The sequence below is a fragment of the Stenotrophomonas sp. Ker107b genome, assembly GCF_053847245.1.
In genome coordinates this window covers 1876243-2106928 of the sequence record NZ_JBSPHX010000001.1, presented here as the reverse complement: position 1 = coordinate 2106928, position 230686 = coordinate 1876243, and the positions used below count along the sequence as shown (strand labels likewise).

The window sequence follows — 230686 nt, the reverse complement described above, 5'->3', positions numbered from 1 at the left end:
CGAGCCTCGTCATAGACCGGCTCGGGCTGGTCGATCTCGAACTGCGGGCCGTTGATCTGGTTGGCGCCCTGCGCGGCCAGCACGTCGAGCACCTTGCCGAGCTTGGCGATGTCGCGCACCTTCAGGCTGACCGTGTTGCTGGCCTGATAGCCGGTGATCTTCGGCGCTTCGTTGTCGGCGTAGCGGTACTGCGGGCTCAGGTTGACGCCGCTGGTCTGCACGTCGCGCTCGGCGATGCCGGCAGCCTTGATCGCGGCGAGCACCTTGGTCATCTGCTCGGCGTTCTGGCGCATGGCGCTGTTGCCGTCCACGGCCTGGGTGACCACGCCGGCCGAGAGCGTGGCCACATCCGGCACGCGCTTGGCGTCGGCATTGGCCGAGATGTTGAGCAGGGTGCCGTCAGCCGGTGCGGCGATGGCGGGCAGGGATTGGGCGTGGGCGGTCATCGACGCTCCCAGGGCAAGGGACAGGGCGAGCAGCAACGGGGACAGGGACGGGCGGCGCATGTACATCTCCTTGTGAAGACGTTGAGGTTGGTGTCGGGGCGATGAACGCGTGGTGAGGTTTGATGGGGTTGATCACGATTCGAGCGTGTTGCTCGCGATTCAGACAGTAGGCACAGGTTATGCTTCCTCGATGCTTTATCTTGCCTCTCGATCCCCCCGACGGAACGAACTGCTTGCGCGCCTGGACCGACCGTTCCGGGCGCTCGATCTCGACGTGCCCGAACACCGTGCCGCCGACGAATCGGCGGCCGATTACGTGCAGCGGGTCGCCGCCGACAAAGCGCGCGCCGGGTTGGCCCTGGTCGCGGAGGACCCGGAGGCGGTCGTGCTGGGTTCGGACACCGAAGTGGTGCTCGACGGGCGCGTGTTCGGCAAGCCGGTGGATGCCGCCGACGCCTGCTCGATGCTGCGCACCCTGTCCGGGCGCACCCACCAGGTGATGACCGCCGTGGCGCTGGTCGCTGCGGGCCGGGAGCAGGGCGTGCTGGTGGTCTCGGAGGTGACGTTCGCGGCGATCGATGAAGATCGGATCGCGGCCTACGTGGCCAGCGGCGAGCCGATGGACAAAGCCGGTGCCTATGCGATCCAAGGGGGCGCTGAACGATATATCCGCCATCTGGCGGGAAGCTATTCGGGTGTGATGGGTTTGCCCCTGCAACAGACCGAGCAGTTGCTGCAGACGTTCGAACTGAAGGGAGTCGCCCATGTCTGAAGAAATCCTGGTCAATGTCACCCCGCGGGAAACCCGCGTCGCCGTCATCGAAAACGGCATGCTGCAGGAACTGCACATTGAACGTGGCTGGCGCCGCGGCGTGGTCGGCAACATCTACAAGGGCAAGGTGCAGCGGGTCATGCCGGGCATGCAGGCGGCCTTCGTCGAGGTCGGGCTGGAACGCGCGGCGTTCCTGCACGCCAACGATGTGATCCGCCCGGCGCCGGTGGCCAGCCCGGATACCGAAGGCACCACGTTGCCGCCGCCGTCGTCGGTGCCGATTGTCGAGCTGCTGCGCGACGGCCAGGACATCGTGGTGCAGGTGGTCAAGGACCCGATCGGGACCAAGGGCGCCCGCCTGACCACCCAGATCAGCATTCCCTCGCGTTACATGGTGCTGCTGCCGCAGTCCAAGGTGGTGGGCGTGTCGGCCCGGATCGAGGACGAGGCCGAGCGCGCCCGCCTGAAGACCCTGGTGACCGAACTGTCGGCCCAGCACGGGGGCTACGGCTACATCGTGCGCACCAATGCCGAAGGCCAGCCGGCCGAGGCGATCGCCGAAGACGTGGCCTACCTGTCGCGGGTCTGGAACGTGGTGGAGCGCCGTGGCCGCGATGCGGCCCCGCTCAGCGTGATCTATGAAGACCTGAGCCTGCCGCTGCGCTCGGTGCGCGATCTGATCCGCAAGGACGTGGACAAGGTCAAGGTCGATTCCAAGGAGACCTTCAACCAGTTGCAGGCGTTCGTGGCCAAGTACATGCCGGTGCTGGCCGAGAAGCTGGAGCTGTACAGCGGTGATCGCCCGATCTTCGACATGTTCGGGGTCGAGGACGAGATCGGCCGCGCGCTGGACAAGCAGGTCCCGCTGAAGTCGGGCGGCTATCTGGTGATCGACCAGACCGAGGCGATGACCACGATCGATGTGAACACCGGTTCGTTCCTGGGCCAGCGCAACCTCGAAGAGACCGTGTTCCGCACCAATCTGGAGGCCGCGCAGGCGGTGGCGCGCCAGCTGCGGCTGCGCAACCTGGGCGGCATCATCATCATCGACTTCATCGACATGGACGATGCCGAGCACCGCCGCCAGGTACTGCGCACGTTGGAGAAGGCGCTGGCCCGCGACCACGCCAAGACCACCGTCTACGATTTCTCGCCGCTGGGCCTGGTCGAGATGACCCGCAAGCGCACCGTGGAAAGCCTGGAGCGCCAGCTCTCCGAGCCGTGCCCGGAGTGCAGTGGCCGTGGCTCGATCAAGACCGCCGAAACCGTCACCTACGAGATCTTCCGCGAGATCACCCGCGCGGTGCGTCAGTTCGATGCGGCGCGCCTGCTGGTGATCGCCTCCTCCAAGGTGGTCGCGCGCATCACCGACGAGGAATCCACGGCGGTGGCCGAACTGGAGGAGTTCCTCGGCAAGAGCATCCGCTTCCAGGCCGATGAGCAGTACCTGCAGGAGCAGTTCGATGTCGTGCTGCTCTGATCGCGGCCGGTCCGGCAGTCCCACGTTCCGATGAGCACACCGCTGCGCCTGCGCCTGCGCCGGATCCGCCGCCATGCTGTGTATGCGGTGGCGATCCTGCTCGTGGGCGTGGCCCTGCTGGTCGGCACTGCCAGCCAGCTGCTGCCGCTGGCTGAGCGTCACCCGGACAGGGTGGCGGCCTGGTTGAGCGCGCGCGCGGGTCAGCCGGTGCGCTTCGATGCGTTGGAGACCGCCTGGACCCGGCGCGGCCCGCTGCTGCAGCTCAAAGGGCTGCGCATCGGTGAAGGGCAGGGCCTGCGCATCGGCGAGGCCGAAGTGCTGGTATCCATGTATGCCGGCCTGCTGCCGGGCCACTCGCTGACCGAGCTGCGGTTGCGGGGTCTGGCATTGGTGCTGCAGCGGGCAGACGATGGCCGCTGGTCCGTGCAGGGCCTGCCGCAGCCCAGTGCGGGTGACCCGCTGGAAACACTGCGCCGCTTGGGCGAACTGCAGGTGATCGGTGGGCGCTTGAGCGTCGATGCCCCCTCGCTGGGCGTGAAGGCCGATCTGCCGCGGATCGACCTGCGCCTGCGCGTCAATGGCCAGCGCCTGCGCGTCGGCGCGCGGGCCTGGGCCGACCCGGCCGCACAACCGCTGACGGCGGTGCTGGAGTTCGAGCGCAAGCGCGGTGATGGGCAGGCGTGGCTGTCGGCCGACCCGGCCGATTTCCGGGCGTGGTCCTCGCTGCTGCAGTTCGGCGGCATCGGGCTGCAGCAGGGCACCGGCGAGTTCAATGCCTGGGTGGATCTGCGCGATCACCGGGTGGTGATGGTGACCACCGATGCGGATCTCCAGAATGTCCAGGTGCGCGGCGTCAAACTTGCTGACGGCACCCACCCGCAGCTGGCGCTGGACACGCTGGAGCTGCGCGCGCGCTGGCGCTGGGTGCAGGGTGGCTGGCGCGCTGATGCGCCACGCCTGCGGATCGGCATGGAAGGCAGCACCCAGCAACTGGATGGGCTGCTGCTGGCCGGCGGGCAGCACTTCGCGCTGGCCGGCGACAACATCGATGCCACCGCGCTGCTGCGCGGCCTGGCGCTGACCGACCGGATCGATCCCGGCCTGCGCGAGTGGCTGCACGAGGCCGCACCGCAGGTGCGCATGACCCGCGTGCGCGTGGCCGGCGAGCAGGGCGGGCCGCTCTCGGTGGAAGGGGATCTGGAAGACATCCGCTTCGCTGCCGTCGGCCATTCGCCCGGGCTCAGCGGTGTGGGCGGGCGCTTCAACGGCGATGCCGATGGCTTCACCCTGGATCTGCAGCCGCAGCAGGTGATGCATTTCGATTGGCCGAGCGGCTTTGGCGAGCGCCACGACGTGCGCCTGGCTGGCCGGCTGGTGGGCTGGCGCGACGAGGCCGGTGGCTGGCGGATCGGCACCCCGGCGCTGCGCGTACAGGGCACCGATTACGCGGCCGATGTGCGCGGCGGCATCTGGTTCCAGAACAACGGCACGCGCCCGTGGCTGGAGTTGGCGGCCAAGATCGACGATGTGCCGATGACCGCCGCCAAGCGTTTCTGGATCCATTCCAAGATGAGCAAGGCCGCCACCGATTGGCTGGATGCCGCGCTGGTCTCCGGGCAGGTGCGCGACGGCGTGGGCCTGGTGACCGGTGATCTGGAAGACTGGCCGTTCGACAAGAACAATGGGCGCTTCGAAGCGACCGGGCACATTGACAGCGGCAGCATCCGCTTCCAGCACGACTGGCCGGCGATGGACAAGGTGGATGCGGACATCGCCTTCATCGGGCCGGGCTTTGAACTGCACGGTAAAGGCGATCTCGCGGGCGTCGCGGTGGACCACTTCGACGCCGGCATTCCGGATTTCGGCGTGACTGCGCTGTACGTCAAGGCGACCAGCCGCAGCGATGCGGGTGCCCTGCTGGCCATGCTTAAACAGAGCCCGCTGCAGGCCACCTATGGCGAGACCTTGAACAACCTCACCGCGAAAGGACCCGCAGCCGTCAGCTTCGATCTGCTGCAGCCGCTGCACCACGACGAAGCCGGCGGTCACCTGCAGGGCACGGTCGATCTCAATGGCGCGACGCTCACCGAGAAGCGCTTCGACCTGGTCTTCGAGAACATGCGCGGCAAGGCCCGTTATGGCCATGGCGGCTTCGATGCGGAGCACCTGGCGGTACGTCACCAGGGCCAGGACGGGCTGCTCAGCCTGCGCGCCGGCGAGTTCGTGCGCGATCCGCAGCAGGCCTTCGAATCCGAACTGACCGCCTCGCTGGAGGCGGGGGCCCTGCTGGACCGCGCCCCGGAATTGAACTGGATCAAGCCTTACATCCAGGGCACCTCGCGCTGGACCATCGGGGTGACCTTGCCCAAGGTCGCCGCCGGCAGCAAGGTCGAACCGCCGACGGTGCTCAAGCTGCATTCGGATCTGGTCGGCACCACGCTGGAACTGCCGGCGCCGCTGGACAAGCCCGCCGCTACGCCGTTGGCGACGGACGTCACCGCACAGCTGCCGATGGGCAGCGGCCGTGTGGATGTCGCCTTCGGCCAGCGCCTGGCCTTGGCAGCGCGAACGCATGACAACCAGACCGGCGTACAGGTCACCCTCGGCAGCGACCGCGTGGATCGCGATCCGCCGGCCAGCGGGCTGGTCGTGAACGGTCGCAGCGGCTCGCTGGATGCGCTGGAGTGGATCGCGCTGGCCCGCTCGCCGGACGGCGGCGACGGCAAGGACCCGATGCCGCTGCGGCAGGTGGACGTGCAGGTCGGCCAGCTGCTGCTCGCCGGCGGTGTCTTCCCGCAGACCCGGCTGCAGCTGCGCCCGACCGGCAACAGCGTGGACGTACGCATGGACGGCCCCTCGCTGGCGGGTAGCCTGAGCGTGCCCAACGCCGACGGCGGCACCATCGTCGGCAAGCTCAGTCGCGTCCACTGGCAATCGCTGCCGACGCCGGTGAAGGCGCCCAGCGATGGCGCCCCGATCCTGCTGCCACCGGACGTGGCCCTGCCGGCGCGGGTCCAGGCCAGTGCCAATGACACCAATCCGGCCAAGATCCCACCGCTGTCGCTGGATATCGACGACCTGCAGTTCGGCAAGGCCAAGCTGGGCCAGGCGGTATTGCGCACGCGGCCGATGGCCAACGGCCTGAGCGTGGATCAGCTGCAGTTCCGCGCGCCCAAGCAGGAAATCGACGTCAATGGCCGCTGGATGGGCATGGGCGAGGCCGCGCGCAGTCAGTTCAACGTGCAGGTCAAGAGCGAGGACCTCGGCGGGCTGATGCAGAATCTGGACTATGGCGGCCAGCTGCGTGGCGGCCAGGGCCAGCTGACCATGACAGCCGGCTGGCAGGGCGGCCCATCCGACTTCCAGCTCGGTGCGCTGCAGGGCCAGCTCGATGTGCAGGCCCGCAACGGCCAGTTGCTGGAACTCGAACCCGGTGCCGGGCGCGTGCTCGGTCTGCTCAGCGTGACCCAGCTGCCGCGCCGGTTGATGTTCGATTTCCGCGACTTCTTCTCCAAAGGCTTCGCCTTCAACCAGGTCGAGGGCAGCGTGGCGTTCGGCGACGGCATGGCCACCACCGACAAGGTGCTGATCGAAGGCCCGGCGGCGAACATCACCATCCGTGGCAAGACCGACCTGCGCCAGCAGCGTTTCGACCAGACCATCGACGTCAATCCGCGCGCGGGCAATCTGCTGACCGTGGTTGGCGCGGTGGCCGGCGGCCCGGTGGGGGCGGCGGTCGGCGCGGCCGCCAATGCGGTGCTGTCCAAGCCGCTGGGCGAGATCGGCGCCAAAACCTATCGCGTGACCGGCCCCTGGGCCGAACCCAAGGTCGATGTGATCGACCGCGACGCAGCGCCCAAGCCGGCCCCGGCCGCACCGGCGCGCTGATCCCTTTCCCGCGCCCGGGTTGCGATTGCGCCCGGCGCCCACAGATCAAAGAGCATGAACAACAACGCACTTTCGCTGGCCACCGACCGTCTGCTGCTGCCCGCCGGGCTGGATGCGAACGGTCTGGAACGCACGTTCGGCACCCTGTTGGGCCCGGGCATCGATTTCGGGGATCTCTATTTCCAGCACGCGCGCCGCGAGAGCTGGAGCGTGGAGGACGGCATCGTCAAGGACGGGGCGCATTCGATCGAGCAGGGCGTGGGCGTGCGCGCCATCGCCGGTGAGAAGACCGGTTTCGCCTACTCCGACGACATCCACAGCGACGCGCTGCTGGCCGCGGCCAACTCGGCCCGCGCCATCTCCCGCGAGGGTGGGGCGCAGTCGGCCCGCTCGCTGGTGCGTGGCAGTGGCCGCGCGCTGTACCCGGCACTGGACCCCATCGATGGCATGGGCAACGAGGCCAAGGTCGAGATGCTCAAGCGACTGGACCGCTACCTGCGCGCCGCCGACCCGCGCGTGCAGCAGGTGATGGTCAGCCTGTCCGGCGGCGTGGACACGGTATTGATCGCGCGCAGCGATGGCGTGCTTGCGGCCGACATCCGCCCGCTGGTGCGCTTGAACGTGCAGGTGATCGTCGAGCAGCAGGGCCGGCGCGAGTCGGGTTACTCCGGCGGCGGCGGTCGCTACAGCTATGAAGACCTGTTCGCCGAGGGACGCCCGGAAGGTTTCGCCCGCGAGGCCCTGCGCCAGGCGCTGGTGAACCTGGAGGCGATTCCGGCCCCGGCCGGGGTGATGACCGTGGTGCTGGGCCCGGGCTGGCCCGGCGTGCTGCTGCACGAAGCGGTCGGCCATGGCCTGGAAGGTGACTTCAACCGCAAGGGCACCAGCGTGTACGCCGGCCGGATCGGCGAGCGCGTGGCCGCACCGGGCGTGACCATCGTTGACGACGGCACCCTGGACGGACGTCGCGGCTCGCTGAACATCGATGACGAAGGCCACCCGACCCAGTGCACCACCCTGATCGAGGACGGCATCCTGGTCGGCTACATGCAGGATTCGCTCAATGCGCGTCTGATGGGCGTGGCCCCCACGGGTAACGGCCGCCGTGAATCATTTGCGCACATGACCATGCCGCGCATGACCAACACCTACATGCGCGCCGGCCAGCACGATCCGGAAGAGATGATCCGCTCGGTCAAGCGTGGCCTGTACGCGGTCAACTTCGGTGGCGGCCAGGTCGACATCACCAGCGGCAAGTACGTGTTCTCGGCCACCGAGGCCTATCTGATCGAAGACGGAAAAATCACCGCGCCGGTGAAGGGCGCCACCCTGATCGGCAACGGGCCGGAAACCATGCAGAAAGTGCGCATGATCGGCAACGATCTGGCTCTGGACGAGGGCGTGGGCATCTGCGGCAAGGATGGCCAGAGCGTGCCGGTCGGCGTGGGCCAGCCGTCCCTGCTGATCGATGGCATCACCGTGGGCGGCACCCAGGCCTGAGCCGGGATGCAATCGCCTGCGCTGCCTGATCACGCGGCCGCCAGCGGGGTGCTGGCGCCGCCGCGTGAGCGCCGGGACTCAGTCCTCGGCGTTCTCGTCGCTGTCGCTGTCCGTGTCGACCGCGTCGTCCAGCGCGTCTTCGGAGGCGGCATTCACGCCTTCCAGGCCGAGCGCGGCCGGCAGCAGCAGCGCACGCAGCAGCTGGAAGATCTCGCGGTAAGCACGCGGCGGCTTGTTCTTGGCTTTTTCGGCCTGGGCGTTGCGGATCAGCGTACGCAGCTGCTGGCGGTCGGCATGCGGGTACTCGTCCAGCAGCGCGCCCAGTGCCTTGTCGCCGTCCTTGAGCAGGCGCTCGCGCCAGTCTTCCACGCGGTGCATGGTCGCCACTTCACGGCGCGAGGTCTCGCTGTTGGCATCCAGCGCATCGCGGATCGCATCCAGCACGGCGTCGTCTTCGCGGCGCATGTGCTTGGCCAGGAACGCCAGCTGGCGCTTGTGGGCGATATGCGCGGTGATGCGCTTGGCCTCGGCGATGTGCGGCAGCAGATCTTCGGGCACCGGCAGGCGCGCCAGCTGGGCCGCGGTCAGCGAGACCAGCTTCTCGCCCAGGGCCAGCACGTCCAGCGCAGCCCGGCGGTTCTGGCTGCGGCTGATATCAAGGAATTCACCGGTTTCTTCGTCGCGTCCGCGCATCGTCTTATTTCCACATCCGTAAACTGTGCCGGCGTCGCGCCGGGCACTCACCTGTACAGGATAAAGCATTGAACGTGATCTCCCCTGAAGTCTCCCCGGCCGACGACAGCCTGCAGCGCCTGGAGCAGCTGGCCGACATCTCCCAGCGCCTTCTGGAGCGGGCCAAGGCCCTGGGCGCCACCCAGGCCGAAGTCAGCTGCAGCGATGAGCGCGGCCTGGATGTGAACGTGCGCCTGGGCGAGGTCGAAACGGTCGAGTCCACCCGTGACCGCGGCATCGCCGTGACCGTCTACTTCGGCCAGCGCAAGGGCAGCGCCAGCACCGCCGACCTGCGCGAGAGCAGCCTGGAGTCGACCGTGGCCCAGGCCTGCGCGATCGCCCGCCACACCGAGGACGACGAGGCCGCCGGGCTGGCCGAGGCGGCGCTGATGGCCCGTGAATTCCCGGATCTGGACGGCTGGCACCCCTGGGAACTCAGCGCCGATGCGGCGCTGGATCTGGCGCTGGCCTGCGAAGCGGCGGGTCGCGAGGCCGACACCCGCATCAGCAATTCCGACGGTGCCTCGGCGGCGACCGCGCAGAGCCTGTCGGTGTATGCCAACTCGCATGGTTTCATCGGCCGCGAGCGCAGCAGCCACCACTCGATCGGCTGTGCGCTGATCGCCGGGCAGGGCGATGGCATGCAGCGCGACGGCTGGTACAGCAGCGCGCTGGCCCGCGAAGATCTGGACGATGCCGCGTCGATCGGCCGCCGTGCCGCCGAGCGCACCGTCGCCCGGCTGGACCCGCGCTCGATGACCACGGCGCAGATGCCGGTGCTGTATTCGCCGGAGGTGGCCCGCTCGCTGATCGGCCATCTGCTCGGTGCCGTGTCCGGCGGCGCGCTGTACCGTCGCGCCAGCTTCCTGCTCGACAGCGTCGGCACGCGCCTGTTCCCGGACTGGTTCGGCATCGAAGAGCTGCCGCTGCTGCGCCGTGGGCTGCGCTCGGCCGCTTTCGATGGCGATGGCGTGGCCACGTGCAATTCGGCGCTGATCCGCGATGGCGTGCTGGAGCGTTACATCCTCGGCAGCTACTCGGCGCGCAAGCTCGGCCTGCCGACCACCGCCAACGCCGGTGGCGTGCACAACCTCAAGGTCACCGCCAACGCAGGTGATCTGGTCTCCATTGCCCGGCAGATGGGCAACGGACTGCTGGTCACCGAACTGATGGGGCAAGGCGTCAACAGTGTCACCGGCGACTACTCGCGCGGCGCCGGCGGCTTCCGCGTGGAGAACGGCGAGATCAGTTACCCGGTCGATGGCATCACTATCGCCGGCAACCTCAAGGACATGTTCGCCAGCATTGAAGCGGTGGGCACCGACATCGACACGCGTTCGCACGTGCATACCGGCTCGATCCTTGTAGGACGAATGACCGTTGCCGGTAACGATTGACGTATTCTATGGGGGCTGCCCTGGCAGGCGGGGAGCCTGCCGCGTGCACTACCCATTACCTCGAACAAGGAGTTTCACGTGAGCGATTTCGACAACGTCACCACCCCGCCGCCGCCGGTAAGCGCCCCGGCCCCGGCCGAACAGCGCACCATGGCCCTGGTGGCCCACCTGCTGGGTATCTTCACCTGGTTCCTCGGCCCGCTGATCATCTGGCTGATCAACAAGGACGACAGCAGCAAGAGCTTCGTCACCGATCAGGCCAAGGAAGCGCTGAACTTCCAGATCACGATCACCATCGCCATGCTGATCTGCATCGTGCTGACCATCGTCATCATCGGTGGCCTGCTGGCCCCGATCGTCGGCCTGCTCAACGTGATCTTCTGCATCATTGCAGCGGTCAAGGCCAACAACGGCGAAGCCTACCGCTACCCGTTCGCCCTGCGCCTGATCAAGTAATCGATCCGCAGCGCTGGAACGAAAAAACGCCCGGGATTCCCGGGCGTTTTTTTGTGTCCTGGCGTTGTAGGGCCACGCCATGCGTGGCGGCCTGCGCGATCGCTCAGTGATCCCGCTCAACCGCCAGCCTGGCCAGCGCACGCAGGGCATCGGCCGCCTCGCCATAGCCGGCCAGACCGTCGAACATCTGCTCGGTCAGGGTGCGCAGATGCGCCTTGGCGCCGTCCATGCCCAGCAGCGCCGGGAAGGTCGACTTGGCCTGCGCCTCGTCCTTGCCGGCGGTCTTGCCGAGCTGTTCGGAACTGGCTTCGACATCAAGGATGTCATCGCGCACCTGGAAGGCCAGGCCCAGCGCGGAGGCAACCGTATCCAGCGTCGCCAGATCAGCCGCGGGCGCCTGCCCACACAGCGCGCCCATGCGCACCGCAGCGCGGATCAGCGCGCCGGTCTTGAGCGCATGCATGCGTTCAAGATCCTGCAACGGCTGCTGATGGCCAGTAGCGTCGATATCCAATGCCTGGCCGCCGCACATGCCGGCAGCGCCGGAGGCGTGCGCCAGGGTCTGCAGGCAATCCACGCGCAGCTGCGCCGGCAGAGCCGCATCGGCCAGCAGGCTGAACGCACGCGTCTGCAGGGCATCACCGGCGAGGATCGCGGTGGCTTCATCGAACGCGATATGCGTGGTCGGGCGGCCGCGACGCAGGGCGTCATCGTCCATCGCCGGCAGATCGTCGTGCACCAGCGAGTACGCATGGATCAGCTCCACCGCCATCGCAGGCGCATCCAGCGCGCTCTCGTCAGCGGTGAAGATCCGGCCGCTGGCATACACCAGCAGCGGTCGCATCCGTTTGCCACCACCCAGCACCGCATAGCGCATCGCCTGATGCAGACCACGCGGGGCGTCGGAGGGTGAGGGCAGGCGGGCGTCGAGCTGGTGTTCGATCCGGTCGCGCCACCGCGCGAACGTGGCCTCAACCGTCATGGCTGGGGCGGGTCGAAGGGTTCGGCGGTCTCGGGCTGGGCCGGATCGCTGAGCAGGCGCACGCGCAGTTCGGCCTGTTCCAGCGCCTGCTGGCACTGGCGGTACAGACCGACGCCACGTTCGTAGGCGCTGAGCGATTGTTCCAGGCTCATTTCGCCGGTTTCCATCTTCTCCACCAGTTGCTCCAGTTCTTCCAGCGACTGCTCGAAGTGGGCGACCGGGGAGGTTTCATTGGGGGACTTTTTTGCCATGCGACAAGTGTGGGCCGCTGGCCCGGCGGGGTCAATTCACGCCGCGCCCGGGGTCCACTGCAACTGCGCATGATGGGCCAGCAGCCACGGCTGCAGTGCCGCACCGATCACCCGGTCACCCGCGGCCAGCAGCGTGTCTTCATCGAACAGCAGTGGCAGCTGACGGCGCTGCCACGGTGGCAGGCCCTGCTGCTGCAGCAGATCCTTGAGTGCGTGGGAATGCGTGCGCCCCGGCAGCTGGATGCGCTCGCCGCCGCGACGGGCGCGGATCTGCACGGGCGTATCGAAACCGTCGGTGGTGCCGAGCAGGCGCAGCTCGCCGCCATCGGGCAGCGCCAGCGGCGCACGGCCATCCCAGTGCACGCTCCAGTCGGCCGGCAGCGCCAGACTGGCCGAGAGCAGGTGAAGCTGCCCGCGCCAGCGGCGGATGCGGGCACCCTGCCAGGCAAACTGCGCGTCGGCATGGTGCGCGGCCGGGAGCAGTTCGCGTTCGACCGCCTCGACCCCGGCGGCCGGCAGTGGCGGCAGTCCGCTGCCGCGCACCCAATGGCGCAGCAACCGCGCGCGCCGCTCGACCGGTTGGCGCATCAGGCGCGCGCAGTCGATCACGCCGGGGCCGACGCTGCAGCGTTCCAGCGCGTCGCGGTCGGCACTGTCGAGCAGATGCTGGGACTGTGCGGACAATGCCGCGCTGCGCGCGAATGCAGCGTCGGCCTGTGGCCAACGCTGACGCAGTTGCGGCAGCACGTGCAGGCGCAGGAAATTACGGTCGGCGTCATCGCTCGCGTTGCTGGGGTCTTCGATCCACTCCAGACCTTCGGCCTGCGCATGTGCGCGCAGGGCGCTGCGCGGAACCTCCAGCAACGGCCGCCACACGGTGCCGGCGCCGAATGCGCTGGTGACCTGCATGGACGCCAGCCCATCCACGCCGGAGCCGCGCAACGCCCGCAGCAGGAAGGTCTCGGCCTGGTCGTCGCGGTGATGGGCCAGTGCCAGCCGCTCGCCAGGCAACAGCTGTGAAGCGAATGCGTCGCGCCGGGCATGCCGCGCGGCAGCTTCCAGCCCCTGGCCCTGGTGACGGGGTACCTGCACGCGGATCACCCGCAGCGCAATGTTCCAGCGTGCGCAGACCTGCGTGCAGTGCACGGTCCATGCATCGGCCTGCTCCTGCAGGCCATGGTGGATATGCACGGCGCGCAGGCCGGCGGTGCGCTGGGCCGCCGAGGTGGCCAGCCAATGCAGCAGGACGGTGGAATCGAGCCCGCCGCTGAAGCCCACCAGCACGGGGTGGACGACAGAGGGCGGTGGCGGCAGTAGGGACGTCATGGGCAGTGCGATCTCAGGCAGACCGGCAGTATCGGTGCTGCGTGGCGACGATGCCACGCGCGGGGATCACGGCGCGTCGGCATCCATCGCCGGACGCCCCTGCCGATCGATGCGATACCAGGTGCCACCGACCATCGCGGTGTGGCCATGATCATCCGGCGTGCCTGGCCGGCAGCCTTGGCAGACCCGGGCCACCCCGTCATCGAACGCCCAGCCGAAATCGAACGTGCCCGGGAACGCCTGGCGCAGCTGCGTATCGAAATAGCCGATGCGCGCGCCCACGCGGCCGCGCACCAAGCCTTCCACGACGTAATCCGGGCCGTTGTCGAAGGTGATCACCGGCAGTTGACGGCCATCGGCACGGACATAGTGGAATCCACCGCCAGCGTAGACCGCTGCCAGCCCGTCCTGATCGTAGGACAGCGACGCCAACGCGTTGGTCTCAAGCGCAAGACGGCCGTTGAGCCACTGGCACCCGGCCAAGGGCTGCAGGCCGTCCTCCTCGGTGAAGGCGGTGCACGCGGTGCCGGCGCCCCAGACCATGCCGGAGCCAAGCAGACCGGCCGCCAGCAGCAGGGGCCGCGCGAGGCGGCCCCTGTTGGTTGCGTGGCGAAGAAGCCCACGCATTACTTGCTGTCGCCGGCCTGGCGCTCGAACGCGGTCGGCTTGGGCAGCTCGACCGGCACGCCCTTGGCGTCGCAGGTGCCGGCATCGCACAGGCGCTGACGCAGGCGCGGTGTGGCCTGCACGATCATGTGGTAGATCGCGTTCTGCTCCATCGTGCCGCGCACGGCCTTGCTGCCCGGGCCACGTGCCCAGATGCCGACGTCTTCGCCGCCATGCGATTCGCTCTTGGCGGGTACCAGCGCTTCCTGCATGTAATCAGGATGCTCGGTATCCACCGCGGTCAGGTCCGGCCGGCCGGTGCTCGGATCGAAGCTGCTCGGGTTGTGCGGGTACTGCTTCGGGCCGACCGGCTGCTGGTTGGTGGCACCGGTGTAGCCCGGGCCGTTGGCGTAGGTCAGGGTGGTGTAGGGCAGGCCCAGGCCATCGCGGGCCAGGTCCAGCTTGCCGGCCCCGTCTTCGCCGCCCTTGTCCTTGACCTTGCCCAGGATCGGGTTGCCACGTGCCGGGTAACCGACGAAGTTCAGCGTGTGCGAATGGTCGGCGGTGACGATGATCAGGGTGTCCTGGTCGGAGGTCGCCTCGACGGCCGCGCGCACCGCGTCGGACATCGCCACCGTATCGGTCAGTGCGCGGTAGGCGTTGCCGCTGTGGTTGGCGTGATCGATGCGCGCGCCTTCCACCATCAGCACATAGCCTTCCTGGTGGCGCGACAGGTTGGCGATCGCCGCCTGGGTCAGCTCGGCCAGGCTCGGCTCACCGGCCGGATCGTCCTTGCGCTCGGCCTCGTAACGCATGTGGTCCGGTTCGAACAGGCCCAGGATGGCCGGTGCCTTCGACGCGGCCTGCAACTGTTTGGCATTCCACACGTAGGCACCCTGCGGGTGCGCCTGCTGCCACTCGGTCACCAGGCTGCGCCCGTCCAGGCGCTGGCCGACCTTGTCGTCGTATTCCGGATCGCGTTCTTCAACCGTGGTGAATTCACCACGACCACCGCCGAGGGCGACCAGCGGGCCGCGCCCGAAGCGCGAGGTCGACAACAGCTGCTGGGCGATATCGCGGCAGCCGGCGGCCTTCGCCTCTTCCGGCACGTCGGTATCGTTTTCCCAGTTGCGCTCCGGCGAGTGGGCGTAGGTCGCCGCCGGGGTGGCATGGGTCAGGCGTGCGGTAGAGACCACGCCGGTCGCCATGCCGGCGCTGTCAGCCAACTGCAGCCAGGTCAGCAGCCCCTTGTTCAGGCTGTCGGCGCAGTCGTTGCGGTTGCCCGCGCTGACGCCGATCGCGCCCATGTGCGTCTTCACGCCGGTGGTGATCGCCGTCATCGTGCCGGCCGAATCCGGCGTCTGCGAATCGGTGTTGTAGGTCTTGCTGAACGCCGTGGCTGGGAACTGCTCCCAGGACAGCAGGTTTTCCTCGCCCGGGCGGCCATTGCGCTGGCCTTCGAAGATGCGCGCCGCGGCCACCGTGGTCAGGCTCATGCCATCGCCCAGGAACAGGATGACGTTTTTGGCCTTGCCGTCCATGGCCCCGGTGCTGGCTGCACGCGCCGCGCCGCTGCGGTACCACCACTGCGGGGTCTCCCCGGCGGGGTGGGCAATGGCCGGCACATCGACCTGGACCGCGCCAACAGCGGCGCTGGAGGAGGGAGCGGTACTGGCGCAGGCGCCGAGCAGCAGGGTGGTGACGGCGGCCACCAGAGGCGTGAAACGGGACATGGACGGGCAAATCTCGCATGTGAAACGGGCGTTCATTATGCAGAACGCCGCAAGGCACGCCGATGACACGCTGATTTTCCGTGTACGCCTCGTTCCAGCGCCCCGCTTGGGCTAAGGTGCCTAGCTGTCAAATCATCTCTGGAACGCGCATGAAGCTGGTCTCTGCCTGGCTGCGGATCCCCTTCTGGCAACGGGTCCTGGGCGGCTTCGTGCTGGGTGCCTTGGCCGGCTGGCTGCTCGGGCCCGCGGCTGAAACCTGGTTCGGCCCGCTGGGCGATCTCTACGTCACCCTGATCAAGATGATCGCGGTGCCGCTGGTGTTCTTCGCCGTGATCAATGCCATCTCCTCGCTGCACGGGCAGAAGTCCGTGGCGGCCCTGGGCGGGCGCACCTTCCTGTGGTTCATCATCACCGCCGCCCTGGCGGTCTGCGTGGGCCTTGGCGTCGGCACCGTCATGCAGCCCGGCAGCGGCGCGCTCAGTCTCAGCATGGACCACGGCTACACCCCGCGCGAAGTGCCCAGCGTGATCAAGGTGCTGATGGATGTCGTGCCCTCCAACGTGTTCTACGCGTTAACCGGCATCGGTACCCGCATCAACAGCGCCGGTGAAACCGTCCTGGCCGCCGGGCGCGGCTCGATCCTGCCGGTGATCTTCTTCGCCGGCCTGCTCGGTTTTGCGATGGTCAAGCTCGGCGACAAGGTCAGCGAAGCGCGCAAGCTGACCGGGCAGATGAGCGAGATCATGATCCAGGTGACCCGCTTCGTGCTGGAGATCACCCCGCTGGGCACCTTCGGCCTGATCGCCGGCCTGGTCGGCAGCTACGGCTTTGAAAAGCTGCTGCCGCTCGGCAACTTCGTCCTCGCCCTGTACATCGCCTGCGCCGTCCACATCGTCGTGGTCTACGGCAGTCTGCTGCTCATGCACGGGCTGAACCCGTTGAAATTCTTCCGCGGCGCCGCCCCCGGCATGCAGGTCGCCTTCGTCAGCTCTTCCAGCTTCGCGGCCATGCCCGCGGCGATGCGCTCGATCACCCACAACCTCGGCGTCAACAAGGACTACGCCTCCTTCGCCGTCCCGCTCGGCGCCAGCATCAAGATGGACGGCTGCGGCGCGATCTATCCCGCCCTGTGCGCGGTCTTCATCGCCCAGTACACCGGCGTGCCGCTCACCCCCGAACAGTACATCGTGGTCCTGATCGCCTCGGTCCTCGGCAGCTTCGGCACCGCCGGCGTTCCCGGCACCGCGGTGGTCATGGCCACCGTCGTCCTCAGCGCCGCCAACCTGCCGCTGGAAACCATCGGTTACCTCTACGCCATCGACCGCATCCTGGACATGATGCGCACCATGACCAACGTCACCGGCCAGATGCTGGTCCCGGTCATCGTCGCCAAAGAAACCGGCCTGCTCGACCGCGCGGTCTACGACAACCCATCCACCAACCTGGGCGTGGATGAGGGCGAAGAACGAACGTCCTGATGCAGGCACGAATGCAGCACCCAAAGACCGGCGAGAGCCGGTCTTTTTTTCGGCTTGGGGTCGTCGCGAGCGTTACGCCCCGAAGCGACCGGCAGGCCCCTCGGCAAATGTCCCCCGGCCGCCGCCTGGCGGCGACGGCCTCCTCCTTGATTTTGCCCAGGCGCCTACCGGCCGCTTCGGGGCTCGTGCGCGGTGGTAGGCGTACTGCAAACCGGTTGCCGTGAGGCGCCAGTGACTGGACACGATGGGCCGCGCTGCGCTTGTGGGCGAAATCAAGGAGGAGGGGACGGACGCAGGCCGGCGCCGGGGGACATTCGCCGGCAAGCGTGGCGTGGCCCAGCGCTCGGCGCACCGGCCGCCTCCGCCAGTAAGTGAAGCGCTACGGTCGCCAGGAAACCACCCTGAACCCGCACCGTAAACCCCTGTATCACCCGGTGTAACACCCCTGATACACCCGCACCACGCTTGCCTGTCAGCACCACGTGATCACCGCATCACCCTATTCATTGCCTCGGACACCAACGTTGCTGTAACAGCAATGTTGCGCGCCATTAACCCGACTCCCACGAAAACCCCGGAAACACAGGCATCCGGAACTTGGCACGAATGCTGCTCCAACCCCTCGCATGTAATCGGAGGTCGCCATGGACAGCGTTGCCGCACACCGCACACGACACACCACACTCTGGCTGCTCGCCGTTGCACTCATCGTGCCGGCGGCCGCCAACGCCTCCGGCGCACGCCAGGGCGTCAAACCCCAGCCCGGCGAAATCGTCCTCCTGCGTGACGTCTCCGCACGGCCGGCTTACCGTCCGGCACCGCCCGGTCTGGCGCTGATCGCCGACCCCTCGCCGCGGCGCGAAATCGGCCAGGCCCTCGGTACCTCCACCGGCATGGACGAACTCAGCGACGATGACTACGCCTCGCTCGGTTCCAACACCGGCGCCGGCATCCCGCGCAGCGCCACCACCATCGAGCGTGTCACCGGCCACACGGTCAGCGGCACCCTCGGCAAGGTCACCGACAGCGGCATGCTCTCCAGCGGCCAGCTCAGCAACACCATCGGTGGCCCCATGGGCGCGGTCGGCAACGCCACCCGCGGCATCGGCGACCAGGTCCGCGGCGCACTTGCCCAGTTCCCGCTTGGCCAGCCCGCAGGCGGACCCGGCAAATGAACACCGTCCTGCGCACTGCACTGCTGACCGGCCTGCTGCTCGCCCCGGTGGCCGCACACGCACAGCAGGCCAACGACTACGCCGCGATGCTCTCCTACCTCAATCAGAGCCGCATCGACGGCCGCACCCTGGCCGGCGCCGACGGCGCCATGACCGTCAACATGGCCGCCGGTGATCTCAACCAGCAGGCCAACCTGATGGGCATCGCCAACGGCCGCAACGCCAGCATCACCGTGGATGCGCGCCAGCAGCAGTCCAACAACCTCAGCCTCAGCGACACCGCCATGGACGCCAGCGCCACGCTCGGCGGCCAGGCACTCAACGGCGCCCGAGGCGTGGCATCGATCAACCAGGCCAGCGGCAACGGCAACGCGACGCTCAACGTCGTCACTGCCACGCTGGCGCAACAGGGCATACGCGAAACGAACGACGAGGCTTTGGCCGCGTCGGGCGCACTCGCGTCAGCAGGGGGGCAGGGGGCCGTCAACAGCGGTCGGTCGGCCGGAACTCGCAGGGTGGCGGTCGAAGCCTCCGCACTGCAGGGATTCGACGGCGTCCTGCAACTCAATCAGATCGCGGGATCCGGCAACGCCACCGCAAACCAACTGAGCATTTCGGTGCAGTCCACCCCGTGAGTAGTCACATCCACCCGATTGTCTGTGATGAGAGAGAGGGCACCATGAACACCAACATGAAACGGACCGTACTGGCCATCGCCGTCGCCGCTGCATCCGCCTCCGCCGGCGCCAATGGCTGGGGCAATGACCGCGACAACCAGAACCAGAGCGCCAACATCAACCACCTGCACAACGTGGCTGAAACGCGCACCAACACCAACACCGATACGAACACCGAAACCAATACCACCACCAACACCGATACCGATTCGCGCACCTGGAACCGGACCTGGAACAACACCCGCAACAACAACAGCACCACCAACACCACCATCAACGACAACGTGACGAGCAACACCAACGTCACCAGCAACCGCGACGTGACCAGCAACCGCAACGTCACCGAGAACGTCAACAAGACCAGCAACATCCAGGCCGACGAACGCCAGGAAAAGAACAACCACGGCGTTGACGTGAACATCGAGAAAGACCTGCGCCTGAGCTCGGACATCAGCTTCTCGGGTGATCCGGAAATCACCGGCTCGATCGATATCGACTCGGCCGCCATCGCCATCATCGACAACCGCCAGTCGGTCACCAACAATCTGGCCGGCAACACCCTGGTGACCAACAGCGCCTCGATCGCCGATGACGTCGGTGCCGATGCCTCCGGCAACCTGGGCTTCAACGTCGCCGCCGGTGACAACAACGCGCAGGACAACGCCGCGTCGCTGTCCGCGGCCGATGCGTCCTTCAGCTTCGGCATGGCCGATGCGGAGGTCTTCGTCAACCAGTACGGCGGTGGCAACACCACCATCAATTCGGGCGTGACCAACGCCGCGGGCCTGGGTGGCAATGCCTTCAGCGGTGCGTCCGGCAACATTGGCGCCAACGTCGCCTCGGGCAACAACAACGAGCAGAAGAACGCGCTCGCCGCCTCGGTCGCCACCAGCGCCTATGCAACCTCGAGCATCAGCTCCAACCAGGTGTCCTCCGGCAACACCGTCAGCAACGCCGGCTACCTGCAGTCGATGACCGACACCGTGGACGTGAACCTGAGCGGTCGCGTTGCCGGTGCCACGTTGGCCGTCGGTGCGGGCCGTTACAGCGGTTCGGGTAGTGCCTACCAGAAAGACAACTACTACCTGGATACCTGGAGTGGCGCGCTGGATCACCCGAGCGGCAGCGAAACCGGTCATATCGACATGGATAGCGATATCCAGAATGCCACCGCCAACCCGAATCGTCCGGGCGTGGGCGGCATTGCGTTCGACACCGAAGAGCGCGGCACCAGCCAGTTCGTTGAACTGGGCATCGCCGACCTCTACGCGAGCCTGAGCGGCACCGTCTCCACCACCCGCTGGGTGAACGTGGATGCCACCAACACCGCGGCGCTGTCCGGCAGTGCGTTCTCCGGCGCCTCCGGCAACATCGGGGTGAACGTGGCCTCCGGTACCGGCAACCTGCAGGCCAACAGTCTGGCCCTGGCGGTTGCGCAGCCCTCCACCGGCGGTGGTGGTGGCGGCGGTCCGGAACAGTAAGTCTGTCCGTTTTCGCAAGCAGTACGCGTTGAGCGCAACAAACCCGGTCATCCGCCAATGACCGGGCTCCCCGGGAGCCCCTGTCCCTTCTCCCCCTTGGGGCAGGGGCTCCTTCCTGAGCCGGAGTACTACATGTCCAGTCGTATGCGCACGTGGATGCTGGTGTGGACACTGTCGATGCTGATGATGCCGATGGGCAGCGTACGCGCCGGCGATGTCGGCTTCAGTGGCGTACTGCCCAACGGGGCGGTGCTCACCCAGCGTGTGGAAAGCATGCAGGAACGGCGCTTCCGCAACGTGGTGCGGCAACACACCGATTACAGCTGTGGCGCAGCTGCCCTGGCCACGATCCTGCGCTATGCCTACCACCTTGAGGCGGATGAGAGCACGGTGATCGAAGGGATGATGGGGGTCTCGGATCCACAACTGGTCCACCAGCGCGGTTTCTCGCTGCTGGACATCAAGCGTTACGTCGAATCGATGGGCATGCGTGGACGCGGCTACCGCGTCAATGAAGAGCGCCTGCGCTCACTGCGCGTGCCCGGGCTGGTGCTGATGGATGTGCGGGGCTTCCGCCACTTCGTGGTCCTCAAACAGGTCCGTGGCGATGTGGTGGATGTGGCCGACCCGATCCTGGGAAACCGCAGCATTCCCGTCAGCGAATTTCTTCAGGCGTGGCCGTCGCGCGCCGTGTTTGTCGTGATCGGCAGTGACTTCGATCGCAACACGGCACTGCTGCAGCCCGGCGAACGGCCGAGTGCCCGTTCGCTGTATGCCAGGCAGGGGCCGATCACCGACGCGGAACTGGTCGATTTCGGATTCACCCATGCCGATCTGTTTTAAGGAGGCACCATGAACATCGCAACCTGGACGCCCGGCATTATGTTGCTCGCCCTGCTGGGCACCGCGCCGGCGCATGCCGACGAGAGCCGGCCCGGCAAGGGATTGAGCGAAATCCCCGATCCGGAATTGAATCTCATGCGGGGGCGTTACACCGTCGGTGGCAACACCGTGGCGTGGTTCGGCGTCACCATGGTCTCGCAATGGCAGACCGCCGGTGGGCAGTCCGCACAGAGCGCGCTGAAGCTGGGCATGGACTTCAGCCACGGCGGCAGCACACCGAAGATCAGCTTCGCACCGAGCGTGAGCGTGACCGCCGCCGATGCGCCGCTGCCGGTGACACCCGGGCGCAGCGTGGATTCCACCGGGCTGCAGAACGTGGCTGGCCTGAGTCAGAGCATCCAGGTGGCCGGCGACGGCAACCTGGCCAGCAACGCCACCCAGCTCACCGTACGCGATGGCGTGGCACCCACGCCCACCGGCGAAGGCGTGAACCTGGCCAGCGTGCAGCAGGGCGGCGTCAGCGCGCTGGCCCAGCTGGAAGGCAACACGGCCAAGGTGCAGTTGCAGATCGAGGGTGTCGGTGCGGTCCAGCAATGGATCCGCAATGGCAGCGTCGGCCAGAGCATCGCGCTGGGCAGTGATGGACAGTCGGTCACCAACCGGCTGCAGATCGACCTCGTGAGGCAATCGCTGGCCAACAACGTTCCGCTCAACCAGAACGTGGCGCAGGCGATGACGCTGGTACGCGGCGTAGGCATGGGGCCGGGCCAGTGATCCATCGGCCCGGCAGGGGGAGCGTCAACACAACAGTGGGCCAAGGCAATGCACACGATGATCCGCGCAACACCGCTGGCGCTGGCGGCGCTGGCACTCATGGCGGCTGCGTCCGCCCAGGCACAGGCGCAACAGCCTGCGCCCAATGACGAGGCCGATGTCAGGGCACTGATGGCGCAGCTGGAAAGCCTCAAGGCCAACTACGCGCAGGAAGTGCGACGCCTGCGCGAGCTGGACATGCAGGTGCAGGCGATGCAGGCAAGGCTGACCGGCAAGACCGCGCCGGTCGCCGGTGCCGCACCTCCACCGCAACAGGCCTTGCCGGCTGGCACGCCTGCAGCGCCGGCCAGCGCCGACGGTTACGCCAGCTCGGCGGCCGAAGCGCAGCAGGCCAAACAGGAATCGCGACGCAGCGTGGATGACGTCAAACAGCAGCAGGCCGCGCTGTTCAGCCGCCGCTTCACCATCGAAAACAGCCTGTCCTATGCGCGCTATGACCGCAAGCAGCTGAGCCTCAACGGCTTCCTCGCGCTGGACGCGATCTTCCTGGGCAACATCGCCATCGAGAATGTCGAGTCGGACACGCTGACCTACAACCTGGCTGCGCGCTGGGGCGTCAGCCCACGCCTGACCTTGAATCTTGATGTCCCGTATCTGGCGCGCAAGACGGTGTTCCAGAAGGGCGGTGCCGGCGGTTCTGCGGCCGCCATCGCGCAGGAAGAGACGACGGGTAATGGCATCGGCGATGTTGGCGTGAGCGCCAACTACCGGCTGTTCGCCGAGCGTGGGCGGCTGCCGGAAACCGTGCTGACCGTGGGCGCGACCGCGCCGACCGGGCGTGCGCCGTATGGGCTGGACTGGAAGGTGCTCGAGCGTGATGACGATGACTTCATCCGCTTCGCCGTGCCCGAGCAGCAGCCCACCGGCAACGGGGTGTGGCAGGCCAACGTCGGGCTTTCCGCAGTGAAGACCGCCGATCCGGCGATCCTGTTCGCCAACATCGGTTACATCCATTCCTTCCCGCGCAGCTTCGATGACATCGATGCCAACCCGGACACCACCAACCCGGGGGATGTGAAGCTGGGCGGCTCGTACTACTTCGGTGCCGGCGTGGCGTTCGCGTTCAACGAGCGCACCAGCCTGAGCATCTCCTTCAGCGACAAGCTGAGCGCGCGCGCGTCCACGCGCTACAAGAACGGGCAGTGGCTGAAGGTGATCGGCAGCGATGCCAACGCCGCTACGCTCAACCTGGGCATCACCTATGCGCTGAACCAGAAGACCACGTTGGTGAGCCTGCTGGGTATCGGCCTGACCCCCGATGCACCGGACTTCACCCTGGCCTTCAAGGTGCCGTACAGCTTGTGAGCCAACGGCAGGGTCGCGCAGTCCACGGGTTCCACGCGACGGTCCGTAGGTCAGCGCAGTCCGGGTAGCGCCAGTTGGTGCTTGCGGCAGAGCCGGTAGACGGTCACCCGGGAGACCTGCATCTGGCGGGCGCAGGCGGTGATGTTGAAATCCGCCTGCCGCAGCGCATGCAGCAACGTCTCGCGTTCGGCCACCTGCTTTGCGCCTTGCAGGCCGCGCTCGGCGGTGGCCATCAGCGGTTGCGTCAATTCCAGGTCCGCTGCGGTGATCAGCTCGGCATCGCTGACGATCGCTGCACGCTGCACCCGGTTGAGCAGCTCGCGCACATTGCCCGGCCAGCCGAACCGCTCCAGTGCCTGGACCGCATCGGCGGTGAATCCGCGCGCACGGGTGACATGGCGGTGCCGGAAGCTGGCGAGGAAATGGTGGGCCAGCAACGCGATGTCGCTGCCGCGCTCGCGCAGCGGCGGCAGTGGCAGCCGCAGTACATTGAGGCGATAGAAGAGGTCGCGACGGAAGTGACCTTGTTCGACCGCTTTCTCCAGATCCACGTGGGTGGCCGCGAGTACGCGCACATCCACTTCCAGCGGCCGGTTGCTGCCGACGCGCTCGACGGTCCCTTCCTGCAGCACGCGCAGCAGATTGGTCTGCGCATCCAGCGGCAGATCGCCGATCTCATCCAGGAAGACGGTGCCACCACTGGCCGATTCGAACAGGCCCAGCCGACGGGTCGCTGCACCGGTGAAGGCGCCGCGCTCGTGGCCGAACAGCTCGGACTGGACCAGCGCCGCCGGGATCGCGCCGCAGTTCACCGCCAGGAACGGACGCGCATGACGTGCGGACAGTGCATGCAGGGCCTGGGCGGCCAATTCCTTGCCGGTGCCGGTTTCGCCGGTGATCAGCACCGGCAGATCCACCGGCGCGTACTTGCGGATTGCCGCGCGGGTGACCTGCAGCACGGCACTGTCGCCGATCAGGGACTGCGGACCGTGGGTGGCGGGCAGGGGCTCGGCACCCGCCAACTGCTGCAGGCGTTGGACGACGCGCGGCAGATCGATCGGCGCGGTATAGGTATCCACGCAGGCGGCGAGCAGTGCGTCCAGCACCGGCGAGGGACGCAGTGGGGCGGCCGGCAGCAGGGCAAGCAGGCTCATGTGACGGTGGTCCACCAGTAACTGCTGCAGATGGGCCAGATTGGCCGGGACCACGGTGCGCAGGTCCAGCAGGCCCACGACCTGGTCGCTGCCGCGCATGCCGATGCCCGCGCATTGTTCCGGGGCCACGCCCCGCACCTGCCAGCCGGCCGCAGCCAAGGTGGCCCGTTCAAGCGGGAGAGGTTGCCCAAACCAGATCACACACCGGGCAGGAAAATCGGGGACAGCCGCCATGCGTCACCTTGTCGACGAGAAGCTCGGGCGGTGTCTGCTGCCTGATCGGTTGCCGCGCACGTGCCGCCCCACGTCCGGGTCCGTCCCCCGCCGCAGCGCACAGGCGCCCGGCGTGTCGCCGGCCGGGAAATAGACGGTGACAGAGAAGGGAACGCGGATTGGGTGGGTCAGCGGCCATCGCCGGGCGGCCCAAAGAAAAAGGCCGCTGCGGGGCAGCGGCCTTCGATCTGTGGGTTCAGCAGGGCGCGTCAGAGATCGACGCGGCGGGCCTGCATGAACTTGCCGCCCCAGTAGCCGCTGACCAGGCTGTCCACGCGGACGTCCTTGCCGGTGCTCGGGGCATGCAGGAAGCGACCTTCGCCGACATAGATGCCGACGTGGTCGACCCGGCCCTTGCGGCCGAAGAACACCAGGTCGCCCGCCGCCAGGGCGTTGCGGTCATTGATCAGTTCGGCCGCGCCGTCATGGGCCATTTCGCGCGACACGCGCGGCAGCTCGACGCCCAGCGCGGTCCGGAACACATAGCCCACCAGGCCACTGCAGTCGAAACCGCTGTCCGGCGAGGTGCCACCCCAGCGGTACGGGGTGCCGAGCAGGGTCATCGCACGGCGCAGCAGGGACTGGACCTTGCCGTTTTCGGCGGCGTCGCCGGCCACGGCAATGGCGCCGGTGCTGGCGTCGTAATTGGCGAGCAGGCGGCTCAGATCACCGGCGAACATCGCCGAGCGGTCCATGAGGGGGATGGTGTCGTTGGCCGCCAGGTGCGGAAGCAGGGCGGCGAGGGTGGCGCTGGCAGCGGCATCGGCCTTGCTGCGGACCGGCGCATCAGCCTTGGGCTTGGCCGGCGCGGGTGACTCGGCTGCGACAGTGACGGGCGTTGCAGCGACCTCGGGGGCCGTCGTCGGTGCGGACTGGGCCCATGCCGGAAGGCTGGCCAGGCAGAGCGCTGCGGCGATGAAGGCGGGTCGGGCGCGACGCCGAAGGGCGGCGGTCTGGCCTTTGCAACTCAGGTCGTCTGTCGTCACGCGGCGGTCACTGAATAAAAACGATGGGTGATGATGCCGTGTAAGCGCGGTGATTAGGTACAAATTCCGTTAATTTTTCGTTTACAACTACGTGATGTTCGTCACAAATTTTGCCCTTACCCCTGTTCAGTTTAGTTAAGGACGCGTTTCGCCCCGGTGTAGTGGTCTTTCCAGTACGGTCCGCCCAGCGAGTCCAGGCGGACCGTGCCGCCGGTGCTGGGGGCGTGCACGAAGCGGCCTTCGCCGACATAGATGCCGACATGGAAGACGTTGCCCTTGTTGCCGAAAAACACCAGATCGCCCGGCGCCAGGCGCTTGGGCTCGATCTTCGGTCCCTGCACGGCGGCCAGATCGCGCGAGGTGCGCGGCAGGCGCAGATCAAGCATCTCGCGGTAGACATAGGCGACCAGGCCGCTGCAGTCGAAGCCGGACTCCGGGGTGTTGCCGCCGTAACGGTAGGGCGTGCCGACCAGGCCGATCGCGCGCATCAGCACCGCGTTGGCCGCCTGCGGGTCGTTCGGGGTCACGCTGGGCCAGACCTGGGTGGAGGCGGGCGGTGGGGCCGGGCGGGTGGTCTTGCCGCCGCCACAGGCACTCAGCAGGGCGATGATCGCCAGCAGGGCCAGGCGGCCGGGCAGGCGGGTCAGGCGCGAAACTGGCGTCATGTGCATGTTGTCCGGATAATGCGCGACCTTAGAAGGCCGTCATGATGGCGGCGTATCCGGCAGGCCACAACCCGCCTCACCCGTCTGCCCTCGGCAGTCTCCAGACCAGAGTTGCGCATGAAGATCGAAAAAGACCGCGTCGTCCGTTTCCATTACACCGTCGCCGAGCAGGGCCAGGAGCCGATCGAGAGCTCCAAGGACCGTGATCCGCTGGCGATCCTGATCGGCCACGGCAACATCATTCCGGGCCTGGAAAACGCCATGATGGACAAGGAGGCCGGCGCCACCTTCGAAGTGGACGTCAAGGCGACCGACGCCTACGGCGAGCGCCGCGAAGGCCTGACCCAGCGCGTGCCCAAGAAGCACTTCGGTACCTCCAAGCTGATCCCGGGTCAGCAGGTCGTGCTGCAGACCAACTTCGGCCCGCGCGCCGTGACCGTCGAGAAGGTCGGCATGAGCGTGGTCGACGTCGACCTGAACCACCCGATGGCCGGCAAGGACCTGCACTTCAACGTCGAGATCGTCGACGTGCGCGAAGCCAGCAAGGAAGAGATCGAGCACGGCCACGTGCACGGCGACGGCGGCCACCAGCACTGAGTGCTGCGACCCCTCGTTGATCCAACGGCCCGCTTCGGCGGGCCGTTTTCGTTTGTGCGGCAGGCCCTCGTGCGCACGGCATAATGGCGGCCCTGGTCAGCGGATTGCCTGTGAACGCAGCTTCTTCTCCTTTGCAGCCGGTGGGTGCCCACGAGCGCATCGCCGTCATCGACATCCTGCGCGGCTTCGCATTGCTGGGCATCCTGCTGATGAACATGGAGGCGTTCAGCGGTCCGCTGGATCTGTCCTTCACCGGCATCGATCCGCATTGGCAGGGCGCGGACTACTGGGCCGATGCGGCCATTTACGTGCTGGTCCAGGGCAAGTTTTTCACCCTGTTCTCGCTGCTGTTCGGCGCGGGGTTCTCGGTCATGGCGCAGCGCGCCGAAGCGGCTGGCCGCGCATTCGCACCGTTCTATCTGCGCCGCAGCGCGGCCCTGCTGTTGATCGGCCTGTGCCACGCGCTGCTGGTGTGGTCCGGCGACATCCTGGTGATTTACGCGTTGATCTCGATGCTGTTGCTTGCCTGTCGCGAGGCACCGCGCAGCTGGCTGCCGGCGATGGGCGCGATCAGCTATCTGGGCGCAGCCGCCCTGGTGATGTTGCTGGGCGCGTTGATGAGCTGGATGGCCAGCATGGAGCATGCGCAGGAACCCCTGCGCGAGGCCATCGTCCAGGCTCAGCGGACGATCGAACTGCAGCGGCAGGCCTACGCGCACGGCAGCTGGTGCGAGGCGGTCGGCCAGCGCGTGCGTGACCTCGGCGCGATGCTGTCGGGCATCTTCGTGATCGGCCCGGAAGTGCTGGGCATGTTCCTGATCGGCAGTTGGTTTGCGCGCAGTGGCGCGCTGGCCGCGCCGGATCGTTTCGCGCGGCTGTATGCACGGTTGCGCTGGATCGCGTTGCCGGTGGGCCTGGTGCTGATGCTGGGCAGTGCGATCTGGCACCCCTATCAGGCGCCCGGCACGCTGGATCTGCGTGCCGGCATGGCGTATGCGATCAGCGCGTTGGCCGGGCTGCTGATGTGCCTGGGCTACCTGGCCTGGATCGTGCACTGGCGCGCGCGTCTGCAGGTGCTGGCACCGATGGGGCGGATGGCGCTGACCCATTACATCGGCCAGTCGCTGGTCTGCACGTGGGTGTTCTACGGATACGGACTTGGCGTGTTCGAGATGATGCCGCGGCTGTGGCAGATTCCGTTCGCGCTGGCGCTGTTCGCGCTGCAGGTCCTGATCAGCCATGTATGGCTGCGCTGCTTCCGCTTCGGGCCACTGGAATGGTTCTGGCGTGCGATGACCTATCTGCAGTGGCCGCCGCTGCGCCGGGCCTGAACCCGTGGGCGCCCCCGCGGCACCCTCACGTCTGGATCGCGGCCGGCCATGGCATGCTCGGAACGCGCATGCGCGTCGGCACCGGCCAGTGGACGGCAGAGCTGATCCACGGCCGCACGCCGACGATCGATCCTGCCCCTTACCGAGTTGAGCGATACCAATGACGACGCACTACGACTATGACCTGATCGTGCTGGGCGGTGGTTCCGGCGGGCTCGCCGCGGCCTTCCGCGCGGCGCAGCACGGCCAGCGCGTGGCGATGCTGGAGCCGGGCGAACTGGGCGGCACCTGCGTCAATGTCGGCTGCGTGCCGAAGAAGGCGATGTGGCTGGCGGCCGATCTTTCCGGCCGTATTGGTCTGGCCGCCGCAATGGGCTTCGATGTGCCGGTGCGCCCTTCGCTGGACTGGAAAGAACTGGTGGTGCATCGGCAGGCCTACATCGCCAACATCCATGCCAGTTATCTCAAACGACTCAATGAGAACAAGGTCGTGCGTGTACCGCGCCGTGGTCGGCTGGTGGATGCGCACACCGTGGAGTGCAGCGATGGCGTGCGCATCAGTGCGGCTCACATCCTGATCGCGACCGGTGCGTATCCGCAGCGGCCGGAGATTCCCGGTGCCGAACTGGGCCTGGTGTCCGATGATTTCTTCAACCTGTGCGGCGCGCCCGAGCGGGTCGCGATCGTGGGCGGTGGCTACATCGCGGTGGAGCTGGCCGGGCTGCTGCAGGCGCTCGGTAGCCGGGTGACGCTGCTGGTACGTGGCGAGCGGCTGCTGGAGCGCTTCGATGCAGAACTGACCGCACAGCTTGCCGAGAACCTGCGCCACCAAGGCGTGCAGATCCATTTCGGTTACCGCCTGCGCGAGCTGCAGCGTGACGGCGATGCCGTGGTCGCGCTCGGCCATGACGGCCCGGCCGACGGTCATTTCGATGCGGTGTTCTTTGCCACCGGGCGACGCGGCAACAGTGCCGATCTGGGGTTGGAGGCGCTCGGCGTGGTGATCGGTGACAAGGGCGAGGTCGAGGTCGACGCGTGGCAGACCACCGCGGTACCCAGCGTGCACGCGGTGGGCGACATCGCCGGCAAGGTTGGCCTGACCCCGGTGGCGATCGCCGCGGCGCGCAAGCTGATGGACCGCCTGTTCGGTGGCCAGCCGCAGGCCAAGATGGACTATGAGAACGTGGCCAGTGTGGTGTTCTCGCATCCGGCCTTGGGCGCGGTGGGGCTGAGCGAAGAAGAGGCCTGCGCGAAGTACGGCGACGTCCGTGTGTACCGCAGCAACTTCCGCCCGATGCTCCAGGCCTTGGCCGATGGCACCCAACGCAGCCTGTTCAAGCTGGTCTGCGTGGGCGAGGAGGAGCGTGTGGTCGGTGTTCACCTGCTGGGCGAGTCTGCCGATGAAATCCTGCAGGGGTTCGCACTGGCGGTGAAGATGGGCGTGACCAAGGCCCAGTTCGACGACACCGTGGCGATCCATCCGACCTCTGCAGAAGAAGTCGTACTGATGCGCTGAAAGCGCATCAGCGGCGTGCAGCTGCCGCAGCCGCAGCAGGGATCCGGTAGTGCCACGCCATGCGTGGCAACCGCGCACCGCGCGGCACACCCTTCCGCAGGCGAACGGCTCGGCGGCCTGCGATGTCCTTTCCGCAGTTGAAACAGGATCGGAGCGCCGTTCCTGCAGTGTCTGCCGGCGCAGAACACCCGCCGCCACGCATGCGACAATGGCCGCTCCCCACCTGACCAGCCGCCCCCGCGCGGCTGTCCGTCGTCCTGATGACTTCACCCGTGTCCTCACTGCCCACGTCCTCCAGCCGCATCGCCGCCGGCGGTATCGCACTGGCCGCGATCGGCGCGATCGCGGCTTCGGGCAAGGCGGTCATCGTCAAACTCGCCTATCGGCATGGGGTGGATGCCACCACGCTGCTCGCCCTGCGGATGCTGATGGCGTTCCCGCTGTTCGCGGTGCTGGCGGTATGGTCGGCGCGGCGTGCGCCCGCGTTGTCCTGGGGCGACCGCGGGCGCGTGGTGTGGCTGGGCTTCACCGGGTATTACCTGTCCAGCCTGCTGGATTTCCAGGGCCTGCAGTACATCAGCGTCACCCTGGAACGGCTGATCCTGTACTTGAACCCCACGCTGGTGCTGCTGATCAGCCTGGTCCTGCTGAAGAAGCGCCCTGGTCGCTGGCAGGTGGCGGCATTGGTGCTCAGCTATCTCGGCGTACTGCTGGCCTTCGGCCATGACCTCCAGCTGGAAGGCGGGCGCATCGTGCTGGGCAGTGCACTGGTGTTCGCCAGTGCGCTGAGCTACGCGCTGTATCTGTTCGGCAGTGGCCAGGTGGTGGCGCGGATCGGTGCGATCCGCCTGACCGCCTATGCCAGCTGCGTGGCCTGCGTGTTGTGCGTGCTGCACTTCGCGGTGCTGCACCCGATGTCGGCGCTGGGCCAGGCACCCACACCGGTGTATTGGCTGTCGCTGATCAACGCGACGGTCTGCACGGTGCTGCCGGTGATGGCGATCATGCTGGCGGTGAAGCGGATCGGCTCGTCGCTGGCCGCCCAGGTGGGTATGCTCGGTCCGGTCTCCACCATCGTGATGAGTCTATGGCTGCTCGACGAACCCATGGGGCCGTGGCAGATCCTCGGCACGGCCCTGGTCCTGCTCGGCGTGCTGCTGGTCAGCCGGGTGCGCGCGTGAACGCGGCCGCCGTGGGCGATGACCCGGCGGCGCAGGCGCGCGCACGGATTCTGGCAGTGATCCGTGCGATTCCGCGTGGGCAGGTGATGGGCTATGGCCAGGTCGCCGCCAAGGCGGGCCTGCCGGGCAGGGCGCGGCTGACCGCACGCGTGCTGGGCATGAATGACGACCCGGACCTGCCGTGGCACCGCGTGCTGCGCTCGGACGGGCGCATTGCAATGCCCGAAGGCTCCGCTGGCTGGAAGGAACAGAGCCAGCGGCTGCGCGCCGAGGGCGTAGCGATCGAACGGGGGCGGGTGAAGGGCATGCCGGTAGCCGGCGCCAACGATCTGGATGCCGCCCTGTGGGGACCTGACTGACGCTGCCTGCCGGTTGAACGCGGGCGCCGCCGCGCAGATGGCGGCCGGGCGCTGCGGCTATGATGGGTGCAGTTCCAAAGGATGCCCCCATGTTTCCGCGACTGCCTACCGTCACCAAAGCGTTGCTGATCGCCAACGCCGTGCTGTTCCTGCTGCAGCAGCCGTTCCTGCTCGGCAACGGCACCTTCGAGCCCTTCATGCTGCAGCCGTTGGGCGGCGGCTTCGATCCGTTCTCGCCGGGGGGCAACTTCCAGCCGTGGCAGCTGCTGACCTATGGCTTCCTGCATGGCAGCTTCGGCCACCTGTTCTTCAACATGCTCGCGCTCTTCATGTTCGGCGCGCCGTTGGAGCAGACCTGGGGCGAAAAACGTTTCCTCATCTATTACCTGGTGTGCGTCGCCGGTGCCGGGCTGTGCCAGCTGGTGGTCGGCATGATGCTGGCCGATCCGGCCACAGTGCTGGGTGCTTCGGGTGGCGTGTTCGGTCTGCTGCTGGCCTACGGCATGCTGTTCCCGAACCAGCGGGTGATGCTGCTGTTCCCGCCGATCCCGATGAAGGCCCGTACCTTCGTGATCGTGTTCGGCGCGATGGAACTGATGCTGGGCGCCACCGGCTGGCAGCCGGGCGTGGCCCATTTCGCGCATCTGGGCGGCATGCTGTTCGGCTGGCTGTTGATCCGCTACTGGCGCGGCCAACCGCCGTTCAACAACCGCCGCCCGCCGGGTCCGCCGAAGCGACCCAATCACCTGCGCAGCATCAAGTGAGGCGTTGAAGTTGCGATGCGCCTTGCGCCCGGACTGGCGTAAGGCGGCATCGTCGTGTGCGCCGTCCTGCACATTGATGCTGCTCATCATCGGGGGGGCCTGATCCGCAATCAAATGATGGAAAGTGTGAGGGGTGTCTCATAATGAGATAAACAAGTGAGACTTATTATCTCAACATGCCTCGGATTATGGTCGGGAATCGCCTGTTTACATTAAGTTTATTTAGTCAAAGGCTTTTTATTCAATGACTTGAGAGCTTATTCAGCTTGGATTGCATCTCGCGAAATAGTGAAATTAAGATCGGGTTCAGTTGCGGAAAACGTCATCCAGCCGCAACGCTGTTGACATCTCTGTATGCAACCCCGACTCAAGGACACTCCATGACACGCAGCATCCCGGCCAACCGGCTGAAGCGCACGGCACTGGCCGTTCTCCTGACCTCTTTCATCGGTGCCGCCGCCGCGCAGAGCACCACCGGCTCCGTTTACGGCACGGTGCCGTCCGCCTCGGGCACCACGGTTGTCGTGCAGAGTGACACCGGCCTGCGCCGCTCCGCCACGGTCGATGCCAACGGCCGTTACACCTTGGGTTCGCTGCCGGTGGGTCGCTACACAGTGACCCTGCAGCGCGACGGCCAGGTCGTGGAGAAGCGCGACAACGTCCAGCTGATCGTCGGTGCCGGTACCGAAGTGTCCTTCGGGGGGGGCGGTGGCAGCGCCGGCGGCGAGGCCACCAACCTCGGTACCGTCAATGTGACGGCATCCAACGTGCCCAAGATCGATGTGAGCAACACGGTGTCCCGTTCGGTGATCACCTCTGAGCAGCTGGATGTACTGCCGCTGGGCCGGAGCGCGGAGGCCATCGCGCTGCTGGCGCCGGGCGTGGTCGGCGGCAGCGGTGCCTTCGCCAACGGCTCGCGCTCGGTACTTTCCTTCGGCGGCTCCAGCGTCAGCGAGAACGCGTATTACCTCAATGGCTTCAACGCGACCAACCCGCTGAACAACCTGGGGGGCGTCAGTCTGCCCTACGGTTCGATCGATCAGCAGGAGACGTTCACCGGCGGCTATGGCGCAAGCTACGGCCGCTCCACCGGCGGTGTGATCAACCAGCTCGGCAAGCGCGGCACCAACGAATGGCATTTCGGCGTCCAGACCACCTGGCAGCCGGATTCGCTGGCGGAATCGCCCCGCGACATTCTGTATCCGGATCGCGCGCTGCAGGAAGGGTATGAGTTCCAGGATGCCTCGCTGCCCGGGACGCTGTACCGCTCGCGCCGTGGCGACAAGGCGACCCGTACCACCTACAGCGGCTATGTCAGTGGCCCGCTCATCGAAGACCGGCTCTTCATTCACCTGGCGGCCGAGCAGGATAAGTCCGACGGCGTGTCCACCGCATCCATCGAGTCGGCGCAGCAGTCGCGCAGCCATTACACCATCGATACGCCGAAGTTCTACGGCAAGATCGACTGGAACATCAATGACAGCAACACGCTGGAATACACGCGTCTCCAGAACACGGACCGTTACGACGCCTATTACCGGGACTACGATTACGAGACCCGCAGCGAGGGCGAGCGCACGGGTACGTTTGCCAATACGACGAAGCTGAAAGATACCTACGACATCTTCAAGTTCACCAGCTACCTCACCGACGACCTGACGCTCAGCGCATTGTGGGGGCGCAGCAAGCAGGACAACCTGGACTCCAATCCGCTGAGCTCGGGCAACCCGTTCATCAGCGGCGCCAACAGCCAGGATCCGTCGATCACCGGTGGTACGCCGATCCGCAACGATCAGCCGGCGATCAATGACAAGGCCGACAACGCGGGCAGCATTTCGCGTGGGCTGCGCGTGGATCTGCAGTACCGCATCGGCGATCACGAGATCACCGGTGGTATCGACAACATGACCTTCCAGGGGAACAACGAAGGTGAGGCGATGACCGGCCCCGGCTACGCCTGGATCTACTCGCGCATCGCCCCGGGTTCGTCACCGGCGCCTGGCTTCGATATCACCCCGCCCGGTGGCGAGGGTTACTTTGTGCAGAAGTACATCTACTCCACCACGACCAGCATGTCGCTGAAGCAGAAGGCGTACTACCTCGAAGACCGCTGGCAGGTGACGCCGAACTGGCTGCTGACCCTTGGCGTGCGCAATGACAAGTTCACCAACTACAACAGCGCGGCCGTGGCGTATGTCGAAAGCGGCGACCAGTGGGCACCCCGCCTGGGCGCGGCATGGGACGTGTTCGGTGATTCATCGCTGAAGGTGTTTGCCAACCTGGGCCGCTATTACCTGGCGCTGCCCAACAGCGTTGCCGTCCGCGGCGCCTCGGCGTCGACCTACACCCGCGAGTACTTCACGTACACGGGAATCGACGCGGATGGCAATCCCACCGGGCTGGGCGCACTGGGGCCGGGCCCGGTCTCGGCCAACAACGAGTATGGACAGACGCCGGACCCGCGCAGCGTGGCGCCGAGCGATCTGAAATCGCAGTACCAGGACGAGTTGATCCTCGGCTTCGAGAAGACCCTTGGCGCGTCGTGGAACAGTGGTGCGAAGGTCACCTACCGTCGCCTGCAGACCGCGATCGACGATACCTGCGATTCGAACCGCATCAATGACAAGCTGGATGCCATGGGGGTGGATTCCAGCAATCTGGAGGTGCCCGGCTGCGTGATCTTCAACCCGGGCAAGACCAACACCTTCCTGGTCAAGAAAACCGACGGCTCCGGCTACGTGCCGGTGAGCATGAGCGCGTCGGACTGGGGGCTGGGCAGCAACAAGGCCAAGCGGGATTACGTGGCCGTCGATCTGTTCGTCGAACACCCGATGAGCAACAACTGGTATGGCCGTCTCGACTACACCTGGTCGCGCAGTTTTGGCAACACCGAGGGGCCGGTCAAGTCGGATATCGGGCAGGACGACGTCGCCAAGACGCAGGACTGGGACTCCTCGTACCTGATGGAATACGCCGGCGGCTATCTGGCCAACGACCGTCGTCACCAGTTGAAGGGCTACGGTGCCTACCAGTTCACGCCGGAGTGGACGGCTTCGGCGACGCTGCGCGTGATGTCCGGTGCGCCGAAGAGCTGCCTGGGGTACTACGGCGCTGACCAGGGTGACCCGATCAACTACGGTTCGTCCTACCACTACTGCAATGGCAGTCCCTCGCGTCCGGGTGATGCCGGCCGCCAACCGTGGACGACGCGCGTGGATCTGGGCGTGATGTATCGCCCGGCATTTGCCGAGCAACGCCTTGGTTTCGCGCTGGATGTCTTCAACGTGCTGAATCAGCGCCGCCAGCTGCAATCCGACGTGACCTACCAGGAAGGCCCCGACACGGTCTCCAACCTCTATGGCATCGGGACCTACTTCACCGCGCCGCGTTCGGTTCGGCTGACGGCGTCCTACGACTTCTAACGTACCGCGTTACTCTCCAAGGCTTGTCTTCGACCCCGGCGCTTGCCGGGGTCTTTTTTGCCTGATCACGCGGTGCTTGGACACAGAAAAGGCGCCCCGGAGGGCGCCTTTCTGGTCAAACGCTTCAGCTCAGTACAGGTCCGGACTCAGCGCCAGACCTTGATCTGGTCGTTGTCCACGCGCTGCATCGGCTGGCCGGGCTTGCAGGTGAAGGTGGCACCGAAGGACGGCAGGTTGGACAGCGGGCCGTTGGTGCGCCAGCGGCCCGGGGCCAGGATGTCCGAGCTCAGGCGCTGGGCGGCGACATTCGGCGAGAGCTGCTGCGGCCACAGGCTCGCCCAGCCACGGAAGAAGCCCTGCTGGGCAGCCGGCTTGGCGGCCGGTTCGACCGCCTTGTAAGCCTCCCACGCCAGTTCCAGACCGGCCAGGTCGGCCAGGTTCTCTTCGCGGGTGAGTTCACCGTTGACCTTGGCACCCTTCACGCCCGGGTAGTCGTAGCCGCTGTACTGCGCGGCCACGCGGTTGCCGAACAGAGTCCAGGCGGTCTTGTCGGCCGGGGTCCACCAGCTGCGCAGTTCGCCCTTGGCATCGACCAGCGCGCCCTTGGCATCGATTGCACGGGTCAGCTCATGGGCGACCAGCGCACCGTAGCTGCCAAACAGCTCGGCGGTATCGCCCTTGGCGTTGAACACCGGGCTCTGCAGCACGGCGGCGGTGACGATCAGGCGGTTCTGTGCGATGTCATAGGCCAGTGCCGGCTGCTGCGGCAGCACGTCCCAACGACGGTCGGCGTTGCCCTTGCCGATGCGTTTCATTTCTTCGCGGTGGCGCCAGGTCGAGGCGATCAGCATGTTGCCGCCGAAGCTGCCACGGCCCATCGGCTGCACGGTGTAGTCCAGATCGCGCAACGGGGTGCCGATCTCGATCTTCAGCGCGGCCAGCTTGGCCTGCGCTTCGGTCTTGGCTTCATCGCTCATCCAGGTGCTGCGCTTGACCGCATCGATCTGCACTTCGCGGATCTTGTCCACCACCAGCGCCGCCTTGCGACGGTCGTCGGCGGACAGATGCTTGGCCGCGTACTCACGGCCGACCATCGGGCCGGCAGCGACGTTGATCGCATCCAGCACCTGCTCCCAGCGCGCCGGCGGCAGGGTCTGGCCACGGATCACACGGCCGCGGAATTCGAACTCGGCATCGCGGTAGGCCTTGGACAGGTAAGGGGCCATCGCATCACCCACGCGCCAGCGCAGGTAGACCTTCCACTGCTCCGGCTTGAGCCGGGTGACCATGCCGTCGAGCTGCTTGAACAGCGCCGGATCGGACAGCGAGACCAGGTCGTCATTGACGCCCTGTGCCTTCAGGAAGGCCTCCAGCTGCAGGTTGCGGTAGCGGCTGTTGAGCTCCTTCGTGGAGATCGGCGCGTAGTTGTTGAACGGGTTGTTGATCCCGGCCAGCGACTGCGCGTTGCGCGCCAGTTCGGTTTCCAGGGCGATCACCGACTGCGACTCCGCATCGAGCTTGTCGGCCGGAGTGCCGGTCAGTGCCAGCACCTGCTTGACGTAGTTGCGGTAGCGACCCATCAGCGCGACGGTGTCGGCATCGGTCCGGGTATAGAACGCCGGGTCCGGCAGGCCCATGCCGCCCTGCATGAAGTAGCCGATGTGGCGGTCCAGCGCCTTCAGGTCCACGTCCGGGGCGAAGTTGAAGGCCACCGGGATGCCGACCTGGTGCAGCGCGGCGATCGACGCCGGCACATCCTTGGCCTTCTTGATCGCATTGATGCGGGTCAGCAGGGGGGCGATCGGATTGGACCCGTCGGCTTCCACCGCGGCCTCGTCCAGGCCACTGGCCCAGAAGTCGCCCAGCAGCTTCTGCACGTTGCCCTGCGGCGCGGTCATCGCGCCATCCAGCAGCGCGCGCTGCTGCTGGCGGGTGCGGTCGGCCAGCTGGCCCAGCGCGGTGGTGGCGCCGGTCTGCGGCACCGGGTTGGCCTTCAACCAGGTGGCGTTGGTGGCTTCGTAGAAGTCGCTGCACTGGGCGCTGACCGCCGGCGCGCGGGCGGCGGCCTTCTTCTTCGGCGCGGCGTGCGCATCGGGAGCAGCGACCAGGGTGAGCAGGCTGATGCCCAGGGCGATGGCAAGCGGACGGAGGTTGGACATGTAAAGCGAATCCAGCGGAATTGGGATCGCGCGAGTGTACCAAGCAAAGCGAAACGAGCGTGATGGGCAGCATGCGCCCCAAAAGCAAAGGCCCGGGAGATCCCGGGCCTTTGCATGCATCACCTCACGCGTGGGCGCGATGGCTTACCAGATCACGACCTGCTGGTCGCCGGCGCGCACCATCGGCGAACCGGCTTTGCACTGGAACGCAGCGGCAAAGGTCGGCAGGTTCGACGGGGCACCCATCGCACGGAACTGCGCCGGGGCATGCGGGTCGGTCGCCAGACGGACCTTCATGTTCTCCGGGGTGTACTTGGTGCGCCACACGGTGGCCCAGTTGAAGAAGAAGCGCTGGTCGCGGGTGAAGCCGTCGACCTTCGGGTCTTCCTTGCCGGCCGAGGCCTTCTGCAGGGCGTCGTAGGCGGTGGCCAGGCCACCCAGGTCGGCGATGTTCTCGCCCAGGGTCAGCTTGCCGTTGACCGGCTGGCCGTCCACCTTGTAACCGTCGAACTGCTTGATCAGCTTGCCGGTCAGGCCGCTGAAGTTCTTGGTGTCCGCCTCGGTCCACCAGTTCTCGAAGTTGCCGGTCGGCCCGAAGCGGCTGCCCTGGTCGTCGTAACCGTGGGTCATTTCATGGCCGATCACCGCACCGATGCCGCCGTAGTTCAGCGCATCATCGGCCTTGGGGTCGAAGAACGGCGGCTGCAGGATGGCGGCCGGGAACACGATCTCGTTCTGCAGCGGGTTGTAGTAGGCATTGACCGTCTGCGGGGTCATGCCCCACTCGGTCTTGTCCACCGGCTGGCCGATCTTGGACAGCGCGAACTTGTAATTGAATTCATTCGCCGCGCGCACGTTGCCCAGGTAGCTGTCGCGACCGGTGGTCAGGCCGCTCCAGTCACGCCACTTGTCCGGGTAGCCGATCTTCGGGGTGAAGGTTTCCCACTTGGCGATCGCCTTGGCCTTGGTCTCGTCGCTCATCCAGGTCAGGCCCTGGATGCGCTCCTTGAGCGAGGCGGCCAGGTTCTTGACCAGTTCTTCCATCTTGGCCTTGGCTTCCGGCGAGAAAGCGACCTTGACGTACAGCTGGCCGAACGCATCGCCGGCATCGTTTTCGATGGTGCCCAGCACGCGCTTCCAGCGCGGCTTCTGCTCCTTCTGACCGTTCAGGGTCTTGCCGTAGAAGTTGTAGTTCTCGTTGACGAAGGCATCAGCCAGGTACGGCGAGGCGCCGTCCACGGTGTGGAAGCGCAGGTAGGCACGCCACACCGACGGATCGGTGTCGCCCAGTGCCTTGCTCACTTCCTGGTGGAAGCTCGGCATGGCCAGCGAGAACTTCTCCGGGGCGGCGATGCCCTGGGCCTTGAAGAATTCGGTCCAGCTGAAGTTCGGGGTCAGCTTGTCCGCATCGGCCACGGTGACCGGGTTGTAGAACAGCGAGACATCGCGCGAGAGCTCGACGCTGGACTTGGAGGCCTTGGCCAGGCGGGTTTCGAACTTGACCACATCGGCGGCCTGCTTTTCAGCATCGGCCGTGGCCACGCCGGCCAGTTCCAGCACCTTGGCCACGTGGGCCTGGTAGGCCTTGAGCTTGTCGGCGTTCTTGGCGTCGGTGTAATAGGTGGTGTCGGGCAGGCCGAGGCCGCCTTGGCTGGCGTAGGCCAGGTTCATGCTGGAATTCTTGAAGTCCGCTTCCGGACCGAAGCCGAACAGCACGTTCTCGCCCTTGGCCGCGCTGGTGCGCAGGTAGTTGGCGATCGCGTCCTTGTCCTGCAGGCCGTCGATGGCAGTCAGGTCGGCCTTGATCGGCTCGATGCCCTGGGCATTGATCTTGGCCTCGTCCATGCCGGTGGCCCAGAAGTCGCCGACGATCTTTTCGATGCCGACCGGGTTCTTGACCGCCGCGACCTGCTCGGCGAGCTGGTGCTGCACGGCGACCGAGCGCTCGTCCAGGATGGTGAAGGCGCCCCAGCTGGTGCGGTCGGCCGGGATTTCATTGGCGGCCAGCCACTTGCTGTTGACGTAGTCGCCGAACGCACCGCAGGCGTCCATGCTGGTGTCCAGATCGGACGGGTGGAAGGCGTTGTAGGCCGGCAGCTTGCTCTCGTCGAGCTTGTACTCGGTGGCGGCCGGCGCCGCCGGCGCGGCGGTGGAGGCTGCGCTGTCCGTGGCCGGGGTTTCGTTCTTGCCGCAGCCGACCAGCGCGGCCGAAACGGCCAGGGTCAGCAGTACCAGTTTGGGTGTACGAGCGATCACGTGATTGGCCTCCAGGCCGGAAAGTCATGCAGGAATGGCCCGGAAGGGCCTGTGGGCCAGACGATACGCCGCTGGCCCGGCCTGCAAGGGTGTCGAAGGTCATGGCCGATGGCAAGAGGCCTGATCCGGTCAACCCTGGCGACCGGGCTGAACGCCTTAAAGCCCGCCGCCGCCGCAGCCCTTGGCGAGATAATCGTCGATCACGGTGAGCTGGTCGGCCATGATCTTGCGGGTCCAGGCCGGGCCGTGGGCGTAATCGGCAATGGCGTGGTACTCCACTGGCTGGCCGGAGTTCTTGGCCTTGGCGACGAACCACTCGGACTGTTCGATCGGCACGGTCCGATCGCGATCCCCGTGGTAGACCATCAGCGGGATCTTCATTTCGCTGGCCTTGTCCAGCGGATTGAGGCCGTCCACTGTGGGGGCCTGGGCCTGGCGGAAGAACGGATTGGTGTAGAACCGCGACCAGATCTTCTTGATGTCCGACACACCGGCACCCGCGATGGCGCACTTGTACAGCCCGTTGGGACGCACCGAAGCGGCAAACGCGGAGTAGCCGCCATAAGAGAAGCCGAACATGGCGATGTGGCCGGGCTGGGCGATCTTCTGTTCGATCATCCACTTGGCGCCATCATCCTTGTCGTCCTGCATCTTCTGGCCCCATTCGGCATCGCCAGCCATCCACAGCTTGCGGCTCCAGTCGGCTGAGCCGCGGAACTGCGGGCGGAGAACGGCCATGCAGCGCGACGCCATCAATGGAACCCACATCGAGCCATCGAAGTCCATGCCGTCACGTGCCCACGGACCGCCATGTGGGTGCACCACCGTCTTCCATGGGCCGGCACCGCACAGCTCCACGCTGGGCGTCGTCAGGAAGGCCGGGATGTCCAGGCCATCGCGAGCCTTGTAATAGACGAGGCGGGTGCTGCCAAGCGCGGCCGGATCGATCTTCGGATACGACTTGGCGAGCAAGGTCAGCTGACCGTTATGGAACAGGTAGTAGACAGGCGGATCGGAGGGTCCGGAAACGGCCACCAGAAACGTCTTGAGGTTGGCACTGTAGTCCAGCAGGCGGATCGACTTGTCTGCGTCCAGTTGCGTCGTCGCGCGTTGTCCGGTCGCCGGGTCCACCAGCGTGACATCGCTGGAGCTGATCTTCAGTGCTTGGCGCAACCCTTGCTCCAGCGCCTGGAAGGTCGGGTCGGTCCACTGGATTTCATTGGCGCGCGGACCGTTGTAACCCACGCCGAGCAGGGCACCAAACGGCACACCCTCGACATTCTTGTAGCGGTTCAGGACCACACTGCCCGCATTGAAGAACTTATGTTCGAACAGCACTTCCTTCTGCTTGCGCGCGGTGATGTCGTACTCATAGATGACCGTCTTGTCGCGGCCCACATTGCTCTGGATGAAGGCGATGTTGGGGTCGTCGGCAAAACCCACCACCTGGGTGATGTCGCGGTCCTTCACGTGCGAGCGGAAGTGCTCCTCCCACGTGTTGCTGGCCGGATTGCGGAACTCGGTGGCGATGTAGGCACCGACGCCGTCCAGGTCCTGGCGAAGACGTGCGCGCAGTTCGCTGTTGAGGTCGGTGACATAACCGGCCACGCGCTCCTCGGTCTTCTGGATACGTTGGGAAGTGAAGTTGCGAAGGTTGACCTTGTAGACGTCACCGGAATTGCTGCCCGAACCGTTGACCACCAGGATGTGATCCGGGTCGTTGGGCAGCGTGTCCAGCACCGTGGAATTTGACAGCGCTTGTTCGAGTTCTTCATTGCGGCTGGTGGCGCGAGGGGGGCTGATCGGTTCTTTCCACTCCTTGCCCTCTGTGTCGGTGATGAAGAACTTGCTGATGAATGTTTTGTTGAGTCGATCCGTGCGCAGGTCGAACGGCTGCCACAGGGTCACGGCCAGCAGGCCGTTCTTGATGAAGCTCACACTCTGGAACTTCATGCGACCCGAGCCGATCACGGTGGGTGCAGCGTCCAGCGCATCGGTCTTCCACACCAGGATTACGCGCTCTTCGCCACGCGCCTGAAGGCCGGCGATCTGCTTGCCGTCCGGAGACAGGGACAGACTGGCGATATCAGGGAACGCCGCCAATTGTTCGATGCTGGGGACGGCGGGCTTCGCGTGCGCGGGCAGCGAGGAGGCCATCGCCATCGCCAGTGCGGCAAGGGTCAGGGACTTGAAGCTCATCAAACTACTCCTTCCTGGGGGATCGGAATGGCAAAAAAAAACCGCCGCCCGAAGCCGGGCGGCGGTCCAGTCCTACTATCAGAAGCTCTTGGTGAGGTTCACGAAGTAGGTGCGGCCGACATAGTCGTAGCCACTGTACAGCGGAGCGTTGCCGACCCGGTTGTAGGCACCGGAGGAGATCATCGGCGGCTCTTCGTTACGCAGGTTGCGCACGCCAGCGGTTACCGACCACGTGTCACCCTTGTATTCGGTCGACAGCGAGTGCAGGAAGTAGCTCGGCACGTCGAACTTGTAGACCGAGGTTGCCGCGTCCAGCTCGTAGTAGTCATAGCTCTGCATGGCGTTCACCCACTCCATGCCGTAGCGGAACTTCCACTTGTTCCAGGAGTAGACGACGTCCAGCGTACCCGACATGTCCGGCGTGTTCAGCATGCCGTTGTAGTCGATCAGCTCATCGTCCTGGAACAGCTTGTTGGACTGCTCGAGGAAGCGGGTGACCTGCGCGGTTGCACGCAGGCTGCCCGGGCCGAGGTCACGGGTGTAGCGCAGCGTGAAGTCCAGACCACGCACCTTGTCGGTGGCCAGATTGACGTAGCTGTCACGCACGGTGAGAGCGCCGTTCAGCGGGTTGCGCGCGTCCACCAGACGGCAGAAGCCGCCGCCGGCACGGAAGTCCGGGCTGTTGTAGCACAGGTCCAGGATGTTGGCGCCGCCAGCACGCGACACACCGTTGCTGACCTCGATGTTGAAGTAATCCACGGCCAGCGAGATGTCGCCGACTGCCGAGCTGAACTCCGGCTGCAGCACGATGCCTGCGGTGAAGTTCTTCGAGGTTTCAGCCTTCAGGCCGCTTTCCGCACCACCGGCCTGGATGACCGAGACCGACTGGGTGGACTGGAAGTCCGGCGCCAGGCCTTCCGAGGCACAGTTACGCGCTTTCGGGGTGCCCGGATCGTTGCCCCAGTTGTTGCAGGGGTCGATCTGGTTGCTCAGGAAGCCGCTGGTGGCACCCAGGAACTGTTCGAACAGCGCCGGGGCGCGGTACGAGGTGCCGTAGGACGCGCGGAACGACACCCACGACACGGGGGTCCACAGGCCGCCCAGCTTGTAGGTCTGATCCGAACCGTACGAATCGTAGTCGGTCCAGCGACCGGAGACGTTGAAGGTCAGCTCTTCGGCGGCGGTCACGCCCGACAGGATCGGGAACTCCAGTTCGCCGAACACTTCCTTCACCGTGTCCGTACCACGGGTCGGGGTCGAGGAGGTCAGGTTGTACAGATTGTTGTTGATCGAGTGGATCGACGGGGTGTCATCGATCTTGGCACGGCGCCATTCGGCACCGACCGCACCGCGGACATCACCGTGCGGCAGCGAGAACAGCGGGCCGCTGAAGGAGATGTTGGCGGTGGTTTCGGTGTACAGCGTATTGCCGGTGACCGGCACGAACACGTAGTCGGTCCAGGCGCGCGGCAGCTGGCCGCCGATTACGGCGCTGGTCAGCCTGGGAGCCGCGACGCAGCCATCAGACGTATCCACGCAGCGGAAACCACCGGCGCCGTCAGCGACAACGTTCAGGCTCTTGTTGAGGCGGTCGGTCAGGAACGATTCCATCGTGTAATCCGCGTCGGAACGCGCATGGCTCAACGAGAAATCGTAGTCCCAGGTCGAGCTCACGTGGCCACGCAGGCCGGCAGTGCCCTTGAAGAAGTCGACCTTCTGCGAGCTCTTGTCGTTGCCGTAGCCGATGAAGGCACGCACGCCGACGCCGCCGCCGAAGTTCGACGAGGCCAGGTTGGCCGGAATCAGCGGGCTGCCGCGCAGGTAGTCCAGGGACAGCTGGCGGTAACCGGTCTGCTCGGATTCACGACGGCTGCCCAGCAGTTCGAAGTACGCCTCGGCATCGCCCAGCACGCCCAGGTCCAAACCACCCTGCAGGTAACCGGTGTGGGTTTCGGCGCCGGAAATCAGCGAGCGGTTCAGCGTGCGCGGGTCGAAGGTGTCGCGGATATTGCTGTTGGTGGTCTGACCACCACCCACGCCTTCAAAACCGACCAGGCCGGTGGTGACGGCCGAGTTCGGACGCCAGCGGTTGAAGCTGGTGCCGCGTGCGCCTGCCGCAGCGACGCCGGTCAGGCTCTGGGTGCCGATGGTGTTGATGGTGACGCCGTTGGAGCCGGTGCCGGTGATCGGATAGCACTTCGGCTGGCCGGTCAGCGGATCGATGGTGTCCGAGCTGCCCCAAGCGCCACCGGTGGCCGGACGACGGTAGTCGGTGTTGCAACGGGTCCAGTCGCGGTCGTTGAGAGACAGACCATCGCGGTTGTAGTACTCGTACGAACCAGAGATGTGGCCGGTTGCGCCGGTCTTGCCTGCGACGATCGCATAGCTGCGCTGTTCGCCACCACCACCATCGGTCGCCGTCTGGCGCGCTTCGAAGGTGACACCATCAATTTTCTTCTTGGTGATGATGTTGATGACGCCGGCGACAGCGTCGGAACCATAGACCGAGGATGCGCCGTCCTTCAGGACTTCGACGCGGTCGACGATGGAATTGGGCAGCACGTTCAGATCGGTGGCACCGACCGAGCCGCGCGAGCCAGCCGGCGAGACGCGGCGGCCGTTCAGCAGGATCAGGGTGCGGGTCGGGCCGAGGCCGCGGAGACCGACGGTGTTGGCGCCCGGTCCGCCGTTGGTGACATAGCCGCCGTACGCGTTGTTGATCTGGGCCGAGCCAGCGGTGATCGCGGTGCTCTGCAGGACGCCTGCGGTGGACTGGAAGCCCGCCAGGGTGGTCTCTTCACGCGTGATGACCTGCACCGGCGAGACGGAATTGAACACGTCGCGGCCGATACGGGAGCCGGTAACGGTGACCGTATCCAGGTTCGTGGCCTTCTCGGCCTGCGGGGCCGCCTGGGTCGAGCCAGCGGTGTCCTGCGCGAAGGCAGGAGCGGAAACACCCAGCACCAGCGCGGTTGCCAATGCGAAGCTCAGCGGATGACGGCTGAGCGACTTACGATTCATCATGTAGATCCCCTTGGAACGAACGTTTCGTTAAAACACCGGCGACATGCTCTATCAGGCGTCTCCGTGTGCCCTTGGAACAGGTCTCGGCGATGAAATGCCGCCCTGCTCACCAGCTTCACGAGCTGATGACCCAACGTTAACATGGAATTAACGAAGCCTGTCAACTGTTCATCAAGAGGTCATAAAGACACGATAGGCAAAGGGGCCTGCGTGCGCCGAAAAAATTCCGCAACTGGTTGAATGAAAAAGAATTAGAAGTGGTTTCATTCGAAACTGTTGCCTGGCGCGCTGGATTCAACGTGGGGCTGGTTGATTTGTCGGGACGTCAGACAACGGTGGTGGGCGTTTCGAAGGCGGATGTCTGTATGGGGCGGCGCATGGCGGAGGCGCAAAAGCCGGCATGTATAGTGTCCGGTCAATATTCGGCATCTGGAGTTACCGCAGTGAGCAGCAGCCCGTCCCGTCGCCCCCACGCCAGCCAAGTGCAGAAGGGGTTGTCACCGCATCCGCGCGTCCGCAACGTGATCGCGGTGGGCTCGGGCAAAGGCGGCGTCGGCAAGTCCACCACGGCGGTCAACCTTGCGGTCGCGCTGGCCAAGCTCGGCGCACGCGTGGGTCTGTTGGACGCTGATATCTATGGCCCCAGCGTGCCGGCCATGCTCGGCCTGAGTGGCCGTCCGGAAAGCCCGGACAACAAGTCGATCGAGCCGATGCGTGCGTTCGGGGTGGAGACCATGTCGATCGGTTACCTGATCGAGGACGAGACGCCGATGATCTGGCGCGGTCCGATGGCGACCTCGGCGATGACGCAGTTCTTCAACGACACCCTGTGGGACGACCTGGACTACCTGCTGATCGATCTGCCGCCGGGTACCGGCGACATCCAGCTGACGCTGACCCAGAAAATTCCGCTGGCCGGTGCGGTGATCGTCACCACGCCGCAGGACATCGCCACGCTGGATGCGAAGAAGGCGCTGAAGATGTTCGAGAAGGTCGAGGTGCCGGTGCTGGGCATCGTGGAGAACATGGCGGTGCACACCTGCAGCAACTGCGGCCAGGTCGAGCATCTGTTCGGCGAAGGCGGCGGCGAGCGCATGGCCGCGCAGTACGGCGTGCCGCTGCTGGGGTCGCTGCCGCTGGAAATCGGCATCCGCGAGCAGGGCGATGCCGGTACGCCGATCACCGCCGCCGCGCCGGAATCCCTGGCGGCCCAGGCCTATCTGCGCGCCGCGGAGCGCTTGATCGAGGAAGTGGCCAAGCGCCCGCGCGCCAGCATTCCGATCCTGTCCTCGCTGATCTGAGCCGGGGCGGTCCCCGCCGCGGCCCCGCCTACGCGTGCCGGGGCAGGGGGGCTGCGGCATAATGGCGGGCCCGAACCGGCGCAGCCCAGGACCCCCTTACATGAGCATCAAGAGTGACCGCTGGATCCGTCAGATGGCCGAGCAGCAGGGCATGATCGAGCCGTTCGAAGCCGGCCAGGTCAAGCAGGCCAACGGCCAGCGCATCGTCAGCTATGGCACCTCCAGCTACGGCTATGACGTGCGTTGCTCGCGCGAGTTCAAGGTGTTCACCAACATCAACTCCACCATCGTGGACCCCAAACACTTCGATCCGGGCAGCTTCGTGGATATCGTCGGTGATGAGTGCATCATCCCGCCCAACAGCTTCGCGCTGGCGCGCACCGTGGAGTACTTCCGCATCCCGCGCGACACCCTGGTGGTGTGCCTGGGCAAGAGCACCTACGCGCGCTGCGGCATCATCGTCAACGTGACCCCGCTGGAGCCGGAGTGGGAAGGCCACGTCACCCTGGAATTCAGCAACACCACGCCGCTGCCGGCGCGTATCTACGCCAACGAAGGCGTGGCACAGATGCTGTTCTTCCAGGCCGACAAGGACGATATCTGCGAGACCTCGTACAAGGATCGCGGCGGCAAGTACCAGGGCCAGACCGGCGTCACCCTGCCGCGAACCTGAGCCCAACAGCACACAAGAGAAAATCGCGGATCACTCCGCGCTTTTTTCGTTTCCGTCTTCCCGGCAGGCGTTATTTGCCGCGGCCGAACAGCAACCCGATACCAACGGCCACCAGCACAACCGGCCACCAGGTGAGGATCAGCTTCCCCATGTTCATGTTGGTCCAGCCCAGGTTGCTGGCCAGCAGGAACAGGCCGACGAGGATCAGGACGATGGCAGCGACAAGGTTGGAACGCATCAGGGGCAGGGTCCGCTAGGGCTGGGGCGAATATCCTAGCCGTTCCTTCCAGTGCGCGACACGCTCGGCCAGCACCTGTGGATCAAAACGGTGTGCCTGCCCCTGGCCCCAGACCGGGCCCGGCCACGCCGGATCGCCGACGTGGCGCCCGATCACATGGAAATGCAGCTGGCGCACGATGTTGCCCAGCGAGCCGATGTTGATCTTCTCGACCCCATCGGTGCCTTTAAGCGCCTTGCACGCCCGGTTCAATTCGGTGCGCAGCTTGTCCTGCTGCTCGCCGTCCAGATCGATCCACTCGGTCACGCCACTCAGGCGCGGGACCAGGATCAACCAGGGGTACCTTTCATCGTTCATCAATCGCACTTGCGATAACGGCCCTTCTGCTACCAGTACGCTGTCGGTGGCCAGGCGTGAATCCAGTTCGAACTCGCTCATCCAAGATGCTCCGCAAAGAAGTCCAGGGTGCGTTCCAGCGCCAGGTGGGCGCTGTCTGGATCATACGCATGTCCGACGCTGCGGTTGAAGGCGTGATCGGCCGGGTAGACGAACGTGGCCATCTGCGGCAGCTTCTCGCGGTGGGCCTTGATCGCCTCCGGCGGGATGCTCTTGTCCTGCGCGCCGAAGTGGAACATGACCGGTGCCTTGGGCGTCTCGTCCAGGTACTTCACGTTGCGGGCGCCGTAGTAGCTCACCGAGGGCAGGCCCAGGCGCAGGGCGGAGAGCAGGGCGATGCTGCCGCCCCAGCAATACCCCACGGTGCCGACCTTGCCGGCCGGAGCCAGCCGCGAGGCGGCGGCCCGCACGATCTCCAGCGCCTTTTCCACGCCGAGCTCGCCGACCATGGCCAGGCCGGCGGCCACACCATCACTGTCGTAAGGCAGTTCCGGCGGTTCGGTGCTGTCCGGGGCCGATTCGGCCAGATCGAAGAATGACGGGGCCAGCACCGCATAGCCCTTGGCGGCGTAATCGTCGGCCACCGCGCGGATGTGCGGGTTGGCGCCGAAGATCTCCTGGATCACCACCAGGCCCCCGCGCGGCTTGCCTTCCGGCGTCGCCTGCCAGGCGCGGACCGGTCCGTAATGCGTATCGAGTGTGATCCACTCACCCATGGTGCGAGACTCCCGTTGGTTCAGGCATTCATTATCGGCCCCGCGCGGGTTAGCGCGATGTCAGCGGGCATGCCGGGTCTGGCGGGATCAACCCGATCCGGTTCAGGGGCGCGCGCTGAACGCCGGTATACTTGCCGCCGTTTCCGGCCCCAGGTCCCCACGCCATTCCGGCATGGGCCCAGGCCCCCAGAGTCCTTGCGATCCATGTCCCAGCTGAACCCCAAAGTCGGCTTCGTCAGCCTTGGCTGCCCGAAGGCCCTTGTCGATTCCGAGCGCATCCTCACCCAGCTGCGGTCCGAGGGCTACGACATCGTTCCCTCCTACGATTCGGCCGACGTGGTGGTGGTCAACACCTGTGGCTTCATCGATTCGGCCGTGACCGAGTCGCTGGATGCGATCGGCGAGGCGATGAACGCCAACGGCAAGGTGATCGTCACCGGCTGCCTGGGCAAACGCCCGGAGCAGATCCGCGAGGCCTACCCGAACGTGTTGGCGGTCTCCGGCCCGCAGGACTATATGAGCGTGATGGAGGCCGTCCACGCTGCGCTGCCGCCCAAGCACGATCCCTTCGTGGATCTGGTGCCCGACTACGGCATCAAGCTGACCCCGCGCCACTACGCCTATCTGAAGATTTCCGAAGGCTGCAATCACAAGTGCAGCTTCTGCATCATTCCCTCGATGCGTGGCAAGCTGGTCTCGCGCCCGGTCGATGAGGTGCTGCGCGAAGCCGAGCGGCTGGTGCGTGGTGGCGTCAAGGAACTGCTGGTGGTCTCCCAGGACACCTCGGCCTATGGCGTGGATGTGAAGTACGCCGAGCGCATGTGGCGCGACAAGGCCTACCAGACCCGCTTGAAGGCGCTGTGCGAAGGTCTGTCCGAGCTCGATGCCTGGACCCGCATGCACTACGTGTACCCGTACCCGCACGTGGACGAGATCGTGCCGCTGATGGCCGAAAACCGGATCCTGCCGTACCTGGATATCCCGTTCCAGCACGCCAGCCCGCGCATCCTCAAGCTGATGAAGCGCCCGGGCGCGGTCGACAAGACCCTGGAACGCGTGCAGCGCTGGCGCCAGCTCTGCCCGGACATCACCGTGCGCTCGACCTTCATCGTCGGCTTCCCGGGCGAGACCGATGCCGAGTTCGAGGAGCTGCTCAGCTTCCTGGACGAGGCGCAGCTGGATCGCGTGGGCGCGTTCGCCTACTCGCCGGTCACGGGCGCCACCGCCAACGATCTGCCCGGTGCGGTGCCCGAAGAAGTGAAGCAGGAACGCTTGGCCCGCTTCATGGAACGCCAGGCGGAGATATCCGCCGCGCGTCTGGAAGCCAAGATCGGCACCGTACAGCAGTGCCTGGTCGATGCCATCGAAGACGGTATCGCGGTGGCACGTTCGAAGGCCGATGCGCCGGAGATCGACGGCCTGGTGCATATCCAGAACGCCGATGAAGCCAAGCTGCGTGTCGGCCAGTTCGTCGATGTCGAGATCACCGAGAGCGACGATCACGACCTGTTCGGTGACGCGATCATCGCGGCGGAAGCGCGCAAGCCGTTCGATCTGCAGGTGCTGTGATCGCAGTGGTGACGGCTGCCGATGTCGGCGGTCGTCGCCGTTTCATCGCTCCGCCGCGCGAGGCGGTGGATGCGGCCTGCTTCGCACAGCCGATCTACGCCGGGCTGGGTGACCTGAACGACCTGATGGTGGCGCCGAACTGGCCCACCATTGCATCGCTCGATGCACGCCTCGCGCTGCCGGACACGCATCTGGCCGAGCAGAACGAGATGCTGCTGGCCGACGGCCTGCACTATGAAACCCGCATTGCCGAGTGCGGCCAGATCGCCACCCGTGCGGACAACTGGCACGACCTGTTCAACGCCCTGATCTGGGCGCGTTACCCCGCCATCAAGCGCGCGCTCAATCGGCAGCAGTGCCGGCACATCGCGGCGATGGCGCCCGGGCAACGCAACCGCGCGCAGGCTGCGTTGACCCAATTCGACGAGAGCGGCGTGATCGTGCGCGTGCGCGAACCGACGCTGCTGCGCGCGTGGGACCGGCACGATTGGAGTGCGTTGTTTGTGAACGGGGCAGGGCAGTGGCGACGTGGCGACATCGCCGTCGCGGCGGTGATCGGGCATGCGCTGCTGGAGCAGGCCTTGGTGCCCGAGCGCCTGCTGGTCGGCAAGTGCGTGGTGGTGCAGGGCGATGACGATGCCACCGCGATTGCGGCGGTGGCGCAGGCAATCGCGGACGGTGTGCTGCTCAATGATCCCCTGGAACTGCGGCCATTGCCGTTGGCGGGGATTCCCGGGTGGCACGCGCGGCAGGACGCGGGCTTCCATGCGCGGGCCGACTACTTCCGCCCGTTACGCGAGGGCCGTGCGTATCCCGCAACGCTGGGGTGATTCCATGCGTGGATGCACCCTGTCAGCCGGGGTACGCCACCGACAGGATCGCGAACCCGTGGCGGCCGCTGGGCAGCTCCACCTCGAACTCATCGTCCACCCGCTTCTTCAGCAGAGCGCGGGCCAACGGCGAATCGATGCTGATCCAGCCCGCACCGGCATCGGTCTCGTCCGGGCCGACGATGCGATATACGTGGATGTCGCCCGAGTCGACGTTCTCCAGCTCGATCGTCGCGCCGAAGAACACCGCGTTCGGATCGGTCGGCGCGGTATCGACAATGCGCAGTGCTTCCAGCCGTTTGGTCAGATAGCGCACGCGCCGGTCGATCTCGCCCAGCTGCTTCTTGCGGTAGGTGTACTCGGCATTCTCTGAGCGGTCGCCTTCCGCTGCCGCGGCCGCCAGTGCCTTCACCACTTCGGGGCGCTTGTGCCGCCACAGCTCATCCAGTTCGGTCTTCAACCGCTGGTGGCCCTGTGCGGTGATCAGGGCCGTGCTTTTTTCCGCGGGGGGACGCCAACGCGACATCAGGTCTGCTTGTGCTCGTCAAAAGGTGCCGCGCCACAGGGCGCGACACGAAGTATCAGCGCTTTCCGCCGAAAATACCGCCGAGCAGGCCGCGCACGATCTGGTTGCCCAGCTTGGTGCCGACGGTGCGCGTGGTCTGCTTGGCCATGGTTTCGATCATGCCCTGGCGGCGCTTGGTGCCGAAGATCGCATCCTTGATGCTCTGGCCAAAGCCACCTTCCTGCGCCTCATCCTGCTGGCGTGTCCGGGCTTTCGGTGCATCGGTCTGCTCGACGGTCTTCTGCGCGCGCTGCGCCAACAGTTCGGCTGCCGATTCGCGGTTGATCGCGGTGTCGTAACGGGTGCCCACCGGGCTGCCGGCGCGCACCTGCGCACGTTCGGCCGCGGTGATGGCGCCCATCCGGCAGCGCGGCGGCGCGATCTGAGTCTGCTGCACGGGCGAGGGAATGCCCTTGTCCTGCAGCGTGGATACCAGCGCTTCGCCGGTACCCAGCTTGGCCAGCGTCGCAGCCACGTCGAGTTTGGGATTGGGCACGAAGGTTTCGGCCGCGACCTTCACCGCTTTCTGGTCGCGCGGGGTGAACGCACGCAGCGCGTGCTGCACGCGGTTGCCGAGCTGGCCGAGAATGTTGGCCGGCACGTCATCCGGGAACTGCGAGCAGAAGTACACGCCCACGCCCTTGGAGCGGATCAGCCGGACCACCTGCTCGATGCGCTGCGCCAGCGCCGGCGGTGCGTCGTCGAACAGCAGGTGCGCCTCATCGAAGATGAAGACCAGCTTCGGCTTCTCCAGATCGCCCACTTCCGGCAGCGTTTCGAACAGCTCCGAGAGCAGCCACAGCAGGAAGGTCGAATACAGCCGCGGCTTGAGCACCAGCTGGTCGGCGGCGAGGATGCCGATCACGCCGCGGCCATCGTGGTTGACGCGCATGAGGTCGGCCAGCTCCAGCGCAGGCTCGCCGAAGAACGCTTCGCCGCCGTCCTGTGACAAGCGCAGCAGCGAACGCTGGATCGCCGCCACCGTCTGCGCGCTGACCAGGCCGTATTCGGTGGAGATGTCCTTGCGCTCCTCGGCGACCAGGCCGAGCAGGGCGCGCAGATCATCCAGATCAAGCAGCAGCAGGCCGCGGTCGTCGGCGAGCTTGAACACGATGTCCAGCACACCGGCCTGGGTGTCGTTGAGTTCCAGGATGCGGGCCAGCAGGGTCGGGCCCATTTCACTGACCGTGGTGCGTACCGGGTGGCCGAGCTTGCCGTACAGATCCCAGAACACGGTCGGGCTGGCAGCGGGCGCGTAGTCGGTCACGCCGAGGTCGGTCGCGCGCTGCAGCAGGGCGTCGGTGCCGGCACCGGGCACGGCCAGGCCGGACACGTCACCCTTCACATCGGCCAGGAACACCGGTACGCCGATCCGCGAGAAGCCTTCGGCCAGCGTCATCAGGGTGACGGTCTTGCCGGTGCCGGTCGCGCCGGCCACCAGACCGTGGCGGTTGCCCAGCCGCGGCAACAGGGTCACGGGGATGTCGTCGGTGATGCCTTTGCCGAGCAGAATCGGATCCATGGTCAACTCGCAGTGTGAATAGGCGGGATTCTAAACGTCGGCATGGGCTGGCCGGCAGACGGGTTGCCCCGATGCAAGCGGCGCGGCTACTCTGCCCCATCGTTCGCACACAGTGCCAAAAATGCCCGTTCCTGTCTTGCTTGTCCGTGGTTGGCCGCTGTTGGCCGTTGCCGCGATGCTGTCGATCGTCCCCGAGGCCCATGCCCAGCGCGTCTCCGCCCGCGACAAGGCCAAGGTGGAGGCGCTCGACCAGCGCATGACAGCCGCCGAGAAGCGCTACAACGCGGCGCTGGTGCTGGTGAACAATGCCGACCCCAAGGGCACCAACGAGGCCGATGCCGCGCTGGAGGACATGGAGGATGTGATCAGCGCCTGCGTGGCCCAGAAGGGCTGTGTGGTCAGCAATCTGCTGCCGACCTACAAGCGCCTGCTCAAGAGCAACGCCGACAGCCAACAGGACAACGAGGACGGCACGGCCATCGCCGACGGCACGCTGCTGGAGGCCGACCCGGACCATGTCGGCCCGCTGGCCGCCGATGTGCCCGAAGCCGCCCGTGCCGCCGCGCTGCTCAACGACAAGCGGCACGCCTTCGACACCATGGTCGAGTACAACCCGGCTGTGCAGGCCGGCATCCGCCGCTGGCTGACCGACATGCGTCCGGCGCTGCTCACCAGTTACGAGAATTACCAGAACCTGCGTGCGGTGATGTGGCCGGAGTGGGAAAAGCGCGGCCTGCCCGAGGCGCTGCTGTTCGGGATCATGGCCAAGGAATCCAACGGCCGCGTGCACGCCTCCTCGCGTGCCGGCGCCGCCGGGCTGATGCAGTTCATGCCGGCCACCGGGCGTCGCTTTGGTCTCGGCCCGGACGGCACCGGCTTCGATACGCGCTTTGATGCCCGCAGCGCGGCCGAGGCCAGCGCGACCTACCTCAACGAACGCATGCGTGAGCTCAACAACAGCGTCGAGCTGTCGCTGGCCGGTTACAACGGCGGTGAAGGCCGCGCCATCCGCGTGTTCCGCCAGTACCCGGGGCAGGGCTTCTGGACCGACAGCGTCTACAACCAGTTCCCGGGCGAGACCAAGGATTACGTGCCGATGGTGATCGCCGCGGCGTGGATCTATCTGCACCCGCAGCAGTACGGCGTGGAGTTCCCGAAGATCAGCGCGCAGCCGGCCACCATCCGCTTGGCCAAATCGACCACGATCTACGAGCTGACCATCTGCCTGGGCAGCGCCGGTACCCGTGACGGCTACATGCGCGCGCTGCGCAACCTCAACCCGCGCTATGAGGCAGACGGCTGGATTCCGGCCGGCACCACCATCAACGCGACCACCCGCATCGCCGGCCTGTACAACCGGTTCTGCGTCAGCGGCCCGCGCGCCGATCTGGCCCGCACCCTCATCACCGCCGACCTCAATGCGGCGATCGTTCGCCCCACGGCGGTCAGCTACACCGGCAACGTGGCGGTGGGCAGTGTGGTCCCGGTCGCCCAGGCGCAGGCCATGCCCGCAGTGACCCCGGTCGCGCCGGTAGCCGTGCCGGCCGCCAAGCCCAAGGCCAAGCCGGCCCGCAGTTACAAGGTCGGCAAAGGCGAGACGCTGGGCAGGATCGCGGCCAGGTTCCAGTGCGACGTGCCGACCCTGGCCCGGGCCAACGGCCTCAAGGCACCGGCCTATTCGCTCAGGCAGGGCCAGAGCATCAAGCTGCAGGGCTGCGACAAGTAAGCCATAACCGGGTAGGCTCGCCGGCATCACGCCTGCGGCCGCCCGGCCCAGCACATCCATCGCAGCGTCGGCCACGTGCCCGCGCTCACCGCAACACGCAGACAGGACAGCAAGATGGATATCACCGCGATCAACGAGATGTTCGCCAACATCCGTGAAAACACCGATTGGGACCTCAACGGCCCGATGCTGTGGGGCTACTTCTTCGTCAACACCACGCCGGAGCCGCTGCATGGCCTGGGCGAGAAGCTTGTTGAACTGGGGTATACCCTGGTGGAAGTGTTCGAACCGGACCTTGAAGAAGGCGAAGACCCGTACCACGTGCTGCACGTAGAGCGCGCCGAGGTGCATACCGAAGCCTCGCTGGATGCCCGCAACCATGAGCTGCAGGCCCTGGCCGAAGCGAACGGCGTGGAAGACTACGACGGCATGGACGTCGGCCCGGTCGAGATCTGATCGCAGCGGAATGTCTCACACAAAAAATGCCCCGGTGTCCCGGGGCGTTTTTTTGTGGGCGTGAGCCCCAGGTAGTGCCGGCCGCTGGCCGGCTCCCGGAATATCTGCGATGCCGGCCAGCGGCCGGCACTACCGTTACTTCAGGGTCGCCAGCGCCTGCCCCAGCTGAACCGCATGCTCGGCATCCAGATGCGGCGCGAACTCGGCCACGCCGGGCGGGAGCAGCACGATCACGGTCGAGCCGTAATTGAAGCGCGCCATCTCCGCGAAGCGCTCCAGGGTGACGCCCTTGCCGCGGTAGTCCTTGCGCGTGATCGTATCGCCGTAGGCCGGAATCTCCTCGCCGCCCCACACCGTCTCCACGCCGGAGACCAGCAGCGCGCCGACCATCACCGAGACCATCGGGCCGAAGTCGGTATCGAAGTGACACACCAGGCGTTCGTTGCGGGCGAACAGCCCCGGCACTGTATTCACCGCGGCCGGGCCGACGCTGAACAACCGTCCCGGCACATGCACGGTCTCGCGCAGGGTGCCGGTCCACGGCATGTGCACGCGGTGGTAATCCTTCGGCGACAGATACACCGTGGCGAACAGGCCCTGGTGGAACACCTCCGCATCCTTGGCATTGCCCAGCAGCTCGGCGGCGGTGAAGGACTGGCCCTTGGCCTGGAAGATGCGCCCGTCTTCGATCTTGCCCAGCTGGCTGATCCGGCCATCGGCCGGCATCACCAGCGTGCGCGGATCGGCATCGGCCACGCGCGCGCCCGGCTTCAACGCCCGGGTGAAGAACTGGTTGAAGGTCGGGTAGCTGCGCGGGTCCGGATTGGCCGCTTCAGCCAGATTCACGCCGAACTTGGCGGTCACGGTGTCGATCAGCCAGCGCGAGATCCGCGGGTTGCTGGAATACGCCAATCTGCGCGCCATCGACGACAGCAGGCGATGGGGCAGGGCGTAGCTCAGCGTGGTCATCAAACTCATGGGGCGGATTTCTCGGTCAGCAGTTGCAGGTCGCGGGCGATGGCCTGCGCTTGGAAAGGAGGGCGGATCAGACCGGCCAGACGGCCTTCCGGGTCCAGCACGGCCAGGCTGGCCGAGTGTTCGAGGGTGTAATCCTCGGAATTCTCATCGAAGTGCTTGCCTGGCACCTTCTGGAACACGAAGCCCAGCGAGGTGGCGAAACGCTCCAGCGAAGGCACATCGGCTGTCGCGGCCAGCGTGTCCTTATGGAACGCATGCACGTACTCGCCCAGCCGTGCCGGCGTGTCGCGCTCGGGATCGACCGAAATGAAGACCAGCCGCGGGCGCAGCGTCTCGGGCAGGGCTTCCCATTGTTTCTGGGCCTGCGCCAGATCGGCCAGCGTGGTCGGGCAGACATCCGGGCAGAAAGTGAAGCCCAGGAACACCAGGGTCCAATGGCCCTTCAGCTCGCCTGGGATCAGCCGGGTGCCGTCGGACTGGCTCAGATTGAAATCGGGCAGCGGGCGCGGCTGTGGATAGAAGGTGATCGACTCGGTGGCGGGGCGGTCACCGCCCGGCTTGGGCGCGAAGACCTTCTGCGCCACGACCAGCCCCAGCCCGGCGGCGAGGGCGATCAGCAGGATGATGCCGACATTGCGATTGAACATAAGGGCCCCGTCCCGGAAGTGGCCACCATGATAGAGGGATGCGGGCTGTGGAGCGAAGCTGCCGACTTTCGGCTCATGGCGTCGGCACGGGTGGGTTTCCGGGACCCGCCGTGAATCCATCCCTGGAGGCTCGTGAGCAGCATCCATGCTGCTCAACGGTCCCGGAAACCCACCCGTACCGCCACCTCGACAGTGGGCCGGTGCGTATGGGTAAGCACAGCCAGGTGCACAGCCGAGCATCGAAACCTCAGCGTCTGGGGCAGGGCACGGATTGCTGTTGGCGAAATGCCGAGCATGGCTCGGCACTACAAAAGCCGCCTTCGATGCGTAACTCGTGCGCACCCCGGCTTGGCCTTGGCTGTTCCCCAAAGAACCAACCCACTGTCAACGGCGTGGTGGGGGTGGGAGGGCGGGACCGTCAAGCGGCATGGATGCCGCTTGTCGAGCCCCCAGGGATGGGTTCACGGCGTGTCCCGCCCTCCCACCCCCGCCACGCCAGCCCACGGACTGGCAACCGCCGCATTGGCTTCTGTCTTGATCCTCGCCGTGGCCGTGGCCCTGGCCCTGGCTCCGGCTCGTTTCGACTGCAACGGATGCCCCGGCCCGCCCCAGCGCCTATAATCGGGGGCCACATTGCCTGTTGCCCCGCCATGACCGCCGAAACGGCCGCCGAACTCCACACGATCATCGACCTGATCCGCTACGGCACCAGCCGTTTCAACGCCGCAGGGCTGACCTTCGGGCACAGCTACGACAACGCCCTGGACGAAGCCACCCAGCTCGTCCTGCACAGCCTGCACCTCCCGCATGACCTCGGCCCCGCCTACGGCCAGGCGCGCCTGCTGCAGGACGAAAAGGTCCGCGTGCTGGAGCTGTTCCAGCGCCGCATCGACGAGCGCATCCCGGCCGCCTACCTCACCGGTGAGGCCTGGTTCGCCGGCCTGAGCTTCAAGAGCGACACGCGTGCCCTGGTGCCGCGCTCGCCGATCGCCGAACTGATCGAGTGCGGCTTCGAACCGTGGCTGGCCGGCCGCGATGTCCATCGCGCCCTCGACCTGTGCACCGGCTCGGGCTGCATCGCCATCGCCATGGGCCACTACTACCCCAATTGGGAAGTGGACGGCGTCGACCTCAGCGACGAAGCACTGTCGCTGGCCGAAGAAAACAAGGAACGCCTGCAGACGTCCAACGTCACCCTGCTCAAGTCCGACCTGTTCAACGGCCTGACCGGGCGTCATTACGATCTGATCGTCACCAATCCCCCGTACGTCACCAACGACGAGACCGATGCCCTGCCGCAGGAATACGCCTACGAGCCGGAAATGGGCCTGCGTGCCGGCGACGACGGCCTGGACCTGGTGCTGAAGATCCTGCGCGACGCCCCGCTGCACCTGAGCGAGGATGGCCTGCTGATCTGTGAAGTGGGCGAGTCCGAGCAGCACCTGTACAAGCTGCTGCCGGAAGTGGATTTCCGCTGGGTCGAGTTCAAGGTCGGCCAGATGGGCATCTTCGCCGTGGAGTGCCGCGAACTGATCGCGCACAGCGCCCGCATCACCGAACTGGCAGCGCAGCGGCCGTGAGTTCCAACAGCTTCGGCAAACTGCTGACCGTCACCACCTTCGGCGAATCGCACGGTCCGGCGATCGGCTGCGTGGTGGACGGCTGTCCGCCGGGGCTGGAGATCAGCGCCGACGAATTCGCCCATGACCTGCAGCGGCGGGCGACCGGCAAGAGCCGGCACACCTCGGCGCGGCGCGAAGCGGATGAAATCGAGATCCTGTCCGGGGTGTACGAAGGCCGTACCACCGGCACCCCGATCGGCCTGCTGATCCGCAACACGGATCAGCGCAGCAAGGATTACACCAACATCGCCCAGCAGTTCCGCCCGGGCCATGCCGACTACAGCTACTGGCAGAAGTACGGCATCCGCGATCCGCGCGGCGGTGGTCGTTCCTCCGCGCGCGAAACCACCATGCGCGTCGCTGCCGGTGTCATCGCCAAGAAGTGGCTGCTGCAGCGTCATGGCGTCACCGTGCGTGGCTATCTCTCGCAGCTGGGCGAGATCACCCCGACCGGGTTCGACTGGTCGGCGGTCGAAGACAATCCGTTCTTCTGGCCGGTCGCCGATCAGGTGCCTGCGCTGGAGAGCTACATGGATGCGCTGCGCAAGTCCGGTGATTCGGTCGGTGCGCGCGTCAACGTGGTGGCTGACGGCGTACCGCCGGGCTGGGGCGAGCCGATCTACGGCAAGCTCGATGGCGATCTGGCGGCCGCGCTGATGAGCATCAATGCGGTGAAGGGCGTGGAGATCGGCGACGGCTTTGCCAGTGCCGCGCAGAAGGGCACCGAACACCGTGACCTGCTCACCCCGCAGGGGTTTGCCAGCAACCATGCCGGCGGCATTCTCGGTGGCATCTCCACCGGCCAGCAGGTCACCGCCTCGATCGTGCTCAAGCCGACCTCGAGCCTGCGCCTGCCCGGTGCCACGGTGGATGCCAGCGGTGCCTCGGTCGAGGTGATCACCACCGGTCGTCACGATCCGTGCGTGGGCATCCGCGCCACGCCGATCGCCGAGGCGATGATGGCGCTGGTGCTGATGGACCAGGCGCTGCGCCACCGCGCCCAGTGCGGCGATGTCGGCGAGATCACGCCACGTATTCCGGGCACGATCGATGGCTGATCGGCGCCCCAAGGTGTGGGTCAGCCAGCCCCTGTTCGACGATGTCGTCGAACAGCTCGGGCAGCATTTCGACCTGACCATGACCGGCGACGTCACCCGCTATACGCCGCAGACACTGGCCGAACAGCTGGCCCACGTCGACGGCGCGCTGATCACCCTCAACGAACGCATCGGTGCGGCCGAGATCGCCAACGCGCCGCAGCTGCGGGCGATCGCCAACGTCGGTGTGGGTTACAACAACCTGGATATCGACGCGCTCAGCGCCGCCGGCATCCTGGCCAGCAATACGCCGGATGTGCTGACCGAAACCACGGCCGACCTCGGCTTCGCGCTGCTGATGGCTGCCGCGCGCCGCATCACCGAGTCCGAGCGCTGGCTGCGCGATGGCCAATGGGGGCAATGGTCGTTCCAGACCATGCTCGGTGCGGACATCCACGGCAGCACGCTGGGCATCCTCGGCATGGGCCGCATCGGCCAGGGCATCGCCCGTCGCGGTGCGCACGGCTTCGGCATGCGCGTGCTGTACCACAACCGTTCGCAGCTGCCCGAGGCCACCGAGGCCGAGGTCGGCGCGCAGTATGTGGACCTGGATACGCTGCTGGCGCAGGCCGATCATCTTGTGCTGGTACTGCCGTACAACGCCGCCTCGCACCACATCATCGATGCCGATGCACTGGCGAAGATGAAGCCGACCGCCACGCTGATCAACATCGCCCGCGGCGGCATCGTGGATGAGCTGGCGCTCGCCGATGCACTGGCCAACGGCCGTCTCGCCGCCGCCGGGCTGGACGTCTTCGAAGGTGAGCCGACGGTGCGCCCGGAACTGCTCGCCCTGCACAACATCGTGCTGACCCCGCATATCGGCAGCGCCAGCCAGGCCACCCGCCGGGCGATGGTGCAGCTGGCCGTGGACAACCTGACCGCCGCACTGGGGCAGGGCCCGGATGCCGGCCACCCGCCGAGCGCGATCAACGCCGACGCTGTCGCTGCCGTGAAAACCGGCGGCGCGACCGTGGGCGGCAAAAAAATCGGCGACGCAAAACGATAGGGAACCGCGCTGGCCAACAGGCGAGGTTCCCGAACCGGTAGGTACCGACCGATGGTCGGCACATATCTCCAAGGCACGGCAGGTACCGATCGTTGGTCGGTACACATCCCCAACGCACGTTACGTATCGGCCACGGGTCGGTACACCCAACAGAGGTTCTCATGAGCAATCCAGATCGTCGTTTCCACGTCGCCGTCGTCGGTGCCACCGGTGCTGTCGGCGAAACCATGCTGGCCATCCTGGCCGAGCGCAACTTCCCGATCGCCACGCTGAGCCTGCTCGCGTCCTCGCGTTCGGCCGGTGGCGAGATCGAGTACCAGGGCGAGAAGATCAAGGTCCAGGACCTGAGCACCTTCGACCCGAACGGTGTGGACATCGCGCTGTTCTCCGCCGGTGGCAGCGTCTCCAAGGAGTTTGGCCCGAAGTTCGCCGCCGCTGGTGCGGTGGTGATCGACAACTCCTCGGCCTTCCGTTACGACGATGACGTGCCGCTGGTCGTCTCCGAAGTGAACCCGGAAGCGTTGAAGAACCGCCCACGCGGGATCATCGCCAACCCGAACTGCTCGACCATGCAGATGCTGGTCGCACTCGCGCCGCTGCACCGCCAGTACGGCATCGAGCGCATCAACGTGGCGACCTACCAGTCGGTGTCCGGCGGCGGTCGCTCGGCGCTGGAAGAACTCGGCAAGCAGACCGGCCAGCTGCTCAGCTTCCAGGAAATCGATCCGCAGCGCTTCCCGGTGCAGATCGCGTTCAACCTGATCCCGCACATCGATGATTTCCTGGAGAACGGCTTCACCAAGGAAGAAATGAAGCTGGTCTGGGAAACGCGCAAGATCCTCGGCGATGACAGCATCCTGGTGAACCCGACCGCCGTGCGCGTGCCGGTGTTCTATGGTCACTCCGAGGCGGTCACCATCGAAACCCGCGACAAGGTCACCCCGGATGCCGCGCGTGAGCTGCTGGCACGTTCGCCGGGCGTGGAAGTGGTGGACAAGCACGAGGCCGGTGGTTATCCGACCCCGGTCACCCATGCCTCGGGCACCGATGCGGTGTACGTCGGCCGCATCCGCGAGGATCTGTCGCACCCGCGTGGCCTGAACCTGTGGATCGTCTCGGACAACATCCGCAAGGGCGCCGCCCTCAATGCCGTGCAGTTGGCCGAGCTGGTCGCCGCCGAAGGCTGATCGCGTGGTGGTCGGCGGCATGGGGATGGCGCCGACCACCCGCATCGAAACATCGCCGATCACGGGGGGAGCCGTTATATTGGCCGCCATGAAGAACCGGGTTCCGGGCGCAGTGCGTCCGCTCAAGTATGTGTCGACGCTGCTGCTGGCCCTGGCCAGCAGTTCCGCCATGGCCCTGGGCCTGGGCGATATCCGGGTGCTGTCCAAGCCGGGCCAGCCGTTGCTGGCCGAGATTCCGGTCATTTCCGCCGATCCGTCCGAGCTGGAGAACCTGCGCGTCGCGCTGGCTTCCCCGGCGACCTTCGCACGGGTCGGGCTGGAGCCGCCGTCCGGGCTGGTCAGCGAGCTGCAGTTTGAGTTGACCCGTAATGCGCAGGGCCGCGCCGTGGTGCGCGTCAGCAGCCAGGCGCCGGTGGCGACGCCGTCGTTGAATTTCCTGATCGAAGCCGATTGGGGGCAGGGCCGTCTGGTCCGTGAGTATTCCGCCCTGGTGGATGCGCCCAACAGCGCCGCCGCCGTGGCCGAGCCGGAGATCGTCGCCCCGGCAGGCGCGATGTCCAACGCCATCATCCGTGAGCCTGCGCCGGAGGCGGCAGCCGTCGCTGCGCCGCCGCGCCGTGCTGAACCCGCCGCCGCACCCCGGCCGGCCGCGCCGAGGGCTGCACAGGCCGCCCCGGCTGCGCCCGTCGCCGCCGATGGCAGCGTCACCGTCCAGCGCGGACAGACGCTGTCGCAGATCGCCGGTTCGCTGGCGCGCGAGCAGGGCATCAACCGCGACCAGGCGATGATCGCGCTGCTGCGGGCCAATCCCGAGGCCTTCATCCGTGGCAACGTGAACCTGCTCAAGCAGGGTGCGGTGCTGCGCACGCCGGGCGCCGATGGGCTTGCCCAGATCGATGCACAACAGGCTGCGGCGATCGTGCGCGAGCACACCGCGCAATGGCGGCAGTCGCGCGCTGCGATCCCGCAGCCCGCCGACAGCGGGGTGGCCGCCGCGCCGTCTCCGGCCCCGGCCGCACCGACCGCCGCTGGCCAGGGCGCACGCCTGGAAATCGCGCCGGCCGTCGCCGCCGCCGGCACCACCGCAGGCACAACCACCGGCACCGCTGCCGGCACCGAGGGCGACATGCTGGGTAACGAACAACTGCGACAGGCCAAGGAAGACGTCGCCACGCGCGATGCCGAGATCCAGGAACTGCGCGAGCGCGTGGCCGAGCTGGAAAAGCTCAAGGCCCAGCAGCAGTCGCTGATCACGATGAAGGACAACGACCTGGCCGCTGCGCAACAGCGGCTGGAGCAGGCACCCGGCACGCGTGACAGCGCCGGCGGTGGCTGGTACTGGCTCGGCCTGGTCGTATTGCTGCTGGTGGTGGGTGGTTGGGCGCTGGTGCGGCGGCGCAAGCCATCGCCGCTGCCGCCGCTGTCACGCGATGGGCTCGACGGTGCCTCGCTGGCGGCTGCCGTGCCAGCCACGGAGTATGTGGATGAACTGGCTGCGCAACGCGATGACGCACACCGCGCACCCGACGAAGAGGCCATTGCAGAGGCCGACGTCTATGCCGGGCTGCGCCGCGAGCCGGTCTTCTCGCTGGCGTCATCCACGCACGACGCCGATCCGCATGATGCCCTCGACGATCCTCGCTGGAGTGCGACCGCGACGGACGAAGCGCCGGTGCTGCCCGAGGTAGAGGCGACGGCGGCGTCTGCGTACAGCATCGAGGCCGACGCTCAGCATGTGAACGTGGACGATGCGCTGTTCCGCGAGCCGACGCCGCTGATCGAGCCGCCAGCGCATGCGCTGGAAGCTGCCGCGCAGCCGTCGTTCCGCGGCGTGTTCGAATTCCCTGATGAAACCGCGACTGCCGAACGTCCGGCAGTCGAAAGCGATGACACCCTCGCGGCCGACGCTGAGCCGGTGATGGCCGCCCATGACGACATCCCTGACGGTGCCGATCCGGTCGCCGACAACGCACCGGTCGCGCCGATCGGCAGCCCCGGTCGTGATCGACTGGAACTGGCCATCGCCTACCTGGACCTTGGCGATGCCGAGACTGCCCGCACCCTGCTGCAGGAAGTCGCCGTGGGCGCCGACCCGCACAGCCAGGCCGAAGCGCGCGAACTGCTGGCGCGACTGGGATGAGCGACGCCCGCCCGGTAGCAGTGCGGGAACGCCGCCTGGACTACGTTGAGTTCGCCTCGCGCGATCCTGCCGCCAGTCGCCGTTTCTTCGAGCAGGTGTTCGGCTGGTCGTTCGTGGATTACGGCCCCGATTACACCGCCTTCGACGATGGCCGCTTCCAGGGCGGTTTTTTCCGGGCGGAGCCGCAGACCGCTTCGGCCGGTGGCGCGCCGCTGCTGGTGATCTACGCCGATGATCTGCAGCCCATGCTCAACGCCGTGCTGGCCCAGGGCGGACAGATCATCAAACCGGTGTTCGCCTTCCCCGGCGGCAGCCGGTTCCAGTTCGTGGAACCGGGCGGCAACGAGCTAGCCGCCTGGTCCGAACGCGACGCTGCGTGATGCAACACCCGGCGCCTGCGCCGGTTTTCCCGAAAACACAGAGGTTCACCATGCGCTACGCACTGGGCGTGGAATACGACGGCAGCGAATTCAAAGGCTGGCAGCAGCTCGGTGAGAGCGGCTGCCCAAGCGTGCAGGCCAGCCTGCAGGATGCGCTGTCCTCGGTGGCCAATGCGCCGATCCAGGTCGTGTGTGCGGGACGTACCGATGCCGGGGTGCACGGTGAATGCCAGGTCGTGCATTTCGATACCGATGTCGTGCGTGATCCGCGCAGCTGGATGCTGGGCACCACCACGCGCCTGCCGCGCTCCATCGCTGTGCGCTGGTGCGTACCAGTGGCCGACGAGTTCCATGCGCGCTTCGCCGCGCGCGCGCGCCGCTACCGCTACCGTCTGCTCAACCGCCAGGTCCGCCCGGCACTCTATCGGCAGACCCTGAGCTGGGAGCGCAGGCCGCTGGATGCCGAGCTGATGCACGCGGCCGGTCAGGCCCTGTTGGGTGAGAACGACTTCAGCGCCTTCCGCAGCGTGCAGTGCGAGGCCCTGCACGCGCGCCGGCACATGCAGTCGCTCTCGGTGACCCGTCAGGGCGAGGTCGTGGAGGTCGCCGTTCAGGCCAATGCATTCCTTCATCACATGGTGCGCAATATCGTCGGTTCATTGATCCTGGTCGGTTGTGGTGAGCAGCCGGTCGCGTGGATGGGGCAACTGCTGGCCGGGCGCGACCGCACCGTGGCCGGCCCGACTGCCCCGCCGCAGGGATTGGTCTTCGTTGGTCCCCTGTACCCCGACAACTGGCAGCTGCCTGCCGAGGTCACCTTATGAGCCGCTCCTTCTACCGCACCCGTATCAAGTTCTGCGGCATGACCCGTGCCGGCGATGTGCGCCTGGCCGGCGAGCTCGGCGTGGACGCGGTCGGTTTCATCTTCGCCCGCGAGAGCAAACGCCGGGTTGCGCCGGCCGAGGCGCGCGCCATGCGCCAGGCAATCGCCCCGATGGTCGACGTGGTCGCCCTGTTCCGCGACAACACCAAGGAAGAGGTGCGCGAAGTGCTGCGCACCGTGCGGCCGACCCTGCTGCAGTTCCACGGTGACGAAGACGAATCGTTCTGCCGCAGCTTCAACATGCCGTACCTGAAGGCCGTGGCGATGGGCGGCAAGGACGAGGTCAATGCCCGCCAGCTGCAACTGCGTTATCCCAGCGCGGCCGGCTTCCTGTTCGACAGCCACGCCCCCGGTGGCGGCGGTGGCACCGGCGTCGCCTTCGACTGGACCCGCCTGCCGACCGGCCTGCATCGTCCGTTCCTGCTCGCTGGCGGGATCACCCCGGACAACGTGTTCGACGCGATCGTGGCCACGCTGCCGTGGGGTGTGGATGTGTCCAGTGGCATCGAATCCGAACCGGGCATCAAGGACGGCTACAAGATGCGCAAGTTCGTCGAAGAAGTGCGTCGCGCGGACTGCCACGAAGCGGATTGATCAGACCGCTTTGTGCGGGTCGCCCAGCACCCGGTAGTGCCGGCCGCTGGCCAGCAGCCTGATACACCCGCGCACTCACCCCTTCAGCTGCTCCTGCAGCCACCCGGCCAGCGCATCCACCCGCGGATCGGCCGCACCCTCCGGCGTTGCCAGTACCCAGAACCCCCCGGTCGCGCCGAATCCCCAGGGTGCCAGCAGCCGGCCGGCGGCCAGCTCATCGGCCACGAGCGGCTCTGGCGCGATCGCCACGCCCAGTCCGGCGACCGCCGCTTCCAGCAGGTAATACAGATGCTCGAAGCCACTGCCCAGTTGCAGCTGTGCCGGCTCCAGCCCATGCGACAGGGCCCAGGCCGGCCACGCCTGCGGACGTGAGGTCGTATGCAGCAGCGATTCGCCCAACAAGGAGGAGGGCGGCTGATGCGCCAGCCGCACCGCGGCCGGGTGCTGCGGACTCACCACCACGCCCACCCGCTCCGGCGCCAGTTCGCGCACCTGCCAACCGCGTGGCCACGGCGGCTGAGCGAGCAGCAGGACCGCATCCAGGCCCTGCTGCTCGGCGGTGAAGCTCCCGTCCTGGGCGGACCAATGCAGCGGCAGCTGGGGCAGGGCGCTCTGCAGCGCCTGCAGGCGGGGAATCATCCAGCGCGCCAGGATGCTGCCGCTGCAGCCGAGCACCAACGCTTCGGGCCGCTGTTGGCGCTTGAGCGCCACCACCGCCTCGCGGATCTGGTCGAAGGCACCTTCGCAGGCGGCCTGCAGATCCTCGCCGGCGCGGGTCAGGCGCAGCCCACGCCCTTCGCGCTGGAACAGCGCGACGCCGAGGTGTTCCTCCAGCAGGCGCAGTTGGCGGCTGATCGCGCCATGGGTGACATGCAGTGCCTCGGCGGCACGTCCAACCCCGCCCAGCCGGGCGGCCGCTTCAAAGCTGCGCAGGGCATTGAGCGGGGGCAACGGTCCGTCGGTCATGTGAGTTTTCCTGACAGGTCGTGGGAGATATTATCGATATTCCTGTCATGACAGGTGCGTTAAATTGTCAGCCTGTCTCCACCGGCTGTCGCGCTATGTCTGCTTCCCCCGTCTCCCCCATCGTCGATTTCCATGCCTACCCCGATGCCAACGGCCATTTCGGCCGCTACGGCGGGAGTTTCGTCGCCGAGACCCTGATCGGGCCGTTGCAGGAGCTGGCTGCCGCCTATGACCAAGCGCGTCGTGATCCGGCCTTCATCGCCGCCTACGACAAGGACCTGACCCACTACGTGGGCCGTCCCAGCCCGATCTATCACGCCGAGCGCCTCAGCCAGCAGGTCGGCGGCGCGCAGATCCTGCTCAAGCGCGAGGACCTGAACCACACCGGCGCGCACAAGATCAACAACACGATCGGCCAGGCGCTGCTCGCTGCACGGATGGGCAAGACGCGCATCATCGCCGAGACCGGCGCCGGCCAGCACGGCGTGGCCAGCGCCACCGTCGCCGCCCGCCTGGGCCTGGAATGCGTGGTGTACATGGGTGCCACCGACATCGAACGGCAGAAGATCAACGTCTACCGCATGAAGCTGCTCGGGGCGACGGTGGTGCCGGTCACCTCCGGCTCGGCCACGCTCAAGGACGCGCTCAACGAAGCGATGCGCGACTGGGTGACCAACGTGCGCGACACCTTCTACATCATCGGCACCGTCGCCGGCCCGGACCCGTACCCGCGCATGGTGCGTGACTTCAACGCCATCGTCGGCCGCGAAGCACGCGCGCAGATGCTGACCGACTACGGCCGCCTGCCCGATGCGATCACCGCCTGCGTCGGTGGCGGCAGCAACGCAATCGGTCTGTTCCATGCCTTCCTCAACGACCGCGACGTGCGCATCGTCGGCGCCGAAGCCGCCGGCGACGGCATCGAGACCGGGCGCCATGCTGCCTCCATCGCGGCGGGTCGCCCGGGCGTGCTGCACGGCAACCGCACCTATGTGATCTGCGACGACGACGGCCAGATCACCGAAACCCATTCGGTCTCGGCCGGCCTGGATTACCCGGGCGTCGGCCCGGAGCACGCGTTCCTGGCCGATGCCGGCCGCGCCGAGTACGTCGGCATCACCGATGACGAAGCGCTGGCCGCGTTCCACCAACTGGCGCATAGCGAAGGCATCCTGGCCGCGCTGGAGTCCAGCCATGCGGTGGCCCAGGCGATCAAGATCGCGCGCGATCTGCCGCGCGACAAGCTGGTGCTGTGCAACCTGTCCGGCCGTGGCGACAAAGACGTGCACACCATCGCTGCCCGGGAGGGTCTGGTGCTGTGAATCCGCTGCTGCGCCAGGGAGGTGCGCTGCTGATGGTGGTCGGCCTGACCGGTTGCGCGCCGCCGGATCCGCCGGTGTTGCCGGCGCCTGCCGCGCCTGTGGGCGCGGTGGCACCGGCGCGGCAGCTGGCGAGCAATGACGATGACATCGCCAACCGCCCGATCGAGGACGCGAACGAACCGCCCAAGGCCGCTGATCCGCCTGCTGCGGATGACCCTGCGCCGTCGGTGGTCTCGGTCGCGCTGGATCATGCCGGCGATGTGCTCATCGGGCAGCGCTTCACCGAGCTCGCCGCCGATGGCCCGTGGCATTCGGCCGGCCTGAGCGAAGGCGAGCCCAACGGCGCCTGCGAGTACTACGAGCGTGGCAACCTGCCCGAAGGCGTATCGATGATGGTCGAGGACGACCACGTGCAGCGCTTCGAGCTGGCCCCGATCGAGGAGTCCTACGAGGCCATCACCCAGCCGGGGCCGTTCGGGCTGCGCCTGGGCATGACGTTGGATGAAGCGCTCAAGCGCCTGCCGACCGGCAGCACCCGCGCGCCGCATGCCTATGACCCGGAAACGGGCGAATACCTGACCTGGCAGGACCCCGGTTCGGATCTGGCGATCCGGCTGGAGATCTTCGACGGGGTGATATCGAAGCTGTACTGGGGCGCCAGTGGCGCCGTTGAACTGATTGAAGGATGTGCCTGAGATGTCCGTGGACCGTATCGATGCCTGTTTTGCCCGCCTGCGCGATGAACGTCGCAAGGCGCTGATTCCCTTCATCACCGCCGGCGATCCGGGCCTGGAAGCCACCGTGCCGGTCATGCATGCACTGGCCGCGGCCGGTGCGGACGTGATCGAGCTCGGGGTGCCGTTCTCCGACCCGATGGCCGACGGCCCGACCATCCAGCGCAGCTCCGAGCGTGCGCTGGCGCGTGGGGCAGGGCTGCGCTATGTGCTGGAGACTGTCGCCGCCTTCCGCAAGGACGATGCCACCACGCCGGTGGTGCTGATGGGCTATCTCAACCCGATCGAGATCCACGGTACGGAACGCTTCGCGCAGTCGGCCATTGCCGCCGGCGTGGACGGCATCCTGCTGGTGGATCTGCCGCCGGAAGAAGCGGCCGAAACCCGGGAGATCTTCACCGCGGCCGGCCTGGCGCTGATCCTGTTGGCCTCGCCGACGACCGCTGATGCGCGCCTGGATGCGCTGTCCGCGATGGCCCAGGGCTACCTGTATTACGTCAGTTTCGCCGGCGTGACCGGCGCGTCCGATCGCCTGGACAGCAGCGCCGCCAGTGCCCGCCTGCGCGACCTGCGCCGCCGCTCCAGCGTACCGGTGGTGGCCGGCTTCGGGATCAAGGATGCGGCCAGTGCCGCGGCCATGGCCGTGGAGGCCGATGGCGTGGTGGTGGGCAGTGCGCTGGTGGCTGCACTGGGTGAGGCGCCCGACGCGGCGGCCGCTGCAGCAACCGCGCAGGCTTTCCTCACGCCGCTGCGACACGCGCTCGACGCCGCCTGAAGCTCCTAAACGTACGTACCAGAATGGTTTACGCCAGCCCCCCGGCAACCGCCGGGGGGTGCCCGAGCATGGAAACGGTGAGCTAGACTGTCCGCCTTTGCGGCCCCCGGGCCGCCCTGAACGGAAGTAGCATCCCGCATGAGTTGGCTCAGCAAGTTGATGCCGTCTGGCATCCGCACCGACAACGTCCCCAGCAAGAAGCGCAGCGTCCCCGAGGGCCTGTGGGAGAAGTGCAGCAGCTGCGGCAGCGCGCTCTACCGTCCTGAGCTGGAAGAGAACCTGGAAGTCTGCCCCAAGTGTGGCCACCACATGGCCATCCGCGCGCGTGCGCGCCTGGCCGCGCTGTTCGATGCGGACAGCACCACCGAGATCGGTGCGCGCCTGGGGCCGACGGACCTGCTCAAGTTCAAGGACCAGAAGAAGTACAGCGAGCGCATCAAGGCCTCGCAGAAGAACACCGGCGAGTACGACGCACTGATCGCCATGCAGGGCCTGATGAAGGGCCGCCCGCTGGTCGCCTCGGCCTTCGATTTCGCCTTCATGGGCGGCTCGATGGGCTCGGTGGTCGGTGAGCGTTTCTCGCTGGCCGCGGAAAAGGCGCTGGAGATCGGTGCGCCCTACGTGTGCTTCTCCGCCAGCGGCGGCGCGCGCATGCAGGAAGGCCTGTTCTCGCTGATGCAGATGGCCAAGACCTCGGCCGCGCTGGGTCGCCTGCGTGATGCCGGCCTGCCGTACATCTCGGTGCTCACCCACCCGACCACCGGTGGCGTGTCGGCCTCGTTCGCGATGCTGGGCGATATCAACATCGCCGAGCCGCAGGCGCTGATCGGCTTCGCCGGCCCGCGCGTCATCGAGCAGACCGTGCGCGAAAAGCTGCCCGAAGGCTTCCAGCGCTCGGAGTTCCTGCTCGAGCACGGTGCGATCGATCAGATCTGCGACCGCCGCGAAATGCGCGATCGCCTGTCCGAGATCCTGGCCATGCTGGCACGCCAGCCTGCGCCGGCACCGGACGCGGCGGCCTGATGGCGTCGCGCAAGTATTTCGGCACCGACGGCATCCGCGGCAAGGTCGGTGAGGGCGTCATCTCCGCCGATTTCGTGTTGCGCCTGGGCAATGCGCTCGGGCGTGCGCTGACCGAGCGCAACGGGTACCGCCCGGTGGTGGTGATCGGCAAGGACACCCGTATCTCCGGCTACATGTTCGAAGCCGCACTGGAAGCCGGGCTGGTCGCCGCCGGTGCCGATGTGCAGCTGCTCGGCCCGATGCCGACGCCGGCGGTGGCTTTCCTCACCCGCACCCTCGGTGCGGATGCGGGCATCGTCATCAGCGCCTCGCACAACCCGCACTACGACAACGGCATCAAGTTCTTCTCCGCCGACGGCGAGAAGCTCGATGACGCCACCGAGCTGGCGCTGGAAGCCGCGCTCGATGCGCCGTTTACCACGGTCGAGTCCGAGCGGCTGGGCAAGGCCATGCGTGCCCGCGATGCGGTCGGTCGCTACATCGAATTCTGCAAGGCCAGCGTGCCGCGCGGGTTCGATCTGCGTGGGCTGAAGATCGTGCTCGACTGCGCGCACGGCGCCACCTACCACGTCGCCCCGCTGCTGTTCCGCGAGATGGGCGCGGAGGTGATCAGCATCGGCGATGCGCCCAACGGTCTGAACATCAACGATGGCGTCGGCTCGATGCACATCGACAATCTCGCGGCGAAAGTGCGCGAGGTCGGCGCCGATTTCGGTATCGCCTTCGACGGCGATGGCGACCGCGTGCTGATGGCCGATGACCAGGGCAATCCGGTCGATGGCGATGACCTGCTGTTCGTGCTGGCCCAGGCCTGGCAGCGCAGCGGTCGCCTGCATGGCCCGGTGGTCGGTACGCTGATGACCAACTTCGGCCTGGAGCAGGCACTGGAACGGCTGAACATTCCGTTCCAGCGCAGCAACGTTGGTGACCGCTACGTGCATCAGGCCCTGGTGGAAAACAATGGCGTGCTCGGCGGCGAAGCCTCCGGTCACCTGTTGTGTCTGGATCGCGCCACCACCGGTGATGCGATCGTCAGCGCGCTGCAGGTGCTGGAAGTGCTGCGCCGTGATGGCACCTCCCTGCGCCAGGTGCTGTCGGTGCTCAACAAGGTGCCGCAGAAGACCGTCAACGTGCGTCTGCAGGGCGCGGCCAAGGCGACCGTGCAGGCCGAGAGCGTGCAGGCCGCGCTGGCGGCTGCGCAGCACGCAGTGAAGGGGCGTGGGCGTGCGTTCCTGCGCCCGTCGGGCACCGAGCCGGTGGTGCGCGTCACCGTCGAGGCCGACAGTGCCGAGCTGATGCAGTCCACGCTGGACAGCCTCTCGGCAGCGGTGAAGGCAGCTGCCGCGGCCTGAGCCGGGCAGTGATGCCGGAAACTGAAAACGCCCCGGGAGACCGGGGCGTTTTCGTTGCAGCGCGGTGGCGCGTTACGGCCCCGCCACCATCTTCTTTTTCTTCGCCTTGAAGCGGTTGAACAGGGGTGCGATCAACGGGTGGTAACTGTAGGCGATGCGCTTGCGCAGCCAGCTCGCCGGCCGGTCGCGGATCGCGAACCGGTAGATGTGTCCCGGATCGCCGCCGACCACGTTGCGGCCGAACGGATGGGTGGTATGCAGGTAGTTGAAGCCCTGCGCCCGTGCGATCTGCACGTAGTCCTCGTCGAAATCGCCGTACGGCCAGCACAGCGTGTCCGAGACTGCGCCCAACTGCTGCTGCAGCACGTCGCGTGCCACCGAGAGGTCGCCGCTGATGCCCTGGCGCTTGTGCTCGCGGGAGATATCCTGCTTGAGCCAGCGCGTGTGCGTGTGGGTGTGGCAGTGCACCTCGAACGTGCCGGCCGCGATCATTTCGCGCGCTTCGCTCCAGCGCATCATCACCTCGTCCGGGCGGTTTTCGCGCAGGATCGCGGCCTCGCAGCCGCGATGGTCCGGCGTTGCGGGCAGGGTGGCGCCGGCCTGACCGGCATGCGGGCGGACATCGCCTTCGCCCATCCAGCCGGTGACCACGAACACCACCGCGTGCATGCCGTACTTGGCCAGGATCGGGTGCGCGTACACCCAGTTGTCCAGGTAGCCGTCATCAAAGGTGATCACGATCGATTTGGCGGGGGTCGGCTTGCCGGCGAGGAAGTCGGCGTACTGGTCCAGCGTCAGCGATGTCCAGCCGTTGGCCGCCAGCCAGCCGATCTGGCTTTCAAAATTCTCCGGCGAGACCGTGATCATTCCCGGGGACGGGGACACATGGTGGTGCATCAGCACCGGGACGGATCTAGCGTTGGCCATGGCCCAGTTCCTTCAACCACTGGTGGTAATAGTGTTCGGTCGCTTCAGTGTGACCGGTCGGGGTGAAACGGTGGGCGCTGCGCATCCATTCCCACCCCGCCAGGCCCATCTGCTGGCGGCGGTCGGGCTGTTCGATCAGGGTGCGCAGTGCGCCGGTCAGCGCCGCCTGGTCGCCCAGCGGAGCAAGCAGGGCATTGCTGCCTTCCACCACCATTTCCGGCACGCCACCCACTCGGGTCGCAACGATCGGCACGCCGACATACGCCGCTTCCAGGAACACCGTGCCGGCGGCTTCTTTGTGGGTGGCGAGCGCGAAGATATCGAAGCCGGTCATCAGCCGGCAAGCGCCGTGGCGGTAGCCGAGCAGATGCACCTGGGCGGCAATGCCGAGCTGCTCGCGAAGTCCGATCAGGCGATCCATCACCGGCTGCCCGTCGCCGACGATCACCAGCTGGACGCGCGGGTCGGCGCGGCACAGCGGTGCCATCGCCTGCAGCAGTTCCAGGTGACCCTTGGGCTCGCGCAGGACGGCGACGCAGCCGACCACGATCTGTTCGTCATCGAAGCCCAGCTCCGCGCGCACGTCCGCGCGGGTGTCCTGCAGGCACTGCCACGGGTCGCGCTTGGCGATCTGCGACCACTGCGGCGGCACCGCGATCGGCGGGACGATGCCAACGTGCGCATCCTCGATGCCGCGGCTGACCATCAGCTTCTTGACGAAACTGCTCACCGTCATCACCCGATGGGGCAGGCCGGTGTAGGTCAGCAGCGAGTTGATCGGGCTCATCAGGTGGCGCGAGCGCACCACCAGCGGCGTCCCGCCGAGCCGGGCACCGGCGGCGGCGATCAGGCTGTCGCGGCGGCTGGTGGTGTTGACCACATCGTAGCCATGGCGGCGTACCAGACGCGAGACCGACCAGATCCCCCGCAGCATGCGCAGCAGGCCGCCCATTTTCAGCGCGTGGACGGTGAAGCCGGCTTCGCGCGCCATCTCGCCCAGGCGGGCGCCGGGCTGGCAGAGCAGGGAGACCTCGTGGCCGCGGTCGCGCATGGCCAGCATGTGGCGGTAGATGTAGATCTCCTGCCCACCAAATCCCTTGGCGGCTTCCGTGTGGAGAATTTTCAGGGGCGCGTTCATCGTTGGACAATCCATGTGTAAAAAAGCGCCCGCACTTCGCGAGCGGCTGTCGTTGTTGCCTGCGGTTTGCGCCAGCGCATCCGATGCGCGGTGCAGTGCCGTGGGTTTGGGGTAGTGCGGACGGCCCGGCACGGTCTCGCCGCTGCCGGCGTGAGTCAGCGCAACGCCATCGGCGATGAGGGGGAGAGCGGGGGCATCCATGAGGCGGACCGGGCGACGCAAGGAGTAATGGGGGCGGCGCCAGGGCGTCGCCGGTGGCCCGTTCTGGCCTTCTGGGCGCGCGCATTGTATCGGTTTGTATCAATGTATCGGTGGCGGGGTTGGCCCGATCTGGCACAATGTTCAGCCGGGCCACAGCTGGCCCACCGACCACATGAACAAGCAGGAATCGCTGTGAGCCAGATCCCCACCCTCGACATCACCCGTTTTGACACCGACCGCGACGCGTTCGTGGCCGAGCTGGGTGCGGCCTACCGCGAATGGGGCTTTGCTGGCATCCGCAACCACGGCATTCCGCAGGCCGATATCGACGCCGCCTATGAGGTCTTCAAGGCCTTTTTCGCCCTGCCGGAAGAGACCAAGCGCCAGTACCACGTGCCCGGCAGCGGCGGCGCGCGCGGCTACACCGCCTTCGGCGTGGAGACGGCCAAGGGCTCGCAGCACTTCGATCTGAAGGAGTTCTGGCACATCGGTCGCGAGATTCCTGACGACTCCAAGTACCGTGACGTGATGGCCCCGAACCTGTGGCCCAGCGAGGTCCCGGGCTTCCGCGAGCGTGGCTATGGCATCTACCAGGCCCTGGACAAACTGGGTTCGCGCGTCCTGTCGGCCCTGGCGCTGCACATCGGCCTGCCGGAAGACTTCTTCGCGGACAAGACCAACAACGGCAACTCGATCCTGCGCCCGATCCATTACCCGCCGATCACCGCCGAGAACATCCCGAACGTGCGCGCCGGTGCCCACGGCGACATCAACTTCATCACGCTGCTGGTCGGCGCCAGCGCGGCCGGCCTGGAAGTGCAGTCGCATGAAGGCAAGTGGGTGCCCTTCACCTCGGACGCGGACACCATCGTGGTCAACATCGGCGACATGCTGCAGCGCCTGACCAACCACGTGTACCCGTCGACGATCCACCGCGTGGTCAATCCCCCGGGCGAGCAGGCCCGCCAGCCGCGTTATTCGGTGCCGTTCTTCCTGCACCCGAACCCGGATTTCCTGATCGACGTGCTGCCGACCTGCATCACCCCGGAAAACCCGAGCCGCTACCCGGAGCCGATCACCGCCCACGGCTTCCTGGAAGAGCGCCTGCGCGAGATCAAGCTGAAGTAAGCGATCCCACTGGAGCAAAAGAGAAGGCCGCCGCAAGGCGGCCTTCTTCGTTTCGTGTATTGCCTGCCTCTGGCTGGCTCCAAACATTGCTGCCCTGGTTGCATTTGGCTATTCGCTGCCCCGTGTGGGCGAGCGCTGCCATGCCCAGCCGGGACGCGCCGTAAACCCGTCCATGGGGGCTCGACGTGCGCCATCCATGGCGCCCGACGGTCCCGGCTGGGCATGACAGCGCTCGCCCCCGATAGATTTCTTCGCCGGATGGCAGGGCAGGGCAGCCTCAAATCCGATCCGGCGCTTTGTAGCTGTTCCATGCAAGCCGACACACTGTCAGAGGGTGGGCGTGGGTGGGTTGGCGGGACCGTTATGCGCCATGGATGGCGCATATCGAGCCCCCATGGGTGAGAGCGCATTGCTTGCGAGGCACTGCCTCGCATGCGTTCGAACGCACAGCCGCCAGCGGCTGGGCCGGGCCGCGGAGCGGGGTTTACGGCGTGTGCCGCCAACCCACCCACGCCCGCCCAGTCCGGGCACGTCCACCGGCCCCGTCGCCTTTGCTTTTGACTTGGGGCCGCAACGAAAAATAAATATCCAATTGAAATGTAAGCGTTTTCCCGCCAACGCCAATTCGTTGCATCCGTTATCATGGGCGGCTGATACCCAAAGGAGCCCCCGCCATGCGCCGCAAGATCGTCGCCGGTAACTGGAAGCTGCACGGCAGCCGCCAATTCGCCACCGACCTGGTCAGTGACCTGGTTGCCGACCTCCCACTGCAGGGCGTCGAAGTCGTGGTCCTGCCGCCGCTCCCGTACCTGGGCGAACTGGTCGAAGCCTTCGAAGGCCGCGCCGTCACCTTTGGCTCCCAGGATGTCAGCAGCAACGAAAAGGGCGCCTACACCGGCGAAGTCTCGGCCACCATGCTGGCTGAAGTCGGTGCCCGCTATGGCCTGGTCGGCCATTCCGAACGCCGCCAGTACCACGCCGAAAGCAGCGAACTGGTCGCCCGCAAGTTCGCCGCCGCACTGCATGCCGGCCTGACCCCGATCCTGTGCGTGGGCGAAACCCTCGAGCAGCGTGAGGCCGATCAGACCGAGGCGGTCATCGCCGCCCAGCTCGCCCCGGTGCTGGAGCTGGTCGGCGCCGCCGGCTTCGCCCAGGCCGTGGTCGCCTATGAGCCGGTCTGGGCCATCGGTACCGGCCGGACTGCCTCCAAGGAGCAGGCCCAGCAGGTCCACGCGTTCATCCGTGGCGAAGTGGCCAAGCTCGATGCTAGAATTGCGGATTCACTGTCGATCCTCTATGGCGGCAGCGTGAAGCCCGACAACGCCGCGGAACTGTTCGCACAGCCCGATGTCGATGGTGGGCTGGTGGGCGGCGCCTCCCTGGTGGCCGCGGACTTCCTTGCCATCGCTGCCGCGGCGGCGGGGCGCTAATTAGTTACGTTGTCGGCCCAACCGCCGGCACGACATGTCCGAGGACGGATTCGAAATGCTGATGTTGATCCTCAATGTGGTCTACGTGCTGGTCGCAGTGGCCATGATCGCGCTCATCCTGATGCAGCGTGGTTCCGGCGCGGCCGCAGGGTCGGGTTTCGGTGCCGGCGCCTCGGGCACTGTGTTCGGCGCGCGTGGCGCGTCCAACTTCCTGTCCAAGTCGACCAAGTGGCTGGCCGTGGTGTTCTTCGGCATCAGCCTCTTCATGGCCTGGTACGCCAGCCATGGCTCGCGCCCGGCGGCGCAGCAGGATCTGGGTCTGATGTCTGCGCCGGCCGCCACTGCGCCGGCCGCACCGGCAGGCGAGCTTCCGGCCGTCCCGAAGGCCCCGGAAACCCCGGCGCAGCAGCCTGTTCCGTCGGCCACTGTGCCGGCTCAGGCGGAAACGCCGAAATCTGGTGAAGAAAAGCCTTCGGAAGGCACCCAGACTCGCTGAAGACGGTTACAATATGCGGCGCACTGGAGAACAACCGGTGCGATCGTAAGCCCAGGTGGCGGAATTGGTAGACGCACTACCTTGAGGTGGTAGCGACGAGAGTCGTAGGGGTTCGAGTCCCCTCTTGGGCACCATTTGTTTGTAAGCGGGTTCGTCTGGCGCGCAAAGCGCCAGGTAGCGGTATCCGTCCACTCCCCCATGCCAAAGCGCCTGCAGGCGCAGCGGCAGAGGCAAGAGAGAATCGCTGTGCTGGCCGAATATTTGCCGTCTCTGCTGTTTCTGATCGTTGCCACCGGTATCGGCGTTGCGCTGATGCTGGTTGGCCGATTCCTCGGTCCCCGACGTCCTGATCTTAAAAAGCTCTCGCCGTACGAATGCGGCTTCGAGGCTTTCGAGGACGCGCGCATGAAGTTCGATGTGCGCTACTACCTGATCGCGATTCAGTTCATCGTATTTGATCTGGAAATCATCTTCATCGTGCCGTGGACCCAGGTCTTCATGGAACTGGGCGCACGTTCGCTGGTCACGATGGGCCTCTTCGTAGGCATGCTTTTCCTCGGTTTCATTTACGTCTGGAAGAAGGGAGCGCTGGAATGGGAGTAATTCAGACGCTCGACGGCCTGATGAACAACCCGGTCCCGGAAGGGCGGGTCGATGACATCCTGCGCCCCGAAGGCGACAACCCCCTGCTCGAAAAGGGCTACGTGACCACCAGCGTCGATGCGCTGTTGAATTGGGCGCGTACCGGTTCGATGTGGCCGATGACCTTTGGTCTGGCCTGCTGCGCAGTGGAAATGATGCACGCCGGTGCGGCGCGTCTGGATCTTGACCGTTACGGTGTGGTGTTCCGCCCGTCGCCGCGTCAGTCCGACGTGATGATCGTGGCCGGCACCCTGGTCAACAAGATGGCTCCGGCCCTGCGCAAGGTCTATGACCAGATGCCGGACCCGAAGTGGGTCATCTCGATGGGCAGCTGCGCCAACGGTGGCGGCTACTACCACTACTCGTATGCAGTAGTGCGTGGCTGTGACCGCGTGGTGCCGGTGGACATCTATGTCCCCGGCTGCCCACCTACCGCCGAAGCGCTGGTGTACGGGATCCTGCAGTTGCAGAAGAAGATCTGGCGTACGCAGACCATCGCCCGCTGACATCCCTCCTGACAAGAGCACGCCAAGCCCCCATGGCAGAGCAAGCACATTCCTTCATCGACCGACTTTCCGCACGTTTCGCAGGTGCGCAGGTCTTCGTGGTCGAACCCCGCGGCGAAGTGACGCTGGAAGTGCCCGCCGCTGACTGGCATGCCACCGCTCTGGCGCTGCGCGACGAATTCGGTTTCGAGCAGGCGGTTGACCTGTGCGGCCTGGACTACCTCGGCTATGGCAGCGACGAATGGGATACGGCCGATGTGTCGTCCCAGGGCTTCAGCCGTGGCGTGGAGGGCAAGTCCGTCGGTCGTTTCGCCTGGGGTGAATTCCCCACCCGCGAAACCAGCGATGGCGCCCAGCCGCAGCCGATCCCGCTGCAGCGTTTTGCCGTGGTTACCCAGCTGCGTTCCTACCAGCACAACCTCACGATGCGCATCCGTTGCTTTGCGCCGAACGAGGAGCTGCCGGTGGTCGCGTCGCTGACCAACATCTGGCCGGGCCTGAACTGGTTCGAGCGCGAAGCGTTCGATCTGTTCGGCGTGATCTTCGAAGGTCACCCGGACCTGCGCCGGATCCTGACCGACTACGGTTTCGTCGGGCACCCGTTCCGCAAGGATTTCCCGCTGATCGGCAACGTCGAAGTGCGCTACGACGAAGAGAAGCAGCGCGTGATCTACGAGCCGGTGACCTCGGTCGAGCCGCGCGTCGGCGTGCCGCGTGTCATCCGTGACGACGCCCGTTTCCAGACCGCTGCCGGCGAAAGCGCGCAGACGGAGGCAAGCAAGTGAGTGAATTCCACCAGGCCAGCCAGGCCTTTGCGAGCAATCCAGCCGAACTCCGGCAGGAGATCCGCAACTACACGATGAACTTCGGCCCGCAGCATCCGGCCGCGCACGGTGTGCTGCGCCTGATCCTGGAAATGGACGGCGAAACCATCATGCGCGCGGACCCCCACGTGGGCCTGCTGCACCGTGGTACCGAAAAGCTGGCCGAGTCCAAGCCGTTCAACCAGTCGATCGGCTACATGGATCGCCTGGATTACGTGTCGATGATGTGCAACGAGCACGCCTACGTGCGCGCGATCGAGACCCTGATGGGAATCGAGGCGCCCGAGCGTGCCCAGTACATCCGCACCATGTTCGACGAAATCACCCGCATCCTGAATCACCTGATGTGGCTGGGGTCCAACGCGCTCGATCTGGGCGCGATGGCGGTCATGCTGTACGCCTTCCGCGAACGTGAAGAGCTGATGGACTGCTATGAAGCGGTCTCCGGCGCGCGCATGCACGCGGCGTACTACCGTCCGGGCGGCGTCTACCGCGACCTGCCGGACCACATGCCCAAGTACAAGGAATCGCGCTGGCACAAGGGCAAGGCCCTGAAGAACCTCAACGCCTCGCGCGAAGGTTCGCTGCTGGATTTCCTGGAGAACTTCACCGTTGAGTTCCCCAAGCGCGTCGACGAATACGAAACCCTGCTGACCGACAACCGTATCTGGAAGCAGCGTACGGTCGGCATCGGCGTGGTCACCCCGGAACTGGCCCACGCCTGGGGCATGACCGGCGTGATGCTGCGCGGCTCGGGCATTGCCTGGGATCTGCGCAAGAAGCAGCCGTATGCCAAGTACGACGCGGTCGAGTTCGACATCCCGCTCGGCAAGGAAGGTGACTGCTACGACCGTTACCTGTGCCGCGTGGCCGAGATGCGCGAATCCAACCGCATCATCAAGCAGTGCGTGACCTGGCTGAAGGCCAACCCGGGTCCGGTCATGGTCAAGAACTTCAAGGTCGCGCCGCCCAGCCGCGAAGACATGAAGGACGACATGGAAGCGCTGATCCATCACTTCAAGCTGTTCAGTGAAGGCTACTGCGTCCCCGCCGGCGAAACCTACGCCGCCGTCGAAGCGCCCAAGGGCGAGTTCGGCTGCTACCTGATGTCCGATGGTGCCAACAAGCCGTTCCGCGTGCATCTGCGCGCGCCGGGCTTCGCCCATCTGTCCTCGATCGACTCGATCGTGCGCGGGCACATGCTCGCCGACGTGGTGGCCATGATCGGCACCTATGATCTGGTGTTCGGTGAGGTGGACCGGTGATCGCATCCGCTTGCACGACGCCTGACACCCGCCGGCTGCTGCCGGCGCTGCAGGTTCTGGTTTTTAACGATTTCGTATTCGCTGAGGTCGGCCGATGAAGGCGACAGGTAATTTCGAGGCGGCGCGCGACGTCGACCCGATGGTGGTCTTGAATGACAAGACCCGTGCGCACATCGATCACTGGCTGGCCAAGTTCCCGCCGGATCGCAAGCGCTCGGCTGTCCTGCAGGGCCTGCACGCCGCACAGGAACAGAATGCGGGCTGGCTGACCGACGAACTGATCGCCGGCGTCGCCAAGTACCTGGATCTGCCGCCGGTGTGGGCCTACGAGGTCGCCAGCTTCTACTCGATGTTCGAACTGGAGAAGGTCGGCCGCCACAACGTCGCCTTCTGCACCAACATCAGCTGCTGGTTGAACGGTGCCGAAGACCTGGTCGCGCACGCCGAGAAGAAGCTCGGCTGCAAGACCGGTCAGTCCACCGCCGATGGCCGCATCTACCTCAAGCGCGAAGAAGAATGCCTGGCTGGTTGCGCCGGTGCGCCGATGATGGTCATCAATGGCCATTACCACGAGCGCCTGACCGTCGAGAAAGTCGACGAGCTGCTGGACGGGTTGGAGTAAGACATGGCACATCATCACGCACCCAGTGGTCCGGTCGGTCCCGCACCGTTGCCGCACCAGGTGGTCTATACCACCCTGCATTACGACACCCCGTGGTCGTATGAGAGCTACCTCAAGACCGGTGGCTACGCCGCCCTGCGCAAGATCCTCGAAGAGAAGATCTCGCCGGAGCAGGTCATCGAGATGGTCAAGCAGTCCAACCTGCGCGGCCGTGGCGGCGCGGGTTTCCCGACCGGCCTGAAGTGGTCCTTCATGCCCAAGGGCACCATGCAGAAGTACATCCTGTGCAACTCGGATGAATCCGAGCCGGGGACCTGCAAGGACCGCGACATCCTGCGTTACAACCCGCATTCGGTCGTGGAAGGCATGGCGATCGCCTGCTACGCCACCGGCTCGACCGTGGGCTACAACTACCTGCGTGGTGAGTTCCACCACGAGCCGTTCGAGAACTTCGAGCAGGCCCTGGCAGACGCATACGCGAACGGCTGGCTTGGCAAGGACATCCTCGGCAGCGGCGTGGACATCGACATCTACGGTGCGCTGGGTGCCGGCGCCTACATCTGCGGCGAAGAAACCGCGCTGATGGAATCGCTGGAAGGCAAGAAGGGCCAACCGCGCTACAAGCCGCCGTTCCCGGCCAACTTCGGCCTGTACGGCAAGCCGTCGACGATCAACAACACCGAGACCTATGCCTCGGTGCCGGCGATCATCCGCAACGGCCCGGAATGGTTCGCAGGCCTGAGCCTGACCAAGAACGGCGGTCCGAAGATCTTCTCGGTTTCCGGTTGCGTGCAGAAGGGCGGCAACTTCGAAGTGCCGCTGGGCACCACCTTCGACGACCTGCTGGAAATGGCCGGTGGTCTGAAGCCGGGCCGCACGCTCAAGGGCGCGGTCCCGGGCGGCGTCTCGATGCCGGTGCTGAAGGCTGAAGAGCTCAAGGGCCTGCAGATGGACTACGACACCCTGCGTGCCCTGGGCACCGGTCTGGGGTCGGGCGCTATCGTGGTGCTGGACGACAGCGTCTGCTGCGTCAAGTTCGCCTGCCGTATCTCGCAGTTCTTCCACAAGGAATCCTGTGGGCAGTGCACCCCGTGCCGTGAAGGCACCGGCTGGATGCACCGCGTGCTGGAGCGCATCGTCGCCGGCAAGGCCACGATGGAAGACCTGCATCAGTTGAAGACGGTGGCCGGCCAGATTGAAGGTCACACCATCTGCGCGTTCGGTGAAGCGGCGGCATGGCCCATCCAGGGCTTCCTGCGCCAGTTCTGGGACGAATTCGAGTACTACATCGTCAACGGTCATTCGATGGTTGACGGCAAGAAGGTGGAGGCAGCCGCCGCATGAGCGCGCAACCCAACAACCCGGGCGTGACGCCGGCCGTGGTGCCCGAGGGACATGTCACCGTCGAAATCGACGGCCAGTCCCTGGTCGTGCCCAAGGGCTCGATGATCATCCAGGCCGCCGACAAGGCGGGCATTCCGATCCCGCGCTTCTGCTACCACGAGAAGCTGCCGATCGCCGCCAACTGCCGCATGTGCCTGGTCGACGTGGAAAAGTCGCCCAAGCCGGCACCGGCCTGCGCGACGCCTGTCATGGATGGCATGAAGGTCGCCACCCGCAGTGAAAAGGCGCTGAAGTTCCAGCGCTCGGTGATGGAATTCCTGCTGATCAACCATCCGCTGGACTGCCCGATCTGCGATCAGGGCGGCGAGTGCGAACTGCAGGACGTTTCGCTGGGCTATGGCCGTTCGGTCAGCCGCTTCAACGAGCGCAAGCGCGTGGTGCCCGACGAGGACATCGGTCCGCTGGTCGCCACCGAAATGACCCGCTGCATCCAGTGCACCCGCTGCGTCCGCTTCACCGCCGACGTTGCCGGTACCTATGAACTGGGTGGCATGTACCGCGGTGAAAACCTGCAGATCGGCACCTACGACGGCAAGCCGCTGACCACAGAGCTGTCCGGCAACGTCGTCGACGTCTGCCCGGTCGGTGCGCTGACCAACAAGGTGTTCCAGTTCCGCGCCCGTCCGTGGGAACTGACCGCGCGCGAGTCGCTGGGTTACCACGATGCGATGGGCTCGAACCTGTTCCTGCACGTGCGCCGCGGCGAAGTGCTGCGCGCCGTGCCGCGCGACAACGAGTCGGTCAACGAATGCTGGCTGTCCGATCGTGACCGCTATTCGCACCAGGGCCTGTACAGCGATGACCGTGCGGTCAAGCCGCTGCGCAAGCTCAATGGCGAGTGGAAGGAAGTGAGCTGGGCTGAAGGCCTGGCCGCTGCCAAGGAAATTTTCGCCGCCAACCAGGGCGACGACCTCGGCGTGCTGGTGCACCCGTCGGCCTCGAACGAGGAGGGCGCACTGCTGGCCCGTCTCGCCGCCGGCCTGGGCACCACGAACATCGATCACCGCATCAACAACCGCGACTTCTCCGACGCCGCCACCGCCGAAGTGTTCGGCCTGCCGCTGGCCGAGATCGAAGGCGCGGACAGCATCGTCGTGCTCGGCAGCAACATCCGCCACGAGCTGCCGCTGCTGCATGCCCGCCTGCGCAAGGCGCAGACCACGCGCAACGCGAAGATCCACGCCGTCAATCCGGTGGACTTCGATTTCGCGTTCAAGCTGGCCAGCAAGCAGATCGTCGCCCCGTCGGCCTTCATCGACGCACTGGGCAATGCCGAGCTGCGGGATGCCGTCAAGGGCGCCAGCAACGCCGTGCTGATCGTCGGTGGCATCGCCGAAAACCACCCGCAGGCTGCCGCGATCCGCGCCGCCGCGCGTGATTTCGCCGCTGCAACCGGTGCCAAGCTGTGCCGTATCCCGCAGGGCGCCAATGCCGTGGGTCTTACCCGCGCCGGCGTGCTGCCGGCCGGCAAGGACGTCAACGCCATGCTGGCCCAGCCGCGCAAGGCCTATGCGATCTACGGCATCGAGCCGGGCCTGGACTTCGCCGACGCCGCCGCTGCCCGCAAGGCACTGGCCGGTGCCCAGGTGGTGGCTTTCAGCCAGTTCGCCTGTGCCTCGACCCGCGATGTCGCCGACGTGATCCTGCCGATCGGTGCACTGCCGGAAGTGGATGCCACCCTGACCAACCTCGATGGTCGCGAGCAGTCGGCCCGTGCCGGCGGCAAGCTGCCGGGCGAGGCGCGTGAAGGCTGGCGCGTGCTGCGTGCACTGGGCGGCGAACTGTCGCTGGCCGGTTTCGAGTTCACCGATCTGGCCGGCCTGCGCGCCAGCCTGGCACCGGTCAGCGTCACCGTCTCTTCCTCGGCGGCAACGCCGGTGGCAGGCGAGGGCCTGGAAGTGACCTCGACCGCCGCGATCTACCGCACCGATGCGGTGGTCCGTCGCGCCCAGGCACTGCAGTCGCATCCGCTCAACACCGCGCCGCGCATCGTGCTCAACACCGCCGATGCCGCCCGCCTGCAGTTGGTCGAAGGGCAGATGGCCAAGGTCGGCACCGATGCCGGTCGCGCCACCCTGCCGGTGGTGGTGGACGCCCGCGTCGCCGCGGGTTCGGTCTGGATTGAATCGGGCCACGGTGCAACCGCACCGCTGGGTGCCGCACGCGTAACGGTGGTGGCTGCATGAACGAATTGCTGTTGAACGCGGTCGACCCGCTGCACCAGTGGCTGCTGTCACTGGGCGACATCGGCGCGCTGCTCTGGATCATCCTGAAGATCCTGGTGATCGCCATGCCGGTGATCATTTCGGTGGCCTTCTACGTGGTCTGGGAGCGCAAGCTGATCGGCTGGATGCACGTGCGTCATGGCCCGATGTATGTCGGCATGGGCATCTTCCAGGCCTTCGCCGACGTCTTCAAACTGCTGTTCAAGGAAATCATCCAGCCGAGCAGCTCGCACAAGGCGATGTTCATCCTTGCGCCGCTGATCACGCTGGGCCCGGCCTTCGCGGCCTGGTCGGTGATTCCCTTCGACGCACAGATCGTGCTGTCCAACGCCAACGCCGGCCTGCTGTATCTGCTGGCGATGACCTCGCTGGGCGTGTACGGCATCATCCTGGCCGGTTGGGCGTCCAACTCGAAGTACGCGTTCCTGGGTGCCATGCGCGCCTCGGCGCAGATGATCAGCTACGAAATCGCGATGGGCTTCGCCCTGGTCGGCGTGATGATCGCCTCGGGCAGCCTCAACCTGAGCAACATCGTGATGGCGCAGGCGGGCAACTCCGGTCTGTTCGACTGGTTCCTGCTGCCGCTGTTCCCGTTGTTCATCGTGTACTGGGTGTCCGGCGTCGCCGAAACCAACCGCGCGCCGTTCGACGTCGTGGAAGGTGAATCGGAAATCGTGGCCGGCCACATGGTCGAATACTCCGGTGGTGCGTTCGCGCTGTTCTTCCTGGCCGAATACGCCAACATGATCCTGATCAGCTTCCTGATCTCGATCTTCTTCCTCGGTGGTTGGCTGAGCCCGCTCCAGGGGTGGATCACGGCAGACATCTCGCCGTGGATCGACTGGATCTGGAAGGGCGGCTGGCCGTGGCTGCTGCTGAAGGTCTTCTTCTTCGCCAGCTCCTACATCTGGTTCCGTGCCAGCTTCCCGCGCTTCCGTTACGACCAGATCATGCGTCTGGGCTGGAAGGTCTTCATCCCGCTCACCATCTTCTGGATTGCAGTGACGGCGTTGATGGTGTTTTACGGCGTGATCCAGAAGGGCGTCTAAGCGATGAACCGAATTACTCATTACTTCAAAAGCCTGCTGCTCCTTGAGCTGCTCGGTGGTCTGTGGCTGACCCTGAAGTACGCCTTCAAGCCCAAGTACACGATGATGTACCCGATGGAGAAGTTCCCGCAGTCGCCGCGTTTCCGCGGTCTGCATGCACTTCGCCGCTACCCCAACGGTGAGGAACGCTGCATCGCATGCAAATTGTGCGAAGCGGTGTGCCCGGCGCTGGCGATCACCATCGATTCGGCCAAGCGCGAGGACGGCACCCGCCGTACCACCCGTTACGACATCGATCTGTTCAAGTGCATCTTCTGCGGCTTCTGTGAAGAAAGCTGCCCGGTGGACTCGATCGTCGAGACCCACATTCTCGAGTACCACTTCGAGAACCGTGGCGAGAACATCGTTACCAAGCCGCAGCTGCTGGCCATCGGTGATCGGCTTGAAGCCGAGATCGCCGAGCGTCGCGCCGCCGATGCCGCTTTCCGCTGAGGTCGAATGATGGATTGGGTAAATATCAGTTTCTGGGTCTTCTCCATCGTGGCGGGCATTTCCGCTGCGGCGGTGATCAGCGTGCGCAATCCGGTCTACGCCGTGTTGTGCCTGATCCTGACCTTCTTCTCCGTGGCCTGCATCTGGATCCTGGTCGGGGCCGAGTTCCTCGGTGTCGCGCTGGTGCTGGTCTACGTCGGCGCGGTCATGGTGCTGTTCCTGTTCGTGGTGATGATGCTGGACATCGATCCCTCCAACCTGCGTGAGGGCTGGGTACGTTACCTGCCGCTCGGCCTGGTGGTGGCGGTGACGATGCTCGTGCAGATGCTGGTGCTGATCGGCGTGAAGGGCAGGGCGGTCAATCCGTTCCCGGCCGACAACGCTGCCGCGCTGGCGGCTGACACCTCCAATATCACCTGGTTGGCCCGCAGCCTGTTCACCGAGTACCTGCTGCCGTTCGAGTTCGCCGCCGTCATCCTGACCGTGGCCGTGGTTGCCGCCGTGATGCTGACCCTGCGTCGCCGCACCGGCCTGAAGACCCAGAACCCGTCCGAGCAGACCATGGTCAAGGGCAGCGATCGCCTGCGCATCGTCAAGATGGATGTGGAGAAGCCGATCGTGCACACCAACATCAAGCCGTCCAGCAACGAGGAGGCGCAGCCATGATCACGCTTGGCCACATTCTGGCGCTGGGTGCGGTGCTGTTCTGCATCAGCCTTGCCGGCATCTTCCTCAACCGCAAGAACATCATCGTGCTGTTGATGTCCATCGAGTTGATGCTGCTGTCGGTCAACATCAATTTCGTCGGGTTCTCGCGTGAGATGGGTGATACGGCCGGACAGCTGTTCGTCTTCTTCATCCTGACCGTGGCCGCGGCCGAGGCCGCCATCGGCCTCGCGATCCTGGTAACCCTGTTCCGTACTCGCCGCACCATCAATGTCGGCGAAGTCGATTCGCTGAAGGGCTGATCCGTAGATGGAAATCACTCTCTCCAAGAGTCTGTTGATCGCAGTGGTGCTCGCACCGCTGTTCGGCAGCATCATCGCCGGCCTGTTCGGTCGTCAGGTCGGTCGCGCTGGCGCGCAGGCGGTCACCATCCTCGGCGTGGCGGTCAGCTGCGTGCTGTCCAGCTACGTGCTGTACATGCTGCTGTGGGGCGGCGCCCAGCCGTTCAACCAGAACCTCTATACGTTCTTCGACGTGGGTCAGTACTCGGCGCACGTCGGCTTCATGGTCGACAAGCTCACTGCGATGATGATGGTCGTGGTGACCTTCGTGTCCTTCCTGGTGCACGTGTACACCATCGGCTACATGCAGGATGACCCGGGCTACCAGCGGTTCTTCAGCTACATCTCGCTGTTCACCTTCTCGATGCTCACCCTGGTGATGAGCAACAACTTCCTGCAGCTGTTCTTCGGCTGGGAAGCGGTGGGCCTGGTCTCGTACCTGCTGATCGGCTTCTGGTTCAAGCGCCCGACCGCCATCTTCGCCAACATGAAGGCCTTCCTGGTCAACCGTGTCGGTGACTTCGGCTTCATCCTCGGCATCGCCGGCGTGCTGTGGGTGTTCGGCACCCTGGATTACGCCACCGTGTTCGCCAATGCCCAGGTGCTGGGCCACCCGGATGCGCTGATCCAGATCTGGTCGGGCACGATCAATCTGTTCGGCACCTCCATCCCGGTGATGAGCGAGCCGGTGATCTGGTCGGTCGCCACGGTGATCTGCATCTGCCTGTTCATCGGTGCGATGGGCAAGTCGGCCCAGGTGCCGCTGCACGTCTGGCTGCCGGACTCGATGGAAGGCCCGACCCCGATCTCGGCGCTGATCCATGCCGCGACCATGGTCACCGCGGGCATCTTCATGGTCACCCGCATGTCGCCGCTGTTCGAGCTGTCGCAGACCGCACTGAACTTCGTGCTGTTCATCGGCGCCACCACCGCGTTCTTCACCGGCCTGATCGGCATCGTGCAGAACGACATCAAGCGCGTCGTCGCGTACTCCACGCTGTCCCAGCTGGGTTACATGACCGTCGCCCTGGGTGTGTCGGCCTACTCGGCGGCCGTGTTCCACCTGATGACCCACGCCTTCTTCAAGGCGCTGCTGTTCCTCGGCGCGGGCTCGGTGATCATCGCCATGCACCACGAGCAGGACATGCGCAAGATGGGCGGCCTGCGCAAGTACATGCCGATCACCTTCATCACCATGTGGATCGGTACGCTGGCCCTGGTCGGTACCCCGTTCTTCTCCGGCTTCTACTCCAAGGACACCATCATCGAGGCCGCGCAGCACCACGCGCATGTGTCCTCGAGCTGGGTGGCGACCTACGGGTACTGGGCGGTGCTGGGTGGCGTGGTCGTGACCAGCTTCTACAGCTTCCGCCTGCTGTTCCTGACCTTCCATGGCAAGGAACGCTTCCGCGATGCGCATGACGATCATGGTCATGGTCACGGCCATGACGATCACCACGCCGCTGACGCGCATGCCGCCGATGCCCACCATGGCGACGCGCATCATGACGATCATGGCCACGGCCATGGCGCGCACGAGCCGCACGAAACCCCGTGGGTGGTGACGCTGCCGCTGATCCTGCTGGCGATCCCCTCGATGGTCATCGGTTTCTTCAGCATCGGTCCGATGCTGTATGGCACCGACTGGGCCGGCCACCACGCCGAGACCGCCATCCCGGGCCAGACGCATTCGTTCTTCACCGGCATCGTTGATTTCTACGACCCGGCGCGCAACACCATCGGTGCGCTGGCCGAAGAGTTCCACGGCCCGGTGGCCTTCGCCATCCACGGCATGATGGCCCCGGCCTTCATCCTGACGGTGGTCGGCTTCCTGCTGGCGGCGCTGTTCTACCTGTGGAAGCCGGAACTGGCCGGCAAGGCCCGCAAGACCTTCGCGCCGATCGTGTCGGTGCTGGAGAACAAGTACGGCTTCGACAAACTCTGGATCGGCGGTTTCGCCGGCGGCGGTATCAAGCTCGGCAAGGTTTCGCGCGCGATCGACACGAATGTGGTCGATGGTGTGGTGGTCAACGGTTCGGCGCGCCTGATCGATCTGGCGGCCAACCTGCTGCGTCGCACCCAATCCGGTTTCCTCTATCACTACGCCTTCGCGATGATCATCGGCCTGATTGCCCTTCTGGGCGTCCTGATGCATTACCTGCGTTGATGACCTGTACGGAATAAGAAGACGTGTCGAACTGGCCCCTACTTAGTGTTCTCATCTGGCTGCCGATCATCGGCGGTGCATTGATCCTTGCCATCCGTGATGCCCAAACCGCCCGGTGGGCGTCGCTGGGTGTCGCGGTGCTGACCTTCGTGGCCAGCCTGTCGCTGCTCAGCGGCTATGACACGGGAATCGACGCGCTGCAGTTCGTCGAGACCCGCGCCTGGATCCCCGCCTACGACATCGGCTACAACCTCGGCGTCGACGGCATCGCGATCGCGCTGATCCTGCTGACCACGCTGGTCTCGGTGCTGGCCCTGATCGGTGCCTGGAGCGCGATCGACAAGCGCGTGAACCAGTACGTGGCCGCCTTCCTGATCCTGGAAGGTGTCACCGTCGGTATTTTCGCCGCGACGGATGCGATGCTGTTCTACGTGTTCTTCGAAGCGATGCTGATCCCGATGTTCCTGATCATCGGTGTCTGGGGTGGCCCGCGCCGCATCTACGCCGCGCTGAAGTTCTTCCTGTACACCTTCCTCGGCTCGGTGCTGATGCTGGTGGCCCTGATCTACCTGTACCTGAAGGGTGGCAGCTTCCAGCTGGCCGACCTGTACCAGCTGCAGCTGTCGGGCAAGGAACAGACCTGGATCTTCTTCGCGTTCCTGATCGCGTTTGCGGTCAAGGTGCCGATGTTCCCGGTCCACACCTGGCTGCCGGACGCCCACGTCGAAGCGCCCACCGCCGGTTCGGTGATCCTGGCCGCGATCGCGCTGAAGATCGGGGGCTACGGCTTCCTGCGCTTCAACCTGCCGATCGTCCCGGACGCCTCGCAGGAATGGGCATGGCTGGTGATCACGCTGTCGCTGATCGCGGTGATCTACGTCGGCCTGGTCGCCCTGGTGCAGGACGACATGAAGAAGCTGATCGCCTATTCGTCGATCGCGCACATGGGCTTCGTGACCCTCGGTACCTTCATCGCCCTGTGGCTGGTGCGTGACGCCGGCAATCCGGATGCGGCCCGCCTGGGCCTGCAGGGTGCAATGGTGCAGATGGTCTCGCACGGCTTCGTGTCCGGCGCGATGTTCTCCTGCGTCGGCGTGCTGTACGACCGCATGCACAGCCGCCGCATCGCCGATTACGGCGGCGTGGTCAACGTCATGCCCTGGTTCGCCACCTTCGCCATGCTGTTCTTCATGGCCAATGCCGGCCTGCCGGGTACCAGCGGTTTCGTCGGTGAGTTCATGATCATCATGGCCAGCTTCCAGCGCAATCCGTGGCTGGCACTCGGCGCGGCGAGCACCCTGGTGATCACCGCGGCGTATACGCTGTGGCTGTACAAGCGCGTGTTCTTCGGTGAGGTGGCCAACGCCCATGTCGCCGAACTGAAGGACATCAACGGTCGCGAGTGGCTGGTGTTGGGTGTATTCGCCGTGGGCACCCTTGCCCTGGGCCTGTACCCCAAGCCGCTGACCGACCTGATGGAGCCCTCGATCGCGAAGCTGGCGATGCAGATCGCATCCAGCAAGCTGCTGTAATCGGGCCGTCGAGAGTATTGATTCCAGGATTTGATGATGACCACCTCGCCGCTGTTGCCACTGACCGCCGCTGACCTCCCGCCGCTCGCTCCCGAGCTGGTGCTGGTCGGCAGTGCGTTCGCCCTGTTGATGCTTGATCTTTTCATCAGTGAGAAGAACAAGATCTGGACCCACCTGTTCTCGGTCGCTGCGCTGGCGGTCGTGTTCTTCATGCTCGCCACCGGAGTGGGCGGGCAGGGCGAGGTCTTCCACGGCATGTTCGTCCGCGACACCGCGGCCGACGTGATGAAGACCGTGATCGTGCTGTGCAGCGGCCTGACCCTGATCTACGGCTGGAGCTACCTGCGCGAGCGCAAGCTCTACCAGGGCGAAATCCCGGTGCTGATCCTGTTCGCCACCGCGGGCATGATGATCCTGGTCTCGGCGGGCAGCCTGCTGATGGTCTACCTGGGCCTGGAACTGCTGGCGCTGTGCTCCTACGCGCTGGTCGCCAGCAACCGTGAAAACGGTCTGGCCTCGGAAGCGGCGATGAAGTACATCGTGCTGGGTTCGCTGGCTTCGGGTCTGCTGCTGTATGGCATGTCGCTGATCTACGGCGCCACCGGCTCGCTGCACCTGGACGCCATCAACGCGGCCATTCCGCATACCGAAGAGAAGATGCTGCTGCTGACCGGCGCGGTGTTCATGATCGCCGGCGTGGCCTTCAAGCTGGGTGCCGCCCCGTTCCACATGTGGCTGCCCGACGTGTACCAGGGTGCCCCGGCACCGGTCGCGCTGTTCATCAGCTCGGCCCCGAAGCTGGCGGCCTTCGGCATGGCCTACCGCCTGCTGGAAATGGGCGTGGGTCCGCTGGCCGACGAGTGGAAGTACCTGATCGGTGGCCTGGCCGCACTGTCGCTGGTGATCGGCAACCTGATGGCGATCGCGCAGACCAACCTCAAGCGCATGCTCGCGTTCTCGACCGTCTCGCACATCGGCTTCCTGCTGATGGGCATGGCCGGTGGTGGCGAGCGGGGTTACTCGGCGGCGCTGTTCTACGCCCTGAGCTACGCGATCATGTCCACTGCCGCGTTCGGCGCGATCATCGCCTTGTCGCGCAATGGCTTTGAAGCCGAGAAGATCGAAGACTTCAAGGGTCTGAATGCCCGCAACCCGTGGATGGCCGGCCTGGTGCTGTGCATCATGGCGTCGCTGGCAGGCATCCCGCCGTTCCTGGGCTTCTGGACCAAACTGGCCGTGCTCGGTGCCGCGATCCAGGGCGACATGCTGTGGCTGGCCATGGTCGGCGTGATCTGCGCCGTGATCGGCTGCTTCTACTACCTGCGCGTGATCAAGGTCATGTACTTCGATGAGCCGGTGGGTGAGCCGCTGCCGGCCAACAACGACCGCGTGCTGGGCGTGGTGCTGGGCGTGAATGCCCTGGCGCTGCTGGCCCTGGGTGTGGCGTGGAACCCGATCATGGTGTGGTGCCAGCAGGCATTTGCACATATTTCGTAAAAAACGATACAAACGTGCGCAACTCGTGTAATATTCATCTCCTGAGTTGTTGATGCAGCGGTTTCGCCAGAACATCGTTGCTAGGAAGTCCCCCGGGTCTTCCGCACTCATCCGCTTCTGCTGCGGGGTGGAGCAGTCTGGCAGCTCGTCGGGCTCATAACCCGAAGGTCGCAGGTTCAAATCCTGCCCCCGCTACCATATAGCTCCGGTGCAAGCCGGAGGCAGTGGACGAATCAAGCGATACCGGAAACGGTGTCGCTTTTTTCGTTCCAGGGTCTGGCTCGCTTTGCACAGCCGATGTTTCAAAGGGGTTGCACGGGAACTCAAACTCCCTTACAATTCCGCTTCTGCTGCGGGGTGGAGCAGTCTGGCAGCTCGTCGGGCTCATAACCCGAAGGTCGCAGGTTCAAATCCTGCCCCCGCTACCACAGAAAATCTGCAGTGCAGATGCAGTAGACGAAAAGGCGATCTCGGCAACGAGGTCGCTTTTTTCGTTGTGGCATCGCCTGAAATGTTGCCCGCCTTTGCTTGCGACTTCGGTGACTGGCCAGCCATTTCCGTAGGCAGCGGTGCAGGCAGGTTGGCGGGACCATTGGGCGACATGGATGTCGCCCATGAGCCCCCATGGGTGAGGGCGCATTGCCTGCGAGGCACTGCCTCGCATGCGTTCGAACGCACAGCCGCCAGCGGCTGGGCCGGGCCGCGGAGCGGGGTTCACGGCGCGTCCCGCGGACCTGCCCCCGCCGCTGCCCATGACGAAGGTCAAAAGACCCGCGTCCGCTGTTCAGCTTTCCAAATAGGAAGGCGACAAACCACCCCAGCCATTGCACCAGCGAGGTGCAACGGCTATCATCAGTGGCTTAGCGGACTGTCTACTCATCTCCTGTCAACGGAAATGAACAGGCCCCGCAACCGGCTTCCAGGAACGGCAACCTGTACCCAGGCCGCCGTGACCCCCGGAACGCTGGGCTCGCAGGAACGCACCACGTGCGCATCTGCACCGGAATCCAGCATGACCGGAGTTGTACCGGACAGGGGCCCAACGGGCCCTTTGTTGTTTCCGGAAGGTGGTCCATGCAACGGACCAGACCCGTATCTCTTTCAACGAATCAAGGCCGACTGTGAGCGACAAGGCAACCGAAATCGCGAATCTGCTCGCCCCCACCGTTCAGTCGCTGGGTCTCGAGCTGCTGGGCGTGGAATATCTGACCGCCCCGGGTGGTGCCACGCTGCGTTTGTACATCGACGTGCCGCTGGCCGAACAGCCCGAGCGCATCGTCAACATCGACGACTGCGAACGCGTCAGCCGCGAAGTGTCCGCCCAGCTGGACGTCGAAGACCCGATCACGGCGAATTACACGCTGGAAGTGTCTTCGCCGGGCGTGGACCGCCCGCTGTTCACCGGCGACCAGTTCGAGCGCGCCATCGGCGAATCGGCCAAGGTGACGCTGAGCCTGCCGCAGGATGGCCGCCGCCGTCTGCAGGGCGAGATCCTCGCCGTGGATATCGAACAAGGCACGGTCACCTTCAAGGTCGACAATGCCCCGTTTACCGCCGACATCGACAACATCGACAAGGCACGCATCATGCCGGACTGGGCCGCCCTCGGCCTGGCTCCGACCAAACCGACTGGCCCGGCACCCAAACAGGGTGGCAAGGCGAACAAGAAACCATCCAACGAGCAGGCGGCCAAAAAGCCGCGGGCGGAGTGAGCCAATGAGCAAGGAACTTTTGCTGGTAGTGGATGCGGTCGCCAACGAAAAAGGCGTCCCGCGCGAAGTCATCTTCGATGCCATCGAGGCAGCGTTGGCTTCGGCTGCCAAAAAGCGTTACCCGGAAGAAGAAGTGCTGGCCCGTGTGTCGATCGACCACAAGGACGGCAACTACGAAACCTTCCGCCGCTGGGAAGTGGTGGCCGATGACGTGGTCATGGAGTCCCCGGACCGCCAGATCCGTCTGATGGACGCCATCGATGAAGCCGACGGCGTGGAAGTCGGCGACTACATCGAAGAGCAGATCGAAAACCCGGACTTCGGCCGCATCGCCGCACAGGCCGCCAAGCAGGTGATCGTCCAGCGCGTGCGCGAGGCCGAGCGTCAGCAGGTGGTCGATGCGTGGAAGGATCGCGTCGGCGAACTGGTCACCGGTGTGGTCAAGCGCGCCGAGCGCGGCAACATCTATGTGGACCTGGGCGGCAACGCCGAGGCCTTCATTCCGAAGGACAAGGGCATTCCGCGCGACGTACTGCGCGCTGGCGACCGCGTGCGCGGTTATCTGGCCGAAGTCCGTTCGGAACCGCGTGGCCCGCAGCTGTTCATCAGCCGCGCCGCCCCGGAATTCATGATCGAACTGTTCAAGCTCGAAGTGCCGGAAGTCGGCCAGGGCCTGGTCGAGATCAAGGCCTGTGCACGTGATCCGGGCGACCGCGCCAAGATCGCCGTGCTGGCCCACGATTCGCGTACCGATCCGATCGGTGCCTGCATCGGCATGCGCGGTTCGCGCGTGCAGGCCGTGTCCAACGAGCTCAATGGCGAGCGCGTGGACATCGTGCTGTGGAACGAGAACCCCGCCAACTTCGTCATCAACGCGATGGCGCCGGCGGAAGTGCAGTCGATCATCGTCGATGAAGAAAAGCACTCGATGGACCTGGCCGTGGCGGAAGAGCGCCTGGCCCAGGCGATCGGCAAGGGCGGCCAGAACGTCCGCCTTGCCAGCCGCCTGACCGGTTGGCAGCTCAATGTGATGACCCAGGACCAGGTGACCGCCAAGTCCGAGGCAGAGCAGGGCGTTGCCCGTCAGCTGTTCATGGACAAGCTGGAAGTGGATGAAGAAATCGCCGCCATCCTGGTGACCGAGGGCTTCAACACCGTGGAAGAAATCGCCTACGTCCCGGTCGGCGAACTGCTGGCCGTGGAAGGCTTCGACGAAGACATCGTCGAAGAGCTGCGTGCCCGTGCCCGCGATGCGCTGCTCAACGAAGCGCTCGCGGTGGAAGAAGGTCTGGAAGACGGCTCGCCGTCGGAAGACCTGCTCGCCCTGGAAGGCATGGACGAGGCAACTGCCTACGCCCTGGCCGGTCACGGCGTGCGTACCAGTGAGGACCTGTCGGACCTGGCCGCCGACGAGATCCTCGAGTTCGGCATCGAGGACATGGACCAGGAGCGCGCCGCCGCCCTGATCCTTGCCGCCCGAGCCGAGGAGATCGCCCGCCTGGAGCGCGGCGAATGAGCCAGCGATGAACAGTGCCCTGACCCGCTCAGGGCTTAGACTCCGCGCTGCCTTCGCACGTTTCGAGGGAGCGCCAACCAGATCATAGGATCCGAATGTCGCAGCAAACCACCATCCGCAAGCTTGCCGAACTGGTCAACACCCCGGTCGATAAACTGCTCGTACAACTTGCCGAAGCCGGCATGAAGTTCAGCGGTCCCGACCAGGTCGTGACCAGTACCGAAAAGGTGAAGCTCCTGGGCTTCCTTCGTCGCTCGCACGGCAAGACCGAGCAGCCCGTCGAGAGCACCGACGAAGCCGCCAAGAAGATCACCCTGAACCGTCGCAAGTTGCAGGAAGTGACCGTCAGCGCCGGCCGCAGCAAGACCACCGTCAACGTGGAAGTGCGCCAGAAGCGTACCTACATGAAGGACGCCAGCGGCAAGCCGATGACCGCGGATGAGGAGCGCGCCGACATCCTGCGCAAGCTGGAGGAATCCCGCCAGCGCAATCTGGACGAGCAGCGCGCACTGGCCGAGAAGGACCGTGCGCGCGACGAAGAAATCGCCCGCAAGCGTCAGGAAGAAATCGACGCCAAGGAACGTGCCGAAGCCGAGCGCAAGGCGGCCGAAGCCGCTGCTGAAGCGGCCAAGAACGCACCGCCGGCCCCGGCCCCGGCTGCGGCCAAGCCGGCTGCTGCCGATGCACCGGCCCGCAACGCGCGCCCGGCTGCACCGTCGGCTGCCCGTCCGGCACCGCGTTCGGACGATCGCAACTCGAACAACAACAACAACCGTCCGGGCGCCAAGCGCGACGACGATGGTGGCAACCGTTTCGCCGGTCAGCTGCATCTGTCAGCCGCCGATCGTGCCCGTCGCGGCAACAACAGCAACTCGCGCGGTCGTCCGACCGGGCGCGTGCAGCACGGCAGCCGCCGTGACAGCAACCAGTCGCGCAGCGGCGGTGGTGCCCATGGGTTCGAACGTCCGGTCGCTCCGATCGTGCGTGACGTCACCATCGGCGACACCATCACCGTCGCCGATCTGGCCCAGAAGCTGGCCGTCAAGGGCGGCGATGTGGTCAAGGCGCTGTTCAAGATGGGCGTCATGGCGACCATCACCCAGACCATCGACCATGACACTGCCGCGCTGGTGACCGAAGAACTCGGCCACAACGTGATCCGTGCCAACACCAACGACGCCGAAGACGCGCTGCTGGCGCTGGCCGGTGGCAACCAGGGCGAGCCGGTGGCACGTCCGCCGGTGGTCACCATCATGGGCCACGTCGATCACGGCAAGACCTCGCTGCTGGATTACATCCGCCGCACCAAGGTCGCCACGGGCGAAGCCGGTGGCATCACCCAGCACATCGGTGCGTACCACGTTGAAACGCCGAAGGGCGTGATCAGCTTCCTGGATACCCCGGGCCACGCGGCGTTTACGTCCATGCGTGCCCGCGGTGCCAAGCTGACCGACATCGTGGTGCTGGTGGTGGCGGCCGATGACGGCGTCATGCCGCAGACCAAGGAAGCCATCCAGCACGCCCGTTCGGCGGGTGTGCCGCTGATCGTGGCGATCAACAAGATCGACAAGTCCGGTGCCGATCCGATGCGCGTCAAGAACGAGCTGCTCACCGAGCAGGTCGTCTCCGAAGATTTCGGTGGTGACGTGCAGATGGTCGAGATCTCGGCCAAGGCTGGGCTGGGCATCGACGACCTGCTGGACGCGATCTCGATCCAGGCCGAACTGCTGGAACTGAAGGCCGTGGCCGACGGTCGCGCCACCGGCGTGGTCATCGAGTCCTCGCTGGACAAGGGCCGTGGCCCGATCGCCACCGTGCTGGTGCAGCAGGGTTCGCTGAAGAAGGGCGATTACCTGGTCTGCGGTATCCAGTACGGCCGCGTGCGCGCCCTGTTCGACGAAACCGGCGCACAGCCTGACCAGGCTGGCCCGTCGATTCCGGTGCAGGTGCTGGGTCTGTCCGGCGTGCCGGATGCCGGTGATGACTTCGTCGTGGTGGAAGACGAGCGTCTGGCCAAGGACGTTGCGCAGCAGCGCGAAACCAAGCGCCGTGAATCGCGCCTGGTGCAGTCCGCGGGCAGCCGCATGGAAGACATCATGGCGACCCTGGGCAAGGGCGATGGCCAGCAGGTGCTGAACCTGGTGATCAAGGCCGACGTGCAGGGTTCGGTGCAGGCGCTGAGCCAGGCACTGGTCGCGCTGTCCAACGACGACATCCGCATCAACGTGATCCACTCCGGCGTGGGCGGCATCACCGAATCGGACGCCAACTCGGCGGTTGCCTCCAAGGCCACCGTGATCGGCTTCAACGTGCGTGCCGACGCCTCCGCGCGTCGCATCATCGAGTCCAACGGTGTGGATCTGCGTTACTTCTCGATCATCTATGACGTGATCGATCAGGTAAAGCAGGTGGCCTCCGGTCTGCTCGGCGTGGAAATCCGCGAAGAGATCATCGGTATCGCCCAGGTCCGCGATGTGTTCCGCAGCTCGAAGTTCGGTGCGGTCGCAGGCTGCATGATCATCGAAGGCACGGTGAAGCGCAGCAAGCCGATCCGCGTCCTGCGCGACAGCGTCGTGGTCTTCGAAGGCGAGCTGGAATCGCTGCGTCGCTTCAAGGAGAACGTCGAAGAAGTCCGCAACGGTACCGAATGCGGTATCGGCGTGAAGGCTTACAACGACGTCAAGCCGGGTGATCAGATCGAGTGCTTCGAGCGTATCGAAGTGCCGCGCACCCTGTAATGTTCCAGGCCGGACCGCATCGCGCGGTCCGGCTTTTTCGCTTACGCATCACCCTTCAAGACGAGTCCGCCTACCGTGCCAAAGACCTTCCATCGAACCGACCGTGTTTCCGCCCAGATCCGCCGCGAACTGGGGACGCTCGTGCACAACGCCGTGCGTGTACACGGCCTGCCTTCGGTGAGCGTCTCCGACGTGGAAATCACCCGTGACATGGCGCATGCCAAGATCTTCGTCACCGCGCTGATGCCCGAACGTTCGGTGGAGGCCATGAAAGGCCTGAAGGAATTGGCCTGGGAGCTGCGGATGGAGCTGGCGCGGGCGATGAAGCTGCGCCATGTGCCCGAGCTGCACTTCCACTACGATGATTCGGTGGATCGCGGCGAGCGCATCGACAACATCCTGCGCGATCTGCCCGATACGTTGGCGGCAGAGAAGAGCCGGCAGGGTGATGACGGCGGCGAAGACGACGAAGGCGAAGACGCCGACGAAGGCGAAAAGAAAGCCTGATGGACCAACAGCCCGAAAGGGCTGTTGTCTTATGGGGCGGGGCCTGTCGCAGTGCGACCGCTCCGCCGGAGGCCGGATTGACCGGCAGCGCCACACGGCGCCGTTTTGAATTGAATGCATGGCACCCCGAATTTCATTCCGCCGCCTGGATGGCATCCTGCTGCTCGACAAGCCGACCGGCATGAGCTCCAACGCGGCCCTGCAGGTGGCCCGCCGCCTGTACCGCGCCGAGAAGGGCGGCCACACCGGGAGCCTGGATCCGCTGGCCACCGGTCTGCTGCCACTGTGCTTCGGTGAAGCGACCAAGATCGCCGGCCTGCTGCTCGGCTCGGCCAAGGCCTATGACGCCGAGGTGGTGCTGGGCCAGACCACCGATACCGACGATTCCGATGGCACCGTGCTGCGCGAGCGCCCGGTCCCGGCCATCAGTGCGGCCGAACTGGAGGCGGCGCTGGCACCGCTGCGCGGTCGCATCCGCCAGCGCGCCCCGATCTACTCCGCGCTCAAGCAGGGGGGCGAGCCGCTGTACCTGAAGGCCCGCCGTGGCGAGGCGATCGAAGCGCCGGAGCGCGATGTGGAGGTCCACGCCCTGGAGGTGCTGGCGCAGCAGCCGACCCGGCTGTCGCTGCGGGTGACCTGCGGTTCAGGCACCTACATCCGCAGCCTGGCCCGCGATCTTGGCGAGACGCTGGGCTGCGGCGCCCATATCGCCGGCCTGCGCCGGCTCTGGGTGGATCCCTTCCGTGAGGCACCGATGGTCACCCTGGAGACCCTGCGCGCCTTGGCCGAGCAGGGCGATGAAGCCGGCATGGAGGCCCTGCTGCTGCCGCTGGACGCGGGGCTGGCCCATTACCCCCGGGTCACGCTGGACGATGAGCAGACCCATCGCTTCCGCGTGGGGCAGCGGATCCGGGACGCCAGTTGGCCGCAGGGTGGGGTGGTGGTCTTCGGTCCGGAGGAGGCAATCCAGGGCCTGGGCCAGGTCGACGAGACCGGTCTGCTGGCCCCGCAGCGCCTGTTCAACCTCTGAGCGAGCGGGCCGGACACCACCCCGGTCCTTGTTCCGGACGCCCGCGGACGTTACAATTCCGCGGCCTTTTCAGGCTTCCCGCGTTCTGCGGGTTCATCCTTTCGTTAACGGCGAGTCGCGCGGTACGTCAATGGGACGTTTCTGCGGGCCACGCATCCAAGAGAAAACAGATATGTCGATCGACACCCAGAAAGTCATTGAAGACAACAAGCGCAGCGCGGCTGACACCGGCTCCCCGGAAGTCCAGGTCGCTCTGCTGACCGCCCGCATCGAACTGCTGACCGGCCACTTCAAGACCCACAAGAAGGATCACCACAGCCGTCGTGGTCTGCTGCAGATGGTCAACCGCCGCCGCAGCCTGCTGGACTACCTGAAGAAGAAAGACGCTCCGCGTTACAAGGCCCTGATCGAAAAGCTCGGCCTGCGTCGCTAAGCACGAACCCCCACCGCGGCGCAGGAATGCGCCGCGGTTTTGTTTTGGCAGTACCGCATCAAACGCATGGGCCGGACAACCGGTCACCCGTCGGCGGCAAGGGTCGCCCGCGGTCCATTGAAGAAAGCATCATCCAAGGAAACCCCCGTGGCAAAAATCACCAAAACCTTCCAGTACGGCAAGCACACCGTCACGCTTGAAACCGGCGAAATCGCCCGTCAGGCCGGCGGTGCCGTCATAGTCAAGTTCGACGACACCGTGCTGCTGGTCTCCGCCGTTGCCGCCAAGAGCGCGCGTGAGGGCCAGGACTTCTTCCCCCTGACCTGCGACTATCAGGAGAAGTTCTACGCAGGTGGCCGTATCCCGGGCGGTTTCTTCAAGCGCGAAGGCCGCGCGACCGAAAAAGAGACGCTGATTTCGCGCCTGATCGATCGCCCGATCCGTCCGCTGTTCCCGGAAGACTACAAGAACGAAGTTCAGATCATCGCCACGGTGATGTCGCTGAACCCGGACATCGATGGCGACATCGCTGCCCTGATCGGCGCCTCGGCTGCGCTGTCGCTGGCCGGCACCCCGTTCAAGGGTCCGATCGCCGCCGCCAAGGTGGGTTACAAGAACGGTGAGTACATCCTCAACCCGACCGTGACCGAACTGAAGGATTCGGAGCTGGAGCTGGTTGTCGCCGGTACCGCCAACGCCGTGCTGATGGTGGAATCCGAAGCCGCGCTGCTGTCCGAAGACGTGATGCTGGGCGCTGTGACCTTCGGTCACCGCGAAATGCAGAAGGTCATCAACGCGATCAACGAGCTGACCGTGGAAGCCGGCACCAAGCCGTCGACCTGGGAAGCCCCGGCCAAGAACGACGTGCTGATCAGCGCCCTGCAGGAAGCCATCGGCCCGCGCCTGGGCGAAGCCTTCCAGGTGCGCGACAAGCTGCAGCGCCGTGACGCCATCTCGGCGATCAAGAAGGACGTGGTCGAGTCGCTGGCTGGCCGTGTGGCCGCCGAAGGCTGGAACCCGGCCGAGCTGTCGAAGGAATTCGGCGAGCTGGAATACAGCACCATGCGCAACTCGGTGCTCGACACCAAGGTCCGCATCGACGGCCGTGCGCTGGACACCGTCCGCCCGATCTCGGTCAAGACCGGCATCCTGCCGCGTACCCACGGCTCCTCGCTGTTCACCCGCGGTGAAACGCAGGCCATCGTGACCATCACCCTGGGCACCGCCCGTGATGGCCAGGTCATCGATGCCGTCGCCGGTGAGTACAAGGAAAACTTCCTCTTCCATTACAACTTCCCCCCCTACTCGGTGGGTGAGACCGGCCGCATGATGGGCCCGAAGCGTCGCGAAATCGGCCACGGCCGTCTCGCCAAGCGCGGCGTGCTGGCAGTGATGCCGTCGCTGGAAGCCTTCCCGTACACCATCCGCGTGGTCTCGGAAATCACCGAATCCAACGGCTCCTCGTCGATGGCCTCGGTCTGCGGTTCCTCGCTGGCCCTGATGGACGCCGGCGTGCCGGTGAAGTCGCCGGTGGCCGGTATCGCCATGGGTCTGGTCAAGGAAGGCGAGCGCTTCGTCGTCCTGTCCGACATCCTGGGTGACGAAGATCACCTGGGCGACATGGACTTCAAGGTCGCCGGTACCGCTGAGGGCATCTCCGCCCTGCAGATGGACATCAAGATCGAAGGCATCACCGAAGAGATCATGAAGCAGGCACTGCAGCAGGCCAAGGCTGGCCGTCTGCACATCCTGGGTGAAATGGCCCACGGCCTGACCGCCCCGCGCGAAGAGCTGTCGGACTATGCGCCGCGCCTGCTGACCATCAAGATCCACCCGGACAAGATCCGCGAAGTGATCGGCAAGGGTGGTTCCACCATCCAGGCCATCACCAAGGAAACCGGTACCCAGATCGACATCCAGGATGACGGCACCATCGTCATCGCGTCGGTCAACGCCATCGCTGCGCAGGCTGCCAAGGCCCGCATCGAGCAGATCACCTCGGACGTCGAGCCGGGCCGCATCTACGAAGGCAAGGTCGCCAAGATCATGGACTTCGGTGCGTTCGTGACGATCCTGCCGGGCAAGGACGGTCTGGTCCATGTGTCGCAGATCTCCAGCGACCGCGTCGAGAAGGTCGGCGATGTGCTGAAGGAAGGCGATGTGGTCAAGGTCAAGGTGCTGGAAGTCGACAAGCAGGGCCGTATCCGCCTGTCGATGAAGGCCGTCGAAGAAGGCGAGGGCGCCCCGGCCGCCGAGTAATCGGCCCACGCCGATCTCGCGGCAGGTGAGGACCGTCGGTCCTCATGCCTACGCAGACAGGAAAAAGCGGGCTTCGGCCCGCTTTTTTTGTGCCCGCGTTTCGAGCCAACCGAACCAGTCCGCCGTGCAGCGCTAAGCCATGCAGGGCTGCCGCTGGTGCGGGTGCGCTATGCCAGGTAGCGCGACACCTCGATCAGATTCCGGTCCACATCGCGGAAATACACCGACAGGATCGGTCCAGTCGCACCGGTCCGCTGTACCGGTCCTTCTTCCACGGTCACGCCCTGCGCCTGCAGATGCGCCAGGATCTCGTCCATGGTTGCGTAGGTGATCAGGCACAGGTCCGCCGAGCCCGGTGTGGGCCGCTCGGCCTTGGGCTCGAACTCGCGCCCGTGCGCATGCAGGTTGATCTTCTGCAGCCCGAAGCGCAGCGCCTTGCGGCCTTCGCCGAAGGTCTCCACCTCCATGCCCAGCACACGCTGGTAGAACGCGCAGGTCGCGGCGACATCCGCCACGGTCAGGACCAGATGGTCCAATCGGTCGATATGCAGGTCGGTCATCGGTGTCAGACAGCAGTGAGGGAATGCGGTGGAACTGTAAGGCCGCGCACGCAAGCCGCAGGTGAATGCCTTGCGCTGTCAGGCCTCCTCATCGAGCGCTTCCTGCGGCGCTTGCAGGCAGTGCCCTATGCTGGGCGGCATGGGGACTTGCACACTGCTGGATCTGCACATCGACCGCACCGCACAGCAGGTGCGGCGCGGCGATGAGGTGTTGCCGGTCAACGGGCTGAGTTGGCGGCTGTTGGAGTGTCTGCTGGCGCATGGCGACGCCGTCGTCGATTTCGACACGCTGGCCGATCAGGTGTGGGCACCGGCGGTGGTCGGCGAGGATGCGATCAGCCAGCGGGTGAAGTTGCTCAGGCAGGCCTTGGGCGATGACAGCCGACGGCCACGGTATGTGCGCTCGGTGCGCGGCCGTGGTTACCAGCTGTGCGCGCCGCCGCAGCCGGTGATGCACGACACCGTTGCCAACGGCACCGCCGATGGTGCTCGCGCGCCACGCAGACGCGGACGCGCACACTGGGCCTGGCTGGCAGCGGGAATGACAGCCGCCGCAGCGGTTGCCGTGTTGATCGCGATCCGTTCCGGTACCGCGCCGGTGTCGCCTGCCGATCCGGTACTGCAGCGCGCTGCGTATTACGCGGGCATCGGCCAGGCCAGCAACAACGAGCGCGCGATGGCGTTGTACCGCCAGGCGCTGCAGATCGACCCCGAATCGTTGGCAGCGCGGCGCGGACTTGCGCGGGCGCTGGCTGCCGATGCCTGCCTCTTCAATGGCGCCCGCGAGCGCGCACAGGAAGCATTGGTGCTGGCCGGCCAGGTAGTCCGCATGGCGCCCGACGATGCGGCCGGATGGGCGGCGCGGGGCTACGCCTACGATTGCCTCGGCGCGATGCCGCAGGCCATGGCCGACTACCAGCAGGCCCTGCAGCGCGACCCGGATGACGAGCGCACCCGCGCCTCGCTGGCCTATCTGCATCAGGAGCGCGGGCACCTTGCGCAGGCGCTGCAGGACAACCTGTCGCTGCGGGCCCCGGAGCGTGTCCGCTTCCGCGACGTGCAGGTCGCGCGCGAACTGGAGCTGCTCGGTTTCACCGATGCCGCCGCGCGCCGGCATGCCCGCAACTTCCAGCTCTATCCCGACAATGTGTTCGCCAACATTGCCTGGCCGCACAGCCTGCTGGCGATGGGCGAGCCGGGCAAGGCGCAGCAGGCGCTCGATCAGGCGCTGGCGCGTGGGACCCCACATCCGGAACTGCTGCGTCTGCAGGGCGAACTGCGGCTGTTGAACGCAAATCGTAAGGGGGCTGCGGACGCCTTCGAGCAGAGCCGGGCACTGCGCCCACAGCAGTCGATGGGGCAGACCCTGGCCGGTCTGTACGGCGATCCAGCGCCTACGCCGGCATGGATTGCCGAGCGTCTGCAACTGCTGAAAGGGCAGGGCGACGATGGCTGGTCGGATACCGCGCTGGAGCGTGCACTGTTGCTGCAGGCCCAAGGCGAAGAGGCTGCTGCGCTGGTGGCCCTGCACCACGCGGTGAGCGCCGGCTTCCGCGATGCGGCGTGGTTGCGCGCCACCCCCTTGTTTGCACCGCTGCACGGTGCGGCGGGCTGGCAGGGACTGCTCGACATGATCGAGGCGGACGTATCTGCCCAGCGTGCCCAGGTGTTGGCCGCCCCGTGGCGGCCAACAGACCTCCAGGGCCTCAGCGCAGCGCGGGCAGCAGGAACTCGGTAAGGATGCGTCGCGACTGCGGGTGGGCGTAGCTGCGGTTGTAGGCCTGGCTGGTGATCACCGCCACCAGCTTCTTCTCCGGCATCACGAACACGTAGTTGCCGCCGTTGCCGGACATCGTCCACACGGTGGTTTCGTGCCCATCGACCGGAAGCTTCAGCCCCCACCACTGGTAGCCGTAGTCGCTGCCATCACCGGCGTTGGCCTGCGCGCTGACCATTGCCCGCACATAGCGGGACGGAATCAGCTGCCTGCCCTGCCAGCGTCCCTCGGCCAGCACCAGTTCGCCCAACCGCGCCAGGTCACGGCTGCGATAACGCGTTCCGCCGCCGCCCATGCCGATGCCTTCCGGTGAGCGGTTCCACCGGCTGGCGGTGATGCCCAGCGGACGCTCCAGCACCTGCGCGGCGTAGTCGGCCAAGGGCCGCTTCGTCGCCTGCTCCACCACCGCGCCAAGCACGAACGAATTGGCCGTGCAGTAGGCATGCGCGCGGCCGTGCGGGCTGTCTTCCGGTCGCGTCATCCACGGTGCGAAGCCTTTGACCGGCAGCGACAGCGCGAAGTCCAGCCAGTGCTCGGTCACGTACATGCGCTCTTCGTTGCCGGCCGAGAACGCATTCTCGTCATCGCACTCCCACAGCGTGCTCATGGTGAGCAGGTCTTCCACCGTCATCGCGCGCAGCCGGGGATCGACGGAATGGCCGGCGGTGAACGCGGGGAAGTAGTCGTACACACGGGCCTGCACGCCGGGCAGGGACCCGTCGCCGATGGCCGCGCCGACCAGCATCGCGGTCACGCTCTTGCTGGCCGAGCGCACGTCATTGAGGGTCTCCGCCGTACCACCGTTGAAGTAGCCCTCGTAGGCCACCTGGCCATCCACCAGCAGCAGCACGCTGGTGATCTGTTTGATGTCCTGGCTGGCGATCGCCGACTCCAGTGCGGTGATCCGGGCGCTGTCCAGCGCCGCGGGTGCGGCGGGAGCGGTCAGTGGCAGGGCGGCCGCCAGGGCGTAGACCAGGGCGGCAAGTCGGTGTCGGTAGTGGTGCATGGGCAAGGCTCCTCGAGATGAGGGCCGACTACGCCATGACGCGGTCTGAAGTGCTGGAAACGTGGCTGAAGAATTCTGAAAGCCCGCCGGGGCAGGCTCTCGAGGCGATCAGCGCGGCGCGCTCCAGACGCTGTTCGGGTCGCCATGCCGCGCGCGGCGCAGGCTCGCCCGTGCCAGCGTGGCGAATCCGAATGCCAGTGCGAGTGCCACCGCATCCACCCAGAACAGCGGCCAGTAGCCCCGTGCCGCGCTCGCCCATGGCCAGTAGCCGGTCAGGCCGCCGTGCGCCACCGCCACCAGTGCGGTGCTGATGGCGGCCGCCCAGAGCAGCTCACGGGCGGCCTGGTCGGGGCGACGCAGTGCCGCCCACAGCGCACACGCGGCCCAGGTGGCGAAACAGATCCAGCGGATGCCGTGATCCACTGCCTGCGGCGCGACCTGCTCCAGGATCTGGGCGCCCACGAAGCTCGCCGAGACCGCCACGCACAGCCCAATACAGACCCCCACCGTGGCCCGGGCCATGTTGATCTGCGCGCGCCCCTGTTCCACTTGGCGCCGTTTGCGACGCGATTCGATCCACAGCAAGTTGCCCGAGTAGAACAGGAAGGCGCCGCCCAGGCCGAGCAGGAAGTACAACCAGACCACCACGCCATTGCCGAACTCGCCGAAGTGCAGCGCGTAGGCCGCACTGAGGGTGGCATGGTTGGCATCGCGCTGGCCAGGCAACTGGCTGCTCAGCAGGCGGCCGGTGGCCGCATCCAGGCCGACCGCGCCGAGCGGCCCCAGGGTGCCGCCGGATTCGCCGGTGATCTCGATGGTCGCGTTGGCATCGCCGGCATGGGCGAGCTTCAGGAAGGCCGGTTCGAAATCGGCCACGCCCTGCGCGCGCGCCACCTCGATGGCGCGTGCGTGCAGCATGCGCAGCTGGGTTCCATCGCCGGGCTGGCCGCTGGGCTCGCGTACCGGGGCGGTGTCCATCGCTGCCGGCACCGCCTGCAGCAGCTTGCCGTCGAAGATCAGCGGATTCAGCGCCGCCATCTGCAGGAAGATCAGGCAGAGCAGCGCGCCGGTGACCGCGAACATCAGGTGGAAGGGCAGGCTGAGCACGCCGATCACATTGTGCGCGTCCTGCCACATCTGCTTGAGGTTGCGGCCCGGGCGCAGCGCGAACAGATCGCCCACCAGTCTGGGCAGGTGGATGACCAGGCCACTGAGCAGGGCCACGCCATACAGCAGGCTGACGATGCCCATCAGGTAGGTGCCCGCGACCGGCAGGCCCAGACTGTAATGCAGCTCGTTGACCAGCTCGGCCAGCCCGGTCTGTGGCGGGGTCACGCTGCCGTCGTAATGGTCCAGCCAAGCGTACAGCCAGGTGCCCTTGGCATCCTGCCAATACGCGATCGGCTGCGGATGATCCGCCCCCGGGAAGGTCATGCCCACGTGGGTGCGTGCGGCCGGGTGGCGCTCGAGCACCCCCTCGAGCAGGCGCTGCGCGTCGTCCAGGCTCGCGGCCGGGGTGTCCACTGCATGCGGGGTCTGCCACAGCGGCAGGTCGTGGTGGAACAGGGTCAGCGCACCGGCGTAGAACGCCACGAACAGCGCGAAACCGGCCACCAGGCCGACCCACGTATGCAGCGTGGTGAAGGTACGCAGGGTCTGGGAACTGAACTTCATCGTATCGCTCTCATTGCACCGCGCCGGTCAGGCGCAGCAGCCACAGCAGGCCGAACCCGGCCAGGGCGGTGGCGCTCATCACGGCCCAGGCCCGCAGCCCGGTACGGAAGCTGAAGGCCCAGATCGCCGCCAGCATCCACAGCGGAATGAAGGCGATCAGGCTGGGTACCAGCGCGCTCTGCCACGGCCCCGGCGGCAGCCAGGCGACCAGTCCGGTGGCCGCGGCCGCGACGAAGAACCCCGCCAGGAGGCCGGCGCCCGCGCGGGCCCACATCAGCGCATCACCTGTGCCGGGCGGTGCCAGGCAGCAAGCAGGGGCAGCAGGACCGCCGCCAACATCCAACTGCACAGCATCACCACCACGCCGGTGGCGATGCCCAGATTGGCGATCCACAGCCACAGCGCCGCCACCGCCGCCACCAGGCTGATCTGCCGGCCAAGGCGGCCGGCACGGCGCAGGCGCGGCCAGCGGCAGTGCGGTGAGGCGGCATACAGCGCCAGCGCGGAAAACGCGGAGCCGACCAGCGCCAGGCTGCAGAAGCCGAGCGAGGTCAGGGCAACAGTGATCATCGGCAATCCAATCGGCAAACCTGTCCTGGGCAGGACAGTAATCCGCGCATGGTAATCATTGCGGTTTGTGGGCGCCACACGGGCGCATTCAGGCGGTCCCGTCGGTTGGCCGCAGCCGGAGCGGCGCATTCATCGGCGGATTGGTTTAAGATCAGGGCATCTCTATCGAGGCAACAAGGTGGCCCGCGCCCTGCGCCGGTCTAGCGTGTGACATGAGCACTACCACCGCCCACCGCTGAACGCCCCCGACGGCCCCTGACGCAGGCGCCTTCGTGGCGCTTTTTTATTGCCTTGCCCCCGGATTCTCCAGGCCCCCTTGCGGGCCACCAGACCAAAGCACTCTCATGATCGCGATCACGCTCCCCGACGGCAGCCGCCGTGAATTCGAAAACCCCGTCAGTGTCATGGACGTCGCCCAGTCCATCGGTGCCGGCCTGGCCAAGGCCACCATCGCCGGTGCCGTGGATGGCGTGCTGGTCGATGCCAGTGACGTTATCGACCACGATGCCAGCCTGCGCATCATCACCGCCAAGGACGAGGAGGGCGTGGAGATCATCCGCCACTCCGCCGCCCATCTGGTCGGTCATGCGGTCAAGCAGCTGTACCCGGACGTCAAGATGGTGATCGGCCCGGTCATCGCCGAAGGCTTCTACTACGACATCTACTCCGAGCGTCCGTTCACGCCCGACGACATGGCCGCCATCGAAAAGCGCATGGCCGAGCTGATCGCGCAGGACTACGACGTCATCAAGAAGGTCACCCCGCGTGCGGAGGTCATCGAGATCTTCAAGGCGCGTGGCGAAGACTACAAGCTGCGCCTGATCGACGACATGTCGCCGGATATCCAGGCCATGGGCATGTACTACCACCAGGAATACGTGGACATGTGCCGCGGCCCGCACGTGCCCAACACGCGCTTCCTGAAGGCCTTCAAGCTGACCCGCATTTCCGGTGCCTACTGGCGCGGCGATGCCAAGAACGAGCAGCTGCAGCGCATCTACGGCACTGCCTGGGCCGACAAGAAGCAGCTTGAGGCCTACATCAAGCGCATCGAAGAAGCCGAAATGCGCGACCACCGCCGCATCGGCAAGCAGCAGGAACTGTTCCACCTGCAGGAAGAGGCCCCGGGCCTGGTGTTCTGGCACCCCAAGGGCTGGGCGCTGTGGCAGGTGGTCGAGCAGCACATGCGCCGTGTGTACCGCGACAGCGGCTACGGCGAAGTGCGCTGCCCGCAGATCCTGGATGTGTCGCTGTGGCAGAAGTCCGGCCACTGGGACAACTACCAGGAAAACATGTTCTTCACCGAATCGGAGAAGCGCACCTACGCAGTCAAGCCGATGAACTGCCCGGGCCACATCCAGGTGTTCAACCAGGGCCTGCACAGCTACCGCGATCTGCCGATCCGCTACGGTGAGTTCGGCTCGTGCCACCGCAACGAGCCCTCCGGCGCGCTGCACGGCATCCTGCGCGTGCGTGGTTTCACCCAGGACGACGGCCACGTGTTCTGCACCGAGTCGCAGATCGAAGCCGAAGTGACGGCCTTCCACCAGCAGGCGCTGGCGGTCTACACGACCTTCGGTTTCGACGAGATCCAGATCAAGATCGCGCTGCGCCCGGAAAAGCGCCTCGGCGATGACGCCACCTGGGACAAGGCCGAAGCCGCGCTGCGGTCGGCCCTGGGCAACTGTGGCGTGGAGTGGCAGGAGCTGCCGGGCGAGGGCGCCTTCTACGGTCCGAAGATCGAGTACCACCTCAAGGACGCCATCGGCCGTACCTGGCAGCTGGGCACGATGCAGGTCGATTTCATGATGCCCGGCCGCCTCGGCGCCGAGTACGTGGACGAAAACAGCCAGAAAAAGCACCCGGTCATGCTGCACCGGGCGATCGTCGGCTCGATGGAGCGGTTCATCGGCATCCTGATCGAGCACCACGCCGGGTCCTTCCCGTCCTGGCTGGCTCCGACCCAGGTCGTGGTGGCCAATATCACCGATGCGCAGGCTGAATACGTCAGCGAAGTACGGAAAACCCTTGCAGATCAAGGCTTCCGCGTGAACGCCGATTTGCGCAACGAGAAGATCGGATATAAGATTCGCGAGCATACGCTGCAGCGGGTCCCGTACCTGCTGGTGGTTGGCGACCGTGAGAAGGAAAATGGCGCCGTGGCCGTGCGTACGCGCTCTGGCGAAGATCTGGGCAGCATGTCCGTCCAGGCCTTCATCGAGCGGTTGCAGGCAGAACAGTCCGTGTAAGAAAGTCCCGGCCCTGCGGATGCTCCGCGATGGGCCGGTTTGATTCCTCTGGGAGATTGCAATATCAGTACCCCTGACAACAAACAGAACCGCAAGAATCAGGAAATCCGGGTGCCGCGCGTCCGCGTGATCGGCAGCGACGGAGAAATGATTGGTGTGTTGACGCGTGACGAAGCGCTGTCGATGGCCGAAGACGAAGGTCTGGACCTGGTCGAGATTCAGCCGCAGGCTGATCCGCCGGTGTGCAAGATCATGGACTTCGGCAAGTTCAAGTTCGAAGCGCAGAAGAAGGCCAACGAGGCCAAGAAGAAGACCAAGCAGGTCGAGATCAAGGAAGTGAAGTTCCGCCCGGTCACCGATGAAGGTGATTACCAGATCAAGCTGCGCAAGATGCGCGGTTTCCTGGAAGAGGGCGACAAGATCAAGGTCAACATCCGCTTCCGTGGCCGTGAAATGAGCCATCAGGAACTGGGTCGCGAAATGGCCAGCCGGATCGAAGGTGATCTGGGCGAGGACATCGTGATCGAGTCCCGTCCGCGCCTTGAAGGCCGGCAGATGGTGATGATGATCGCGCCGAAGAAGAAGTAACCGGCCATCGGCCCCAGCCCGGACGGGCGGGGCGTAGCGCCGGGCCATGCCCGGCCGCCGGCGCCGCCGGTGTCGAGTGCTTCAGATTCGCGTTACAAGGCACGGGCGCCTTTTCAGGCGCCTGCTGCCGTTTGCCGTGGCCGCAGCCTCTGCGGCCCGGCCGGTAGGCGTTCCACGCCTGCCGGCACCGGTAAACACCCGCCCAATCAAGCGTTTGCAACTGCCTGGATTCACGGGCATAATGGGCGGCCCCGTTTTGCGGGGGTGCTGTTTTGAACGGTTTCCCGCCCCATAAAGGCACGCTGTTTCAACGGCAAACAGGACCGGCCTGGTTCCCATAGGGGATCCCGGGCTTACAAGCAGGCAAGGGCACGGACGGAAAGTGTGGCAATGCCACCGCCCTGGTCAGTGACAAAACATCATCAAGGACATAGCAATGCCCAAGATCAAGACCAACCGGGCGGCGGCCAAGCGCTTCCGCAAGACCGCGTCCGGCAAGTTCAAGGCTGGCCACGCCAACCGTAGCCACATCCTCACGAAGAAGTCGACCAAGCGGAAGCGCAATCTGCGTCAGACGAACCATGTTCGTGCAGAAGACGCAGGCCGTTTGAACCGTATGCTTCCCTACCTCTGAGGACTGACCCATGGCACGAGTAAAGCGTGGCGTACAGGCGCGTCGCCGCCACAAGAAAATTCTGACCCTGGCGAAGGGTTACTACAACGCTCGCCGCAAGGTCTTCCGCGTTGCCAAGCAGGCCGTGATCAAGGCACAGCAGTACGCCTACATCGGTCGTAAGCAGAAGAAGCGCAACTTCCGTTCGCTGTGGATCACCCGCATCAACGCGGCTGCCCGCATCAACGGCCTGAGCTACAGCCGTTTCATGAACGGCCTGCTCAAGTCCGGCATCACCCTGGACCGTAAGGTTCTGGCTGACATCGCCGTGCACGACGCAGCTGGTTTTGCTGCACTGGCCGAAAAGGCCAAGGGCGCACTGGCGGCATAAGTCCATTCCCCTGCCGTTGCCGTTCACGCGCAACGGCTGTGGGTAAGGCAAATGCATGGGGAAGGGCGCAAGTCCTTCCCCATTCTTTTTTGTGTTGGCGGTGGCCCTCCCGGTGCCATCGATCGACAGCGGTGGCGACGGGGGTCGGCCCGACGCGCATCGCGATGGCATACCGACGCGAGGCTCCGGCTATCCATGAGTGACATCCAATCCCTGACCACGCAGGCACTGGCCGACGTGGCCGCTGCCCAGAGCCCCGATGCGCTGGAAGCCCTGCGCGTGGCCCTGCTGGGCAAGAACGGCAGCATCACCGCCCAGCTCAAGCAGCTCGGTGGCCTGCCGGCCGATGAGCGCAAAGCCGCCGGCGAAGCCATCAACCGTGCCCGTGACGCGCTGACCAGCGCGCTGGGTGATCGCAAGACCGTGCTGGAAGACGCTGCGCTGGACGCGCGCCTGGCCGCTGAGGCGATCGACATCACCTCGCCGGGCCGTCGCGAAGAGCGCGGTGGCCTGCATCCGGTGACCCGTACCCTGGAGCGCATCACCGAGATCTTCGGTCGCCTTGGTTACGAGCTCTCCGAAGGCCCGGAAATCGAAGACGACTGGCACAACTTCGAAGCGCTGAACTTCCCGCCGCACCACCCGGCGCGCGCGATGCACGACACCTTCTATTTCGGCGATGGCCGCCTGCTGCGCACGCATACCTCCGGTGTGCAGGTGCGCTACATGGGCGAGCACGCACCGCCGCTGCGCATGATCGCGGCCGGCAAGGTGTACCGCAGCGACAGCGACCAGACCCATTCGCCGATGTTCCACCAGGTGGAAGGTCTGCTGGTCGATGAGCACTCCACGTTTGCCGATCTGAAGGGAACGCTGTCCGAGTTCGTGCGCGCGTTCTTCGAGCGCGATTTCGAGATGCGTTTCCGTCCCAGCTACTTCCCCTTCGTGGAACCCGGCGCGGAAGTGGACATCGCCTGGCAGCAGCCCGACGGCAGCACCCGCTGGCTGGAAGTGCTCGGCTGCGGCATGGTCCACCCCAACGTGCTGCGCAGCGTCGGCATCGATCCGGAGCGCTATACCGGCTTCGCCTTCGGCCTGGGCGTGGAGCGCTTTGCGATGCTGCGTTACGGCGTCAACGACCTGCGCGCGTTCTTCGAAAACGACGTGCGGTTCCTGAAGCAGTTCGCGTAACAGCAGAACCGCCGGGCTGCCCCCGGCGCGACGTCGCACCACCATTCATCACGGCCCAGGCGCCTGCGCCGGGCCCACCAGGGTGACACCATGAAATTCTCTGAAAACTGGCTGCGCAGCCACGTCCCGACCACCGTCTCGCGCGAGGAACTCAGCGCGGTGCTGACCGCGATCGGTCTGGAAGTGGAAGCGGTCGATGCGCTGGGCGATGGCCTGCAGCATGTGGTCGTGGCGAAGATCATTTCCGCCGAAAGCCATCCCGAAGCCGACCGCCTGCAGATCTGCCAGGTCGATGCGGGGCAGGGCGAGCACCTGCAGATCGTCTGTGGCGCGCCGAACGCGCGCCCGGGCCTGGTCGCACCGCTGGCGATGGTCGGCGCGCAGATCGGCGATTTGAAGATCAAGCCGGCCAAGCTGCGTGGTGTGGACTCCAACGGCATGCTGTGCTCGGCCAAGGAACTGGGCCTGGACACCGATGCCTCCGGGCTGTTCGAACTGCCGGATGATGCACCCGTCGGCCAGACCCTGGTCGAGTATCTCGGCCTGCCCGATGCCAGCATCGAGATCAAGCTGACCCCCAACCGCGCCGATTGCTTCAGCATCCGCGGCATCGCCTTCGACGTGGCCGCCGCGTGCGCCAGTGAAGTCGTTCCGTTCGACGCTGCACCGGTCGCCGCCGTGGGCACGCGTGAGCTGACGGTCCAGCTGGACGCTGGCGCCGAAGCGCCGCGTTACGTCGGCCGTGTGATCGAGGGCGTCAACGCCCGCGCCGCCACCCCGTTGTGGATGGCCGAGCGCCTGCGCCGCAGTGGCGTGCGCCCGGTCTCGCTGCTGGTGGACGTCACCCAGTACGTGATGCTCGAGCTCGGCCAGCCGATGCATGCTTTCGATCTGGGCACCCTGCAGGGCAGCATCGGCGTGCGCCGTTCGCGCGCGGGTGAAACCCTGAAGCTGCTCGACGGCCGCGACGCCGCGCTGGACGACAGCTTCCTGCTCGTCACCGACGCCGATCGCCCGATCGCGCTGGCCGGCCTGATGGGCGGCTTCGATACGCGCGTCACCGACGACACCACCAACGTATTCCTGGAGGCCGCGCACTTCGCGCCCGCCGCGATCATGGGCCGTGGCCGCAAGCTGGGCCTGCACACCGATGCCGGCCACCGCTTCGAACGCGGCGTCGACCCGGTGCTGCCGCGCGCGGCGATCGAGTACGCCACCCGCCTGATTCTGGACCTGGCCGGCGGCACGCCTGCGCCGGTCACCGAGGCCGTGCGCGAAGCGGACCTGCCGGCGACCGCCACCATCGGTCTGCGCCGCGCCCGTATCGCGCGCGTGCTGGGCATCCAGATCGCCGATGCTGATGTGGAGCGCATCCTGCGCGCGCTGGGCATGGAGGTGGCCGCGACCGCCGATGGCTGGCAGGTCACCGCGCCGAGCCGTCGCTTCGATATCGCCATCGAAGAAGACCTGATCGAAGAGCTGGCCCGTATCCACGGGTACGAGCAGATTCCGACCACGCTGCCGGGCGGTGCCTCGCGCGTGGCGATGCCGACCGAGACCCGCCTGGACGACCTGAGCGTCCGGCGCCAGCTGGTCGCCCGCGATCTGCAGGAAACCATCAACTACGCCTTCGTCGATGCCGCGCTGCTTGCGCAGTGGCAGCTGGGCGAGGGCTTGGTCGCGCTGGCCAACCCGCTGTCGGCCGAACTGGCGGTGATGCGTCCGTCGCTGCTGCCGGGCCTGGTCGCCACCCTGGGCCGCAATGCCGCCCGCCAGCTGGGCCGCGTGCGCCTGTTCGAACTGGGCCGCGTATTCCATCAGCAGGCCGGCGAAGGCCAGCCCGCGCCGCTGGAAACCCAGCGCGTGGCCGCCGCGATCTGTGGCGATGCCGACACCCAGCAGTGGGGTCTGCCGACCCGCAAGGTCGATTTCCATGACCTCAAGGGCGACCTGGAATCGCTGGCTGCGGCCAGTGGCGCGGAGCTGGTGTTCACGCCGTCGCAGCGTCCGTATGGCCACCCGGCACGGTCGGCCGAGGTCTCCCGTGACGGCGTCAGCCTGGGCTGGATCGGCCAGATCCACCCGCGCCTGGCCAAGGCCATGGATATCGACGTGGACGTGTTCGCCTTCGAGCTGGACCTGGCCCCGTTGGCCGCCCGCGCGCTGCCCCGCGCGACCGAGCTGTCGCGCTTCCCGTCGATGCGCCGCGATCTGGCGTTCCTGGTGCCCGAGGCCGCGGCCTGGGCCGACCTGGAAGCCACCCTGCGCCGCGCCGTCGGCCCGCTGCTGCGGGAGGTTACCCTGTTCGACCGGTACGTCGGCCAGGGGGTCGAGCCGGGGTTCAAGAGTCTCGCTATGGGCTTGATTTTGCAGGACAAGTCGCGCACTCTGACGGACCGCGACGTGGATGCGGTGGTGGCCGAGGCGGTCTCTGCCATGGAGCGTGAACATCACGCCCGGATCCGCGGTTGAGCGGGAAGCATGGGGGATAGCAGGCAATGGCATTGACCAAGGCGGAGATGGCCGAGAAGCTGTTCGACGAAGTCGGTCTGAACAAGCGCGAAGCCAAGGAATTTGTCGACGCGTTCTTCGATGTGCTGCGTGAAGCATTGGAACAGGGACGTCAGGTGAAGCTGTCCGGCTTCGGGAATTTCGACCTGCGGCGCAAGAACCAGCGCCCGGGTCGCAACCCCAAGACCGGTGAGGAAATTCCGATTTCCGCCCGTACGGTGGTCACCTTCCGTCCGGGCCAGAAGCTCAAGGAAAGGGTAGAGGCATATGCTGGATCCGGGCAGTAACCGAGAACTTCCGCCGATACCGGCCAAGCGCTACTTCACCATCGGTGAGGTCAGTGAACTGTGCGACGTCAAGCCGCACGTGCTGCGTTACTGGGAAACCGAGTTCCCCAGTCTCGAGCCGGCCAAGCGCCGCGGCAACCGCCGCTACTACCAGCGCCACGATGTGCTGATGGTCCGCCAGATCCGCGGCCTGCTCTATGAGCAGGGCTACACCATCGGCGGCGCGCGCCTGCGCCTGGAAGGTGCCGATGCGCGCGAGGAATCGGCGCTGAGCAACCAGATCATCAAGCAGACGCGGATGGAACTGGAAGAAGTGCTGCAATTGCTGCGCCGCTGAACCATTTTTCACGCAAACCCGTTATACTCGTCGGCCCGCTGAGAGGCGGGGACATTGCCAGCATCATCGGGGCGTAGCGCAGCCTGGTAGCGCATCTGCCTGGGGGGCAGAGGGTCGTCGGTTCAAATCCGGCCGTCCCGACCAATGTTGGTGATTCGAATAAAGGCTTGTGCAGCGATGCGCAGGCCTTTTTTCTTTTTGGCTGCTGTCGGTTTCCCGTCATACCGCCGCTGGATCAACGTGGCGATCGCTTTTGCTTTGTCCGGTTGTGCGGGTGCCGCGGGTGCGTAGTACGCCGGTCGCACATTTCTTCCGGCGGGTCACTCGCTGTTGGATGCAGGCCGCGATTTGAGGGTATAACGCCGTTGCCTCACTGCCCGTGCAACGGCAGCGGCCGGTCGATCACCACATCTTTCATCACCAGGGTCGATGTGAGCCGCTGCACACCGGGCAGGGCAGAGAGGTGTTCGTCGTAGAGCTGCCGGAACGCGGCCAGGTCGCGGGTGATGACGTGCAGCAGGTAGTCCGGATCGCCGAACAGGCGCTGTGCCTGCAGCACCTGTGGCACGTCGGCCACCGCGTGCTCGAAGGCATCCACCGCGCGGCGGTCGCCGTCGCGCAGGGTGATGAACACCAGGGCCGAGAACTTCAGGCCCAGGGTGGCGGGATCCAGCTCGGCGCGGTAGCCGCGGATCGCGCCGGACTGCTCCAAGGCACGTACCCGGCGGTGGCAGGGCGAGACGCTCAGGCCGATGCGCTCGGCCAGTTCGGTCACGGTGAGGCGCCCGTCTTTCTGGAGCTCGGCAAGAATCCGCTGATCGGTGATGTCCATGCGCAAGAGTTTCCTCCTGATGCGCGGTGCGGGGCAAGTATTTGGAAGCACATTCCAGAGTCGCGGGAATATTCTTCTGTCTGGCACGCAGATCGCGGCAAGACCGCCCTTTGGACACCATGCAACCCAGCGTCATCATCGCCTTCTGGGCGGTTTCGATCCTCTTCGTGCTCACCCCCGGTGCGGATTGGGCGCATGCGATCGCTGCCGGCCTGCGCGGGCGGGCGGTGGTGCCTGCCGTGGCCGGGCTCTTGTCTGGCCATCTGCTGGCGATCGCGGTGGTCGCCGCGGGCGTCGGCGCGCTGTTCGCCCAGGCGCCTGCCGCGCTGCTCGTACTGACCGTGCTTGGCGCGCTGTATCTGCTGTGGCTGGGCATCGGGCTGCTGCGCCATCCGCCGGTGGCCGCAGCGGACGATGCGGGAGCGGTGACGGGATGGCGCCACTGGGCAGTCAAGGGCGCCTGCGTCAGCGGGCTCAATCCCAAGGTGCTGTTGTTGTTTCTGGCGCTGCTACCCCAGTTCATTTCCGCCAGCGCGGCATGGGCGATGCCTGTGCAGATCATCGCGCTGGGCATGGTGCACCTGGTCAGCTGCGCGGCGGTCTATCTGGCGGTCGGGTATGGCGCCGGTGCCGTGCTCCGCACGCGCCCGCGTGCATCACGCGTGGTCGGCCGCGTCTCGGGCGCCGCCATGATCCTGATCGCCGTGCTGTTGCTGAGCGGAACCGGCACACTCTGACCCCACGTTGTCACCCACCAGGATCCTTGGCATGACCGAACAGCTCCATCCCTACGCGACGCCGGGTAGCGCCCCGGTCCCGGCACCGCGCGTGCGCATTCCGCATCTGCAGCAGATGAAGGAGCGCGGCGAGAGGTGGGCCATGCTCACCGCCTACGACATGTACACCGCGGCGATCTTCGAAGATGCCGGCATTCCGGTGCTGCTGATCGGCGATTCGGCCTCCAACAACGTGTTCGGCAACGACTCGCTGCTGCCGGTCACGGTTGATGAGCTGATGCCGCTGGTCCGCGCGGTGAGCCGCTGCACGCGGCGGCCGCTGGTGATCGCCGATCTGCCGTTCGGTTCCTATCAGGCCTCGCCGGAGCAGTGCTTCCACACGGCGGTGCGTTTCATGAAGGAAGGCGGGGCCCACGCGGTCAAGCTGGAGGGCGGCATCGAGATGGTGCCGCAGGTGCGCAAGCTGGTCAGCTGCGGCATCCCGGTGATGGCGCACATCGGCTTCACGCCGCAATCGGAGCACCAGCTCGGTGGCTTCCGTGTGCAGGGACGGGGCGAGGATGGCGCACGCCTGATCGAGGAAGCGCGCGCGCTGGAGGCCGCTGGTGCCTTCGCGGTGCTGATGGAGATGGTGCCCGGCGCGGTCGCTGCACAGATCACCGCCGCGCTGAAAATTCCCACGGTGGGCATCGGGGCGGGCAGCAATTGCGATGCACAGGTGCTGGTCTGGCAGGACATGGCCGGGCTGCGCACCGGCAAGCTGCCGCGCTTCGTGAAGCAGTACGCGGATATGCACGGCTTGCTGCAGAAGGCCGCGCGTGAGTTCGCGGAAGAGGTGGGGGCAGGCACGTTCCCCGGCCCGGAACACACGTTCTGATCGACGCACGCACCGCCTGAGAAGCGCATCCACGGTACCGCTTCGTGGCGGTGCCGTGCGCTCTGCGTCATCGAATCGTCATGCGGGCCACGTACCTTCGCCGCACCTGGGGGTGAGGTGGGATCGTGGCCGAACACGCAAAACGGCGTTTGGCGCGCATGTTTCAGGAACAGGGGCCGGTGTTGAGGGGATTCTTCACCCGCCGCGGTGCGCGCCAGGATGCCGAAGACATGGTGCAGGAAACCTATCTGCGCCTGCTGCGCGCGCATGAGGATCAAGGCGAGGCGATCGCCAATCCGGAAGCCTACCTGTTCACTGTCGCGCAGAATCTCGCACGCGAGCAGGCGGCGCGCCGGCGCTGGTCGATGCTGCCCATCGATGATCTTGAGAACCTCACCACGCGGTTGACCGGCGAGGAAACCGTGGAAGACGCCGCCGAGCGTGAGCAGCGCCGCACGCACCTGCAGACGCTGCTGGGCACCTTGCCCGAGCACACCCGCGCCGTGCTGGTGATGCAGTATCGCGATGGGCTCAGCTACAAGGAGATCGCCGAGCGGCTCGGCGTGTCCTCGCACATGGTCAAGAAGCATGTGGTGCGCGGGCTGTCCGTGTGTCGCCGTGCGCTGGCCGGTCATGCGGAGGTGTGGTGAGCGAAATGCCTGCCCCACGCCCGTCCCTCGCCAACGAGGCCGCGCACTGGCATGCGCTGCAGCGCCAGGGCGGGGTGACCCCCGAGCAGCAACGCCAGTTCATGAAGTGGCTGGTGACCTCACCGGCGCATCTGCGCGAGTACATCACGGTCAGCCGGGTTGCCAGCGAGCTCAGCGATGCGCTGCGCGGCATGGCGGTGGACCTGGATGCGCTGATCGCTGCAGGGCCACCGGCAGCCGACGACAACGTGGTGGCGCTGCCGGTGCGGCGGCGACCTCCGCCGCCCGTGGCATCGCGCGCATCACGCCGCCACCTGCCGGGTATCGCCGCCGCGGCCGCGTTGCTGCTGGGGGTGGGAGTTGTCGGCCACCTGGCCTGGCCACAGACACGGCACTACGTGGCGGCGCACGGTGCGCCGCGCAGCTTCGCGCTGCCTGATCACACGGTGGTGCATCTGAATGCAGAGAGCGAGCTGTCGATCCGCTTCACCTTGTTGAGCCGCCGCGTGGAGCTGTCGCGCGGGCAGGCCAGCTTTGTGGTGGCCGAGGAACGCCGTCCCTTTGCCGTGCATGCGGCAGGGCTGGAGGTGCGCGATATCGGCACGACGTTCGACGTGTCGCTGCGGCGCGAGCAGGCGCGGATCGAGGTGGCCGAGGGCAGCGTGCAGATCCGCGGCGACTCGGGCCAGGGCCGGCTGCTTGCCGATCTTCGTGCAGGCCAGAGTGCGCACATCGACTACCGCGATCAGACCGTCAGCCTCCGCCAGCAGCATGCGGACACGATGACCGCCTGGTGGCGTCGCCGCGTGGTGTTCCAGGATGAGCCGCTGCGCGAGGTGGCCGAGCAGTTCAATCGCCTCAACCGCGTGCGCCTGCAGGTGGACGACGATGTCGCCGGGGCACTGCGACTGACCGGCAACCTGCGTGGCGACGATCTTGCATCACTTCGTACCTTCCTCGATCAGCAGCCATCGCTGCGCACGCGCGTGGTCGACAAACAGATCCACGTGAGCAGCCGAGCAGCGGCGGATACCAGCGCGAAACAACAGTAATTGCGCTATCCGCGCGTCATCGCGCGGCGCACATCGAGCGGCTGTCAAAAAAAATTCATCGAAATACCGGTGCCCGATCCTCGCTCTGCGCCCTCGTAGTCCAGGCAAGCGCGAACGATTCCGTCTCGCGACGCTCATACCACCCCACTGGACTTCTACGATGCGCCGCATTCTTTTCCTTTCGATCGCTCTTGCCCTGCAGAGCGCCGCCGTCACCGCCACCGCGCAGGAGACCCGCGTGGCCAGCGAGGTGATTCCCGCCCAGCCGCTCGACCGTGCACTCAACGATCTGTCGCGCCAGACCGGCCTGCAGTTCGTCTACAACGCGCAGCAGGCCGGCAACCCGCGCACCCGCGCGATGCCGGCGGGGCTTGCCCCGCAGCAGGCACTGGAGCAGCTGCTGGACGGCACCGGCCTTCGCTATCGCTATCTCAACGACACCACGGTGACCATCGAAGCGCGCAGTGATACCGCACCGTCGGGCACATCCGCCGTGCCCGTCGCCACATCGGCCGTGGCCTTTGAAGCGGCCCCCGCAGCGGAAGGCGCGAGCCTGCAGCAGCTGGAGCGCATCGACGTGGTCGGCAGCTACAGCCGCAGCCTGGAGCAGGCAGTGGACATCAAGCGCGCCACCATCGGCTTCTCCGACTCGATCGTGGCCACCGACGTGGCCGACTTTCCCGAGCAGAACCTGGCCGAAGCCCTGCAGCGCATGCCGGGCGTGACCATCGAGCGTGACAAGGGGCTGGGCAGCCGCGTCAACGTGCGTGGCCTGCCGTCGGAGTACACGCATGTCTCGATCAACAACCTGGCCACAGCGTCCGGCAGCGGTGGTCGCGATATCGAGTTCGACATCTTCGCCTCGGAGATCATCCAGCAGGTGACGGTGCTGAAGTCGCCGACGGCGGCGGATGAGGAGGGCGGCATCGCCGGCTCCGTGCAGATCTCCACCGCACGCCCGTTCGACTACACCGGCCGCAAGCTGGTGGCGTCGGTGGAAGGGGCGCACAACTCGGTCTCCGAAGAGGTCGACCCGAAATTCTCTTTCCTGGCCAGTGATACCTGGGGCGACTGGGGTGGCCTGGTGTCCTTCGCCACGGCCAAGCGCAGCAACCGCACGGATGCGACCTCGGGCATCAACTTCCGCCCGATGTCGCGCTTCCTCGGTGCCTCGGGCACGCGCGGCACGCAGGCTGCGGCCGTGCTGGCACGCGATGCCGGCGTGGTGGTGAAGAACCGCAACAACACCGATGAAAGCAACCTGATCGTGTTCCAGGACAAGGTCGGTGACCGCGTGTTCGTCAACGATCAGGACAAGTGGGGTGCCACCGCCTCGCTGCAGTACAAGCCGAGCAGCCGCTTCAGCCTGACTTTCGATGCGATGCGCGGCGGCTACGACACCACCGAAGACGAGTACGACGCGGCTGCATATTCGGCGTCCAGCCGAAGCACACTGGAGACCATCCACGATTACGACGCCAGCACGCTGTCGCAGTACGGCATCGTGGTCCTGCGCGATGTGTCCTACACCGCCACCCAGCACGAAATGCTGAGCAAGGAGCGGATCAACAAGACCGATTTCAGCCAGTACAGCGTGGCGATGGATTGGCAGGGCGACACCTGGGGCGTGGATGCGATGGTCGGTTACTCCGGCGCCGACAAGACGTTGGATGCCAGCAACCTCAAGCATGTGGCCTACGCGCCCTCGCGGACCCGCTGGACCGGCAAGAGCGGGGAGACGATTCCCAGCGCCAACCCGGCCAGCATCGACATGTACAACGCCTCGGACAAGTACCTGTTCGAAGCGTATGAGACGACGCTGGAGAAGGTCAGCGATGACAAGTACGCCGCCCAGGTGGATGTCACCAAGGCGCTGGAACTGGCCTTCCTGCCGGCGCTGCGCAGCGTGCAGTTCGGCGCGCGCTACACCGACAAGTCCAAGCAGCGCGAGTACGGCGAGGCCAAGATCTACGGGCCGGCTGCGGGTGACAACAGCTGGGTGAACAAACGCACCCTGGCCGACAGTCCGCTGCAGTCGATCGGCGATATCGTGCCGGGCGGTGGCTACTCGGTGAAGGACCTGGACTGGAAGATGGTCTCCAACGACTACGCACGCAGTGCGTTCCGCTATCCGGGCTTCGCGACGCCGTTTGATCCGGGCCAGTACTACCGGGTCGACGAGAACGTGACCAGCCTGTACGCGATGACCGACATCGGCTTCGATGTGGGCCGCGTGCCGGTCTCGATCAACGCCGGCGTGCGCTATGTGGACACCTCGGTGCAGTCCTCCGGCTTCCACCCGATCCAGCGGGCAGACGGCACCACCGGCTATACCGACACGCCCGTCTCGCGCAAAGGCAGCTACAACGATCTGCTGCCGAGCCTGAATGCCACTGCCGAACTGGCCGAGGGCCTGGTGCTGCGGGGCGCCGCCTCCAAGACGTTCATCCGCCCGGCGTTGACCGACATCGCCTACAAGCGCACCGCCAGCTGGAGTTCGTTCCGCTTCACCGATGGCAACCCGGACCTGCAGCCCACCTATGCCAAGCAGTGGGAGCTGGGGCTGGAGAAGTACCTGGACAACGGTGGCCTGCTGGCGGCCTCGTACTTCCACAAAAAGATCGACGGCGTGGTGATCAATGCGCTGACCGGCGTGGTGCCGGATGTGGCGGTCTACAACGCCAACGGCTCGCTCAACGGCACCTATGATTTCGACGTGTACCAGCCGATCAACGCCGATGGCACCTATGTGGTGAAAGGCGTCGAGTTGATCGCGCAGCTGCCGCTGAGCATGCTGCACCGTTCGCTGGAAGGCTTTGGCATCAACGCCAACTACACGATGCTGGACAGCTCGCTGGCCGGCGAATCCGATCTGGGCGTGAGTACGCCGATGCCGGGGCTCTCCGAGAAGTCATACAACATGACCGTCTACTACGAGAACGAGCGCTTTGATGCACGTGTGTCCTACAACCACAAGGGGGAGTACGTCGAATCGATCGGCTACAACATGTACCCGATCTGGCGCGATGACTACGGGCAGGTGGATGTGTCGATCGGCTACCGCGTCACCGACAACATCAAGCTGAGCCTGAAGGGCATCAACCTGACCAACCAGGCGACCACCGGGTACACGATGGATTCCGCGTTCCCGACGATGTACGAGCGCTCCGGCCGCCGGATCAGCCTCGGCCTTCGCGCGGACTTCTGAGCCACCTTCGCGGTGCATCCGGAGGCACGTGCGCGTGCCCCGGATGCGGCTGCCCGTTTGTGAGGAACATCCGATGCGACATGCTTTCTTCCTGCCCCTTGTGGCCGTGCTGGCGTGGCCGGCGGTCTCGCACGCTGCCGATGACGATGACGATGCCGGCCGCAGCTGGCAGGCTGGCGACCACCATGTCCACAGCGAGTGGAGCGTGGACTGGGATCGCAGCACCATGCCGCCCACGCCGATCCGTGGCGGCGACTCGTCCTACACCCGCACCCATAACGCCCAGCAGGCGCTTGCCAACGGGCTGGCCTGGATGGTGCATACCGATCATGGCGGGCCGGGACATTCGGCGGTCACCCGGGACCATGCGTGGCCGGCGCTGCTGGATGCCCGGCGCGAGGTGCCCGGACTGATCCAGTTCAACGGCATGGAATTCGATGTGCCCGCCGGCGAGCACGCCTCGTTGATCATCGCGCCCGGCCCTGACGAGCGCGACCAGCTGGTCGCGATCGAACGCGATTACGGCCGCAGCGAGCCGATGCAGGGAAGCCGCGATGACGGGCAGACCATGCTCGATGCACTGGCCCACATGCGGTCGCTGCCGGCACCGCCGTTGATGTTCATCAATCACCCCTCGCGCACCGCCACGGCGATGGGCCGTTGGGGGGATGTCGAGCCCGATGAATTACGTGCCTGGCACGCCACCGCGCCGCAGGTGCTGGTCGGCATGGAAGGTGCCCCCGGACACCAGGCCACGCGCGTCCATCGTGGTCTTTATCGCAATGCAGACGCACCCACGATGGGCGGCTTTGACCAGATGACCGCAACGGTCGGCGGCATCTGGGACACGCTGCTCTCGGAAGGCCATCGTTTCTGGATCACCGCCAGCTCCGATTCGCATGTCAATCAGCGCGATGGCGGCAGTGACTTTGATCCCGGCCAGTACAGCAAGACCCATGTCTGGGCGCGTCGGGATGCCGATGACATCCTTGATGGCCTTCGCCACGGGCGCATGTTCGCGGTGACCGGTGATCTGATCGATGCACTTGAGCTGCGGGTCAGTACGGTCGGAGATGGTGTACGCAATGCAACGATGGGCGACACGCTGTCGCTGTCCACCGCGGCGCCCATGCGCGTGACGCTGCGGGTGCGTGTGCCGGCTTCAGCCAATCACGCGGGCCAGCACCCGGTGCTGGATCACGTCGAGTTGATCGTGGGAAGCCCCGGCCACGGCAATGGCCCCGTCATGCAGACCGGTGTGTTCGGTGCCAGCGACTGGCAGGTGGACGGCGCATGGCGAACGGTATCCTGGGTGTTGCCGGTGCCTGCACAGGGCGGGTTCGTCCGTGCACGCGGCAGCAGCACCCGTGAGGTGGCGCCGCTGCCCGATGTGCCGGGCGAAGATCCCTGGCAGGACCTGTGGTTCTATTCCAACCCGGTGTTTATCCAGGTCGCGCGTTGAGTTGGCGTCGATCCGGTGGCGAGCCGTGCGCGTCTGCAGATCATCAAGGTAGAGTGATTGCTTACCTCATGGATGTGGAAGGACGTGCAGATGGCGGTACGAACGGTGTTGGTTGCGGATCTCGAACAGGCCAGCCGTGTGTGCATGGCTGCCTTCATGGGCGCGGTGGCGGATTCGCTGACCCCTCTTGGCATCGAGACGTTTTCCCGCATCGCCTCGGTGGAGGGGTTCCGTGCGCGCATGGCCCAGGACAATCTGATGTTGGCCTGCGAGCAGGAGGGCCGGATCGTCGGTATCGCCGAGCTCAAGGAAGGTCGCCATGTCGCCATGTTGTTCGTTGACCCGGCGGTCCAGCAGCGGGGTGTTGGCAAGGCCCTGATGGCCGCCATGATCGAGCAGGCGCGTGTGGAGGTGCTGACCGTCAGCGCGTCGCTGTCGTCGGTGCCTGCGTATGAGCGTTACGGCTTTGTCTGCACCGCCGATCCCGCGGAATCCTCCGGGTTGCGCTACCAGCCGATGGAGATGCGCCTCACCGCGCCGGTCTGACTTCACGCCGTTCAGGCAGCGCGTTCACGAAGGTGAGACAGCCGGCTGGCTACCGTGGAGACCTGTCATTCAACCCGATTCGGGGAAAGGATCATCATGATCAAGTGGGCCATCATTTTTGCTGTCATCGGCCTGATCGCCGGCGCCCTGGGATTTGCGGGCATCGGCGGCGCCGCCATCGGCATCGCCAAGTTCCTGTTCTGGGCGGGCATCATCATCGCCGTGGTGCTGTTCGTGCTGGGCATGACCATCGCCAAGAAGGTGACCTGACCCGTCTGGCACCCCCTAAGGGTCAAGACGAAGGCCTGCGCGATATCGCGCAGGCCTTTTCATTGGTGATCGGCTGATGTGCTGGTCACCGCGCGGCGCTTACTGGAAGTACACGGAAATCCCCAGCCCGGCCTGCGTATCCGGGCTTTCATCGTCCAATCCCACGTCGAATGAGGCGTCCAGCTGCACGGTCGGGGCCACCATCCAGGTGACGCCGGCACCAGCAATGCGGGTCGAGGGCTCGCCGTGGGTATCGGTGAAACCGACCTCCAGATAGGTGCTCACGGTTTCGGTGGCAGCGAAGCTCACGCTGGGCGCCCACGTGACGCTGTCCTCGCTGCCACCGCGGGTCACATTGGCGTACAGCGCGCCGGTCCAGCGATCATTGAAATCGTACTCATAGCTCGCACCCAGTGCGTACTGTGTCGCGCCCTCGCTGAAGTCGCGCGAGCCAGTCGCGAACGTAGTGCTGGCCAGCAGCGCGACGGCGTGCTTTTCCGATGACAAGGGCAGGGCGACCTTCAGCCCGACGCCCACATCGCCAGCACCGCTGCTGCGTTCGGCCGGTGCATCGCGCGGCGCCACCCGCAGGTGGTTCCAGGGCGAGGTGAAGGCCTGCAGTTCGAGATGTTCGGCCAAGCCGACCCGGAGAGTGATGTCGGCGCTGTACTGCGTGCTCAGCACACCCGCGTCGTCGCGGTCGCGGCTGAAGCTGGGCAGTCCCGCCTCCAGCGCGACGCCACCGCGGGGCAGTGTGGAGGCGGCGAAACCGATGCCGGGGCGGTCGAAGGCGATGTCCGGCGGCCCGTCCTGTTGGGCGTGCACACCACCGGAGCACAGCAGCAACAACAGCAGGGCCGAACACCGCATGAAACGCTCCAGGCCGGCTGATACCGGCATCACGAGCAGCACACCTGCTCCGTGGCCGGAATGTAGCACGCCGATTTCAGGGGCGATGTGGAGCGGCGATCCCTGTCGACGCCGCGTTGACCAGTGAGCCGACGTGCGCCTCAGTGCGCCGGACGGGTCATCGCAATCAACGCATCGCGCATGCGCGCGCCCGCTGCGTCCTGCATGGCCTCACAGCCCAGCCGGCAGGCCTCCAGCACGACACCATCGGCGGCGTGGCGTGCGGCCGTGAGCCGGGTATCGCGACGCTCGTCGGCATGGTCGTCCAGCACGGCATCCAGCCATGCCCGTCGCGCGGCGATCCATTCCGCGTCAGCCTGGTAGGGACGGCAGTCGGTGCCGATGGTCCGCGCCACCTCGAACATCTCGGCGATATAGGCCCTGGAGAACCGGCCGTGGGCCTGGCCGTCGCGGTCCATGCGGTGCTGGATCGCGCGGTGGAGGTTGGCCACGATCGCGTGGACGGCGAGGTCATCATTGGCTGCTTGCAGCAGGCAGGTATTGGTTGCGTTGTTCATTCGCGCCTCCAGAACACCGGTGGGGAAAACAAGGGAACGTCAGATGCGGGGCAGGGCCGGATCACCCTGCCGCAGCAGGCTGCCCAACAGCGCCACCACGCGTTCGCCCTGGCCATCACAGGCCAGTTCGAACGTGGTCTGCCCGTCGAGCGCGGGCAGTGGGGAATGCAGAATCCAGTCAAGAACGGCAGCGCGGTCCGGCTCGATCTGCAGGGCCAGATCCGCGACACGACGTACGATTCCCTGACGCATGATCAGAATCCGTAACTGAGGGAGAGGGCGGCGGTATCCATGTGGTTGCCGCGGGTCATCGGGCTGTCGCGCACCGCATCGGCCAGCGAGGTGCGCCGGATCGACGCGGTTGCGGTCCAGCGCGGCCCCAGCGGCATCACCGCGGCGATGTCCATGTAGGGCGACACACCGCTGCCGGCCGAGTAGTGCGCCAGGCCGCTGCGTGCCGCTTCGCGTTCACTGACACCGAAGTAGTAGTCGTTCAGATCGGCACTGGCGTAGTTCACGCCAACGGCGGGCATGAAGGTCACACGGCCGGCGGGGATCGGGTAGGCGTACTTGGCATCGGCCGAGAAGCCGCCCCCGTGGCCGGTGACTTCGGCCTGCGCGTTGGCCTGCAGCACGCCCCACTCGGCCTGGTGCCGCCAGGACACACCGAGCATGCCGGACAGGCTGCGGTTGTCGAGCTGGCGCAGCTGCGGGTCGTGGCTGTCGCGGCGCTTGAAGCGCATCACGTACGGCGAGGCGGTCAAGGCGAGTTCGGACTGCGCCGTCTGGTGCAGGCGATAGCCCACGCTGCCACCGCGGAAGAAGAACGAACGGCCCTCCCAGCTGACGATCGGGGCGGCAAGGCGATCGGTATCGTAGCCGGCGTAGGGCGCCTTGAGAGCGACGATGGCGATGCCGATGCTGCCTTTTTTGCCGGCCTCGGGGGCATCGGCGGCCTGGGCGCTGGCGGCGGTCATCGTACTGGCCAGGGCCAGGCCAAACAGAGCGGAAAGCGGACGCGGGGAACGGAAACGGACGTGCATGGACCTGCCGAGGGGGAACAACCGGAGTGTCATGGTGGGCGCCCTACATTGTCGGAACGTTACGTCTGGCGGCGCGGTACCATCGCCTCTTTCGTACCCGCAGGCACCACTTCATGCGCCTTCTTCTCCTGGAAGATGATCCGGAAATGGCCAGCGCGATCCAGGTCAGCCTGGCGCGCCACGGCATGGTGGTTGACGTGGTCGGCACGATGGCGCAGGCCGACGAAGCGCTGAAAGCCGGTGTCCATCAGATCCTGCTGCTGGACCGGCAGCTGCCGGATGGCGATGGCGCCAGCTTCGTCAAGGTGGCGCGCGAACACGTGCCCAACCTGCCAGTGATCATGCTGACCGCGCGCGCTTCGGTGGCCGACCGGGTCACCGGGCTGGACGTGGGTGCGGACGACTATCTGACCAAGCCCTTCGCCGTCGAAGAACTGCTCGCCCGGATCCGCGCGATCTCGCGGCGGCCGTCGCAGATCGCGTTGCCGCTGCTGTCACTGGGCCGCCTGCAATTCGATTTCGTCGCGCGCGAGGCACGGGTATCCGAGGTACTGCTCGCGCTGCCACGACGCCAATTGCTGGTGCTTGAGGCACTGGCCCTGCGGCAGGGGCGCACGGTCGGGCGTGCCTCGCTGCTGGAGGCCGTGTACGGCTTCGACGATGCCATCCAGTCCAACGCGCTGGATGCGCATGTCTCCAAGCTGCGTAAAGCGCTGCTGGAAGCCGATGCAGGCGTGGAAATCCACGTCATGCGCGGGATCGGCTATCTGCTCAAGGATGCGCCGTGAGATTGCTCAAACCCGGCTCGCTCGCATTCAACCTGGCCTGGAAGGTCGGCCTGATCCAGGTGGCCACGATCGCGCTCGCCTTGAGTGCGATGGTCCTGACCTACGGCAACGGTCGCTCGGCCTATATCGACTGGAGGACCGGTGATCAGATTGCCGCGGCCATCGCATTCAGTGGCCAAGGGCTGGAGGTGGATCGGGCGAAGCTGGCCGTCGCCGTGCCCCGTCCGCCAAGCACCTTCTGGTTCGCCGCTGCCGATGAGCGCGGTCGGCGCTTGGTGCACGGTGAGGTCCCGGCGCAGTACGGCCCGTTGGTGGCGCAGCTGGAACATATCGAGCAGACCGACATCCGCACCCGTTTGCATGCAGATGCACTTGCCGCACGCGTGGTGGTCGTCGATCGGCCGCAAGGACGGCTGCATGTTGCGATGGGCGGCATTCCCGAACGCAGCATTGTGCGTCAGCTGCTGTTGATCGTCCGGTACCTTGGCGGCTGGATCGCGCTGCCGGTGCTGGTGATCACGTTGGTGGTGTCGCCGTGGGTCATCCACCGGGCACTGCGCGGCGTCAACCGTGTGGCCGCGCAGGCGGCGGCGATCCAGGTCAACGAGCGTGGCAGCGGCCTGGACACGCATGCCGTGCCGCTGGAGATCTATCCGCTGGTGGATGCCTTCAATGCCGCGGTGCGGCGTATCGGCGAAAGCTACGACGCGCAGGATCGCTTCCTCGCCGGTGCGGCGCACGAGCTGCGGATGCCGATCGCGATCCTGGCTACGCGCCTGGCCGATCTGCCGCCCGGCGATGCACGTTCACGCCTGCAGCTGGACCTCAGCCGCCTGAGCAACATCGCCGAGCAGTTGCTCGATCTGCAGCGGTTGGATCGACATGGCAGCCAGTCCCAGCGGATCGATCTGTCCGCGCTGACCCGCGAGGTGGCCGCCGATGTAGCCCCGCTGGTGGTGGATGCCGGTTACGGCTTTTCGGTGGACGCACCTGATCAGCCGATCTGGGTGCGCGGCGATCCGCATGCGCTGCACAGGGTCATCGCCAGCCTGTTGCAGAACGCCATTGCGCACGGCGGCGGCCGCGGCATGATCGCGGTGGCGCTGTGCGATGACGGGGGCCTGTCGGTCAGCGATGAAGGGCCGGGCGTGCCGGAGGCCGAGCGACTGTCCGTGTTCGAGCCGTTCCACCGGTTGCGGCCCAGTGGCAGTGGCAGCGGGCTGGGCCTGCATCTGGCGCGCGAAATCGTGTTGCGCCATGCGGGCACCATCGCGGTGGACAGTGCCCCCGGCGGCGGCGCGCGGTTCCTGGTGGTGTTGCCGGTGGACCCGCGTCCGTTACCCGGTACGGCCCTGGCATGACCAGGAGTGGCTGATCAGCCCGGCGGCGGCGCGTCCGCCGGTGCCGCGCAGTACGTGTCGATCGCCTTGGCGGTGTTCTCCACGCCCTTGGCGCTGGCCAGCTCCCAAGGCCGTTCGCAGCGCTGGGTGCGGCCGCACCATCGGTAGCCGGCAGAGCCGATGCAGCCGTGCTCATCGCGGTCGGCACCCGGGATGCGGGAGGTGGTGGAGGCGGCGGGCGGCGCATGAGGCGCGCAGGCTGTAAGCGTGATCACCGCAAGCGCGGAACTCAGGGAAAACAGTACAGATCGGGTGGACATGCAGGCTCCGGACCGCGGATGCAATGAGCGACAGTCTCGCGCTGGCCCCGTCGATGATGCGTGCACGCCGGTGCCTGCCAGCAAGCGCCGCACGGGCCGTTCAACCGGAGGGTTTTCACCCCTCCATCACCGTGCGTGGGCTGTGATGAAGCGCTGCACGCCCCGCGTTGTTGTAGGGCGTGGCCACCATCAGCAGGGAACGATGATGCGTTGGAAAGGGATGCTCTTGCTCGGCGTGTGTGGGGTCTCATCGGCCGTGGCGGCGGCGTCAGCCTGGCGGGGGAGTGCCGTGGACGCGCTGTCGCAACGTGCGCACCTGGCGCGCGATTGGTGGATCCGGTACTCGGCATACGGCTGTGCTGGGCGCTGGCCGAGCGCCACGCAATGACGGTGTGGATGATGGGCAGCGACAGCGACGATGTCACCGTCGATGCGATGGCGAGCTATGGGTACCGCGTTACCGAGCATGCGTGGCTGCGAGTGGGCTACCGCTACATGACATTGCGCCAGGTCGGACGCCGTTTCGACGTGGATATCGTCGGCCCGGGCATCGGGCTGGAAGCACGGTTCTGATCGACACCGCCAGGAGGCACTGCATGAAGACCTTGTTGTCGTTGCGTCACGTTGCGCTCGCCGTTGCATTGACCTGTGTCTCCGCCCGGGCCGATGCCTGCACGCGTGTGGTGTACCTGGGCGACAACCAGGATGTCATCACCGCGCGTTCGATGGACTGGAAGACCGATGTGGCCACCAACCTCTGGGTACTGCCCAAAGGCATTGCACGCGACGGCCTGGCCGGGCCGCGTTCGATCCGCTGGACGTCGCGATACGGTAGTGTGGTCGCGACCGGTTACGACATCTCCACTACCGATGGTCTCAACGAGGCGGGGCTGTCGGCCAACCTGCTCTGGCTCGCCGAATCGGAGTATCCGCATCAGGGTGGCTCCAGGCCGGGACTCTCGATGTCGCTGTGGGCGCAGTATGTGCTCGACAATTTCGCTACCGTCGCCGAGGCGGTGGCCGCGCTGGAACGTGAGCCGTTTACGATCGTGACCGACAAGGTTCCTGGTGAGTCGCGGCTGGCCACCTTGCACTTGTCGATGTCCGATGCGACCGGCGACAGCGCGATCGTGGAGTACATCAACGGCAAGCAGGTGATCCATCACGATCGCGCCTACCAGGTGATGACCAACTCGCCGGTGTTCGATCAGCAGCTGGCGCTCAACACCTACTGGCAGGACATCGGCGGCACGGTGATGCTGCCGGGGACGAACCGTTCGGCCGATCGCTTCGCGCGCGCGAAGTTCTACATCAACGCGATTCCCAAAAGCGAAGATCCGGTAGTGGCACTGGCCAGTGTGTTCAGCGTGATCCGCAATGTGTCCGTGCCGTATGGCATCACCACGCCAGGCGAACCGAACATCTCCTCCACGCGCTGGCGGACCGTGGCCGACCACAAGCGGAAACTGTACTTCTTCGAATCGGCGATGACGCCCAACACCTTCTGGGTGGACCTCAACAAGGCCGACTTCACGCGCGGTGCGCCGGTGCTCAAGCTCGACCTGGGGCCGGATCAGCGCAATGTGTTCGCCGGCGATGCGCTGCCCCGTTTCCAGCCGGCCGAGCCGTTCCGTTTCCTGGGGATCGAAGGGTAAGCCGCCCGCAGAATCAGACTAATCCGATATCAAAGGGCTGTGGCCTGCTCTATCGTTCCTGCCGAGGGATGGATCCCTCCCGTCGTGAGCTTCGCCTCGACGCGCCTGCGCCTGCAGTCGCGCCGTTCGTCATCTCGCCCAGGCATGCCGCAAAGGAACGATCCGCATGGTGATCAAACTGCAACACATCGAACGCCGCTGGCACGTCGTGCACCCGGCCAAATCCGCACCGATTGCGTTCCGCAGCGGGGCCACCGCCTTCGATTTCGCCGATGCCCTGGCGCGCGAGCACTATGCCGAGACCGGCGACAGCAGCGCGGTGCGGGTCCAGGTGCTGGAGACCTACGTGGACGCCGTCCGCTACGGCTGAGCGTGCTCTGATCCGGTTGGCCGCCTCGATGTGACCACGCATCAGTGACTCAGTCAGCTTCGCGTCGGGTACCTAAATAGGGGATGAAATCAGCGACTTATGGCCTATGTCGCATGGAGGGGGGATCACCGATCCTGTGCGCCTCCCCCAACACGTAACGAGGATCCCATGTCGAACACCAGCCCCTCCCAGGCAGCCAGACGATTGCGCTGGGCCGTGGTGCCCGCGCTGATGGCGCTGGCCGGCGCCGCCCAGGCGCAGAACTACGACCGCTATTACGACGACGGTTACAACGGTGGCCCGGTGCGCTGCGAATCGATCAAGAACCGCACGCAGCAGTGCGCGCTGCCGGGTCGCGCCCGTCTGGTGCGGCAGATCTCCGGCTCGCCGTGCGTTGAAGGTCAGACCTGGGGCCAGGCACGCGGCGGCGTGTGGGTGACGCAGGGCTGCCGTGCCGAGTTCGTTGCCGAAGGTGGCCGCGGTGGCGGTCGCTGGAATGGCGGCGGCAACGGCTGGGGGCACAACGGTGGCGGCAACAGCGGCCGGGGGCAGATCCTGATCTGCGATTCCAATGACCATCGCCGTCAGCGCTGCGTCGCCAATGTCCGCCGCGAGGCGCGGCTGATCCGCCAGACCTCGCGCAACGCCTGTATCGAAGGTCGCACCTGGGGCTGGGACCGCACGGGCGTCTGGGTGGACGGCGGCTGCCGCGCCCAGTTCCAGATCTACTGAGTACCGGCGCACGGCGCCTGGGCGCTTGCTGGGCGCTCAAACGAACGAGGCCGCGTCAATGGGACGCGGCCTCGGTGCTTTTCCTGAGGGCTCACCCAGTGGGCAGTGATTCAGCCCGCAGCGCTGAGCGTCTGGCCGCTCTTGACCAGCATGGGCCAACGCTTGAGAACCGCCTGGCGGATGCCATCGGCATCGATGCCGGCTTCGGCCAGCAGGTCTTCGCGGCTGGCATGGTGCTGGAAGCTGTCCGGCAGGCCCAGGTGCAGGAACGGCTTGAGCACATTCTCGGCATTGAGCAGTTCGGCCACGCCCGAGCCGGCACCGCCGGCGACCACGTTGTCTTCGATGGTCACAAAGCCTTCGTGGCGCTGCGCCAGTTCCAGCAGCAGGGCACGGTCCAGCGGCTTGATGAAACGCATGTTGACCACGGTCAGACCCAGCTCGCGGCCGACCTGTTCGGCGGCCGTCAGGGTGCTGCCGAAGGCGAGCAGGGCGATGCAGTTGCCCTGCAGACGCAGCTCGGCCTTGCCGATCTCCAGCGTGGCCAGGTCCGTACCGGCGGCGACGCCGGTACCGCTGCCGCGCGGGTAGCGAACCGCGGCCGGGCCGGCGTAGCGCAGGCCGGTGGTCAGCATCTGGCGGCACTCGGCCTCATCGGACGGCGCCATCACCACCATGTGCGGCACGCAGCGCAGGAAGCTCAGGTCCAGGTTGCCGGCATGGGTCGCGCCATCCGGGCCGACCACGCCGGCACGGTCGATCGCGAACAGCACGTCCAGCTCCTGTACGGCCACGTCGTGGACCAGTTGGTCGTAGGCGCGCTGCAGGAAGGTCGAGTAGATCGCCACGACCGGCTTGGCGCCCTGGGTGGCCATGCCGGCCGCCAGGGTCACCGCGTGCTGTTCGGCGATGGCCACATCGAAGTAGCGCTCCGGGTATTCCTTGCTGAAGCGCACCAGGCCCGAGCCTTCACGCATCGCCGGGGTGATGCCCATCACCTTCGGTTCGGCCGCGGCGGCATCGCACAGCCAGTCACTGAAGACGTCGGTATAGGTCGGCTTCTTGGCCCCGCCCTTGGCGATCAGGCCCTTGTCCGGATCGAACGGGCCGACCGCGTGATACCCGATCTGATCACCTTCGGCGCGCTCGTAGCCCTTGCCCTTGGTGGTCATCACGTGCAGCAGCTTCAGGCCCTTCAGACTCTTGAGCGTCTTCAGCGTGGCGACCAGCGCCGGCACGTCGTGGCCGTCGATCGGGCCGGTGTAATGGAAGCCCATTTCCTCGAAGAACGTGGACGGCACGAACATGCCCTTCCAGTGCTCTTCCCAGCGCTTGACGAAGCGCGCGGTGGGGTTGTGCTTCTTGTCGCCGAGGATCTTCTTGCCGCCTTCGCGCAGCGCATTGAGCGTGCGGCTGCCGGTGGCGCGGCCGAGCATCTTGGTCAGCCCGCCCACGGCCTCGGAGATCGACATGTTGTTGTCGTTGAGGATCACCAGCAGGTTCGGTTCCTGCTCCATGCCGCCGGCGTGGTTGAGCGCCTCGTAAGCCATGCCGGCGGTCATCGCGCCATCGCCGATCACGGCCACGACCTTGCGGTCATCGCCTTCGGCCTGGCGTGCGATGGCCATGCCCAGCGCCGCCGAGATGGAGGTGGAGGAATGGCCGACGCCGAAGGTGTCGTATTCGCTTTCCTCGCGCTTGGGGAACGGCGCGACGCCGTCCTTCTGCTTGACCGTGTGGATCCCGTCGCGGCGGCCGGTCAGGATCTTGTGCGGGTAGGTCTGATGACCCACATCCCAGACCAGCTGATCGACGGGCGTCTGATACAGGTAGTGCAGGGCGACGGTCAGTTCGATCACGCCCAGGCCGGCGCCGAAATGGCCGCCGCTCTTGCCGACCGACTCAATCAGGTAGGCACGCAGTTCATCCGCGATCGCGGGCAGTTCGGATTCTTCGAACCTGCGCAGGTCATCCGGTGACTGGATGCGCGCAAGGCGGGGATAGCGGGCGGAATCGATCATGTTTATCGCGCTTCTTCTGAGCGCCTATTTTCCCCCCCAAATGAGGGTGGGGCAAGCAAACCGCCTTTTCAGTGAGTAAACGGTGAGGGTGGCTGCGACAGAACGTCGCAGCGCGCTCACGCGCAGAGCTTGGAACGCTTGGGCAACTGCGCCTTCAGGAAGGCCATCTGATCGGCCAGGATGTTGCGGTTGGACAGGATCATGTGTTCGATCCAGCTCGGCCGATAGGGCACGGCGAGCAGCGGCATGCTGGCCTGCTGCGGGGTGCGGTTGCTCTTGCGCGAGTTGCAGTGGAAGCAGGCGCTCACCACGTTCTCCCACACATCCAGGCCGCCCTTGGAGATCGGCATGACGTGGTCACGGGTCAGTTGGGGGCGATTGAACTGTTGCCCGCAGTACAGGCACAGGTGCGAATCGCGCGCGAACAGCGCGGGATTGGACAGATTCGGGGTCGGGTCGATCGCGCGGGAGCGGGCGTGGCCACGGGCAGCGATGATCGGGTGCAGGTCCAGACCACTCTGCAGGCCGGTGGTACGGCAGATGCCGCCGTGGATGTGCAGGCAGGGGTCGCCGAGGGTCCAGGCCACCGCGCCGCGCGCGTAGAGGCAGGAGGCATCCTGCCAGTTGATCCAGTCGAGTACGCGCCCGTGGGCGTCCAGGGCCAATAACCGCACCGAGCCGGGCCGATGCAGCGTAACGATCGGCGACACCTCAGCGACCGGGGCGGACGAGGCTCCGGTATCGATCAGACCCAAGCGTGTAGTGTCTGTCTCCATCGGGAAAACAGCTTATACCCGAATCGTTACCAAATGGGTATAGGCGGCAAGCGCCTACCCATTTGGTAACGATTCGGACAGGCATTCCACCTAAGCCCCGCGCCTGTCGGCGCGCCCCCTTGAACATCAAGGGGGCGATTCTCCAGAAGGTGTATCGGGGTGCCGACCAACGGCCGGCACCTGCGTGGTCCAGGCGGCCGATCAACCTTCGCCGAAATGCGCGTCGGTCATGGCCATCAGCGGCTCGGCGCCGGACTGGATCGCGGCGGCGTGGCTGAGCGTGCGCGGCAGCACGCGGGCGAAGTAGAAGCGGGCCGTCTCGCGCTTGGCCTGCTTGAACGCGTCGCTCTGCGCGGAGGCCTCGGCGGCGGCGACGCTGCGGGCCCACCAGTAGGCCAGCACCACATAGCCCGAGTAGAACAGGTAATCGAAGCTGGCTGCGCCGAGTTCATCGGGGTTGGTGGCCGCGCGCTGCAGGGTCGCCATGGTCAGCTTGGCCCACTCGTCGGCCTTGGCGCGCAGCGGGGCAATGAATTCGGCCAGCGCTTCGTTGCCTTCATTGGCCTTGGCGAAGGCCTCGATCTCGGCCAGCATCAGCTTCAGCCCCGCGCCCTGGCTGGAGGCGGTCTTGCGGCCGATCAGGTCCAGCGCCTGGATGCCGGTGGTGCCTTCATACAGCGTGGTGATGCGCGCATCGCGGGCCAGCTGCTCCATGCCGTGCTCGCGGATGTAGCCGTGGCCACCGAAGCACTGCAGCGCGTTGTAGGTGTTCTCGATGCCCCATTCGGTCTGGCAGGCCTTGGAGATCGGGGTCAGGAAGCTCACCAGCGTGTCCGCGCGTTCGCGCTCGCCGGCATCCTCGGCGTGGTGGGCGACGTCGATCAGGGTGGCCGCGTGCAGGGCCAGCAGGCGGCTGCCTTCGACCAGCGATTTGATGGTCAGCAGCATGCGCCGCACATCCGGGTGGACCAGGATCGGGTCGGCCGGCTTTTCCGGGTTTTTCGCACCGCTCAGCGAACGCGACTGCAGGCGCTCGCGGGCGTACTTCAATGCGTTCTGGTAGGCCCGCTCGGACAGGCCGATGCCCTGCAGGCCGACGCCCAGGCGCGCGGTGTTCATCATGGTGAACATCGCCTGCAGGCCCTTGTGCGGCTGGCCGACCAGATAGCCTTCGGCACCGTCGAAGTTCATCACGCAGGTGACCGAGCCCTTGATGCCCATCTTGTGTTCGATCGAGCCGCAGCGCAGCGCATTGCGCTCGCCCACCTTGCCCTCGCGGTCGACCTTGAACTTCGGGGTGACGAACAGCGAAATGCCTTTGGCCCCGGCCGGTGCGTCGGGCAGCTTGGCCAGCACCAGGTGCACGATGTTGTCGGTGAGATCGTGCTCGCCGGCGGTGATGAAGATCTTGGTGCCGGTGATGGCATAGCTGCCATCCGCGTTCGGCTCGGCCCTGGTCTTCAGCAGGCCCAGGTCGGTGCCGCAATGCGGTTCGGTCAGGCACATGGTGCCGGTCCAGCGGCCGTCGATCAGCGGCTTGAGGAAGGCGTCCTGCTGCCAGGCCTCGCCATGCTGCTTGAGCGCTTCAATCGCACCGTGCGAGAGCAGCGGGAAGTTGCCCCATGCCAGGTTGGCGGCATTGATCATTTCATTGAGCGGCACGCCCAACGTATGCGGCAGGCCTTGGCCACCCAGTTCCGGTGCAGCGGTCAGACCGGTCCAGCCGCCGTCCACGAACTGGGCGTAGGCCTGCTTGAAGCCCGGCGGGGTGGTGACCTCGCCGGTGGCCTGGTCGAGGACGCAGCCGATCTCATCGCCCACGCTGTTCAACGGCGCCAGCACGCTGGCACTGAAACGGCCGGCTTCTTCCAGCACGGCATCCACCACATCGGCGGTGGCATCGGTCAGGCCAAGGCGCGCGAACAGCGGCTCGACCTTGAGCACGTCATGCAGGGCGAAACGGATATCGGAAAGCGGGGCGGTGTAGCTGCTCATCGGGGACAGTCTCGATCAGTGGCGAAGGGTGGCGGAAAGCCCGCCGGTCAGCGCAGGACGCCGGGCAGGCCGGGAGCCTGGTTGAGCGTGCTGCGGCTATCAATCTCGAACGTGCGTTGCTTCTTTTCCTGCGGGGTGGCGCTCACCGTGCCCTTGAGCGAATAGCCCAGGGTGCGGTTGCCGGCCAGCGCATCGGCCATCACCAGGCGTGCGCCCGAGCTCGGCTTGAGCTCGACGTTGACCACATCGGCCGACACGCCACCGATCGACAGCGCCGGCTGCAGCTGCAGCTGGCCAGCGTCCTGATCGCTGACCTTCAGCTGGAGCGCGACGTTGTCGAAGGTCATGGGCATGGAGCTGAAGTTCTGCAGGCGCAGCGCGATCGTCCAGCTGCCATCGGCACGCACCGTCAACTCCTGCACGCTGGCGGCCGGCTCGGAGACGCGTTTGACCGTCTTGTTGCAGGCGGTCAGGGTCAGCGAGGCGATGACGACTAGGGCAAGGGCGAGGCGGGGACGGAAGCGGTAGGACATGGTGCGATCCTCAGGCGGGTGTTGCATGGGTATGAGCATACTACGGCGTATGGTATTCGCGCTGCCCGGGGCAGCGTGACGCAAGGGTAGGGCACCGTGATGACGGCGCCACGTGCTTTTAGTCGTGGGAGGTGCGGGCGGGCGCGGGCCTCTGGAGTGGCCCGGCCGGGTCAGTCCAGCGGCGCCATCACCCGCAGGGGGGCGAGGTCATAGCCCATCGCCTCGGCGCGGGCTTTGAGCTGATCGAACAGGGCCGTGTCCATGCTCGGCGAGCGCGACAGGATCCACAGGTACTTGCGATCCGGCTCGCCGACCACTGCCCACTGGTAGCCGGGGTCCAGTGCGATCACCCAGTAATCGGCCCATACCAGCGGCACCCAGGACAGCCAGTCCGGCACGAAACGTACCTGCAGGCGGCCGGGGTGTCCCTCGACGGCCCGCGCTACGCCATCGGCGGCGACGCGATCGCCATCGGCCTGCCGGCAGGCGTTGTGCACGCTGATCCGGTGGTCAGCCCGCAGACTGTAGGTGGCGGTGATGTCGCCCACGCACTTCTTCTGGAATGACACCGGCAGGTGCGCGATTTCATGCCACTGGCCCGCGTAGCGGTCCATGTCCAGCACCTCCACCGAGGTCACCGGCGCGGCGGCCCAGGCCGGGGCACTGGCGGCTAAGGCAAGCAGGGCACTGAACAGATGGCGGCTGCGCATGGTCGACACTCCAGACAAGACGCAGCGAGCTTAGGCATAGGCTGAGCGGAAATTGTGAATATTCCGTCATGCAGTGGCCGTCCCACGTCGCTGACGTGCGCGTGGCAGCGTGCGGCACCCGCGCTACCGACTGTCAGCGGAGAGTTCCCGCGTGGCGTTGCCGCTCTCGTCCAGGAAGCGCACCTTGGCATCTCCCGAGGGCGTCACCACCAACTCAAGCCGCGGCTTTCCTTGACCATCGCGCAGGGTCAGCATGGCATCGCGCGCATCAGACTTGCCAAGGAACACGCGCTCGGTGATCGCAGGAATGCCCTTCCGATGAAGTGCTTCGTCCCGCTCGGAGAAGAACGGGCGGGACAGGCCATCGGCAACGTCATTGAAGGTCAGCCCTGCGTAGTGTGTCCCCGCATCATCCACGCCCAGCAGTTGCATCTGCTGATCCTGCTGATAGCGATCAAAGGTCAGGCTCATGCCGCTGGAGGGTTTGCCGCTCTTGTCGAGCGAACCGTTGTAGATCAGCCCGCCGTTTTCCGTTCCTTCATCGTTGAAGAACAGCATGCCTGCCATCGGGCGCGGATGAGGTTGCTCCTTGTTGTGAATGACCACCCCAGGAAACAGCGTGCGATTGGAGATCGCCAGCCGCAACGTTCCGTCAGGCTCCTTGATGTTGATGCGTTGCGCATCAATGACATCAAAGCTGGCGCTGCGCTGTGACGTTGCACCCATCATCAAGGCGGCCATGGTGAGCAGGCCGGCCGCTGCGCAGCCCAGCGTCAGTCGCCGTTGGTTTCGCTGCAGATGCGCGATCTGCGCCTGCAGCACTTCGATGCTTTCGGACATCACCTCTCCCTGTGTGTGCGGCCATGGGGACGAACAAGCGCGGCCGCAGACGATCCTGTCCGCCGGGTGAGCATGCCAGCGCGTGGCGATGGACGGCAAGGCGCGCAACGGCCCGCCCGCGGAAATCATCCCTGAGCGGTGTGCCCGCTTTGCAGCGCGCGATGGATCTCCGCCTCGATCATCGCTTCATCGTCGCGTGCGGCCCAGCGGCTGATCGTGACGATCACCAGCACCGCGCCGGCCATGAAGTAGGCAGCAGGCACCACCGCCAGACTGGCCAACAGCGCAGGCGCGAGGTCGTGTGTGTGTTGCCAGTGCTTCACCACCGCCACCAGCGGAACGATGAGCAGGCAGACGAACATGCCGATCATCAAGGTGCGGATGAAGGGATGCATCTGGAACGCACCTTCAAGCCGCGTGCCGCGTTCGGTGGGGATGCACTGGCCGATGAAATACGGCTTGAAAGAGTTGGACACGAACGGGCGCGTCCAGCACAGGCGGATCCGTTGAGCGGAGGCCGTCCCGCGCATTCCGGCGACAGAGAGGCGCGGGCCATGCTGGATCGACTGCTTGAGGCGCAGCACGGTCACATCGATCGGGGATGTGCTGTGGAAGGCAACAGGACGTTTGCCGAACAGCGCGGCGAACAAAGCACGAACCATGTGCGGAAGCTCCTTCCTTGAACGCTGCGTGATGTAGCGACGCCGAACAACAGACAAAAAAAATGACCTGCATTTCTGCAGGTCATCTGAAATTGTGGTGGCCGGGGACGGAATCGAACCGCCGACACGGGGATTTTCAATCCCCTGCTCTACCAACTGAGCTACCCGGCCACTTCATCGCTGCGTTGCCGCTGGCGAGGACGCGAATAATACGGAGGTATGAGGGGTTCGGCAAGCGTTTCGCGAAAAAAATTTCACATTTGTTTCCGTACCCCTGTCCGCAGACACGCAAGTGCTTGATACAGCGGGTTCGCAGGCAGCAGCGGAACGCATGAACCCCGGTTCAGACGCGGGCCCGGCGCAGCGGTCACTGCTCACGCACCGCGGGCGTGGTCCTCATCCGGCATGCACCACAGCAGCGCGATGCCGATGGCCATCATGACCGCCGCCAGTGCCAGGGCGCCTTGGTAGGAGCCGCTGTCGCGCGCCAGCGTGCCGGCGATCGCGGGGGCGATGATCTGGGCGACGCCATAACTCAGCGTCAGCGTCGCCATCGCCTTGGCAGGATTGTGCGGGTAGTGGCGACCGACCACGGTCAGGGTCAGGCTGACGATGCCGGCGAAGGTCAGGCCGAACAGCACGGCGCTGGTGGCGCCGGCCCACACGCCGTCGTCCAGGAGCGGCAGCACGAATGACACGGTCTGCAACGCATAGGCGAACATCAACGCGCGGATCAGGCCCAGCCGCGCCGCGATACGGTCCCAGGCGAACGTGGAGGGGATGGCGGTGATCCCGACCAGCACCCACACCCAACTCCCGCGACCGGCGAAGGCAGGGGTCTGCACGAGAATGGCGACGATGAACGTCGCGCTGACCACGAAGCCGAACCCCGCACAGAAGTAGGACGCGATCAGCAGCCAGCGCCAACGTTGCCCAGGGGGCGCGGGCGCTGCGGTACCGCTCGGGCTGGAGATCGGCACCGGTGCGGGCATCCACGCCCAGGCAGGTATCAAAAAAACGAGCGCAAGCGCACCGAGGGCGAGCCATTGCTGCGAGGACAGCAGATGATCGGCCATCGCCGCCGCAGCCAGGCCGGAGACCGCGATGCCCATCCCGAGCCCGGCAAAATGCAGGCCGAGCCGGGGGCGGCGCTGATGCGCGAGCAGCCAGTTGAGCACCAGCCCCGAGGCCAGCAACAGGCCGGCCGTGCTGGACAGGCCGGCCACGAAGCGCAGCACGCTCCATGCCGTCATGTCTGCGGTGGCACCCATGAGGGCGGTAGAGATCACCGCCAACACCAGCCCGACGCGGTAAAAACGGAATTTCAACTGCATCTCGCCGACCCGGGCAACCAACAGCGTGCCGGTGAGATAGCCGAGGTAATTGAAGGTCGCCAGCCATCCGCCGTTGGCCGCTGACAGTCCGGCATCCTCCCGCATGAGCGGCAGCAACGGGGTATAAGCAAAGCGGGCCAGGCCCACGGTCAGCACCAGGGCGCAGATGCCGGCAGTGATGACCTGCCAGGGGGCGCGGGAAGGCGGCGCAGTCGATGAGGACAGCATGGTGGCTCGCGCCTGCGTCAACGCGCGTCGGGACATTGCAGGCGGGTCAGGCGCTCGCCATCGAAGTCGGCCACGATGCTGCCAGCGCTTGCCTTGTGCGCCGGCCAGCGCGCCTGCTCCGCAGCGCCCGGCAGCGGATTGCCGAGGTGGAAGTACACCTTCCCGCGGGAATCGCCGGGTTGCAGCCCGGCGCAGCCGGCGATCGGCGCGGCGCGCTCACCGCAGTCGCCCTGCAGCAGGCACAGCCGCGTATGGCACTGGCCGTTCCCGGACGACCAATGGCCCTGTGCGGCGAGGCATCCTGGTTCGGTAGCAAGGATCGCCCAGCACGCCAGGCCGAACACGGTCGTGGCCGACATCAGCACAGGCAGCAGGTAGCGGCGTGGACGCGAGGGGAAGTTGCTCATGGCACGATCATGCGCCTGGCATCGCTGCCGGGGCAATCCGTCCACCGCGCGAGGCACGGATGGAACGCTGTGGCGCCATGGGACGCGGCGGTCGCCGCCGCACAAGGCCTGCCGGGCCTGGCAGCGTGCTGCACCAATGGAACGCTGTTTTACCCACCGCCCGTGCACATGTGGAACCCGTAGTGTCGGGATTCCTTTCTGTTCGCTTGGAGTCACGCCACGATGAATGCCCTGACCAACACCCGCATCGTGCTTGCATCGCGTCCCCACGGTGAGCCGGTAGCCGCCAATTTCCGCCTTGAGCAGGTGCCGGTTCCCACGCCGGGTCCCGGTGAGGTGCTGCTGCGTAATCGCTACCTGTCGCTGGATCCCTACATGCGCGGTCGCATGGAAGAGGGGCCGTCCTATGCCGCGCCGGTTGCGCTGGATGCGGTGATGGAAGGCCGCACGGTAGCCGAGGTGGTGGCCTCCAACCATCCGGACATCGCGGTGGGCACGCAGGTGGTGGCCTCGGGCAACTGGCAGACGCATGCGGTGGTGCCCGGCGACTCGCTGACCCGCACGCTGGAGGACAACGGGCTGCCGCTCAGTACTGCCCTGGGTGTGTATGGCATGCCCGGATTCACCGCTTACGTGGGTCTTCAGGAGATCGGCAAGCCGCAGCCGGGCGAGACGGTGGTGGTGGCTGCCGCCAGTGGTCCGGTCGGGGCGACCGTGGGCCAGATCGCCAAGCTGCAGGGCGCGCGCACGGTGGGAATCGCCGGCGGCGAGCAGAAGCGCCGCTACCTTGAAACCCTGGGGTTCGATGTGGCGCTGGATCATCGTGCCGACGATTTCGCCGAACAGTTGCGCGCGGCGGTGCCCAACGGGATCGATGTCTACTTCGAAAACGTGGGCGGGCATGTGTTCGACGCCGTAGCGCCGTTGCTCAACGATTTCGCGCGCATCCCGGTGTGCGGCACGATCGCGACCTACAACGCACGTGGCGCGGTGCTGCCCGGCCCGGACCGTCTGCCCGGCTTCATGAGCCAGGTGCTGCGTCAGCGGCTGACCGTGCGTGGCTTCATCCAGTCCGATCTGCATGCCTTCTTTCCGGCGTTCCTGCGCGACATGGGCCAGTGGCTGAAGGACGGCAAGGTGCAGTATCGCGAAGACATCGTCGACGGGCTCGAGCAGGCGCCCGACGCCCTCTTCGGGCTGCTCAAGGGCCGCAACTTCGGCAAGCTGGTGGTCAAGCTCGACTGAGCACTGGGCCACGTGTGAGTGCGCCGTGTGCAAGGCCGTGCCGATCGTGATTCGTGCATCACGATCGGCCGGTTAGCCTGCGGATGAAGGCCCCGTACCGGGCACCGCACAAGTGAGTAGACCCATGGCAGACACCAAGCCCAGCGAACACGGCAAGCAGGAAGGCATCGAAGAAAGCCAGCAGGACCGCAAGCAGGATGAGACCGCCAAGCAGCGGCCGGCGCAGACCGATCAGGCGATCCATGACGCGGGAACGCGCCGGCCGGAGCGCAAGGATAATCCAGAGGGGGCGTAAGCCCGACCTGCAAACGCTGTAAAAACAAAGCCCCGGGAACAAAATTCCCGGGGCTTTGTGTTGAATAGTGGTGGAGCCAAGGAGGATCGAACTCCTGACCTCGTCGATGCGAACGACGCGCTCTCCCAGCTGAGCTATGGCCCCACGGATACCGCACTTGCCTCGCGTGTCACGTCTTGGTGCGCCGCGCGATGGATCTAGTGTAGCCCCGGCCAGTGGCGGCTGCCAAGAGGGGAAAGGTGGCCGCGACGCTCCGCCCACATCGCGCGCGGACGGCCTCGAACTGAACGGGAGAGTGGGTTTTGTGAGGATCGGTCGGCCGCAAACCCTTGCAGCACAACGGGTTGGATTTCTTGAGTAGCGAAATGTAACTAGACGCCATCGCGTAAAGAGGACCAAAACGGTGCCGATATGAAAGGGAGCCAATCCCTCATACCCAATCCCTTCGAGTCCCAACGATGACGACCCGTGCCGCCACCGTTTTCTCCTCCTCCATCGGTGCGCGTCTGGCGCTGCTGATGGGCCTGATCACCACTGTGGCTTTCATTGGGCTGGCGCTGCTGGTGTACCAGCAATCGGCGGCAAGCTACCAGCAGAGGGTGGAGGCCGGGCTGCAGTCGGCCACCGTGCTGATGCGCGACTCGGTCCAACTCTATGACCGCAGCCTCAGCGACAGCACCGAGCGCATGGCTGGCACTTTCCGCGCGATGCTGCCGGCGGGCGATGCCACCCTGGACCCCGCAAAGACGATCCTGATCGGTGAGCGGTCCACGCCGACGCTTCGTCTGGGCAGCGATGTCGTCAATCTGCAGGAGGCCGCCGTCGATCGCTTCGCCCAGGCGACCGGCGGCGTGGCCACCGTGTTCGCGCGCGAAGGGCAGGAGTTCATTCGTGTATCGACCTCGCTGCGCAACGCCGAGGGTGCCCGTGCCATGGGCACCGTGCTGGACCACGCCAATCCGGCCTACCAGAAGCTGCTGGCCGGCGAGCGCTACACCGGCCCGGCCCGGCTGTTCGGTGTGGACTACATGACCCACTACATGCCGATCACCGATGCGGCGGGCGAGGTCGTGGGCATCGCCTTCGTCGGGCAGAACTATTCCGATGGCCTGGCGGCACTGAAGACCCGCCTGCGTGCCTCGCAGCTTGGCAAGGACGGCTACTTCATCGCCGTCGATACCCGGCCTGGTGAGAACTTCGGGACGATCATCGCCGGGCCGGACGGTGAGGGTGGCAAGCTTCAGGGCAAGGTACCCGAATCCGACCACGCTACGCTGCAGGCGCTGTTGGACGGCACGCTCACGCAGGGCCAGGTGCAGCTGCGCAGCGGTGATCAGGGCGCGGCCCAGACGTACTTCGTGTCGACCCAGGCCTATGGTCCGTGGCACTGGGTGGTGCTGGGCATGGAGCCGGTCTCGGTGGTGCACGCCGTGCTTGGCAAGCTGATGCTGCACATCGCGTTGGTCTCGGCGCTGGCACTGCTGGCGGTGATCGTGGCGATGGTGCTGGTGGTCCGACGGGTGCTGAGCCGGCCGTTGGCCGAAGCGGGGCAGGTGGCCCGGGACGTTGCGGCCGGTCGTCTTGAAGGCAGCATCCAGGTGCGCGGGCAGGATGAGGTGGGCCGCCTGATGGCGGCGCTGCAGCAGATGCAGGGCAAGCTCCGCGCGATCATTGCCGCACAGAACGACATGAGCCGCCAGCATGCCGAGGGTACGATCAGCTACCGCATCGATGCCGACGCATTTGAAGGGGAGTTCCGCACCATGGTGACCGGCACCAATGCACTGGTGGAGGCGCACATATCCACCAAGCTGCGCATGGTGGAGCTGGTGCAGTGCTACGCCGATGGTGACCTGTCGCCCTCGATGGAGGCGTTGCCGGGGGAGAAGGCCAAGATCACCGACGCCGTGAACGGTGTGCGCGATCGCCTGCAGGCCATCAATGGGGAAATCAAACACCTGGTCGCCGCAGCGGCAGCGGGTGATTTCAGCGTGCGCGGCAATGCGGGCGCCTTCAACCACGATTTCCGGGTGATGGTGGAAGGACTCAACACCCTGATGGTCACCGCCGACCGCAATCTGTCCTCGCTGTCGGGATTGCTGCGCGCGCTGGCCGCTGGCGACCTGCGCGGACGCATCGAGGGCGAGTTCCAGGGCGTGTTCGCCACCATGCGTGACGATGCCAATGCCACCGTCAGCCAGCTGACCACGATTGTCGCCGGCATCCAGCAGGCGGCCGTCTCGGTGGCCACTGCATCGTCGGAAATCGCGGCGGGCAACGAGGACCTTTCGCGGCGTACGGAACAACAGGCGGCCAGTCTGGAAGAGTCCGCCGCCTCGCTGGAAGAATTGACCGCAGCCGTGAAGCAGAATGCCGATCACGCCCGGCGCGCCGATCAGCTGGCGGCGCAGACGGCGGCCGTGGCCGCGCAGGGGGGCGCGGCGGTCGCGCAGGTGGTGCAGACCATGGGCGATATCCAGGCGTCGTCGCACCGTATCGCCGACATCACCACGGTGATCGACGGCATTGCCTTCCAGACCAACATCCTGGCACTCAATGCGGCGGTCGAAGCGGCACGTGCGGGTGAAGAAGGCCGTGGTTTCGCCGTGGTCGCCTCCGAAGTGCGCGCGCTGGCACAGCGCTCGGCGCAGGCGGCCCGGGAGATCAAGAGCCTGATCGGGGATTCGGTCACCAAGGTCACCGATGGCAGTGCGCTGGCCGATGAAGCGGGGCAGACACTGCAGCGGATGGTGCAGGCCGTGGGCGAGCTGGGCGGGCTGATCGAAGAGATCGCCAGCGCCAGCCAGGAGCAGGCAGCGGGTATCGATCAGGTCAGCCAGAGCATCGTGCAGATGGATGGCGTGACCCAGCAGAACGCCGCCTTGGTGGAAGAAGCCTCGGCCGCGGCGCGCGCACTGAACGCGCAGTCGAGCGAGTTGCAGCAGTCGGTGGGGCGTTTCCGTCTGGCCGGGCACACGTCGGCGCGACGCCAGGCCGTTCCCGCCTGAGCCCCGCAGGGGCAGGGGTCGCCGCCCCTGCCCATTCTCGCCGATCGGCCGATGTGCAGGGCCGATCGCGCCGCGCGCCCTTCCGGGCGGCGCGCCAGGCGGGCATAATCCGCGCCAGAAAACGCGGCCGCATAGCCAGTGGACCAGGGGGGCCGGACAGCCGTCGCCCACAACTCCCTGACACCAATCTGCAACATCCAGCCAATACCGTGCCGCATCGCTGTCTCCACAGCGATGCCGATTTCCTATGGTGCCCGGCCATCTGCCGGATGCCCCGATCTGTACTACCCGAGACCTCTGCATGCCCGCTCTACGCCACGCCCCTGTGTCGACGCGTCTTCTCTCCCGTTCCCTCTCCGCTGCCGTGCTGCCGCGCCGCCGCGCGCTGGCGCTGGCCTGCGCCTCCGCTGCGCTGATGCTGTCCGCTGCCGCCTCGGCGCAGGACGCGCAGTCCGCCAGCGCGACCTCGCTGGACACCATCACCGTCACCGCCGACCACCGCGAGCGCAACCTGCAGGAAGTGCCGGTGTCGGTCGGCGTGGTGCAGGGCGAGAAGATCCGTGATTACACCGCTGGCGGCGATGACACCCTGCTGGCCCTGTCGGGCAAGGTGCCGAGCTTCTACGCCGAAACCACCACCGGCCGCATCTTCCCGCGCTTCTACATCCGTGGTCTGGGCAACATCGATTTCTACCTGGGTGCCTCGCAGCCGGTGTCGATCATCCAGGACGACGTGGTGCTTGAACACGTGGTGCTGAAGTCCAACCCTGTCTACGACGTGGACCAGATCGAGGTGCTGCGCGGCCCGCAGGGCACGCTGTTCGGCCGCAACACCACCGCCGGCATCGTCAAGTTCGACACGATCAAGCCGAGCCAGGATTACAGCGGCCGCGTGCAGGCCAGCTACGGCTCCTACGGCAGCGTGGCGATCGATGGCGGCTTCGGCGGCCCGATCAACGACATCGCCTCGTTCCGCGTGTCGGCGCTGTACCAGCACCGCGATGATTACGTCGACAACACCTACAGCGGCCCGAGCGCCGATGGCACGGTCTCGCCGAAGAAGAACGCCATGGGCGGCTTCGACGACCGCAACGTGCGCGCGCAGCTGCTGCTGCAGCCGAGCGACAACTTCTCGCTGCTGGCCTCGGCTCATGCGCGCGATTACGACGGTACCTCGACCCTGTTCCTGCGCAACGCGGTGACCAAGGGCTCCAACAAGACCGACGTGCCGCGCGACAAGGTCGCCTACGACGAAGCCGACAACAACCCGCAGGCTTACAAGACCTACGGCGGCTCGGTGAAGGCGATCTACGATTTCGGCAACGTTTCGCTGACCTCGATCACCGCCTACGAAACCACCTCCGGGTACAGCCGCGGTGACACCGACGGCGGCGCCGCGGTGAACTATCCGGTCAATGGCGTGCCGAACGGCTACGGCCAGTCGATGGGCCAGATCCGCGATCTGGACCAGTGGACCCAGGAATTCCGCCTGGCCAACGCCGATGACAACCGCCTGAAGTGGCAGGTCGGCGCGTTCTACTTCGACGGCCGCGACACCACCGATTTCTACCAGCGCGCCTGGTTCCTGCAGGGCAATGCCCGCAACCCGAACAACTGGGTGCGCCTGCGCAACGTCAATACCTCCTGGGCGGGTTTCGGCCAGGTCAGCTATGACGTGACCGACAAGTTCACCCTGACCGCCGGCCTGCGCCAGACCAAGGATGAGAAGAAGACCCGTCTGCTCAAGACCGCCGATACCGCCGCCGGTGCCGTGACCTACAAGGGCCGCACTTACGTGGAGATGTCCGACACCACGCCGAGCTGGGACCTGAGCGCGATGTATGCGTTCAACCCGCAGCTGAGCGTGTATGCGCGCGTGGCCCGCGGCTTCCGCGGCCCGACCATCCAGGGCCGTTCGGCCGTGTTCAATGCCGACTTCACCACGGCGAACTCGGAAACCATCCTGTCCTGGGAAGCCGGCATCAAGAGCAGCCTGTGGGACAACCGCCTGCGCGTGAACGCCGCCGCGTTCACCTACGTGGTCAACGACATCCAGCTCAACGGCAACGATTCGGACGGCAACGGCGTGCTGTTCAACGCCGACAAAGCCAAGGCCTACGGTCTGGAGGCGGACATGGAGCTGCGCCCGATCCCGAACCTGGCCCTGAGCGCCGGTATCAGCCTGCTGCACAGCGAAATCCAGGACGACCGCGTGTACGCGCAGGTCTGCGCCCTGAACGGCGCCGTGGTCTGCACGGTGAACGATCCGACCATCAAGGTCGGTGCCAACACCTTCGCGCAGATCAACGGCAACCCGCTGCCGAACGCACCGAAGTACAACATCAACCTGGCCGCGCGTTACGACATGCCGGTCAATGACAGCGATGTGTTCTTCGTGTCCACCGACTGGAACAAGCAGGGGTATACCAGCTTCGTGCTGTACGACTCGGCCGAGTTCAACTCCAAGGGCAGCTTCGAAGGCGGCCTGAAGCTGGGCTACTCCGCCAATTACGGTGCCTGGGAAGTGGCGCTGTTCGCGCGCAACATCACCAATGAGAAGAACCTCAAGGGTGTGATCGAGAACTACATGGCCGCGGTCTACAACGAACCGCGCACCGTGGGCGTTTCGCTCAACATGAACTGGTAAGAAGCGCGATCGCCGGTGCCGCAGGGCACCGGTGAGCATGATGCGTGTTTCGACAACGCCCCGCATCTGCGGGGCGTTGTCGTTTCTGTTACCTGGCGGGCGCTGCAGCCGGCGCCAGCTCGGCGAACAACCCACCCAGCACGCCCATGGTTGCCTGGTCGGCGCCCATGTCTTCAGCGGCGTTGGCGATGGCGATCACGCCGTTGTTCTGGCCGGGGAACAGCACCACCCAGGCCAGCCAGTTGCCGTCCGAGCCGCCGTGCACCAGCACCGGCCCCTGACGACCGGCAATCGACGGCTGCACCCCCCAGTCCAGCCCGGATCCGCTGCCCGGCTGCGCGGTCTGCATCAGCGCGTACGAGGCCGGCGTCAGCAGCGTGCCTTTGCCTTGGCTGCCCGCGAGCTGTTCGATGGCGAACAGCGCCAGATCCTGCAGCCGCATATGCAGGTTGCCGGCGGCAGTGTAGAGCGGCGGCACCCCGTCATCGGCCTTCTGCGGCGCGGTGGTCACCGGCTTGCCGGCGCGATGGCCCAGCGGTTGCCCCGCTTGGGTCGGGCCGAACCCGGCACCGGTCATGCCCAGTGGCTGGAACACTTCGCGCTGCATCAGCGTTTCCACGTCCTTGCCAGTGGCACGTTCGGCGATCACCGCCGCGATCAGGAAGCCGCTGTTGCTGTAGGCGAATTCGGTGCCGGGCGGGTGCACCGGCGCTTCGGCCAGGGCTGCCTTGACGTAAGCCTCGCGCTGCACGGGCAGGGCCCGCGTATCAACGAAGAACGCATCCAGCGCGGCGGCGTCGGTGAGGTTTTCCGGCAGGCCGGCGCGGTGCGAGAGCAACTGCACCAGGGTGACGCTGCGGTAGGCCGGCTGCATCTGTGCGGCGAGGTCGGGCAACAAGGTCGACAGCGGCGCATCCCAGCGCAGCACGCCCTGTTCAACGAGCCGCGCGATCATCGCCACCGTGATCGGCTTGCCGGTCGATCCGATCATCCATTGGTCCTGCGCAGTGACCGGTGTCGTCGCATCATTGCGACGGACGCCGTGCACGGCATGTTCGGCGATCTTGCCATCGCGGATGACCAGCACGCCCATCGCAGGCGTGGCGGTGCCCTGCAGGGCTTTTGCGAGCCGTGCATTGAGATCATCGGCAGCGTTTGCGGTGGTGGCCGCCAGCAGCAGGGTCACGCCGAGCCAGCGGTGCAGGCGGCGCGTGGTGCGGCGAGGGGAGGGGGCGTTCCTTCGAGTCGCGATCAGATGCATGGGAGTCCTTTGCGCAGCCGCGTGGGCAGAACCTGCGCCGGCGGCACGGTCCTGCGGGATGCCGTGTCCGTTCCGGCCTGTTGCAGGCGCGGAGCGTTGCGTGCGATTCACTCTTGCATGCGGTTTGAACGTGCGTATGTGTCTGCGGTCATGCCGATGACGACATGTCAGGGGCGGTGTGCGATTCGTTCAGAATTCGACGGCAGTGCACTCGCAAGGTGACGCGAGCGGTGCATCGGTGCGGTGAGATCCGAACCGATGCACGAAGCTCAAGCGGCCGGCGGCAACAGCGCCGAGAGGATCGGCTCCAGCTGCGCCTGGCGCCAGCCCGCGAGCGCGGTCGGCCATTGGCGGCTTTCCAGATAGCTTTCCAGATGCTTGCGCGAGGCGAGCACGCCATCGGGCAGGCCGAGTTCGGCACCGCGCGCGCTGACGGCATCCTGCAGCCGCTTCAGGGCCTGCTTGTTGGCATCGTTGGCCGGTAGCGCCAGCGGTGCCTCGGCTTCATCGGCAAGCGGGGTGGTCAGCGCCTGCCACACCTGGGCGGCCAGTTTGCGCGGGGCCTTGGGGAAGCCTTCCATCAGCTTGCACAACGCCTCCACATCGGCCGGCGGGGTGCGGGCGAGCACGGCAGCCAGTTCGTTGTCGAGCACCCAGCTTCGCGGCTTGTCACTGGCGCGGGCCTGCACGTCGCGCCAGCGCAGCAGCCGCAGCAGGCGCAGCTGCGCAGCGGTGTCCATGAACTGTGCCGAGCGCATCGCCACGTGCGGCCAACGCTCTTCATCGTGTTCGACACTGGCGAGCAGGCGCTCGGCGTCGTCCTGCAGCCATTGGCGGCGGCCCAGTTCGTCCAGTCGGGCCTCGATGGTGTCGTGGATCTGGAACAGGTACTCCACGTCGTCGGCGGCGTACTCCAGCTGCGCGTCCGAGAGCGGGCGGCGCATCCAGTCCGAGCGGGTTTCGCCCTTGGTGAGGGTGACGCCGGTGACCGCGGTGACCAGTTTCTGGTAGCCCATGCCACCGCCGATGCCCGCCAGCGACGCACCGATCTGGGTGTCGAACAGCGGGCGCGGCAGCACGCCGCAGGCGACCTTGAAAGTGACCAGGTCTTCGCTGGCGCTGTGCATGATCTTGAGGATCGAGGTGTCGGCCAGCCACGGGGCCAGGGCCTCGTTCATGCCGGGGATGAGCGGGTCGATCAGCAGGACTTCATCACCGACGGCCATCTGCACCAGCGCCAGTTGCGGCCAATAGGTGCGTTCGCGGATGAACTCGGTGTCCAGGCCAATGCGGGTGGGGCGCTGGCGGTAGCGCTCGTCCAGTTCCGCCGGGGTTTTGATCCAGTAAGCCACGTGGGATTCCATGTACTGCAAAGGGGTGCTCAGGTCGGGGAGGATAGCCTAACCCTGTGCCACGGCCGGCATACCGCCGTGCGGTGATGAACGCCCGGGCCGTGGACGGTCGCCGCCCGGGACGGTGACGATTATGATGATCCCCTGTCCGCGCCTGCGGCATGCCACCTGGACCCTCATCGCGTCACGATGACACGCCCCAAGGAACCCCATTTGCGACCCTCAGGCACATTGCCGCTGCTGTTCACTGGCCTGTTGGGCCTGTTGGGCCTGCTGGCCGCGTGTTCTCCCGCCCCGGCCCCCGCGCCGTCGGCAACGCCGGTCGCCAAGCCCGCCGCTGCACCGGCGACGACCAGCGCACCGGTTGCCCAGGTCACCATCGGGGGCGAGGATGCCGCTGAAACCGTGGAACGCTGGCAGGCGCCGCCACTGACCCTTGGCGACGGCGACGTGACCCAGGCGCGCCGTGACGCGGCACGTGCCTTCGAGGAAGGTCGCCTGTACCGCACGGCCGAGGATGCGATTCCGATCTGGCTCGCGCTGCTCCAGCATGACCCCAAAGACCGTGCGGCCGAGGCCGGGCTGAAACGTGCCCGGCAGCGGCTGCTGGAGGAGGCAGGCGCGTTGTTGGACCGCCCGCTCAAGCAGCGTGAGGCGCTTGCCCAGGCCAGTGAGATGGCCCTGGTGCTGCTCACGCTGGCACCGGATGATGCCAAGGTGCGTGAGCTGCAGTCGCGGGTGGAGATCGCCCAGCGTGTGGTGGCGTACAACCGTGCCGGTGAAGACGATCTGCGCGCGGACCGCATCGGCGAGGATGGCGACGGCGCGATCCCCAATTTCCGCGAGGCACTGGCGCTGGATGCGGACAATCCGCGCGCCCGTCAGGGCCTGGCCGCCGCCGAGAGCGCGCTGATCCGCCGTGCGGAGACGGCCGCGCGGGCGACCGATTTCGCCGCGGCCGGGACCTGGCTGGCCGAGGCCGCCAAGGTCCGCGACTCATCGATCACCATCGCCGATGCCTTCGAGCGCATCGAGAAAATCCGGTCGGATATCCTGCTGCGGCTGCGCAACGAAGGCCTGCGCGATCTGGCCACGCCGCAGGGGCTCAAGCCGGCCCGGCAGAAGCTGGAGGATGCGCTGCGCATCGCGTTGCCCGGCGACCCTGTCGTCGGCCAGCTGCGTGAGCGGATCGAACTGGTGACGCATTACGGCAGCTTCCGGCCGCGGCAGGTGTTCAGCGATGCGTTGCGCGATGGCGGCCGCGGGCCACAGATGATCGTGGTGCCGCACGGCGGTTTCCAGATGGGCGCGGCCGAGAATGAGCTCGGCGCGACCGATGCCGAAAAACCTTCGCATTATGTGCGTTTCGAACGTGGCTTCGCGATGTCGATCACGGAAGTGACCGTCGCCGATTTCCGCCGTTACGTGCAGGCCACCAAGACCCGCCCACGCGCCACGCGTCGCGGTCACTCGATCGTGTATGACGAGCGCAGCGGCAACTTCGTGCGCCGCAGCGGCGTGGACTGGCAGTCTGATTACAACGGCGCCGAGGCGATCGCCAACCTGCCGGTGATGCACGTCAGCGTGCGCGACGCCGAGAATTACGCCACGTGGCTGTCCGAGCAGACCGGGCGCTCCTACCGCCTGCCCAGCGAAGCCGAATTCGAGTACGCGCTGCGCGCGGGCAGCAGCGGCCGTTATCCATGGGGTGATGCGGGCACACCGCCAGCGCGTGCGGGCAATTTCACCGGGGCCGAGGATGTCTCGCCCTCCGGACGGCACTGGTACAACGCCTTCGTCGGCTACGGCGATGGGTATTGGGGCCCGGCCCCGGTGGCCAGCTTCGATTCCAACCCGTGGGGCCTGCACGACATTGCCGGCAACCTCAGCGAATGGGTGGCCGACTGCTGGCATGCCAGCTACCGGCGGGCACCGTCCGATGGCGTGGCCTGGTTCAACCCGGGCTGCCGGCAGCGCGTGATCCGCGGTGGCAACTGGGCCAATGCGCCGGCGCAGACCCGCGCGGCCTGGCGGCAATCGCAGGATTCGGACACCACCAGCGCACGGATCGGCTTCCGGCTGGTCCGAGGCATCTGAGGGATCACCCCGTCGTGGGGTGACGGGATTTCACCCGGCCCCCCGGCGCGCGTTCTAGGATTGGCACAGTGTCGGGCAGGGTGCCGCGGCCATCTCAGGAACCACGCGCATGCGCAACGATCCATTCGGCGGTCAGCAGCAGGGCCGCGCCCGGCGGCCAGGCCTGTTCGGCAACATCCGCTGGTGGGTGCTGCTGGCGTTTGCCGGCTATGCCGCGTTCTACTGGTTCTCCAACCGCGCCGTGGATCCCTACACCGGCGAGAGCGTGCTGATCGACAGCTCGCTCGATGCGACCCAGGAAAAGGCGCTGGGCCTGCAGGCCTACCAGGAGATCCTGGCGCAGGAGCGACCGCTGGATCCCAGTGCGCCGCAGTCGCGCGAAATCCAGGCGATCGCCCAGCGCCTGATCGCCAAGGTGGACGTGGTAGAAACCGCGCTCGCCGAAGAGCATGGACTGAAGCCTGCACATTTCGCGCGTGATTTCGAATGGGAGGTCAACGTGATCCCCTCCGATCAGGCCAATGCGTTCTGCCTGCCGGGCGGCAAGATGGCGGTCTACACCGGGTTGATTCCAGTCGCGCGTACGGTGGATGCGATGGCGGTGGTGATGGGCCATGAAATCGCGCACGCCTTGTTGCGGCATGGCGCCCAGCGCATGGCACAGCAGAAGATGACCCAGATCGGGCAGATGGCTGGTGCCGCCAGCGGCATGGACCCGCAGCAACAGCAGATGATGATGTCGGCGATGGGCTACGGCTACCTGCTGCCGTACGCGCGCAGCCATGAAACCCAGGCCGATGAAGTGGGCCTGATGCTGGCCGCGGCGGCCTGCTTCGATCCGCAGGAAGCGATTCCGCTGTGGGAGCGGATGGGGCAGGCCAGTGGTGGGCAATCGACCTCGGAGTTCGCGTCCACGCATCCCAACCCGGGCACGCGCATCCAGAACCTGCAGGCGTTGATGCCCAAGGCGATGGAGTACCGGCAGAAATTCTGCGAAAGCGCAGGGCGTTGAAGGCGAACCGCAGCGGCCTGGGGCCGCCGGATCAGCGCGCCGGCTCGTTGACCGTTACGTCGATCACGCCGTCCTGCACGCGTGCCTTGAGCGTGTCGCCCGGGCGCACCTGCAACGGCGAACGCACCAGACTGCCATCGTCCTCGCGGGTCAGGATCGCGTAACCACGCGCGACGGTGGCCAGCGGGCTCACTGCCTCCATCGAACGGGCGAGCGCACGCAGGCGCAGGGCGTCGCGCTGCAGCTGGCGACCGATCGCACTGTCCGCACGCGGCTGCAGGCGTTGCAGGCGCTCACGCAGGGCATCCAGCCGGCGCTGCGGATGACCGCTGCGCAGCACGGCCGCCGCGTGGCGCAGGTGGGCCAGACGGCCCTGATGCTGTGTGGACCACGCTGCGTGCAGGCGGCGCGCGACGTCCTGCTGGCGACGCTGCAACAGCTGCAGGCGCGACTGCGGGCTCTGCGCGTTGAGGCGGAGCAGGGCACGGTCCGCGCGCTGCATGGCCTGCCCCACGCTGTGCCGCTGCAGCTGCGCCAGACGCGCATCCAGGCGACGCACACGCAGCAGCAGGTCACGCTGATCAGGCACCAGCAGTTCGGCCGCGACCGACGGCGTCGGCGCGCGCAGATCGGCGGCGAAGTCGGCCAGGCTGAAGTCGGTTTCGTGCCCCACGGCAGACACCACCGGGGTCTGGCTGGCCGCGATCGCGCGGGTCAGCTGCTCATCGTTGAAGGCCCAGAGATCCTCCATCGAGCCGCCACCGCGGGTCAGCAGGATCACGTCATAGCGGCCGCTGGCATCGGCGCCACGCAGCAGCGAGGTGATCTGCGCGGCAGCGCTGTCGCCCTGCACCAGGCTGGGCAGCAGATCGACCTCGAGCATCGGGAAACGCCGTTCAAGCACGCTGAGCACGTCGCGCACCGCCGCGCCGGTGGGCGAGGTGATCACTGCCAGACGACGCACATGCGCCGGCAGCGGTCGTTTGCGCTCCGGCGCGAACAGGCCCTCGGCCTCCAGGCGCGCCTTGAGCTGCTCGAAGGCGCGCCGCAGGGCGCCTTCGCCGGCTTCCTCCATGTGGTCGAGCACCATCTGGTACTCACCGCGTGCTTCGTACAGCGTCAACCGGCCACGGGCGAGCACGCGCATGCCTTCGCGCGGCACGAACTTCAGCCACTGGCTCTTGGGCTTGAACAACGCGGCGCGGATCTGCGAGCGCGCGTCCTTCAGCGTGAAATACAGATGGCCCGAGGCCGGGCGCGTCACGCTGCCCAGTTCGGCCTCCACCCAGATCAGCGGAAACGCGCCTTCCAGCAGGTCGCGGGCCAGGATGTTGAGCTGGCTGGGCGTGAGAATCTGCGCGCTGCGGTCCATGGAGGAGTCAGGCCAAACGGTACGAACGGGGGGCCATGGTCGCACGTCGGCGGCGATGCTTCATCCCGCGGAGGTGCGGTTGGCGTGCTGCTGCAGTGCCCACGCCACGTGCTCGCGCACGATCGCCGAAGGATGCTCGCGTCGTGCCTGCAGCGCGGCCAGCGTCTCGGCGTGGCTGGGGGCATTGCCCAGCGCCACGGCGATGTTGCGCAGCCAGCGTTCATGCCCGCTGCGGCGGATCGGGCTGCCTTCGGTGCGGCGCAGGAACTCGTCTTCCTCCCAGGCGAACAGCTGGGCAAGCGAGGCGGTGTCCAGATCGTTGCGCGCGCGGAAATCCGGCTCGTCGGTGCGCTTGGCGAACTTGTTCCAGGGGCAGACCAGCTGGCAGTCGTCGCAGCCGTAAATGCGGTTGCCCATCGCCGTGCGCATGTCCTCGGGAATCGCGCCGTCGTGTTCGATGGTGAGGTAGGAGATGCAGCGGCGTGCATCCAGGCGGTGCGGGGCGATGATCGCCTGGGTCGGGCAGACATCGATGCAGCGCGTGCAGGTGCCGCAGTGTGCGGTGGCCGGTGTATCCACCGGCAGCGGCAGGTCGACGTAGATTTCGCCGATGAAGAACCACGAGCCGCCCTGTTTGTCGATCAGGCAGGTGTGCTTGCCGATCCAGCCCAGCCCGGCATTGCGGGCGAGCGCGCGCTCCAGCACCGGGGCCGAATCAACGAACACGCGGTAGCCGAACGGCCCGATCTCGGCGGCGATGCTGTCGGCGAACTTCTGCAACCGGTTGCGCATCAGCTTGTGGTAATCGCGGCCCAGCGCATAGCGCGCCACGTAGGCGCGGTCGCCATCGTGCAGGGTGGCCCAGGCTTCGGCGTCGTCCTTGTGGCCGTAATCCATGCCGACCGAGATCACCCGCACCGTGCCCGGCAGCAGTTCATCCGGCCGTGCGCGCAGCGTGCCGTGGCGCGCCATCCACTCCATCGTGCCGTACAGGCCCTTGCCCAGCCAATCGGCCAGGTGCGCCTCGTCTTCGCGCAGATCGATGCCGGACACGCCGCAGCGCTGGAAGCCGTGCACGCGCGCGATCGCACGGATGCGGTCGGCGGCACGGGCCAGATGGACGGGGGCGGGCAGGGGAACGGCGGACATGGCCTGGGCGGAAACGGAGCCTGGGAAGGGCGCGGCAAGGCTGCGCCTGGGCGACAAGTATAGAATCCCGGCATGCCCGAGCTTGCTGAACTGTTCGATATCGCCGCTGCGCGCCGCCTGGATGCGCAGGCCAGTGCTTTGCTGGGCGATGGGGGTGCCTCGCTGATGGAACAGGCCGGCCAGGCCGCCTGGCACTGCCTGCTGGAGCGCTGGCCGCAGGCGCAGCGCATCGGTGTGGTGGTGGGGGCCGGCAACAACGGCGGCGATGGCTACGTGCTGGCCCGTCTGGCCCGTGAAGCCGGCCGCCCGGTGACGGTGCTGCGGCTGGACACCGATGCGCCGGCTACACCGTTGTCGCAGCGGGCCGAGCAGGCGTTCCTCGCCGCCGGCGGTGCGGTGGCGCGCTTCGATGGCGTTCTCCCGCCGATGGACCTGCTGGTGGACGCGCTGTTCGGCATCGGCCTGAACCGCGCGCCGGCCGGTGCCGCGGTGGATCTGATCACGGCCATCAACGGCGCTGGGGTGCCGGTGCTGGCGCTGGACGTGCCCAGCGGCGTGGATGCACGCACCGGTCACGTGCCGGGCGTTGCCATCCGTGCCACGGTCACCCTGCAGTTCATCGTGCGCCACCAGGGGCTGTATACCGGCGCAGCGCTGGAGCATGTCGGCGGTCGCCGCCTGGCCGCGCTGGATCTGCCTGCGGACGCTGGCGAAGGCGTGCAGCACAGCGCCGAGTGCTGGCAGCAACCGCGCCTGCGCGCGCACCTGCCGGCGCGCCGCGCCAATACCCACAAGGGCGAATCCGGCCACGTGCTGTGCGTGGGCGGCAACCTCGGCAGCGGCGGCGCGGTGATGCTGGCCAGTGAATCGGCGTTGCGCGCCGGCGCAGGGCTGGTCAGTGTGGCGACCCAGTCACCGCATGTCGCCCCGCTGTTGGCGCGCCTGCCCGAAGCGATGGTGCATGCCGTACAGGACGCGCAGGAGCTGCAGGCCCTGCTGCCGCGTGCCGGTGTGATCGCGATCGGGCCTGGCCTGGGCCAGGACGACTGGGCGCACGAACTGTGGCGGCAGGTGCTGGCCAGCGGCAAGCCGCTGGTGATCGATGCCGACGCCCTGAACCTGCTGGCCAAGGCGCCGCAGCCGCTCCATGAGGCGATCCTGACCCCGCACCCGGGCGAGGCCGCGCGCCTGCTCGGGCTGAGCACCGCGCAGGTGCAGGCCGACCGTTTCACGGCGGCCAAAGCGCTGGCCGAGCGTTTCCACGCGGTGGTGGTGCTCAAGGGCGCCGGCACCGTGGTCGCTGCGCCCGATACGCTGCCGCGGGTGATGGCCGCCGGCAATCCCGGCATGGCCGTGGGTGGCATGGGCGACCTGCTCACCGGCATCATTGCCGCCCTGCGTGCGCAGGGGCTGGGCGCTTTCGATGCCGCCAGCACCGGCGCATTGCTGCACAGCCTGGCCGGCGATGCCGCCGCCAGTGACGGCCAGCGGGGCCTGCTTCCCACCGATCTGCTGGCGCCGCTGCGCCGGCTGGTCAATCCGGACGTTTGAACATGATCGAGTTTTTCCTCGCGCAGACCGAAGACACCGACCTGCTCGGGCAATGGCTGGCCGCGACCCGGCCGCCACAGGCGGTGATGCAGCTGCAGGGCGACCTGGGCGCCGGCAAATCCACCCTGGCCCGCGCACTGCTGCGCGCGCTGGGCGTGCAGGGTGCGATCCGCAGCCCGACCTACACCCTGGTGGAGCGCTACCCGCTGGCCGACGGCCACGAGGCCTGGCACCTGGATCTGTACCGGATCGGCAACGCGCAGGAGCTGGATTTCCTCGGGCTGGACGAAGGCAGCGCCTCGCTGTGGCTGGTCGAATGGCCCGAGCGCGGTGCCGGTGCATTGCCGCCGACGGACCTCGAAGTGGCGCTGGATATCCAGGGCCAGGGGCGTCGCGCCCGGCTCACCGCCACCAGTCCGGCCGGTCGTGAATGGCTCGCACGGCTGCCCCAAGGGGGTGACTTGCAGGCCCTTTCTGTCGGCTGACACTAGGAAACACCGGCAGGTTACGGATTATTAAGGGAAAAGGAGTTGCATTTCATTCAGCGCGGTGATTGAATCCAGACCCATGCCAATGGGGAAATCACTCGCCGCCCTCTGCACTGCCGTCGGACTCTGTCTGGCGAGCGCGCTGTCGTGGGCGGGCGAAGTCCGCCAGGTGGCCGTGGAGACCGGTGCGACCGGGACCCGTGCGGAGATTTCGCTGGCCGGCAGCGGGGGCTACAAGACCCTGTCGCTGGCCGGTCCGAACCGGCTGGTGGTGGATTTCCCGGATTCCAGCGCGATCCGCAACCTCAAACTGCCTGCGCCCAAGGGCGTGGTGACTGCTGTCCGCACCGGGCAGCCGGTGCCGGGCACGTTCCGCGTGGTGTTCGACCTGGCCGAATCGGTCGCTCCGTTCCGCCCGCAGATGATCAAGCAGGGCGACGAGTCGCGCTTGGTGATCGAGTGGCCGGGCGATGCGCCGGCCGCGACCACCGTTGCCAGTGCGCCCGCGCCCACCCCGGCCGCAGCGCCTTCGCCCACGCCAGCGGCTTCGACGCCGGCCGCCGCGCCGGCACCGACCGCCGCCCAGACGGCACAGGCACGCAGCGATGCAGCGCGCGCCACCGCCTTGCTGACCGCGTCGGTGCGCCAGCAGGCCAGCGCCACGGTCGCCACCTCGGCGCCGGGCCCGGCTGCCGCGACGGCCACCACGGTCAACGTCGCTGCCGCAGGGACCGCCAACGCGGCCAGCAACAGCGCCTCGCCGGCCGCGATCCTGGCCGGTCAGTCGACCGCGGCGGTCGTGGCCAGTGCGCCGGTTCCGACGCCCGCGCCGACCCCGGCGCTGCAGGACAACCCGCGTCCGGCCATGCCCAGTGACGCTTCGCGCGTGAAGATGCGCGCCGGCATGCGTCCGTTGGTGATCGCGATCGACCCCGGCCATGGCGGCCAGGATCCCGGCGCGGTCGGCCCGACCGGCAAGCGCGAAAAAGACATCACCCTGGCGGTGGCCCGTGAACTGGCCCGCCAGATCAACGCGACGCCCGGGCTGAAGGCCTACCTGACCCGCGACAGCGACGTGTTCATTCCGCTGCCGATGCGCGCGCAGAAGGCGCGTGCGGCCAAGGCCGACATGTTCATCTCGATCCACGCCGATGCCGCCGAGAACCGGGCAGCAACCGGCTCGTCGGTGTACGTGCTCTCCACCAAGGGCGCCTCCTCGCAGCGAGCGCGCTGGCTGGCCGACAAGGAAAACGCCGCCGATCTGGTCGGTGGCGTGCGCCTGCAGCAGACCGAAGGCACCCTGGCCAACGTGCTGCTGGATCTGGCCCAGAGCGGTTACATGAAGGCCTCCGAAGACGCGGCCGGGCATGTGCTGGGCGGCCTGAAGCGGATCGGCAAGAACCACAAGCCCAACATCGAACGTGCGAACTTCGCGGTGCTGCGCACCTCGGACATGCCTGCGATGCTGGTCGAAACCGCCTTCATCTCCAACCCCGATGAAGAGCGCCGCCTGATCGATCCGGCCTACCAGCGCCAGATCGCCGGCGCAGTGCTGGACGGTGTGCATACCTTCTTCAGCCGTCAGCCGCCGCCGGGCACCCTGTACGCCGCGCGCGCCCAGGCTGAAATCGATGCCGCCAGCACCGTGGCGGGCGGCAGCAAGTAACCCCTCCGGGCTGCACCGCCCGGCGCACGCTATCATCACGGGATGACGTCCGTTTCCCGAATTCCCACCGCTGCCACGCCTGCCATCTCCCTTGCCCGGAGGTGCGCATGAGCATCCGCCAACTCCCTGAGATCCTGATCAACCAGATCGCCGCGGGCGAAGTGGTCGAACGCCCTGCGTCCGTGGTCAAGGAACTGGTCGAAAACGCGCTGGACGCCGGCGCCACCCGGGTGGATATCGACCTGGAAGAGGGCGGTGTGCGGCTGATCCGCATCCGCGACGACGGCGGTGGCATCGCCCCGGAAGAGCTGCCGTTGGCGGTGTCGCGGCATGCAACCAGCAAGATCGCCAGCCTGGATGATCTGGAATCGGTGGCCACGCTTGGCTTCCGCGGCGAAGCGCTGCCGTCGATCGCCTCGGTCAGCCGCTTCACCCTGAGCTCGCGCCGCGCCATCGATGAGCACGGTTCGGCCCTGCATATCGAGGGCGGCCGGCTGGGCGAAGTCACCCCGCGCGCGCAGGCGCCCGGCACCACGGTGGAAGTGCGCGAGCTCTTCTACAACGTGCCGGCGCGCCGCAAGTTCCTGCGCGCCGAGCGCACCGAGCTGGGTCATATCGAAGAGTGGCTGCGCTCGCTCGCGCTGGCGCGCCCGGATGTCGAACTGCGCGTGTCGCACAACGGCAAGCCCTCGCGCCGTTATAAGCCCGGGGATCTGTACTCGGATGCGCGCCTGGGCGAAACGCTGGGCGAAGACTTCGCCAACCAGGCACTGCGCGTGGATCACAGCGGTGCCGGCCTGCGTCTGCACGGCTGGATCGCGCAGCCGCATTATTCGCGGGCCAGCACCGATCAGCAGTACCTGTACGTCAACGGCCGCTCGGTGCGCGACCGCAGCGTTGCCCATGCGGTGAAGATGGCCTACGGCGATGTGCTGTTCCACGGTCGTCAGCCCGCGTACGTGCTGTTCCTGGAACTCGACCCGACCCGCGTCGATGTCAACGTGCATCCGGCCAAGCATGAAGTGCGCTTCCGCGACTCGCGCCTGATCCACGATTTCGTCTACCGCACGCTCAAGGAAGCGCTGGCCGAAACCCGTGCCGGCATGACCGCGGCCGGCCCCCAGGTGCATGCCACCGAGAGTGCCGCCACGGCGGCCCCCGCTTACGGGCTGCCGACGTCGGGCAGTACCGGCTATGCACTCGCCGGCAACGGCGCTGGCGGTGGCATGGGCGGCGACTGGCGCCCGCAGCAATCACCGTTGGGGTTGCGTGTGGCCGATGCGCCGTCCGCCTACGCAGCGCTGTATGGCGCGCCGGGCGGTACCGCAGCGGCCAGCAGCCTGCCGCCGATGCCGACTGAAAACGGCCTGCCGGTGACCGCGGCCGACAGTGGGGTGCCACCGCTGGGCTATGCGATTGCCCAGTTGCATGGCATCTACATCCTGGCCGAGAACGCCGAAGGCCTGATCGTGGTGGACATGCACGCCGCACACGAGCGCATCGGTTACGAGCGGCTGAAAACCGCACATGACGGCATGGGCCTGCATGCGCAGCCGCTGCTGGTGCCGATCACCCTGGCGGTGGGTGAACGCGATGCCGACACTGCCGAGCGCGAGGCGGAGACCTTGACCTCGCTGGGCTTTGAGATCACCCGCGCCGGCCCCGGTTCACTGCACGTACGCAGCATTCCGGCGTTGTTGGCCAATGCCGAACCCGAAGCGCTGCTGCGCGACGTGCTCACCGACCTGCGTGAGCATGGGCAGAGCCGACGCATTGCCAGTGCCCGCGACGAACTGCTGTCCACCATGGCCTGCCACGGCGCGGTGCGCGCCAACCGGCGCCTGACCGTGCCGGAAATGAACGGCCTGCTGCGCGACATGGAAATCACCGAACGCTCGGGTCAGTGCAATCACGGCCGACCGACCTGGGCCCGTTTTTCGCTGGCGGAAATCGACCGCTGGTTCCTGCGTGGACGCTGAGAGGAAGGTCATGGGGAAGCACTGGGGAGTGTGGGCGACTGCGTTGCTGCTGGCAGTGAGTATCTCGGGGTGTGGCGAAAAGAACGAGGCAGCACCGGCGAAGGTCGCGATCGATCCGGCCTTCGAGGCCGAACAACAGCAGTGGCGCCAACAGCGCTACGAAGCGCTGCACGCCGCCGATGGCTGGACCAGCCTGGTTGGCCTGCACTGGCTGGAGTACAAGGCGCACTACATCGGGCGTGGGCCGGGCAGCGGCATCCGCCTGGCGGTCGGCCCGGACAAGCTCGGCATGGTCGCGCGCGAGGGCAGCACCGTCTGGTTCACGCCGGAGCGTGGCGTGCCGATGCGCGTGGAGGGCAAGCCGGTCACCGGCCGCATCCGCTTCTTCAGCGATCGCGATCCAACGCCGACCGTCATCGCCTTCGATGACGACAAGGGCCGGCTCAGCCTGATCCATCGCGGTGAGCGCTTCGCGCTGCGGGTCAAGCACGCCGATGCCCCCTCGCGGACGAACTTCACCGGCCTGACGTACTGGCCGGGTGGCCCGTCGTGGCGCATCACCGCGCGCTTCGTGCCACATCCGGCCGGCAAGACGCTGCCGATCGTGGACATCACCGGGCTGACCACGAACATGCCCAATGCCGGCACGCTGGAACTCGAACGCGACGGCCACACTTGGCGGCTGGAGGCGATCGGCGAGCCTGGGCGCGAGCTGTTCGTGATCTTCGGCGATCGCACCAGCGGCCACGGCAGCTATCCGGCTGGCCGCTATCTCGATCTGCCCGCGCCCGACGCGCAGGGCCGGGTGGTGATCGATTTCAATCACGCCTACAACCCGCCGTGCGCGTTCACGCCGTTCGCGACCTGTCCACTGACACCCCCTGAAAACCGCCTGGACCTGCGTGTGGACGCAGGTGAGCAGGCGTACCACGCCCCTGAAGGAGAGGCTTGATGATCTCGATGTTGTCGCGTGTCGTATCCCCGTTGCTGATCGCTGCGAGCCTGTTGGTCGGTACGGGAAGCGCCGAAGCGCGCCCGGCGGCGCCGAGCGCGCCGACAGCGGCCAAGGCCACCCCGCCGGTCCCGCTGCTGTGGAAGGTCACCGGCCCGGGCGACAGCCGCCTGTATCTGCTGGGCTCGTTCCATCTCCTGCAGCCCACCGATTATCCGCTCTCTGCTGATGTCGATCAGGCGTTCACCGCCTCCCAGCGAGTGGTGTTCGAGCTGTCGCCGCAGGACATGGAATCGCCGCAGCTGGCGCAGAAAATGGTGCAGGCCGCGATGCGCACCGATGGCTCGGAGCTGAAACGCGACCTGGACGCCGCGACCTGGACCAAGCTGCAGGCCTATGCGCAGGAGAACAAGCTGCCGCTGGCCCAACTGCAGGGCATGAAGCCGTGGTTCGTCGGCCTGACCATCACCCTGAGCCAGTTCACCAAGATGGGCCTGGACCCGGCGCTTGGGCTGGATCGCCATTTCATGACCCGCGCCGCCAGCGCCGGCAAGGCCACCGCCGGGCTGGAAGACATCGACACCCAGATCGCCGTGCTGTCGGGGATGTCGGCCAAGGAGCAGCAGCAGATGGTCGCCGAGGCGCTTGAGCAGGCCGGCAAGGGCGACGAGATGGGCCGCAAGCTGCATGACGCCTGGCGCCGCGGCGACGACACGCTGCTGTGGACCTCGATGGCCACCGAAATGCGCGGCCAGTACCCGCAGCTGTACAAGCGCATCAACACCGACCGCAACGATGCCTGGGTGCCCAAGCTGCAGCAGCATCTGCAGGCCGGGCAGGGCGGCACGATGGTGGTGGTGGGCACGTTGCACCTGCTCGGCAACGACGGTGTGGTCGAAAAGCTGCGTGCCAAGGGCTACAAGGTGGAGCGCGTCTGCACCGGCTGCGCCAAGCCCAAGCGCTGATGCGCGCGGCTGGAGGGCGATAGGGTCGACCGGATGGGGTCGACGACGTCGCCGGTCCCTGAAACGAGAAAAGGCGCGGCCCGAGGGCTGCGCCTTTTTCTTGGTTGCGCCGAGCGGGGGCTCAGCGGCGGGTCTTGCCTGCGCCCGGTGCCGGCGTTTCCGGCTTCTTGCCGGTACCCGTACCCGTGCCGGTACCCGTTCCAGTGCCACCCGGACGGCCACCGAAGCCGCCGCCCATGTTGCGCTGGAAATCCTGCCACATCTCCATGTTGCGCTCGGTCAGCTGGTTCATCATCGCCCAGGGGGTCTGGCCGAGGAGATTGCCCATCTGCTGGCGGAACTGCTGCTGCTGGTCCAGGAAGACCTGCATGCTGCGCTCCAGATAGTTGCCCATGAAGCCCTGCAGGGAGTCGCCATAGAAGCGGATCAGCTGGCTGAGCAACTGGGTGGACAGCATCGGTTCGCCGTCCTGCTCCTGGTCGGCGATGATCTGCAGCAGCACCGAGCGGGTCAGGTCATCGCCGCTCTTGGCGTCACGCACCTCGAAGTCCTCACCGTCCAGGATCAGCTGGCGCACATCCTCTATGGTGATGTAGCTGGAGATTTCCGTGTCGTAGAGCCGGCGGTTCGGATACTTCTTGATAATGCGGGTCGCAGCCATGAAGCAGTCACTCATCACAGTAGGCGCGCAGCATGGCGCAGTGCAGCAGCCTATGCAACCGCCATAGGTAGCAAGGGGCCGCATTTATGTTGCGCAACATGGAGTGCAGCAATTTCGGCCCTTACCACCCCATGTGGTGGCCGCCGTTGATATCCAGATTGGAGCCGGTGATCCAGGACGCTTCCTCGTTGACCAGGAAGGCCACTGCGTAGGCGATTTCCTCCGGCTTGCCGAGGCGGCCGGTGGGGATGTCGGCGATGATCTTGGCGCGCACTTCGTCCGGCACGGCCATCACCATGTCGGTGGCCACGTAGCCCGGCGAAATCGTATTCACGGTGATGCCGAAGCCGGCATTCTCACGCGCCAGCGAAATGGTGAAGCCGTGCATGCCGGCTTTGGCCGCGGCGTAGTTGGCCTGGCCGTACTGGCCCTTCAGGCCGTTGATCGAGCTGATCTGGATGACCCGGCCCCAGCCGCGGCGGCGCATGCCCTCGATGACCGGACGGGTGACGTTGAACACCGAATTGAGGTTGGTGTTGATCACGTCGTGCCACTGGTCCGCGCGCATGCGGTGGAAGGTGGTGTCGCGGGTGATGCCGGCGTTGTTGATCAGGATCTCGACCGGGCCCAGCGCCGCTTCAACCGCCTGCACCATGCTTTCGGCGGTGCCGGGGTCGGACACATCGCCCGGGAAGATCGCTACGTCGCAGCCGCGCGCCAGCATCTTCTCGCGCCAGGCCCTGGCTTTGGCTTCGTCACGGTAGTTGGTGGCGACCCGATGGCCCTGGTCGGCCAGGCGTTGGCAGATGGCAGTACCGATACCGCCGGTACCACCGGTGACCAGTGCGACGCGAGATGTCATGAGCAGCTACTCCGAAAGGCAGGGCCAACAAGGGGGAAAGCGATTCTGCAACATCAGGGGGCAAAAGGGGCAGCCTCGCCAGCGGCGTGCAGGGTGGAAATGTCGCCCGGTGGCAACCGGGCCGGATCGAAGCTGGTGGCGGCCTGCTGAAGCCACCCGCCCACATCATCGCCCTCCGCACCGATCAATGGCTCCTGGCCCAGCTGCGCCCATGCCCGGCGCAGGGCCGGCAGCGGCCGGGCCGGGTCCACCGGCAGCGCCGCCTCGGACTTGGAGAGCTTGCGCCCGTCCGGGCCGAGCAGGAGCGGCAGATGCAGATAGCGCGGTGTCGGCAAACCCAGCGCCTGCTGCAGCAGGATCTGGCGCGGTGTGGAATCGAGCAGGTCCGCCCCACGCACCACATCGGTCACCTGCTGCGCGCCATCGTCGACCACGACCGCCAGCTGGTAGGCCCAATAGCCGTCGGCGCGGCGCAGCACGAAGTCGCCAACCTCGGCGTGCACGTCCTGCACGATGCGGCCCTGCAATCCGTCATTGAACCCCACCACACTGCCGGGCGGCACCCGCAGCCGCACGGCAGGCTGCGCACGCTCGGCACGGGCCACGCAGTGGTGATGGATGCCGCCCTGCGCGGCCAGCTCGCTGCGGCTGCAATGGCAGGCAAACGCCTTGCCCTCGCGCAGCAGCCGGTCCAGCGCCGCCTGATACACCGCATCGCGCTGGCTCTGATGCACGACCGGCCCGTCACTGGTCAGGCCGAATGCCGCCAATGTGGCCAGTTGGCCGCTGACCGCGCCGGGCACCGTTCGAGGAGGATCGACGTCTTCCACCCGCACCAGCCAGCGGCCGCCCGCGTGCCGCGCGAGCAGCCAGCTGCCCAGCGCGGCCAGCAGCGAGCCGGGGTGCAGAGGGCCGGTAGGCGAGGGCGCAAATCGGCCGCAGTAGGGGGGCATGGACATGAACTATGAATCGTCGGTCAGTTTGCGACTTGAATTCAAGCTGAAGTCACCGCAGATTTGCATTCATCAACCTCCCATGAGCGTCCTTTTCCCATGTTCAGTCGCATTGCTCTCTTCCTGCTGACCAACTTTGCGGTGCTGATCCTGGCCGGCATCGTGATGTCGGTACTGGGCGTCAATCCCAACCAGATGAGCGGCCTGCTGGTCTTCGCGGCCATCTTCGGTTTCGGCGGCTCGTTCATCTCGCTGCTGCTGTCCAAGTTCATGGCCAAGCGTTCCACCGGCGCCGTCGTGATCACCGAGCCGCGCAACCCCACCGAACGCTGGTTGCTGGCCACTGTCGAGCGCCAGGCCCGCGAAGCCGGCATCGGCATGCCCGAAGTGGCCGTGTACGAAGGCCCGGAAATCAACGCCTTCGCCACGGGCGCCAACCGCAACAAGGCCCTGGTCGCCGTCTCCACCGGCCTGCTGCACAACATGAGCGAAGACGAAGCCGAAGCCGTGCTCGGCCATGAAATCGCCCACGTCGCCAACGGTGACATGATCACCATGGCCCTGCTGCAGGGCGTGCTCAACACCTTCGTGATCGTCCTGGCCCGCATCGTCGGCGGCTTCATCGACAGCGCCCTGTCCGGCAACCGCGAAGGCGGCGGCCGCGGCTTTGCGTACTACATCATCGTGTTTGTCCTGGAAATGGTGTTCGGCCTGTTCGCCACCATGATCTCCATGTGGTTCTCCCGTCACCGCGAATTCCGCGCCGACGCCGGTGGCGCCCACCTGGCCGGCCGCCAGAAGATGATCGCCGCCCTCGAGCGCCTCAAGGTCAACCACGGCCAAAGCACCCTGCCGACCCAGATCGCCGCCTTCGGCATCGCCGGCGGCGCCGCCAAGAAGCTGTTCATGAGCCACCCCCCGCTGGACGAGCGCATCGCCGCCCTGCGCGCCGCCAACAACACCGTGGTGTAACCCACACCGCAGTGCGCAGAACAGAACGCCCGGCCTCCGCCGGGCGTTTTTGTTGGCGGGCGCCCGCGACCAAAAAATGTCAGTGCCGTCCAGTAGATGTCAGGAGCGTTGAGCTCTCCCATCCGCCACATCGAGATCTGTCGAGAGGCCGGTGGATAGCCTGGGCCAAGACCGTCGGGGCGCCATGGATGGCGCCCACGAGCCCCCAGGGATGGGTTTACGGCGCGTCTTGGCTCAGGCTACCCACCGGCCTCCCGCCCTCAGCAATGGAAGCGCTGCCGCTGCCGTTGCCGTTACCGTTACCGTTACCGTTGCCAGCATTCAACAGCAGCCGACCAGCGGTCGGCACTACCGAAGCACGACGAGCCAGGCTCGCTATGACGCGTCCAGAACGGCGCACGATGACAGCCCACAAACAACAACGGCGCCCGAAGGCGCCGTCATCATGCAGATCAGATCAGGCGCAACCCGATCAGAACTTCGCGTCGAACTCCGCCGCGTAGCCCGTATTGACCAGCACCTTCTGCAGCGCATCGCTGATCTTCACATTGCCAGCCACGATCTGCTGGGTCTCCGGACCGCGGCTGTCCATACGGGCCGGGGTCGCACCCTTGAAATCGCACACACGGCCACCGGCCTCACGGACCAGCAGCACACCAGCGGCGATGTCCCAGGCCTTCACACCGGCCTCGAAGTACGCATCGGCACGGCCACAGGCCACATAGGCCAGATCCAGCGCCGCCGAACCCGTGCGGCGCACGTCTTCGGCCTGCACCAGCAGCGCGTCCACCGCCTTCAGCTGCGCGCTCGTGCGCTGACGCTCACGCGGTGCAAAACCGGTATGGATCATCGCGCCGCCCAGATCCTTGCGCTCGGCAATCCGGATACGGCGGTCATTGAACACCGCGCCCGCACCACGGCTGGCGGTGAACAACTCATTGCGGAGCGGATCGAAGATCACCGCGTCGATCGGCTCACCGTTCTCGACCAGGGCGATGGACACGCAGTAGTGCGGGAAGCCGCGCAGGTAGTTGCTGGTGCCGTCCAGCGGATCGATGACCCACATGTAACGGTTGACCGACTGCACGCCACCTTCCTCACCCATGATCCCGTACTCGGGATAGGCGCGCTTGAGTTCCTTGACGATGACCTTTTCCGCATCTGCATCGACTTCACTGGCATAGTCCATGCGGCCCTTCTGCACGACGTTCAACGCCTCGAGCTTGTTGATGTTGCGCAACAGGACGTTGCCGGCGAGGCGGGCGGCCTTGACCATGACGGTGACGGCGGGTTTCTGCATGGCGAAAAGCTCCCGTAAAGGCAGAGTAGGGGTTTGGCGGGGGAAAAGAGCGGTCCCGGCGCAGAGGCCGGTCGCACAGTTTACCATTTGTCGCTGTCCTGCTCGCATTTGGCCTGTTCATGTCCGTTCAAACCGCTCCCGCCCGCATCCGCTTCGTCCTGGTCGGCACCCAGCACCCCGGAAACATGGGGGCGGCCGCACGTGCCATGAAAACCATGGGCCTGGGCCGCCTGGTCCTGGTCGCCCCGGAAAAACCGCTGGATGAAGAGGCCTTCCGCCGCTCGGCCGGTGCCGAAGACGTCCTCGGCGACGCGCCGGTCGTGGCGACCCTGGCCGAGGCCGTGGCCGACTGCCGCTTCGTGCTGGGCTGTACCGCCCGCTCGCGCCGGGTCCAGCTGGAAGAACTGCTGCCGGCCGTGGCCGCCCAGCGCGTGCTGGCCAAGGCGGCCGAGCCGGCCGAAGTGGCCTTCGTGTTCGGCCGTGAACGCACCGGCCTGACCAATGAAGAGCTGCAGCTCTGCCACGCCGCCGTGCATATTCCGTCCAACCCGGACTTCAGTTCATTGAACCTGGCCGCCGCCGTCCAGGTGCTGGCCTATGAAGTGCGCATGGCCCTTCTCGGCGCGGCCGATGCCCCCGCCGCCGCGCCGGCCGACCCCGGCTTCGGCGAAGCGCCGGCCAGCCATGCCCAGGTGGAAGGCCTGTTCGGCCAGCTGGGTGACACCTTGGATGAGATCGATTTCCACAAGGGCCGTGCCCCCGAATCGGCGATGCGCAAGCTGCGCCGCCTGTTCCTGCGTACCGAGCTGAGCGAGCAGGAAGTGCGGCTGCTGCGCGGCATTCTGTCCGACGCACAGCGCATGGCGAGATTGGCGACAAATAAGCCCCTGTAAGCCGACGCAGTTCTCACTTTTTCGGGTAGTCTGTCTCGATTCCTTGGGGGGAGTGATGGGCTTGTCGGGACTGCGAAGGCTGCTGCAGAGCGTATTGCTGTGTCTGGCCATCGCCGCGACGACGGGGTCGGCCTGGGCCGGTCCCGCCCACGAACTGGTGCTGGGAAGGATCAGCGACGACCCGAAGTCTCACTATGCACAGCTGCAGCCCCTGCTGGATTACGTGATCCCGCGCATGCGCGATGTCGGCATTACCGAAGGCCGCATCCTGATGGCGCGGGACGCCCAGCAGATGGGCAGCTATCTGCGCCGCGGCCGGGTCGACTGGGTCACTGAAACCTCCGGCACCGCCGTCGCGCTGGGCCTGCGCAGCGGCGCCAGGCCCCTGCTGCTGACCGAGCGCAGCGGCGTGCGGGAGTACCACACGGTGTTCTTCGTGCGCCGCGACAGCCCCATCCAGACCCTGGAAGATCTGCGCGGGCATACGCTGGCGCTGCAGAACGTGGCCTCCACCAGCGCCTACCTGGTGCCGGTGATGACGTTGTTGCAGCATGGCGAAACCCCGGAAATTCTGGCGTCGCTGGGTGACACGGCGGCACCGGACAGCGTGGGCTATGTGTTCGCGCGGTCCGAATCCAACATCGCCACCTTCGTCCACAAGGGGCTGGTCGATGCCGGGGCGGTGAGCAGCGTGGACTGGGCCGACAGCAAGCGTATCCCGGCCAACTTCGTGCGTGACTTCCGGGTCATCCACCGCACCGAGCCGTATCCGCGCGCTGTGGAAATGGTGCGCGAAGGGCTCGACCCGCGGGTCCGCGACCGCCTGCAGGAGGTGCTGCTGGAGGCCGCCTCGGACCCGCAGGGACGCAGTGCATTGAATGTGTTTTTTGGTACGTCCGGGTTCCACCGCGTGGATGCACAGATGCAGCACCGGCTGGATGAATTGAAACAGGGCTTGACGCGCGTGCGGATGGAAGTGGAATGAGTCGGTTGGGTTCCGGAATGCAGGCAAAGTTCGTGCTGGCGATGAGCGGCGCGATGCTGGTGGTGGTGGCCATCGTGGCGGTGGTGCTGGGGCGTCAGGCGACGATGCAGGGCGAGGTCCAGCACCTCAGCGGCAACGTCATCCATGACCTGTTCGACCGCAGCGTGCGCAGCCGGGGTGAGGCCTTGGCGCGCGAGCTGTCCGATGCGCTGGCCAACCCGCTGTACTACAACGACCTGGAGCAGGTCGGCGCGCTGGTGCGCAACACCTCGCGCCAGCAGGTGGTGCGCTACGTGCTGGTGTTCGACGAGAACGGCCGGCTGATCCACGATGGCTCGGTGGACGTGCTCGAGTTCGGTCAGCCGATGCGCGATCCGCTGGCGACCGGTGCGGTCGGTGCGCGCGAGCTGGTCGTCCAGCAGTCGCCCAAGGTGCTCGACAACGCGATGCCGATCATGATCGGCAACCAGCGCATCGGCGGGGTCCGCGTAGGCATGGCGCTGGATGATGTCCAGGCGATGGAAAAGAAAGCCAACCAGACCCTGGGCGAGCGGCTGCAGCAGGTCGGCAAGCGGCATCTGGGCTGGCTGCTGCTGATGCTGGGCCTGCTGGTCGGCATTGGCGCGGTGGTGATCATCTATGTGCAGCGCACGCTGGTCACCCCGATCCGCTGGCTGGCCGGCGCCGCCCGCCAGATCGAGGCGGGCGACTACAACCTGCAGATGCGCCAGAGCCATCGCCAGGACGAGGTAGGCGAACTGGTGCGGGCATTCGGTCGCATGAGCCAGGCCATCGCCCGGCATGACCGTGAAGTGCGGCACATGGCCTATACCGACGCGCTGACCGGTCTGACCAACCGGCTGGCCTTCCGCGAAGCGCTGGACCATCGGCTGATGGCCGCGCGTGCGTCGGGCCACCGGCTGGGACTGCTGTTCGCCGACATCGACGATTTCAAGCGCGTCAACGACACCCTCGGCCATGAGGCTGGCGATGAAGCCCTGCTGCAGTTCGCCCAGCGCATCAGCGCCGCGGTCGCGCAGGCCGGTGGCGATGAGGCCCTGCTGGCCCGCTTCGGTGGCGATGAGTTCGTGATCCTGATCGGCGAAGGTGACGTGGCTGCCCGCGCCCGCGAGCTGGCCGAAATCCTGGTCCGCGAGCTGGGGCAGCCACTGGTGGTGCAGGGCAGGGAGCTGTTCCTGGGCACCTCGATCGGCGTGACCCTGTTCCCGGACGATGCCGCCGATGCCACCACGCTGCTCAAGAACGGCGACATCGCGATGTACCAGGCCAAGATGGCCGGTAAAAACTGTTACCGCTACTACAGCCGGGCGATGGACCATGCGGTCGAGCGCCGCGTGCACATGGAGCAGGAGCTGCGCGGCGCCTGGGAGCGCGGCGAACTGCGGCTGGCCTATCAGCCGATCTACCGGACCCGCGACCGCCGTATGGTCGGCGTGGAGGTGCTGCTGCGCTGGCAGCACCCCACCTTGGGCACGATTCCGCCCTCGGTGTTCATCGAAGTGGCCGAGCAGAGCGGCCTGATCGAAGTGATCGGTCCCAAGGTGCTGCGCGCGGCCTGTACCGAGGCGGTGCAGTGGCCGCCGGGTGCCGATGGCGAAGGCCTGTTCGTCTCGGTCAACGTGTCACCGCGCCAGCTGCGCGGTGGCGAGCTGCCAACGCTGGTTGCCGACTGCCTGCGCGACACCGGGCTGCCGGCGTCGCGCCTGCACCTGGAACTGACCGAAACGGCGGTGATCGGTGATGAAATGCTGGCCGCCGCATTGCTGGACAAGCTGCACCGGACGGGCGTGAAGGTCTGGCTGGACGACTTCGGAACCGGCTTCTCCGGCCTGAGCCACCTGCGCCAGGTGCCCGTGGACGGGGTCAAGATCGACAAAAGCTTCGTGGCCGACATGCAGCGTGACCCGGACGACCTGGCCTTGACCACGGCGATCATCGCCATGGCCCATGCGCTGGGGATCACCGTGGTGGCCGAAGGCATCGAGCAGGAAGTGCAGTTCGATCTGCTGGCCCAGCGCGGCTGCGACCTGGCCCAGGGCTACTGGTTGAGCCACCCGGTCAGCGCCACGGACGTGGTGCAGCTGCTCGAGGCCGGCAGCTGACGCTAGACCGGGCGCTTGCTGCTGTCGCCGGAGATCTCGCGGACCAGCTTGGGGACCAGGTAGCCGGACAGGCGTGCGGTCAGCTGTGCATGCAGGTCCTTGGCGGTGTCGTCGGCCACTTCGAAATGGGCGACGCCTTCCACCCGGTCCACCTGATACAGGTAATAGGGCAGCACGCCCGCCGCGAAACTGCGCTCGCTCAGGCCCTGCAGCGCCTGGATCGAATCGTTGACCCCGCGCAGCAGCACCGCCTGGTTGAGCAGGGTGGCGCCGGCCGCGCGCAGGCGCGCCATCGCAGCATCCACGGTCGCATCGAATTCGTTGGCGTGGTTGGCATGGATCACGAACGCCACCGGCCACGGCAGCGAGGCGATCCACTGCACCAGTTCCTCATCCACGCGCTCGGGCAGGACCACGGGCAGGCGGCTGTGGATGCGCAGGCGGCGCAGGTGCGGAATCTGCTTCAGGGCCTGGGTCAGCTCCACCAGCTTGTGGGTCGCCAGCGACAGCGGGTCGCCGCCGGACAGGATCACCTCGTCGATGTCCGGGTCCTGCGCGATCGCATCGACCGCATCGCGCCAGCCCTCGCGGGCCGCGTTTTCGGTGCCGTAGTCGAAATGGCGGCGGAAGCAGTAGCGGCAGTTGATCGCGCAGCTGCCGGTGGTGACCAGCAGGGCACGGCCACGGTACTTCTGGATGACCCCCGTGGCCTTCTTGGCCGCGCCATCGCCGACCGCGTCCAGGCTGAAGCCGGGCACGACCTTCAGCTCGTCGGTGATCGGCAGGACCTGCCGGAGCAGGGGGTCATGCCGGTCGCCATGGCGCATCCGGGCCGCGAAGCCCTGCGGCACGCGCACCGCGAACTGGCCGGCCGCCTCGTCAGAGACCCCCAGCGCTACCGGATCCAGCCCCAGCTGCCGCAGCAGCTCGCGCGGGTCGCGGATCGCCTCGCGCCACCGTTGCTGCCAGCGGACGGGGGCGGCCAGGGGCATGGCGGAAAGCTGCATGGAATGGGGGCCTGCGGTTATCATGTGGGTCAGAAATATCGAGTCACCCCACCGGTGTCGGTGGGATTTCCCATTCTATCCGGCTCGCCGCGCCTGCGCGGCGTTTGCCCATTCAGGAGTTTCAGCATGGCCACTGTTGGCATGAACGATGTCAAGAACGGGATGAAGATCCTGATCAACAACGAACCGGCCGTCATCACTGAGACCGAATACGTCAAGCCGGGCAAGGGCCAGGCCTTCACCCGCATGAAGTACCGCTTCATCAAGTCGGGCCGCGTGGTCGAAATGACCATGAAGGCGACCGACGACGTGGAGAAGGCCGATGTTGTTGATACCAACATGGACTTCATGTACAGCGACGGCGAGTTCTGGCACTTCATGGACCCGGAAACCTTCGAGCAGGTCCAGGCCACCAAGGCCGGCATGGGTGGTGCGGACAAGTGGCTGAAGGGCGAGGAAGTCTGCATCGTGACGCTGTGGAACGGCGAGCCTATCTTCGTGCAGCCGCCGAACTTCGTGGAACTGAAGATCACCGAAACCGATCCGGGCGTCCGTGGCGACACCTCGGGCGGCGGCGGCAAGCCGGCCACCCTGGAAACCGGCGCCGTGGTCCGCGTGCCGCTGTTCGTCAACCAGGATGAAATCATCAAGGTCGACACCCGCTCGGGCGAATACTCCGCACGCGCAGGCAAGTAATCCGGGTACGCGGCAGCGCATTCGCGCTGGCGCTCCCACGATCCGCGCCGCGGATCGTGGGCCCCAACTCACCAGCATCCACACTCCGCCGCTTCGCGGCCGCCCCTGACCCAGGGGCCAGTCCTCCAGAAGCATCGCGGTAGCCGTCCAGCATGGGACCGGTCTTCTGAAGGTTCGAGGTAGGCCCTGCCGTAGGCTGACCTGTTTCTCCAGCAAAGTGAGCCCGCATGACCGACACCGCCCGCATTCCCGAAGCCTGTGACCTGTTGATCGAAGCCGGTTACGTGGTCCCGATCGAGCCGCATGCGGTGGTGCTGGAAGACCATGCCGTGGCCGTGCGTGGCAGTGAGATCATCGCGATCCTGCCGCGTGCGCAAGCGCGCGAGCGCTTTGCGCCCAAGCAGACCGTGTCCCGACCGGACGCGGCGCTGATGCCGGGTCTGGTCAACGCGCATACCCACAATCCCATGACCCTGCTGCGGGGCGTCGCCGACGACCTGCCGCTGATGGTCTGGCTGCAGCAGCACATCTGGCCGGTGGAAGCGGCGGTGATCGGGCCGGAGTTCGTGGCCGACGGCACCACCCTGGCGATCGCCGAGATGCTGCGCGGCGGTACCACCTGCGCCAACGAAAATTACTTCTTCTCCGACGTCCAGGCCGCCGTCTACAAGCAGCACGGGTTCCGTGCGCTGGTCGGTGCGGTGATCATCGATTTCCCGACCGCCTGGGCCAAGACCGACGACGAGTACTTCGCCAAGGCCGGCGAGCTGCACGACCAGTGGCGCAACGATCCGCTGATCGGCACCTCGTTCGCCCCGCACGCGCCGTATACCGTCAACGACGCGAACTTCGAACGCGTGCGCATGCTGTCCGACCAGCTGGACATGCAGGTGCACCTGCACACGCATGAAACCGCGCAGGAAATCAGCGACTCGATCAAGCTGCATGGCCAGCGTCCGCTGGCGCGTCTGGATCGGCTCGGCCTGGTCAACGACCGCCTGATCGCGGTGCACATGACCCAGTTGACCGAGGCTGAGATCCATCTGTGCGCCGAGCGCGGCGTCAGCGTGGTGCATTGCCCCGAATCCAACCTCAAGCTGGCCTCCGGGTTCTGCCCGGCCTGCGCGCTGCAGCGCGCCGGTGTGAACCTGGCGATCGGCACCGATGGCTGTGCCAGCAACAATGACCTGGACATGTTCAGCGAGAACCGGACCGCGGCGATCCTGGCCAAGGCCGTGGCCAATGACGCCACCGCGCTGGACGCGGCCACCACGCTGCGTGCGGCCACCCTGGGCGGCGCACGCGCGCTGGGCTTCGGCGACCGTATCGGCTCGATCGAGGTCGGCAAGCAGGCCGATCTGGTCTGCGTGGATCTCTCCGCGCTGGAAACCCAACCGCTGCACCATGTGCTCTCGCAGCTTGTCTACGCCGCCGGCCGCCACCAGGTCAGCGATGTCTGGATCGCGGGCCAGCCCAAGCTGGTCCAGCGCGAACTGGTCGGCATGGACACCGCCGCGATCGTCGCCAACGCCCGCCAGTGGCGCGAGCGTATCCGACACATCCGTGCTTGATGCATCAAGGATCCCCATGAACACCCCCCAAGCTTCCACCAATTTCGATCAGGCCGAACTGGACAAGTTCGCCGCGCTCGCCAACCGCTGGTGGGACGTCGATGGCCCGCAGAAGCCGCTGCACGCGTTGAACCCGGTGCGCCTGCAGTACGTCGCCCAGCGCGTCACCCTGCGCGGCGCCCGCGTACTTGATATCGGCTGCGGTGGCGGCCTGCTCAGCGAAGCGCTGGCCAAGGAAGGCGCGGACGTCACCGCGATCGACCTGGCCCCGGAACTGGTCAAGGTCGCCCGCCTGCACGGGCTGGAGTCGGGCGTCACGGTCGACTACCGCGTGCAGGCCGCTGAAGACCTGGCCGCCGAACAGCCGGGCAGCTTCGATGTGGTGACCTGCATGGAAATGCTCGAGCACGTGCCGGACCCGGGCGCGATCATCGCCGCCTGCCATCGCCTGCTCAAGCCGGGCGGCCAGCTGTTCCTGTCCACCGTGAACCGCACCCCGGCCGCGTTCGCCGTGGCGATCGTCGGTGCCGAATACGTGGCGCGGCTGCTGCCCAAGGGCACGCACCACTACCAGGATTTCATCAAGCCGGCCGAGCTGGGCAAGTGGCTGCGTGAGGCTGATTTCAACCTGCGCGATGTCAGCGGCATGGCCTATGAGCCGTGGCGCAACCGTGCCCGCCTGAGCACGCGCACCGACATCAATTACCTGGCCCACGCGGTCAAGCCGGACGACGCGGCACGTGTCTGAGTCCGGTTTCCCGCCGGCGGTGCTGTTCGATCTGGACGGCACCCTGCTGGACAGCGCCCCGGACATGCTGGCCACCGCCAACGCGATGCTGGCCGAACGCGAGCGTGCGCCGATCACCTTGGACGCGCTGCGCCCGGTGGTCTCCAAGGGCTCGCGTGCGATGGTCTCGGTGGCGTTTCCCGAGCTGGGGCAGGACGCGCGTGATGCGCTGGTGCCGGAGTTTCTGGCGCGCTACGAAGGCCTGATCGGCCAGCATGCCGTGCTGTTCGATGGCATCGCCGGCATGCTCGACGCGCTTGATGCGGCCGGCTGCGCGTGGGGCATCGTCACCAACAAGCCCGAGTATCTGGCCCGGCTGATCGTGCCGCAGCTGGGCTGGCAACAGCGCTGCAAGGTGCTGATCGGCGGCGACACCCTGGCCCAGCGCAAGCCGCACCCACTGCCGCTGTTGGCCGCCGCCGAGCGCATGGGCATCGCCCCGGGCACGTGTATCTACGTGGGCGATGACGAGCGCGACATCGTCGCCGCCAACGCCGCCGGCATGGCCTCGGTCGCCGCGCTGTGGGGCTATCGGCTCGATGCCGACGATCCCATGGCCTGGGGCGCCGACACGCTGATCGCACGTCCCGAACACCTGCAACATGCCAAGGCGTGGCCGCTTCCGCGCACGCTCTAGCCTTTCAAGGAATACACCGTGAGTACTCCCAGCGCCCTGGACAGTTTCCTGGACAAGTGGCGGACCCGTTGGCCCGAGTGGCAGGTGGCCGAACGCTTCGTGCCCGAGCACCAGCGCACCCTGGTGGTGGCGTGGTTCTCGCTGCTGCAGGAGTTTGACGACATCCTCAATACCGCCGGCGACCCGATGCCGTCCGACGCCAAACTGGCGTGGTGGGGTGAAGAGCTGCGCAGCTGGTCCGCACAGCGCTCGCGCCATCCGCTGGGCCGTGTGCTCGAGCCGGTGCGCGCGCCGTGGGCGCAGCTGGCCGAGACCTTGCCCGATCTGATCCAAGCGCGTGCGGTACCGGTCGATCCGGCGCAGGCGCTGCGCGCGTTGCAGGCCTATGCGGCCGCCGTGGCCGCGGTCGAAGCGGTGATGTTCGATACCCCGGCGCGTGGCGATGTCGCCACCGCGGTGCTGGTGCAGACCCTGGCCCAGCGCCTGCATGAGAGTGGCGTCGCCGCGATTCCGCGTTCGCTGCTGGCCGAGGATGACACCGCGGCACCGCGCAAGTGGGCGCAGCAGCTGCTGGCGAAGTGGCCGGCGCGGGTTGCCGGCCCGCGTCCCCGCCGGCTGTACGCCGCGTTGGCCCGTGCCCGCCAGCAGACCTGGGCGCAGGACCGCCAGTACCAGGCCACGCCGATGCGTACGCTGTGGCGGACCTGGTGGGCTGCGCGAGGCTGAGCGTGGGTGCCGGCCCGCGGCCGGCACTCCGTTACTTCCCGCGGTCCAGCACCAGCAGCGGGTCGATGCGGGTATCGAACCAGTTCATGCCCCAGTGCAGATGCGGGCCGGTCGCACGACCGGTCGCACCGACAGCGGCGATCACCTGGCCCTGCTCGACGCGGTCGCCGACCTTCACGTCGATGCGCGACAAGTGCAGGAAATTCGAACTGATCCCGAAGCCGTGATCCAGCAGCAGCGTGCCGCCGGTCAGATACAGGTCCGGGCCGGCGAAGGTGACCACGCCGGCGGCCGGTGCCTTCACCGGGGTGCCGGTCGGCACCGCGATGTCCATGCCGGAGTGGCCCGAACCGGGTTGGCCGTTATAGACGCGCGCATTGCCGAAGCGGCCGCTGATGCGGCCCTGCACCGGCCAGATGAAGGCCTGTGCGAAGTCGGCGCGATTGTCATCGCGGGCACGCGCGGCGGTGACCTGCGCCTGCTCACGCTTGATCCGCTCGGCAATCGCCGGCGGCGGATTGACCGTCTTCGGCGGCACGCCGTTGACGCGCTCGGTCGGCCAGTCACGCGGGGTGACCGCGATGCTGGCCGTTTCAGTGCCGCCGTCCGGACGCGTCACCTGCACCTGCAACGGACCTTTCTCATCGCGGCCGATGCCGAACACCACGCTGCCGTACCCGCTCACGCGCAGGGTGCGGCCGCCGTACTGCACGACGCTGCCGGCCGGCACCTTGCCGATCACCATCGCGCCCTGCGAGGCGCTGGCCGGAAACACCACGCGCGCATCGGCCTGGGCCACGGCGGGCGAGGGCAGCAGACTACCCATCGCCGCGACGCCTGCGGCCGCCAGGGCCGCGCTCAACACCCGTGCCCGCATCAGCGGTCGAAGCTCATGCGCTGGCCGTTCGGCGAGCCCACCAGCTTCTCGCCATCCCACGCCAACTGCCCGTTGACCCAGGTCGAGGCGATGCGCGAACGGAAGGTGGTGCCTTCAAACGGCGACCAGCCGCACTTGGACAGCACGTCTTCGCGCTTGACGGTGAAAGGCACGTCTTCGACCAGCACCAGATCGGCGAAGTAGCCTTCGCGCAGGTAGCCACGCTGGCTGACATCGAACAGCTGCGCCGGCGCGTGCGCGAACTTCTGCACGACCTGGGTGATCTCCAGTTTGCCTTCGTGCACCAGTTCCAGCGCGGCGACCAGTGCGTACTGCACCAGCGGCAGGCCGGACGGCGCCTGTGCATAGGGCTTCTGCTTTTCTTCCCAGGTGTGCGGCGCATGATCGGTGGCGAGCACGTCGATCACGTCATCGGCCACGGCGCGGGTCAGCGCTTCGCGGTCGCTGGCTTCCTTGATCGCCGGGTTGCACTTGATCAGGTTGCCCAGCCGCGCGTAATCGCTGCGGTCGAAACGCAGGAAGTGGATGCACGTTTCGGCGGTGATCTGCTTGCGGCTGCCATCGGCGCGGATCAGCGGGCCGCGTTCGAACAGGGCCAGCTCATCGGCGGTGGAGATATGCAGCACGTGCAGGCGGGTGCCGTGCTTCCTGGCCAGCGACACGGCCAGCTCGGAGGACTTCAGGCACGCCTCGCGCGAGCGGATGTCCGGGTGCTGCTCGGCACTCAGGGCATCGCCATACTTCTCGGCGTACTCCTTGGCCTTGGCATCGATCATCGGCGTGTCTTCGCAGTGCGTGATGATCGGCGTAGGCGCATCGCGGAAGATCGCATCGAGCGTTTCCGGGTTGTCGACCAGCATGTTGCCGGTGGAGGCGCCCATGAACACCTTGATGCCCGGCGCGGTCTTGGGATCCAGCGACTGGATGTGGGCCAGGTTGTCGTTGCTGGCGCCCATGTAGAAGCCGTAGTTGGCGCGTGCGCGGCCGGCGGCGGCATCGTATTTGGACTGCAGGATCTCGGCGTTGAGCGTGGGCGGGTTGGTGTTGGGCATGTCCATGAAGCTGGTCAGGCCCCCGGCGACGGCCGCGGCCGATTCGGTCGCGATGTCGCCCTTGTGGGTCAGGCCGGGCTCACGGAAATGGACCTGGTCGTCGATCATGCCCGGCAGCAGCCAGCGGCCGGCGGCGTCGACGACGGTTTCGCCAGGGCGGGCATCCAAACCGGGGCCGATCTGCGCGATGCGGCCATCTTCGATGCGCAGGTCACCCTGGGTGATGGTGCCTTCGTTGACCAGGCGGGCGTTGACGATGAGCGTGGAGGACATTCAGTGTTTTCCTGTGCAGCGGCAGGTAGCGTCATGCGCGGCGCGCGGGGGCACCTCGTCGATGCCACCGGGATGGAAGGGATGGCAGCGGCCCAGCCGGCGCGCGGCCAGCCAGCTGCCGCGCGCGGGGCCATGGGTGGCGATGGCTTGCATGGCGTATTCAGAACAGCTGGGCATGAAGCGGCAACGCGGCCCCAGCAGCGGGCTGATGAAGCGCTTGTAGAAGCGCAGCAGGGCGATGAGCAGGCGTGAGATCACCCCCCAATCTTATTCCAGTTGGCATGAAGGGCGCATTTGTCGCAGGATGGGGCGTTGGACCCGTCCGCACCCACGCGCGCGACGGGCCGCCCCGGCGTGTCGCCGGGTCAGGTACCGAACTGCGCACGTTGGCCCGCCTGCCAGGCGGGCCGGTCGCACGCCTTGCGACTCCGGGGCTGAACGGAGTAGGCGGTGTGGTTGCTGCTGCTGGTCGGGTAGGCTATAAAGGCCCGCTTTCCCGGGCCCCGGGGAATCCAAGGAAGAGCGTTTCGTGGCTGCTAAAAAAACTGCAAAGAAGGCCGTCAAGGCCGCCAAGAAAACCGCCAAGCCTGTTGTAAAGAAGTTGGCGGCCAAGTCCGTTGCCAAGAAGCCGGCCGCCAAGCCGGCTGGCAAGCCTGCATCCAAACAACCGGCGGCCAGGACGGCACCCGTTAAAAAGGCGGCCAGCACGTCGCCGGCCAAGGCCGTCAAGAAGGCTGTCGCCAAGAAGCCTGCTGCCAAGACGGTGGTGGCCAAGAAGACCGTCGCCAAGAAGGTCGTTGCCAAGAAGTCGACGGTCGCCAAGCCGGTTGCCACGCCCGCCAAGCGCGCGGCAGGCAAGCCGGTGAGCAAGGCGCCTGTCAAGAAAGCCGCTGCCAGCAAGACGGCAGCCAAGAAGACCGTGACGCCTGCTGTCGCCAAACCGGCGGCCAAGCCGGCACCGGCGAAGAAGTCCGCAGTCAAGCAGGCACCGGCCACGCCGGCCAAGGCCAGCAAGACCGCCAGCAAGCCCGTGGCACCCAAGCCGGCCACCAAGCCGGTTGCAGCACCTGTAGTGAAGTCCGCACCGAAGCCGGCATCGCCGGCCCCGGCCAAGTCTGTCCCGGCCAAGAGCGCGGCCAAACCTGTCACCTCTCCGGCCTCCGCGCCGGCGCCGGTCGCAGCGGCCCCCGCCTCCAAGGCCCCGCAAAACAAGAATCCCGTGCCCGTTTCGAAATCGCCTGCAAAAACCCCCGCCAAGTCCGAGTCCGCCCCCAAGCCCGTGTCGCGTCCGGTCGGCAAGGTCGCCGTTGCCGTGGCAGCGCGCTCGTCCGCCCCGGCACCGCGCACCAAGGTCAAGGTGGTGGAATACAAGACTGACGAAGCCACCGGTCGTCCGATCCTGCCCGACGGTTACAAGCCGAGCGCGGAAGAGGAATACATGAGCCCGCTGCAGCTGGAGTATTTCCGCCAGCGCCTGCAGCACTGGCGCAATGATCTGGTGGAGGAATCCAAGCAGACCATCGCGAATCTGCAGGAAGAAGTGCGTGATATCGGCGATGAGGCCGAGCGCGCTACCCGCGAGACCGAGAACTCGCTGGAACTGCGTACCCGCGATCGTTATCGCAAGCTGATCGGCAAGATCAACAGCACGCTGAAGCGTCTGGAAGATGGCGATTACGGTTTCTGTGTGGATACGGGCGAAGAGATTGGCCTGGATCGTCTGGAAGCCCGCCTGACCGCTGAGCGCACGATCGATGCGCAGGAGCGTTGGGAGCATCTGCAGAAGCAGCAGGGCGACTGATCGCGCTGTTGGTTGTGCTGTTCTACGAAAAACCCGGCTTCGGCCGGGTTTTTTTTGGCTGTCTGTTTTTGGTTCGGGTTGGTTCGGGTTGGTTCGGGTTGGTCGCGAAGGGCGTTGGCGCCTTGCTGTCTGGTGCCCGAGTGGGTCGGGCAGCCCGGTCCGGGACCCGCCGTAAACCCATCCATGGGGGCTCGTAGTGCGGCATCCATGCCGCACACGGTCCCGGACCGGGCTACCCGACCCACTCCCGACAGGTTCATGGGTGGGCGGCAGGAAGAGCCTGGACTCCCGCTTCCGACACGCTGTGAGTCAGTCGCCAAGGTTGCCTGGGTACCGCGCTGGTCTGGATGCTTGTGCAGCGGTGCGCGCGATATCCACGCATGGCGTGAATCTACCGGCGAGGCGGGCGCGCCGAGAATTGCGCAATTCGTAATTCGCAATACGCTGGCACCCGGAAGGGAAGCCGAAGCCGTAAGCCGTAAGCCAGCAGCTAACAGCTAACAGCCAAAGCCAAGCGCTGACAGCCAACAGCCAACAGCTAACAGCCAACAGCCAACAGCCAACAGCCATCAACCGGCGCTGCACGCCGTGAGTGATAAGCCGTGAGACGTCCGCTATCTGCTGTTTGCCGTTCGCTTTTCGCTGTTGATTCCGCGCAAGCAACCCACTGTCCATGGGTGGACGGGTAGCGCAGTGAAGGACCGTGTGCGGCATGGGTCCGGCGCATGCGCCGGACGGGTTGGGCAGGACGCCCAACCCCGGCCTTGCCGTGCGTGCAGGATTGCACGCACGAGCAAGCCGCACTACGAGCCCCCATGGATGGGTTCACGGCGGGTCCTGCACTGCGGTGCCCGGCCGCCCAACCCCAGGCATAAGCAGGCGCCGACTCGCAGCCCCGGAAACCCAACCGCGCAGCGCCAGCCAAACGGCCAAACGGCCGAGCGGCCAACCAACCGGGCAGCCGATCAGCCAGGCAGGAAATCCGTCAATGCAGATCGCGCAGATTCAACCGCCGCAGCGTCGGATTCTTCCAGGCCGTAATGCCCGCCACGCTCAACACCGCAAAGCCACCCAGCACCACCGCCGGGACCAGCCCCAACAGCTTCGCCATCGTGCCCGCATAGAACGCACCCAGCTCATTCGACGAACTGATGAAAATGCCATTGATCGACGACACCCGACCACGCATCTCCTCCGGCGTCGCCAACTGCAGAATCGTCGAACGCACCACCACCGACACACCGTCGAACGCACCGTAGAACAACAGGATCGCCGCCGACAGCCAGAAATTCGACGACAGCCCGAACCCGATCACGCACAGACCAAAGCCGGCCACCGCGAACAACAGCACACGCCCCGCATTGCGCTGCAGCGGCCGACGCGCCAACCACAGCCCCACGCACACCGAGCCCAGCGCCGGCGCCGCGCGCAGCACCCCCAGCCCCTCCGGGCCGTGATGCAGGATCTCGTGCAGGAAGGCCGGCAGCATCGCTACCACGCCGCCGAGCAACACCGAAAACATGTCCAGCGCCATCGCCCCGACCATGATCTTGTTGCCCAGCACGAACCGGCCGCCCTCGGCGATGCTCTTGAAGATCGGCGCCGCCGGACCCGTGTGCACCGGCTCGGACACCCGCAGTGCCGCCAGGCAGCCCAGCGCGATCAGCGACACGCCCACCGCCACGCCATAGGCCACGCCCTTGCCGCCCCACGCCACCAGTGCGCCGCCCAGTGCCGGGCCGACCACCATGCCGGTCTGGAACACCACTGCGCCCAGTCCCGCGCCACGCGCGTACTGCGTGCGCTCCAGCACGCGGGCGAACAGTGCGTTGTAGATCGGCGAGAGGAACGCGCGGACCATGCCGGTCAGTGCGATCGCCGCATAGATCGGCCACACCCCGTGGAACGGCAGCCAGCCCTGGGCGACCGCGGTCAGCACCAATGCGGTCATCACCAGCCCGCTGCACGCGACCATGCCCAGCCGGCGGCGGGGCAGGTGGTCCACCAGATAGCCGGCGAACGGCGCCACGCAGAAGAACGGGAGCACCTCGGCCAGGCCGACCAGGCCCAGCGAGAACGGATTGCGGGTGACTTCGTAGATATGCCAGCCGACCGTCACCGCAACGATCTGGTAGGAGAGCATCGCGAAGATGCGGTACGCCAGCACCAGCGAAAAGCCCGGGCGGGCCAGCAGCTGCAGGGCGCTGTCCGGCTCCTGCGGATCGGCGGAGAGCGTCACGACTGCGCTTGGGCGGTGTCGCGGATGAAGGCCAGCATCGCCGCGACGCCGTTGCTGCGGGTCGGCGACAGGTGGCGCGACAGCCCGATGTCCTGGATGTAGCTCGGCTCGGTGGCCAGGATCTCGGCCGCCGAACGGCCCGAGTAGACGCGCAGGGCCAGGTAGATCAGCCCGGAGACGATCGCCGAATCACTGATCGCGTGGAAGCGCAGCGCCTCGGCATTGCCGTCCGGCACGATCCAGACCATGGACTGGCAGCCGAGCAGGCGGTGCTCCTCGGTCTTCCATTCCTCCGGGAAGGTGGGCAGCTTGCGGCCGAGGTCGATCAGGTACTGGTAGCGCTCGGACCAGTCACCGAAGAAGGCGAATTCCTCGGCGATGGCGGCCTGGGCGTCAGCAGCGGTGGGCTCGAGCGGGAACGGGGAGGTGGGGGTCATGGGGGCTCCGGGTCGGTGTTCGCCGTCCGTGGGTGACCGTGCAGTTGCGGGGGGAGGCAGCCCGGCCGTCCGTGGCCGGGGCGATGTCATGGCAACGCCCAGGGGATCGGGCGGTGTCGGGTAGCGCCCGACGGTCAGCCGGGCGGTCTGTCAGCGCTTGCGCGACCAGCGCACGCCTTGGGCGGTGTCTTCCAGCACGATGCCCTCGGCGGCCAACTGGTCGCGGATCGCATCGGCGCGGGCGAAGTCGCGGGCCTGCTTGGCAGCGGCGCGTTCGTCGATCAGGCCCTGGATGGCCGCATCGTCGTCGTTGCCGCCTGCGGTGCCAAACCAGGCTGCGGGATCCTGCTGCAGCAGGCCCAGTGCCAGGCCGGCACCGAGCAGCGCGGACTTCCAGTGCGCCTTGTCGGCGTCGGCAGCCTTGCGTGCCTCACCGGCGATACGGGCCAGCTCGGCCAGCGCCTGCGGCGTATTGAGGTCGTCATCCAGCGCGGCCTCGATCTCGGTCGGAATCACCGCAGCGGCGTCCACCTCGACCAGACCGCGCAGGGTGCCGTACAGCCGGTCCAGGGTGCGCACCGACTGCTCGATCAGCGCATCGGACCAGTCCAGCGGCTGCCGGTAGTGGGCCGACAGCAGCGCATAGCGCAGCGCCTCGGGGGCATGCTGGCGGACCAGATCATGCACGCGCTCGATGTTGCCGATCGACTTGCTCATCTTGGCGCCGCCGAAGTTGAGCATGCCGTTGTGCAGCCAGAACCGGGCGAAGGTCTGCCCGCCATGCGCGCACTCGCTCTGGGCGATCTCGTTCTCGTGGTGCGGGAACTGCAGGTCCACGCCGCCGGCATGGATATCGATGGTCGGCCCCAGGTGCGCGGCGGCCATCGCCGAGCACTCGATGTGCCAGCCCGGGCGGCCACGGCCCCAGGGCGATGCCCAGCCCGGCAGATCGTCGCTGGACGGCTTCCACAGCACGAAATCGCCCGGGTCGCGCTTGTACGGGGCGACATCCACGCGCGCACCGGCCAGCATCTCGTCCGGGTCACGGCGCGAGAGCTTGCCGTAGTCGGCGTAGGAGCTCACCGAGAACAGCACGTGGCCTTCGGCCGCATAGGCGTGCCCGTTGGTGATCAGCTGCTCGATCATGGTGACGATGTGCGGGATGTGCGCGGTGGCTTCCGGCTCGATATCCGGCGGCACCACGCCCAGCGCGGCCATGTCCTCGCGGTAGGCGGCGGCGAAGCGGTCGGTGATGGTGCTGATCGGAACGTGCTGCTCGCGTGCGGCCGTGTTGATCTTGTCATCCACGTCGGTGATGTTGCGGGCATAGCGCAGGCCACCGAAGCGGCGTCGCAGCAGATCGGCCAGGACCCCGAACACCACCGGCCCACGGGCATTGCCGATGTGGACGTAGTTGTAGACCGTGGGGCCACACACATACAGGGTCGGACAGGTCGGATCGAGCGGGGTGAACGGTTCGAGCTGGCGTGTCAGGTTGTTGTGCAGGCGCAGGGTCATGAGGGTCTGGGGCGGGGGTAAGCGGTCGATTTTAGAACGTGTCGGGGGCTTTGGGGGGATGTGGCCGGGGCGGGACTGTCGGCGGGTATCTGACTGAAACGACACCGGTACACCTGTGGCGCTCGGGGCAACAGGCCCGCCGTTGCGGGCTTCCGGCCGGCGGGCCGGTCCGGACTATGGGCAGAAACGTCACGGACGGGTAATGTTCAGCCCCTTGTGCCTGCCACTGCCTACACTATCCCCCTTGTCCTTTTCCCTGTTGCCAATGAAATCCGCTTCGTTGTTGACGCTGGTCTGCGTGCTCGGAAGTGCCGCCTTCGGGGCGTGCGCCCAGGACAGTGAGGTGCGCAACCGGGTCGTGATCGTGGAGAACGTGAAGTTCGACTACGCCCAGGTGCTCAACGTGGAGCCCATCTTCCAGACCCTGCGGGCGACGCGCACCGAGGAACACTGCGAGCCGGTCTCCACCCGTACCCTGGCACCGGTCAACGTCACCGGCGAGGAGCCGCAGGAAGACAAGGGCCGCTTCGGCCGCTTCATGGATTCGGTGCGCTCGATCTTCCGCCGGGAGGATGGCAGTACCGACGAGAGCGCCTATCAGGAGACCGTCGTGGTCGAGAAGCCGCCGGCCAACACCGGGCCGCTGCTGACCCGCGATTGCAAGATCATCCCGGTCGGCCGCGAGTTCCGCCGCCCGATCGCCTACGACGTGGACTACGTCTACAAGGGCACCAAGTACCGCTCCCGCCTGCCGGAAGACCCGGGCAACCGGCTCAAGATCCGGGTCTCGATCACCCCTTGGGTGGGCAACGAGCAGGCCGGTGGCGCCAACCCGTGACTCCTTCCGTCGCCTCGCGGGCGACGCCTTCAACCTGAATTTCCATTCAGGCCTTGCACCCACCCCGGGTGCATGCAAAGATGGGCGGCCATGAAACTCACCGACTTCCAGCACGACACCAGCGCCGCCCGTATGGCTACGGGCATGACGTCGCGTGCCCGCCGACCGGAACCCCACATTTTCGCTGGGTAACCGGAGCTTCGTGCTGTCTGTTCGGAAAACCCAGCCCCCGCGCTGGGTTTTTTCGTTTCTACGATCTGAAAAGTTTCATCTGTATACGTTTTGTTGAGCCCTGAACGCGCCCCGGCGCCCCCAACCTCCGCCGGAAACGGTGGAAAACCAGCCGCAAAGGATCGATCGATGTCCCTGAAGCACTTCCTGAACACCCAGGACTGGAGCCGCACCGACCTGGATGCCCTGTTGACCCAGGCCGCGTTGTTCAAGCGCAACAAACTGGGCGACGAGCTCAAGGGCAAGTCGATTGCCCTGGTGTTCTTCAACCCCTCCATGCGTACCCGCACCAGCTTCGAGCTGGGCGCGTTCCAGCTGGGTGGCCACGCGATCGTGCTGCAGCCGGGCAAAGACGCCTGGCCGATCGAGTTCAACCTGGGCTCGGTGATGGACGGGGACACCGAGGAGCACATCGCCGAAGTAGCCAAGGTGCTGGGCCGCTATGTGGACCTGATCGGCGTGCGTGCCTTCCCGAAGTTCATCGACTGGACCAAGGACCGCGAAGACGAAGTGCTCAAGAGCTTCGCCAAGTACTCGCCGGTGCCGGTGATCAACATGGAAACCATCACCCACCCGTGCCAGGAGCTGGCCCACGTGATGGCGCTGCAGGAACATTTCGGTACGCAGGACCTGCGCGGCAAGAAGTACGTGCTGACCTGGACCTATCACCCCAAGCCGCTGAACACCGCCGTGGCCAACTCGGCGCTGACCATCGCCACCCGCATGGGCATGGACGTGACCCTGCTGTGCCCGACCCCGGATTACATCCTGGATGAGCGCTACATGGGCTGGGCCGAGCAGAACGTCGCCGAGAGCGGCGGTTCGCTGCAGGTCAGCCATGACATCGCCAGCGCCTACGCCGGTGCGGACGTGGTGTACGCCAAGAGCTGGGGCGCGCTGCCGTTCTTCGGCAACTGGGAGCCTGAGAAGCCGATCCGCGACCAGTACAAGCACTTCATCGTCGACGAAGCCAAGATGGCGCTCACCAACAACGGTGTCTTCAGCCACTGCCTGCCGCTGCGCCGCAACGTGAAGGCGACCGACGGCGTGATGGATTCGGCGCAGTGCATCGCGATCGACGAAGCCGAAAACCGCCTGCATGTGCAGAAGGCGATCATGTCGGCGCTGATCGGCCGCTGATCGAACGAATCCAACGGTGCAGCCACGCACGGCGTGGCTCTACCGGCTCCAGAACCCAATCAATACCGCATTTCCAATTGGACCTGACCCCCATGAGCAAGAAAGACATCGTCCTGGCCTTCTCCGGCGGACTCGACACCAGCTTCTGCGTGCCCTACCTGCAGGAGCGCGGCTACAACGTGCACACCGTGTTCGCCGATACCGGCGGCGTGGATGACGAAGAGCGCGATTTCATCGAGCAGCGTGCCGCCGAGCTGGGCGTCACCACCCATGTCACCGTCGATGGTGGCCCGGCGATCTGGAGTGGCTTCGTCAAGCCGTTCGTGTGGGCCGGCGAAGGCTACCAGGGCCAGTACCCGCTGCTGGTCTCCGATCGCTACCTGATCGTGGATGCCGCGCTCAAGCGCGCCGCCGAACTGGGCACCAACATCATTGCCCACGGCTGCACCGGCATGGGCAACGACCAGGTCCGTTTCGATCTGGCCGTGAAGGCATTGGGCGACTACCAGATCGTCGCGCCGATCCGCGAAATCCAGAAGGAACACACCCAGACCCGCGCTTACGAGCAGAAGTACCTGGAAGAGCGTGGCTTCGGCGTGCGTGCCAAGCAGCAGGCCTACACCATCAACGAGAACCTGCTCGGCCTGACCATGTCCGGCGGCGAGATCGACCGTTGGGAAGCGCCGGGTGAGGGTGCCCGCGGCTGGTGCGCGCCGCGCAGCGAATGGCCGGTCGAGCCGCTCACCGTCACCCTGAAGTTCGTCGAAGGCGAAGCCGTCGAGCTGGACGGCAAAGCGCTGCCCGGTGAGCAGATCCTGGCCAAGCTCAACAAGCTGTTCGCCCCGTACGGCGTTGGCCGTGGCGTCTACACCGGTGACACCGTGATCGGCCTGAAGGGCCGCATCGTGTTCGAAGCGCCGGGCCTGGTCTCGCTGCTGGCCGCGCACCGCGCGCTGGAAGATGCGGTGCTGACCAAGCAGCAGAACCGCTTCAAGCCGGACGTGGCGCGCAAGTGGGTGGAGCTGGTGTACGAAGGCTTCTACCACGACCCGCTCAAGACCGACATCGAGGCCTTCCTGAAGTCCTCGCAGACCAAGGTCAACGGCGAAGTCGTGCTGGAAACCCGCGGTGGCCGTGTGGATGCCGTGGCCGTGAAGTCGCCGCACCTGCTCAACGCCAAGGGCGCCACCTATGCGCAGTCGGCGGACTGGGGCGTGGAAGAAGCCGAAGGCTTCATCAAGCTGTTCGGCATGAGCTCGACGCTTTACGCGCAAGTCAATCGCTGAGCGATTGAATTGCGCGCGCGTCTCCCGCGCATTCTTCCTCAACCCCGCGCCGTTGGCGCGCCCCCTTGAACACCAAGGGGGCTCTCCACCAGACGCATTCCGGTAGCGCCTGGTCATGCCCGGCGGAATTCCACAGGATTGTTGATTCATGCTTGAACAGACACTCGATCACCTGCAGCAGCTTGTGTCCTTCGACACGCGCAATCCGCCGCGTGCGATCACCACCGGCGGCATCTTCGATTACCTGCGTGCGAACCTGCCCGGGTTCAATGTGGAAGTGATCGACCATGGCGACGGTGCAGTCAGCCTGTATGCGGTGCGTGGCGCCCCGAAGTACCTGTTCAACGTGCACCTGGATACCGTGCCGGATTCGCCGCATTGGACGGCCGACCCGCACGTGATGCGGCGCGCCGAGGACCGCGTGATCGGACTGGGCGTGTGTGACATCAAGGGCGCCGCGGCTGCGTTGGTGGCGGCTGCGAACGCCAGCGATGGCGACGCCGCGTTTCTGTTCTCCAGCGACGAGGAGGCCAACGACCCGCGCTGCATCGCCGCCTTCCTCGCCCGCGGCATTGCGTATGAAGCGGTGCTGGTGGCCGAGCCGACGATGAGCGAAGCGGTACTCGCGCACCGTGGCATCAGCTCGGTGCTGATGCAGTTCAAGGGCCGCGCCGGGCATGCCTCGGGCAAGCAGGATGCGGCCGCCAGCGCACTGCATCAGGCGATGCGCTGGGGCAACCGCGCGTTGGACCATGTCGAGTCGTTGTCGCATGCGCGCTTTGGTGGGCTGACCGGCCTGCGCTTCAACATCGGGCGCGTGGAAGGCGGCATCAAGGCCAACATGATCGCGCCCGCCGCCGAGGTGCGCTTCGGCTTCCGCCCGCTGCCGTCGATGGATATCGATGCGCTGCTGGCCACCTTTGCCGGTTTCGCCGAACCGGAGGCCGCGGTGTTCACCGAGACCTTCCGCGGGCCCAGCTTCCCGGCCGGCGATATTGCCGAAGCAGAAAACCGCCGTCTGGCTGCGCGTGACGTGGCCGATGCGCTGGACATCCCGATCGGCAACGCAGTGGATTTCTGGACCGAGGCCTCGCTGTTCTCGGCCGGGGGTTACACCACGCTGGTGTACGGCCCGGGCGACATCGCCCAGGCCCACACTGCCGATGAGTTCGTGACGCTGGAGCAGCTGCAGCGTTACGCCGCGTCCGTGCACCGCATCATTGCGCACGGCGCCTGATCGAATGACGCCGTTGTGGTCCCCCACTGACGGAACTCCCATCGCGGCCCCGGCCGCCTGCGACGATATCGAAATGCCTTCTTCCCAGCCCCACCGCCAGACCCGTCAGACCATCGTGCGCCTGCTCTCGAGCATGGCCAGCGCGAAGGAGATCAGCCAGTACCTCAAGCGTTTCTCGCAGCTGGACGCCAAGCGCTTCGCCGTGGTCAAAGTCGGCGGCGCGGTGCTGCGCGATGACCTGGAGGCGCTGACCTCCTCGCTGTCGTTCCTGCAGGAAGTCGGCCTGACCCCGATCGTGCTGCATGGCGCCGGCCCGCAGCTGGACGCCGAACTGTCGGCGGCCGGCATCGAGAAGCAGACCGTCAACGGCCTGCGCGTGACCTCGGCCGAAGGCCTGGCGATCGTCCGCCGGGTGTTCCAGGCCTCCAATCTGCAGCTGGTCGAAGCGCTGCAGCAGAACGGTGCGCGCGCAACCTCGATCACCGGCGGCGTGTTCGAAGCCGAGTACCTGGACCAGGACACCTACGGCCTGGTCGGTGAGGTCAAGAAGGTCAACCTGGCTCCGATCGAAGCCAGCCTGCGTGCCGGCTCGATCCCGGTGATCACCAGCCTGGGCGAAACCCGCTGCGGGCAGATCCTCAACGTCAACGCCGACTTCGCCGCCAATGAGCTGGTGCAGGAGCTGCAGCCCTACAAGATCATCTTCCTGACCGGTACCGGCGGCCTGCTCGATGAAGAGGGCAAGGTGATCGACTCGATCAACCTCTCCACCGAGTACGACCAGCTGATGCAGCAGCCGTGGATCCATGGCGGCATGCGGGTCAAGATCGAACAGATCAAGGACCTGCTGGATCGGCTGCCGCTGGAATCGTCGGTGTCGATCACGCGGCCGGCGGACCTGGCCAAGGAACTGTTCACCCACAAGGGCTCCGGCACGCTGGTGCGCAAGGGCGAGAAAGTGCTGCGTGCCACCGCGTGGGATGCGCTCGATCTGCCGCGCCTGAAGCAGCTGATCGAATCCAGCTTCGGCCGTACCCTGGTGCCGGATTATTTCCAGAAGACCAAGCTGCTGCGCGCCTACGTGAGCGAGAACTATCGCACCGCAGTGATCCTCACCGACGAGCCCGAAGGCGTCTACCTGGACAAGTTCGCGGTGCTCGACGATGCGCAGGGCGAAGGCCTGGGCCGCGCGGTCTGGAATGTCATGCTGGACGAAACCCCGCAGCTGTTCTGGCGCTCGCGCAACGGCAACCCGATCAATCACTTCTACTACGCGCAATCCGATGGCTGCTACAAGCAAGGCCACTGGAAAGTGTTCTGGTTCGGCGCCGATGGCTTCGACCGCATCAAAGCGTACGTCGAGCATTGCGCCGCTCGCACCCCCAGCCTGGAGGTCTGAACCTCATGAATCTCGCCGATTGGACCAAGGTCCCCACACTGGCCGGCACACATGCCCGGCTGGAGCCGCTGCAGATGGCGCACATCGATGGCCTGCGCGGTGCACTGGGGGATGGCACCTTGTCCAAGCTCTGGTACACCCAGGTGCCGAGTGCGAAGACCATGACGGCCTATGTCCAGGCCGCGCTGCAGGCGCAGGCCGAGGGCAAGGTGTTGCCGTTCGTGGTCCTCAACGAGGCCGATGAAGTGGTCGGCACCACCCGCTACTACGATCTGGACGCCGAGGTGCCGCGCCTGAGCATCGGCTACACCTGGTATGGCGAGGCCGCCCAACGCACCGGCATCAACACCGAAACCAAGCTGATGCTGCTCACCCACGCCTTCGAGCGGCTGGAGTGCCTGAGCGTGGTGTTCGAGACCAGCTGGTTCAACCTCACCTCGCGTACCGCGATCGCGCGGTTGGGGGCCAAGCAGGACGGCGTGCTGCGCAACCACAAGCGCCACCCGGATGGCACCCCGCGCGATACGGTCATCTTCTCCATCATCGATGCGGAATGGCAGGGGGTGAAACGCCACCTGCAGCACCGCCTGGACGCACACGCATGAGCACCAAGACCTTCACTGTCGGCATCGTCGGCGCCCGCGGCCACACCGGTGCCGAGCTGATCAAGCTGATCGCCGCCCACCCGCACCTGCAGCTGGGCTTCGTGTCCTCGCGCGAACTGGCCGGCCAGCGGGTGAGCGATCACCACAGCGACTGGCACGGTGAACTGCAGTTCGAGAACCTGGATGCGGACGCGGTCGCCGCCAAGGGCATGGATGCCGTGATCCTGGCGTTGCCCAATGGCCTGTCCGCGCCGTTCGTGGCCGCGCTGGATGCGGCCAGGCCGGACACGGTGATCGTGGATCTGTCGGCCGATAAGCGCTTTGAGCCGAGCTGGTACTACGGCCTGCCGGAGCTGACCCGGGGCGATTACCTGGGCCAGAAGCACATCAGCAACCCGGGCTGCTACGCCACCGCGATGCAGCTGGCGATCAGCCCGCTGCTGCAGCAGCTGGCCGGCCCGCCGCAGTGCTTCGGTGTCTCTGGTTACTCCGGCGCGGGCACCACGCCCTCGGACAAGAACAATCCCGAACTGCTGCGCGACAACCTGATGCCGTATGCGCTGACCAACCATGTGCACGAGCGCGAAGTGACCGCGCACCTGCGCGTGCCGGTCGAGTTCATGCCGCATGTGGCGCCGCACTTCCGCGGCATCACCATGACCGTGAACCTGTGGCTCAACACGGTGGTCACGCGCGAGGACGTGATCGCGCTCTATCAGAAGTACTACGCCAACGAAGCGTTGGTCGACGTGATCGACGAAGCGCCATGGGTGAGCCAGATTGCGGGCCGCCATGGTGTGCAGATCGGCGGCTTCGACGTGGCCCCGGGCGGCAAGCGCGTGGTGGTGGTGGCGACTCTGGACAACCTGCTCAAGGGCGCGGCCACCCAGGCGATGCAGAACCTCAACCTGGCGCTGGGCCTGGACGAACTGGCCTCCATCCCGCACTGAATTCCCACGGCGCAGCGCGGCCCCCTGCGCGCGCCCTGACAACCCGGCGGAGCGAATCCGCCTACGGAGCAAGACATGGCAGACCTTCTGTGGCAGAAGCCCGGCGTGGCGGTAGACGCCAAGATCCAGACCTTCCTGGCCGGCGATGATGTGATCCTGGACCGCGAGTTCTTCCTGTACGACGTGGCGGCCAGCAAGGCGCATGCGCAGGGCCTGGAGAACATCGGCATCCTCGGCAACGACGAGCGCATCGGCCTGCAGCGCGAGCTGGATGTGCTGGCCGAGGATTTCCGCAGTGGCACATTCGTACTGGACGAGCGCTTCGAGGATTGCCACTCGGCGATCGAAGCGCGCCTGACCGAGCGCCTCGGCGATGCCGGCCGCAAGATCCACACCGGCCGCAGCCGCAACGATCAGATCCTGGTGGCGACCCGGCTGTGGCTGAAGGACAAGCTGCTGCGCGTGGCCGAGCTGAGCCGCGAGATCGCCAAGGTCGCGCTGGATCGCGCCGAGGCCGAAAAAGACCTGCCGGTGCCGGGCTACACCCACATCCAGCGCGCCGTGGTGTCCTCGGCGGGCATGTGGTGGGCGGGCTGGGCCGAGGCCTTCATCGACAACGCGATCCGCGCGCATGACACCTTCAACCTGGTCGATGCCAACCCGCTCGGCACGGCCGCCGGTTATGGCGTGAACCTGCCGCTGGACCGCGCGCACACCACCGAGGCACTCGGTTTCGCACGGATGCAGATCTCGCCGATCTACGCGCAGCTCTCGCGCGGCAAGTTCGAGCTGGCCGCCCTGGAAGCGCTTGGCGGCGCCACGCTGGATCTGCGCCGCATCGCGTGGGACCTGTCGCTGTTCACCAGCGGCGAGTTCGGCTTCGTCGCGCTGCCGGCGCAGTACACCACCGGCAGTTCGATCATGCCGAACAAGCGCAACCCGGACGTGATCGAACTGATGCGTGCCACCCACGCCAGCGTGGCCGCGGCCCGCACCGAGATCGAGCAGCTGCTGTCGCTGCCGTCGGGCTATCACCGCGATCTGCAGAGCAGCAAGGGCGCGATCTTCCATGGCTTCGGCCGCGGTCTGGCCGCGCTGGAACTGCTGCCGGCGCTGCTGGCCAACCTGGAATGGCGCGGCGACAAGCTGCGTGCGGCGATCGACTCGGGCATGTACGCCACTGATGTCGCCGTGGAAGCGGCGGTGGCCGGTGTGCCGTTCCGCGAGGCCTACAAGGCCGCTGCCGCGGCGGCGGATACGGCCGGGCAGGGGCGTACCCCCGAAGGCAGCCTGGCCGCGCGCGTGTCGCCCGGCGCGGCGGCCGACCTGCGGCTGGATGAACTGCGCGCCCGCTGGGCCGCACTGGTGTAATCACGACGGCGGCCGCGAGGCCGCCGTTTTTGTAACGTCTTGCCGGGTGCGCCCGGGAAAAGGACTCACATGAAAACCTGTTATCTGGTGATGGTCACCCGCACCCCGGACTTCCGCGATGACGTGGGTGCCGAGCACGTGCGCTTTCTCGATGAGGTGCGGGCCCGCGGGCAGCTGCTGCTGACCGGGGGTTTCACCGACAAGAGCGGTGGTGCCTACGTGCTGCAGGATATTGCCGACCTGGCCGCCGCGCAGGCGCTGGTCGACACTGATCCGCTGCTGGTGCAGGGCAGTGCCACTGCCCGCATCCACGAATGGAGCACGCGCTGAGCGCGCCGATCACATGAACCAGTCCGTGCCTTCGCCGTTCACCGAACAAGCCGTTCCGCAGTGGAAACGTGCCGTCCTCAAAGTGGGCAGCAGCCTGCTGGCCGCTGACGGCGGCGGTCTCTCGCCGCGCCACGCGCTGGGTCTGGCCCAGTTCGTCTCGGCCAATGTCCTGGCCGGGCGTGAAGTGGTGATCGTGTCCTCCGGCGCGGTGGCGGCGGGCCGGGCGATCGTGCCGCGCGCGCTGGAAGCCGGGGCAGCGATGGCCGCGCGGCAGGCACTGGCCGCCCTCGGCCAGGCGCAGCTGATCGGGTTGTGGCAGCGCTTCTTCGAACGTCCGGTGGCGCAGGTGCTGCTGACCCATGACGACCTGCGCAACCGCCGCCGCTATCTCAATGCCCGCGCCACGCTCAACGAACTGCTGCGGCTGGGCGCGCTGCCGGTGGTCAACGAGAACGACACCGTCTCGGTGGATGAGCTCAAGCTCGGCGACAACGACAATCTGGCCGCGACCGTCGCTGCGCTGATCGACGCCGATGTACTGTTCATCGCCACCGATATCGACGGCCTGTACAGCGCCGATCCGCGGCGTGATCCGCAGGCACGGCCGATCCACGATGTGCCCGAATTAACCGTCGAGGTGCTGGCGATGGCCGGGGGGGCCGGCAGCGGCGCGGGCACCGGCGGCATGCATACCAAGCTGGAGGCCGCGGCCAAGGCCGGGCGTGTCGGCATCGAGACCTGCCTGTTCAACGGGCGCAGCGCCGAGGTGGTGCGCGCGCTCAGCCAGGGCCGCCTCTTCGGCACCCGCATCCACGCCGCGCAGACCCGCGTGGCCGCGCGCAAGTACTGGCTGCGGCACGCACCGCTGGAACCGGGCGCGATCCTGGTCGATAGCGGCGCGGCCGATGCGCTGCGTGGCAAGGGCGCCTCGCTGCTGCCCGGCGGCGTGGTCGGCGCGGAGGGGGACTTCCGCCGTGGCGACATGATCGAGATCCGGCAACGCACCGAGGCCGGCGAGGTCTGCCTGGCCCGTGGCGTCAGCCAGTACTCGGCCAGCGACATCCGCCGCGTCGCCGGGCGCCACTCGCGCGACATCGAAAGCGTGCTCGGCTACAACTACGGTGGCAACGTCATCCACCGTGACGATCTGGTGCTGTTGTGATCGCGTCTCCACCGTGTTTTTCCAAGGATATTGAGATGGTCGCCAGCTCCACTACCGACATCCGCACCCAGGCGCTGGCCTGCCGCGAGGCTGCCCAGCAACTCGCGCAGCTGTCCTCCGCCGCCAAGGCCGAGCTGCTCGAAGCGATGGCCGCCGCGCTCGACGCGGATACCGATGCGATTCTCGCCGCCAACGCCCGCGATCTTGCGGCGGCCACGGAGAAGGGCGTCGGCACGGCGATGCTGGATCGCCTGGCCTTGAACCCGCAGCGCCTGGCCGGCATCGCCGCCGCGCTGCGTGAGGTCGCCGCGTTGCCCGATCCGGTCGGCCAGGTGACCCGCGATGATGTGCGCCCCAATGGCATCCGCGTGCAGAAGGTGCGCGTGCCGCTGGGCGTCATCGCGATGATCTACGAGGCGCGCCCGAACGTGACCGCCGATGCCGCCGCGCTGTGCATCAAGGCCGGCAACGGGGTGATCCTGCGCGGCGGCTCGGAGGCGATCCACTCCAATACCGCGATTGCCGCCTCGCTCAAGCGCGCGCTGCGCGAGGCCGGCATTGCCGATGCGGCGTTGACGCTGGTCGAGGATCTGCGCCGCGAGACCATGCTGGCGCTGCTGCAGCTCAACGACCTGATCGATCTGGCGATTCCGCGCGGCGGGGAGGGGCTGATCCGCTTCGTGGCCGAGCATGCCCGCGTACCGGTGATCAAGCATTACAAGGGCGTCTGCCATCTGTACGTAGACCGCGCCGCTGATCCAGCACTGGCGCTGCGCCTGCTGGTGGACGGCAAGTGCAGCCGGCCGTCGGCCTGCAACTCGCTGGAGACACTGCTGGTCCATGCCGACCTCGCGCCGACCTTCCTGCCCCTGGCGGCGAAAGCGCTGGCCGAGCGTGGCGTGCAGCTACGCGCCGATGCGGCGGCACGCCACTGGCTGCCCGACGCCGAGGCGGCCAGCGACGATGATTACGCCGCCGAGTATCTGGATCTGATCATCGCCGTGCGCGTGGTGGATGACCTGGAGGACGCCCTCGCGCATATCCAGCAGTACAGCTCGGACCACACCGAAGTGATCGCGACCGAGGATGCCGCGGCGGCCGAGCGCTTCGTGCACGCGTTGCGTTCGGCGGTGGTGATGGTGAACGCCTCCTCGCGTTTCTCCGATGGTGGCGAGCTCGGCCTGGGTGCGGAGATCGGCATCTCCACCACCCGCCTGCATGCCTACGGCCCGATGGGACTGGAAGCGCTCACCGTGGAGCGCTTCGTCGTCCGCGGCGAAGGCCAGACGCGCACGTAGTGGGTCATGCCGGCCAGCGGCCGGCACCCCCCTCAGCCGGCCAGCGCCTGCGCGGTCACCCGCACCGGCCGCGCGTGGTCATCCATGTGCAGGGTCACGGCCTTGCCGTCAGCCAGCGAGGCCGCCACGCCGGCACTCGCGCCAAGGTCATGCGCCATTTCTTCGCGGGTCACATCGTCATGTGGCAGCCGACGTTCCTTGCCCGAAAACCGCATGCGGTTGTACTCGGCCCAGGCGATCAGCAGCGCCGCGCAGCAGACCAGCATCACCGGCAATGCGATCACCACGAACGGATCGACCGTCTGCTTCTGCTCATACAGTTGCGTCCAGGCCATCTGCCCGCCCAGCAGCCAGGAGACCAGCGTCACCAGCGGCGCCCACAGGTAGAAGTAGAACGCCCAGAAGGCGATGGTCACAAAGCCCCAGGCGGTACGCTGCAGCCGCGGCTGCTTGCGTGGTTTCTGGATCAGCCGCGAGTCGAAGCGGCGGGTGGATTTGACAGTGTTCATCGGATACCCCGGTCAGGACTGACCCAGACCGCGCGCTTGCCACGACGTTTGAAGATCGTCTTGGGGAACGCCACCAGGGTCGTGAACAGACTGATGAGCCAGTACGCCATCGGGTACCAGATCACCCAGACGTAATTACGTCCAATATGCGTTTCGTAACGGCGGTCGATGATCAGGCTGCTGGCGAACTGCAGCAGACAGACCAGGGCCAGGATCACGCCATGCCACTGCGGCAGCAGCGTGGCGATGTACAGCTCCGGTGGCAGCGCCATGAACTTGCCCAGCGCCCATAGCACGATGATGGCCAGCATCGTGTACGCCCAGAGCACGCTGAGGATGTACTCCAGCAGCACGCCCCACATCCGCCGCTTGCGCCAGTGGAACAGCGAGCCGCCATGCCGCAGCAGCACTTCCACGCCGCCTTGCGCCCAGCGCAGGCGCTGTCGCCACAGCCCCTTCAGCGTTTCCGGCATCAGGATGAAACACAGCGCGTTGGGTTCGTAGCGGATGTCCCAATGATCCAGCTGCAGGCGCCAGCTGATGTCGATGTCTTCGGTCACCATGTCATCGGCCCAGTAGCCGATCCGGTGCAGCGCGGTGCGACGGAATGCGGCGATCACGCCGGAGATGGTGAAGATGCGCCCGTACACCCGTTGCGCGCGTTTGATCATGCCGATGATCGAGGAGAACTCGGCCACCTGCAGCCGGCCCAGCAGGGTGGAGCGGTTGCGGATGCGCGGGTTGCCGGTCACCGCACCCACGCGCGGGCCGGAGGTCAGGTGCCAGACCATCCAGTGCGTGGCGTATTCCTCCAGCATCGCATCGCCATCGATGCACACCAGGAACTCCGAGCGTGCGGCGAGCGCGCCCATGCGCAGCGCATTGGCTTTGCCCAGGTTGCGGTCCAGGTGTACCACCCGCAGCCGCGGGTGCAGGGCGGCCAGGGCATCCAGGCGCGCGCCGGTGTCGTCGCTGCTGCCATCGTTGATGGCGATCACTTCGAAATCCGGGTAGTTCTGCTTGAGCGCCGAGCCGAGCGTGTCGTCCAGGTTCTCCGCCTCGTTATGGCAGGGAATCAGGATCGACGCGAACGGGTACTCGTCCATCGGCGGCGGATCATCGCGGTCGCGTGCCTTGCGTTCGCGCCGGAAGAAGTAATACAGGCCGCCGGACATCCAGAAGAAGGCCATCACCATCGGGTAGAAGAAGGCGAACTGGAACAGGATATAGAGAAGAGGATGCATGGCGACCTCACTTTTCCTCGTACGGGAAGCTGCGGGCCGACATGGCCGCGCGCGCGTCATACGTGGAGGGACGTCCGGCGATGAAGTCATCCGGATACCAGGCGAAATGACGCACGCCCTGCGCCTGTAGACGGCGGATCTGCGCGCGCAGGCGGTCGCCGGGGATCGGCTTACCGGTGCGCCAGTCCAGCGTCTGCAGCTCGAACATCGTCTGCGACAACTGCGGATCGTGTTGCTTCACCGCCACCACCAGCCGGTCCAGCCAGCGTTCCGGGCTGCGGCTGCCTTCCATCCACGGCATCGCCATCAAAGCGGTGTGGTCGTAGGCCTTGTTGAACAGGTCCAGGCGCTGGGCGAACCAACTCGCGCTCTGCGGTTCCAGCACGGGCTGGGCATACAGGTTGCGCACGGTGCCCAGCTTCGGCCGCCAGCGCTGCGCGGCGGTGCGCAGCTCCAGGGTGAAGTCGATCAGGGCCTGGGTACGTGCACCGTCATCGCCTTCCTGCGGAAGCTGGGTCAGCTCGGTGTCGCGCAGGTAGGCGTCATCGTGGAAGAGCAGGCCCTCGAAGTACGAGTTGATCGCCAGGTCTTCGTAGATGTCATCGATGATCTTGCGGACCTCAGGCCGGGTGAAATCCAGCCGGAAGATGCCGTCGCTTTCCGGGCTCTCGATGGCCAGCGCCTTGCGGATGGCCGGGTCCTTGAGCTCGTAGCCCAGCACCGGCAGCCACGCGAACACCTTCACTCCGGCGCGCGTCTTGAGCTGCCACGCCACGCGGTTGAACAGGTCCGCACGCATCGGCAGATGGCGGTTGGGGAAGTACAACGCATCGGCCGAGCCGTTGCCATCCGGATCGGCGAAGGCCTGCAGGAAGACGTGGGTCGGGCCGATCTTCTTGACCCGGTCGATCAGCGCATCCAGGTTCTTGCCCTGTTGCACCGGGTCGGCATCGTAGACCGCATCCAGGTCGATCTGCAGCGCCCGCATGCCATCGCGCTCGACATCGCGGCGCAGCTCGTAGGCCAGCTGCACCACGGTCGGGTTGTTGGTCACCAGCAACCGGGCCAGACCGTGCAGATCACGCTTGACCGGCGTGCTGCGGCCTTCCAGATCGAACGAGACCGGCATGCCCAGCTGCTCGGCGATGTCGTTGCTCAGCGCGTTGTAGGCCGCGTACGGCCACACGATCGCCTTGGGGCTGACGCCGACATTGCGCTGGATGCGTTCCACGCTGCGGCCCAGGTCGGCGCGCAGGCGGGCTTCGTACTCGGCCGCGGTTTCATAGGTCCTGCGCGCCGGATCGTAGGTCCGGGTGATCACCGCCGGGGTGGAGTTGCCCTGCGGATTGGACTGCACGCCATGGTGCAGGTTGTCGGTGTGGCTGGCCAGTTCGATCAGCCCGCTCTTCTGCATCTCGCGCAGCTGCGCCCAGGTCAGGAAATCATCGCGGGTGAAGGGGCGGTAGCCGTAGTCGATCTGACGCCCGGCCGGCATGTCCACGTAGTCGGTGATCACCGCGACCAGCGCCGGATAGTTGTAGGCGCGCAGCAGCGGGAAGACCTTGCTGTACACGCTGCGCAGGCCGTCATCGAAGGTCAGCAGTACCGGCTTGGGGGGCAGCGGCGTGCCGCCCTTCGAGGCGGTGATCAGCTGCGACAGCGACACCGGGTGATACCCATGCGCGGACAGCCAGTCCAGGTGTGCGGCGAAGTTCTGCGTGCTCACGGCATACGCGTCCGGGTCGCCGCGGGCGGCGACCTCGTCGCGGATGTCGTGGTAGCTGAGCACCAGCAGCCCGTTGTCGGCGGCATCAAGTACGGCCGGTGGTTGCTGTGCCTGTGCCGGCAGCACCGCGGTGAGCAGGGCCAGCAACAGCCAGCGGGTCCAGCGCTTCAAGTCCATGTGCCGCATGTCATTCTCCCCACCGCAGGCCGGCATCCAAGCCGATGTGTCGTTCACGCTGTCCGTCATAGACCGGTCGCGACCAGCGGATGCCGTACTCGAAAATGCGGCCTTCGCCGAGCTGCCACTCGTGGCGGTACTCGGCCGAGGGCACGATCGCGCTGCCATAGCCCTGCTGCCAGTACTGGCCCACGGAGACGGTCAGGCGATGCCGGAAGTGGCGCTCGTAGTGGCGCCACAACTGCTGGTCCACGTGCAGGCCGACCTCCACCGAGTGATCCTCGGTGGGATTGAAATAGGGCACGTCATCGCGGCTGCCGCGGCTGGCATACACGCTGCCCAGACCGTCCAGGAACACCGTCGGCCGGGTCAACAGGCGCTGCTCGATGGCGGTGCTGACGGTATCGCGACGGTTGCCGTCGTCGTAGCGGAACTGGCTGGCCCCCACGCTCCAGTGGGTGCGCTCGTCGCGGCGATAGTCGGCCGCCAGTGCGATGCTGTCGGCCGTGATGCCGGAGACGCGTGCCTGCATCGAGGCATCCGGGTCATTGCGTGCGGCAGTGATGCCGGCATGCCATTGATCGCTGAACTGCCAGCCGAACCCGGCGCTGAGGCCGGTATCGCCGACGTGGTCGTTGGCGCGGTTGACGAAGGCTTCGGCATCGGCGCGGCCGTAGCGGTAGCGCGTCCCCGCACCGATCCGCAACGGGTCGATGGTCTGGTCCTGGAAATCCACGCTGCGCCGATCGGCGAACGCGACCAGGCGCCAGCGGTCGTCCAGCACCGGGGACTGCACTTCCACGCCGTAGCGGCCGTCATCGTTGCCCAGCGGCGATGCACCGCCACCGCCCGAGCTGCGCCCACCTTCGGCGTAGGCATGCCATTGCCAGCCACGGTGCGCACGCCAGCTGCGGTCCATGCGTTGCACGGAGGGCTGGTTCGGATAGGCGGCGAGCAGGGTGTCACGAACCGGCCGCGCCAGGTCATCGCGTTGCAGCTGCAGGTAGGCATCGTACTGACCGAGACGCGCCGGTACGTCGCGCGGGTCCAGCGTGTTGGCCATGCTGTAGCGCTCCAGCGCCCGTCGCGGCCAGCCACGCATCAGGTAGATGTTGCCGAGCGACGACTGCGTGCCGGTGTTGCCCGGGCCGATCTCGACCATCTTCTCCAGATCGCGCTGGGCGGTGGGCAGGTCGCCACTGTAGGCACGCACCATGGCCAGGTTGAGGTCGGCCTCGTAGCGCGGCCAGTTCGCATAGGGTGCCTTGGCACCGTTCGCCCAGCGCCACGCGGGCTCATCGGCCTGCCACTTCTTCAGCAGAGCGATCGCGGTGTCGGCCTGCTCGTCTTCCAGATACGCATAGGCCAGTTCCGAGCGCGCCTGCGGCAGCGACGGATCGGCTTTGAGCGCGGCTTCCAGCACCGGGATCGCCTCGGCCGGATGCTGCGTGGCCATCAGCGAATCGCCGACGGCGGCCAGCAGATAGTTCGGCACCGGGTGGCCCTCGGCGAGCAGCGTGCGGTACTCCTCGCGCACCTGTGCATGGCGGCCCAGCCGGTTGAGCAGGATCAGCCGGTCATAGCGGATCCGCAGCGGCGCCTGCTGCACGGTAGTGCCATCGCGTTCGAGGTACTGCTGCATCTGCACCAGCGCGGCATCGGCTTCATCCAGGCGGGTGTCCTCGCTGGGGCCATAGGCCAGGCTCCAGCCCACCAGCTTGGCCAGGTAATTGCCTTCCAGCCGTTCTTTTTGTGCGGCATCGAACAGGGTGGGGCGCGCCAGGTACAGCTGCCAGGCGCGGTGCGCGTTGCCGATATCCGCCAGGGTCAGCACCTGCAGGCGATACAGCAGTTCGTCGTCGGGCGACTGGACCCGTGCCCGCTCGATCGCCGCCAGTGCATCCAGCCATTGGGCGTGGTCCCGGAACTGGCCGATCTCGGCCAATGCGGTGTCCCGCGCAGTGGCTGCAGCGGCCGCCGGAGCGGAAAAAGCGAGTGTCGCGCATGCCAGGCCGACGCAGAGCGCCAGCGGCCGATGGTCGTACATGGAACCCCCCTTGGAGCATCCTTTCAAAGGTGTGTTGCGTCAAAAGTGTGACGCACATCACATGCCAATCGTGCCTGACTGCGCAGTTATTGCCAAATCGTTATGGGCCGGGTACGGCCGATCAGCCCCCGGGCGGAACCCGGAGGAGAGGGGCAAGTCATTGAATTGCTACAGATTCAGACCATGTCGCCAACATGGGAAAGCGCACTCCGTCGCCATGAAGCTGTTCAGCCACCTGGCGGTACCAGGGGCTCCGAACACTGCCCGATGTCTGGCATCGGGTCAGTTAGCGACACGCTACGTCAGCAGTTGCGCACAGCGCGTGTAGATGGACGCGCCGGGGCGATCACCACTGGTCTTCGAGCTTCTGCGGTTTGCAGGCGACCCAGGAGGCGCTGAGCAGCACCACCGCGCACAGCACCAGGAAGCCGAACGGCAGGTGCCAGCCACCGCTGACCGCATGCAGCCAGCCGAACAGGAACGGCCCCAGGCAGCTGAAGGCATAGCCCACGCCCTGCATGAAGCCGGACAACGCGGCCGAGCCGGCCGGCGTACGCGTGCGCAGGTTGATCAGGGTCAACGCCAACGGGAAGGTGGACGGGCCGATGCCAAGCAGTACCGCCCACAGCCAGGGAGCCTTCATCGGTGCGTACAGCAGGCCGGCGAAAGCGATCAGGAAGGCACTGAAACCGATCAGCACCAGCGGGAAGGGATTGCGCAGACGCACGGCCAGGGCCGGCATGGTCAGCGACGGCAGCAGGCCGCACGCGGCGAAGATGGCGACCATGATGCCGCCGAAGGCCGGCGTGGCACCGGCTTCGACCACGATGCGCGGCAACCAGGTGAACATCGAATAGGTCATCAACGAGGTCATGCCGAACATCAGGGTCATGCCCCACGCCAGCGGCGTCTTCCAGACCTTCCCGTGCGGCGCGCTGGCAGGATCGTTGGCGGCGCTGATCGTGTCCGGATGCGGGCGGGCGCGGGAGAGCATGAGCCACGGCAGCGCCGCCGCCAGCGACATCAGTGCCCAGATGCCCAGCGATACGCGCCAGCCCGCCTGCTGCGCGACGGGTACCGCCAGCAGGGCCGGCATCATCGTGCCGATCTGCAGCACGGTGATGTAAAGCGTGCTCATGGTGCCCACGCGGTTGGCGAAGTAACGCTTCACCAGCGGCGGTACGACCACGTTGCCGATGCCCATGCCGGCCAGTGCCACCACCGAGCCGAACAGCAGGCTGCCTACGCCGCCGGCCATCGAGCGCAGCAGCAGGCCCACGGTCGCCAGGCTCATCGCCAGCAGGGCGGTGCGCTCCAGGCCCAGGCGGCGCGCCACGGCCGGGGTGGTCACCCCGAACAGCGCGAAGGCGGCCGTCGGCAGCATGCCGAGCACGCCGGTCATGGTGGTGCCGAAGCCGAAGGTCTGGCCGAGCACATCCAACAGCGGAGTCAGCGAGGTGACCGCAGTGCGCAGGTTCAGGGCGGCCAGCAGAATCGCGGCAAATGCCAGCAGGCGCCCGTGCAACAGGGACTGGGAGGGGGAGGTGGGGTGAGTCATCAGCATGTTTCCGGACAGGTAGCGCACCGCAGCCTCAGGCATGCGGGTGCAACGGCAGAGACCGGCCAGCGGCCGGCATCTGCGGGGTAGGGGACTGGGCCGCCGCCGAAGGCGGGGCCAGGACCGGGCATTGTACGGGTTCGATACCGGCAGGTCCCTCATCATCCCTTCGGCAGGCGCTACGTGTGAAAACGTGTTCACAACAAGGGTCGCGCGATCCCCTTCCATGTGAGCTGCGTCAAAAAAATGACTATTTAGGAAAATACCTACATCCAGGTGGGTACTTGTCCTACCCGGAGAGTGGGGTTTTTGACGGTTTTCATGTCGCGAATAGCTCTTAAATTGGCGGGCCTCCATAGGGGCGGTCTATAGCGAACGATGGTTCGTGCCAGCCCACGTTCGAGATCCTGCATGCCAAACCACGTACTACCCACCCCGGCTCGCGCCGGTTCTCATGGCGCTTCCCGGCGCACCCTCCTTCTGGCCCCGCTGGCGGCCGCGCTGGCCCTGATCTGTCTGCCGGCCAGTGCCCAGCAGCTGCCGGCCCCTGATCAGGAACTGCTCCGCCAGCAGGAGCGCGAACGCGCGCTGCGCGAGCAGCTTGAAACGCGGCCCGATGCGCGCCTGCAGGACGCCCCGGTGGCGGCCCCGGAGCGGCTGCCCCAGGAGGAGGCACCGTGTTTCGTGATCGAGCGCATCAGCTTGGGCGGCGAGCAGGCCGAACGCTTCCAGTGGGCGTTGGCTGCGGCCAACGTCAACGGCGATCCGGCGCTTGGCCGTTGTCTGGGCACCACCGGGATCAACGTGGTGATGTCGCGCGTGCAGAACGCCATCGTGGAGCGCGGCTTCGTCACCACGCGCGTGCTGGCCCAGCCGCAGGACCTGACCACCGGCGCGCTGGAATTGACGCTGGTGCCCGGCACGCTGCGTCAGATCCGCTTCGCCGAAGGCACCCACCGCGATGCCACGATGTGGAACGCGATCCCGGCGCGGAGCGGCGACCTGCTCAACCTGCGTGACATCGAACAGGGGCTGGAGAACTTCAAGCGGGTGCCGACCGCCGAGGCCGACATCCAGATCAGCCCGGCCGAAGGCGCCGATGCCGCGCCCGGGCAGAGCGACCTGGTCGTGCAGTGGTCGCAGCAGCGGCTGGTGCGCTTCAACCTGAGCCTGGACGATTCCGGCAGCAAGGCCACCGGCAAGACCCAGGCCGGCGCGACGATGTCGCTGGACCACGCGCTGCGCCAGAACGACCTGTTCTACGTCAACCTCAACCACGATGTATTCAGCGGCGGCAAGCGCGGCACCAAGGGCTTCACCTTCCACTACTCCGTGCCGGTCGGCTACTGGCTGTTCGGCGCCACCCGCAGCGGCTACGAGTACGAGCAGACCGTGGCCGGCAACCAGCAGTCGTATCTGTACAGCGGCGAGAGTTACAACGCCGAAGTACGGGCCACGCGCCTGCTGTTCCGCACTGCGAGCAGCAAGACCAGCATGTACCTGCGTGCCTGGGAGCGCGACTCGCGCAACTTCATCGACGACACCGAAATCCTGGTGCAGCGCCGGCGCATGGGCGGCTGGGAACTCGGCCTGAACCACCGTCACTTCATCGGCCAGGCGACGCTGGATGGCACGTTCGGCTTCCGCCGCGGCACCGGGGCATTCGGCTCGATCGCAGCGCCCGAGGAGCTGTTCGGTGAAGCCACTTCACACCCGAAGATCTACTTCGCCGATGCGCAGCTGAGCGTCCCGTTCCAGCTTGGCCAGCAGCGCCTGCGCTACACCGGCAGCTGGCGCGCGCAGTGGAACCGTGGCGGGCTGGTGCCGCAGGACCGCTTCGCGATCGGTGGCCGCTACACCGTGCGCGGCTTCGATGGCGAGATGTCGCTGATGGGCGAGCGCGGTTGGCTCATCCGCAACGACATCGGCCTGGCACTCGGCGGTGGCCAGGAGTTCTACGTCGGCGCCGATTACGGCCATGTCGGCGGCAGCGCCACGCAATGGCAGCTGGGCAATGACCTGGCAGGCACCGTGATCGGCCTGCGCGGGTCCTATCGCGGCCTGTACTGGGACGGCTTCGTCGGCGCCCCGTTGAACAAGCCCTCTGGTTTCCAGAACGCGTACACCGTCACCGGATTCACCCTGAGCTGGTCGTTCTGATTCCAGCGCTGGCGCCTGCGCGCCGCGCCGACCGCACGCACACAAAGGAACTGTCATGAACAAGCATCTGTACCGCCTCGTGTTCAACCACGCCCTCAAGCTCTGGCAGGTCGCCGCGGAAATCACCCCGCGCCCCGGCGGAGCCGGTACCGGGCAGGATGGCGACCGCACGGCGGCACTGCGCCCGATGGCCTTCGCGTTGTGGGTGATGCTCGGCTGGGTCGGGGTGACCGGCATGGCCGCGGCGCAGGTGGTGGCCGATCCGAATGCGCCCGGCAACCAGCGGCCGACCGTGCTGGAAACCGCCAACGGTACGCCGCAGATCAACATCCAGACCCCCAGTGCGGCGGGTGTCTCGCGCAATACCTACCAGCGTTTCGATGTCGACCAGCAGGGCGCCATCCTCAACAATTCGCGCGGCAACACGCAGTCCCAGCTCGGCGGCTGGGTACAGGGCAATCCCTGGCTGGCCGGTGGCACCGCGCGGGTGATCCTCAACGAGGTCAACGGCGCCAACCCGAGCCAGCTGCGCGGCTACGTGGAAGTGGCCGGCGACCGCGCGCAGGTGGTGATCGCCAATCCCGCCGGCATCGATTGCGACGGCTGCGGCTTCATCAACGCCAACCGCATCACCCTGACCACAGGCACGCCGATGTTCAACGGCGGCGCGTTGGAGGGCTACCGCGTGCAGGGCGGTGCCATCCGCATCTTTGGCGCCGGCATGGATGCCAGCCGGGTCGACTACACCGATCTGATCGCGCGCTCGGTGCAGCTCAACGCGGGCCTGTGGGCACAGCAGTTGCAGGTCACCACCGGCGCCAATACGGTGAGCGCCGATCTGAGCCGCGTGCAGGCGCAGGCCGCGGAAGGCAGTGCGCCGCACTACGCGCTCGACGTCGCGCAGCTCGGCGGCATGTATGCCAACAAGATTCTGCTGATGGGCACCGAGCATGGTGTGGGCGTGCGCAACGCCGGCAATCTCGGCGCGCAGACCGGTGAGCTGGTGGTCACCGTCGATGGCCGGCTGGAAAACACCGGCAAACTGCAGGCGCGCGACGACACACGCATCGCGGCCAGCGGCGGTGTGCGCAATGAAGGTCTGGTCAGCGCGGGTCGCGAGTTGAACCTGCGCACCGGCCAGGATCTGGACAACACGGGGGGTCAGCTCAACGGCACTCGTCTGGATGTGGAAGCCGCCTCGCTGGTCAACCGCGACGGGCGCATCGAGCAGGCGGGTGTGCAGGCGTTGGCGGTAGAGAGTGGGCAGTTGAAGAACCGCGACAAGGGCAGCATCGGCGCGCTGGCCCAGCAGGATGGGACCGCACCGACGACGCCAGGCACGGCGGAAGGCACGGGCAACCCAGGAACGCCGGGCACCGGCAACGGCAGCACCGACGGCAGTGCGCCGGGGGTGATTCCGCCGACCACCGCGCCGCTCGCGCAGGGCCGCGTGATGATTGCCGGCCTGCTCGACAACGATGCCGGCGCGGTGCTGGCCGGTGGCGATATCGATCTGCGCGCCAGTGAGTTGGACAACGACGGCGGCAGCATCGGCGTGCGCGACCTGAGCGTGAACGGTGGCGCGCTGTCCAATCGGCGGGGCGAGCTGACCACCCAGCGCGACCTGCGCGTGCAGGGTCAGGCACTGCACAACGACGCCGGCGCATTGAACGTGGGCGGCGCCCTTGAATTAAGCACCACGCAGCTGTCCAACCACAGTGGCACGATCACCCACAGCGGCACTGCACCCACCCAACTGCTGGTGCAAGGCACGTTCGACAACACCGACGGCCGTCTCGCCAGCAATGCCACCTCACTGGCGCTGACCAGTGCAGTGCTGGTCAACACCGACGGCATGCTGATGCATGCCGGCACCGATGGCCTGCAGCTCACCATCGGCACGCTGGACGGCCAGCGCGGCGAGATCGCCACCGCAGGCACGCTCAGCCTGCGCGCAGGGCAGGTCGATCATCGCCAGGCGGAATTGCAGGCCGGCACGCTCGATCTCCAGGTCGATACGCTCGACAACCGTGGCGGCCAGTTGCTGGCGACCGGCAGCCAGGCCAACCGCATCGAGGCGACGACCGCGCTGGACAACACCGGTGGCACGCTCGCCAGCAACGGCGATCTGGCCATCGATACTGTGCTGCTGAGCAACGCGGCTGGGCAGGTGCAGCAGGCCGGCAGCGGCCGCCTGGACATCACCGCGGCGACCTTGGCCGGGGCAGCCGGCAAGCTGCTGAGCAACGGCGCGCTGCACCTGCAGGGACAGCGCATCGACGTCTCCGGCGGTATCACCTCGGCGGTGCGCATGGAGATCGACGCCGGGCAGTTGGACAACCGTCGGGGTGAGCTGATCGCCACCGGCACCGACACACTTGGCTTGCGCGTGACTCACGCGCTGCAAAACGACAGCGGTCAGATTATCGCCAATGGTGCGCTCGCCCTGCAGGCGGGCAGCCTCTCCAACCGCGACGGCAGACTGCTGGCGGCAGGCAGTGCGGCCTCCACGCTGCAGGTGAGCGGCGCGCTCGACAACCAGCGCGGTACCCTGGCCAGCGCAGGTGGCCTGACACTGCAGGCTGGCCAGCTGGACAACCAGGCTGGCACGGTCCAGGCAGCCGGTGACAGCGCACTGCAGCTCGCCGTGGACGGCCTGCTCGACAACCGCGAGGGTGGCCTGATCGCTTCCGGTGGTGCGCAGCAGCTGCGCGCCGGCAGCCTCGACAACCGCGGCGGCACCGTCAACGCAGGCGACACGCTGGACGTGGCGGTCTCCCAAGCCCTCGACAACAGCGCCGGCACCCTCGCTGCCAACGACACGCTGCACGTCCGGGCCAGGCGCATCATCAACCGTGACGCGGGCACCCTGGCCTCGGTCGAAGGCGATGTCACGCTCGACAGTGCGAGCGATATCGACAACACCGCCGGTGTGATCCAGGCCGAGCGTGCGCTGTCGGTGACCAGCCAAGGGCTGACCAACGTGCGTGGCACGCTGGCCGGCGCCTCCGTCGCCTTGGATACGGGTCTGGGCGGCGTGGACAACAGTGAAGGCATCATCGCCGCCACCGCCGGCACGCTGGATATCCGCAGTGGTGCGCTGGAGAACCGCGCTGGCCTGCTGCAGTCCAGTGGCGGGATGAGCATCGATACGCACGGCCAGCGGCTGGGCAATACCGACGCGGGCGCGCGTGGCGGTATCGTCAGCGGTGCCGGGCTGACCCTGCGTGCCGGTGAGCTGGACAACCGTGCCGGGCTTGTCCAGGCGCAGACGGCGCTGGACGCGCGACTGGCCTCGCTGGACAACCGCAGCGGCGGGCAGGTCGGCAGCGGCACCTCGCTGCTGCTGCAGGCGCAGCGCGTGGACAACAGCGGTGGCCGTCTCCAGGCCGCCCAGAATCTGACCCTCGATCTGAGCGGTGAGCTGGTCAACCAGGCCGGGCTGGCCGTGGCCGGTGGCGATCTGGTCGCCCAGGCTGCGCGCATCGACAACCGCGCCACGAGCGGCGGCGGCACCGCGCTCGGGCTGCAGGGTCGCAACGTGGACCTCACTGCCGCGCAGATCGATAACAGCAGCGGCATGATCGCTGCCGACCAGCGCATTGCGCTGCAGGCGACCGATGCACTGTTCAACCAGCAAGGCCTGGTGTCCTCGGCGGGCAGTCTGGACGTGCGCGCCGGCCAGGTCGGCAACACCGACGGCACGCTGCTGTCGGCGGGCAACCAGACGCTGCATGCCAGCGCGCTCAACGGCACGGGCCGGGTGTTGTCGCAGGGCGACCTGGTGCTTGCCCTGCAGCAGGACTACCGCAACGATGGCCAGATCACCGCCAATGGCAAGGCCACCGTTTCCACGCAGGGGCTGTGGACCAACGCAGGCAAGGTGCAGGCCGGGGATCTGAACCTGCACGCACGCCAGATCGACAACCTCGCCACGGGTGAGATCAGCGGCATCCGCACGCAGGTGCGCGCCGATGGCGTGCTCGGTAACCGAGGCCTGATCGACGGCGTGGATACCCGCGTCGATGCCGATGTGATCCTCAACGTCGGCACCGGTCGCATCTATGGCGACCGCCTGTCGATCGGTGCCAACACCCTGGTCAACAGTGACGAAACGCTGGAGGGCGTTACCCGCGCGGCCACCCTTGCCGCGCGTGAGCGCCTGGACATCGGCGCCGGCACCGTGGTCAACCGCGAGCAGGCGCTGATCTTCAGTGCCGGCGGTGGCGACAATGCACTCAACATCGGCGGTGCGCTGGACGCGCAGGGGCATGCGGTCGGTCGAGCCGGCCTGGTGCACAACGCCAGCGCGACCATCGAGTCGCTGGGTGGCTTGAGCATCGACGCCACGCGCCTGCTCAACAGCAACGAGCACTTTGCCACCACTGAAGTGATGGTGGTGGGCCCGACCAAGAAGCTGTACATCCAGCCCAAGGGCACGCCGGGCATGCACGATGCCAGCGAGTTCACCTGGTCCAGCTGGAGCCGTGCCGGCAAGTACTGGTGGAAAAACGGCAGCGGCGACGTCAAGGCATGGACCCAGTACGACGTCACCCATACCGAGTACGAAACCCAGGTCACCTCCAGCGCGCCGGGCCGGATCATCTCGGGCGGCAACATGACCCTGCGTGGCGATGAGCTGATCAACGACAAGAGCCAGATCCTGGCCGGTGGCGCGTTGCTGGGCGACCTTGGCAACCTGCGCAACGTCGATGCATTCGGCGAGTACCGCGTGCGCGAGGAAGGCACCAGCCAGTACACCTACAGCCGCTGGCGCGGTGGCTTCAAGCGCTATCACGAACGCAAGTGGGACGGGAAGATCGCCTATCGCCCGGCCGATGAAGTGCGCACCATCAATCTGGGCGTGACCCGCACCGAACAGAACACCCGCGATGGTGGCAGCGGCTACCAGGTGGGCGGCATCACTACCGGTACCGTCGGTGGGCAGGTCGGTGGCGCAGCCGACGCCGGCGCCATCGGTGGGCAGCGCCAGGTGACCGAGGTCAGCGCCAGCGTGGCCTCGATGGCGGGCCCGGGCAGCAATGCGGGCACCGGTGCGCAGGGCGCGGAGGGTAACCAGCCGACCGTGATCCGCACCATCGGCGTGGAGGCCGAACTACCGCAGAGCAGCCTGTTCCAGAGCGGCCCGAATGCTGGCCAGTATCTGGTCGAAACCGATCCGCGTTTTGCCGACTACCGCAGCTGGCTCGGCTCGGAGTATCTGCTGCAGAAGATGGGCGTGGACCCGGCCAACGTGCAGAAGCGGTTGGGCGATGGGTTCTACGAGCAGACGCTGGTCCGCGATCAGGTCGCCCAGCTCACCGGCCGCCGCTTCCTGGACGGCTACGCCGACGATGAAGCGCAGTACCGCGCGCTGCTCGACAACGCGGCCACCGTCGCCGACGCATGGGGCCTGCGCCCCGGCGTGGCGCTGACCCCGGCACAGATGGCCCAGCTCACCAGCGACATCGTCTGGCTGGTCGAACAGCGCGTCACCCTGGCCGATGGCAGCACCACCACCGCACTCGTTCCGCAGGTGTATGTGCGCGTGCGCCCCGGCGATATCGACGGCACCGGCACGCTGCTGGCGGGCCGCTCAGTGGAGCTGAACCTGCGCGGCGATCTGGTCAACAGCGGCACCATTGCTGGCCGCACCGCGGTGAAGATCGATGCGCAGAACCTGCGCAACCTCGACGGCCGCATCAGCGGTGACACGGTCAGCGCCAATGCGCGTACCGACCTGGACAACCTCGGCGGCCTGATCGATGCGCGCAGCGTGCTGGTCGCCAGCGCTGGCCGTGATCTCAACATGGTCACCACCACCCGCAGCGGTCAGAACACGGCGGGATTGAGCGACTTCAGCCGGACCAACATCGACCGCGTGGCCGGGTTGTTCGTGAGTGATCAGGGCGCCACGTTGCTGGCCAAGGCCGGCCGCGACCTGCGCATGGACGGCGCCCAGGTGGTCAACACCGGCGCACAGGGCCAGACCCTGCTTTCGGCGGGGCGTGATCTCTCCCTGGGCACGGTCACCGAAGCACGCCAGGAGAACAACGTCCGCAACAACGACAACTACCTGCGCCAAGGCTACGAGCGCGAGGTCGGCACCACCCTCGATACCGCTGGGGCAGTGCAGCTGCAGGCCGGGCATGACGTGAACCTGCGCGCCGCGCAGGTCTACAGCAGCGATGGCGCGATCTCGGTGATGGCCGACAACGACGTCAGCATCGCCAGCGGCGAGCAGAGCAATAGCTGGAGCGAGGGCCGCAAGCACACCCATCGCGGGCTGTTGAAGTCCACCACCAACACCACGCGCGACAGCCTGGAAGAAACCCAGGCCATCGCCAGCACGCTCAGCGGGCACCAGGTGGCAGTGCGTGGCAACAACATCACCGTGACCGGCAGCAACGTGGTCTCCGATGCGGGCACCGTGCTGCTGGCCGACAACGATCTGACCGTGCAGGCGGCGACCAACACGCGCGGCGAGAGCCACTACAAGCGCAAGGACGAAAGCGGGTTCCTCTATAACGGCGGCGTCGCGTTCACGGTCGGCACGCAGATGCAGAGCCGCGATGCCAAGGACGTGAGCACCAGTGCCGCGGCGTCCACCATCGGCTCCACCGCGGGCAACGTGGTGATGGTGGCGGGCAACAACTACCGCCAGGTTGGCAGCCACGTCGTCGCGCCCGAGGGCGACATCGACATCCATGCGCGCAAGGTCGACATCGTGGAGGCCCGCGAGACCGGCGTCGCCACCCAGGAGGACAAGTTCCGCCAGGCCGGCCTGACGGTGGCGCTGACCGCGCCGGTGATCTCGGCGATCCAGAGCGCCGAGCAGATGAAGAAGGCGGCCAGCCAGACCGACGACAGCCGCATGAAAACGCTGGCGGCAGCGACTACCGTGCTCAACACGGCGGCAGCCGTGGGTGCGGTGCAGGCCGATCCGGGCGCGGCGGGCGGCATCAACATCTCCATCACCGTGGGCGGCGCACGCAGCGACAGCAAGACCACCACCACGCACGACAACGCGGCCGGTTCCAGCATCACCGCGGGTGGCGACGTGCGCATCAGTGCCACGGGCGCGGGCAAGGACTCGGATCTGACCGTGATTGGCAGCACCATCAACGCCGGCAACAACGCCTACCTGCGGGCCGATGGCGATATCGCCCTGCTGGCGGCGCAGAACACGCTGGAGACCGATCGCAAGAGCAGCGCGGCCAGCGGCGGCGTCGGCGTGGCGATCAGCATCGGCTCCGGTGGCGCCAGCGCCGGCATCACCGCCAATGCCAGTGGCTCCAAGGGCAAGGGTGAGGGCACCGACGTGAACTGGACCAACAGCCACGTCAACGCCGGCAACACGCTGGTCCTGCAATCCGGCGGCGACACCACCCTGCGTGGCGCAGTGGCCAGCGGCCGCCAGGTGATCGGCGATATCGGCGGTGACCTCAACATCGAGAGCCTGCAGGACACCTCCACCTTCCACAGCAAGGACACCAGTGTCGGCGGCAGTGTCACGGTCGGCTTGGGCTTCTCCGGCAGCGCCAGCTACGGCAACACCAAGGTGGATGGTGACTACGCCAGTGTGGTCGAGCAGAGCGGAATCAAGGCGGGCGACGGTGGCTACCAGGTACGCGTAGGCGGCAATACCGATCTGATCGGTGGCGTGATCGCCTCCAGCGAACAGGCCATCGCCGACGGCCGCAACCAGCTGATCACCAGCACATTGAGCGTGCGCGATCTGGACAACCGCAGCGATTACAAGGCCAGCAGCCTCAGTCTGTCCGGCGGCTTCAGCAAGAGCGGCACCGGCGCCCCGTCCAGTGGCGGCAACAGCGGCCGTGGCAACGACGGTACGCCAGGGTCCACCGGTGCGGCCGGGCAGGGCAGCAGCTGGTCCTGGCAAAACTATGGCAACGATGCCAGCGCTGCCGCGCCCGGCTATGCCAGCGACACGGGCAGCGATGCCAGCACCACCCGCAGCGGCATCAGCGCAGGCGGGCTGACTATCACCGATGGCAACGCGCAGCTGGCCAGGACCGGCAAGAGCATCGACGACACCCTGGCCAGCCTCAATCGTGGTGTGCTCAGTGGCGACGATGCCAACGGGCTGATCCGTAACTGGGATCCGGTGGAACTGGCGCAGAAGGTGCAGGCCGAAGCGCAGATCAGCGCAGCGTTCACCCAGCAGGCGCACAGTGCCGTGGGCAGCTATGTGGCCAGCCGCGGCGCCAGCATCAAGGAGCGTTACGAGCACGCCGACACGCCGGAGCAGAAGGCTGCGCTGCAGGCTGAAGCCGATGAACTGCGCACGCAGGAGAAGATGCTCAACATCCTTATCGGCGCGGTGACCGGCTCGGCGACCAGCGCGGTCTCCAAGGAGGCGCTGGCCAGTGCGGCGGACTGGATGCGGCAGGAGATGATCAGCAATTCCAGCATCTTTGCCGGCGTGGTGGACCCTGCCAATCCCGAGGTCAACCCGACCTCGAAGGATCCCACGGTGCTCAACAACATCAACGGGATCAGCGTGGGTGTTGACGGCGATGGGATCAAGCTGGGCGGCACGCGCGTTGACCTGGATCAGCTGTGTGGGGAGAGCAACGAACGCTGCATGACGCTGCCGGGCAGCAAGACACTCGCCTTGGACGACAAGGGGCGCGTGCAGTGGGATTCGGCCAAGGCGAAGATGACGCTGTCGGAGTTTCTGCAGAGCCCGGCAGGCAAGGGCATGGGCGGGCTGACCGGTGGCATCCAAGGCATCGAGGGCACCTTGAAGGGTACGCCGTATGCGTCTGGTGCGTGGCAGGACAGGCTGATCGAGTACTTCGCCGGCCCGCACGACATGATCGGCGGCCAATGGGGTGGCCTGTACGATGAGCAGGGCAATGCAACCCGCGATCGCCCGTCGCCACTGAAGATGGTGCACGAAGGGTGGAGCGTGGTGGCCATTCCGGTGGCTGCGCCGTTCGCGATGGCCAAGGCACTTCCGCCGCAGGTATGGGAAGCGATCTCCATCCTTGCACGCGCTTCGCGGTGAGGATGGCACGCTGTCCATGGACGATTTCCAGGAGGTGGTAATGAAAGGCAAGCATGTTTTTCGCGTCGTGTTCGGGGTGTGCCTGGCCACGGGTCTCACCGCCTGTGGTATCGGCGGCATGTGGATGAATGGAAATCCCAATGCGACCTCGCACCTGGTTCCGCCGGGCCATGACTGGAGCAAGCCGGACGCCGGCGCCTCGGCGCGTGACACCGATTGGCAGGCGTGCGGCGGGCAGCGCAGTGGGAACATCTCGCCCGACCGGCAAGGTGCTACGGGCAAGGAAACGGCGGACCTCTCCCGCGACAAGCTCTATGCGGCACAGCGCTGCATGCTGGGGAAGGGCTACCGTTATACCGGCACCTGCGAAGGTGACATTCCGAGCCGCTATCCGGCCTGCCAGTCCTCGTCGCGTTGAACGCGATGAGCCCGATGAGAAGCGCTGCTGCGGCGCTTGCCATGGCGCTTCTCTCTGGTTGCACGATCGGCAACGGTCATATCTGTGGCCCCCAGACACCGATGGTCTACTGCAACAAAGCGGCGTATCAGCGGTTGGCCAACCCGCCCTCCTTGATGGAGAACTGGCAGCATATGTCCAAAGCACCTGAAGCGCGTCAGCTCGACTGGGTGTCCTGCGGCGGCACGGAAAAGGGAAGCTATGCCGTGGTATCAGGCACTACAGGCGCCGAAACGGCGGCGCGCTCCGGTGAGAAATTCGACCAGATTCAACGCTGCATGATGGGTAAGGAGTATCAATACACCGGTACCTGCCAGGGAGAAATTCCCAGCAGGTTCCCCGCGTGCCAGCGCGCAGCCGGTGCGGTGCCGGAACGCTGATCCGCACAGGCGTCTGCGATGCCTATGCGATGATCACCCCCCTACTTGGGAGCCAGAAGAATGCAGTCTTCATTTCGTTCATTGCCTGGATCGTATGTCCGCGTTGCGCTGTGTCTGAGTCTTCTGGGCATCGTGGGCGCAGCCTTCGCCGATCCAGAGGTACCCGAATCGCCGCAATCAGCGCAGTCGCCGGAATGCGCGGCGTTCTACATCGATATTCCCTCGGCGGGCAACCGCATCGCCAACCTGATGATGGGATCGGTGGTGGGCAAGGCCGCTTGGATGGATCAACTGAAGGCCCTCATGGCCCGCGGCGCCGAACCACCGATGACCCGCCTGGTTGTCGCCGGTGAGAGCGAAGATGTCACGCGCAAGGCAGTGCAGTCGGCACTTGATACCTTCAAGCAGCAGCGCCTTTCGCACCTGACCCTGACAGTCGTAGGCAAGGCGCCGAAGATGCAGGGGCTGCAAAGTACTGCCGAGCAGTCGGGCATCACGTTCCGCGCGGTCCCGCCCGAACCCTCGGCCGCGTCACCCGCATCGCGGGCGGATGCATATCTGCAGGGCGTGTGCGATTGAGCTGCACCCACGCGCCGTCACCGCCCTGTGCCTGGCCCTCAGCCTCAGCGCCTGCGGCATGGGCGGCATGTGGATGAATGGCGATCCATCGGTCGGCCGCACCTTCGTGCCGCCACGCGATACCTGGCAGAAGCCGGGCAACGATCGCGCGGCCCGCGATGCCGATTGGCGCGATTGTGGCGGGGCCGCCAATGGCGGTTACCACGTCTCCACGGCGGAGGGGGCCAGCGCGGCGGTGATCCAGCAGGCCCTGGGCCGCACGTTCGATGATCTGCAGCGCTGCATGCTCGGCCAAGGCTACCGCTACACCGGCAGCTGCGAAGGGGAAATCCGCAGCCGCTACCCGGCCTGCCAATCGCCAGGCACAAAAAAACCCGGAGGACAGTGATGTCTTCCAGGCTTGATTGTGACCATCAAATGGTCGGGGAGACAGGATTCGAACCTGCGACCTCTACGTCCCGAACGTAGCGCTCTACCAGACTGAGCTACACCCCGTAAGGAGCCGCCTATTGTATCGATCCCGCCGGTCGGCGGCAAGGGGGGATCGCGTTTTTCGCCTTCGGTGCCGTGTTGCCACGGCCCTTGATAAAGAAGCCTGGAAACGTGTTCCCAGGCTTCAATACGACCACCGAAGTGGTCGGGGAGACAGGATTCGAACCTGCGACCTCTACGTCCCGAACGTAGCGCTCTACCAGACTGAGCTACACCCCGAAGGAGCCGACAAGGATACGGTGTGAAGACCCGATCGGCAACCTTTTTTTAGCCTTCTTCGTGATCCGTACGGCTCTGCTCGCGGGCTTCGAACCACATGCCGTTGAGAATGGCCACGACCGAAGCCAGCCCTGCACCCAGAATCCAAGCGAAGTACCACATGGTAAGTCTCCTATGGCGCCGTGGGGCGCGTCAGTAAGCGTTGGGGTTGTCGCCCATCTCTTCGGCCGTGGTCTTGCCCTTCATCACGCGGTAGACCCAGGAGGTGTAGGCGATGATGATCGGCAGGAAGATGGCCGTGGCGATCAGCATGATCCCCAGGGTCAGGTGGCTGGAGGAGCTGTCCCAGACGGTCAGGCTGGAGCCCGGCTGGCTGGAGGAGGGCAGCAGGAACGGGAAGATCGCAAAGCCGACGGTCAGGATGATGCCGGCGATCGAGGCCCCCGAGGCCAGGAAGGCCAGGCCACCACGGCGGGCCCGCAGCAGCACCGCGCTGGCCAGCGCACCCACCAGCCCGAGGATCGGGGCCAGCAGGGTCAGCGGCATGCTCTGGTAGTTGCGCAGCCAGCCACCGGCCACCGCACCGACGGCCGCGGTCTTCAGCAGCGGGTTGGTCGGGCCATCGGTCACCACCTGCGAGGTGATCTGGTAGCCCGGCAGGCCGAAGGCCACCCAGACGCCGGCCAGGGCGAACAGCACGAAGGTCAGCACCGCGGCAACGCTGCCGTAGCGGGCCGAGCGCTCGGCCACCGGGCCATCGGTCTTGAGCACCAGCATCGCGGCACCGTGCGAGACCACCATCGCCACGCTGACCAACCCGGCCACCAGCGCGAACGGGTTGAGCAGGCCGATCAGGGTGCCGGTGTAGAAGATGCGCATGCTGTCATCGAAGTGGAACGGCACGCCGACCAGCACGTTGCCTACCGCCACGCCGGCGATCAGTGCCGGCAGCAGGCCGCCGACGAACAGCGCACGGTCCCAGTTCTCGCGCCAGCGCTTGCCGGGCATCTTGCTGCGGTACTTGAAGGCGACCGGGCGCAGGATCAGCCCGAACAGCATCAGGAACACCGCCAGGTAGAAGCCGGAGAAGCTGACCGCGTACAGCGGCGGCCAGGCGGCGAAGATCGCACCGCCACCGAGCACCAGCCACACCTGGTTGCCTTCCCACACCGGGCCGACGGTGTTGATCACCAGCCGGCGTTCGTCATCGGTCCTGGCCACGAACGGCAGCAACGTGCCGACGCCGAGGTCGAAACCGTCCATCACCGCCCAGGCGATCAGCAGGATGCCGAGCAGCAGCCACCAGATCACGCGGAGCGTGGTGTAATCGAGTCCAATGAATTCCATCTGGGTTCTCCTGCCTTACGCCCGACCGTGGGTCGGCGCAGCGGCATTGGGGGAAAGGGACGTGGCTGCAGCCTGCAGCGACGGCAGGATGTCGTCCGGGCCCTTGCGGATCGCCTTGAGCATCAGCTTCACTTCGATGACCAGCAGCACCGTGTACAGCGCGGTGAATACCGCCAGCGTGGTCAGGATTTCATGCAGGGCCAGGCCCGAGGCGGCGTAGAAGGTCGGCAGCACGCCGTCCACCGCCCACGGCTGGCGACCGTACTCGGCCACGAACCAACCGCATTCGATCGCGATCCACGGCGCCGGCAGCGACCACAGGGCAAGCTTGAGGAACCAGCGCTTGTCCTGGAAGTTGTGGCGGCACGAGTAGTAGAAGGCCAGTGCGAAGAAGGCGATCAGGTAGAAGCCCAGCCCGGCCATGATGCGGAAGGTCCAGAACAGCGGGGCGACCCGCGGCACGGTGTCCATCGCGGCCTTGGAGATTTCTTCCGGGGTGGCGTTGAGGATGTCTTCGCGATAGCGCTTGAGCAGCAGGCCGTGGCCCAGATCCTGCCAATGGCGGTCGAACATCTCGCGCGCTTCGATGTCGTTCTTGTCCTTGCGCACGCGTTCCAGCGCACCGTAGGCCAGCTGGCCGCCGCGGATGCGGTTTTCGGCGCGCCCCACCAGCTCCAGGATGCCCGGGATCGGCTGGTCCAGCGAACGGGTGGCGATCAGGCCCATCAGGTACGGGATCTTGATCGCGTAATCGTTCTGCTGGGTGGTCTGGTTCGGAATGCCGAAGGCGGTGAAGTCGGCCGGCGCACGCTCGGTTTCCCACATCGCTTCGATCGCGGCCAGCTTCATCTTCTGGTGTTCGCTGGCGGCATAGCCGCTTTCGTCACCCAGCACCACCACCGACAGCGAGGACAGCAGGCCGAAGGCGGCCGCCACCGCGAAGGAACGGCGTGCCATGTCCTTGTGCTTGTTGCGCAGCAGGAACAGAGCGCTGATCGACATCACGAACACCGCACCGGTCACGTAGCCGGCACTGACCGTATGCACGAACTTGGCCTGGGCCACCGGATTGAACAGCACGGCGGCGAAATCCACCACCTCCATGCGCATCGTTTCCGGGTTGAAGATCGCGCCGGTCGGGTTCTGCATCCAGCCGTTGGCGATCAGGATCCACACCGCCGAGAGGTTGGTGCCCAGGGCCATCAGCCAGGTCACGGTGAGGTGCTTGACCGGGGTCAGGCGCTTCCAGCCGAAGAAGAACAGACCGATGAAGGTCGCTTCCAGGAAGAACGCCATCAGGCCTTCGATCGCCAGCGGTGCGCCGAAGATGTCGCCGACGTAATGGCTGTAATACGACCAGTTCATGCCGAACTGGAATTCCATCACGATGCCGGTGGCGACGCCGATGGCGAAGTTGATGCCGAACAGCGTGCCCCAGAACAGCGTCATCTGCCGCCAGACCTGTTTGCGGGTCATGACGTAGACGCTCTCCATGATGGCCACCATGAAGGACAGGCCAAGCGTGAGGGGAACGAAAAGGAAGTGGTACATCGCGGTCAGAGCGAATTGCAGCCGCGACAGTTCTACGACTGTCTGATCAATCATGGCCTGGCTACCTCGTTGGGTTTTGCCGTTTCAGGTGGCGGGAAGGGGGGTCTACGGGGTGAATTCTGTGACCAGCAACTTCAAACAGCCTTGATTCAGATCAATGTACAAACAGACCTGCGCAGGGATCGTATGCATCCCACCCCTGCGACCGCTGGCCGCACGGGGGTGGGGCCAGCACCTACTACAATCGACGGAACCTCCCTGTGGCCGCCAGTGACTTGTTTTGAGCATACCCCCCGACGCGTCCATTGTTGAGACAACCGCCCTGCGCCGCCGTCGCCTGCACTGGCTGGGTGGGCTGGCCGCGGCCGCACGCGGCAAGCAGCGGCTGGCGGCGATCTGCATCTGCCTGTCCGGCGCCCTGCTGATCGGGCAGGCGGCCGCCATCGCCTGGTTGATCCAGGCGGTGCTGGTCGATCACCGCCCACTGGCCGACGCTACGCCCGTGCTGCTGGGGTTGCTGGCGGTGCTGGGCATCCGCACCCTGTTGGGCAGTGCGACCCAGGCAGCAGCCGGTGATGTCGCCGATGCGGCGCGGCTGGCGCTGCGTGAACGGGTTTATCAGCGGCTGCTCGGGCGCGGGCCCCTGTGGCTGCGCCAGCAACGCACCGGGGAACTCGGCGAACTGATGCTCGCCCACGCCGATGCGATTGAGAATTATTACGCCGGCTATCAGCCGGTCCGCATCGAAGTAGTGGTGGTCCCGCTGCTGATCGCCATCGCCGTGGCCTGGACCGATTGGGTGATCGCGCTGATTCTCTTGTTCACCGCGCCGCTGGTGCCGTTCTTCATGATGCTGGTCGGTTGGGGCGCTGAAGCCGCCGGCCGTGCGCAGCTGGGCGAACTGGCACGGATGAGCGGCCACTTCGCCGATCGCATCAAGGGGCTCGGCCTGCTGCGCCTGTACGGGCGAGGCGAGGCCGAACTGGACGGTGTGGCCACAGCGGCAGAAGGCGTGCGCGAGCGCACCTTGAAAGTGCTGCGGATCGCCTTCCTCTCCTCCACGGTGCTGGAGTTCTTCGCGTCGGTCAGCGTGGCGATGGTCGCGCTGTATCTGGGCCTGAGCTATCTCGGCCTGATGTCGTTGCATGCGCAGGTGCCGACGCTGGGCGTGGGCATGTTCTGCCTGCTGCTGGCACCGGAGTTCTATGCACCGCTGCGGCGCTTGGCGGCGCATTACCACGACCGCGCCAACGCGCTGGCCGCGGCGGCCGAAGTAGAACGCCTGCTCGGCGACTTGCCGGAGGCCCCCGTGGCCGAGGAGGCACCGCCTGCGAGCGCGCGCGCTCCGGAACTGCTGGAACAGCGCGCCCCCCCGGTGGTCGTACGCGGGGTGAGCCTGCGACCACTGGGTGCACATCACGATGTGGTGCAGCAGCTCTCGTTCCAGATCGAGCCTGGGCAGCGCGTGGCGCTGGTCGGCCCCAGCGGCAGTGGCAAGAGCACGTTGCTGGAAGCGCTGGCCGGCTGGTTGCCCCCGCGCGAGGGCAGCATCGCGCTGCGCCCCGGGTTGGACGTGGGCTACGCCGGGCAGCGCCCCTATCTGTTCCACGGCACGATCGCCGACAACCTGCGGCTGGCCGCACCGGGCGCGACCGATGCGCACCTGCGCGCTGTGGCGGAGGCCGCCCAGGTGATGCGCTTCGCTGCCGCACTGCCACAGGGGCTGGACACGGTGATCGGTGAGCGCGGCTTCGGATTGTCCGGTGGCGAAGCGCGTCGCATCGGCCTGGCCCGGCTGCTGCTGCGCGATCCACAGCTGCTGCTGCTCGACGAGCCGACCGCCTTCCTAGATCCCGATACCGAAGCCGATCTCCTGCGTACCCTGGCCGCCTTCGCACGTGGGCGCAGCGTGGTGATCGCCACGCACAGCGAGACCGCGATGCGCTGGGCAGACACCCGCCTGACCTTGACCGCCGGCGGCGCGCGCCTGGCCTCGGAGCTAACGCCATGAAGGCCGCACACATCGATTCGCTGAAGGGTGTGTTCGCCCGGCATCGCGGCCGCCTGCTGCTGACCGTGCTGCTGCTGTGGACGACGATGCTGGCCGGCACCGCGCTGCTCGGGTTGTCCGGTGGTTTCCTCACTGCCGCCGCCTTGGCCGGTGCGGCCGGGCTCGGCAACGGCTTCAACTTCTTCTCGCCCTCGGCGGGCATCCGCGGGCTGACCATGGCGCGCATCGTGTCGCGCTACTTCGAAAAACTGGTCGGCCACGATGTCACCCTGCGCATCGCACGCGATCTGCGCGTGTGGTTCTTCCGGCGCGCGCTGCCACTGGCACCGGCGCGCCTGGCCGGTGTACGCACCGGTGAACTGCTGGCGCGGCTGATGTCGGACATCGGCGAGGTCGATGGCCTGCTGGTGCGCGCGATCGGCCCGCTGCTGGCGCTGGGCGGCATCTCGCTGGTCGCGGTGGTATCGGCCGGCATCATCTATCTGCCGGCGGCCGGTCTGCTGGCGGTGCTCGCCTTGCTGATCGGGGCGGGCGTGCCGTGGCTGACCGTGCGTGGCGCGGCCGACCAGGAGCGCGACCGCGCGCTGCACCGGGCGCAGCTGCGTACCCAATCCTTCGAAGGGCTGGAAGGCGCGGCCGATCTTGCCGCGCTGCAGGCGCGCGAGCATTGGAACCAGCGCGTGCTGGTGGCAGCCAAACAGCTGAAGTCGCGTGACAAGCGTCGCCGCTGGCGCTTGATCAGTGGCAACGCACTGCACGGATTGTGCGGCGCGGGTGGCTTGGTGGCGATGCTGTGGCTGGCCCTGCATGCCTTCGAGCGTGGCAGCGTGGATGCCGCGCTGGCGGCCGCACTGGTGTTCCTGACCGTCGCACTGCTGGAGCTGTGGGCCGGGATCGGGTTGGCCTGGCAATCGTGGTTGTCCGGTCGCGTCGCCGCGGTGCGGCTGGAGGCGATCGTGGATCAGGCGCCGGGCGTGGTCGAGCCCGACGCGCCGCTGGCCGTGCCATCCGTGCCTGCAACGCTGCGATTCGATCACGTGGTGTTCCGTTGGCCCGGCCAGGCGCGCGTGTTGCTGGACCATGTGCAACTGGAACTCGCACCGGGCGAACGAATCGCGATACGCGGTGACAGCGGCAGTGGCAAGACCACGCTGTCCTCGTTGCTGCTGCGGCTATGGGATCCGGAGGCCGGCAGCGTGCGTTACGGCGATGCGGATATCCGCAGTGTCGCGCAGGCCGACTGGCACCGTCAGATCGCCTGGCTGCCGCAGAACGCGCCGGTGTTCGCTGGCACCGTGGCGGACAACCTGCGGCTCGGCGATGTAGCGGCCAGCGACGCGCGCTTGTGGCAGGTACTGACGGAGGTCCGGCTGCACGCCTGGGCCGAGCAGATCGGTGGGTTGGCGGCGTGGGTGGGCGAGAACGGCGCGACCATGTCAGCCGGGCAGGCGCGGCGCCTGGCGCTGGCACGCGCGCTGCTGCGTGACGCGCCGATCCTGTTGCTGGATGAGCCCACCGAAGGCCTGGACGTGGATACCGCGCATGCATTGCTGCAGGACATGGTGGCGGCGCTGGGTAATCGCAGTCTGTTGATGATCACCCATGACGAACTGCCGGAGGGCATCGTGCATCGGAGCTATCGTTTGCGGGGCGGGCGGTTGGAAGGATAGCGGCGAAGGCGATCCGCACACGGCGTGTAAAGCATCCACGCATGGCGTGGATCTACCCTGGGATGCTGCCGTTGTGGATCAGCCAGCCCAGCGCCGCTATGTTGATCGCTACCGCCACCCAGAACACTCGCTGGAAGGAGGCCTTGCGGTTTTTGTGGCGCAGCATGGCTTGCGCCATCAACGCACCCGGCCAGCCGCCCAGCAGGGCCAGGCCCTGCAGCGTGCTTTCCGGTGTGCGCTGGCGATCATTCTGGGCGGCGGATTTGTCATGCCAGTACCAGGCAAACGTCACCACGCTCAGGCCCAGGTAGGCACCCGGTACCCACATGGGCCAGTGCTGCCACATCGCCACGGCAATGAGGCCTGCGAGGAACACCAGTGCGATGGCCGTACGTGGGAATCTATCCGGCCCCGCACCACGCACCGCAGTGCGGGCAGCGCGGCGGCTCCCATCGCGGTCCAGTGCAAACCGCACTGCGCCCGCATTGCGGCGCCCCTGCGCATCGGTCTGCACGTCATAGGTGATTACATCGCCCAGTACCGGCCGCCGATCCCGTGCGGAGAACGAGCGGATATGCACGAAGCATCGCTCACCGCCGCCATTGGGCTGCACGAAGCCGAAGCCGCGCGCATCGTTCCACTCGCTGATCTTTCCTTGAAGGCGCATGGGTAAACTCAGAGTGAGGACAGGAAGCCGCCGACCGCCGGCCCGAACCGTGCGACATCCACCAGGAACGCATCGTGCCCCTGCGGTGAATCCAGCCCGATGAACTGTGCGTCGGCGCCACCGGCGCGCAGGCCATCGGCGATCTGCTGTTGCTGCTGTACCGGGAACAGGATGTCGGTGTTGGCGCCGATCGCCAGTGCCTTGCCCACCTGGATGCGGGCCAGCCCGGCCATCACGTCGCCGTCGGCATATTCGGCCAGGTCGAACCAGTCCATCGAGCGGCTCAGGTACAGATAGCAGTTGGGATCGAAGAAGCGCACGAAACGGCGGGCATGGCCTTCCAGATAGCTTTCGACCTGGAACTCCAGGCCGAACGGATCGTCATCGGCCTGGTCCGAATCCAGCCGTACGCGGCCGAAGCGGCCATCCCATTCCAGCGCGGAGCGATAGGTGATCACGCCGAGCTTGCGGGCCATGCGCATACCCGATTCCGGGTAGGCCTGGTCGGTGTAGCGACCGCCATTCCACTGCGGATCAAGCCGGATCGCCTCGCGCTGCAGCGAGCGGATCGCGATGGAGAACGGCAGCGCCTGGGCACTGCCGGAAATATTGATATGGCTGCGCGCGATGCCCGGGTACAGCATCAGCAGCGCCAGCGCGGTCATTCCGCCCATCGAGTTGCCGATCACGCAGGCCAGCTCGGTCACGCCCAAGGCGCGCACCACCTCGACCGCTGCACGCGCGCCATCTTCGATGGACAGTTCGGGGAAGCGCAGGCCATACAGTTCGCCCGTCGCCGGATCGATACTGGCCGGCCCGGTCGAGCCTTTGCAGCTGCCCAGCGAGTTCACGCAGATCACGAACCAGCGGTCGGTATCGATCGGTTTGCCTGGGCCGACCATCGCCTCCCACCAGCCGGCGGCCGGGTTGTCGGCGTTGGCCGCGGCATGTGCATCGGGGGAGAGCCCGGTGACGATCAACACTGCATTGCCGGCATCGGCAGCGAGCGTGCCCCAGGTTTCGTAGGCAACGTGCGCGTCGCGCAGTTCACCGCCGCGCTTGAACGCGAACGGCGAGGGCAGGGCGTGATAACGGGTGCCGGGGGGAATGAATTCAGTCATGCGCGCAGTTTAGCCGGGCGCCGCGATGGCGCCGTAGTGGTGAGCGGCACGCTGCGTCGCGGCCGCGCATCGGTCATGGGCGATCAAACACCAGTGGCACCGGCCCGGCATGCGGCAGACGCACCCGTACCGGCGTGGTTTCCAGATCGTCCGGCTGGCGGTTGGCCTGGCCCGAACGCGACAGCCGCGCAATGACCTCGACTTCCTGCACCTGGGAGAGCGTGCTGGTGGGCATCGGGCTGTCGCCATCGCCGAGCGTGACCCGCACCGGCACCTGGCTGGCCGGATGTTTCTGCACCGCGATCGGCATCGGCGGGCCATCGGGCGCGCGCGCGATCACGAACACGGTTGCGTTGGCCAACGTGGGATCCAACGTGGTTCCGGGCGCGAACCGGACCTGCACGGTGAGGGCGTGGTTGCCCGCCGCCGCAGGGGCGGAGGTGTCGGTCATGGGCGGCAGCCCGGCAGTGCCGCGGGCGATGGCGATCTGCTCGCGCAGCGCACCCGCCGCGCCCGGTTCCAGGCGTGGCAGCAGCGCTTCCCAGGCGGCCGCCGCTTCGGCGTCCTGCCCGCGCTGGCGCAGCGCAATGCCGATCAGCCAGCCGGCGCGCTCACTCTCCGGCGCGAGTGTGTTGGCGTGACGCAACCATTGCAGGGCCTGGTCATCGAATTGTTTGCCCGGTGCCGCCTGCGCGCGCGCCTGCGCTGCTTCGACCAGCACGCCGGGGTCGTCCGGGGCGAGTTGCACCGCGCGGTCAAACGCGGCCGTGGCCTCGGCGAGCTTGCCCAGCGCCAGCTGCGAACGGCCAAGCAGAGCCCAGCCATCGGCGCGCTGTGGGTCCTTGGCCAGCGCCTGTTGCAGCGCCTGCACGCCATCCTCCAGCGTGGCAGGCTCGTCACTGGCTGCCGTCCGCTCGGCGGCATCCGGCGTGCCGACCAGCAGGTACAGCGCGCCACCGGCCAAGCCAAGGGCCAGCATCGCAATCACGAAGGGACGGTGCTGGCCGCCCGCACGCAGCGGCCACAGTACGCGTGCAGCAACGGCCGCCGCGACCACGGCGGCACTCACGGCCATCCAAAGGCTCACCAGCGCTCCTCGCTCTTGTCCATCGGTTCAATCCCGCGGCTGCGCCGACGCACCACCCAGACCAGCACGCCTGCGCCGATCAGCAGTGCCACCGGTGGCCCGAACCAG

At 66.4% G+C, this 230686-nt stretch carries 197 protein-coding genes, 8 tRNA genes and 1 pseudogene (2 of these 206 running past the window's edge); 131 read left to right on the top strand and 75 right to left on the bottom strand.

The window, feature by feature from the left end; genetic code table 11:
• A protein-coding gene (locus tag ACWV8V_RS09550) for an SIMPL domain-containing protein (protein ID WP_259259587.1) crosses the window boundary here: on the bottom strand, nt 1–506 show its 5' portion. Its footprint begins 232 nt before the window's first position; only the first 506 of its 738 coding nucleotides appear in the window; its start codon is at nt 504–506; its stop codon lies beyond the left edge, outside the window.
• 130 nt (nt 507–636) lie between these two features.
• Between ACWV8V_RS09550 and ACWV8V_RS09545 the strand changes: the two genes are divergently transcribed.
• From ACWV8V_RS09545 to tldD, 4 genes are read left to right on the top strand one after another with little or no spacing between them, the layout of a single operon-like run.
• Nucleotides 637–1218, top strand: a complete 582-nt coding sequence (locus ACWV8V_RS09545) for a Maf-like protein (protein WP_455899632.1) — start codon at nt 637–639, stop codon at nt 1216–1218.
• Nucleotides 1211–2698 (top strand): ribonuclease G, encoded by a 1488-nt coding sequence (gene rng, locus ACWV8V_RS09540; protein WP_259259588.1) that lies wholly within the window; start codon nt 1211–1213, stop codon nt 2696–2698. The genes ACWV8V_RS09545 and rng overlap by 8 nt, the downstream gene beginning before the upstream one ends.
• A gap of 30 nt (nt 2699–2728) precedes the next feature.
• The gene (locus ACWV8V_RS09535; RefSeq protein ID WP_455899542.1) at nt 2729–6586 is read left to right on the top strand and encodes a YhdP family protein; all 3858 of its coding nucleotides are present in this window, start codon (nt 2729–2731) and stop codon (nt 6584–6586) included.
• A gap of 54 nt (nt 6587–6640) precedes the next feature.
• The gene (tldD, locus tag ACWV8V_RS09530) at nt 6641–8086 is read left to right on the top strand and encodes a metalloprotease TldD (RefSeq protein ID WP_455899541.1); all 1446 of its coding nucleotides are present in this window, start codon (nt 6641–6643) and stop codon (nt 8084–8086) included.
• 78 nt (nt 8087–8164) lie between these two features.
• Here the strand turns inward: tldD and yjgA are convergent, their stop codons facing one another.
• On the bottom strand, nt 8165–8779 hold the full coding sequence (gene yjgA, locus ACWV8V_RS09525) for a ribosome biogenesis factor YjgA (protein ID WP_455899540.1): 615 nt from the start codon (nt 8777–8779) through the stop codon (nt 8165–8167).
• A 68-nt stretch (nt 8780–8847) separates the two neighbouring features.
• Here yjgA and pmbA point away from each other — a divergent pair, with 68 nt between their 5' ends.
• Both pmbA and ACWV8V_RS09515 read left to right on the top strand, forming a co-directional pair.
• Nucleotides 8848–10215: a metalloprotease PmbA gene (gene pmbA, locus ACWV8V_RS09520; protein WP_455899539.1), complete on the top strand. Its 1368-nt coding sequence runs from the start codon at nt 8848–8850 to the stop codon at nt 10213–10215.
• A gap of 78 nt (nt 10216–10293) precedes the next feature.
• The gene (locus tag ACWV8V_RS09515) at nt 10294–10671 is read left to right on the top strand and encodes a DUF4870 domain-containing protein (protein ID WP_088434456.1); all 378 of its coding nucleotides are present in this window, start codon (nt 10294–10296) and stop codon (nt 10669–10671) included.
• A 103-nt stretch (nt 10672–10774) separates the two neighbouring features.
• On the opposite strand, the gene ACWV8V_RS09510 is transcribed toward ACWV8V_RS09515, so the two are convergent.
• From ACWV8V_RS09510 to ACWV8V_RS09490, 5 genes are all read right to left on the bottom strand, one after another.
• Nucleotides 10775–11653 (bottom strand): polyprenyl synthetase family protein, encoded by an 879-nt coding sequence (locus tag ACWV8V_RS09510; protein WP_259259593.1) that lies wholly within the window; start codon nt 11651–11653, stop codon nt 10775–10777.
• Nucleotides 11650–11904 (bottom strand): exodeoxyribonuclease VII small subunit, encoded by a 255-nt coding sequence (locus ACWV8V_RS09505; RefSeq protein WP_123730589.1) that lies wholly within the window; start codon nt 11902–11904, stop codon nt 11650–11652. Before ACWV8V_RS09505 ends, ACWV8V_RS09510 begins: the two co-directional genes overlap by 4 nt.
• A 36-nt stretch (nt 11905–11940) precedes the next feature.
• On the bottom strand, nt 11941–13230 hold the full coding sequence (tilS, locus tag ACWV8V_RS09500) for a tRNA lysidine(34) synthetase TilS (RefSeq protein ID WP_259259594.1): 1290 nt from the start codon (nt 13228–13230) through the stop codon (nt 11941–11943).
• A gap of 66 nt (nt 13231–13296) precedes the next feature.
• Nucleotides 13297–13773, bottom strand: a complete 477-nt coding sequence (locus ACWV8V_RS09495) for a WG repeat-containing protein (RefSeq protein ID WP_455899538.1) — start codon at nt 13771–13773, stop codon at nt 13297–13299.
• Between the two features lie 83 nt (nt 13774–13856).
• Nucleotides 13857–15569: an alkaline phosphatase gene (locus ACWV8V_RS09490; protein ID WP_455899537.1), complete on the bottom strand. Its 1713-nt coding sequence runs from the start codon at nt 15567–15569 to the stop codon at nt 13857–13859.
• A 149-nt stretch (nt 15570–15718) separates the two neighbouring features.
• On the opposite strand from ACWV8V_RS09490, the gene ACWV8V_RS09485 reads away from it, so the two are divergent.
• From ACWV8V_RS09485 to ACWV8V_RS09455, 7 genes are all read left to right on the top strand, one after another.
• On the top strand, nt 15719–17047 hold the full coding sequence (locus ACWV8V_RS09485) for a dicarboxylate/amino acid:cation symporter (protein WP_455899536.1): 1329 nt from the start codon (nt 15719–15721) through the stop codon (nt 17045–17047).
• Between the two features lie 644 nt (nt 17048–17691).
• Nucleotides 17692–18222, top strand: coding sequence for a hypothetical protein (locus tag ACWV8V_RS09480; RefSeq protein ID WP_455899535.1), 531 nt, complete (start codon nt 17692–17694; stop codon nt 18220–18222).
• Nucleotides 18219–18857: a hypothetical protein gene (locus ACWV8V_RS09475; RefSeq protein ID WP_455899534.1), complete on the top strand. Its 639-nt coding sequence runs from the start codon at nt 18219–18221 to the stop codon at nt 18855–18857. The genes ACWV8V_RS09480 and ACWV8V_RS09475 overlap by 4 nt, the downstream gene beginning before the upstream one ends.
• 44 nt (nt 18858–18901) lie before the next feature.
• Nucleotides 18902–20380 (top strand): adhesin, encoded by a 1479-nt coding sequence (locus tag ACWV8V_RS09470; protein WP_429000503.1) that lies wholly within the window; start codon nt 18902–18904, stop codon nt 20378–20380.
• 144 nt (nt 20381–20524) lie between these two features.
• Nucleotides 20525–21223, top strand: coding sequence for a C39 family peptidase (locus tag ACWV8V_RS09465; RefSeq protein ID WP_123730596.1), 699 nt, complete (start codon nt 20525–20527; stop codon nt 21221–21223).
• Between the two features lie 9 nt (nt 21224–21232).
• Complete coding sequence (locus ACWV8V_RS09460) at nt 21233–21997, top strand: hypothetical protein (protein ID WP_455899533.1); 765 nt, start codon at nt 21233–21235, stop codon at nt 21995–21997.
• Nucleotides 21998–22045: 48 nt separating this feature from the next.
• The gene (locus tag ACWV8V_RS09455; RefSeq protein WP_123730598.1) at nt 22046–23362 is read left to right on the top strand and encodes a hypothetical protein; all 1317 of its coding nucleotides are present in this window, start codon (nt 22046–22048) and stop codon (nt 23360–23362) included.
• A 50-nt stretch (nt 23363–23412) separates the two neighbouring features.
• On the opposite strand, the gene ACWV8V_RS09450 is transcribed toward ACWV8V_RS09455, so the two are convergent.
• The 3 genes from ACWV8V_RS09450 to ACWV8V_RS09440 all read right to left on the bottom strand — a co-directional run bounded on the left by ACWV8V_RS09450 (nt 23413) and on the right by ACWV8V_RS09440 (nt 26446).
• Nucleotides 23413–24750: a sigma-54 interaction domain-containing protein gene (locus ACWV8V_RS09450; protein ID WP_455899532.1), complete on the bottom strand. Its 1338-nt coding sequence runs from the start codon at nt 24748–24750 to the stop codon at nt 23413–23415.
• 248 nt (nt 24751–24998) lie between these two features.
• The gene (locus ACWV8V_RS09445) at nt 24999–25775 is read right to left on the bottom strand and encodes a C40 family peptidase (protein ID WP_455899531.1); all 777 of its coding nucleotides are present in this window, start codon (nt 25773–25775) and stop codon (nt 24999–25001) included.
• 131 nt (nt 25776–25906) lie between these two features.
• Nucleotides 25907–26446 carry a C40 family peptidase gene (locus tag ACWV8V_RS09440; protein ID WP_259259603.1) on the bottom strand — a complete coding sequence of 180 codons (540 nt, stop codon included), beginning with the start codon at nt 26444–26446 and terminating at the stop codon, nt 25907–25909.
• Nucleotides 26447–26557: 111 nt separating this feature from the next.
• On the opposite strand from ACWV8V_RS09440, the gene ACWV8V_RS09435 reads away from it, so the two are divergent.
• From ACWV8V_RS09435 to ACWV8V_RS09405, 7 genes and pseudogenes are all read left to right on the top strand, one after another.
• The gene (locus tag ACWV8V_RS09435) at nt 26558–27037 is read left to right on the top strand and encodes an FKBP-type peptidyl-prolyl cis-trans isomerase (protein ID WP_259259604.1); all 480 of its coding nucleotides are present in this window, start codon (nt 26558–26560) and stop codon (nt 27035–27037) included.
• A gap of 83 nt (nt 27038–27120) precedes the next feature.
• Nucleotides 27121–28532: pseudogene (locus tag ACWV8V_RS09430) on the top strand (DUF418 domain-containing protein).
• Complete coding sequence (gorA, locus tag ACWV8V_RS09425; protein ID WP_455899530.1) at nt 28529–29884, top strand: glutathione-disulfide reductase; 1356 nt, start codon at nt 28529–28531, stop codon at nt 29882–29884. The pseudogene ACWV8V_RS09430 and the gene gorA overlap by 4 nt, the downstream one beginning before the upstream one ends.
• Before the next feature lie 260 nt (nt 29885–30144).
• Nucleotides 30145–31065 carry a DMT family transporter gene (locus ACWV8V_RS09420; RefSeq protein ID WP_455899529.1) on the top strand — a complete coding sequence of 307 codons (921 nt, stop codon included), beginning with the start codon at nt 30145–30147 and terminating at the stop codon, nt 31063–31065.
• Complete coding sequence (locus ACWV8V_RS09415) at nt 30972–31424, top strand: MGMT family protein (RefSeq protein ID WP_455899528.1); 453 nt, start codon at nt 30972–30974, stop codon at nt 31422–31424. The genes ACWV8V_RS09420 and ACWV8V_RS09415 overlap by 94 nt, the downstream gene beginning before the upstream one ends.
• A gap of 89 nt (nt 31425–31513) precedes the next feature.
• On the top strand, nt 31514–32188 hold the full coding sequence (locus tag ACWV8V_RS09410; protein WP_455899527.1) for a rhomboid family intramembrane serine protease: 675 nt from the start codon (nt 31514–31516) through the stop codon (nt 32186–32188).
• A gap of 380 nt (nt 32189–32568) precedes the next feature.
• Complete coding sequence (locus tag ACWV8V_RS09405) at nt 32569–35610, top strand: TonB-dependent receptor (RefSeq protein ID WP_455899526.1); 3042 nt, start codon at nt 32569–32571, stop codon at nt 35608–35610.
• Between the two features lie 146 nt (nt 35611–35756).
• On the opposite strand, the gene ACWV8V_RS09400 is transcribed toward ACWV8V_RS09405, so the two are convergent.
• From ACWV8V_RS09400 to ACWV8V_RS09385, 4 genes are all read right to left on the bottom strand, one after another.
• Nucleotides 35757–37769: a M13 family metallopeptidase gene (locus tag ACWV8V_RS09400; RefSeq protein ID WP_455899525.1), complete on the bottom strand. Its 2013-nt coding sequence runs from the start codon at nt 37767–37769 to the stop codon at nt 35757–35759.
• 144 nt (nt 37770–37913) lie between these two features.
• Complete coding sequence (locus ACWV8V_RS09395; RefSeq protein WP_455899631.1) at nt 37914–40022, bottom strand: M13 family metallopeptidase; 2109 nt, start codon at nt 40020–40022, stop codon at nt 37914–37916.
• A 159-nt stretch (nt 40023–40181) separates the two neighbouring features.
• Nucleotides 40182–42224: an alpha/beta hydrolase family protein gene (locus ACWV8V_RS09390; RefSeq protein WP_259259611.1), complete on the bottom strand. Its 2043-nt coding sequence runs from the start codon at nt 42222–42224 to the stop codon at nt 40182–40184.
• A 78-nt stretch (nt 42225–42302) separates the two neighbouring features.
• Nucleotides 42303–45245, bottom strand: coding sequence for a TonB-dependent receptor plug domain-containing protein (locus tag ACWV8V_RS09385; protein ID WP_259259612.1), 2943 nt, complete (start codon nt 45243–45245; stop codon nt 42303–42305).
• Between the two features lie 446 nt (nt 45246–45691).
• Here ACWV8V_RS09385 and apbC point away from each other — a divergent pair, with 446 nt between their 5' ends.
• A complete protein-coding gene (apbC, locus tag ACWV8V_RS09380; protein WP_455899524.1) occupies nt 45692–46549 on the top strand; it encodes an iron-sulfur cluster carrier protein ApbC in 858 nt (285 codons plus the stop codon).
• A 100-nt stretch (nt 46550–46649) separates the two neighbouring features.
• Nucleotides 46650–47222, top strand: a complete 573-nt coding sequence (gene dcd / locus ACWV8V_RS09375) for a dCTP deaminase (protein WP_088433273.1) — start codon at nt 46650–46652, stop codon at nt 47220–47222.
• 70 nt (nt 47223–47292) lie between these two features.
• On the opposite strand, the gene ACWV8V_RS09370 is transcribed toward dcd, so the two are convergent.
• From ACWV8V_RS09370 to ACWV8V_RS09360, 3 genes are read right to left on the bottom strand one after another with little or no spacing between them, the layout of a single operon-like run.
• A complete protein-coding gene (locus tag ACWV8V_RS09370) occupies nt 47293–47460 on the bottom strand; it encodes a LiaI-LiaF-like domain-containing protein (RefSeq protein ID WP_019182647.1) in 168 nt (55 codons plus the stop codon).
• Between the two features lie 15 nt (nt 47461–47475).
• The gene (locus tag ACWV8V_RS09365; protein ID WP_121038502.1) at nt 47476–47898 is read right to left on the bottom strand and encodes an HIT domain-containing protein; all 423 of its coding nucleotides are present in this window, start codon (nt 47896–47898) and stop codon (nt 47476–47478) included.
• Entirely contained in the window at nt 47895–48572 is a 678-nt protein-coding gene (locus ACWV8V_RS09360) for a dienelactone hydrolase family protein (RefSeq protein ID WP_455899523.1), read from the bottom strand. Before ACWV8V_RS09360 ends, ACWV8V_RS09365 begins: the two co-directional genes overlap by 4 nt.
• Before the next feature lie 204 nt (nt 48573–48776).
• On the opposite strand from ACWV8V_RS09360, the gene rimO reads away from it, so the two are divergent.
• Together rimO and ACWV8V_RS09350 are read left to right on the top strand one after the other, a co-directional pair.
• A complete protein-coding gene (gene rimO / locus ACWV8V_RS09355) occupies nt 48777–50141 on the top strand; it encodes a 30S ribosomal protein S12 methylthiotransferase RimO (RefSeq protein ID WP_176989272.1) in 1365 nt (454 codons plus the stop codon).
• Nucleotides 50138–50971: a DUF3025 domain-containing protein gene (locus ACWV8V_RS09350; protein WP_455899522.1), complete on the top strand. Its 834-nt coding sequence runs from the start codon at nt 50138–50140 to the stop codon at nt 50969–50971. The genes rimO and ACWV8V_RS09350 overlap by 4 nt, the downstream gene beginning before the upstream one ends.
• A 22-nt stretch (nt 50972–50993) precedes the next feature.
• On the opposite strand, the gene greB is transcribed toward ACWV8V_RS09350, so the two are convergent.
• Both greB and ACWV8V_RS09340 read right to left on the bottom strand, forming a co-directional pair.
• A complete protein-coding gene (greB, locus tag ACWV8V_RS09345) occupies nt 50994–51497 on the bottom strand; it encodes a transcription elongation factor GreB (protein ID WP_121038490.1) in 504 nt (167 codons plus the stop codon).
• 55 nt (nt 51498–51552) lie between these two features.
• Nucleotides 51553–53058, bottom strand: a complete 1506-nt coding sequence (locus tag ACWV8V_RS09340) for a DUF853 domain-containing protein (RefSeq protein WP_259259618.1) — start codon at nt 53056–53058, stop codon at nt 51553–51555.
• A gap of 121 nt (nt 53059–53179) precedes the next feature.
• Here ACWV8V_RS09340 and ACWV8V_RS09335 point away from each other — a divergent pair, with 121 nt between their 5' ends.
• Together ACWV8V_RS09335 and ACWV8V_RS09330 are read left to right on the top strand one after the other, a co-directional pair.
• Nucleotides 53180–54784, top strand: coding sequence for a transglycosylase SLT domain-containing protein (locus tag ACWV8V_RS09335; RefSeq protein ID WP_259259619.1), 1605 nt, complete (start codon nt 53180–53182; stop codon nt 54782–54784).
• Nucleotides 54785–54898: 114 nt separating this feature from the next.
• Nucleotides 54899–55240: a ribonuclease E inhibitor RraB gene (locus ACWV8V_RS09330; protein ID WP_121038480.1), complete on the top strand. Its 342-nt coding sequence runs from the start codon at nt 54899–54901 to the stop codon at nt 55238–55240.
• Nucleotides 55241–55375: 135 nt separating this feature from the next.
• Here ACWV8V_RS09330 and asd read toward each other — a convergent pair whose 3' ends face one another.
• Nucleotides 55376–56218 (bottom strand): archaetidylserine decarboxylase, encoded by an 843-nt coding sequence (gene asd / locus ACWV8V_RS09325; protein ID WP_455899521.1) that lies wholly within the window; start codon nt 56216–56218, stop codon nt 55376–55378.
• Nucleotides 56215–56865, bottom strand: coding sequence for an SCO family protein (locus ACWV8V_RS09320; RefSeq protein WP_259259622.1), 651 nt, complete (start codon nt 56863–56865; stop codon nt 56215–56217). Before ACWV8V_RS09320 ends, asd begins: the two co-directional genes overlap by 4 nt.
• Nucleotides 56866–57515: 650 nt before the next feature.
• Here ACWV8V_RS09320 and prmB point away from each other — a divergent pair.
• The 8 genes from prmB (at nt 57516) to ACWV8V_RS09280 (ending at nt 65777) form a co-directional block, all read left to right on the top strand.
• Nucleotides 57516–58445, top strand: coding sequence for a 50S ribosomal protein L3 N(5)-glutamine methyltransferase (gene prmB / locus ACWV8V_RS09315; protein ID WP_259261424.1), 930 nt, complete (start codon nt 57516–57518; stop codon nt 58443–58445).
• Entirely contained in the window at nt 58442–59545 is a 1104-nt protein-coding gene (aroC, locus tag ACWV8V_RS09310; RefSeq protein WP_070425600.1) for a chorismate synthase, read from the top strand. Before prmB ends, aroC begins: the two co-directional genes overlap by 4 nt.
• On the top strand, nt 59538–60593 hold the full coding sequence (locus ACWV8V_RS09305) for a 2-hydroxyacid dehydrogenase (protein ID WP_455899520.1): 1056 nt from the start codon (nt 59538–59540) through the stop codon (nt 60591–60593). Before aroC ends, ACWV8V_RS09305 begins: the two co-directional genes overlap by 8 nt.
• A 161-nt stretch (nt 60594–60754) precedes the next feature.
• The gene (locus ACWV8V_RS09300; RefSeq protein ID WP_259261427.1) at nt 60755–61780 is read left to right on the top strand and encodes an aspartate-semialdehyde dehydrogenase; all 1026 of its coding nucleotides are present in this window, start codon (nt 60755–60757) and stop codon (nt 61778–61780) included.
• Nucleotides 61781–61868: 88 nt separating this feature from the next.
• Nucleotides 61869–63920, top strand: coding sequence for a FimV/HubP family polar landmark protein (locus ACWV8V_RS09295; protein ID WP_455899630.1), 2052 nt, complete (start codon nt 61869–61871; stop codon nt 63918–63920).
• Nucleotides 63917–64300, top strand: coding sequence for a VOC family protein (locus ACWV8V_RS09290; protein ID WP_455899519.1), 384 nt, complete (start codon nt 63917–63919; stop codon nt 64298–64300). The genes ACWV8V_RS09295 and ACWV8V_RS09290 overlap by 4 nt, the downstream gene beginning before the upstream one ends.
• 50 nt (nt 64301–64350) lie before the next feature.
• Complete coding sequence (gene truA / locus ACWV8V_RS09285) at nt 64351–65124, top strand: tRNA pseudouridine(38-40) synthase TruA (RefSeq protein WP_121038456.1); 774 nt, start codon at nt 64351–64353, stop codon at nt 65122–65124.
• Entirely contained in the window at nt 65121–65777 is a 657-nt protein-coding gene (locus ACWV8V_RS09280; RefSeq protein WP_088433287.1) for a phosphoribosylanthranilate isomerase, read from the top strand. The genes truA and ACWV8V_RS09280 overlap by 4 nt, the downstream gene beginning before the upstream one ends.
• 75 nt (nt 65778–65852) lie before the next feature.
• Here ACWV8V_RS09280 and ACWV8V_RS09275 read toward each other — a convergent pair whose 3' ends face one another.
• Nucleotides 65853–66743 (bottom strand): LysR family transcriptional regulator, encoded by an 891-nt coding sequence (locus ACWV8V_RS09275; RefSeq protein WP_455899518.1) that lies wholly within the window; start codon nt 66741–66743, stop codon nt 65853–65855.
• 95 nt (nt 66744–66838) lie between these two features.
• Between ACWV8V_RS09275 and trpB the strand changes: the two genes are divergently transcribed.
• The 5 genes from trpB (at nt 66839) to glmM (ending at nt 71949) form a co-directional block, all read left to right on the top strand.
• A complete protein-coding gene (gene trpB / locus ACWV8V_RS09270) occupies nt 66839–68065 on the top strand; it encodes a tryptophan synthase subunit beta (RefSeq protein WP_121038450.1) in 1227 nt (408 codons plus the stop codon).
• On the top strand, nt 68062–68760 hold the full coding sequence (locus ACWV8V_RS09265) for a hypothetical protein (RefSeq protein ID WP_455899517.1): 699 nt from the start codon (nt 68062–68064) through the stop codon (nt 68758–68760). Before trpB ends, ACWV8V_RS09265 begins: the two co-directional genes overlap by 4 nt.
• Nucleotide 68761: 1 nt before the next feature.
• Entirely contained in the window at nt 68762–69574 is an 813-nt protein-coding gene (gene trpA, locus ACWV8V_RS09260; RefSeq protein ID WP_259261432.1) for a tryptophan synthase subunit alpha, read from the top strand.
• Nucleotides 69575–69712: 138 nt separating this feature from the next.
• Nucleotides 69713–70597 (top strand): acetyl-CoA carboxylase, carboxyltransferase subunit beta, encoded by an 885-nt coding sequence (gene accD, locus ACWV8V_RS09255; protein WP_019182669.1) that lies wholly within the window; start codon nt 69713–69715, stop codon nt 70595–70597.
• Nucleotides 70597–71949 (top strand): phosphoglucosamine mutase, encoded by a 1353-nt coding sequence (gene glmM / locus ACWV8V_RS09250; protein WP_455899516.1) that lies wholly within the window; start codon nt 70597–70599, stop codon nt 71947–71949. The genes accD and glmM overlap by 1 nt, the downstream gene beginning before the upstream one ends.
• A gap of 72 nt (nt 71950–72021) precedes the next feature.
• Here glmM and ACWV8V_RS09245 read toward each other — a convergent pair whose 3' ends face one another.
• Nucleotides 72022–72876, bottom strand: coding sequence for a polysaccharide deacetylase family protein (locus ACWV8V_RS09245; RefSeq protein WP_455899515.1), 855 nt, complete (start codon nt 72874–72876; stop codon nt 72022–72024).
• The gene (locus tag ACWV8V_RS09240; RefSeq protein ID WP_455899514.1) at nt 72863–74014 is read right to left on the bottom strand and encodes a glycosyltransferase family 4 protein; all 1152 of its coding nucleotides are present in this window, start codon (nt 74012–74014) and stop codon (nt 72863–72865) included. The genes ACWV8V_RS09245 and ACWV8V_RS09240 overlap by 14 nt, the downstream gene beginning before the upstream one ends.
• A 393-nt stretch (nt 74015–74407) precedes the next feature.
• Here ACWV8V_RS09240 and ACWV8V_RS09235 point away from each other — a divergent pair, with 393 nt between their 5' ends.
• The 27 genes from ACWV8V_RS09235 (at nt 74408) to pnp (ending at nt 102696) form a co-directional block, all read left to right on the top strand.
• The gene (locus tag ACWV8V_RS09235; RefSeq protein ID WP_259261436.1) at nt 74408–75343 is read left to right on the top strand and encodes an isopenicillin N synthase family dioxygenase; all 936 of its coding nucleotides are present in this window, start codon (nt 74408–74410) and stop codon (nt 75341–75343) included.
• Nucleotides 75344–76017: 674 nt separating this feature from the next.
• Entirely contained in the window at nt 76018–76773 is a 756-nt protein-coding gene (gene tpiA, locus ACWV8V_RS09230; protein ID WP_346467811.1) for a triose-phosphate isomerase, read from the top strand.
• Between the two features lie 55 nt (nt 76774–76828).
• The gene (gene secG / locus ACWV8V_RS09225; protein WP_026069698.1) at nt 76829–77269 is read left to right on the top strand and encodes a preprotein translocase subunit SecG; all 441 of its coding nucleotides are present in this window, start codon (nt 76829–76831) and stop codon (nt 77267–77269) included.
• 49 nt (nt 77270–77318) lie between these two features.
• Nucleotides 77319–77403, top strand: a tRNA-Leu gene (locus ACWV8V_RS09220).
• Between the two features lie 112 nt (nt 77404–77515).
• Nucleotides 77516–77872 (top strand): NADH-quinone oxidoreductase subunit A, encoded by a 357-nt coding sequence (locus ACWV8V_RS09215; RefSeq protein ID WP_026069699.1) that lies wholly within the window; start codon nt 77516–77518, stop codon nt 77870–77872.
• The gene (locus tag ACWV8V_RS09210) at nt 77863–78417 is read left to right on the top strand and encodes a NuoB/complex I 20 kDa subunit family protein (RefSeq protein ID WP_019182677.1); all 555 of its coding nucleotides are present in this window, start codon (nt 77863–77865) and stop codon (nt 78415–78417) included. Before ACWV8V_RS09215 ends, ACWV8V_RS09210 begins: the two co-directional genes overlap by 10 nt.
• Nucleotides 78418–78449: 32 nt before the next feature.
• Nucleotides 78450–79202: an NADH-quinone oxidoreductase subunit C gene (locus ACWV8V_RS09205; protein WP_121038427.1), complete on the top strand. Its 753-nt coding sequence runs from the start codon at nt 78450–78452 to the stop codon at nt 79200–79202.
• Nucleotides 79199–80506, top strand: a complete 1308-nt coding sequence (locus ACWV8V_RS09200) for an NADH-quinone oxidoreductase subunit D (RefSeq protein WP_121038424.1) — start codon at nt 79199–79201, stop codon at nt 80504–80506. Before ACWV8V_RS09205 ends, ACWV8V_RS09200 begins: the two co-directional genes overlap by 4 nt.
• Before the next feature lie 94 nt (nt 80507–80600).
• A complete protein-coding gene (gene nuoE, locus ACWV8V_RS09195; protein WP_121038421.1) occupies nt 80601–81128 on the top strand; it encodes an NADH-quinone oxidoreductase subunit NuoE in 528 nt (175 codons plus the stop codon).
• A gap of 3 nt (nt 81129–81131) precedes the next feature.
• Nucleotides 81132–82472 (top strand): NADH-quinone oxidoreductase subunit NuoF, encoded by a 1341-nt coding sequence (nuoF, locus tag ACWV8V_RS09190; RefSeq protein WP_123730636.1) that lies wholly within the window; start codon nt 81132–81134, stop codon nt 82470–82472.
• Nucleotides 82469–84718, top strand: a complete 2250-nt coding sequence (gene nuoG / locus ACWV8V_RS09185; protein ID WP_455899513.1) for an NADH-quinone oxidoreductase subunit NuoG — start codon at nt 82469–82471, stop codon at nt 84716–84718. Before nuoF ends, nuoG begins: the two co-directional genes overlap by 4 nt.
• Nucleotides 84715–85806: an NADH-quinone oxidoreductase subunit NuoH gene (nuoH, locus tag ACWV8V_RS09180; RefSeq protein WP_102788058.1), complete on the top strand. Its 1092-nt coding sequence runs from the start codon at nt 84715–84717 to the stop codon at nt 85804–85806. The genes nuoG and nuoH overlap by 4 nt, the downstream gene beginning before the upstream one ends.
• A 3-nt stretch (nt 85807–85809) precedes the next feature.
• The gene (nuoI, locus tag ACWV8V_RS09175) at nt 85810–86298 is read left to right on the top strand and encodes an NADH-quinone oxidoreductase subunit NuoI (RefSeq protein ID WP_121038409.1); all 489 of its coding nucleotides are present in this window, start codon (nt 85810–85812) and stop codon (nt 86296–86298) included.
• A gap of 9 nt (nt 86299–86307) precedes the next feature.
• The gene (locus tag ACWV8V_RS09170) at nt 86308–86964 is read left to right on the top strand and encodes an NADH-quinone oxidoreductase subunit J (RefSeq protein WP_455899629.1); all 657 of its coding nucleotides are present in this window, start codon (nt 86308–86310) and stop codon (nt 86962–86964) included.
• Nucleotides 86961–87266: an NADH-quinone oxidoreductase subunit NuoK gene (gene nuoK / locus ACWV8V_RS09165; protein WP_019182685.1), complete on the top strand. Its 306-nt coding sequence runs from the start codon at nt 86961–86963 to the stop codon at nt 87264–87266. Before ACWV8V_RS09170 ends, nuoK begins: the two co-directional genes overlap by 4 nt.
• Nucleotides 87267–87273: 7 nt before the next feature.
• The gene (gene nuoL, locus ACWV8V_RS09160; protein WP_455899512.1) at nt 87274–89472 is read left to right on the top strand and encodes an NADH-quinone oxidoreductase subunit L; all 2199 of its coding nucleotides are present in this window, start codon (nt 87274–87276) and stop codon (nt 89470–89472) included.
• A gap of 23 nt (nt 89473–89495) precedes the next feature.
• Nucleotides 89496–91004: an NADH-quinone oxidoreductase subunit M gene (locus ACWV8V_RS09155; protein ID WP_259261440.1), complete on the top strand. Its 1509-nt coding sequence runs from the start codon at nt 89496–89498 to the stop codon at nt 91002–91004.
• A gap of 36 nt (nt 91005–91040) precedes the next feature.
• Nucleotides 91041–92501 carry an NADH-quinone oxidoreductase subunit NuoN gene (gene nuoN, locus ACWV8V_RS09150; RefSeq protein ID WP_259261441.1) on the top strand — a complete coding sequence of 487 codons (1461 nt, stop codon included), beginning with the start codon at nt 91041–91043 and terminating at the stop codon, nt 92499–92501.
• Nucleotides 92502–92622: 121 nt separating this feature from the next.
• Nucleotides 92623–92699 (top strand) — tRNA-Met (locus ACWV8V_RS09145).
• A gap of 153 nt (nt 92700–92852) precedes the next feature.
• Nucleotides 92853–92929 (top strand) — tRNA-Met (locus ACWV8V_RS09140).
• A gap of 693 nt (nt 92930–93622) precedes the next feature.
• A complete protein-coding gene (rimP, locus tag ACWV8V_RS09135; protein ID WP_123730641.1) occupies nt 93623–94213 on the top strand; it encodes a ribosome maturation factor RimP in 591 nt (196 codons plus the stop codon).
• A gap of 4 nt (nt 94214–94217) precedes the next feature.
• Nucleotides 94218–95729 carry a transcription termination factor NusA gene (gene nusA, locus ACWV8V_RS09130; protein WP_121038394.1) on the top strand — a complete coding sequence of 504 codons (1512 nt, stop codon included), beginning with the start codon at nt 94218–94220 and terminating at the stop codon, nt 95727–95729.
• Between the two features lie 95 nt (nt 95730–95824).
• Nucleotides 95825–98467 carry a translation initiation factor IF-2 gene (infB, locus tag ACWV8V_RS09125; RefSeq protein ID WP_121038391.1) on the top strand — a complete coding sequence of 881 codons (2643 nt, stop codon included), beginning with the start codon at nt 95825–95827 and terminating at the stop codon, nt 98465–98467.
• Between the two features lie 75 nt (nt 98468–98542).
• Nucleotides 98543–98974, top strand: a complete 432-nt coding sequence (rbfA, locus tag ACWV8V_RS09120; RefSeq protein WP_121038388.1) for a 30S ribosome-binding factor RbfA — start codon at nt 98543–98545, stop codon at nt 98972–98974.
• Nucleotides 98975–99092: 118 nt separating this feature from the next.
• On the top strand, nt 99093–100004 hold the full coding sequence (truB, locus tag ACWV8V_RS09115) for a tRNA pseudouridine(55) synthase TruB (protein ID WP_455899511.1): 912 nt from the start codon (nt 99093–99095) through the stop codon (nt 100002–100004).
• 172 nt (nt 100005–100176) lie between these two features.
• Nucleotides 100177–100437: a 30S ribosomal protein S15 gene (rpsO, locus tag ACWV8V_RS09110; protein WP_038687260.1), complete on the top strand. Its 261-nt coding sequence runs from the start codon at nt 100177–100179 to the stop codon at nt 100435–100437.
• A 147-nt stretch (nt 100438–100584) separates the two neighbouring features.
• Nucleotides 100585–102696, top strand: a complete 2112-nt coding sequence (gene pnp, locus ACWV8V_RS09105; RefSeq protein WP_121038382.1) for a polyribonucleotide nucleotidyltransferase — start codon at nt 100585–100587, stop codon at nt 102694–102696.
• A 167-nt stretch (nt 102697–102863) separates the two neighbouring features.
• Here the strand turns inward: pnp and ACWV8V_RS09100 are convergent, their stop codons facing one another.
• On the bottom strand, nt 102864–103247 hold the full coding sequence (locus ACWV8V_RS09100; protein ID WP_259261646.1) for a VOC family protein: 384 nt from the start codon (nt 103245–103247) through the stop codon (nt 102864–102866).
• Nucleotides 103248–103395: 148 nt separating this feature from the next.
• Here ACWV8V_RS09100 and ACWV8V_RS09095 point away from each other — a divergent pair, with 148 nt between their 5' ends.
• On the top strand, nt 103396–104994 hold the full coding sequence (locus ACWV8V_RS09095; protein ID WP_455899510.1) for a winged helix-turn-helix domain-containing protein: 1599 nt from the start codon (nt 103396–103398) through the stop codon (nt 104992–104994).
• Here the strand turns inward: ACWV8V_RS09095 and ACWV8V_RS09090 are convergent.
• The 4 genes from ACWV8V_RS09090 to ACWV8V_RS09075 all read right to left on the bottom strand — a co-directional run bounded on the left by ACWV8V_RS09090 (nt 104963) and on the right by ACWV8V_RS09075 (nt 108283).
• Nucleotides 104963–106039 carry a serine hydrolase domain-containing protein gene (locus ACWV8V_RS09090; RefSeq protein WP_455899509.1) on the bottom strand — a complete coding sequence of 359 codons (1077 nt, stop codon included), beginning with the start codon at nt 106037–106039 and terminating at the stop codon, nt 104963–104965. The genes ACWV8V_RS09095 and ACWV8V_RS09090 overlap by 32 nt on opposite strands.
• Before the next feature lie 108 nt (nt 106040–106147).
• The gene (locus ACWV8V_RS09085) at nt 106148–107713 is read right to left on the bottom strand and encodes a PepSY-associated TM helix domain-containing protein (protein ID WP_455899508.1); all 1566 of its coding nucleotides are present in this window, start codon (nt 107711–107713) and stop codon (nt 106148–106150) included.
• Between the two features lie 10 nt (nt 107714–107723).
• Nucleotides 107724–107987, bottom strand: a complete 264-nt coding sequence (locus ACWV8V_RS09080; protein WP_123730649.1) for a hypothetical protein — start codon at nt 107985–107987, stop codon at nt 107724–107726.
• Entirely contained in the window at nt 107987–108283 is a 297-nt protein-coding gene (locus ACWV8V_RS09075) for a hypothetical protein (RefSeq protein WP_123730650.1), read from the bottom strand. Before ACWV8V_RS09075 ends, ACWV8V_RS09080 begins: the two co-directional genes overlap by 1 nt.
• Nucleotides 108284–108627: 344 nt before the next feature.
• Between ACWV8V_RS09075 and thrS the strand changes: the two genes are divergently transcribed.
• From thrS to ACWV8V_RS09030, 9 genes are all read left to right on the top strand, one after another.
• Entirely contained in the window at nt 108628–110532 is a 1905-nt protein-coding gene (thrS, locus tag ACWV8V_RS09070; protein WP_123730651.1) for a threonine--tRNA ligase, read from the top strand.
• A 48-nt stretch (nt 110533–110580) separates the two neighbouring features.
• The gene (gene infC / locus ACWV8V_RS09065) at nt 110581–111120 is read left to right on the top strand and encodes a translation initiation factor IF-3 (RefSeq protein WP_172838068.1); all 540 of its coding nucleotides are present in this window, start codon (nt 110581–110583) and stop codon (nt 111118–111120) included.
• 436 nt (nt 111121–111556) lie between these two features.
• Nucleotides 111557–111754, top strand: a complete 198-nt coding sequence (gene rpmI / locus ACWV8V_RS09060) for a 50S ribosomal protein L35 (RefSeq protein WP_017355265.1) — start codon at nt 111557–111559, stop codon at nt 111752–111754.
• Between the two features lie 10 nt (nt 111755–111764).
• Nucleotides 111765–112124 carry a 50S ribosomal protein L20 gene (rplT, locus tag ACWV8V_RS09055; RefSeq protein ID WP_017355264.1) on the top strand — a complete coding sequence of 120 codons (360 nt, stop codon included), beginning with the start codon at nt 111765–111767 and terminating at the stop codon, nt 112122–112124.
• Between the two features lie 195 nt (nt 112125–112319).
• The gene (locus ACWV8V_RS09050) at nt 112320–113315 is read left to right on the top strand and encodes a phenylalanine--tRNA ligase subunit alpha (RefSeq protein ID WP_455899507.1); all 996 of its coding nucleotides are present in this window, start codon (nt 112320–112322) and stop codon (nt 113313–113315) included.
• A 90-nt stretch (nt 113316–113405) separates the two neighbouring features.
• Nucleotides 113406–115787 carry a phenylalanine--tRNA ligase subunit beta gene (pheT, locus tag ACWV8V_RS09045; RefSeq protein WP_455899506.1) on the top strand — a complete coding sequence of 794 codons (2382 nt, stop codon included), beginning with the start codon at nt 113406–113408 and terminating at the stop codon, nt 115785–115787.
• 26 nt (nt 115788–115813) lie between these two features.
• On the top strand, nt 115814–116113 hold the full coding sequence (locus tag ACWV8V_RS09040; protein WP_005410432.1) for an integration host factor subunit alpha: 300 nt from the start codon (nt 115814–115816) through the stop codon (nt 116111–116113).
• Entirely contained in the window at nt 116094–116450 is a 357-nt protein-coding gene (locus tag ACWV8V_RS09035) for a MerR family transcriptional regulator (RefSeq protein WP_019182707.1), read from the top strand. Before ACWV8V_RS09040 ends, ACWV8V_RS09035 begins: the two co-directional genes overlap by 20 nt.
• 67 nt (nt 116451–116517) lie before the next feature.
• A tRNA-Pro gene (locus tag ACWV8V_RS09030) sits at nt 116518–116594 on the top strand.
• A gap of 226 nt (nt 116595–116820) precedes the next feature.
• Here the strand turns inward: ACWV8V_RS09030 and ACWV8V_RS09025 are convergent.
• Nucleotides 116821–117282 carry an Lrp/AsnC family transcriptional regulator gene (locus tag ACWV8V_RS09025; RefSeq protein WP_455899505.1) on the bottom strand — a complete coding sequence of 154 codons (462 nt, stop codon included), beginning with the start codon at nt 117280–117282 and terminating at the stop codon, nt 116821–116823.
• 119 nt (nt 117283–117401) lie between these two features.
• On the opposite strand from ACWV8V_RS09025, the gene ACWV8V_RS09020 reads away from it, so the two are divergent.
• The 8 genes from ACWV8V_RS09020 to ACWV8V_RS08985 all read left to right on the top strand — a co-directional run bounded on the left by ACWV8V_RS09020 (nt 117402) and on the right by ACWV8V_RS08985 (nt 126084).
• The gene (locus tag ACWV8V_RS09020; RefSeq protein WP_455899504.1) at nt 117402–118019 is read left to right on the top strand and encodes a LysE family translocator; all 618 of its coding nucleotides are present in this window, start codon (nt 117402–117404) and stop codon (nt 118017–118019) included.
• A 31-nt stretch (nt 118020–118050) separates the two neighbouring features.
• Nucleotides 118051–118896 (top strand): 3-methyl-2-oxobutanoate hydroxymethyltransferase, encoded by an 846-nt coding sequence (panB, locus tag ACWV8V_RS09015; protein ID WP_455899503.1) that lies wholly within the window; start codon nt 118051–118053, stop codon nt 118894–118896.
• Between the two features lie 125 nt (nt 118897–119021).
• The gene (locus tag ACWV8V_RS09010) at nt 119022–119546 is read left to right on the top strand and encodes an RNA polymerase sigma factor (protein ID WP_455899502.1); all 525 of its coding nucleotides are present in this window, start codon (nt 119022–119024) and stop codon (nt 119544–119546) included.
• Between the two features lie 5 nt (nt 119547–119551).
• Entirely contained in the window at nt 119552–120598 is a 1047-nt protein-coding gene (locus tag ACWV8V_RS09005; protein WP_455899501.1) for a FecR family protein, read from the top strand.
• A gap of 160 nt (nt 120599–120758) precedes the next feature.
• The gene (locus tag ACWV8V_RS09000; RefSeq protein WP_455899500.1) at nt 120759–123806 is read left to right on the top strand and encodes a TonB-dependent receptor; all 3048 of its coding nucleotides are present in this window, start codon (nt 120759–120761) and stop codon (nt 123804–123806) included.
• Nucleotides 123807–123879: 73 nt separating this feature from the next.
• A complete protein-coding gene (locus ACWV8V_RS08995) occupies nt 123880–125268 on the top strand; it encodes a hypothetical protein (RefSeq protein ID WP_455899499.1) in 1389 nt (462 codons plus the stop codon).
• A gap of 57 nt (nt 125269–125325) precedes the next feature.
• The gene (locus ACWV8V_RS08990; protein ID WP_455899498.1) at nt 125326–125814 is read left to right on the top strand and encodes a GNAT family N-acetyltransferase; all 489 of its coding nucleotides are present in this window, start codon (nt 125326–125328) and stop codon (nt 125812–125814) included.
• A 96-nt stretch (nt 125815–125910) separates the two neighbouring features.
• Nucleotides 125911–126084: a DUF1328 family protein gene (locus tag ACWV8V_RS08985; RefSeq protein ID WP_019182774.1), complete on the top strand. Its 174-nt coding sequence runs from the start codon at nt 125911–125913 to the stop codon at nt 126082–126084.
• A 99-nt stretch (nt 126085–126183) separates the two neighbouring features.
• Here ACWV8V_RS08985 and ACWV8V_RS08980 read toward each other — a convergent pair whose 3' ends face one another.
• From ACWV8V_RS08980 to ACWV8V_RS08965, 4 genes are all read right to left on the bottom strand, one after another.
• Nucleotides 126184–126954 (bottom strand): transporter, encoded by a 771-nt coding sequence (locus ACWV8V_RS08980; protein WP_455899497.1) that lies wholly within the window; start codon nt 126952–126954, stop codon nt 126184–126186.
• A 140-nt stretch (nt 126955–127094) separates the two neighbouring features.
• Nucleotides 127095–127511 carry a hypothetical protein gene (locus ACWV8V_RS08975; RefSeq protein WP_455899496.1) on the bottom strand — a complete coding sequence of 139 codons (417 nt, stop codon included), beginning with the start codon at nt 127509–127511 and terminating at the stop codon, nt 127095–127097.
• A 39-nt stretch (nt 127512–127550) separates the two neighbouring features.
• Nucleotides 127551–127763 (bottom strand): MbcA/ParS/Xre antitoxin family protein, encoded by a 213-nt coding sequence (locus tag ACWV8V_RS08970; RefSeq protein WP_259261458.1) that lies wholly within the window; start codon nt 127761–127763, stop codon nt 127551–127553.
• 2 nt (nt 127764–127765) lie between these two features.
• On the bottom strand, nt 127766–128554 hold the full coding sequence (locus ACWV8V_RS08965) for a MipA/OmpV family protein (RefSeq protein ID WP_455899495.1): 789 nt from the start codon (nt 128552–128554) through the stop codon (nt 127766–127768).
• A 113-nt stretch (nt 128555–128667) separates the two neighbouring features.
• On the opposite strand from ACWV8V_RS08965, the gene ACWV8V_RS08960 reads away from it, so the two are divergent.
• Nucleotides 128668–129342, top strand: a complete 675-nt coding sequence (locus tag ACWV8V_RS08960) for a response regulator transcription factor (RefSeq protein WP_123730675.1) — start codon at nt 128668–128670, stop codon at nt 129340–129342.
• Entirely contained in the window at nt 129339–130703 is a 1365-nt protein-coding gene (locus tag ACWV8V_RS08955) for a sensor histidine kinase (protein ID WP_346467834.1), read from the top strand. The genes ACWV8V_RS08960 and ACWV8V_RS08955 overlap by 4 nt, the downstream gene beginning before the upstream one ends.
• Nucleotides 130704–130717: 14 nt before the next feature.
• On the opposite strand, the gene ACWV8V_RS08950 is transcribed toward ACWV8V_RS08955, so the two are convergent.
• Entirely contained in the window at nt 130718–131002 is a 285-nt protein-coding gene (locus ACWV8V_RS08950; protein WP_455899494.1) for a peptidase, read from the bottom strand.
• 330 nt (nt 131003–131332) lie between these two features.
• On the opposite strand from ACWV8V_RS08950, the gene ACWV8V_RS08945 reads away from it, so the two are divergent.
• From ACWV8V_RS08945 to ACWV8V_RS08930, 4 genes are all read left to right on the top strand, one after another.
• Complete coding sequence (locus ACWV8V_RS08945) at nt 131333–131575, top strand: hypothetical protein (protein ID WP_455899493.1); 243 nt, start codon at nt 131333–131335, stop codon at nt 131573–131575.
• A gap of 23 nt (nt 131576–131598) precedes the next feature.
• Nucleotides 131599–132657, top strand: coding sequence for a linear amide C-N hydrolase (locus ACWV8V_RS08940; protein WP_455899492.1), 1059 nt, complete (start codon nt 131599–131601; stop codon nt 132655–132657).
• A gap of 166 nt (nt 132658–132823) precedes the next feature.
• Nucleotides 132824–133027 (top strand): hypothetical protein, encoded by a 204-nt coding sequence (locus ACWV8V_RS08935; protein ID WP_313208993.1) that lies wholly within the window; start codon nt 132824–132826, stop codon nt 133025–133027.
• Between the two features lie 168 nt (nt 133028–133195).
• Entirely contained in the window at nt 133196–133759 is a 564-nt protein-coding gene (locus tag ACWV8V_RS08930) for a DUF3011 domain-containing protein (RefSeq protein WP_455899491.1), read from the top strand.
• A 110-nt stretch (nt 133760–133869) separates the two neighbouring features.
• On the opposite strand, the gene dxs is transcribed toward ACWV8V_RS08930, so the two are convergent.
• The 10 genes from dxs to ACWV8V_RS08880 form a co-directional block, all read right to left on the bottom strand.
• A complete protein-coding gene (gene dxs / locus ACWV8V_RS08925) occupies nt 133870–135780 on the bottom strand; it encodes a 1-deoxy-D-xylulose-5-phosphate synthase (RefSeq protein ID WP_455899490.1) in 1911 nt (636 codons plus the stop codon).
• A gap of 116 nt (nt 135781–135896) precedes the next feature.
• Complete coding sequence (locus ACWV8V_RS08920; RefSeq protein WP_259261466.1) at nt 135897–136556, bottom strand: HNH endonuclease; 660 nt, start codon at nt 136554–136556, stop codon at nt 135897–135899.
• 201 nt (nt 136557–136757) lie between these two features.
• Nucleotides 136758–138551 carry an acyl-CoA dehydrogenase C-terminal domain-containing protein gene (locus tag ACWV8V_RS08915; protein WP_455899489.1) on the bottom strand — a complete coding sequence of 598 codons (1794 nt, stop codon included), beginning with the start codon at nt 138549–138551 and terminating at the stop codon, nt 136758–136760.
• A gap of 47 nt (nt 138552–138598) precedes the next feature.
• Nucleotides 138599–139084, bottom strand: coding sequence for an NDR1/HIN1-like protein (locus ACWV8V_RS08910; RefSeq protein ID WP_259261468.1), 486 nt, complete (start codon nt 139082–139084; stop codon nt 138599–138601).
• A 170-nt stretch (nt 139085–139254) separates the two neighbouring features.
• Nucleotides 139255–139794: a lipocalin family protein gene (locus ACWV8V_RS08905; RefSeq protein WP_259261469.1), complete on the bottom strand. Its 540-nt coding sequence runs from the start codon at nt 139792–139794 to the stop codon at nt 139255–139257.
• A gap of 123 nt (nt 139795–139917) precedes the next feature.
• Nucleotides 139918–140634 (bottom strand): hypothetical protein, encoded by a 717-nt coding sequence (locus ACWV8V_RS08900; protein ID WP_259261470.1) that lies wholly within the window; start codon nt 140632–140634, stop codon nt 139918–139920.
• 125 nt (nt 140635–140759) lie between these two features.
• A complete protein-coding gene (locus ACWV8V_RS08895) occupies nt 140760–141284 on the bottom strand; it encodes a hypothetical protein (RefSeq protein ID WP_259261471.1) in 525 nt (174 codons plus the stop codon).
• Nucleotides 141285–141391: 107 nt separating this feature from the next.
• Nucleotides 141392–141467: transfer RNA gene (locus ACWV8V_RS08890), tRNA-Phe, on the bottom strand.
• Between the two features lie 203 nt (nt 141468–141670).
• Nucleotides 141671–142858 carry a YbfB/YjiJ family MFS transporter gene (locus ACWV8V_RS08885; protein WP_346467842.1) on the bottom strand — a complete coding sequence of 396 codons (1188 nt, stop codon included), beginning with the start codon at nt 142856–142858 and terminating at the stop codon, nt 141671–141673.
• A 17-nt stretch (nt 142859–142875) separates the two neighbouring features.
• On the bottom strand, nt 142876–143265 hold the full coding sequence (locus ACWV8V_RS08880; RefSeq protein WP_346467843.1) for a hypothetical protein: 390 nt from the start codon (nt 143263–143265) through the stop codon (nt 142876–142878).
• 222 nt (nt 143266–143487) lie between these two features.
• Here ACWV8V_RS08880 and ACWV8V_RS08875 point away from each other — a divergent pair, with 222 nt between their 5' ends.
• Nucleotides 143488–144510 carry an NADP-dependent oxidoreductase gene (locus ACWV8V_RS08875; protein ID WP_455899488.1) on the top strand — a complete coding sequence of 341 codons (1023 nt, stop codon included), beginning with the start codon at nt 143488–143490 and terminating at the stop codon, nt 144508–144510.
• Between the two features lie 124 nt (nt 144511–144634).
• Nucleotides 144635–144805, top strand: a complete 171-nt coding sequence (locus ACWV8V_RS08870; RefSeq protein WP_455899487.1) for a hypothetical protein — start codon at nt 144635–144637, stop codon at nt 144803–144805.
• 68 nt (nt 144806–144873) lie between these two features.
• On the opposite strand, the gene ACWV8V_RS08865 is transcribed toward ACWV8V_RS08870, so the two are convergent.
• Nucleotides 144874–144949, bottom strand: a tRNA-Ala gene (locus ACWV8V_RS08865).
• Between the two features lie 314 nt (nt 144950–145263).
• Here ACWV8V_RS08865 and ACWV8V_RS08860 point away from each other — a divergent pair.
• Nucleotides 145264–147813, top strand: coding sequence for a Cache 3/Cache 2 fusion domain-containing protein (locus ACWV8V_RS08860; protein WP_455899486.1), 2550 nt, complete (start codon nt 145264–145266; stop codon nt 147811–147813).
• Nucleotides 147814–148114: 301 nt separating this feature from the next.
• Complete coding sequence (locus tag ACWV8V_RS08855) at nt 148115–150460, top strand: TonB-dependent receptor (protein ID WP_346467910.1); 2346 nt, start codon at nt 148115–148117, stop codon at nt 150458–150460.
• 88 nt (nt 150461–150548) lie between these two features.
• Here ACWV8V_RS08855 and ACWV8V_RS08850 read toward each other — a convergent pair whose 3' ends face one another.
• Both ACWV8V_RS08850 and rnd read right to left on the bottom strand, forming a co-directional pair.
• Nucleotides 150549–151721, bottom strand: coding sequence for a serine hydrolase domain-containing protein (locus ACWV8V_RS08850; RefSeq protein ID WP_455899485.1), 1173 nt, complete (start codon nt 151719–151721; stop codon nt 150549–150551).
• Nucleotides 151722–151990: 269 nt separating this feature from the next.
• The gene (gene rnd, locus ACWV8V_RS08845) at nt 151991–153073 is read right to left on the bottom strand and encodes a ribonuclease D (RefSeq protein WP_455899484.1); all 1083 of its coding nucleotides are present in this window, start codon (nt 153071–153073) and stop codon (nt 151991–151993) included.
• Between the two features lie 189 nt (nt 153074–153262).
• Here rnd and ACWV8V_RS08840 point away from each other — a divergent pair, with 189 nt between their 5' ends.
• Together ACWV8V_RS08840 and ACWV8V_RS08835 are read left to right on the top strand one after the other, a co-directional pair.
• Entirely contained in the window at nt 153263–155170 is a 1908-nt protein-coding gene (locus ACWV8V_RS08840) for an SUMF1/EgtB/PvdO family nonheme iron enzyme (protein ID WP_455899483.1), read from the top strand.
• A 109-nt stretch (nt 155171–155279) separates the two neighbouring features.
• The gene (locus tag ACWV8V_RS08835) at nt 155280–156182 is read left to right on the top strand and encodes a M48 family metallopeptidase (protein ID WP_121038276.1); all 903 of its coding nucleotides are present in this window, start codon (nt 155280–155282) and stop codon (nt 156180–156182) included.
• Nucleotides 156183–156213: 31 nt separating this feature from the next.
• Here ACWV8V_RS08835 and xseA read toward each other — a convergent pair whose 3' ends face one another.
• Both xseA and queG read right to left on the bottom strand, forming a co-directional pair.
• Nucleotides 156214–157554, bottom strand: coding sequence for an exodeoxyribonuclease VII large subunit (gene xseA / locus ACWV8V_RS08830; protein ID WP_259261482.1), 1341 nt, complete (start codon nt 157552–157554; stop codon nt 156214–156216).
• A gap of 60 nt (nt 157555–157614) precedes the next feature.
• Nucleotides 157615–158703 carry a tRNA epoxyqueuosine(34) reductase QueG gene (gene queG / locus ACWV8V_RS08825; RefSeq protein WP_455899482.1) on the bottom strand — a complete coding sequence of 363 codons (1089 nt, stop codon included), beginning with the start codon at nt 158701–158703 and terminating at the stop codon, nt 157615–157617.
• A 72-nt stretch (nt 158704–158775) separates the two neighbouring features.
• On the opposite strand from queG, the gene ACWV8V_RS08820 reads away from it, so the two are divergent.
• The 6 genes from ACWV8V_RS08820 to ACWV8V_RS08795 all read left to right on the top strand — a co-directional run bounded on the left by ACWV8V_RS08820 (nt 158776) and on the right by ACWV8V_RS08795 (nt 166304).
• Nucleotides 158776–160254 (top strand): NAD(P)H-hydrate dehydratase, encoded by a 1479-nt coding sequence (locus tag ACWV8V_RS08820; RefSeq protein WP_455899481.1) that lies wholly within the window; start codon nt 158776–158778, stop codon nt 160252–160254.
• Nucleotides 160255–160256: 2 nt separating this feature from the next.
• On the top strand, nt 160257–160739 hold the full coding sequence (gene tsaE, locus ACWV8V_RS08815) for a tRNA (adenosine(37)-N6)-threonylcarbamoyltransferase complex ATPase subunit type 1 TsaE (RefSeq protein WP_259261485.1): 483 nt from the start codon (nt 160257–160259) through the stop codon (nt 160737–160739).
• Between the two features lie 88 nt (nt 160740–160827).
• Complete coding sequence (locus ACWV8V_RS08810; RefSeq protein ID WP_455899480.1) at nt 160828–162408, top strand: N-acetylmuramoyl-L-alanine amidase; 1581 nt, start codon at nt 160828–160830, stop codon at nt 162406–162408.
• 107 nt (nt 162409–162515) lie between these two features.
• Entirely contained in the window at nt 162516–164387 is a 1872-nt protein-coding gene (gene mutL, locus ACWV8V_RS08805) for a DNA mismatch repair endonuclease MutL (protein WP_455899479.1), read from the top strand.
• A 10-nt stretch (nt 164388–164397) separates the two neighbouring features.
• Nucleotides 164398–165339, top strand: a complete 942-nt coding sequence (locus ACWV8V_RS08800) for a DUF1684 domain-containing protein (protein ID WP_455899478.1) — start codon at nt 164398–164400, stop codon at nt 165337–165339.
• Nucleotides 165339–166304 (top strand): TraB/GumN family protein, encoded by a 966-nt coding sequence (locus ACWV8V_RS08795; protein ID WP_429000564.1) that lies wholly within the window; start codon nt 165339–165341, stop codon nt 166302–166304. Before ACWV8V_RS08800 ends, ACWV8V_RS08795 begins: the two co-directional genes overlap by 1 nt.
• Nucleotides 166305–166425: 121 nt before the next feature.
• Here ACWV8V_RS08795 and phaR read toward each other — a convergent pair whose 3' ends face one another.
• The 3 genes from phaR to gluQRS all read right to left on the bottom strand — a co-directional run bounded on the left by phaR (nt 166426) and on the right by gluQRS (nt 168786).
• Nucleotides 166426–166965 carry a polyhydroxyalkanoate synthesis repressor PhaR gene (phaR, locus tag ACWV8V_RS08790; protein WP_259261488.1) on the bottom strand — a complete coding sequence of 180 codons (540 nt, stop codon included), beginning with the start codon at nt 166963–166965 and terminating at the stop codon, nt 166426–166428.
• A 121-nt stretch (nt 166966–167086) separates the two neighbouring features.
• The gene (gene phbB / locus ACWV8V_RS08785) at nt 167087–167827 is read right to left on the bottom strand and encodes an acetoacetyl-CoA reductase (RefSeq protein WP_346467920.1); all 741 of its coding nucleotides are present in this window, start codon (nt 167825–167827) and stop codon (nt 167087–167089) included.
• Between the two features lie 53 nt (nt 167828–167880).
• The gene (gene gluQRS / locus ACWV8V_RS08780) at nt 167881–168786 is read right to left on the bottom strand and encodes a tRNA glutamyl-Q(34) synthetase GluQRS (RefSeq protein ID WP_455899477.1); all 906 of its coding nucleotides are present in this window, start codon (nt 168784–168786) and stop codon (nt 167881–167883) included.
• A 93-nt stretch (nt 168787–168879) separates the two neighbouring features.
• Between gluQRS and htpX the strand changes: the two genes are divergently transcribed.
• On the top strand, nt 168880–169752 hold the full coding sequence (htpX, locus tag ACWV8V_RS08775) for a protease HtpX (RefSeq protein WP_121038240.1): 873 nt from the start codon (nt 168880–168882) through the stop codon (nt 169750–169752).
• A gap of 472 nt (nt 169753–170224) precedes the next feature.
• Here the strand turns inward: htpX and ACWV8V_RS08770 are convergent, their stop codons facing one another.
• Complete coding sequence (locus ACWV8V_RS08770; protein ID WP_019182815.1) at nt 170225–171052, bottom strand: inositol monophosphatase family protein; 828 nt, start codon at nt 171050–171052, stop codon at nt 170225–170227.
• Between the two features lie 119 nt (nt 171053–171171).
• Between ACWV8V_RS08770 and ACWV8V_RS08765 the strand changes: the two genes are divergently transcribed.
• The 3 genes from ACWV8V_RS08765 to ACWV8V_RS08755 all read left to right on the top strand — a co-directional run bounded on the left by ACWV8V_RS08765 (nt 171172) and on the right by ACWV8V_RS08755 (nt 175053).
• A complete protein-coding gene (locus tag ACWV8V_RS08765; protein ID WP_455899476.1) occupies nt 171172–171945 on the top strand; it encodes an RNA methyltransferase in 774 nt (257 codons plus the stop codon).
• Between the two features lie 61 nt (nt 171946–172006).
• Nucleotides 172007–172930 carry a phosphate/phosphite/phosphonate ABC transporter substrate-binding protein gene (locus ACWV8V_RS08760; protein ID WP_455899475.1) on the top strand — a complete coding sequence of 308 codons (924 nt, stop codon included), beginning with the start codon at nt 172007–172009 and terminating at the stop codon, nt 172928–172930.
• Nucleotides 172927–175053, top strand: coding sequence for a putative bifunctional diguanylate cyclase/phosphodiesterase (locus ACWV8V_RS08755; RefSeq protein ID WP_259261492.1), 2127 nt, complete (start codon nt 172927–172929; stop codon nt 175051–175053). Before ACWV8V_RS08760 ends, ACWV8V_RS08755 begins: the two co-directional genes overlap by 4 nt.
• Nucleotides 175054–175055: 2 nt before the next feature.
• Here ACWV8V_RS08755 and epmB read toward each other — a convergent pair whose 3' ends face one another.
• On the bottom strand, nt 175056–176060 hold the full coding sequence (gene epmB / locus ACWV8V_RS08750) for an EF-P beta-lysylation protein EpmB (RefSeq protein WP_455899474.1): 1005 nt from the start codon (nt 176058–176060) through the stop codon (nt 175056–175058).
• Between the two features lie 126 nt (nt 176061–176186).
• Here epmB and efp point away from each other — a divergent pair, with 126 nt between their 5' ends.
• The 5 genes from efp (at nt 176187) to ACWV8V_RS08725 (ending at nt 180477) form a co-directional block, all read left to right on the top strand.
• Nucleotides 176187–176756, top strand: coding sequence for an elongation factor P (gene efp / locus ACWV8V_RS08745; protein ID WP_123730708.1), 570 nt, complete (start codon nt 176187–176189; stop codon nt 176754–176756).
• 227 nt (nt 176757–176983) lie between these two features.
• Complete coding sequence (locus ACWV8V_RS08740) at nt 176984–178327, top strand: TRZ/ATZ family hydrolase (protein WP_123730709.1); 1344 nt, start codon at nt 176984–176986, stop codon at nt 178325–178327.
• Nucleotides 178328–178343: 16 nt separating this feature from the next.
• Nucleotides 178344–179075 (top strand): bifunctional 2-polyprenyl-6-hydroxyphenol methylase/3-demethylubiquinol 3-O-methyltransferase UbiG, encoded by a 732-nt coding sequence (gene ubiG, locus ACWV8V_RS08735; RefSeq protein WP_259261494.1) that lies wholly within the window; start codon nt 178344–178346, stop codon nt 179073–179075.
• Nucleotides 179068–179751 (top strand): phosphoglycolate phosphatase, encoded by a 684-nt coding sequence (locus tag ACWV8V_RS08730; RefSeq protein ID WP_259261495.1) that lies wholly within the window; start codon nt 179068–179070, stop codon nt 179749–179751. The genes ubiG and ACWV8V_RS08730 overlap by 8 nt, the downstream gene beginning before the upstream one ends.
• Before the next feature lie 18 nt (nt 179752–179769).
• Complete coding sequence (locus ACWV8V_RS08725) at nt 179770–180477, top strand: squalene/phytoene synthase family protein (protein WP_455899473.1); 708 nt, start codon at nt 179770–179772, stop codon at nt 180475–180477.
• A 31-nt stretch (nt 180478–180508) separates the two neighbouring features.
• On the opposite strand, the gene ACWV8V_RS08720 is transcribed toward ACWV8V_RS08725, so the two are convergent.
• Genes ACWV8V_RS08720 through yidD form a run of 3 tightly spaced genes read right to left on the bottom strand, consistent with a single transcriptional unit; the run spans nt 180509 to nt 182958 of the window.
• Nucleotides 180509–181354 (bottom strand): M23 family metallopeptidase, encoded by an 846-nt coding sequence (locus tag ACWV8V_RS08720; RefSeq protein WP_259261497.1) that lies wholly within the window; start codon nt 181352–181354, stop codon nt 180509–180511.
• Complete coding sequence (locus tag ACWV8V_RS08715; RefSeq protein WP_282264030.1) at nt 181354–182700, bottom strand: dihydroorotase; 1347 nt, start codon at nt 182698–182700, stop codon at nt 181354–181356. Before ACWV8V_RS08715 ends, ACWV8V_RS08720 begins: the two co-directional genes overlap by 1 nt.
• Nucleotides 182701–182958 (bottom strand): membrane protein insertion efficiency factor YidD, encoded by a 258-nt coding sequence (gene yidD / locus ACWV8V_RS08710; RefSeq protein WP_121038212.1) that lies wholly within the window; start codon nt 182956–182958, stop codon nt 182701–182703. It lies immediately after the preceding gene.
• 505 nt (nt 182959–183463) lie between these two features.
• On the opposite strand from yidD, the gene dksA reads away from it, so the two are divergent.
• A complete protein-coding gene (gene dksA, locus ACWV8V_RS08705; protein ID WP_455899628.1) occupies nt 183464–184501 on the top strand; it encodes an RNA polymerase-binding protein DksA in 1038 nt (345 codons plus the stop codon).
• A 985-nt stretch (nt 184502–185486) separates the two neighbouring features.
• Here dksA and ACWV8V_RS08700 read toward each other — a convergent pair.
• The 3 genes from ACWV8V_RS08700 to cysS all read right to left on the bottom strand — a co-directional run bounded on the left by ACWV8V_RS08700 (nt 185487) and on the right by cysS (nt 188695).
• Nucleotides 185487–186740, bottom strand: coding sequence for an MFS transporter (locus ACWV8V_RS08700; RefSeq protein WP_259261500.1), 1254 nt, complete (start codon nt 186738–186740; stop codon nt 185487–185489).
• Nucleotides 186737–187177, bottom strand: a complete 441-nt coding sequence (locus ACWV8V_RS08695) for a SufE family protein (RefSeq protein WP_259261501.1) — start codon at nt 187175–187177, stop codon at nt 186737–186739. The genes ACWV8V_RS08700 and ACWV8V_RS08695 overlap by 4 nt, the downstream gene beginning before the upstream one ends.
• Nucleotides 187178–187327: 150 nt before the next feature.
• Nucleotides 187328–188695: a cysteine--tRNA ligase gene (gene cysS, locus ACWV8V_RS08690; RefSeq protein WP_259261502.1), complete on the bottom strand. Its 1368-nt coding sequence runs from the start codon at nt 188693–188695 to the stop codon at nt 187328–187330.
• 265 nt (nt 188696–188960) lie between these two features.
• On the opposite strand from cysS, the gene ACWV8V_RS08685 reads away from it, so the two are divergent.
• From ACWV8V_RS08685 to ACWV8V_RS08635, 11 genes are all read left to right on the top strand, one after another.
• Nucleotides 188961–189533 carry a hypothetical protein gene (locus tag ACWV8V_RS08685; protein WP_123730718.1) on the top strand — a complete coding sequence of 191 codons (573 nt, stop codon included), beginning with the start codon at nt 188961–188963 and terminating at the stop codon, nt 189531–189533.
• Nucleotides 189534–189893: 360 nt separating this feature from the next.
• Nucleotides 189894–190904, top strand: coding sequence for an N-acetylornithine carbamoyltransferase (locus ACWV8V_RS08680; RefSeq protein WP_123730719.1), 1011 nt, complete (start codon nt 189894–189896; stop codon nt 190902–190904).
• Nucleotides 190905–190996: 92 nt separating this feature from the next.
• The gene (locus ACWV8V_RS08675; RefSeq protein WP_123730720.1) at nt 190997–192190 is read left to right on the top strand and encodes an argininosuccinate synthase; all 1194 of its coding nucleotides are present in this window, start codon (nt 190997–190999) and stop codon (nt 192188–192190) included.
• Between the two features lie 148 nt (nt 192191–192338).
• Nucleotides 192339–193427, top strand: coding sequence for an acetylornithine deacetylase (locus ACWV8V_RS08670; protein ID WP_259261504.1), 1089 nt, complete (start codon nt 192339–192341; stop codon nt 193425–193427).
• A 73-nt stretch (nt 193428–193500) separates the two neighbouring features.
• On the top strand, nt 193501–194826 hold the full coding sequence (locus tag ACWV8V_RS08665) for an acetylglutamate kinase (protein ID WP_455899472.1): 1326 nt from the start codon (nt 193501–193503) through the stop codon (nt 194824–194826).
• Between the two features lie 5 nt (nt 194827–194831).
• On the top strand, nt 194832–195431 hold the full coding sequence (locus ACWV8V_RS08660) for a GNAT family N-acetyltransferase (protein ID WP_455899471.1): 600 nt from the start codon (nt 194832–194834) through the stop codon (nt 195429–195431).
• A complete protein-coding gene (gene argC, locus ACWV8V_RS08655) occupies nt 195428–196381 on the top strand; it encodes an N-acetyl-gamma-glutamyl-phosphate reductase (protein WP_455899470.1) in 954 nt (317 codons plus the stop codon). The genes ACWV8V_RS08660 and argC overlap by 4 nt, the downstream gene beginning before the upstream one ends.
• Before the next feature lie 75 nt (nt 196382–196456).
• Nucleotides 196457–197752: an argininosuccinate lyase gene (gene argH, locus ACWV8V_RS08650; RefSeq protein WP_455899469.1), complete on the top strand. Its 1296-nt coding sequence runs from the start codon at nt 196457–196459 to the stop codon at nt 197750–197752.
• Nucleotides 197753–197821: 69 nt separating this feature from the next.
• On the top strand, nt 197822–198082 hold the full coding sequence (locus ACWV8V_RS08645) for a YciI family protein (RefSeq protein WP_455899468.1): 261 nt from the start codon (nt 197822–197824) through the stop codon (nt 198080–198082).
• 13 nt (nt 198083–198095) lie between these two features.
• The gene (proB, locus tag ACWV8V_RS08640) at nt 198096–199244 is read left to right on the top strand and encodes a glutamate 5-kinase (RefSeq protein ID WP_259261509.1); all 1149 of its coding nucleotides are present in this window, start codon (nt 198096–198098) and stop codon (nt 199242–199244) included.
• Nucleotides 199245–199279: 35 nt separating this feature from the next.
• On the top strand, nt 199280–200542 hold the full coding sequence (locus tag ACWV8V_RS08635) for a glutamate-5-semialdehyde dehydrogenase (protein ID WP_455899467.1): 1263 nt from the start codon (nt 199280–199282) through the stop codon (nt 200540–200542).
• 32 nt (nt 200543–200574) lie between these two features.
• Here the strand turns inward: ACWV8V_RS08635 and pgaD are convergent, their stop codons facing one another.
• The 5 genes from pgaD to ACWV8V_RS08610 form a co-directional block, all read right to left on the bottom strand.
• Nucleotides 200575–201051 carry a poly-beta-1,6-N-acetyl-D-glucosamine biosynthesis protein PgaD gene (pgaD, locus tag ACWV8V_RS08630; RefSeq protein ID WP_123730728.1) on the bottom strand — a complete coding sequence of 159 codons (477 nt, stop codon included), beginning with the start codon at nt 201049–201051 and terminating at the stop codon, nt 200575–200577.
• On the bottom strand, nt 201048–202295 hold the full coding sequence (gene pgaC / locus ACWV8V_RS08625; protein ID WP_455899466.1) for a poly-beta-1,6-N-acetyl-D-glucosamine synthase: 1248 nt from the start codon (nt 202293–202295) through the stop codon (nt 201048–201050). Before pgaC ends, pgaD begins: the two co-directional genes overlap by 4 nt.
• A gap of 7 nt (nt 202296–202302) precedes the next feature.
• Nucleotides 202303–204198, bottom strand: a complete 1896-nt coding sequence (pgaB, locus tag ACWV8V_RS08620; protein ID WP_455899627.1) for a poly-beta-1,6-N-acetyl-D-glucosamine N-deacetylase PgaB — start codon at nt 204196–204198, stop codon at nt 202303–202305.
• A gap of 10 nt (nt 204199–204208) precedes the next feature.
• Nucleotides 204209–206245, bottom strand: a complete 2037-nt coding sequence (gene pgaA, locus ACWV8V_RS08615; RefSeq protein ID WP_455899465.1) for a poly-beta-1,6 N-acetyl-D-glucosamine export porin PgaA — start codon at nt 206243–206245, stop codon at nt 204209–204211.
• A gap of 346 nt (nt 206246–206591) precedes the next feature.
• On the bottom strand, nt 206592–207803 hold the full coding sequence (locus tag ACWV8V_RS08610) for a CynX/NimT family MFS transporter (RefSeq protein WP_259261513.1): 1212 nt from the start codon (nt 207801–207803) through the stop codon (nt 206592–206594).
• 411 nt (nt 207804–208214) lie between these two features.
• On the opposite strand from ACWV8V_RS08610, the gene ACWV8V_RS08605 reads away from it, so the two are divergent.
• Genes ACWV8V_RS08605 through ACWV8V_RS08580 form a run of 6 tightly spaced genes read left to right on the top strand, consistent with a single transcriptional unit; the run spans nt 208215 to nt 220801 of the window.
• Nucleotides 208215–209963, top strand: coding sequence for a ShlB/FhaC/HecB family hemolysin secretion/activation protein (locus ACWV8V_RS08605; RefSeq protein WP_259261514.1), 1749 nt, complete (start codon nt 208215–208217; stop codon nt 209961–209963).
• A 55-nt stretch (nt 209964–210018) separates the two neighbouring features.
• On the top strand, nt 210019–218997 hold the full coding sequence (locus tag ACWV8V_RS08600; protein WP_455899464.1) for a two-partner secretion domain-containing protein: 8979 nt from the start codon (nt 210019–210021) through the stop codon (nt 218995–218997).
• A gap of 16 nt (nt 218998–219013) precedes the next feature.
• Complete coding sequence (locus ACWV8V_RS08595; RefSeq protein WP_259261516.1) at nt 219014–219415, top strand: hypothetical protein; 402 nt, start codon at nt 219014–219016, stop codon at nt 219413–219415.
• Nucleotides 219416–219456: 41 nt separating this feature from the next.
• Nucleotides 219457–219834, top strand: a complete 378-nt coding sequence (locus ACWV8V_RS08590; RefSeq protein WP_259261517.1) for a hypothetical protein — start codon at nt 219457–219459, stop codon at nt 219832–219834.
• A 60-nt stretch (nt 219835–219894) separates the two neighbouring features.
• A complete protein-coding gene (locus ACWV8V_RS08585) occupies nt 219895–220413 on the top strand; it encodes a hypothetical protein (RefSeq protein WP_259261518.1) in 519 nt (172 codons plus the stop codon).
• The gene (locus ACWV8V_RS08580) at nt 220385–220801 is read left to right on the top strand and encodes a hypothetical protein (protein ID WP_455899463.1); all 417 of its coding nucleotides are present in this window, start codon (nt 220385–220387) and stop codon (nt 220799–220801) included. The genes ACWV8V_RS08585 and ACWV8V_RS08580 overlap by 29 nt, the downstream gene beginning before the upstream one ends.
• A 30-nt stretch (nt 220802–220831) precedes the next feature.
• Here ACWV8V_RS08580 and ACWV8V_RS08575 read toward each other — a convergent pair.
• From ACWV8V_RS08575 to ACWV8V_RS08555, 5 genes are all read right to left on the bottom strand, one after another.
• Nucleotides 220832–220908: transfer RNA gene (locus tag ACWV8V_RS08575), tRNA-Pro, on the bottom strand.
• A gap of 139 nt (nt 220909–221047) precedes the next feature.
• Nucleotides 221048–221124, bottom strand: a tRNA-Pro gene (locus tag ACWV8V_RS08570).
• A 48-nt stretch (nt 221125–221172) separates the two neighbouring features.
• On the bottom strand, nt 221173–221286 hold the full coding sequence (gene cydX / locus ACWV8V_RS08565) for a cytochrome bd-I oxidase subunit CydX (protein WP_019182852.1): 114 nt from the start codon (nt 221284–221286) through the stop codon (nt 221173–221175).
• 30 nt (nt 221287–221316) lie between these two features.
• Entirely contained in the window at nt 221317–222471 is a 1155-nt protein-coding gene (gene cydB / locus ACWV8V_RS08560) for a cytochrome d ubiquinol oxidase subunit II (protein WP_121038151.1), read from the bottom strand.
• A gap of 15 nt (nt 222472–222486) precedes the next feature.
• Complete coding sequence (locus ACWV8V_RS08555; RefSeq protein ID WP_455899462.1) at nt 222487–224076, bottom strand: cytochrome ubiquinol oxidase subunit I; 1590 nt, start codon at nt 224074–224076, stop codon at nt 222487–222489.
• Nucleotides 224077–224302: 226 nt separating this feature from the next.
• Here ACWV8V_RS08555 and cydD point away from each other — a divergent pair, with 226 nt between their 5' ends.
• On the top strand, nt 224303–226033 hold the full coding sequence (gene cydD, locus ACWV8V_RS08550) for a thiol reductant ABC exporter subunit CydD (RefSeq protein WP_455899461.1): 1731 nt from the start codon (nt 224303–224305) through the stop codon (nt 226031–226033).
• A complete protein-coding gene (gene cydC, locus ACWV8V_RS08545; protein WP_455899460.1) occupies nt 226030–227703 on the top strand; it encodes a thiol reductant ABC exporter subunit CydC in 1674 nt (557 codons plus the stop codon). Before cydD ends, cydC begins: the two co-directional genes overlap by 4 nt.
• A 52-nt stretch (nt 227704–227755) precedes the next feature.
• Here cydC and ACWV8V_RS08540 read toward each other — a convergent pair whose 3' ends face one another.
• The 4 genes from ACWV8V_RS08540 to ACWV8V_RS08525 all read right to left on the bottom strand — a co-directional run.
• Entirely contained in the window at nt 227756–228370 is a 615-nt protein-coding gene (locus ACWV8V_RS08540; protein WP_455899459.1) for a DUF1294 domain-containing protein, read from the bottom strand.
• Between the two features lie 8 nt (nt 228371–228378).
• Nucleotides 228379–229491 (bottom strand): homoserine O-acetyltransferase MetX, encoded by a 1113-nt coding sequence (gene metX, locus ACWV8V_RS08535; protein WP_259261524.1) that lies wholly within the window; start codon nt 229489–229491, stop codon nt 228379–228381.
• 73 nt (nt 229492–229564) lie between these two features.
• Complete coding sequence (locus tag ACWV8V_RS08530; protein WP_455899626.1) at nt 229565–230581, bottom strand: tetratricopeptide repeat protein; 1017 nt, start codon at nt 230579–230581, stop codon at nt 229565–229567.
• Nucleotides 230575–230686 carry the final stretch of a cytochrome c-type biogenesis protein gene (locus ACWV8V_RS08525; protein WP_455899458.1) on the bottom strand. The gene runs 377 nt beyond the window's last position, so the window shows 112 of its 489 coding nt (coding positions 378–489); the start codon falls outside the window, past its right edge; it ends in the stop codon at nt 230575–230577. The genes ACWV8V_RS08530 and ACWV8V_RS08525 overlap by 7 nt, the downstream gene beginning before the upstream one ends.

Bases quoted from the DNA above. Each gene is read 5' to 3' on its own strand.
- ACWV8V_RS09545 (WP_455899632.1), top strand. From the start codon at position 637: ATGCTTTATCTTGCCTCTCGATCCCCCCGACGGAACGAACTGCTTGCG.
- rng (WP_259259588.1), top strand. From the start codon at position 1,211: ATGTCTGAAGAAATCCTGGTCAATGTCACCCCGCGGGAAACCCGCGTC.
- ACWV8V_RS09535 (WP_455899542.1), top strand. From the start codon at position 2,729: ATGAGCACACCGCTGCGCCTGCGCCTGCGCCGGATCCGCCGCCATGCT.
- tldD (WP_455899541.1), top strand. From the start codon at position 6,641: ATGAACAACAACGCACTTTCGCTGGCCACCGACCGTCTGCTGCTGCCC.
- yjgA (WP_455899540.1), bottom strand. From the start codon at position 8,779: ATGCGCGGACGCGACGAAGAAACCGGTGAATTCCTTGATATCAGCCGC.
- ACWV8V_RS09510 (WP_259259593.1), bottom strand. From the start codon at position 11,653: ATGACGGTTGAGGCCACGTTCGCGCGGTGGCGCGACCGGATCGAACAC.
- ACWV8V_RS09505 (WP_123730589.1), bottom strand. From the start codon at position 11,904: ATGGCAAAAAAGTCCCCCAATGAAACCTCCCCGGTCGCCCACTTCGAG.
- tilS (WP_259259594.1), bottom strand. From the start codon at position 13,230: ATGACGTCCCTACTGCCGCCACCGCCCTCTGTCGTCCACCCCGTGCTG.
- ACWV8V_RS09495 (WP_455899538.1), bottom strand. From the start codon at position 13,773: ATGGTCTGGGGCGCCGGCACCGCGTGCACCGCCTTCACCGAGGAGGAC.
- ACWV8V_RS09490 (WP_455899537.1), bottom strand. From the start codon at position 15,569: ATGTCCCGTTTCACGCCTCTGGTGGCCGCCGTCACCACCCTGCTGCTC.
- ACWV8V_RS09485 (WP_455899536.1), top strand. From the start codon at position 15,719: ATGAAGCTGGTCTCTGCCTGGCTGCGGATCCCCTTCTGGCAACGGGTC.
- ACWV8V_RS09480 (WP_455899535.1), top strand. From the start codon at position 17,692: ATGGACAGCGTTGCCGCACACCGCACACGACACACCACACTCTGGCTG.
- ACWV8V_RS09475 (WP_455899534.1), top strand. From the start codon at position 18,219: ATGAACACCGTCCTGCGCACTGCACTGCTGACCGGCCTGCTGCTCGCC.
- ACWV8V_RS09470 (WP_429000503.1), top strand. From the start codon at position 18,902: ATGAACACCAACATGAAACGGACCGTACTGGCCATCGCCGTCGCCGCT.
- ACWV8V_RS09465 (WP_123730596.1), top strand. From the start codon at position 20,525: ATGCGCACGTGGATGCTGGTGTGGACACTGTCGATGCTGATGATGCCG.
- ACWV8V_RS09460 (WP_455899533.1), top strand. From the start codon at position 21,233: ATGAACATCGCAACCTGGACGCCCGGCATTATGTTGCTCGCCCTGCTG.
- ACWV8V_RS09455 (WP_123730598.1), top strand. From the start codon at position 22,046: ATGCACACGATGATCCGCGCAACACCGCTGGCGCTGGCGGCGCTGGCA.
- ACWV8V_RS09450 (WP_455899532.1), bottom strand. From the start codon at position 24,750: ATGGCGGCTGTCCCCGATTTTCCTGCCCGGTGTGTGATCTGGTTTGGG.
- ACWV8V_RS09440 (WP_259259603.1), bottom strand. From the start codon at position 26,446: ATGCACATGACGCCAGTTTCGCGCCTGACCCGCCTGCCCGGCCGCCTG.
- ACWV8V_RS09435 (WP_259259604.1), top strand. From the start codon at position 26,558: ATGAAGATCGAAAAAGACCGCGTCGTCCGTTTCCATTACACCGTCGCC.
- gorA (WP_455899530.1), top strand. From the start codon at position 28,529: ATGACGACGCACTACGACTATGACCTGATCGTGCTGGGCGGTGGTTCC.
- ACWV8V_RS09420 (WP_455899529.1), top strand. From the start codon at position 30,145: ATGACTTCACCCGTGTCCTCACTGCCCACGTCCTCCAGCCGCATCGCC.
- ACWV8V_RS09415 (WP_455899528.1), top strand. From the start codon at position 30,972: ATGGCTGCTCGACGAACCCATGGGGCCGTGGCAGATCCTCGGCACGGC.
- ACWV8V_RS09410 (WP_455899527.1), top strand. From the start codon at position 31,514: ATGTTTCCGCGACTGCCTACCGTCACCAAAGCGTTGCTGATCGCCAAC.
- ACWV8V_RS09405 (WP_455899526.1), top strand. From the start codon at position 32,569: ATGACACGCAGCATCCCGGCCAACCGGCTGAAGCGCACGGCACTGGCC.
- ACWV8V_RS09400 (WP_455899525.1), bottom strand. From the start codon at position 37,769: ATGTCCAACCTCCGTCCGCTTGCCATCGCCCTGGGCATCAGCCTGCTC.
- ACWV8V_RS09390 (WP_259259611.1), bottom strand. From the start codon at position 42,224: ATGAGCTTCAAGTCCCTGACCCTTGCCGCACTGGCGATGGCGATGGCC.
- ACWV8V_RS09385 (WP_259259612.1), bottom strand. From the start codon at position 45,245: ATGAATCGTAAGTCGCTCAGCCGTCATCCGCTGAGCTTCGCATTGGCA.
- dcd (WP_088433273.1), top strand. From the start codon at position 46,650: ATGAGCATCAAGAGTGACCGCTGGATCCGTCAGATGGCCGAGCAGCAG.
- ACWV8V_RS09370 (WP_019182647.1), bottom strand. From the start codon at position 47,460: ATGCGTTCCAACCTTGTCGCTGCCATCGTCCTGATCCTCGTCGGCCTG.
- ACWV8V_RS09365 (WP_121038502.1), bottom strand. From the start codon at position 47,898: ATGAGCGAGTTCGAACTGGATTCACGCCTGGCCACCGACAGCGTACTG.
- ACWV8V_RS09360 (WP_455899523.1), bottom strand. From the start codon at position 48,572: ATGGGTGAGTGGATCACACTCGATACGCATTACGGACCGGTCCGCGCC.
- rimO (WP_176989272.1), top strand. From the start codon at position 48,777: ATGTCCCAGCTGAACCCCAAAGTCGGCTTCGTCAGCCTTGGCTGCCCG.
- greB (WP_121038490.1), bottom strand. From the start codon at position 51,497: ATGTCGCGTTGGCGTCCCCCCGCGGAAAAAAGCACGGCCCTGATCACC.
- ACWV8V_RS09340 (WP_259259618.1), bottom strand. From the start codon at position 53,058: ATGGATCCGATTCTGCTCGGCAAAGGCATCACCGACGACATCCCCGTG.
- ACWV8V_RS09335 (WP_259259619.1), top strand. From the start codon at position 53,180: ATGCCCGTTCCTGTCTTGCTTGTCCGTGGTTGGCCGCTGTTGGCCGTT.
- ACWV8V_RS09330 (WP_121038480.1), top strand. From the start codon at position 54,899: ATGGATATCACCGCGATCAACGAGATGTTCGCCAACATCCGTGAAAAC.
- asd (WP_455899521.1), bottom strand. From the start codon at position 56,218: ATGAGTTTGATGACCACGCTGAGCTACGCCCTGCCCCATCGCCTGCTG.
- ACWV8V_RS09320 (WP_259259622.1), bottom strand. From the start codon at position 56,865: ATGTTCAATCGCAATGTCGGCATCATCCTGCTGATCGCCCTCGCCGCC.
- prmB (WP_259261424.1), top strand. From the start codon at position 57,516: ATGACCGCCGAAACGGCCGCCGAACTCCACACGATCATCGACCTGATC.
- ACWV8V_RS09305 (WP_455899520.1), top strand. From the start codon at position 59,538: ATGGCTGATCGGCGCCCCAAGGTGTGGGTCAGCCAGCCCCTGTTCGAC.
- ACWV8V_RS09300 (WP_259261427.1), top strand. From the start codon at position 60,755: ATGAGCAATCCAGATCGTCGTTTCCACGTCGCCGTCGTCGGTGCCACC.
- ACWV8V_RS09295 (WP_455899630.1), top strand. From the start codon at position 61,869: ATGAAGAACCGGGTTCCGGGCGCAGTGCGTCCGCTCAAGTATGTGTCG.
- ACWV8V_RS09290 (WP_455899519.1), top strand. From the start codon at position 63,917: ATGAGCGACGCCCGCCCGGTAGCAGTGCGGGAACGCCGCCTGGACTAC.
- truA (WP_121038456.1), top strand. From the start codon at position 64,351: ATGCGCTACGCACTGGGCGTGGAATACGACGGCAGCGAATTCAAAGGC.
- ACWV8V_RS09280 (WP_088433287.1), top strand. From the start codon at position 65,121: ATGAGCCGCTCCTTCTACCGCACCCGTATCAAGTTCTGCGGCATGACC.
- ACWV8V_RS09275 (WP_455899518.1), bottom strand. From the start codon at position 66,743: ATGACCGACGGACCGTTGCCCCCGCTCAATGCCCTGCGCAGCTTTGAA.
- trpB (WP_121038450.1), top strand. From the start codon at position 66,839: ATGTCTGCTTCCCCCGTCTCCCCCATCGTCGATTTCCATGCCTACCCC.
- trpA (WP_259261432.1), top strand. From the start codon at position 68,762: ATGTCCGTGGACCGTATCGATGCCTGTTTTGCCCGCCTGCGCGATGAA.
- accD (WP_019182669.1), top strand. From the start codon at position 69,713: ATGAGTTGGCTCAGCAAGTTGATGCCGTCTGGCATCCGCACCGACAAC.
- glmM (WP_455899516.1), top strand. From the start codon at position 70,597: ATGGCGTCGCGCAAGTATTTCGGCACCGACGGCATCCGCGGCAAGGTC.
- ACWV8V_RS09245 (WP_455899515.1), bottom strand. From the start codon at position 72,876: ATGGCCAACGCTAGATCCGTCCCGGTGCTGATGCACCACCATGTGTCC.
- ACWV8V_RS09240 (WP_455899514.1), bottom strand. From the start codon at position 74,014: ATGAACGCGCCCCTGAAAATTCTCCACACGGAAGCCGCCAAGGGATTT.
- tpiA (WP_346467811.1), top strand. From the start codon at position 76,018: ATGCGCCGCAAGATCGTCGCCGGTAACTGGAAGCTGCACGGCAGCCGC.
- secG (WP_026069698.1), top strand. From the start codon at position 76,829: ATGCTGATGTTGATCCTCAATGTGGTCTACGTGCTGGTCGCAGTGGCC.
- ACWV8V_RS09210 (WP_019182677.1), top strand. From the start codon at position 77,863: ATGGGAGTAATTCAGACGCTCGACGGCCTGATGAACAACCCGGTCCCG.
- ACWV8V_RS09205 (WP_121038427.1), top strand. From the start codon at position 78,450: ATGGCAGAGCAAGCACATTCCTTCATCGACCGACTTTCCGCACGTTTC.
- nuoE (WP_121038421.1), top strand. From the start codon at position 80,601: ATGAAGGCGACAGGTAATTTCGAGGCGGCGCGCGACGTCGACCCGATG.
- nuoF (WP_123730636.1), top strand. From the start codon at position 81,132: ATGGCACATCATCACGCACCCAGTGGTCCGGTCGGTCCCGCACCGTTG.
- nuoG (WP_455899513.1), top strand. From the start codon at position 82,469: ATGAGCGCGCAACCCAACAACCCGGGCGTGACGCCGGCCGTGGTGCCC.
- nuoH (WP_102788058.1), top strand. From the start codon at position 84,715: ATGAACGAATTGCTGTTGAACGCGGTCGACCCGCTGCACCAGTGGCTG.
- nuoI (WP_121038409.1), top strand. From the start codon at position 85,810: ATGAACCGAATTACTCATTACTTCAAAAGCCTGCTGCTCCTTGAGCTG.
- ACWV8V_RS09170 (WP_455899629.1), top strand. From the start codon at position 86,308: ATGGATTGGGTAAATATCAGTTTCTGGGTCTTCTCCATCGTGGCGGGC.
- nuoK (WP_019182685.1), top strand. From the start codon at position 86,961: ATGATCACGCTTGGCCACATTCTGGCGCTGGGTGCGGTGCTGTTCTGC.
- nuoL (WP_455899512.1), top strand. From the start codon at position 87,274: ATGGAAATCACTCTCTCCAAGAGTCTGTTGATCGCAGTGGTGCTCGCA.
- nuoN (WP_259261441.1), top strand. From the start codon at position 91,041: ATGACCACCTCGCCGCTGTTGCCACTGACCGCCGCTGACCTCCCGCCG.
- nusA (WP_121038394.1), top strand. From the start codon at position 94,218: ATGAGCAAGGAACTTTTGCTGGTAGTGGATGCGGTCGCCAACGAAAAA.
- infB (WP_121038391.1), top strand. From the start codon at position 95,825: ATGTCGCAGCAAACCACCATCCGCAAGCTTGCCGAACTGGTCAACACC.
- truB (WP_455899511.1), top strand. From the start codon at position 99,093: ATGGCACCCCGAATTTCATTCCGCCGCCTGGATGGCATCCTGCTGCTC.
- rpsO (WP_038687260.1), top strand. From the start codon at position 100,177: ATGTCGATCGACACCCAGAAAGTCATTGAAGACAACAAGCGCAGCGCG.
- ACWV8V_RS09095 (WP_455899510.1), top strand. From the start codon at position 103,396: ATGGGGACTTGCACACTGCTGGATCTGCACATCGACCGCACCGCACAG.
- ACWV8V_RS09090 (WP_455899509.1), bottom strand. From the start codon at position 106,039: ATGCACCACTACCGACACCGACTTGCCGCCCTGGTCTACGCCCTGGCG.
- ACWV8V_RS09085 (WP_455899508.1), bottom strand. From the start codon at position 107,713: ATGAAGTTCAGTTCCCAGACCCTGCGTACCTTCACCACGCTGCATACG.
- ACWV8V_RS09080 (WP_123730649.1), bottom strand. From the start codon at position 107,987: ATGTGGGCCCGCGCGGGCGCCGGCCTCCTGGCGGGGTTCTTCGTCGCG.
- ACWV8V_RS09075 (WP_123730650.1), bottom strand. From the start codon at position 108,283: ATGATCACTGTTGCCCTGACCTCGCTCGGCTTCTGCAGCCTGGCGCTG.
- thrS (WP_123730651.1), top strand. From the start codon at position 108,628: ATGATCGCGATCACGCTCCCCGACGGCAGCCGCCGTGAATTCGAAAAC.
- rpmI (WP_017355265.1), top strand. From the start codon at position 111,557: ATGCCCAAGATCAAGACCAACCGGGCGGCGGCCAAGCGCTTCCGCAAG.
- rplT (WP_017355264.1), top strand. From the start codon at position 111,765: ATGGCACGAGTAAAGCGTGGCGTACAGGCGCGTCGCCGCCACAAGAAA.
- ACWV8V_RS09050 (WP_455899507.1), top strand. From the start codon at position 112,320: ATGAGTGACATCCAATCCCTGACCACGCAGGCACTGGCCGACGTGGCC.
- pheT (WP_455899506.1), top strand. From the start codon at position 113,406: ATGAAATTCTCTGAAAACTGGCTGCGCAGCCACGTCCCGACCACCGTC.
- ACWV8V_RS09040 (WP_005410432.1), top strand. From the start codon at position 115,814: ATGGCATTGACCAAGGCGGAGATGGCCGAGAAGCTGTTCGACGAAGTC.
- ACWV8V_RS09035 (WP_019182707.1), top strand. From the start codon at position 116,094: ATGCTGGATCCGGGCAGTAACCGAGAACTTCCGCCGATACCGGCCAAG.
- ACWV8V_RS09025 (WP_455899505.1), bottom strand. From the start codon at position 117,282: ATGGACATCACCGATCAGCGGATTCTTGCCGAGCTCCAGAAAGACGGG.
- ACWV8V_RS09020 (WP_455899504.1), top strand. From the start codon at position 117,402: ATGCAACCCAGCGTCATCATCGCCTTCTGGGCGGTTTCGATCCTCTTC.
- panB (WP_455899503.1), top strand. From the start codon at position 118,051: ATGACCGAACAGCTCCATCCCTACGCGACGCCGGGTAGCGCCCCGGTC.
- ACWV8V_RS09005 (WP_455899501.1), top strand. From the start codon at position 119,552: ATGCCTGCCCCACGCCCGTCCCTCGCCAACGAGGCCGCGCACTGGCAT.
- ACWV8V_RS09000 (WP_455899500.1), top strand. From the start codon at position 120,759: ATGCGCCGCATTCTTTTCCTTTCGATCGCTCTTGCCCTGCAGAGCGCC.
- ACWV8V_RS08995 (WP_455899499.1), top strand. From the start codon at position 123,880: ATGCGACATGCTTTCTTCCTGCCCCTTGTGGCCGTGCTGGCGTGGCCG.
- ACWV8V_RS08985 (WP_019182774.1), top strand. From the start codon at position 125,911: ATGATCAAGTGGGCCATCATTTTTGCTGTCATCGGCCTGATCGCCGGC.
- ACWV8V_RS08980 (WP_455899497.1), bottom strand. From the start codon at position 126,954: ATGCGGTGTTCGGCCCTGCTGTTGTTGCTGCTGTGCTCCGGTGGTGTG.
- ACWV8V_RS08975 (WP_455899496.1), bottom strand. From the start codon at position 127,511: ATGAACAACGCAACCAATACCTGCCTGCTGCAAGCAGCCAATGATGAC.
- ACWV8V_RS08970 (WP_259261458.1), bottom strand. From the start codon at position 127,763: ATGCGTCAGGGAATCGTACGTCGTGTCGCGGATCTGGCCCTGCAGATC.
- ACWV8V_RS08965 (WP_455899495.1), bottom strand. From the start codon at position 128,554: ATGCACGTCCGTTTCCGTTCCCCGCGTCCGCTTTCCGCTCTGTTTGGC.
- ACWV8V_RS08960 (WP_123730675.1), top strand. From the start codon at position 128,668: ATGCGCCTTCTTCTCCTGGAAGATGATCCGGAAATGGCCAGCGCGATC.
- ACWV8V_RS08950 (WP_455899494.1), bottom strand. From the start codon at position 131,002: ATGTCCACCCGATCTGTACTGTTTTCCCTGAGTTCCGCGCTTGCGGTG.
- ACWV8V_RS08940 (WP_455899492.1), top strand. From the start codon at position 131,599: ATGAAGACCTTGTTGTCGTTGCGTCACGTTGCGCTCGCCGTTGCATTG.
- ACWV8V_RS08935 (WP_313208993.1), top strand. From the start codon at position 132,824: ATGGTGATCAAACTGCAACACATCGAACGCCGCTGGCACGTCGTGCAC.
- ACWV8V_RS08930 (WP_455899491.1), top strand. From the start codon at position 133,196: ATGTCGAACACCAGCCCCTCCCAGGCAGCCAGACGATTGCGCTGGGCC.
- dxs (WP_455899490.1), bottom strand. From the start codon at position 135,780: ATGATCGATTCCGCCCGCTATCCCCGCCTTGCGCGCATCCAGTCACCG.
- ACWV8V_RS08920 (WP_259261466.1), bottom strand. From the start codon at position 136,556: ATGGAGACAGACACTACACGCTTGGGTCTGATCGATACCGGAGCCTCG.
- ACWV8V_RS08915 (WP_455899489.1), bottom strand. From the start codon at position 138,551: ATGAGCAGCTACACCGCCCCGCTTTCCGATATCCGTTTCGCCCTGCAT.
- ACWV8V_RS08910 (WP_259261468.1), bottom strand. From the start codon at position 139,084: ATGTCCTACCGCTTCCGTCCCCGCCTCGCCCTTGCCCTAGTCGTCATC.
- ACWV8V_RS08905 (WP_259261469.1), bottom strand. From the start codon at position 139,794: ATGCGCAGCCGCCATCTGTTCAGTGCCCTGCTTGCCTTAGCCGCCAGT.
- ACWV8V_RS08900 (WP_259261470.1), bottom strand. From the start codon at position 140,634: ATGTCCGAAAGCATCGAAGTGCTGCAGGCGCAGATCGCGCATCTGCAG.
- ACWV8V_RS08885 (WP_346467842.1), bottom strand. From the start codon at position 142,858: ATGCTGTCCTCATCGACTGCGCCGCCTTCCCGCGCCCCCTGGCAGGTC.
- ACWV8V_RS08880 (WP_346467843.1), bottom strand. From the start codon at position 143,265: ATGAGCAACTTCCCCTCGCGTCCACGCCGCTACCTGCTGCCTGTGCTG.
- ACWV8V_RS08875 (WP_455899488.1), top strand. From the start codon at position 143,488: ATGAATGCCCTGACCAACACCCGCATCGTGCTTGCATCGCGTCCCCAC.
- ACWV8V_RS08870 (WP_455899487.1), top strand. From the start codon at position 144,635: ATGGCAGACACCAAGCCCAGCGAACACGGCAAGCAGGAAGGCATCGAA.
- ACWV8V_RS08860 (WP_455899486.1), top strand. From the start codon at position 145,264: ATGACGACCCGTGCCGCCACCGTTTTCTCCTCCTCCATCGGTGCGCGT.
- ACWV8V_RS08855 (WP_346467910.1), top strand. From the start codon at position 148,115: ATGCCCGCTCTACGCCACGCCCCTGTGTCGACGCGTCTTCTCTCCCGT.
- ACWV8V_RS08850 (WP_455899485.1), bottom strand. From the start codon at position 151,721: ATGCATCTGATCGCGACTCGAAGGAACGCCCCCTCCCCTCGCCGCACC.
- ACWV8V_RS08840 (WP_455899483.1), top strand. From the start codon at position 153,263: ATGACACGCCCCAAGGAACCCCATTTGCGACCCTCAGGCACATTGCCG.
- ACWV8V_RS08835 (WP_121038276.1), top strand. From the start codon at position 155,280: ATGCGCAACGATCCATTCGGCGGTCAGCAGCAGGGCCGCGCCCGGCGG.
- xseA (WP_259261482.1), bottom strand. From the start codon at position 157,554: ATGGACCGCAGCGCGCAGATTCTCACGCCCAGCCAGCTCAACATCCTG.
- queG (WP_455899482.1), bottom strand. From the start codon at position 158,703: ATGTCCGCCGTTCCCCTGCCCGCCCCCGTCCATCTGGCCCGTGCCGCC.
- ACWV8V_RS08820 (WP_455899481.1), top strand. From the start codon at position 158,776: ATGCCCGAGCTTGCTGAACTGTTCGATATCGCCGCTGCGCGCCGCCTG.
- tsaE (WP_259261485.1), top strand. From the start codon at position 160,257: ATGATCGAGTTTTTCCTCGCGCAGACCGAAGACACCGACCTGCTCGGG.
- ACWV8V_RS08810 (WP_455899480.1), top strand. From the start codon at position 160,828: ATGGGGAAATCACTCGCCGCCCTCTGCACTGCCGTCGGACTCTGTCTG.
- mutL (WP_455899479.1), top strand. From the start codon at position 162,516: ATGAGCATCCGCCAACTCCCTGAGATCCTGATCAACCAGATCGCCGCG.
- ACWV8V_RS08800 (WP_455899478.1), top strand. From the start codon at position 164,398: ATGGGGAAGCACTGGGGAGTGTGGGCGACTGCGTTGCTGCTGGCAGTG.
- ACWV8V_RS08795 (WP_429000564.1), top strand. From the start codon at position 165,339: ATGATCTCGATGTTGTCGCGTGTCGTATCCCCGTTGCTGATCGCTGCG.
- phaR (WP_259261488.1), bottom strand. From the start codon at position 166,965: ATGGCTGCGACCCGCATTATCAAGAAGTATCCGAACCGCCGGCTCTAC.
- phbB (WP_346467920.1), bottom strand. From the start codon at position 167,827: ATGACATCTCGCGTCGCACTGGTCACCGGTGGTACCGGCGGTATCGGT.
- gluQRS (WP_455899477.1), bottom strand. From the start codon at position 168,786: ATGTCCATGCCCCCCTACTGCGGCCGATTTGCGCCCTCGCCTACCGGC.
- htpX (WP_121038240.1), top strand. From the start codon at position 168,880: ATGTTCAGTCGCATTGCTCTCTTCCTGCTGACCAACTTTGCGGTGCTG.
- ACWV8V_RS08770 (WP_019182815.1), bottom strand. From the start codon at position 171,052: ATGCAGAAACCCGCCGTCACCGTCATGGTCAAGGCCGCCCGCCTCGCC.
- ACWV8V_RS08765 (WP_455899476.1), top strand. From the start codon at position 171,172: ATGTCCGTTCAAACCGCTCCCGCCCGCATCCGCTTCGTCCTGGTCGGC.
- ACWV8V_RS08755 (WP_259261492.1), top strand. From the start codon at position 172,927: ATGAGTCGGTTGGGTTCCGGAATGCAGGCAAAGTTCGTGCTGGCGATG.
- epmB (WP_455899474.1), bottom strand. From the start codon at position 176,060: ATGCAGCTTTCCGCCATGCCCCTGGCCGCCCCCGTCCGCTGGCAGCAA.
- efp (WP_123730708.1), top strand. From the start codon at position 176,187: ATGGCCACTGTTGGCATGAACGATGTCAAGAACGGGATGAAGATCCTG.
- ACWV8V_RS08740 (WP_123730709.1), top strand. From the start codon at position 176,984: ATGACCGACACCGCCCGCATTCCCGAAGCCTGTGACCTGTTGATCGAA.
- ubiG (WP_259261494.1), top strand. From the start codon at position 178,344: ATGAACACCCCCCAAGCTTCCACCAATTTCGATCAGGCCGAACTGGAC.
- ACWV8V_RS08720 (WP_259261497.1), bottom strand. From the start codon at position 181,354: ATGCGGGCACGGGTGTTGAGCGCGGCCCTGGCGGCCGCAGGCGTCGCG.
- ACWV8V_RS08715 (WP_282264030.1), bottom strand. From the start codon at position 182,700: ATGTCCTCCACGCTCATCGTCAACGCCCGCCTGGTCAACGAAGGCACC.
- ACWV8V_RS08695 (WP_259261501.1), bottom strand. From the start codon at position 187,177: ATGACCCCCACCTCCCCGTTCCCGCTCGAGCCCACCGCTGCTGACGCC.
- cysS (WP_259261502.1), bottom strand. From the start codon at position 188,695: ATGACCCTGCGCCTGCACAACAACCTGACACGCCAGCTCGAACCGTTC.
- ACWV8V_RS08685 (WP_123730718.1), top strand. From the start codon at position 188,961: ATGAAATCCGCTTCGTTGTTGACGCTGGTCTGCGTGCTCGGAAGTGCC.
- ACWV8V_RS08680 (WP_123730719.1), top strand. From the start codon at position 189,894: ATGTCCCTGAAGCACTTCCTGAACACCCAGGACTGGAGCCGCACCGAC.
- ACWV8V_RS08675 (WP_123730720.1), top strand. From the start codon at position 190,997: ATGAGCAAGAAAGACATCGTCCTGGCCTTCTCCGGCGGACTCGACACC.
- ACWV8V_RS08670 (WP_259261504.1), top strand. From the start codon at position 192,339: ATGCTTGAACAGACACTCGATCACCTGCAGCAGCTTGTGTCCTTCGAC.
- ACWV8V_RS08665 (WP_455899472.1), top strand. From the start codon at position 193,501: ATGCCTTCTTCCCAGCCCCACCGCCAGACCCGTCAGACCATCGTGCGC.
- ACWV8V_RS08660 (WP_455899471.1), top strand. From the start codon at position 194,832: ATGAATCTCGCCGATTGGACCAAGGTCCCCACACTGGCCGGCACACAT.
- argC (WP_455899470.1), top strand. From the start codon at position 195,428: ATGAGCACCAAGACCTTCACTGTCGGCATCGTCGGCGCCCGCGGCCAC.
- argH (WP_455899469.1), top strand. From the start codon at position 196,457: ATGGCAGACCTTCTGTGGCAGAAGCCCGGCGTGGCGGTAGACGCCAAG.
- ACWV8V_RS08645 (WP_455899468.1), top strand. From the start codon at position 197,822: ATGAAAACCTGTTATCTGGTGATGGTCACCCGCACCCCGGACTTCCGC.
- proB (WP_259261509.1), top strand. From the start codon at position 198,096: ATGAACCAGTCCGTGCCTTCGCCGTTCACCGAACAAGCCGTTCCGCAG.
- ACWV8V_RS08635 (WP_455899467.1), top strand. From the start codon at position 199,280: ATGGTCGCCAGCTCCACTACCGACATCCGCACCCAGGCGCTGGCCTGC.
- pgaD (WP_123730728.1), bottom strand. From the start codon at position 201,051: ATGAACACTGTCAAATCCACCCGCCGCTTCGACTCGCGGCTGATCCAG.
- pgaC (WP_455899466.1), bottom strand. From the start codon at position 202,295: ATGCATCCTCTTCTCTATATCCTGTTCCAGTTCGCCTTCTTCTACCCG.
- pgaB (WP_455899627.1), bottom strand. From the start codon at position 204,198: ATGGACTTGAAGCGCTGGACCCGCTGGCTGTTGCTGGCCCTGCTCACC.
- pgaA (WP_455899465.1), bottom strand. From the start codon at position 206,245: ATGTACGACCATCGGCCGCTGGCGCTCTGCGTCGGCCTGGCATGCGCG.
- ACWV8V_RS08610 (WP_259261513.1), bottom strand. From the start codon at position 207,803: ATGACTCACCCCACCTCCCCCTCCCAGTCCCTGTTGCACGGGCGCCTG.
- ACWV8V_RS08605 (WP_259261514.1), top strand. From the start codon at position 208,215: ATGCCAAACCACGTACTACCCACCCCGGCTCGCGCCGGTTCTCATGGC.
- ACWV8V_RS08600 (WP_455899464.1), top strand. From the start codon at position 210,019: ATGAACAAGCATCTGTACCGCCTCGTGTTCAACCACGCCCTCAAGCTC.
- ACWV8V_RS08595 (WP_259261516.1), top strand. From the start codon at position 219,014: ATGGACGATTTCCAGGAGGTGGTAATGAAAGGCAAGCATGTTTTTCGC.
- ACWV8V_RS08590 (WP_259261517.1), top strand. From the start codon at position 219,457: ATGGCGCTTCTCTCTGGTTGCACGATCGGCAACGGTCATATCTGTGGC.
- ACWV8V_RS08585 (WP_259261518.1), top strand. From the start codon at position 219,895: ATGCAGTCTTCATTTCGTTCATTGCCTGGATCGTATGTCCGCGTTGCG.
- ACWV8V_RS08580 (WP_455899463.1), top strand. From the start codon at position 220,385: ATGCATATCTGCAGGGCGTGTGCGATTGAGCTGCACCCACGCGCCGTC.
- cydX (WP_019182852.1), bottom strand. From the start codon at position 221,286: ATGTGGTACTTCGCTTGGATTCTGGGTGCAGGGCTGGCTTCGGTCGTG.
- cydB (WP_121038151.1), bottom strand. From the start codon at position 222,471: ATGGAATTCATTGGACTCGATTACACCACGCTCCGCGTGATCTGGTGG.
- ACWV8V_RS08555 (WP_455899462.1), bottom strand. From the start codon at position 224,076: ATGATTGATCAGACAGTCGTAGAACTGTCGCGGCTGCAATTCGCTCTG.
- cydC (WP_455899460.1), top strand. From the start codon at position 226,030: ATGAAGGCCGCACACATCGATTCGCTGAAGGGTGTGTTCGCCCGGCAT.
- ACWV8V_RS08540 (WP_455899459.1), bottom strand. From the start codon at position 228,370: ATGCGCCTTCAAGGAAAGATCAGCGAGTGGAACGATGCGCGCGGCTTC.
- metX (WP_259261524.1), bottom strand. From the start codon at position 229,491: ATGACTGAATTCATTCCCCCCGGCACCCGTTATCACGCCCTGCCCTCG.